Annotated in this window: 177 protein-coding genes, 4 pseudogenes and 1 riboswitch (2 of these 182 only partly in view); of the genes and pseudogenes, 73 read left to right on the top strand and 108 right to left on the bottom strand. The window is 47.4% G+C overall.

Going from position 1 to position 230,686, the window contains the following annotated elements; translation table 11 throughout:
- A protein-coding gene (locus tag H6629_02315; GenBank protein ID MCB9066632.1) for a bifunctional molybdenum cofactor biosynthesis protein MoaC/MoaB crosses the window boundary here: on the top strand, positions 1-240 show its 3' portion. Its footprint begins 669 nt before the window's first position; the window shows 240 of its 909 coding nt (coding positions 670-909); its start codon lies off the left edge, out of view; the stop codon is at positions 238-240.
- Positions 241-311: 71 nt separating this feature from the next.
- On the opposite strand, the gene H6629_02310 is transcribed toward H6629_02315, so the two are convergent.
- Positions 312-1,394 (bottom strand): glycosyltransferase, encoded by a 1,083-nt coding sequence (locus H6629_02310; GenBank protein ID MCB9066631.1) that lies wholly within the window; start codon positions 1,392-1,394, stop codon positions 312-314.
- The gene (locus H6629_02305; GenBank protein MCB9066630.1) at positions 1,391-2,281 is read right to left on the bottom strand and encodes an NAD(+)/NADH kinase; all 891 of its coding nucleotides are present in this window, start codon (positions 2,279-2,281) and stop codon (positions 1,391-1,393) included. Before H6629_02305 ends, H6629_02310 begins: the two co-directional genes overlap by 4 nt.
- 180 nt (positions 2,282-2,461) lie before the next feature.
- Here H6629_02305 and H6629_02300 point away from each other — a divergent pair, with 180 nt between their 5' ends.
- Positions 2,462-4,240: a VCBS repeat-containing protein gene (locus H6629_02300; GenBank protein MCB9066629.1), complete on the top strand. Its 1,779-nt coding sequence runs from the start codon at positions 2,462-2,464 to the stop codon at positions 4,238-4,240.
- Here the strand turns inward: H6629_02300 and H6629_02295 are convergent.
- Complete coding sequence (locus H6629_02295; protein ID MCB9066628.1) at positions 4,237-4,668, bottom strand: hotdog fold thioesterase; 432 nt, start codon at positions 4,666-4,668, stop codon at positions 4,237-4,239. The two genes, H6629_02300 and H6629_02295, sit on opposite strands and share 4 nt — an antisense overlap.
- A gap of 435 nt (positions 4,669-5,103) precedes the next feature.
- Here H6629_02295 and H6629_02290 point away from each other — a divergent pair, with 435 nt between their 5' ends.
- From H6629_02290 to H6629_02270, 5 genes are all read left to right on the top strand, one after another.
- Complete coding sequence (locus H6629_02290; GenBank protein ID MCB9066627.1) at positions 5,104-8,724, top strand: hypothetical protein; 3,621 nt, start codon at positions 5,104-5,106, stop codon at positions 8,722-8,724.
- A gap of 167 nt (positions 8,725-8,891) precedes the next feature.
- Entirely contained in the window at positions 8,892-9,572 is a 681-nt protein-coding gene (locus H6629_02285; protein MCB9066626.1) for a cadherin-like domain-containing protein, read from the top strand.
- Positions 9,485-14,671 (top strand): tandem-95 repeat protein, encoded by a 5,187-nt coding sequence (locus H6629_02280; protein MCB9066625.1) that lies wholly within the window; start codon positions 9,485-9,487, stop codon positions 14,669-14,671. The genes H6629_02285 and H6629_02280 overlap by 88 nt, the downstream gene beginning before the upstream one ends.
- A gap of 26 nt (positions 14,672-14,697) precedes the next feature.
- Positions 14,698-16,683: a lamin tail domain-containing protein gene (locus H6629_02275; GenBank protein MCB9066624.1), complete on the top strand. Its 1,986-nt coding sequence runs from the start codon at positions 14,698-14,700 to the stop codon at positions 16,681-16,683.
- Positions 16,684-16,796: 113 nt separating this feature from the next.
- On the top strand, positions 16,797-17,294 hold the full coding sequence (locus tag H6629_02270) for a transcriptional repressor (GenBank protein MCB9066623.1): 498 nt from the start codon (positions 16,797-16,799) through the stop codon (positions 17,292-17,294).
- 58 nt (positions 17,295-17,352) lie between these two features.
- Here H6629_02270 and H6629_02265 read toward each other — a convergent pair whose 3' ends face one another.
- Positions 17,353-17,877, bottom strand: a complete 525-nt coding sequence (locus H6629_02265) for a hypothetical protein (protein ID MCB9066622.1) — start codon at positions 17,875-17,877, stop codon at positions 17,353-17,355.
- A gap of 170 nt (positions 17,878-18,047) precedes the next feature.
- Positions 18,048-18,857 carry a GyrI-like domain-containing protein gene (locus H6629_02260; protein MCB9066621.1) on the bottom strand — a complete coding sequence of 270 codons (810 nt, stop codon included), beginning with the start codon at positions 18,855-18,857 and terminating at the stop codon, positions 18,048-18,050.
- Positions 18,858-19,038: 181 nt separating this feature from the next.
- Here H6629_02260 and H6629_02255 point away from each other — a divergent pair, with 181 nt between their 5' ends.
- The 7 genes and pseudogenes from H6629_02255 (at position 19,039) to H6629_02225 (ending at position 26,158) form a co-directional block, all read left to right on the top strand.
- Entirely contained in the window at positions 19,039-19,674 is a 636-nt protein-coding gene (locus H6629_02255) for an ABC transporter ATP-binding protein (protein MCB9066620.1), read from the top strand.
- Positions 19,671-20,915, top strand: a complete 1,245-nt coding sequence (locus tag H6629_02250) for an ABC transporter permease (protein ID MCB9066619.1) — start codon at positions 19,671-19,673, stop codon at positions 20,913-20,915. The genes H6629_02255 and H6629_02250 overlap by 4 nt, the downstream gene beginning before the upstream one ends.
- 370 nt (positions 20,916-21,285) lie before the next feature.
- Positions 21,286-22,191, top strand: coding sequence for a dihydrodipicolinate synthase family protein (locus H6629_02245; GenBank protein ID MCB9066618.1), 906 nt, complete (start codon positions 21,286-21,288; stop codon positions 22,189-22,191).
- 243 nt (positions 22,192-22,434) lie between these two features.
- Entirely contained in the window at positions 22,435-23,454 is a 1,020-nt protein-coding gene (gene fbp, locus H6629_02240) for a class 1 fructose-bisphosphatase (GenBank protein MCB9066617.1), read from the top strand.
- A 16-nt stretch (positions 23,455-23,470) separates the two neighbouring features.
- On the top strand, positions 23,471-23,857 hold the full coding sequence (locus H6629_02235) for a VOC family protein (GenBank protein MCB9066616.1): 387 nt from the start codon (positions 23,471-23,473) through the stop codon (positions 23,855-23,857).
- A gap of 131 nt (positions 23,858-23,988) precedes the next feature.
- Entirely contained in the window at positions 23,989-25,380 is a 1,392-nt protein-coding gene (asnS, locus tag H6629_02230) for an asparagine--tRNA ligase (protein MCB9066615.1), read from the top strand.
- A 27-nt stretch (positions 25,381-25,407) separates the two neighbouring features.
- Positions 25,408-26,158 (top strand): annotated as a pseudogene (locus H6629_02225) (SDR family NAD(P)-dependent oxidoreductase).
- A 134-nt stretch (positions 26,159-26,292) separates the two neighbouring features.
- Here H6629_02225 and recQ read toward each other — a convergent pair.
- The 3 genes from recQ to H6629_02210 all read right to left on the bottom strand — a co-directional run bounded on the left by recQ (position 26,293) and on the right by H6629_02210 (position 29,832).
- Positions 26,293-28,104 (bottom strand): DNA helicase RecQ, encoded by a 1,812-nt coding sequence (gene recQ / locus H6629_02220; protein MCB9066614.1) that lies wholly within the window; start codon positions 28,102-28,104, stop codon positions 26,293-26,295.
- A gap of 82 nt (positions 28,105-28,186) precedes the next feature.
- Positions 28,187-28,864 (bottom strand): peptidylprolyl isomerase, encoded by a 678-nt coding sequence (locus H6629_02215; GenBank protein ID MCB9066613.1) that lies wholly within the window; start codon positions 28,862-28,864, stop codon positions 28,187-28,189.
- A gap of 125 nt (positions 28,865-28,989) precedes the next feature.
- On the bottom strand, positions 28,990-29,832 hold the full coding sequence (locus tag H6629_02210) for a ParA family protein (protein MCB9066612.1): 843 nt from the start codon (positions 29,830-29,832) through the stop codon (positions 28,990-28,992).
- Between the two features lie 596 nt (positions 29,833-30,428).
- Between H6629_02210 and H6629_02205 the strand changes: the two genes are divergently transcribed.
- Both H6629_02205 and H6629_02200 read left to right on the top strand, forming a co-directional pair.
- On the top strand, positions 30,429-31,199 hold the full coding sequence (locus H6629_02205) for a 4'-phosphopantetheinyl transferase superfamily protein (protein MCB9066611.1): 771 nt from the start codon (positions 30,429-30,431) through the stop codon (positions 31,197-31,199).
- A 194-nt stretch (positions 31,200-31,393) separates the two neighbouring features.
- Positions 31,394-33,808, top strand: a complete 2,415-nt coding sequence (locus H6629_02200) for a type I polyketide synthase (GenBank protein ID MCB9066610.1) — start codon at positions 31,394-31,396, stop codon at positions 33,806-33,808.
- Positions 33,809-34,005: 197 nt separating this feature from the next.
- On the opposite strand, the gene H6629_02195 is transcribed toward H6629_02200, so the two are convergent.
- The 39 genes from H6629_02195 to H6629_02005 form a co-directional block, all read right to left on the bottom strand.
- Positions 34,006-34,509 carry an acyl-CoA thioesterase gene (locus tag H6629_02195; protein ID MCB9066609.1) on the bottom strand — a complete coding sequence of 168 codons (504 nt, stop codon included), beginning with the start codon at positions 34,507-34,509 and terminating at the stop codon, positions 34,006-34,008.
- A gap of 89 nt (positions 34,510-34,598) precedes the next feature.
- The gene (locus tag H6629_02190; GenBank protein ID MCB9066608.1) at positions 34,599-35,999 is read right to left on the bottom strand and encodes a sodium-dependent transporter; all 1,401 of its coding nucleotides are present in this window, start codon (positions 35,997-35,999) and stop codon (positions 34,599-34,601) included.
- 160 nt (positions 36,000-36,159) lie between these two features.
- Positions 36,160-37,842: a ribonuclease Y gene (gene rny, locus H6629_02185; protein MCB9066607.1), complete on the bottom strand. Its 1,683-nt coding sequence runs from the start codon at positions 37,840-37,842 to the stop codon at positions 36,160-36,162.
- 189 nt (positions 37,843-38,031) lie between these two features.
- A complete protein-coding gene (locus tag H6629_02180; GenBank protein ID MCB9066606.1) occupies positions 38,032-38,619 on the bottom strand; it encodes a DNA-3-methyladenine glycosylase in 588 nt (195 codons plus the stop codon).
- Positions 38,616-39,959 carry an FAD-dependent monooxygenase gene (locus H6629_02175; protein MCB9066605.1) on the bottom strand — a complete coding sequence of 448 codons (1,344 nt, stop codon included), beginning with the start codon at positions 39,957-39,959 and terminating at the stop codon, positions 38,616-38,618. The genes H6629_02180 and H6629_02175 overlap by 4 nt, the downstream gene beginning before the upstream one ends.
- A gap of 57 nt (positions 39,960-40,016) precedes the next feature.
- On the bottom strand, positions 40,017-41,282 hold the full coding sequence (gene kynU / locus H6629_02170) for a kynureninase (protein MCB9066604.1): 1,266 nt from the start codon (positions 41,280-41,282) through the stop codon (positions 40,017-40,019).
- 15 nt (positions 41,283-41,297) lie between these two features.
- Positions 41,298-42,260: a polysaccharide deacetylase family protein gene (locus tag H6629_02165; GenBank protein ID MCB9066603.1), complete on the bottom strand. Its 963-nt coding sequence runs from the start codon at positions 42,258-42,260 to the stop codon at positions 41,298-41,300.
- A 198-nt stretch (positions 42,261-42,458) separates the two neighbouring features.
- On the bottom strand, positions 42,459-42,845 hold the full coding sequence (locus H6629_02160) for a DUF3037 domain-containing protein (GenBank protein MCB9066602.1): 387 nt from the start codon (positions 42,843-42,845) through the stop codon (positions 42,459-42,461).
- Positions 42,823-43,602 (bottom strand): aminotransferase class I and II, encoded by a 780-nt coding sequence (locus tag H6629_02155; protein ID MCB9066601.1) that lies wholly within the window; start codon positions 43,600-43,602, stop codon positions 42,823-42,825. Before H6629_02155 ends, H6629_02160 begins: the two co-directional genes overlap by 23 nt.
- A gap of 137 nt (positions 43,603-43,739) precedes the next feature.
- Complete coding sequence (locus tag H6629_02150; protein MCB9066600.1) at positions 43,740-44,354, bottom strand: ATP-dependent Clp protease proteolytic subunit; 615 nt, start codon at positions 44,352-44,354, stop codon at positions 43,740-43,742.
- 334 nt (positions 44,355-44,688) lie between these two features.
- Positions 44,689-45,966, bottom strand: a complete 1,278-nt coding sequence (locus H6629_02145; protein ID MCB9066599.1) for a glycosyltransferase family 4 protein — start codon at positions 45,964-45,966, stop codon at positions 44,689-44,691.
- A 13-nt stretch (positions 45,967-45,979) separates the two neighbouring features.
- Complete coding sequence (locus H6629_02140; protein ID MCB9066598.1) at positions 45,980-46,972, bottom strand: polysaccharide deacetylase family protein; 993 nt, start codon at positions 46,970-46,972, stop codon at positions 45,980-45,982.
- A complete protein-coding gene (locus H6629_02135) occupies positions 46,972-47,700 on the bottom strand; it encodes a hypothetical protein (protein ID MCB9066597.1) in 729 nt (242 codons plus the stop codon). The genes H6629_02140 and H6629_02135 overlap by 1 nt, the downstream gene beginning before the upstream one ends.
- Before the next feature lie 39 nt (positions 47,701-47,739).
- Positions 47,740-48,111 (bottom strand): four helix bundle protein, encoded by a 372-nt coding sequence (locus H6629_02130; protein ID MCB9066596.1) that lies wholly within the window; start codon positions 48,109-48,111, stop codon positions 47,740-47,742.
- 135 nt (positions 48,112-48,246) lie between these two features.
- Positions 48,247-48,855: a phosphotransferase gene (locus H6629_02125; protein ID MCB9066595.1), complete on the bottom strand. Its 609-nt coding sequence runs from the start codon at positions 48,853-48,855 to the stop codon at positions 48,247-48,249.
- A complete protein-coding gene (locus H6629_02120) occupies positions 48,785-49,261 on the bottom strand; it encodes a hypothetical protein (GenBank protein MCB9066594.1) in 477 nt (158 codons plus the stop codon). The genes H6629_02125 and H6629_02120 overlap by 71 nt, the downstream gene beginning before the upstream one ends.
- A 97-nt stretch (positions 49,262-49,358) precedes the next feature.
- Positions 49,359-49,853: a hypothetical protein gene (locus H6629_02115; GenBank protein MCB9066593.1), complete on the bottom strand. Its 495-nt coding sequence runs from the start codon at positions 49,851-49,853 to the stop codon at positions 49,359-49,361.
- Complete coding sequence (locus H6629_02110) at positions 49,850-50,686, bottom strand: O-antigen ligase family protein (GenBank protein ID MCB9066592.1); 837 nt, start codon at positions 50,684-50,686, stop codon at positions 49,850-49,852. Before H6629_02110 ends, H6629_02115 begins: the two co-directional genes overlap by 4 nt.
- Positions 50,626-51,390 (bottom strand): hypothetical protein, encoded by a 765-nt coding sequence (locus H6629_02105; GenBank protein MCB9066591.1) that lies wholly within the window; start codon positions 51,388-51,390, stop codon positions 50,626-50,628. The genes H6629_02110 and H6629_02105 overlap by 61 nt, the downstream gene beginning before the upstream one ends.
- A 93-nt stretch (positions 51,391-51,483) precedes the next feature.
- Positions 51,484-52,887 carry a hypothetical protein gene (locus H6629_02100; GenBank protein ID MCB9066590.1) on the bottom strand — a complete coding sequence of 468 codons (1,404 nt, stop codon included), beginning with the start codon at positions 52,885-52,887 and terminating at the stop codon, positions 51,484-51,486.
- 26 nt (positions 52,888-52,913) lie between these two features.
- A complete protein-coding gene (locus H6629_02095; GenBank protein ID MCB9066589.1) occupies positions 52,914-53,735 on the bottom strand; it encodes a polysaccharide biosynthesis C-terminal domain-containing protein in 822 nt (273 codons plus the stop codon).
- A complete protein-coding gene (locus H6629_02090) occupies positions 53,735-54,523 on the bottom strand; it encodes an oligosaccharide flippase family protein (protein ID MCB9066588.1) in 789 nt (262 codons plus the stop codon). The genes H6629_02095 and H6629_02090 overlap by 1 nt, the downstream gene beginning before the upstream one ends.
- A gap of 2 nt (positions 54,524-54,525) precedes the next feature.
- Positions 54,526-55,374, bottom strand: coding sequence for a hypothetical protein (locus tag H6629_02085; GenBank protein MCB9066587.1), 849 nt, complete (start codon positions 55,372-55,374; stop codon positions 54,526-54,528).
- A gap of 26 nt (positions 55,375-55,400) precedes the next feature.
- Positions 55,401-55,919, bottom strand: coding sequence for a hypothetical protein (locus tag H6629_02080; protein MCB9066586.1), 519 nt, complete (start codon positions 55,917-55,919; stop codon positions 55,401-55,403).
- A 9-nt stretch (positions 55,920-55,928) separates the two neighbouring features.
- Positions 55,929-57,671, bottom strand: coding sequence for an aminoglycoside phosphotransferase family protein (locus H6629_02075; GenBank protein ID MCB9066585.1), 1,743 nt, complete (start codon positions 57,669-57,671; stop codon positions 55,929-55,931).
- A 71-nt stretch (positions 57,672-57,742) separates the two neighbouring features.
- Positions 57,743-58,951: a glycosyltransferase gene (locus H6629_02070; protein MCB9066584.1), complete on the bottom strand. Its 1,209-nt coding sequence runs from the start codon at positions 58,949-58,951 to the stop codon at positions 57,743-57,745.
- A gap of 82 nt (positions 58,952-59,033) precedes the next feature.
- Positions 59,034-59,600: a D-glycero-beta-D-manno-heptose 1,7-bisphosphate 7-phosphatase gene (gene gmhB / locus H6629_02065; GenBank protein ID MCB9066583.1), complete on the bottom strand. Its 567-nt coding sequence runs from the start codon at positions 59,598-59,600 to the stop codon at positions 59,034-59,036.
- The gene (gmhA, locus tag H6629_02060) at positions 59,597-60,172 is read right to left on the bottom strand and encodes a D-sedoheptulose 7-phosphate isomerase (GenBank protein ID MCB9066582.1); all 576 of its coding nucleotides are present in this window, start codon (positions 60,170-60,172) and stop codon (positions 59,597-59,599) included. Before gmhA ends, gmhB begins: the two co-directional genes overlap by 4 nt.
- A 66-nt stretch (positions 60,173-60,238) precedes the next feature.
- Positions 60,239-61,369, bottom strand: a complete 1,131-nt coding sequence (locus tag H6629_02055; protein ID MCB9066581.1) for a hypothetical protein — start codon at positions 61,367-61,369, stop codon at positions 60,239-60,241.
- Positions 61,370-61,460: 91 nt separating this feature from the next.
- Positions 61,461-62,711 carry a carboxylate--amine ligase gene (locus H6629_02050; protein ID MCB9066580.1) on the bottom strand — a complete coding sequence of 417 codons (1,251 nt, stop codon included), beginning with the start codon at positions 62,709-62,711 and terminating at the stop codon, positions 61,461-61,463.
- A 119-nt stretch (positions 62,712-62,830) separates the two neighbouring features.
- Positions 62,831-64,066, bottom strand: a complete 1,236-nt coding sequence (locus H6629_02045) for a carboxylate--amine ligase (GenBank protein ID MCB9066579.1) — start codon at positions 64,064-64,066, stop codon at positions 62,831-62,833.
- 74 nt (positions 64,067-64,140) lie between these two features.
- Positions 64,141-65,019 (bottom strand): phosphoenolpyruvate mutase, encoded by an 879-nt coding sequence (gene aepX / locus H6629_02040; GenBank protein ID MCB9066578.1) that lies wholly within the window; start codon positions 65,017-65,019, stop codon positions 64,141-64,143.
- A 26-nt stretch (positions 65,020-65,045) separates the two neighbouring features.
- The gene (locus H6629_02035) at positions 65,046-65,516 is read right to left on the bottom strand and encodes a GNAT family N-acetyltransferase (protein MCB9066577.1); all 471 of its coding nucleotides are present in this window, start codon (positions 65,514-65,516) and stop codon (positions 65,046-65,048) included.
- A gap of 21 nt (positions 65,517-65,537) precedes the next feature.
- Entirely contained in the window at positions 65,538-66,479 is a 942-nt protein-coding gene (locus tag H6629_02030) for a hydroxyacid dehydrogenase (protein ID MCB9066576.1), read from the bottom strand.
- Positions 66,480-66,531: 52 nt separating this feature from the next.
- Positions 66,532-67,617, bottom strand: a complete 1,086-nt coding sequence (locus tag H6629_02025) for a glycosyltransferase family 2 protein (GenBank protein MCB9066575.1) — start codon at positions 67,615-67,617, stop codon at positions 66,532-66,534.
- A gap of 103 nt (positions 67,618-67,720) precedes the next feature.
- Positions 67,721-68,434, bottom strand: coding sequence for a sugar transferase (locus H6629_02020; GenBank protein MCB9066574.1), 714 nt, complete (start codon positions 68,432-68,434; stop codon positions 67,721-67,723).
- Between the two features lie 50 nt (positions 68,435-68,484).
- Entirely contained in the window at positions 68,485-69,123 is a 639-nt protein-coding gene (locus tag H6629_02015; protein ID MCB9066573.1) for a hypothetical protein, read from the bottom strand.
- A 201-nt stretch (positions 69,124-69,324) separates the two neighbouring features.
- Positions 69,325-71,637 carry an AAA family ATPase gene (locus H6629_02010; GenBank protein MCB9066572.1) on the bottom strand — a complete coding sequence of 771 codons (2,313 nt, stop codon included), beginning with the start codon at positions 71,635-71,637 and terminating at the stop codon, positions 69,325-69,327.
- 122 nt (positions 71,638-71,759) lie between these two features.
- Entirely contained in the window at positions 71,760-72,251 is a 492-nt protein-coding gene (locus tag H6629_02005) for an SLBB domain-containing protein (protein MCB9066571.1), read from the bottom strand.
- Positions 72,252-72,844: 593 nt separating this feature from the next.
- On the opposite strand from H6629_02005, the gene H6629_02000 reads away from it, so the two are divergent.
- Both H6629_02000 and H6629_01995 read left to right on the top strand, forming a co-directional pair.
- The gene (locus tag H6629_02000) at positions 72,845-75,100 is read left to right on the top strand and encodes a pullulanase (protein ID MCB9066570.1); all 2,256 of its coding nucleotides are present in this window, start codon (positions 72,845-72,847) and stop codon (positions 75,098-75,100) included.
- Positions 75,101-75,117: 17 nt separating this feature from the next.
- Positions 75,118-75,726, top strand: a complete 609-nt coding sequence (locus tag H6629_01995) for a YhgN family NAAT transporter (protein MCB9066569.1) — start codon at positions 75,118-75,120, stop codon at positions 75,724-75,726.
- Between the two features lie 22 nt (positions 75,727-75,748).
- Here the strand turns inward: H6629_01995 and H6629_01990 are convergent, their stop codons facing one another.
- The 4 genes from H6629_01990 to H6629_01975 form a co-directional block, all read right to left on the bottom strand.
- Positions 75,749-76,555 (bottom strand): hypothetical protein, encoded by an 807-nt coding sequence (locus tag H6629_01990; protein ID MCB9066568.1) that lies wholly within the window; start codon positions 76,553-76,555, stop codon positions 75,749-75,751.
- 168 nt (positions 76,556-76,723) lie between these two features.
- The gene (locus H6629_01985) at positions 76,724-78,901 is read right to left on the bottom strand and encodes a T9SS type A sorting domain-containing protein (GenBank protein ID MCB9066567.1); all 2,178 of its coding nucleotides are present in this window, start codon (positions 78,899-78,901) and stop codon (positions 76,724-76,726) included.
- An 86-nt stretch (positions 78,902-78,987) separates the two neighbouring features.
- Entirely contained in the window at positions 78,988-80,358 is a 1,371-nt protein-coding gene (locus H6629_01980; protein MCB9066566.1) for a hypothetical protein, read from the bottom strand.
- A gap of 213 nt (positions 80,359-80,571) precedes the next feature.
- On the bottom strand, positions 80,572-82,005 hold the full coding sequence (locus H6629_01975; GenBank protein ID MCB9066565.1) for a YncE family protein: 1,434 nt from the start codon (positions 82,003-82,005) through the stop codon (positions 80,572-80,574).
- A gap of 140 nt (positions 82,006-82,145) precedes the next feature.
- On the opposite strand from H6629_01975, the gene H6629_01970 reads away from it, so the two are divergent.
- From H6629_01970 to H6629_01960, 3 genes are read left to right on the top strand one after another with little or no spacing between them, the layout of a single operon-like run.
- Entirely contained in the window at positions 82,146-83,477 is a 1,332-nt protein-coding gene (locus tag H6629_01970) for a choice-of-anchor B family protein (protein ID MCB9066564.1), read from the top strand.
- Positions 83,478-83,537: 60 nt separating this feature from the next.
- A complete protein-coding gene (locus H6629_01965) occupies positions 83,538-83,774 on the top strand; it encodes an AbrB/MazE/SpoVT family DNA-binding domain-containing protein (protein MCB9066563.1) in 237 nt (78 codons plus the stop codon).
- Complete coding sequence (locus H6629_01960) at positions 83,774-84,172, top strand: type II toxin-antitoxin system VapC family toxin (GenBank protein ID MCB9066562.1); 399 nt, start codon at positions 83,774-83,776, stop codon at positions 84,170-84,172. The genes H6629_01965 and H6629_01960 overlap by 1 nt, the downstream gene beginning before the upstream one ends.
- Here H6629_01960 and H6629_01955 read toward each other — a convergent pair.
- From H6629_01955 to lysS, 8 genes are all read right to left on the bottom strand, one after another.
- Complete coding sequence (locus tag H6629_01955; GenBank protein ID MCB9066561.1) at positions 84,169-85,947, bottom strand: ABC transporter ATP-binding protein; 1,779 nt, start codon at positions 85,945-85,947, stop codon at positions 84,169-84,171. The genes H6629_01960 and H6629_01955 overlap by 4 nt on opposite strands.
- Positions 85,944-86,408 carry a DUF2231 domain-containing protein gene (locus H6629_01950; protein MCB9066560.1) on the bottom strand — a complete coding sequence of 155 codons (465 nt, stop codon included), beginning with the start codon at positions 86,406-86,408 and terminating at the stop codon, positions 85,944-85,946. The genes H6629_01955 and H6629_01950 overlap by 4 nt, the downstream gene beginning before the upstream one ends.
- A gap of 81 nt (positions 86,409-86,489) precedes the next feature.
- Positions 86,490-87,593, bottom strand: a complete 1,104-nt coding sequence (locus H6629_01945; protein MCB9066559.1) for a hypothetical protein — start codon at positions 87,591-87,593, stop codon at positions 86,490-86,492.
- Positions 87,594-87,649: 56 nt separating this feature from the next.
- Complete coding sequence (gene recG / locus H6629_01940) at positions 87,650-89,749, bottom strand: ATP-dependent DNA helicase RecG (GenBank protein MCB9066558.1); 2,100 nt, start codon at positions 89,747-89,749, stop codon at positions 87,650-87,652.
- A gap of 153 nt (positions 89,750-89,902) precedes the next feature.
- Positions 89,903-90,595, bottom strand: coding sequence for an ABC transporter ATP-binding protein (locus H6629_01935; GenBank protein MCB9066557.1), 693 nt, complete (start codon positions 90,593-90,595; stop codon positions 89,903-89,905).
- A gap of 119 nt (positions 90,596-90,714) precedes the next feature.
- Positions 90,715-91,089 (bottom strand): four helix bundle protein, encoded by a 375-nt coding sequence (locus H6629_01930; protein ID MCB9066556.1) that lies wholly within the window; start codon positions 91,087-91,089, stop codon positions 90,715-90,717.
- An 81-nt stretch (positions 91,090-91,170) separates the two neighbouring features.
- Positions 91,171-92,409 carry an ABC transporter permease gene (locus H6629_01925; protein MCB9066555.1) on the bottom strand — a complete coding sequence of 413 codons (1,239 nt, stop codon included), beginning with the start codon at positions 92,407-92,409 and terminating at the stop codon, positions 91,171-91,173.
- Between the two features lie 102 nt (positions 92,410-92,511).
- Positions 92,512-94,008 carry a lysine--tRNA ligase gene (gene lysS, locus H6629_01920; protein ID MCB9066554.1) on the bottom strand — a complete coding sequence of 499 codons (1,497 nt, stop codon included), beginning with the start codon at positions 94,006-94,008 and terminating at the stop codon, positions 92,512-92,514.
- A gap of 604 nt (positions 94,009-94,612) precedes the next feature.
- Between lysS and H6629_01915 the strand changes: the two genes are divergently transcribed.
- The 12 genes and pseudogenes from H6629_01915 (at position 94,613) to H6629_01860 (ending at position 109,027) form a co-directional block, all read left to right on the top strand.
- On the top strand, positions 94,613-95,872 hold the full coding sequence (locus tag H6629_01915; protein MCB9066553.1) for a response regulator: 1,260 nt from the start codon (positions 94,613-94,615) through the stop codon (positions 95,870-95,872).
- Positions 95,873-95,953: 81 nt separating this feature from the next.
- Positions 95,954-96,430 carry a purine-binding chemotaxis protein CheW gene (locus H6629_01910; GenBank protein MCB9066552.1) on the top strand — a complete coding sequence of 159 codons (477 nt, stop codon included), beginning with the start codon at positions 95,954-95,956 and terminating at the stop codon, positions 96,428-96,430.
- An 11-nt stretch (positions 96,431-96,441) separates the two neighbouring features.
- Positions 96,442-96,912 (top strand): hypothetical protein, encoded by a 471-nt coding sequence (locus H6629_01905; protein ID MCB9066551.1) that lies wholly within the window; start codon positions 96,442-96,444, stop codon positions 96,910-96,912.
- Entirely contained in the window at positions 96,870-98,279 is a 1,410-nt protein-coding gene (locus H6629_01900; protein MCB9066550.1) for a HAMP domain-containing protein, read from the top strand. The genes H6629_01905 and H6629_01900 overlap by 43 nt, the downstream gene beginning before the upstream one ends.
- A gap of 123 nt (positions 98,280-98,402) precedes the next feature.
- Positions 98,403-98,954: a hypothetical protein gene (locus H6629_01895; protein ID MCB9066549.1), complete on the top strand. Its 552-nt coding sequence runs from the start codon at positions 98,403-98,405 to the stop codon at positions 98,952-98,954.
- The gene (locus H6629_01890) at positions 98,924-100,303 is read left to right on the top strand and encodes a hypothetical protein (GenBank protein MCB9066548.1); all 1,380 of its coding nucleotides are present in this window, start codon (positions 98,924-98,926) and stop codon (positions 100,301-100,303) included. Before H6629_01895 ends, H6629_01890 begins: the two co-directional genes overlap by 31 nt.
- 752 nt (positions 100,304-101,055) lie before the next feature.
- A pseudogene (locus H6629_01885) lies at positions 101,056-101,319 on the top strand (Hpt domain-containing protein).
- A gap of 306 nt (positions 101,320-101,625) precedes the next feature.
- A pseudogene (locus H6629_01880) lies at positions 101,626-102,297 on the top strand (Hpt domain-containing protein).
- A gap of 773 nt (positions 102,298-103,070) precedes the next feature.
- Positions 103,071-104,435 (top strand): response regulator, encoded by a 1,365-nt coding sequence (locus tag H6629_01875; GenBank protein MCB9066547.1) that lies wholly within the window; start codon positions 103,071-103,073, stop codon positions 104,433-104,435.
- Between the two features lie 417 nt (positions 104,436-104,852).
- Complete coding sequence (locus tag H6629_01870; protein ID MCB9066546.1) at positions 104,853-106,364, top strand: TonB family protein; 1,512 nt, start codon at positions 104,853-104,855, stop codon at positions 106,362-106,364.
- Between the two features lie 80 nt (positions 106,365-106,444).
- Positions 106,445-107,626, top strand: coding sequence for a M24 family metallopeptidase (locus H6629_01865; GenBank protein ID MCB9066545.1), 1,182 nt, complete (start codon positions 106,445-106,447; stop codon positions 107,624-107,626).
- A gap of 36 nt (positions 107,627-107,662) precedes the next feature.
- A complete protein-coding gene (locus tag H6629_01860) occupies positions 107,663-109,027 on the top strand; it encodes a saccharopine dehydrogenase NADP-binding domain-containing protein (GenBank protein MCB9066544.1) in 1,365 nt (454 codons plus the stop codon).
- 198 nt (positions 109,028-109,225) lie between these two features.
- On the opposite strand, the gene H6629_01855 is transcribed toward H6629_01860, so the two are convergent.
- The gene (locus H6629_01855) at positions 109,226-110,479 is read right to left on the bottom strand and encodes a S49 family peptidase (protein MCB9066543.1); all 1,254 of its coding nucleotides are present in this window, start codon (positions 110,477-110,479) and stop codon (positions 109,226-109,228) included.
- Positions 110,460-111,656, bottom strand: a complete 1,197-nt coding sequence (locus H6629_01850; GenBank protein MCB9066542.1) for a hypothetical protein — start codon at positions 111,654-111,656, stop codon at positions 110,460-110,462. Before H6629_01850 ends, H6629_01855 begins: the two co-directional genes overlap by 20 nt.
- Positions 111,657-111,836: 180 nt before the next feature.
- Between H6629_01850 and H6629_01845 the strand changes: the two genes are divergently transcribed.
- From H6629_01845 to H6629_01835, 3 genes are all read left to right on the top strand, one after another.
- Positions 111,837-114,002, top strand: coding sequence for an amino acid permease (locus tag H6629_01845; GenBank protein ID MCB9066541.1), 2,166 nt, complete (start codon positions 111,837-111,839; stop codon positions 114,000-114,002).
- Positions 114,003-114,508: 506 nt separating this feature from the next.
- On the top strand, positions 114,509-119,296 hold the full coding sequence (locus H6629_01840) for a choice-of-anchor J domain-containing protein (protein MCB9066540.1): 4,788 nt from the start codon (positions 114,509-114,511) through the stop codon (positions 119,294-119,296).
- Positions 119,256-119,681, top strand: coding sequence for a T9SS type A sorting domain-containing protein (locus H6629_01835; protein MCB9066539.1), 426 nt, complete (start codon positions 119,256-119,258; stop codon positions 119,679-119,681). Before H6629_01840 ends, H6629_01835 begins: the two co-directional genes overlap by 41 nt.
- Before the next feature lie 139 nt (positions 119,682-119,820).
- Here H6629_01835 and H6629_01830 read toward each other — a convergent pair whose 3' ends face one another.
- Positions 119,821-121,059 carry a M48 family metallopeptidase gene (locus H6629_01830; GenBank protein MCB9066538.1) on the bottom strand — a complete coding sequence of 413 codons (1,239 nt, stop codon included), beginning with the start codon at positions 121,057-121,059 and terminating at the stop codon, positions 119,821-119,823.
- 141 nt (positions 121,060-121,200) lie between these two features.
- On the opposite strand from H6629_01830, the gene H6629_01825 reads away from it, so the two are divergent.
- From H6629_01825 to H6629_01815, 3 genes are read left to right on the top strand one after another with little or no spacing between them, the layout of a single operon-like run.
- The gene (locus H6629_01825) at positions 121,201-122,661 is read left to right on the top strand and encodes a PQQ-dependent sugar dehydrogenase (GenBank protein ID MCB9066537.1); all 1,461 of its coding nucleotides are present in this window, start codon (positions 121,201-121,203) and stop codon (positions 122,659-122,661) included.
- Positions 122,662-122,695: 34 nt separating this feature from the next.
- The gene (locus H6629_01820; protein ID MCB9066536.1) at positions 122,696-123,538 is read left to right on the top strand and encodes a hypothetical protein; all 843 of its coding nucleotides are present in this window, start codon (positions 122,696-122,698) and stop codon (positions 123,536-123,538) included.
- Between the two features lie 26 nt (positions 123,539-123,564).
- Positions 123,565-124,587, top strand: coding sequence for a zinc-binding dehydrogenase (locus H6629_01815; GenBank protein ID MCB9066535.1), 1,023 nt, complete (start codon positions 123,565-123,567; stop codon positions 124,585-124,587).
- On the opposite strand, the gene H6629_01810 is transcribed toward H6629_01815, so the two are convergent.
- The gene (locus H6629_01810; GenBank protein ID MCB9066534.1) at positions 124,566-125,363 is read right to left on the bottom strand and encodes an acyltransferase; all 798 of its coding nucleotides are present in this window, start codon (positions 125,361-125,363) and stop codon (positions 124,566-124,568) included. The two genes, H6629_01815 and H6629_01810, sit on opposite strands and share 22 nt — an antisense overlap.
- A 145-nt stretch (positions 125,364-125,508) precedes the next feature.
- On the bottom strand, positions 125,509-126,381 hold the full coding sequence (locus tag H6629_01805) for a DUF4097 family beta strand repeat protein (GenBank protein ID MCB9066533.1): 873 nt from the start codon (positions 126,379-126,381) through the stop codon (positions 125,509-125,511).
- 255 nt (positions 126,382-126,636) lie between these two features.
- Here H6629_01805 and H6629_01800 point away from each other — a divergent pair, with 255 nt between their 5' ends.
- Entirely contained in the window at positions 126,637-128,214 is a 1,578-nt protein-coding gene (locus H6629_01800) for a sigma 54-interacting transcriptional regulator (GenBank protein ID MCB9066532.1), read from the top strand.
- A 134-nt stretch (positions 128,215-128,348) separates the two neighbouring features.
- Here H6629_01800 and H6629_01795 read toward each other — a convergent pair whose 3' ends face one another.
- The 4 genes from H6629_01795 to H6629_01780 all read right to left on the bottom strand — a co-directional run bounded on the left by H6629_01795 (position 128,349) and on the right by H6629_01780 (position 133,781).
- Positions 128,349-129,737 (bottom strand): sodium:solute symporter family protein, encoded by a 1,389-nt coding sequence (locus H6629_01795; protein ID MCB9066531.1) that lies wholly within the window; start codon positions 129,735-129,737, stop codon positions 128,349-128,351.
- Entirely contained in the window at positions 129,730-130,365 is a 636-nt protein-coding gene (locus tag H6629_01790; protein MCB9066530.1) for a thiamine diphosphokinase, read from the bottom strand. Before H6629_01790 ends, H6629_01795 begins: the two co-directional genes overlap by 8 nt.
- 75 nt (positions 130,366-130,440) lie before the next feature.
- Positions 130,441-131,307: a sterol desaturase family protein gene (locus tag H6629_01785; protein MCB9066529.1), complete on the bottom strand. Its 867-nt coding sequence runs from the start codon at positions 131,305-131,307 to the stop codon at positions 130,441-130,443.
- A 14-nt stretch (positions 131,308-131,321) separates the two neighbouring features.
- On the bottom strand, positions 131,322-133,781 hold the full coding sequence (locus H6629_01780; protein ID MCB9066528.1) for a TonB-dependent receptor: 2,460 nt from the start codon (positions 133,779-133,781) through the stop codon (positions 131,322-131,324).
- 108 nt (positions 133,782-133,889) lie between these two features.
- Positions 133,890-133,986: riboswitch (TPP riboswitch) on the bottom strand.
- A gap of 171 nt (positions 133,987-134,157) precedes the next feature.
- Between H6629_01780 and H6629_01775 the strand changes: the two genes are divergently transcribed.
- From H6629_01775 to H6629_01765, 3 genes are all read left to right on the top strand, one after another.
- Positions 134,158-135,654: a glycosyltransferase family 39 protein gene (locus H6629_01775; protein ID MCB9066527.1), complete on the top strand. Its 1,497-nt coding sequence runs from the start codon at positions 134,158-134,160 to the stop codon at positions 135,652-135,654.
- Between the two features lie 97 nt (positions 135,655-135,751).
- Positions 135,752-136,531: a DUF547 domain-containing protein gene (locus tag H6629_01770; protein ID MCB9066526.1), complete on the top strand. Its 780-nt coding sequence runs from the start codon at positions 135,752-135,754 to the stop codon at positions 136,529-136,531.
- The gene (locus H6629_01765; GenBank protein MCB9066525.1) at positions 136,518-136,844 is read left to right on the top strand and encodes a methylated-DNA--[protein]-cysteine S-methyltransferase; all 327 of its coding nucleotides are present in this window, start codon (positions 136,518-136,520) and stop codon (positions 136,842-136,844) included. Before H6629_01770 ends, H6629_01765 begins: the two co-directional genes overlap by 14 nt.
- A 3-nt stretch (positions 136,845-136,847) precedes the next feature.
- Here the strand turns inward: H6629_01765 and H6629_01760 are convergent, their stop codons facing one another.
- Positions 136,848-137,912 carry a hypothetical protein gene (locus H6629_01760; GenBank protein MCB9066524.1) on the bottom strand — a complete coding sequence of 355 codons (1,065 nt, stop codon included), beginning with the start codon at positions 137,910-137,912 and terminating at the stop codon, positions 136,848-136,850.
- 646 nt (positions 137,913-138,558) lie between these two features.
- On the opposite strand from H6629_01760, the gene H6629_01755 reads away from it, so the two are divergent.
- Both H6629_01755 and menC read left to right on the top strand, forming a co-directional pair.
- Complete coding sequence (locus H6629_01755; protein ID MCB9066523.1) at positions 138,559-139,005, top strand: MOSC domain-containing protein; 447 nt, start codon at positions 138,559-138,561, stop codon at positions 139,003-139,005.
- A complete protein-coding gene (gene menC / locus H6629_01750; GenBank protein MCB9066522.1) occupies positions 139,002-140,084 on the top strand; it encodes an o-succinylbenzoate synthase in 1,083 nt (360 codons plus the stop codon). The genes H6629_01755 and menC overlap by 4 nt, the downstream gene beginning before the upstream one ends.
- An 84-nt stretch (positions 140,085-140,168) precedes the next feature.
- Here the strand turns inward: menC and H6629_01745 are convergent, their stop codons facing one another.
- From H6629_01745 to H6629_01720, 6 genes are all read right to left on the bottom strand, one after another.
- On the bottom strand, positions 140,169-141,932 hold the full coding sequence (locus H6629_01745; protein ID MCB9066521.1) for a TRAP transporter fused permease subunit: 1,764 nt from the start codon (positions 141,930-141,932) through the stop codon (positions 140,169-140,171).
- Between the two features lie 78 nt (positions 141,933-142,010).
- Positions 142,011-142,964, bottom strand: coding sequence for a TAXI family TRAP transporter solute-binding subunit (locus tag H6629_01740; protein ID MCB9066520.1), 954 nt, complete (start codon positions 142,962-142,964; stop codon positions 142,011-142,013).
- Between the two features lie 47 nt (positions 142,965-143,011).
- Entirely contained in the window at positions 143,012-143,479 is a 468-nt protein-coding gene (locus H6629_01735; protein MCB9066519.1) for a universal stress protein, read from the bottom strand.
- Between the two features lie 39 nt (positions 143,480-143,518).
- Positions 143,519-144,529, bottom strand: a complete 1,011-nt coding sequence (locus H6629_01730; protein ID MCB9066518.1) for a hypothetical protein — start codon at positions 144,527-144,529, stop codon at positions 143,519-143,521.
- 354 nt (positions 144,530-144,883) lie between these two features.
- Positions 144,884-146,263, bottom strand: coding sequence for a sigma-54-dependent Fis family transcriptional regulator (locus H6629_01725; protein MCB9066517.1), 1,380 nt, complete (start codon positions 146,261-146,263; stop codon positions 144,884-144,886).
- A 14-nt stretch (positions 146,264-146,277) separates the two neighbouring features.
- Positions 146,278-149,424, bottom strand: a complete 3,147-nt coding sequence (locus H6629_01720; GenBank protein MCB9066516.1) for a HAMP domain-containing protein — start codon at positions 149,422-149,424, stop codon at positions 146,278-146,280.
- Between the two features lie 245 nt (positions 149,425-149,669).
- On the opposite strand from H6629_01720, the gene H6629_01715 reads away from it, so the two are divergent.
- Positions 149,670-151,538, top strand: coding sequence for a M1 family metallopeptidase (locus H6629_01715; GenBank protein ID MCB9066515.1), 1,869 nt, complete (start codon positions 149,670-149,672; stop codon positions 151,536-151,538).
- A 334-nt stretch (positions 151,539-151,872) separates the two neighbouring features.
- Positions 151,873-153,249: a tryptophanase gene (locus H6629_01710; GenBank protein MCB9066514.1), complete on the top strand. Its 1,377-nt coding sequence runs from the start codon at positions 151,873-151,875 to the stop codon at positions 153,247-153,249.
- Between the two features lie 46 nt (positions 153,250-153,295).
- Here H6629_01710 and H6629_01705 read toward each other — a convergent pair whose 3' ends face one another.
- From H6629_01705 to H6629_01685, 5 genes are all read right to left on the bottom strand, one after another.
- Positions 153,296-155,431, bottom strand: a complete 2,136-nt coding sequence (locus tag H6629_01705) for a S9 family peptidase (GenBank protein MCB9066513.1) — start codon at positions 155,429-155,431, stop codon at positions 153,296-153,298.
- A gap of 122 nt (positions 155,432-155,553) precedes the next feature.
- Positions 155,554-157,464, bottom strand: coding sequence for a cation:proton antiporter (locus tag H6629_01700; GenBank protein MCB9066512.1), 1,911 nt, complete (start codon positions 157,462-157,464; stop codon positions 155,554-155,556).
- Positions 157,465-157,520: 56 nt separating this feature from the next.
- The gene (locus H6629_01695) at positions 157,521-158,120 is read right to left on the bottom strand and encodes an NAD(P)H-dependent oxidoreductase (GenBank protein ID MCB9066511.1); all 600 of its coding nucleotides are present in this window, start codon (positions 158,118-158,120) and stop codon (positions 157,521-157,523) included.
- Between the two features lie 291 nt (positions 158,121-158,411).
- Complete coding sequence (locus H6629_01690) at positions 158,412-159,791, bottom strand: OmpA family protein (GenBank protein ID MCB9066510.1); 1,380 nt, start codon at positions 159,789-159,791, stop codon at positions 158,412-158,414.
- A gap of 298 nt (positions 159,792-160,089) precedes the next feature.
- Entirely contained in the window at positions 160,090-161,622 is a 1,533-nt protein-coding gene (locus H6629_01685) for a hypothetical protein (GenBank protein MCB9066509.1), read from the bottom strand.
- Positions 161,623-162,108: 486 nt separating this feature from the next.
- Between H6629_01685 and H6629_01680 the strand changes: the two genes are divergently transcribed.
- Positions 162,109-163,395 (top strand): imidazolonepropionase, encoded by a 1,287-nt coding sequence (locus H6629_01680; GenBank protein MCB9066508.1) that lies wholly within the window; start codon positions 162,109-162,111, stop codon positions 163,393-163,395.
- Entirely contained in the window at positions 163,385-164,371 is a 987-nt protein-coding gene (locus H6629_01675; protein ID MCB9066507.1) for an arginase family protein, read from the top strand. The genes H6629_01680 and H6629_01675 overlap by 11 nt, the downstream gene beginning before the upstream one ends.
- Positions 164,372-164,558: 187 nt before the next feature.
- On the opposite strand, the gene H6629_01670 is transcribed toward H6629_01675, so the two are convergent.
- The 8 genes from H6629_01670 to H6629_01635 all read right to left on the bottom strand — a co-directional run bounded on the left by H6629_01670 (position 164,559) and on the right by H6629_01635 (position 174,868).
- Positions 164,559-165,341 carry a hypothetical protein gene (locus tag H6629_01670; protein MCB9066506.1) on the bottom strand — a complete coding sequence of 261 codons (783 nt, stop codon included), beginning with the start codon at positions 165,339-165,341 and terminating at the stop codon, positions 164,559-164,561.
- A 12-nt stretch (positions 165,342-165,353) separates the two neighbouring features.
- Entirely contained in the window at positions 165,354-165,719 is a 366-nt protein-coding gene (locus tag H6629_01665) for a DsrE family protein (GenBank protein MCB9066505.1), read from the bottom strand.
- 178 nt (positions 165,720-165,897) lie between these two features.
- A complete protein-coding gene (locus H6629_01660; protein ID MCB9066504.1) occupies positions 165,898-167,388 on the bottom strand; it encodes an ATP-binding cassette domain-containing protein in 1,491 nt (496 codons plus the stop codon).
- Positions 167,385-168,248: a hypothetical protein gene (locus H6629_01655; GenBank protein MCB9066503.1), complete on the bottom strand. Its 864-nt coding sequence runs from the start codon at positions 168,246-168,248 to the stop codon at positions 167,385-167,387. The genes H6629_01660 and H6629_01655 overlap by 4 nt, the downstream gene beginning before the upstream one ends.
- 113 nt (positions 168,249-168,361) lie before the next feature.
- Positions 168,362-169,486, bottom strand: a complete 1,125-nt coding sequence (locus H6629_01650; protein ID MCB9066502.1) for a hypothetical protein — start codon at positions 169,484-169,486, stop codon at positions 168,362-168,364.
- A gap of 9 nt (positions 169,487-169,495) precedes the next feature.
- On the bottom strand, positions 169,496-170,425 hold the full coding sequence (locus tag H6629_01645; protein ID MCB9066501.1) for a hypothetical protein: 930 nt from the start codon (positions 170,423-170,425) through the stop codon (positions 169,496-169,498).
- A 290-nt stretch (positions 170,426-170,715) separates the two neighbouring features.
- A complete protein-coding gene (locus tag H6629_01640; GenBank protein MCB9066500.1) occupies positions 170,716-172,452 on the bottom strand; it encodes a hypothetical protein in 1,737 nt (578 codons plus the stop codon).
- 55 nt (positions 172,453-172,507) lie between these two features.
- Entirely contained in the window at positions 172,508-174,868 is a 2,361-nt protein-coding gene (locus H6629_01635) for a hypothetical protein (GenBank protein MCB9066499.1), read from the bottom strand.
- A gap of 478 nt (positions 174,869-175,346) precedes the next feature.
- On the opposite strand from H6629_01635, the gene H6629_01630 reads away from it, so the two are divergent.
- The 3 genes from H6629_01630 to H6629_01620 all read left to right on the top strand — a co-directional run bounded on the left by H6629_01630 (position 175,347) and on the right by H6629_01620 (position 176,817).
- Entirely contained in the window at positions 175,347-175,598 is a 252-nt protein-coding gene (locus H6629_01630; protein MCB9066498.1) for a type II toxin-antitoxin system HicB family antitoxin, read from the top strand.
- 4 nt (positions 175,599-175,602) lie between these two features.
- Positions 175,603-175,818, top strand: coding sequence for a hypothetical protein (locus H6629_01625; GenBank protein ID MCB9066497.1), 216 nt, complete (start codon positions 175,603-175,605; stop codon positions 175,816-175,818).
- A gap of 525 nt (positions 175,819-176,343) precedes the next feature.
- A complete protein-coding gene (locus H6629_01620; GenBank protein MCB9066496.1) occupies positions 176,344-176,817 on the top strand; it encodes a hypothetical protein in 474 nt (157 codons plus the stop codon).
- A gap of 276 nt (positions 176,818-177,093) precedes the next feature.
- On the opposite strand, the gene pgsA is transcribed toward H6629_01620, so the two are convergent.
- Complete coding sequence (pgsA, locus tag H6629_01615; GenBank protein ID MCB9066495.1) at positions 177,094-177,645, bottom strand: CDP-diacylglycerol--glycerol-3-phosphate 3-phosphatidyltransferase; 552 nt, start codon at positions 177,643-177,645, stop codon at positions 177,094-177,096.
- A gap of 511 nt (positions 177,646-178,156) precedes the next feature.
- On the opposite strand from pgsA, the gene H6629_01610 reads away from it, so the two are divergent.
- From H6629_01610 to H6629_01545, 14 genes and pseudogenes are all read left to right on the top strand, one after another.
- A complete protein-coding gene (locus tag H6629_01610) occupies positions 178,157-179,200 on the top strand; it encodes a sugar transferase (GenBank protein MCB9066494.1) in 1,044 nt (347 codons plus the stop codon).
- A 78-nt stretch (positions 179,201-179,278) separates the two neighbouring features.
- Positions 179,279-180,070, top strand: a pseudogene (locus H6629_01605) (DUF3473 domain-containing protein).
- A gap of 233 nt (positions 180,071-180,303) precedes the next feature.
- On the top strand, positions 180,304-181,140 hold the full coding sequence (locus H6629_01600; protein ID MCB9066493.1) for an STAS domain-containing protein: 837 nt from the start codon (positions 180,304-180,306) through the stop codon (positions 181,138-181,140).
- Between the two features lie 25 nt (positions 181,141-181,165).
- Positions 181,166-181,906 carry a hypothetical protein gene (locus H6629_01595; GenBank protein ID MCB9066492.1) on the top strand — a complete coding sequence of 247 codons (741 nt, stop codon included), beginning with the start codon at positions 181,166-181,168 and terminating at the stop codon, positions 181,904-181,906.
- A 15-nt stretch (positions 181,907-181,921) separates the two neighbouring features.
- Positions 181,922-184,294, top strand: a complete 2,373-nt coding sequence (locus tag H6629_01590) for a polysaccharide biosynthesis tyrosine autokinase (protein MCB9066491.1) — start codon at positions 181,922-181,924, stop codon at positions 184,292-184,294.
- Positions 184,295-184,404: 110 nt separating this feature from the next.
- Positions 184,405-185,376, top strand: coding sequence for an SDR family NAD(P)-dependent oxidoreductase (locus tag H6629_01585; protein ID MCB9066490.1), 972 nt, complete (start codon positions 184,405-184,407; stop codon positions 185,374-185,376).
- 17 nt (positions 185,377-185,393) lie between these two features.
- Positions 185,394-186,422 (top strand): FemAB family PEP-CTERM system-associated protein, encoded by a 1,029-nt coding sequence (locus tag H6629_01580; protein ID MCB9066489.1) that lies wholly within the window; start codon positions 185,394-185,396, stop codon positions 186,420-186,422.
- A 244-nt stretch (positions 186,423-186,666) separates the two neighbouring features.
- A complete protein-coding gene (locus H6629_01575) occupies positions 186,667-187,779 on the top strand; it encodes an O-antigen ligase family protein (GenBank protein MCB9066488.1) in 1,113 nt (370 codons plus the stop codon).
- On the top strand, positions 187,776-189,209 hold the full coding sequence (locus H6629_01570; GenBank protein MCB9066487.1) for a glycosyltransferase: 1,434 nt from the start codon (positions 187,776-187,778) through the stop codon (positions 189,207-189,209). The genes H6629_01575 and H6629_01570 overlap by 4 nt, the downstream gene beginning before the upstream one ends.
- Before the next feature lie 113 nt (positions 189,210-189,322).
- Entirely contained in the window at positions 189,323-191,071 is a 1,749-nt protein-coding gene (locus tag H6629_01565) for an ATP-grasp domain-containing protein (GenBank protein ID MCB9066486.1), read from the top strand.
- A 62-nt stretch (positions 191,072-191,133) separates the two neighbouring features.
- Positions 191,134-192,765 carry a lipopolysaccharide biosynthesis protein gene (locus tag H6629_01560; protein MCB9066485.1) on the top strand — a complete coding sequence of 544 codons (1,632 nt, stop codon included), beginning with the start codon at positions 191,134-191,136 and terminating at the stop codon, positions 192,763-192,765.
- On the top strand, positions 192,762-193,805 hold the full coding sequence (locus H6629_01555) for a phosphotransferase (protein ID MCB9066484.1): 1,044 nt from the start codon (positions 192,762-192,764) through the stop codon (positions 193,803-193,805). The genes H6629_01560 and H6629_01555 overlap by 4 nt, the downstream gene beginning before the upstream one ends.
- Positions 193,806-194,160: 355 nt before the next feature.
- On the top strand, positions 194,161-195,168 hold the full coding sequence (locus tag H6629_01550; GenBank protein ID MCB9066483.1) for a polysaccharide deacetylase family protein: 1,008 nt from the start codon (positions 194,161-194,163) through the stop codon (positions 195,166-195,168).
- A gap of 217 nt (positions 195,169-195,385) precedes the next feature.
- On the top strand, positions 195,386-197,020 hold the full coding sequence (locus H6629_01545; GenBank protein ID MCB9066482.1) for an aminoglycoside phosphotransferase family protein: 1,635 nt from the start codon (positions 195,386-195,388) through the stop codon (positions 197,018-197,020).
- On the opposite strand, the gene H6629_01540 is transcribed toward H6629_01545, so the two are convergent.
- Complete coding sequence (locus H6629_01540) at positions 197,008-197,463, bottom strand: hypothetical protein (GenBank protein ID MCB9066481.1); 456 nt, start codon at positions 197,461-197,463, stop codon at positions 197,008-197,010. The two genes, H6629_01545 and H6629_01540, sit on opposite strands and share 13 nt — an antisense overlap.
- Positions 197,464-197,620: 157 nt before the next feature.
- The gene (locus tag H6629_01535) at positions 197,621-198,433 is read right to left on the bottom strand and encodes an NYN domain-containing protein (GenBank protein ID MCB9066480.1); all 813 of its coding nucleotides are present in this window, start codon (positions 198,431-198,433) and stop codon (positions 197,621-197,623) included.
- A 433-nt stretch (positions 198,434-198,866) separates the two neighbouring features.
- Between H6629_01535 and H6629_01530 the strand changes: the two genes are divergently transcribed.
- Positions 198,867-199,691 carry a sulfotransferase domain-containing protein gene (locus H6629_01530; GenBank protein MCB9066479.1) on the top strand — a complete coding sequence of 275 codons (825 nt, stop codon included), beginning with the start codon at positions 198,867-198,869 and terminating at the stop codon, positions 199,689-199,691.
- 73 nt (positions 199,692-199,764) lie between these two features.
- On the opposite strand, the gene H6629_01525 is transcribed toward H6629_01530, so the two are convergent.
- The 12 genes from H6629_01525 to H6629_01470 all read right to left on the bottom strand — a co-directional run bounded on the left by H6629_01525 (position 199,765) and on the right by H6629_01470 (position 216,603).
- Complete coding sequence (locus H6629_01525; protein ID MCB9066478.1) at positions 199,765-202,446, bottom strand: T9SS type A sorting domain-containing protein; 2,682 nt, start codon at positions 202,444-202,446, stop codon at positions 199,765-199,767.
- 620 nt (positions 202,447-203,066) lie between these two features.
- Positions 203,067-205,229 (bottom strand): ribonuclease R, encoded by a 2,163-nt coding sequence (rnr, locus tag H6629_01520; GenBank protein MCB9066477.1) that lies wholly within the window; start codon positions 205,227-205,229, stop codon positions 203,067-203,069.
- Between the two features lie 172 nt (positions 205,230-205,401).
- Positions 205,402-205,884 (bottom strand): hypothetical protein, encoded by a 483-nt coding sequence (locus H6629_01515; protein ID MCB9066476.1) that lies wholly within the window; start codon positions 205,882-205,884, stop codon positions 205,402-205,404.
- Positions 205,885-206,050: 166 nt separating this feature from the next.
- A complete protein-coding gene (locus H6629_01510; GenBank protein MCB9066475.1) occupies positions 206,051-209,062 on the bottom strand; it encodes a CHAT domain-containing protein in 3,012 nt (1,003 codons plus the stop codon).
- Between the two features lie 282 nt (positions 209,063-209,344).
- The gene (gene prmC / locus H6629_01505) at positions 209,345-210,220 is read right to left on the bottom strand and encodes a peptide chain release factor N(5)-glutamine methyltransferase (protein MCB9066474.1); all 876 of its coding nucleotides are present in this window, start codon (positions 210,218-210,220) and stop codon (positions 209,345-209,347) included.
- Entirely contained in the window at positions 210,217-211,296 is a 1,080-nt protein-coding gene (prfA, locus tag H6629_01500) for a peptide chain release factor 1 (GenBank protein MCB9066473.1), read from the bottom strand. The genes prmC and prfA overlap by 4 nt, the downstream gene beginning before the upstream one ends.
- 132 nt (positions 211,297-211,428) lie before the next feature.
- A complete protein-coding gene (locus H6629_01495; GenBank protein ID MCB9066472.1) occupies positions 211,429-211,677 on the bottom strand; it encodes a type B 50S ribosomal protein L31 in 249 nt (82 codons plus the stop codon).
- Between the two features lie 126 nt (positions 211,678-211,803).
- Positions 211,804-213,054, bottom strand: a complete 1,251-nt coding sequence (gene rho, locus H6629_01490) for a transcription termination factor Rho (protein ID MCB9066471.1) — start codon at positions 213,052-213,054, stop codon at positions 211,804-211,806.
- A gap of 251 nt (positions 213,055-213,305) precedes the next feature.
- A complete protein-coding gene (locus tag H6629_01485) occupies positions 213,306-214,571 on the bottom strand; it encodes a bifunctional folylpolyglutamate synthase/dihydrofolate synthase (GenBank protein MCB9066470.1) in 1,266 nt (421 codons plus the stop codon).
- Positions 214,568-215,350, bottom strand: a complete 783-nt coding sequence (locus H6629_01480; GenBank protein MCB9066469.1) for an isoprenyl transferase — start codon at positions 215,348-215,350, stop codon at positions 214,568-214,570. Before H6629_01480 ends, H6629_01485 begins: the two co-directional genes overlap by 4 nt.
- Before the next feature lie 229 nt (positions 215,351-215,579).
- Complete coding sequence (locus tag H6629_01475; GenBank protein ID MCB9066468.1) at positions 215,580-215,954, bottom strand: transcriptional regulator; 375 nt, start codon at positions 215,952-215,954, stop codon at positions 215,580-215,582.
- The gene (locus H6629_01470) at positions 215,938-216,603 is read right to left on the bottom strand and encodes a hypothetical protein (GenBank protein MCB9066467.1); all 666 of its coding nucleotides are present in this window, start codon (positions 216,601-216,603) and stop codon (positions 215,938-215,940) included. The genes H6629_01475 and H6629_01470 overlap by 17 nt, the downstream gene beginning before the upstream one ends.
- Before the next feature lie 429 nt (positions 216,604-217,032).
- Here H6629_01470 and H6629_01465 point away from each other — a divergent pair, with 429 nt between their 5' ends.
- Entirely contained in the window at positions 217,033-217,743 is a 711-nt protein-coding gene (locus H6629_01465; GenBank protein ID MCB9066466.1) for a pentapeptide repeat-containing protein, read from the top strand.
- Positions 217,744-217,746: 3 nt separating this feature from the next.
- On the opposite strand, the gene H6629_01460 is transcribed toward H6629_01465, so the two are convergent.
- On the bottom strand, positions 217,747-218,064 hold the full coding sequence (locus tag H6629_01460; GenBank protein ID MCB9066465.1) for an STAS domain-containing protein: 318 nt from the start codon (positions 218,062-218,064) through the stop codon (positions 217,747-217,749).
- Positions 218,065-218,373: 309 nt separating this feature from the next.
- On the opposite strand from H6629_01460, the gene H6629_01455 reads away from it, so the two are divergent.
- Together H6629_01455 and H6629_01450 are read left to right on the top strand one after the other, a co-directional pair.
- On the top strand, positions 218,374-220,968 hold the full coding sequence (locus H6629_01455) for a hypothetical protein (GenBank protein ID MCB9066464.1): 2,595 nt from the start codon (positions 218,374-218,376) through the stop codon (positions 220,966-220,968).
- A gap of 15 nt (positions 220,969-220,983) precedes the next feature.
- On the top strand, positions 220,984-222,720 hold the full coding sequence (locus H6629_01450) for a HAMP domain-containing histidine kinase (protein MCB9066463.1): 1,737 nt from the start codon (positions 220,984-220,986) through the stop codon (positions 222,718-222,720).
- 6 nt (positions 222,721-222,726) lie between these two features.
- Here H6629_01450 and H6629_01445 read toward each other — a convergent pair whose 3' ends face one another.
- From H6629_01445 to H6629_01430, 4 genes are all read right to left on the bottom strand, one after another.
- Positions 222,727-224,349 carry a T9SS type A sorting domain-containing protein gene (locus H6629_01445; GenBank protein MCB9066462.1) on the bottom strand — a complete coding sequence of 541 codons (1,623 nt, stop codon included), beginning with the start codon at positions 224,347-224,349 and terminating at the stop codon, positions 222,727-222,729.
- Between the two features lie 17 nt (positions 224,350-224,366).
- On the bottom strand, positions 224,367-225,146 hold the full coding sequence (locus H6629_01440; GenBank protein MCB9066461.1) for a LemA family protein: 780 nt from the start codon (positions 225,144-225,146) through the stop codon (positions 224,367-224,369).
- 212 nt (positions 225,147-225,358) lie between these two features.
- Positions 225,359-225,748 (bottom strand): NADPH-dependent 7-cyano-7-deazaguanine reductase QueF, encoded by a 390-nt coding sequence (gene queF / locus H6629_01435; GenBank protein MCB9066460.1) that lies wholly within the window; start codon positions 225,746-225,748, stop codon positions 225,359-225,361.
- 36 nt (positions 225,749-225,784) lie between these two features.
- On the bottom strand, positions 225,785-228,013 hold the full coding sequence (locus H6629_01430) for a patatin-like phospholipase family protein (GenBank protein ID MCB9066459.1): 2,229 nt from the start codon (positions 228,011-228,013) through the stop codon (positions 225,785-225,787).
- A 311-nt stretch (positions 228,014-228,324) separates the two neighbouring features.
- Between H6629_01430 and H6629_01425 the strand changes: the two genes are divergently transcribed.
- The 3 genes in view from H6629_01425 to H6629_01415 are tightly spaced (at most 50 nt apart) and all read left to right on the top strand, a layout consistent with a single transcriptional unit that may run on beyond the window.
- Positions 228,325-228,732, top strand: coding sequence for a hypothetical protein (locus tag H6629_01425; GenBank protein MCB9066458.1), 408 nt, complete (start codon positions 228,325-228,327; stop codon positions 228,730-228,732).
- Positions 228,733-228,782: 50 nt separating this feature from the next.
- A complete protein-coding gene (locus tag H6629_01420; GenBank protein MCB9066457.1) occupies positions 228,783-229,322 on the top strand; it encodes a hypothetical protein in 540 nt (179 codons plus the stop codon).
- A gap of 45 nt (positions 229,323-229,367) precedes the next feature.
- Positions 229,368-230,686, top strand: partial view of a hypothetical protein gene (locus tag H6629_01415; protein ID MCB9066456.1) — the 5' portion only. 241 nt of this gene lie beyond the right edge of the window; the window shows 1,319 of its 1,560 coding nt (coding positions 1-1,319); it begins with the start codon at positions 229,368-229,370; the stop codon falls past the right edge of the window.

The raw sequence follows: 230,686 nt of genomic DNA, 5'->3' as shown, positions 1-230,686 counted from the left end.
ACGCCGCAAGCCACCGCTGCGGTGATCGAACGGGAGTTTCCCGGCATTGCCGAAGCCATGCGCAAACACGGCAAAGAGCGCACGCCATACGCGATGCTCTCGCGGGAAATTACCGGTGTTCGCGGGAAATGTGTGATCATCAATTTGCCGGGCAGCAGCAACGGTGCGCGGGAAAGTTTACAGGCGATTTTTCCGGGATTGCTGCATATTTTTCCGATGATGCAGGGCATGGGGCATTGAGTGGATGAGTGAATGTGCTATCAGTTTTCAGCTAAAAACGATGTGTCCTTTGGGGTAAATATTTTTAAATTTCACCAGCGGATTTTGCCGATGTGCCCCAACGGACCCACCAAAGTGTTGTAAACCAGATATCCGAAATTGAACAGCAGTTGTTTCGCAGCGGAAAATGAAACGCGGAAACGTTTGCCGCCGCGATGCAGCAAATATCCGTCGATGAGCAGTTTGGCGATGAGCAGTGCAATTGCCGGAAAATGAAACAGCGGACTCAGCCAAATGCCCAAATTGCTGGCGTGATAAAAAAAATATCCCGTTTGCAGTGATGTGCTGTACCGCTTTCCGGCGGAAAAATGGCGTCGACGCTGGCGCAAAAAATGGGCGAACGATTCCGGCGGTTCCATCGTCACCCAACCGTTTGGATCGCTGCAAAACGCGATGGGCAATCCGGCGCTGCCGAATTTCTGGAGCAGCAAATCGTCATCGCCGCTGAGCGAATCGATGATGCTGCCGAAGCCGCCAACCTGCTCGAACGCATCGCGGGTGTACGCCCAGTTGCCGCCATACGAAATCACCGGTTTGCCGAATCCGACACCCGCCGCCGCAATGCACCAGCTAATCAATTTTTCGAACACCAGAAAATTTTCCCACACATTTTTGGGTTGTCGCAGCCGCATCAAACTGACGATAGCAGCCGCGCCATCGTCAAAAAATTGTTGCATCGTTTGCAAATGATTCCGGGTGGGCAACACGTCCGCATCCAGAAAAACCAGCCGGGAAAATGTGGCGTCATTTATCGCCAGTTGCAGCGCGTTTTTTTTGGGGGAAATATTCTTTGGTGTGCTGGAAATGTCAATAATGCGTAAGTTGGGTAATTGTTGCTGAAATGATCGTGCAATTTGAACCGTCGCATCCGTGCAGCGATCAGCCGCCAAAATAATCTCGAATTGGTTGTTCGGCAACGTTTGTTCGGATAAAATCCGGAGCAATTCCGGTAACGATTGTTCTTCGTTGTGCGCTGCGATAATCACGGAAACGGGGGAGGAGGGACGCGTTTTTTTTGGTGATTGCTGCGACAATTTGCGCATGCCGCGCCACAGCCATATCTGGAAATACAGCTGTATCAGAAAGCAAGCGCCGCCGAGCATCCAGCCGATCACGAATTGTGGCTCCAGCGATTTTTATCGCGGAAATCTTTGCCCCAGTTGAGTTTGCTGTGCAGCAGCCGGTAATAATTGCTGTGCAACGGCTTCACTAAAATGGCCGAATGCGGCGCTCGTTCGACGCGAATTTTGGTGCGGCTCGGACGCGGATAAACTTCCTGCCCGTCCGGTGAAACGATGAACGCGGGTGCTTCCGTGCGGACAATGATTTCAATTTTCGAATCGGACGGCACGATAACGGGGCGGTTGGTCAGCGAATGCGGGCAAATCGGGTTGATAATCAGCGCGTTGGTCGACGGCACGATAATCGGACCGCCGGATGACAGCGAGTAGCCGGTGGAACCGGTTGGCGTGGAAATCAGCAATCCGTCCGCAACATACGCGTTGAGATATTCACCGCCGATGTGCACCTCAATTTCGATCACGCGAATGGCACCGCCTTTGTCGAGCACAATTTCGTTGAGCGCATACAGCGGCTTATCCAACCCTTCGACATCGGCTTTCAGAATTTGCCGTTTTTCCAGCCGATATTCTCCGGCCAGCACTTTGTTCATTTCATCGGCGAACGATTCCAGCAAAATTTCCGTCAAAAAACCGAGTCCGCCAACGTTGATGCCCAAAACAGGTGTTTCTTTTGCGCCGATCATCGCGATGGTTCGCAGCATGGTGCCGTCGCCGCCAACCGCCAAAATCATGTCGCAGCGATGCGGCAATAATTCATCCGGCGTTACCGGCGGCTGCGAAATACCGGGATTTTCCGGTGCATTGGCAATGCTTTCCGCAATTGTCAGCGTTACTTCCTGTTTGGCAAACCACGCCAGTATCGCCGGATATTGTTCCCAAAAAAACGGTTTACCGGTATTTGCCACAAGCCCGATTTTCAACAGCTCCTCCGGATGCTAATTATCTGCGTATTCACCCGCCAAAGTACGATACTGTGATGTTTTTGTCAAGGTTTATCCCAACCCGGCAGCGTCGCACATCGCCGGGATCAACCTTGATTTTTTAGTTCGTTTTTGGTAAAATGAACAACATTTGAATGATGTCGAAAAAAAGGTGATCGAATGAAATATCGGTTCTGGAATATTGTTTTTACAGCATTTACAGTGGCTGTGCTGAACGATGCGGCGGTTGCGCAAACAGTAACGTTCGAAAATGTTGCCACGGTGATGGGTGTTCAGCACATGTATGTGAACCACACATTTTACGGCGGCGGCGTCAGTTTTGCGGATTTTGACGGCGACGGACGCGATGATCTTACTTTTGCCACCGGCGAAGGCGAAGAGCTGATGATATATCGCAACGTGGACGGCAGCACGTTTACCGAAGTTGCCGCAGCGCTGAACGTGACGGATAACCTCGAATCCAAAACCGTGTTGTGGGTCGATTACGACAACGATGGCGACCGCGATTTGTTTATTGCCAATTATTACGGGAGCAGCAAATTATTTGCGAATCAAAACGGCGTTTTTGCGGATGTGACAACCGCCGCCGGATTGATCGCGGAAGACCTGACCACAATCGCAGCCTGTTGGGCGGATTTCAATAACGATGGGTGGCTGGATGTTTATTTGACCAACCACAGCCCCGCAATTGACAACGTGCTGTTCCAAAGCAATGGCGACGGCACTTTTGCAGATGTGACCGCCGCAGCCGGCGTTGCGGATGCCGGCAAAAATCCGCTGGCAGTCGTTGCGATCGATTACGATGCGGACGGCTGGCAGGATATTTACATCGGCAGCGACCGCTTTTTTGGCAATTCGCTGTTGCGAAACAATGGCAACGGTACGTTTTCGGATGTGAGCGTTGCTTCCGGCAGCAACCTTTCTTTCCATTCGATGGGCATTACCGTTGGCGATTACGATGCCGATGGCGATCTCGATATGTATGTTTCCAACGATCCGTTTGGCAACGGATTGTTGCGGAATAACGGCGATGGCACCTTCTCCGAAGTTGCGGACGCCGCCGGCGTTGCGGTGAACAAAGCCTGTTGGGGCGTTAATTTTTTTGATTTTGATAACGATGGCGATCTCGACTTGTTTGTGGCAGTCGCCACCGGTCTGCCGAACAATTGGAATGTGCTCTACGAAAATTTGGGCGATGGCACGTTTTCGCAAACCAGCGGGATCGGGATGGACGGCGACGCCTCGTTTGGCTACGGTTCCGCCATCGGCGATGTTGACGGCAATGGCTATCCCGATGTTGCAGTGTTGAACGAACTCGGGCCATCCGACCTCTGGAAAAACAGCGGCGGCAGCAATAATTGGGTAAAACTGGTGCTTGAGGGAACCGTTAGCAATCGCGATGCAGTGGGCAGTTTGCTGGAAATTTATCACGGCGGGAAGCGCCAACTGCGATCCATCCACTGTGGTACGAGCTATTTATCGCAACACAGTACTACCGAAACCATCGGTTTGGGCAGCGATTTGCAGATCGACTCGCTGCGGATTCACTGGCCGTCGGGAACGGAAGATGTGGTGCAAAACCTGGCTGCCGGGCAAATCTGGCAATTGCGGGAAGGGCAGGGAATCACCGGAATTCCGGTCGAAACCGGCGAAAACCCGGCACAATTCCGACTGGATGCCAACTACCCGAATCCGTTCAATCCGCAAACCACGATTCGCTATTCGCTCAGCGAGGCAGCGCAATTGTCGCTGAAAATTGTTGATGTGCAGGGCAAACAAATCGCAACCTTAGCCGAAGGATTTCAATCCGCAGGCGAATATCAGGTTGAATGGAACGGATCGGACGAATCAGGAAATCCGGTGGCATCCGGGATTTATTTTTACCAATTGCGAGCCGGCGATTTTCGGCAAGTCCGTAAAATGATGCTCGTTCGCTAAATCGCGGTTTTTTCAACCACTTGCAGGGTGATTCGGCTGGCGCAGACCAGCTTGCCCTCCGGCGTTTGAATGCGGATTTCCCACACATGGGTTCGCCTCCCGATATGCAGCGGTTTGGCGATGCCTTCCACATATCCCTCGCGTACGGCGCGGATGTGGTTGGCGTTAATTTCCAGTCCGACACACATGTATTTTTCCAAATCGACACACATCCACCCGCCAATGCTGCCGAGCCGTTCCGCCAGCGCAACAGATGAACCGCCGTCCAGTAATCCCGCCGGCTGCGTAGTGCGATGATCCACCGGCATTTTAGCTTTCAGATAATCATCGCCAAATGCCGTAAATTCGATCCCCAAATGCTCACCGAGGTTGTTTTTATTAAAGCTGTTCAATCGTTCAAGCGATATTTCGCCATGCCAAATTGCCATATTTTTTCCAGATGTTTTGGTTTCGATAAAAATATTTCCCCCCAAAAATTACTTTTAAAAAGTAAAAATTAAAAGATTGTTTCAGTTCACTTTTAATCAATCTAATGTGTATTATTGTTAGTGCCGTGTGGTATTACTGCTACACGGCTTTCTCGCCAGTGGTTCTTTGGGCTTCAACTTCAAAAATTAGTTTGGGTATTTAATTTTGAGTCAATTTAATTTCAGCGTTTCTTTTTTTGAAATTGATCGGCTGGCTATTCCGGTTTGCTCAAAAAACGCCCGCTCCAATTCGAGAAAATATGCATTTCTGTTCAATAAATTCAATGAAAGTTGCACAAATTCCGATAATCAACAAAATGTGCTATATCACATCCAGTTGGCGGATAATCGCAGGATACAAGGGTTAGTATGTTAACATGGAGTTACATCACACGGATGACAAAAAATAAATGGATTTGGATATTCTGGGCAACCCTGTTCGCAGGAAGTTCTGTGGTTGGGCAAACCGGAAATCGACAATCGGCATCGCAAGCCGGAACGTTGCTCGTTTGGGAAGGCAGCGCCGGTGGCAGCGATTATAGCGGTGTGTTTATTCGCGATTATCTGGAAACCGCCGGGTTTGTAGTGGATTACCGCACCAGTTTTCCCGTATCGTTAACCGGTTACGATGCGATATTTTTATCCTATGGCAATTCCGGCGCGAACGGTTCCGCCAAAACCGTATTTACAGATACACAGGCAAACCTGGTGCGCATTTATCTGGAATCCGGCGGAAAAGTGTATCTCGAAGGTGGCGACGCGTTCGGGAACGACCAGTCGGGAAACAACATCCTCTACGGCTTGTTTGGTTTGGGGAGTGTGACAGACGGGTTCACTCATCCGATCAGCAGCATGAGCGGGCAAAGCGGCACCGTTACCCAGGGCATGTCGTTCAGCAGTTCCGGGCAAACCAACAACGATTTTATCGATCGCTTCACCGTTTTTGGCGGTAGCAAAGCATTTGTGGAAAGCGGTTATGGCACGGTTGCTGTGCAATATTCCGGTGTTTACGCCCAAAAAACGTTTGCTTTTTCGTATGCTTTGGCTGAATTAAACGATAGCGGCAGTAGTAACCGTCAGGCTATTCTGGCAAATCTGGTTAATTTTTTTGAACTGAATTCCGCATTGCCGGACATTAGCGTTTCACCGGCATCGATTGATATTTCGATGTTTCCGGGAACAACCGATCAGCGAACGCTGAACATCAGCAACGTTGGCGGCGGCACGCTAAATTGGGATATTTCCAGTCAGGATACCCAAACCGTTCGGTTGCAATTGCCCGGGGGCGAAAGTATTCCGGTATCCGTTCAGCGATCGTTGCCGAAAGTTGCCGGCACGCCATCGCCGCTGTTGCGCAGCGAAAATCCATCGCTCAGCCAACCGCCCGCCAAAGGTGATCCCATTAACGATAATGTATTTTTCAACAGCACCAACAGTGTTTCGCTGATCATCGATGACGGTGGACGCGAAAACGCCATCGGTTTGAACAACGGTGGCCAGTTTATCTGGATGAACCAGTTTTCCCCACATCCCGGCGAATTTCCGTTTACGCTTGAAGAAGTGTGGGTGATGTTCGGCAGCGATTTGGGCGTGAACACCGGCGATCTGGTGGATATTTTTGTTTACGAAGATACCGACGGCAACATCGATAACGGCGCGACGCTGCTCGCCAGCCACACCAACGCCGCGGTGCAAGCCGTGGACGATCAGACCTTTTCCGTTTACGGTATCAGCCCGGTGGTGCTCAGCGGCCCCGGCGATGTGATTATCGCTGTAGTCAACCGAACGGCCGGCATTCTCGAAGGCGATTTACCCGCCGCATTGGACGAAGGCAACAACGCCGGACGGTCGTGGATCGGCACGTATAGCGGCAATCCATCCGGCTCGCCGGCAGTTCCGGCAACAGCGGCGTGGGGAACAACCTCAAGTTTTGGATTTCCGGGCAACTGGATGATCCGCGGTCGCGGCTTCCGGGAAAACAATTGTGACTGGATGAGTCAGACACCTTTCAGCGGACTGATCACTTCTGGCAGTAGCGAAAATGTGACGGTTACTTTTGATGCAACCGGATTATCAAACGGGATTTATCAGTGCCAACTGGTGGTCGCCAGCAACGATCCGGACGAGCCGTTGGTGGTGATTCCGGTAACGCTGACCGTCATCAATCGTGCGCCGGTCATCACGGCGATTGCCAATCAGCAAACAACCGAAAATACACCGTTGCAGGTGAATATTCAATCCAGCGATGTGGAAGGTCACAATATTGCATTGTCTGTGAACAACATGCCAAGTTTTGGCAGTCTGACGGATAACGGCGACGGCAGTGGTTTTATCACCTTTTCACCCGGATTTTTAGATGCGGGCAGCTACGCTGATATCCGCGTTATTGCCACAGACGACGGTGTGCCCGTCGCGATGGATTCCATCGCGTTTTCGCTGACAGTCGACGATCTGAACCGCGTACCGGTGTTACCGGCGATTGCCGGACAATCGGTGAACGAAGCAGATACGCTCACGCTGTTGCTCACCGCCAGCGATCCCGATACGGACAACACGCTGGCTTTTTCCGCCACCAACTTACCCGCTTTCGGCACGTTGACCGACAACGGCGACGGCAGCGCAAATCTGCAATTTTTGCCCGGATACGATGCATTTGGCACATATCCGAACATCCAGATTACCGTAACGGATGACGCCGCAAGCCCGCTTTCCGCTAGCCGGACCTTCTCTCTGAGCGTTGCCAATGTGAATCGCGCTCCGGCGGTTTCGGCGATTGCAGCGCAGTCTGTCAATGAGGGCGCGACGCTGTCCGTTCCGGTTTCCGGTAGCGATCCTGATGGCAACGGCATCAGTTTTTCGACCCTGAATTTACCCGCATTCGGTACATTGACCAACAACGGTAATGGCACGGGAGCTATTCAACTGTCGCCCGGATTTGAGGATGCCGGCAGCTACACCATCAGCGTTATTGCCACTGATAACGGCACACCCAATTTGAGTGACACCCTCAGTTTTTCGCTGACGGTGAACAACACGAACCGAGCACCGGTTTGGAGCAGCGTTTCCGCCCAAACGATGGATGAAAACGGCAGCCTTTCGGTGCCCGTTTCGGCCAGCGATCCGGACGGCAACGGCGTTTCGCTGACCGTTTTGAGTATTCCGGCGTTTGGCAGTTTCACCGACAACGGCGGCGGTAGCGGCAGCGTTGCGTTCACACCCGGACTGGATAATGCGGGCAGTTACACCATCCAACTGATCGCTACCGACCATGGCACACCCAATTTGAACGACACACTCAGCTTTTCGCTGACGGTGAATGATGTGAATCGCGCGCCGGTTTTTGCGGCAGTTTCCGCGCAATCGATGAACGAAAACAGCAGCCTTTCCGTGCCGATTTCCGCGACAGATGCGGATGGCAACGGACTGGTTTTTTCCGGATTGAATCTACCGGATTTTGCATCGGTATCGGACAACGGCAATGGCACTGGCAATATTCAACTGACGCCCGGATTTGAGGATAGCGGCAGCTACACGCTTTCGGCAATCGTCACCGATGACGGTACGCCGAATCTGAGCGATACGGTCAGTTTCTCGCTGACGATTAACGAAGTGAATCGTGCGCCAATTTGGAGCGTCGTTTCCGCGCAATCAGTGGATGAAAACAGCAGCCTTTCGGTGCCGGTTTCGGCGAGTGATCCGGATGGCAACGGCGTTTCGCTGACCGTTTTGAGCATTCCGGCGTTTGGCAGTTTCATTGATAACGGCGGCGGCAGCGGCAGCGTTGCGTTCACACCCGGACTGGACGATGCGGGCAGTTACACCATTCAACTGATCGCCACCGACGATGGCACACCCAATTTGACAGATACGCTCAGTTTTTCGCTGACGGTAAATAATGTGAATCGAGCGCCGGTTTTTGCGGTGGTTTCCGCGCAATCGATGAACGAAAACAGCAGCCTTTCCGTGCCGATTTCCGCGACAGATGCGGATGGCAACGGACTGGTTTTTCCGGGCTGAATCTGCCGGATTTTGCATCGGTATCGGACAACGGCAATGGCACCGGAAATATTCAACTGACGCCCGGATTTGAGGATGGCGGCAGCTACACCATTTCGGCAATCGTTACCGATGACGGCACGCCGAACCTGAGCGATACGGTCAGCTTTTCGCTGACGATCAGCGAAGTGAATCGTGCGCCAATTTGGAGCGCCGTTTCCGCGCAATCGGTGGATGAAAACAGCAGCCTTTCGGTGCCGGTATCGGCGAGTGATCCGGACGGCAACGGGATGAGCATTTCCGTGCTGTCCGCACCCACATTTGCATCGCTGACCGACAACGGCAACGGCAGCGGCTCGATCACCTTTTCTCCCGGCGCGGAAGATGCCGGAAATTACACCGTCGAGCTGATCGTCACTGACAACGGTTCACCGGCGTTGCGCGACACCGTCGCTTTTTCACTGACGGTGAACAACGTGAATCGTGCGCCAATCTGGAGCAGCGTTTCCGCGCAATCGATGGATGAAAACAGCAGCCTTTCGGTGCCGGTATCGGCGAGTGATCCCGATGGCAACAGGATTTCACTTTCTGCGCTGAGCATTCCGGCGTTTGCCAGTTTGACGGACAACGGTAACGGCAGCGGCGCAATTGCATTCACCACCGGTTTCGAAGATGCCGGAAATTACACCATCGAATTGATCGCCACCGACAACGGCACGCCGAATCTGCGCGATACGCTCAGTTTCTCGCTAACGATCAGCGAAGTGAATCGCGCGCCGATTTGGAGCGCCGTTTCCGCGCAATCGGTGGACGAAAGCAGCAGCCTTTCGGTGCCGGTATCGGCGAGCGATCCGGACGGCAACGGATGAGCATTTCCGTGTTGTCCGCACCCACATTTGCATCGCTGACCGACAACGGCAACGGCAGCGGCTCGATCACCTTTTCTCCCGGCGCGGAAGATGCCGGAAATTACACCGTCGAACTGATCGTCACTGACAACGGTTCACCGGCGTTGCGCGACACCGTCGCTTTTTCACTGACGGTGAACAACGTGAATCGCGCGCCAATCTGGAACGGCGTTTCCGCGCAATCGATGGATGAAAACAGCAGCCTTTCGGTGCCGGTATCGGCGAGCGATCCGGACGGTAACGGGATTTCACTTTCTGCGCTGAGCATTCCGGCATTCGCCAGTTTGACGGACAACGGGAACGGCGGCGGCGCAATTGCATTCACCACCGGATTCGAAGATGCCGGCAATTACACTATCGAATTGATCGCCACCGACAACGGCACGCCGAATTTGCGTGATACGCTCAGTTTCGCATTAACCGTGAACAACGTGAACCGTGCCCCGGTTTTTGCAGCAACAGCCGCGCAATCGGTGGATGAAAACAGCAGCCTTTCTGTGCCGGTATCGGCGAGTGATCCGGATGGCAACGGTATCGCATTTTCCGCGCTCAGTTTGCCCGCGTTCGCCAGCCTTTCGGACAACGGGAACGGCAGCGCGTCGGTGCAAATTTCACCCGGATTTGAAGATGCCGGAAATTACACCCTCAGCCTGATCGCCACTGATAACGGATCGCCAAATTTGAGCGACACGCTCAGCTTCGCGCTAACCGTTGGCAATGTGAACCGCGCCCCGGTTTTTGCGGCAACGGTTGCGCAATCGATGAACGAAAACAGCAACCTTTCGGTGTCCGTTTCCGCAAGTGATCCCGATGGCAACGGAATGAGCTTTGCCGGATTGAATTTACCCGCTTTTGCAGCGTTGACCGATAATGGCGACGGCACCGGAAGTATCGCATTTACAACTGGTTATGAAGATGCCGGCAGCTACACCATTCGGGCGATTGTCACCGATAATGGCACGCCGAATCTGAGCGATACGCTCAGTTTTTCGCTGACAGTGAACAACGTGAATCGTGCCCCGATTTTTGCCGCCATCGCCAATCAAACAATTTCAGAAAACAGCGGCTTAACATTGCCGGTTTCCGCAACGGATCCCGATGGCAACGGAATGACCATTTTTGGGCAAACAGTACCAGCATTCGGCACGTTTTCGGACAACGGAAACGGCACCGCAAGCCTGCAATTCGCACCCGGATTTGAGGATGCCGGCAGCTATCCTGTCGTGCTGCTCGTGCTGGATAACGGCACGCCCGCTCTCAGCGATACGCTGAATTTCACGCTGACTGTAACCAATTTGAACCGCACACCGGTGCTCACGGCCATTACCAATCAATCGATGGAAGAGGGCGCTGTGCTGAATGTGCCGGTATCGGCAACGGACCCGGATGGCAACGCGATATCATTATCCGCGCAGGGAATACCAACTTTTGGCAGCTTTTCGGATAACGGCGGCGGCACCGGCAGCCTGCAATTTTCGCCGGGATTCGGCAGCGCCGGAAATTTCAACATCAAAATTTTTGCGACAGATAACGGCAGCCCCGCACTCACCGATACGGTCAGTTTTACGCTGAGCGTGGGCAATGTGAACCGCGCGCCGGAGATTGCGGCGATTGCCAACAGTGCGGTAAATGAGGGCGGCAGCCTTGCTATTCCGGTTTCCGCAACCGATCCCGATGACGATGGACTGACGCTTTCCGCGATCGGTTTGCCAGCGTTCGCCAGTTTTACGGACAACGGCAGCGGCAGCGGCAGCTTCCAGTTCAACCCGGATTTCAGCCACGCCGGTGTTTACAACCTCAAACTTGCGGCGGTCGATAACGGCGTTCCCACGCTGAGCGATACCGCCAGTTTTACCATTACTGTTAACAATATTAATCGCGCGCCGGTGTTGGCGGCGGTTGCCAATCAGGGTGTGAACGAGGGTGGAAATCTGGCTGTTCCGGTTTCTGCGAGCGATCCCGATGGCGATGCGCTGGTGCTCACCGCGCCGAATTTACCCACATTCGGCACATTTACCGATAACGGCGATGGCACTGGAAATATTGAATTTACGCCCGGTTTTGGTGACGAAGGCAATTATACCATTCAACTGGTTTCGATTGATAACGGCACGCCGGTATTGAGCGATACCATCAGTTTTACGCTGGTTGTTGGCAATGTGAACCGTGCGCCGGTGCTGACCGCTATTGCCAATCGCTCGATGAATGAAAATGGTGCGTTGTCCGTCGCTGTTTCGGCGAGCGATCCCGATGGCAACGGCATTGCGCTGTCCGCCCAAAATGTGCCTGCATTCGGCAGTTTCACCGATAACGGCGACGGCACCGGAAATTTCCAGTTCACCACGGATTTCACGAATGCGGGCAGTTACAGCATCCAGATTTTTGCCGTTGATAACGGCGTTCCCGCGTTGTCCGACACCACCGGATTTGTGCTGACCGTAAACGATGTGAACCGCGCACCGCAGTTGGTTGCGATCGCTAATCAGGCGATGGATGAAGGCGCCAGCCTTTCCGTTCCGGTATCGGCGAGCGATCCCGATGACGACGGCCTCACGTTGTCCGCGTTGAATATTCCGGCGTTCTCCCAATTTACTGACAATGGCAACGGCACTGGAAATATTCAATTGACGCCCGGTTTCGAGACAGCCGGAAATTACACACTGTCGATTCGCGTGTTGGATAATGGCACGCCCGCGCTGTCCGATACCGTCACATTTTCGCTGAGCATCAGCAATGTGAATCGCGCCCCGGTAGTGACGGCCATTGCCAATCGGCAGGTGGATGAAGGCGCCAGCCTTTCGGTTCCCGTCTCCGCCAGCGATCCCGATGGCAACGCGATGACGCTTTCGGTGCTGAATTTGCCCGATTTCGGCAGCTTCACCGATAACGGCAACGGTACCGGCAGTTTTGAATTTTCACCGGAATTTGGCAGCTCGGGTAATTACAGCATCAAAGTGGTGGCGCTGGATAACGGCACACCTGCGCTGTCCGATACCGCCGGATTTGTGCTCACCGTCGGTAACGTAAACCGTGCGCCGGAGTTCACCGAAATTACCGACCAATCGATGCCGGAAGGCAATATTTTGAATTTGCCGGTAACGGCAACTGATCCCGATGGCGATGGCGTCATCCTTTCCGCAGCCAATTTACCGGCGTTCGCTACTTTTACCGATAACGGCGGCGGCACCGGAAATCTGCGGATAGCCCCGGATTTTAACGCGTCCGGCAGCTATCCCATTCGCTTGATTGCTCGCGATACCGGTATTCCGCAATTGTCCGATACCCTAAATTTTGTGCTCACGGTAACCAACACCAACCGCGCGCCGGAAATTTCGGCGATCGCCAATCAAACCATTCGTGAGGGATTAGTGCTGAACGTGCCCGTTTCGGCGGTTGATCCCGATGGCAATTTGGTGGTGCTTTCCGCGCAAAATGTGCCCGCGTTCGGCACGTTTACGGATAACGGCGGCGGCAGCGGAAACTTCCGGTTTACGCCCGGTTTTGGCGATGGCGGCAGCTTCACCATTTCCGCGATTGCCCGCGATACCGGAACGCCGCAACTGACGGATACGCTCAGTTTTGTGCTGACCGTGGTAGACACCAACCGCGCGCCGGTGATAGTTGCGATTGCCAATCGCACGATGAATGAAAGCGATTCGCTCATATTCGACATCTCCGCCAGCGATCCCGACGGCGACAGCCTGGCATTTTCCGTGGACGGTTTGCCAGCATTCGGCACGCTGAGCGACAGCGGCGATGGCACTGGAAGCCTGCATTTTCTGCCCGGTTTTAGCGACGCCGGCGTTTTTTCGATCGATGTAAAAGTGACCGACAACGGCTCCCCGGCAGTCACAACGGTGGAAAATTTTGTACTCACTGTGCAAAACGTCAACCGTTCGCCGGTGCTTTCCGCGATTCCGGATACATCGCTCAGCGAAGGCGACACATTGTTATTGGCAGTAACCGCCAGCGATCCCGATGGCGATCCGATCAGTTTTACGACCGCAAATCTGCCTGTTTTTACTGAATTTATGAATATCAGCAACGGCAGCGCAACGCTGAAAGTGGCACCCGGTTTTCGCGACAGCGGCAGCTATCCCGGCATTGAAATTACTGCCAGCGATACTGGCGTAGCGGCGATCAACGTATCCGTTTTTTTCCAGATTGATGTGGCAGACAGCAATTCCGTTCCCGTTGCGACCGACGATAATTTCATCACAAAAGAAGACAGCTCCGCCACATTTTTGCCGCTCGCAAACGATGCCGACGCGAACGGCGACACGCTGCGAATAGTGGCAATTTTATCCCCGACAACTGGTGGAACAATCACTGTTTTGTCAGGCGATACCGCCGTGTTTTTTGAACCCGCAGCCAATTTCGACGGCACATTTGGTTTCAATTATGTGATCGGCGACGGTCAGGGTGTGACGGATACCGCAGCCGTTTCGATTGCGGTAACGCCAGTGAACGATGCGCCGCTGCTCACCGGATTGCCCGACAGCATCGTTTTCAACGGCGATATGCTGGATACGCTGCGCATTTGGGACGCCATCAGCGATGTGGACGATTCGCTTTCCGCGATGAATATCACCTGGCAGGCGTTTCCGGATACGCTGGCGTTTAGCTGGCTTGCCGATTCCGGCTGGCTTCAAGTTGGTGCAAAACAGACGAATGCCTCAGTCACTGCGGAGTTGGTGGTTACTGTCAGCGATGCCGCCGGTGCCAGCGTTTCGGATACCATCGGTGTTCGGATCATCGGCGTAATGGGTATTGGCGATGACGACGGCAATATGCCGCAACAATTTGTGGTGTATCAAAATTACCCGAACCCTTTCAATCCGCAAACAACCATTCGTTTCGGCATTCCGGTTGCGGAAAAAGTGAAAATTTCTGTTTACAATATTTTGGGTCAGCAAGTTGCGGTATTGCTGAATGAGCAGATGCCGGCCGGCTATCATACTGTGCAATTCGATGCCCGGCAAATTGCCAGTGGCATGTATTTCTATCTGGTGCAAACGGAGAAAAACCGCTCCGTTCACAAAATGATGTTAATAAAATAATTACATAGATTTAGAGGTTTAAATCGGTGAAGAACAATCGCATAATACTGGTCATGTTTTGGATGCTCGCCGGGACCCAATTGGGTTGGGCACAATTCACGCAGGATATCATCGGGCACGAAATTGCGAATATCCGCATCAATACAGACAAAGCCAACCAGAGCAAGGTTTTCTGGCATCAGGGCAGTTGGTGGGGCGTTTTCCGAAATGTGAACAGCGCAGACTGGTTTCTCTACCAATATCGCGATGAAACCTGGCAGCAGGTGATGGCACTGGCGGTTTCCGGTGAAGATTCACCAGATGCGCATGTCGATGCGGATCGCAACAAGGTGTATATTTCTTTCTCGCTGCGGAAACGGGTTGCCCGGCTCACCTGGTCAAACGGCAGTTTTTCGATGGACAGTGGCTTTCCTGTGGCTGTGGATCTGGATGCAGACAGCAACGACCCTACGGTGATCACCCGCGCTGCAGATGGTGATTTGTTCCTCTTTTTTGCACGCGTCGGTACGCTGTACGGATTGCACAGCAGCAACGACGGTGTAACTTGGACAAACCGGTTCCAGATTCGCAGCAGCATCAATTCTGCGTTGACAGACGCAATTTCTTTCACCCAAAGCGGGCAAAATTATGTGGGACTATTTGTCGGGCAGGGCAGCGGCGATTTGACCTATCGTTTTTTTCGGCTGGCGGATAACCAAAACCCAACCTCCACAAGTAACTGGACTGAAGAATCGCTCCCGAGTATCGGCAGCGCCGATGATCACGTAAGCATGGTCAAAGATTTTGAAAATAATTTGTATGCTGTCGTAAAACTGGGCAATGGATCCAGTGGTCAAACCTTCAGTCTGTTTCATCGCAGCAACGGCGGCAACTGGAATTCCTATCCCATTCACACCGAGTTTCCCGGCAACTCCACCCGCCCCACAGTCACGGTGGATGAATCCGCAAATAAATTGTATATTTTTGCCACTGTTGGCAACTACATTCGTTACGCTTCGCTCGATCTGGATAATCTTCGGGGAATTGATCACACCGACTGGCAGGTGATTCTGAAAAATCACACAGATGTTTTTAACGATCCGTCGGTATCGTATCAGCCGCACACCGGTGGTGGGGAAATTATGGTTTTGGCGTCAAATTCCACCAGTTCCCGAGCGTGGTTTAATTTGCTATCGCTGGATTACGAGCCGGCGTCGAGCCTGCTCATCAGCGAAGTAAATAGCGCGGAGTCCGTTTCCGGCAGCGCATCGTACGTGGAAATTTTCAATTATTCCCGCAATACAATTAATTTAAGCGGTTACTCGCTGCAATATTTTGATGATGGCGATACATCACCGAGCAGCACCCGCAGCCTGAGTGGCAGCATTCCGCCATTGGGATATGTTGTCGTTGCGCGCAGCGGCAGCGCGTTTCAAAATGCATATGGTTTTTCAGCAGATTTCACCGCCAGCGGTTTCCCGTTTGATGGCGGCGAAGACGCCATCCGGCTGGTAAACGGCAGCACTATCATCGATGAATTTAACAATGGTGCCAACAAAAAATTGGACTGGAGCGAAGGGCAGAATTTTCAGCGTTCCAACTATCCGATCGATGGCAGCAACCTATTTTTCGCCTATCGCAACGGAGATGTCAGCGACGAATCGCCGGCAGAAAATAATCCGTTGCCGCTATTCAAAAACAACCGCCTCGTTACCGGAATTGACGAACGGTACAATAATACTGCTGTCAATCCGCAGTTAATTTCACTGCATCCGGCTTATCCGAACCCGTTCAATCCTCAAACAACCATTTCCTTCGAACTTACCGAATCAGCGCCCGTCCGGGTGGATGTTTACACCATCGATGGCCGTTTGGTCAAACGCCTCCACGGTGGGTTGCTCTCGTCCGGCGAACACCATTTCCAGTGGCACGGCGATGATAACGGGAACGTTCCGGTGGCCTCCGGCGTTTATGTGGTGCAAGTGCACACACCCATTCAGCGACAATCGCAAAAAGTAATGTTGGTGCGCTAGCTAAACCGGACTTTTTTGATCGCATTTTCCGCTTGTCTTTTTTTTAGCGATAATGTATCTTTTAGTCCATTTGGGCACCGATAGTCGTTGAGATCTTTGGAGGTTGATTAGGAATGAAATCTGTTGAAACATTTATTAAGTCTTGCCGGGAACGTGGGTTGAATGTTACTTACCAGCGAATTTTGATTTACAAAGCGCTGAAAGACACAAAATCGCACCCGACCGCTGAAGACATTTATAAAACCGTAAAAGTTGAGTATCCTTCTATTTCGCTGGCAACGGTTTACAAAACACTTGAAACTTTGTCCGATAACGGGCTTCTCTCAAAAGTAACAGAATTGAATGATTTGGCGAGATACGATGCTGATATCGACCCACACCACCACCTCTTGTGCAAAAAATGCAAAAAAGTAATGGACGTTCACGACGACACGCTGAATGCCATTCCCATTCCGGAAAATAACAATTTTGAAATTGAGGGATACAAAATATTGTTTGAAGGAACGTGTCCAGAATGCAAAAAATCGGACAAAAAAACAAATTCTGCCAATGACGCCGAGCCGGTCACATTTTGCGGGCGATCGAAAATCTCCCAACATACCTCGGATTAACCATTTGCAAAAAGAAATGCCGGCTGGCAAAATGCACAGCCGGCACCTTGCCGCAACATCACTCCTCTAACAACACTTTTCTGCGATAATCGCATGCCATTTCAAAAGCCTTTTTTTCCCCATGTTTGCTAACGGAGAAAAATTTTGTGCGGGCTTTTCCGCTCCGCTCCGTCCAGCACACCCGGAACGCCTGATACATTGTTCCGCCGGGATTTTTCCGTTCGATGCGCTGCACACCAATAACACCGGTGTTATTGTTTTTGTTTTTGGTAACAATCACGCGATCGGGAATTTGTTTCGGCGCTTCGCCCAGCGTATCGTCCAGCACTTTCATCATTTCTTTTTTGTAGAAACGTTTAGCTTTGCGCAGCGCCTGAACAATGCCGCCATATTTACGGTCACTGAAAAATTTGGAGCGCACTTTTCCATCCTGCCGGATGCGCACATACCACCCGTGGGTATGATTGTGATCAGAATCGATTCGGGAAATACCTTTATAGGAGGGTTTCGCTGCAGAGCGTTCCGCCGAACGCTTTTTCTCTAATTCTTCCTCGAAAGGATTGCTATTAAACGGTGTTCTCATGGTTTCCCTTCCCTGGTTTACCAGCTCATAAAATCCGTTTTATGATATTTTCATTATGTCAACGGGAAATTCGTCACTTTCCCTGCCACACCAATCAAGTTGTTGTATGCTATATTTACGGCAGCCAAACAAAATTCTGAAGTTAGGTAAAAGAAAAATTCCAAAAATTTTCATTCAGCAATCGGAATAAAAATTTCTGTTTTTTGGGAAGCCGGGTTTCCCTGCATTGCCATTCCGGAGCCTTTGAGGTAAGTTTCGCAAAACGGTAGTTTATATTCAGTTTGGTGTGATGAAAAGTGCGTAAACAGTCGCTCATACGCCCGCCCGGACAATTCGTAGCTACCCGAAAAATGAATTGCAAACCCTGTCATTTCCGGTATTTCCCGGACGATAACAGCGTCTGCCGCGATGTTTTTGTGAACGGGAATGCAGGCTTCGATATCCGATTTTCCCGGCAAAATGCCCGCATCATAAAAAAGGCAAAACGGTTTTCCGGCGATATTTCCTGCCATTTTGCGATTCAGGATTCCCAGGCACAACCCGGTATCGTGTGCATTTCCACTGAAGCGAATGCAGGCTGCCAGAATTGCCGGAGCTGTTTTTGTTTCAATTATCATTTTGTTGGCGAGCAATTCCGTACGAATGTCATCCTCCTTTTTGATGAGGGTTGCCAGCTTTTCGGACCCGCCCGGATCGTTTGAAAATAACCGTTGCATTTCAGGCAACCGTTGGGAAAGCGTTGCAAAACAATCCGTGCTGTCCGAAATAATCGATAAAATCCGGGTGATCATTTCATGGGAAAATCCCTGCTGCAGTAACCGGAAAACCAGTCGCCCGCATGAAATTTGATTGGCTCGAATCTTTTGTTCCACACCGATTTGGGGCAAAATGCCACCGGCAAAATAACGCTCAGCAGCAGCAACGCTGAGTCCGGTAACGCGGGAAAACTCATGTAAATTTAACGAATGGGTTGTTGGCAAAACATCGCTCCGGTTCAATATTTTTTCGATCGCTACAACTTAACATCCGGTAACGCAGTTTGCAAGATTCCCGAAAAAGCAAACGCAGCTGAACACACCTTTTTCGGTTGTGCTATTGAATAGCTCCCGCCGATTCGATATATTTCTCACAAAATAATCTAACTTTTTCGAGCGGAAAAATATGTTCTCAATTGAAAAATTGCAACACAACTATGCAGGGCAATCGACCTTGAAATTTCCTGATATTCACGCCAAACAGAGCGAGCGCTGGCTGTTGCTCGGAAATTCAGGTAGTGGAAAAACAACGCTATTACATGTTTTGGGTGGTTTGCTCAATCCGTCAGCCGGTTCTGCTTCCGTTGCCGGGCAAGATTTGGCGAAGTTATCCGGCGCAGCGCTGGACCGGTTTCGCGGGCAAAAAATCGGGATCGTGTTTCAGCAACTGCACCTGATTCCCAGCCTGACGGTGATGCAAAATTTGCTCGTTGCCAACTATTTGGCAGGTGTCAAACAGGATCAAAAATATGCCGGGGAAATTTTGTCGCAACTTGGTATCGCCGGGAAAGCCGGGGCTTTTCCGAGCGAATTGAGCGTCGGGCAGCAGCAACGGGTGGCAATTGCCCGGGCTGTCATCAATCGCCCGGAAGTATTGTTGGCGGACGAACCCACCGCTGCCCTCGATGATCGAAATTGCGATCGCGTGCTCAATTTATTGATGGAACAGGCGGGGCAGTGCAACGCCACGCTGTTTATCGCCACGCATGACAAACGCATCCGCGATCATTTTAAACATCAAATTTCACTGGAAAACGCATGAATCTGCTTACGATTACTTTTTCATATATTCGCAAACGAAAACTGGGCACGTTGCTGAATGTGCTGTTGCTGGCGTTGGGTGTCGGCACAATTGTGGTGCTGTTGCTGTTCAATCATCAAATGGAAGAAAATTTATCGCGGAACGCGAAGGGCATCGATGCGGTTGTCGGTGCAAAAGGCAGCCCGCTGCAATTGATTTTGTCCAGCGTATATCATTTGGATGTGCCGACCGGCAACATCGCGCTTTCGGATGTAGCGCCGTTGCTGCAAAATCCGGCGATAAAATCTGCCATTCCGCTGGCGTTGGGTGATAGTTACAATGGTTTTCGGATTGTCGGAACGTCGCAAGAATTGCTGGCGCTGTACGAAACGCAGCCGCAAACCGGACGCACCTGGGAATCGCCGCTGGAAGTAGTGGTCGGTGCGACAATCGCCCGGGAGGCAAAACTGGACATCGGCGCGGAAATTACCAGCGCTCACGGTCTCTCCGAAGATGGTGACGCACACGATGAACATCACTTGACCGTTGTCGGAATTTTGCCGAAAAGCGGCACCGCGCTCGACCGGCTGGTGCTCACAGATGTTCGAACGGTTTGGCTGCTCCATCACGATGAAGAAAATGCGGCACATGCCGATTCTGCGGCGCAGCTGCCGCTTTCAAATCGACTGGGTTTTGCCATCCACCCGGATGATTCGCTGCAGCAAATTACTGCGTTACTCGTCAAATACAGTTCACCGATGGCTGCCGCGCTTTTTCCGCGATTTGTGAACGCCCAAACCAACATGCAAGCTGCATCTCCGGCGTTCGAAACTGCGCGATTGTTTGACCTGTTTGGCGTTGGCGTTACCGCGTTGCAGGCATTTGGGTTTGTGCTGATAATTACCGCAGCGTTGAGCGTGTTCATCGCGTTATACAACGCGTTAAAAGAGCGACGGTACGATCTCGCAATTATGCGAACACTCGGCGCATCCCGCGAAAAAATTTTCTGGCAAATGATTCAGGAAAGCATTTTGCTCTCGCTGATGGGCGTGATCGCCGGGTTGTTGCTGGGGCATATTGCAACGGAAATGCTGGGCAAATGGCTCGCGGCTGCCCGCCAAATTGAACTTACCGGATGGCTATTCTTGAGCGAAGAGTGGGCAATTTTGATTCTGGCGATCGCAATCGGGATTCTGGCTGCGATTATTCCGGCGGTGCTGGCGTATCGCACGGATATCTCCAAAGTGCTCGCAAAAGGCTGATTTCAGATGAAAGCTGTGGTTCGGCAATTCTGATTTTTTCTGTTTTGATTTACGAAAATCAACTGATATATTAGTTGTGTATCAGATGGTTCGGCAATAGATTGTCCAGGTTTTTGAAAATTCAGTATGCGGTGAATTGAGATTCAAATCCCCAACATCAATAAATAACCGATGTTACGCGATCAGCCGTTTCGTCCCTCCGGGGCGATGTGAATTTATCTGTTGTTGTATTATTACCAATATTCCACACCTCCGGTGTGAAAGCAGATGTATGGCGCTGTATTACCTGTAGAGGCAATTCATGAATTGCCCTCTATCTTCAATAAATTTTAACAATTTTCATAACAACCTGAAACGAGAGGGAATACAAATGGCAACAAAATGGGAAGGCGTATATCCTGCTGTTACTACTAAGTTTACGGCTGATTTTAAATTGGATCATCCGGCGATGGAAAAGAATTTCCAGGCGCAACTGGATGCCGGCGTTCACGGATTGATTTGCTGCGGATCACTCGGCGAAAACGGTGTGTTGAGCGCCGAAGAAAAAATAGAAGTTTTGAAAACTGCTGTGAATGTGAGCGCCGGAAAAGTGCCGGTGATTTTGACCATCGCCGAAACCACAACCGCCGCAGCCTGCGAAATGGCAAAACAGGGTGTAAAAAACGGCGCTGACGGATTTATGCTGCTGCCGCCAATGCGCTACACATCAGACGAGCGGGAAACCGTCGTATTCTTGGAAGCTGTCGCAGCCGTTTCCGAACGCCCGATCATGATTTACAACAATCCAGTTGCCTATAATATTGATGTAACCCCGCAAATGTTTGCAGACCTGGCAAAAAATGACACATTTGTTGCGCTGAAAGAATCATCCGACAATGTGCGACGGATTACGGACATCAAAAATTATTGCGGCGATCGCTACCAGATTTTTACCGGCGTCGATAACCTCGCGTTGGAAAGTTTGCTGATGGGTGCCGATGGCTGGGTTGCCGGACTGGTTTGCGCATTCCCCCGGGAAACTGTTGTTATTTATGAACTTGCGAAACAAAATCGTATTGCTGAGGCGCTCGAAATTTACCGTTGGTTCAAACCGGTGCTCGATCTGGATGTTTCCACAAAACTCGTCCAAAACATCAAACTCGCAGAACAAATGACCGGATTGGGCAACGAAAACGTTCGTCCGCCGCGATTGCCGCTCATCGGGGAGGAACGGCAAAATGTTGTTCAAACATTGCAAAAAGCGCTGGAAACTCGCCCAATTATGCCGAAACTGTAAGCTTGTATTTTTTTTCTCTTTAATCGATTAAAAAGTGGCATTTTTATGGTTTGTGTTCTATATTTTTATCCCCTGATTAACAAATCATTACTTTTTTGATGGTCTCTGGATGATTATTTTCAACACTTGAGCTGGTTAAACAACTGTTTAAAAAAGCTATCACTACTGCATTTTTAAAATCAATTTGCGTTTGATATATAGGTCCAATTTGAAGATTCATTAATCGCATGAGGAGAAAAAAGCATGAGCAGCTTTGTCATGACGCTGAACCGACACATCATGAAACAGGAACGTATGTTCCCGCAGGCAACCGGTTCATTTACGCGACTGCTGTCAGATATTGCGCTGGCTGCAAAAGTCATTTCCTACCAGGTTAACAAGGCAGGGCTACTGGATATTTTGGGCAGTCTTGATAGCGAAAATGTATTTGGCGAACGTCAGCAAAAGTTGGATGTGTTTGCCAACGAAGCGATGATCCGCTCGCTCCGTTTTGGCGGTTCGCTTTGCGCAATGGCTTCGGAGGAGGAAGAAACCTACATCGAAATCAACGATGAAAGCCTGAAAGGCAAATATATTTGCTGTTTCGATCCACTGGATGGCTCCTCAAATATCGATGTCAACGTTAGCATTGGCACAATTTTTACTATTTTCCGGCGAATTACCCCCGATTCCAGTCCGGTGACAATGGAAGACATGCTTCAGCCCGGATATTCGCAGGTTTGCGCGGGTTATATTTTATACGGTTCCAGCACGATGCTGGTTTATACCACCGGAAATGGCGTTTACGGCTTTACGCTGGACCCCATTTACGGCAGTTTTATTTTATCGCACCCCAAAATGACCATTCCCACAAAAGGCAATATTTACAGCATCAACGAAAGCAATTTTGAGTTTTGGGATGAAGGGATTCGCAATTATGTGCGTTGGGCGAAACGGTTTGGCGATGAAGGCAAGCCGATGAACGGGCGCTACATCGGTTCGTTGGTCGCGGATTTTCACCGGACGTTGCTGAAAGGCGGGGTATTTCTTTATCCCAGCGACCACAAAAAACCCGGCAACGAAAAAGGCAAACTCCGTTTGATGTACGAAGCGAATCCGCTCGCACTAATCTGCTATCAGGCCGGCGGACGCGCCAGCGATGGTCATCGCAGAATTCTCGATATTCAACCGGAAGATTTGCACCAACGAACCCCGCTGATTATTGGTAGCCGGAAAGATGTTGAAACGGTTGAGGAATTTGTTCAAGGGCATCGGGTCGAATAAAATTAGAAGGTTTCAAATGTCTGCTAAACGACAACATGTTGTAAGTTGGTTTGAAATTCCTGCCTCCGATTTACATCGGGCAAAAGCTTTTTATCAGACGATTTTCGAGATCGAAATGGTCGATTTTGAGCTGCCGAACGGGTTGAAAATGGCACTGTTCCCTACCGGCGAAAATAGTGTGGGCGGCGCAATTTGCCAGCATAAAGATTTTTATTTTCCGGGAAATAAGGGTCCGGTGGTCTATTTGAACGCAAATCCCGATTTGCAAATGGTGCTGTCCAAAATAGAATCTGCCGGCGGAAAAGTGTTGGTTCCCAAAACCCAAATTTCTCCGGAAAACGGATTTATGGCAGTTTTTGAAGATTGCGAAGGCAACCGGATGGCGCTGCATTCTGTCTCATAACTCGATACCTGTCAACAACTTTGCGATGTAAAAAAGGGTTGCTTTCCGCAGCCCTTTTGCGTATCATCACCCCTTACAGCAATCATTTTTTTAGAGAACTTACGAACGAACGAAACAACGGAACGCGACAAATGGCATATTCAAAAATTAAAGAAATCTGGCGTAAACCGGAAGATTTTATCGGCAAATCTGTGAAAATCGCCGGTTGGGTGCGCACTTTACGGGCATCCAAAAACTTTGGTTTTATTGAAGTTAACGATGGCAGTTTTTTCAAAAACCTGCAGGTTGTGTTCGATGAAAAACTGGATAACTTTGAAGCGATCAGCAAATTTACGATTGCATCTTCCATCGAAGTTGAGGGCACGATTGTGGAATCTGCCGGTGCCAAACAACCGTTCGAATTGCACGCGGAGCGGATCAGCCTGATCGGACATTCCGAAAACGACTATCCCCTTCAGAAAAAGCGCCACTCGTTTGAATATTTGCGAACAATCGCTCATTTGCGCCCGCGAACGAATACATTTTTATCCGTGTTCCGGGTGCGCTCTTTGCTGGCACATGCGATCCACACATTTTTTCAGGATCGTAATTTTGTGTATGTGCACACGCCCATCATCACCGCCAGTGATGCGGAAGGCGCCGGACAAATGTTTCGCGTCAGCACACTGGATGCGGCAAATCCGCCCCGCAAACCGGACGGCAGCATCGATTTTGAGGAAGATTTTTTCTCCCGCCAGGCGCACCTCACCGTCAGCGGTCAGTTGAACGTGGAAACGTATTGCATGGCGTTTCGCGATGTCTATACTTTTGGACCCACATTTCGCGCGGAAAATTCCAACACTGCCCGCCACGCCTCGGAATTTTGGATGATCGAGCCGGAAATTGCCTTTGCGGATATCAACGACAATATGGATTTAGCCGAACAGATGATCAAATTTATATTTAATTACGTGATCGAAAAAGCGCCGGAGGAAATGGAATTTTTCAATCAATGGATAGATAAAGGATTGCTGGCGCGATTGGATAATGTGATCAACTCCGAATTCAAACGAATTACCTACACCGAAGCCGTTGAGCAACTCCAAAAATCCGGACAAAAATTTGAATTTCCGGTTGAATGGGGGAAAGATTTGCAGTCCGAGCACGAACGTTATCTCACGGAGCAAGTCTATAAAAAACCGGTATTTGTGGTGAATTATCCCAAAGGAATCAAAGCGTTTTACATGCGCCAGAACGATGACGGCAAAACTGTTGCCGCAATGGATTTGCTGGTTCCGGGCGTTGGCGAAATCATCGGTGGCAGCCAGCGCGAGGAGCGCTATGATAAGCTCGTCGCCCGCATTGATGAACTGGGATTGGAAAAAGATGATTATTGGTGGTACCTGGATTTGCGCAAATACGGCACTGCCCCGCACGCCGGATACGGTTTGGGTTTTGCCCGGGCAATCATGTATGCCACCGGGATGGAAAATATCCGAGATGTTGTGCCGTTTCCGCGCACGCCGCGAAATGCGGATTTTTAATCGAAAATTCAAAATTGGTGATTTTTTATGAGCAAAATAGCCCTCATTACCGGTGCAACAGCCGGTATCGGAAAAGCCACGGCGGAGCTGTTCGCCAAAAACGGGATTGACCTGATTTTGTGTGGACGCCGCAAAGAACGGCTCGACGAACTGCGGCAAACGCTCGGCGAATCCGTAAAAGTAACCACACTTTCGTTCGACGTGCGCAACCGCGAAGCGGTATTTGCCGCGATCGACAGTTTGCCGGACCATTGGAAATCCATCGATATTTTAGTGAACAACGCCGGAAACGCCCACGGTCTGGACACTGTTCAAAATGCAAACATCGACGATTGGGACGCGATGATCGACGGCAATGTGAAAGGCTTACTGTATGTGACGCGCGCGGTTCTGCCGGGAATGATCGCCAAAAATGACGGTCACATCGTGAATATTGGGTCGATTGCCGGAGAGCAGGTGTACAGCAAAGGGGCTGTATATTGCGCATCCAAATTTGCGGTGGACGCGCTTTCGCAAGGTATGCGGCTGGATTTGCTCGATCACAACATCCGGGTGACCAACATTGCCCCGGGACTGGTGGAAACAGAGTTTTCGCTGGTGCGATTTAAAGGGGATGCCAATAAAGCGGATCAGGTGTACAAGGGCTGGATGCGCTCACCGGAGCGGATATTGCCGAGGCAATTTTTGGTCAATCTCCCGTCCTGCGCATGTGCAAATCGCGGATATGCTTATTTTACCATCCGCACAAGCCGCCGCAACCACCGTCCGCCGGAAGTAATTTATGGATAGAGAAACGAGCCATTCCGGGACAAGCCCGGAATGGCTAAAAAACTGTCATTCCTGCACCAAAGGAGCGCCTTCGGCGCGAAGGCAGGAATCCTCTAAGCCTGCAATCAATCATTAAATTATTCATCATTTTTCCCGCCGCAATTCGCTCAGTCGTTTGAGAATCAATTCCAAAAAAACTTTGCCGTATCGCTGCATTTTCACTTCGCCGATGCCGTGAATGGACAGCATCTCGCTGCTGTTTTCCGGCATATTTGCCGCCAGTTCCACCAGCGTTTTATCGGAAAAAATTACGTATGGCGGCACGCCCTGTTTGTCCGCAAGTTGTTTGCGTTTGTCGCGCATCCGCTCGAACAACACACCGTCGTAATCGGCTGCCAGTCGCTCTTTTCCTTTGCTGTAAGTGATTGTTTCTGCTTCAATTTCCGCAAAAACTTTTTGCTCGCCTTTCATCGCATCCACTGCCCGTTGGGTCAGTTTCAGGCTGCCGTATGTGATATCTTTGGTCAAAAATCCCTGCTGCACAAATTGCCGGGAAAGGTGCAGCCACTGCTTTTTGGAATGCTCCATTCCGATGCCGTAAGTGCTTAAATTTTGGTGATTTCGCTGAATAATTTTTTCAGAATTGGAGCCGCGCAATACATCGATGATGTGTGCCGCACCAAACATTTGTCCGGTTCGATAGACACATGAGAAAAATTTCTGTGCTGCGGTGGTCACATCGGTTTGGGGAACGCTGCGTTCCATCGTGCAATTGTCGCACATGCTGCAGTTTTCGTCGGGAAAATGTTCGCCGAAATAGCGAATCAGCGGGTGCCGCCGGCAAAGCTGGTGCTCGGCAAACTGGATCATCGCTTCCAAATGTTGCAAAGCGTTGCGGTGCTGCTGCGGATCTTCTTTTTGATCAATAAAAAAGCGGATTTTGCGAATATCGCCGTAGCCGAACAGCAGCAAACAATCTGCGCGAAGCCCGTCGCGTCCGGCACGCCCGATCTCCTGATAGTAGCTTTCAATGCTTTTCGGCAGATCGTAATGCACCACGAACCGCACGTTCGATTTGTTGATGCCCATCCCGAATGCGATGGTTGCCACGATGATTTGCACATCATCGCGAATGAACGCTTCCTGCGCGCTGTGGCGCTCCAAATCACCTAATCCGGCGTGATAGGGCATTGCATTCAGCCCGTTTGCTTTCAACGTTTCTGCCAAATCCTCAACTGTGTTGCGGGTAGCGCAATAAATGATCCCGGATTGATTATCAAATTTTTTGAGAAATTCCAAAAGTTGCTGGCGCGGCTGCTCCTTTTTGACCACTTGCAAAAACAGATTTTCGCGGTTGAAGCTGGCGATAAACACATTTTCCTGCCGGAAATTTAGCGAATTGCAAATATCCTGCTGCACCTGCGGCGTGGCTGTCGCAGTGAGCGCCACACAAACCGCATCGGGAAATTGCCGGCGAACCGTTGCCAACTGGCGATATTCCGGGCGAAAATCGTGTCCCCACTCGGAAATGCAATGTGCTTCGTCGATGGTGAAACAATCCAGCGAAACCGATTGGAGCAGCTCCTGCACATCGCGTTTCACCAGTGATTCCGGCGCGATATACAGCAATTTTGCCGTTTTGGAGATAATCTTCTGCACATTTTCCGCATACGCCTGCGGCGAAAGCGAACTGTTCAACACCACGGCTGCCACGCCATTTTCCCGCAACTGGTCCACCTGATCTTTCATCAGCGAAATGAGCGGGGAAACGACGATCGTCAATCCGTCGAATAATAGCGCGGGAATTTGATAACACAGCGATTTTCCGCCGCCGGTGGGCATTACCACCAGCGTATCCTTCCGGGAAAGGATGCTTTCAATTACCTCCGCTTGCAACGGACGAAATTCATCGTAACCAAATTGCTTTTTGAGGATATGTTTCGCTTTTTTAATCATTTAAATGCAGGGATTTTTGTGGGTGTTGTGATAAAAAAGGGCGAACAGTCGTTCGCCCCAATATGTTTGTGTCAGCAAAGCATCATTTATAAACTTCGATTCTGCGAATGCGAATCGGTTTCACCGGATGGTTCGGCGGTCGTTGCATGGTTCGAACGGTGGCAATTTCGTTAACCACGTCCATCCCTTTGGTCACTTCTCCGAATGCGGTGTATTGCCCGTCCAAATTGAAATTTGTGCCATGCATGATAAAAAATTGCGAGCCTGCCCCGGCGGAAATATCGGGCACGCGTGCGGTGGATAAAATGCCCGGCACATGTTTGATATCGTTAAATTCGTGCGGTAACATGGCAATCGGACCACCAATACCGTCGTCATTGGGATTGTCATCTTTGGAATTGGGATCGCCGGCCTGAATCATAAAATTAGGCATTACCCGGTGAAATTGGGTGCCGTTGTAAAAACCCGCTTCCGCCCGGGAAACAAATGTGAACACATGCAACGGCGCTTTTTCCGGGAAAAATTTCACTTCGATATCACCCATATCAGTAACGATTCGGGCTTTGATGCCATCGAGTTTTTGGGTTAAAAAATTGAGTTTGGTGTAATCTTTCTGCAGTTTTTGCAGATCGGTTTTCAACCGTTCATTTTCCTGCGCCAATGTTTTTCGTTCGTTTTCGAGCCGCTCAACCTTTTCTTTGTCGCTGCAACTTCCCGCCAAAAGTGCAATTAAAATGGCAAATACCCACATTTTTTTCATGCCGGTTCTCCAATAGTTTGTATTTGTGAACATTGTTTTTAAAAGATACGGCAGAATATAAATAAACTCTGCCGTTCAGACAATAGTCACAAAAAATGCAGCAGTGGAAAATGTTGCTGTGTAGTTTATCCCGCGAAGTAGGAAATCTGCGGTGCTGTTGAATCGGTTGTTGCCCGGTAAACCGGAATTTGCCGGTTTTTGTGGATAATTTCTTCGGCAAGCGCAAGATAAGCCTGGGCGCCCGGCGCTGTAACATCAACCAAAGCGATCGGGCGGCGTGCGAAAGCGGCATAGCCAAGTGCAGAATTTTTAGGTATTTGCGTGTCGAACATCAGGTTGCCAAACCGTTCTTCGGCGGCGGAAAGCGCCTGGTTGGTTGCGCGTGTCCCTTTTTCGGAGAAGGTGAGCAAAATGCCTTCGATGTTTAAATTTGGGTTGGTGGTTTTGCGGATGCGCTCAATCATGCCCAGCAGCCGTTCGGCAGCGTTGATGGCGTAAAATCCGCTTTGCAACGGAATCAGCACGGAATCTGCCGCATACATTGCGCCCAACGCCAAATCGTCCATCGATGGCGGTGTGTCAATTAAAATATAGTCGTAATTTAACCGGCCGCTGGTCATCAATCCGTTTAACAACCTTTTCATTCGCACCCGGTTTTTGGCTAATTCCATCAGCCGGATTTCCTGTTCGTGTTCGCGAATGCCTGCGGGTAAAATGTCAAATTGCGGAAAAAATTCGACCTGCTGAATCGCTTCGATAAAACCAGCACTACCGGAGAAAACATCAAATATACCGTGTTTTATCGCATATTGCGGCACACCCAATCCCTGGCTGATCGAGCCGGAGGGGTCGCAATCGATGATCAAAACTGTTTTTTCTGCAATCGCCAAACTGGCTGCCAAATTGATGACAGTGGTGGTTTTACCCACGCCACCTTTCGGATTGGCTACAGCAATAATTTTACCCATTACAATTTCCTGTTATTGGTTCGCACCATTTAAGAATAAATCCCGGTATGAGAATCTGCAGTCGATTGGCTGGAAGTGTCGCGTTGTTCGAATAAAAGCTGCTCCGGGCGACCTTATATCAAAGAATATATAATAGCATCGAACAATTTCAAAATAACCTGATAAAATCAGTGAAAAAGCTAAACGGTTTTTCAAATTGGCTACAAAATGAGACCGGGTTTTAGCAAACTGCAACAACTGAACCAAAATTATCGATCTGTTAAGGAAAAATTTTTACCGGACGACCATTTATATTGCCCAAAGGGAATTGGATCTGAATCAGGGATGATGACACGCCAGCAACAATAACTGTCAACGGCATTTGCACGAAAATTTCATGTGAATGCCGTTGGTTCTGGTAGAAATATATCCCATCTTCCATTTCAAAAAATTCCCTGATATGTATTTTAGTTGTAAATAAAGCTGACATTATTATTTCTGAGAAAATCAACCGGAAATAGATTGTCGAAATGCACTGTCAAGTTGGAATCGAAGCATATTTTCACATATATTTGATAGGTAACTGTTCGAAAACCTGACAGAAAAATATTTTTGAAATGAAAATACCAACATTCGAATTACAAAATATTGAACTGCGGCTGAAATATCGCGAAGTGCAGATTTGGCAAAGCTCGCTGGAAGTATCGCCGTTGTGGTATAATAAATTGGCCGCATATTTGTCGGAGGACGAGCAATTGCGCGCCAAACGTTTCCATTTTGAGGAGCACCGGGTGCGTTTTACCGTTTCTCGTGGGTTGTTGCGTTTGTTGATCGGCAAATATCTGGATGTTTCTCCAGCTTCAATAGAATTTATTTATGGGCGCCACGGCAAGCCGTCGCTGGTTGTGAAACCGGAATTGCCGCCGCTAAATTTTAATATTTCGCATTCGCAAAATGTGGCGGTTTTTGCGTTTTCCCGCGATACCGATTTGGGTGTGGATGTCGAATTCATAAAACCCAACCGGGAATTGATGCGAATCGCCCGACGGTTTTTCAGCAAACACGAATTTACAGTGTTACAATCGTTGCCAAAAAGCGAGCAATTGAACGGATTTTACAATTGTTGGACGCGAAAAGAAGCATTTATTAAAGCTGTTGGCGATGGGCTGGCAATGCCGCTCGATAGTTTCAGCGTAACGTTAAAACCGTCGGAACCCGCGCAATTGCTTTGGATGCAGGGCGAAACTGATGAGGTCGGCAGCTGGACGTTGAAATCCTGGCAACCGTGGGAAAATTTTGCGGCAGCAATCGCCATTCGCCATCCGGAAACCCGGATTGAAATTATGAATATTCAACAAGATTCCTCCGGCGGAGGAAATTGGTCATGATGAACATCTGCCGTTTCTCTGAAATGTTCATTATTCGCAATATCGATTCGATAATTTTATAACCGACCGGCGCATATTGCCGGATTGGCAGTTGAAAAACAGCCGCAAAAGAAACGCGGCAGTAGTGAAAGGTTTAAATCCAATTGGTGATCCGAAATGCGGATTGCCGCAAAATCATACACAAGGAAGGTGAAATGGCCGCCAGGGAAGGATTAGCCATCGTTGCCATCGCCGGAAAAATTTTCGGCAATACGTCAATAGAAGCTTATTGGAATCGTTTGATTGGACGGTTTGCTCACAGCGAACCGAACAAGTCTTATTTTTGGCATACCAACACGCCGCATATCCCATCACAGCAATCGACATCCGTTCCGTTTCGCAATTTATTGAATCAACAGGATATTTTTGCTCCCGGAAATGGTGATTTGAAAACCCTTTGGGAAGCGCTGGAACGCGCCGGTTATACCGGAAAACGCCCGGCAGGTCGGATCGCTGTTTTTGGTAAACTGGAAACGGCTGTGCAGCCGTTGTTGCAGGAAAAATTATTTGCCATTCGTCCGGCGCAATTTGTGCCGTCCACTGCGCAAACGCCGCAAATATCTGAATTGCTGGAATCGTTCCCGGCGGAATTGCGTTCGATTGCGCTGGCGAGCTGGTATCTGGAAAATAATTTTTGCGATATCGCTATTGCTGGCGATGCACCGGCGCTGGTGCTCAAAAAATACGACGTCGCAAAAGCAAATGACGATACGATTTTGGCTGTAATTTCGGCGCTCGGCATTCGGACGGGTGAATCCGCAATTACCATTTCGGAATCGCAAAATGCCACCCACAGCTCAGAAAAACGGTTGGCAGAATTCAGTCATAATTTACCGGAACAATCGCTGGTATATGTGGAAATGCCGAAATCAGGTGATTTACTGCATCGCAGTTGGCAAAATCGGCGGGCAAATTCTGCCGAATTACCACTTTGGGAAGATTTGCCGGTGCATACACAAATCAAAAATAAAGATGCAGAATCCACAAATTATGTTGCGCAATTGACCAAATTGGTGCTCACAGTGCATCAGCGAATGGTCCCGCCGGGCATCTGGATTCGCGAAATGAATCCTCTGATTAATTCTGATATTGAAAAATTCCGGGACAATCCGGAACCGCGCGCATGGCTTGGTCTCGGTTGCGAGCGTCGGGGTGGCGCTGTTTTTGCCGTCGGCGATTGCACGTTGCAACTGGAAATTACCGAGCATTCGCCCGAGCCTGCCGGAACACCGCGTCCGTGGCAACTGATGACATTTAGTGGCGAAACGCCGGAAGAATTGCAGCGCCAAATGACCACGTTTCAGGCTTTTTTTCGTGATCATCAACATCTTGAATTGGCGGATATCGCGTTTTCGCTGCAAACCGGACGTCCGTTTTCGAGATATCGTGCCGCAATTTTGGCGCAAGATACCGGGGAATGCGCCGCTATCCTTTCGGAAAAACAATCCGGAAAACGGATGAGCGGAGCGGTTGCAAAAAATGCAACGGAAACCGCATTTTTATTTCCCGGACACGGCAGCGCATACCTTGCAATGGCGCAGGAATTATACGAAAGTGAGCCATTTTTCGCTGAACGAATGGATGAATACGCCAAAATAATTGCCGACCAAACCGGCACGGATATTTGCGATATGCTGTTTCCAAACCCGGCAGATTTTGAAAACGCGTTCGCTAAATTCAACTCGTTTGAAAATTATCAACCGGCGCTTTTGGCGGTTGAACTGGCGCTTGCGGAATTGTGGCGCTGTTGGGGTGTGAAGCCTAAGGTGTTGATTGGGCACGATTTGGGCGAACTTTCTGCCGCTGTAGTTGGTGGTGTATTCTCAGCCAAAAATGCGCTGACGCTGGCAATTATTCGCGGAAAAATTTTCGACCGGGCAAAAAAAGGTGTCATTATTTCCGCAGGTATCTCCGAATCTGCGGCGGCGGATTTTTTGGAAAAAGGCTGCGAAATCGCCGCAATTCATTCGGATCGACTGATCAGTTTTATCTGCACTAAAACAGTGGGCAAACAGCTTTGCCGCAAATTGAAGCATGCGAATATTTGGCACAAACAGCTGCCGGGCGAGTATCCGGTTGTTGGGTCAATTTCGCCAAAACAGTTGCAACAATTGCAGGCTGTTTTGGAAAAAATGCAATTGCGTGCGCCAAAAATCCCTATTATCTCAGCTGTTAGCGGTAACGAATTATCGCATGCGGAAGCAACAAATCCGGCATATTGGGTAACGCAAACGGTTGCGGTTGTGCAGTTTTCCCGCGCGATAAAACAATTGGCTGACCGGCAAATTTACAGCACGCTGGAAGTTGGTCCGGGGCACACATTGGGCGCATTTGCAAAACAAAGCGATTTGGATATCGCCACTTTTGCATCGCTGGAAAGCCTGCTGGAACGTTGCGGCGATACCCTTTGCGTTTTGCGAACGCTCGCAAAACTGTGGATAAACGGCGCGGCGATTGATTGGGATAATTATTACGAAGGTGAATCGCGCCGGCGGTTGCATTTGCCGGTTGTTCAACCGGATTGGCTGAATGCGCTGTCGCAACACTTACGTGATTCGTCAATTTTGTAGCTGTAAATCCAATATTTTTATAAAATTAAAAGCACCGGTAACCTTTAGATTCCGGTGCTTTTTTTATTAAAAAGTAGAGCGTTTTAATTTCGTAGGCAATCAACAGCAGCATCGACATTTGCAGTGATGACCGGATTTTCAGCCGCTATTTTTTGCCGGTTACCCAAATACAAAATGGCACTCTAATTGAGTGAATGTTATTTCCCCCGCTCATTTTCCTCGATTTTACGTTTGCGATCCAACGCCTGTTTGATGACAAATTCCGCCAATTCGTACTCTCTTTTTTCTTCGTCATTTTCCAGCAGTAGCGGCGGTGCTGCGGTCGGTTTTGAGTTTTCATCCAACGCAACAAAGTTGAAACGCGCGGTTGTGCAATGGGTGCGTTCATAAGTGAGTGGTGTTTCGGCGTAAACATCCACTTTTACAACCATCGAGGATGTGCCGACCCAAACCACCCGTGCCAAAATATTCAACCGGTCGCCGACCCTGATCGGGCGTTTGAAAATGATGCCTTCGGTTGATACCGTAACGACTGCGCGTTCGGCATATCTGCCGGCGGCGATGGCGGCAATTTTGTCCATAATTGCCATCACTTTACCGCCAAACATGGTGCCGTGCGGGTTGGTATCGTTGGGAAAAACGATTTCCCAACTGCTGACAATTTCCGAATGTTTAGGTGCAATTGAACTTTTTTTCGACATTCCGTTGATCCCTTTTGTTGTTAAAAGCAAACGCGATATCCCAGCATCGGAATATCGCGCAGAAAGTTAAATATAAATAAAACAGCTAATTAGCCAACCAAATGTATACCAACAAAACGATCCAGCAGTGTAAAAACAAAAACCAATCCAAGAATTACCGGGCACAAATAAGTGATCGCAAAGTTGACAAATGATTCGACAAACGATCCGCTGTAGCCGCTGTAACCGATTTTGATTTCCTCGTTGAGGTTTTCCTTTTTCCAGACGTAAGCTGCAAAACTGCTGATCAGCAATCCGCCGAGCGGCAACAATGTATCGTTGGCGATATAGCCAATGATCGTCATAAAATCGGTGTAGCCGTCATAACCTGCCACATTATCACCCGGGATAAACATAAAATTTGTGAAAAAATCGCTGGCGCCGTTGGCCAACAACGATGGAATGCCAATGATGAAAATGAATCCGGCTGTTCCCCAAACGGCGGTTTTCCGGGGCAATTTGTGTTCATCAACGAGATAGGAAACCGGCACTTCCAGCAGCGAAACTGTGGATGTGAGTGCTGCAAAAGAGAGCAGCATAAAAAATAACGATCCAATGAAAATGCCGAGCGACGGCCCGAGTGATTGAAAAATTCCCGGTAACGTGATGAAAATGAGTCCGGCGCCGCCGGTGGGTTCGATGCCTTGCGAAAACACAAACGGAAACATCATTAAACCGGCAATGAATGCGATGCCGACATCTGTCAGCGTAATCATTGCGGCGGAGCTGATCACATTTTCACGTTTGGAAACGTAACTGCCGTAGGTAATTAACGCGCCCATTCCCAGCGACAGCGAGAAAAACGCCTGTCCGAGTGCGCCGTAAATCACGTTGCCATCTAATTTTGAAAAATCGGGGAGCAAATAAAATTCAACACCTGCCATTGCATTTGGTAAAGTGAATGCATATCCTGCCAAAAACAGGATGATAATCAACAGCGTTGGCATCAGGATTTTGGATGCACGTTCGATGCCGCCTTTCACACCACCGGAAACGATTGTGGCCGTTGCAATCATAAACAGCAATCCATACAACCCGACAGTAGACCAATCGGAGACAAATTCGCCAAAATGATCGCCGATAGCAAAGTTGCCTTGAACCATTTCCAGAAAATAGCCGAACGCCCAGCCTGCCACAACGTTGTAAAAGGACAGAATCAGCACACCGCAGAACAAACCCAACTTGCCAACCAGACTCCATTTTTTGTGCCCGAGCTCGATAAATGCGCCAACTGGGTTACGGTTGGTTTTGCGTCCGATGGCAATTTCGGTAACCATCACTGGAAAACAGAGCACAAAACAGAACATCAGGTAAACCAGCACAAATGCAGCACCACCGCCACGACCCACTTCAAATGGAAATTTCCAAATATTTCCCAATCCAACCGCTGAGCCGGCAGCTGCCAAAACAAAACCTAATTTCGATCCGAATTCACCGCGTTGTCCTGCCATTTATTTTCCTTTAACATATTAAATTGAATTGTTTGTCTATTGTTTAGCGATGAGAAGATAGGCATTTCGGGGGATTTTTTCAATACCCAGGATGGGTAATTGCAGAAAATAAAAAAATCCCGGGCAGATGAACAATATTCTGCCCGGGAAAAACAGGGTATCAATTTGCCGAGACGTTATCCGAACGATTGGCGTTCGGGTTCCCGCGATTTCTGCGGGATTTCTGATGCCGGTTATTATTATTGTTGTTGTTGTTATTGTTCGAATTATTTCCGTTATCATCAGACATAAAATCATCGGTTGTGCTGTAAGCCGCGAGATGCCGGATGATTGTCACCTTAATTTGCCCGGGATATTCCATATTATCCTTAATTTTTTGGGCAATATCCGCAGAAAGCAGTTCGGATTCCTGATCGGTCAGCTTTTCCGGCAAAACAATCACGCGAATTTCGCGACCGGCGGAAAGTGCGTATGTTTTGGCAACGCCTTCGAACGAATTCGCCAGATCTTCCAATTGAGTAATTCGCTCGGTGTAGGCTTCCAGCGATTCCCGTCTTGCACCGGGACGTGCGCCGCTGATGCGGTCTGCCGCGGTAACCAGCACTGAAATCGGCGAAATCGGTTCCGCTTCTTCGTGGTGTGCCAGCACTGCGTTGATCACCACCGGATGCTCCCGGAATCGTTTGGTAATTTCCACACCGATAGTCACGTGGCTACCTTCGGAATCGTTGCTTTCCGCTTTGCCGATATCGTGCAGCAGTCCGGCGCGACGGGCAAGCTGAACGTTCAAGCCCAGTTCTGCAGCCATATTTCCGGCCAGCCATGCCACTTCTTTGGAGTGTTGGAGAATATTCTGTCCGTAGCTGGTGCGGTATCTCAACCGTCCGATGTAGGTTTTCAAATCCGGGTGAATGTTGCGCAAATTCAGCTCTTTAATCGTTTCTTCGGCAGCTTGTTTGATGCTTTCATCAACAATTTTCTGGGCTCTGGCAACTTCTTGTTCAATCGCTTTGGGGTGGATATTTTTCTTCTGGATCAACGATTCCATCGCCAACCGCGCCACTTCCCGTTTGATCGGGTCGAAACTGGACATCACCACCGTTTCCGGCGTGTCATCCACAATTACTTTTACACCGGTTTCTGATTCAAATGCTTTGATGTTGCGACCTTCGCGCCCGATAATCAACCCTTTCCAATTATCGCTGGGCAGCGACACAGAAACGAGGGTCGATTCCATCGTGTAATCCGTTGCCATCCGTTCGATGGCGTGCGCCATAATTTCTTTCGCTTCCCATTTCGAGCGGTCGGTAACTTCGTTGCGCATTTCTACCAGCGTTTGCGCCACTTCCGATTTCGCTTTATCGATCATCAAATGTTTGAGCTCGCGTTTGGCTTCTTCGCGATTGTAGCTGCTCACTTCTTCCAGCTTTTTGATTTGCAGCTCGATTTGCGATTCAATTTCTTTTTCACGATCGGTCAATTTGTTCTGATATTGATCGAGCTGGCTCTGGCGCTTTTTCAGCACATTTTCGCGTTCTGCAAAGCTGTTTTCCTGACGATTCAACTCTTTATCGCGTTTGCGGATGCGCTCTTCGTTGCGGGAAATATCGGATTCGCGCTGTTTTAATTGACGCTGCATTTGCTGGCGTTCGCGCTGAATGGTTTCCCTCGCTTGAATACTGGCTTCTTTTTCGATGCGCTGTGCTTCTTTTTTGGCGGATTCAATAATCTCTTCTGCTGAATTTTGGGCATTTTTTAATTTTTGTTGTTGAATGACCTTAAATATTATTGCTCCAAGAATTAGTCCAACCAAAAGTCCGATTGATATTGATATGATATCCATTTTAATTCCTTTTTGATGGTTTAAATACCGGAAACGACCTGTAATTTCAAAAACCCGTACCTTGTTTCCGGAGAGCTGTAACCCATTTTGAGTAAAGATTTGTTACGTCCCAAAATAAGTTAAATAAATATAGCCGACCGGCCGGGTTGAAAAAAGAATTTTTTTTGAAGAAACCTGAAAATACTGACTTTAACGATGATTCGGATGTGACGCAAAACGGTTGTTTTTGATCAAAAAACGCCACAAATGAGACTTGCCAGCGCTGATGCCAACCCGCGAAGTTGCCACAATTTCGTCTGACGGAACCGTCGGTGAATCGGCGATATAAAGCGGCGGTTGCGTTAGGGGAGCGCCGTTCAAATCCCGGTTCAGATCAAACGCCTGACACAATTTTCCCGGGCCATTTGCCAATTGCAGATCATTTTTTACCCTGCGAAGTCGCCGCATTTGTTCAAGCCCGCCAACCGGTTCCGCTGCACGAATGAGCACCGCTGCCGGAAAACCTTCCGCCTCAGTGACCGCATTCAGGCAAAAATACATGCCGTAGATAAAATAAATGTAGGCAAATCCCGGTGGGCCATACATTATTTCGGTGCGCGGCGTGCGCCCGCGGGCAGCGTGACAGGCGGGGTCATCTTCGCCGATATATGCCTCGGTTTCAACAATTTTTGCGGCGAGAACTTCGCCGTTCAAATGCCGCACCAGCAATTTTCCGAGCAATTGTTTCGCGACGGTTATCGTATCCTGCGCATAAAATTGTTGCGGGAGCGCTATCATTGCGAAATTTTTATCCGGTTAAAAATCGATTGTAAATCCAGCTTTTCCAGCGATTTGTGGCTTTGACAAATATTCATCAGCACTCGATCCTGAACTTGTCCGATTTCCAGCGCTTCGCGATACGGGCGGCGCTGAAATGTCACCCGCGCATAGGTGGACAAAAATTCGCCGGGAAACTCGCGCTCCAGCATTACTTCCAATTTCTTTTTCATCAGAAAAACCGGATCTGCTACTTTGTCGCGCATTTCGATAAAATTATCCAGCGCCAGTTGGGCAATCGCGTCTGCGTTGGTTTTGCGGCGCTGCTGAAATGTCTCGAACACCGCAGCCCAATCATCGCCATGCGATTCGATGCACTGATTTAATTCCGTGCAATCTTCAAACGCGCAATTCATGCCCTGTCCGTAAAACGGCACAATGGCGTGCGCTGCATCGCCGAGCAGCAAAAATTTGTCGTTCACAAACCACGGAAACGCGCGAATCGTCACCAGTCCGCCGGTTGGATTGCTGAAAAAATCATCGATCAGCGATGGCATCATCGGCAAGGTGTCGCGAAAATGGGTGTTGAAAAACGCCGCTACATTTACCTGCGAATCCAGTTTGGCGAAACTGTTGCTGCCATCAAACGGGAGAAACAGCGTGCAGGTAAAACTTCCATCGGGATTTGGCAGCGCAATGAGCATGTAGCTGCCGCGCGGCCAAATGTGCAGCGCATGTTTTTCCATCTGGAAATTGCCGTCCGGGAGCGGCGGAATGGTCAGCTCTTTGTAGCCGTGATCGAGATAATCCTGCGAAAAATTGAATCGCCCGGATTTCATCATTTCCCAACGAACGGCGGAATATGCACCGTCGCAACCGAAGGTTACCGCGGACTCGATCCGCTGCTGCGATCCGTCGGTTTCATCGACAAAAAGCAGGGTTCCGTCGGGTAAATTTACCTTTTTGCAGCGTTTGTTGAAGAAAAATTGCACCTTTCCGGTAGCTTCTGCGGCGTCCATCAACGTGCAATTCAGCCCGCCGCGAGAGATGGAGTTGATCACTTCCGTTTCATTTTTGCCATAGGGTTGAAAGGAGAGTTCGCCTTCCGGGGAATGGATCATCCGTCCGCGCATCGGAATGGCATCGCGAATAATGGTATCCAGCACACCAACTTCCCGCAACGCATGAATGCCGCGAGTGGAGAGCGCCAGGTTGATCGATCTTCCCGCGCTGATTTCCGCTTTGCGCATGTCCGGCCGGCGTTCGAACACGTTCACCCGAAAGTCACGTTTTGCCAGATAAATCGCCAGCAGCGATCCTGCCAGCCCCGCGCCAACAATCGTTATTTCTTTTGTTTTCATATCGTTATCTCCGTTTTTCGCAAAGCGAAAGCGAGCGTTTCATGTTTGCGAAATGGCTTATTTCAAATAATTCCGTAAAATTTCGTAAAAATGATACACCTCTTCAAATGAATTATACAGCGGCACCGGCGCGACGCGAATGACATCCGGCTCCCGCCAATCGCAAATGACACCTGCGTTGCTGAGCGCCTCGAACGCCTGTTTGCCGTTTTCCCGCAACACAATTGAGAGTTGGCAGCCGCGCTGTTCCGGATCGCGTGGCGTGATGATCTGCAGCCGCTCATCGCGGATGTCATCGAGCAAAAATTGCAGATACGCCGTCAGCAATTCGCTTTTTTGGCGAAGGCGATCCATTCCTGCATCGTCAAAAATTTCCAGCGATGCCCGCAGCGCCGCCAGTGGCAAAATCGGCGGATTGCTCAGTTGCCAACCTTCCGCGCCAACCGTCGGCTGAAATCGCGGTTTCATCAAAAAACGGGTTTCCTGATCGTTGCCCCACCAGCCGGCAAATCGTTGCAGCCGGAAATTTTCGGCATGCCTGTCGTGCACAAAAACGCCGGAAATCCCGCCGGGACCGGAATTGAGGTATTTATACGAGCACCATGCCGCAAAATCCACGCCCCAATCGTGTAAATTCAGCGGTAAATTGCCCGCTGCATGCGCCAAATCCCACCCGACAATGCAACCGTGTGATCGCGCTGCCGCCGTAATTTTGGCGATATCGAACGCCTGACCGGAATAATAATTGACGCCGCCGAGCAAAACGAGGGCGATTTCTTCACCGTATGATTCCAGAAATTGCAAAATATCGTCGGTTCGGTGGGTCGATTCGTCGTGACGAAGCGGCAGGGTCAGCAATCCGTCCGCCGGATCAATGTGATGAAATTTAAGCTGCGATTGCACCGCGTACTGATCGGACGGAAACGCGTTCGCTTCGATGAGAATTTTGAATCGATGCGGCAGCGGTTTAAAAAACGAGACCATCAGCAAATGCAAATTGACGGTGAGGCTGTTCATCGCAACCACTTCGTGCGGCAGCGCGCCGACCAGCCGGGTTGTTGCATCCGTCAGATAGCTGTGATAGGACAACCACGGATTTTTGGCGTGAAAATGACCTTCCACACCCAAATTTTCCCAATCCGCCAGCTCCTGCTCGACATATTTGCGCACGGATTTCGGCTGCAAACCGAGCGAATTGCCGCAAAAATAAATGTGTGGCTCACCGTTTTTTTGCAACGGGAGATGGAATTTGTTGCGGAAATCCCGCAGCGGATCGCTGGCGTCGAGCGATCGGGCAAATGCTTTTGTCGCGTGAAAGGTCATGTTGGTTGCTCACTTTTATCGGATGTGTTGGTCAAAATAGGCTTGCACAAAATCCGTCACTTCCGGCTCACCTTTGAAAAAATCGCCTTTTTTGCCTTCGCCCAATGCCCAGCGGTGCAGCCAGGTAATGCCGGAATTGCCGGTAAATGTATCCTTTTTTTGATAGGCAGGATCGCTCAATGCTTCGTTTAACGCGATGAATTTGTAACCACGTTCTTTCAATATTTTCAATAGTTTACCGAGATAATCCGCATTGAGCCGGTTGGCGTGAATCAACAAAATTTGCTTCAATTCGTAACCGAGCAGCGCAACGGATTGCTGCTCAAAATAGGCGAAAACCGCGGTCATGTATTCGAGATATGCATCGCCGATGCGTTGCATCATTTCCGTGTCATTTTGGCTTTCAGCCTGATCGTACGCAAACGCGTATGTCCATTCCGAATTGTCCATCGAAACCGGCGCGATGCGGTAGTTGTGCGCTGTCAAAAATGAATCGAGCTGCGCTTTGATTTCCAGCGTCCGTCCGGTTTGCAAATACGGATGGCGGAAAAATTCGAGCTTGCCGCCGTTTTTTTCGATCATCGGTTTGAGGTGCGTTTCGCCCTTCAGCACATCTGCGGAATATTCTTCGACCGAAATGTTGTGCAACGAGCGGTGCGAAAACGTGTGATTGCCCAATTCCAACCCGTTATCCAGCCATTGCTGGAGCAGGTTGAGGCGCTGCTCGTCCAATATGTCATCGCGATACAATTTGTTTTCGTTCACAAATCCGATGCCCGGCACTTGCTCCGCTTTCAAATGTTTGATGATTTTGGATGTTACTGTTTGCCACGATTCGATATCTTTAAAATGGCGGGAAACCACCGGCAAATCATCGATGGTTATTGCGACAACGCGACCGGATTGCCCGAAAACGGAAGTGAAAAATAGTCCGGCTAAGCCGAGAAAAAATAATATATTGCGGCTGATAATTTTCATGGGTGAGTTCCTGAATTATCGATTTGATTGGATGATGCTGTTAAACAAACAAGGCAAAGTTTCTGATGAAAATCCTGCTCCAAAGGAGCCACTTTGTGGCATCTGCGGAGCCTGTCCCGAGAATCGGGAAATGACCGCTATTTGTATTTTTCCGTCATTCCTGCGCAGGCAGGAATCTCCCCGTAAAATGGAAAAATTTCATTTCACAAAAAACGAAAACAGTTCATCCAGAATTTCCGGCAGCGGACGATTGCAGATGCCGCTGTGCACTTTGGATGTCTGGATAATCGTGCTGCTCGGCGCAGCCAGCCAGTTGAATCGTTCTGATTTACTCAAATTCGCAAAATAACCGGACTCGGGCGTGCCCTCGCAAATATTGGTGAAAGCGTTGAGCTGATTGCGGATCATCATTTCATCCGCGTCCGGCGCAAAAGCGTGTAGACGTTCCGGTTGCACATCGATTCTGGCGCGGAGAAAATCACCCCGTTTGCAAAAAACGATCACCCCGACGTTGAGAAATTCCTCCCGCTCAACCCGTGGAACGAGCCGCAAAACCGCGTATTCAAATGTGATTGGATCGGGCACTGTTGGCCGCCTCCACAAATATATGCGAATGCTCCAGCCGGTGCGTCAGAAATTCCACAAATGCCCGGCGATGCGCATCCGGCGAATCAAATTTATCGTCGGTTGCCAGCCATTCATCGGGAATCAGAGCGACAATTTTTTCGAAAACGCCGCTGTTCAACCGCTGTTTGATGGCGGCATCGCTGCTGTCCAGTTGCGATGCCAGCGGCAGCAATACATGATCCTTCACCATCGGGAACGCTGTTTCGCTCTGTTTGATGTGATCCTGCCAATTGTGCTGAAAATACAGCGCTGCACCGTGATCGATCAGCCAGATGTCGCCGTTGTGAATGAGCATGTTCACATTGCGCGGTGTGCGATCCACATTCGTGACGAATGCATCGAACCAGACCACGTCCGAGGCAAATTTGGTATCCGGTTTTGGCGGTACCATCAAATTGAAACTGGACGAGTGGCTGAGAAATTGGAACCCCAGATTCAGCCCGGCGCTGGCGTGCAGCAAATCCTGAATTTCCGCGTCCGGTTCGGTGTGCCCGATCGCCGGATCGAGCGAAATAAATACCGTTTCGGGCACCCTGAAACCCAACTCGCGGGCAATTTCTCCGGCGATAATTTCGGAGATGAGCGCCTTCACACCCTGACCGGCGCCGCTAAATTTCATGACATACGATTGTCCGTCATCCGCGCGGATAACGGCTGGCAGCGAACCGCCTTCGCGCAACGGCGTGATGTATTCAATGGCAGATTGTGTTCTGATAACTTATCCTTTTCATTTTCAAATATTACGAAAAAATAACCGTTTAGCTCAAATAAAGCAAAGTCAATTTGGATTGGGCTAAACGAAAAAAGCCGCACCAAACGGCGCGGCTTTTTGATATTCAGCTAAAGAAAAAATTATTTCACTTCATCCGCAGACTTGACAATTTTGGTAACCAAGCCATATTTAACAGCTTCGTCGGCGGTCATCCAAAAGTTGCGGTCGGTTTGTTTTTCGATTTGCTCGATGGGTTGACCGGTGGCATCTGCAAAAATTTCATTCAACCGGCGGCGCATTTTTACAATTTCCTTCGCTTCAATACCTATATCAGTCGCCTGACCCATCACGCCACCGCTCGGCTGGTGCAGCAAAAATCTGGTGTTTGGCATGCAAAAGCGATTCTTTTTATCCGCAGATGCGAAAATCAGCGCACCCGCACTGGCAACCCAACCCGTCCCGATAATTTTTACTTCCGGCTTGATAAAACGGATCATATCAAAAATCGAATCGCCAGATTCCACATGACCACCCTGCGAGTGCAGATACAATTTGATGGGCTCGTCCGATTCCGCAGCCAGCGCCAGCAACCGTTGGCAAACATCTTTTGCCAATTTCTGGTCGATGCCGCCATAAATCGTAATCGTACGGCTTTCCATCAATTTTTGATCGACACTGTAAGGTTTTTTCTCGTCTTTTTTATCTTCTTTTTCTTCCTTTTCTTTGGGGGACAATTCGAGCCAGTCTTCGTTCATCAGGTTCTCCTTTATTCAGTTTTGCTTATCCAATTGTTTTGCAACGTTTTCAACTATCGGCGATACTGCCGGTTGGTTTAACCCTCTTTAAAACAAGCGACAAAATAATCCATTTTTCGGCGTCACACAACCGTTTTAAAACGTAACAATTTGCGTAAAGTGATCCGTTTTTTTGGAGAATTTACATCGAAACAATGCTGAAAAAAAGTCAATGTCAATTTTGGAGCGGTTAGGTTTTGCAGGATTTTCCGGTTGCGGAATCTATCGATTGCCAACCTTTTTCCCTTCTCGTCCCAGGCTCCTGCCTGGAATGCAATTTCATTCCAAATTTAAATTATACGAGAATCTCTTTGCGGAACACGCCGAACAATTTCCGGGCATTTTTTTTGAGATCGAACTCGCGGCGCACAAACTCGCGTCCGGCGGTGCCCATTTGTTGGCGAAGCTCCGGGTTCTCGTGCAGCCGTTGCAACGCATCGGCGATGGCTGCGGCGTTTTTCGGTTCGACCAAAATACCGCTCACGCCATCCTGCACCAGCTCCGGGATGCCGGAAATTTTACTGGAAACCACCGGCAAACAGCTGGACATACCTTCCATCAACACCACCGGAATGCCTTCTTTTTTGCCGCTTTTTGTGGGCACGCTCGGCAAAATGAGCACGTCGGCTAACGCGTGCATTTCCAATACTTTGTGGCGCGGCAATCCGCCATGAATTTCAAAATATTCCGATAAACCGAGATCGCCAATTTGCTGCTCAACCTGTTCGCGCAGCGGACCGTATCCGACCAAATGGCAGCGAAACGGCACACCGCGATCGTTCAATATTTTGCAGGCATCGACCAAAAATTTGTGCCCTTTCACTTCCTCGTACGAAGCGACGCACAAAATCTGGAACGGTGCGCCGGGTTCGCGATTGCGATCGTGGCACTGGAATAAATCGGGATCGACACCGCAGTGGATCACGTCAATTTTATCGCGCAGCGATTCACCGGAAGCAGAAACCATCACTTCTTTGTTGAAATTCGAGATCGTCACTGCCCGTTTTGCCGCCGCAATTTTTTTGCCGAGCATGGTTTGATCCACATGCAAATCCGAACCGTGCGCCGTAAACGAAAAGGGGATGCCGGCAAGCCGGAATAAGATAAGCCCGGCGATTGCCGGATGCGTGCAAAAATGGCAGTGCAAATGCTTCACACCCAATTTTTCCATTTCCTGCGCAAACAACACCGATTTCGGCAGCACGCCCAGCGCACCGAAAAAAAAGTTCAAACTACTGATGGTTCCGAACAGTACTTCAAAAATAGTGCGAAGATAAGTAATTGGTTTTTTAATAAGATAGCGCAAATTTGCGGCGATAATTCTCCCGGAAATGAACGGATAAAAATGGGCGCGCTCCATCCATTTTGCCACTTCCTGATGGTGCACATCCTGATTTTCTTTGAGCAGCGGGAACAGCTCCACCCGAACGCCCGCTTCTTCCAGCGCGATCATTTCGTACAAAATAAAGGTTTCGGTGAGTTTTGGGAAACGGGACATCGTGTAGGCGACGGTGTCCACCATTTCCGAGGTTGCTGATGTTGGGCGCGTGCTATTCAATATTTTTGATTCCATTTCTCATCCATTGTCATTGATGCCGATACACATCCACCGCCGAAAACCAGCGTTGTAACCGCAGCCGGAACAGTTTCAGCGAGGTGCGCCGGGTGATGTTGATGCGCCGGAGCAGCAGCGGATTTGCCGTGTTCAAATTGTTGATGCCATCCTCGGTGGTGAAGGCCAGTTTGTAGCCTTCTTCGTGCATTATTTCCAAAATTTCCGGGGAACAGTTGCCGTTCGGATAGGCAAAAACTGGCAGCGATTCCGGAATTTCCCGCCGCAAATCATACAGCGATCCGCTGATTTCATCGTGTGCCTGCGAAAGCGTCGCCTGTGTGAGAATTGGATGTGTTCGGGTGTGCGCGCCAAAATTGAGAACACCTTCGCCGGCAAGTTCGCGCAGCTCGTCCCAATCGAGCACCGTTTTTACCGCTTTTGGTTTGTTGCCGAGATCGCCGGCAATTCGCAAAACGGTTTCCAGTAATTCATCGTGCGACAGCGTTTTGACATAATTTTGCAACGATTTGAGATGCTGTAATCGATTTTCCAGCGAATCGAGGGACAGCGAGCCGATCGGGGAATTTGGATACGAACGGCGGTCGGTCAGCACTACTGCCCGATACAAATCGTCCCACCAAAATGCCCGCTCCGGGTGACCCGGATAAGCCGTCGGCACAAAAACGGTCGCAGTTAAGTTTAGTTTTTTCAACACCGGATGGGCGTTTGATTTCACATCCAGACAGGCGTCGTCAAAAGTGATCAGCACCGATCGATCGGGCAACTGCCGACCGCTTTCGATATGTTCGAGCACCTCCGGCATCGAAAGCACCCGATAATTCTGGCGCAAAAACGCCATCTGCGCGGCAAAATTTTCTGTCGATGCGCTGATCTGGCGCGGTTCCAGATGCGGCGTTTCATCCGGATGACCGATGCGGTGATAGGTCAGCACCCGCAGCAAATTCGGCTTTTCCGATGAAAATCCGTAAATATCCGACAAATATTGGATTGGCAAACCGCCCATCACACCTGCCCTTTGGGTTGCGGCGCGTAACTGTCGCCGGTTTTCAGCGATTCGTGAAAGCGAATCAAATGATCGTTAACTTCAGCAAAAACAGCATCTTTGGATTGGCGAACATCCACTTTGATGAACTGCGGATGGGTTGCGCCTTTGGCATCAAATGTTTGCATCAGTTCCGTCAGATATTCCAGCGAGGCTTCGCCTTTCCGGGCGAACAGCACTTCGGCGGGTGCCCACAGAAAAATCACCACATCCGGTTCGGGATAGGTGTTGGCGAGCAGCCAGCGATGCAGACGGTCGTCCAGCGGTCGCCGGCGATACAGCGCGTCGCTTTCGTTGGGATTGCGGGCAAAATCGAACGTGAAATAGCGATCGTACAGCACCACTTTTCCGGCGCGCCGGAATTTCCGCGATAAATATTGGCGATACCATTCTTCCGCAATCCGGTTGACCAACCGCAGCGTAACCCACAGCGGATTTTTGCGCTTTCGTTTGGACGTGTGTGTCGTTTCGGTCGGTGGGCGGTAGCCTTCGTCGCCGCGCGATTTTTTGAATTTTTCGATAAATCGCGAGGTCGGCAGCGCCACATTGCTCGACTCGATATTGATGCCCATATACAAATATGCCAGCGGCAGCGGACATTTTTCCAGTAACATTTCGGAGATGGTGCCTTTTCCGGCGCCGTCCCCGCCAATCAGCGCGACAGTGAATGTGTGATTTTTATTGTTCATAATTTTAAGTTAAGATTAAGGCTAAGGCTAAGATTAAGGTTAAAACTTTCGGGTTTCGAGGGTTTTTATGATTGCGTTTAATTCTTCGATAATTTTTTTGCAATCCTCAGTAATTTGCCAAATAATTTCATCAGATTGAATGAATCCAAGTTCTTTGGAAACAAATATTTGGCTCATGATTTCAAAACAACTTCCCCGTGAAATTTTATAAAACCTGGTTTTGTCCTTTGGTTCGTATCTGCCGAAACCTTCGGCAATATTATGGGCAATTGAATTTGCTGCACGCCGCATATCCGAAATCAAACCAAATCGTTCGTCTGCAGGAAAAGAATTAGTAAGTGAATAAATCTGTTTCACCAATTTGACAGATAATTGCCAAACATTCATTTTACGAAAATCATCAAACGCCATTACCGATCCCGAATTTGCATTTCTAAATAAACAGAATTATTTTCCTTCGCCTTCGCCTTCGCCTTCGCCTTCGCCTTCGCCTTCGCCTTCGCCTTCGCCTTCGCCTTCGCCTTCGCCTTCGCCTTCGCCTTCAACTCAACCCCGCAGTTCATCCATTCGTTCGATAGCCATCAGCCAAAAATGATAATAGCGATTACCGCGCAACCACGCCGCAGTTTGGGCGCTGATGTTCGGGTTGTCGCCGCGAAGCCGGGAGAGCATGTTGGACAAATAGCGCATCCAGCACATCGCGAAAACCGCTGCAATTTGCGTCGGGTGAATACCGGCAAATTCGGCGAACTGGCGCAGATGCGTCATCGCCCAGCCGGGCGAAAAAAACGCCTGTTCGAATGCAGAAACACAATCTTTTAGCGATTGCGCACCATTTTTGGCGAACGCCAGGAATGTCAGAAAAAAGATAAAATCACCCATCGGCAAACCGTGCGGATCTGCCAACTCCCAATCGACAGCGCCGAGCTGCCCGTTGTGCAGCAACAGATTCGGTGCAGAAAAATCGCCGTGTTCGAAAACCAGTTCCGGCAATTTTATGGATTGCCCGATGGCTGCACCTTTTTCGATGGCAACCTGTTCCTGCGGCGTCAAAATAAAGGATGTTGCGAGCACGTTAAATCGATTATCGAACGCCGTATCGCGCCATTTTGGGAGCGTTTCGGTGGCAATTTTGGTGGTTGTGTGCAGTTCCATCAGCCAATCGCGACCGGTTTGCAGCACAAAATCGAAGTTGCGCGCGCGCCGCTGCCGGACGCAACACACTGCCCGGAACCATCGTTTCCACCAGCATTTTGTGCCCGTGCCAATTGTCGTATGCCAGCACTTCCGGCGTTCCCGGAAAAACCGATTTTCGGAGATTGAACAGATAGCGCAGGTTCGCAGCTTCGATGTCCAGCCGCGCGTGATCGCCCGGAATGCGCGGCAGTTTGACCACCATTTTCGCGGTTGGCTGCCCATCGGTCAGCACAAATGCGATGATGTGGCTGGACGCCTGAAATCCCGGCGTGAGCAGCACGGACGACAGCGCGGTGCCATCGCCAAATCGCGATAATTTGAATCGCTGCCAATTTTCCCGCAAAAATGTGTTGATGGCGTTCATCGTTGCGCCTCCGGCAATTTCCGGGCAACGATGCTGAACGGGCACGTCAACAGTGGCAGCAATTTGCTGACCGTTAATATTTTGCCGCCAAGTTGTTTCATCTGACCTTTGAATCCGGTGTGTGCCCTTTGTCCATCGCAAATTGCAGGGCAGCCGGATGATCCAGCGGAATAATTTCTTTGCAGGATTGAAACGACGGGCGATGCCAGTAGCAACGAATATCCGAAAAACCTGCTTTGCGCAGTTGCCGGGCGAAAACGTTCGGCGTCGAATATCCGATAATCGAAAATGATTGCCGTATTTCCCAGTATAAATAACCACCTGATTTCACTGAAGTTACAGCGTTGGAAAACAGTGGTTTTTCAGTGCCGGACAAAATAGCGACATCAAAATTTTCGGCGGATTCGGTCGAGCCAATTTGCGGGACAATTGTCAATTGTTCGCTGAAATGGCGTAATGCGGAAAGGTGCGTTTCATCCGGTTTGCCGAAATAGCCCACCGATTTGAGCACCGGCGATGGCAGCAAAAAGCGCCAGTCGATGCGCCGCACCAGCAAAATCAGGTTATCGCGTGTCAAAACGGGATCACTCAACGATACATTAGCTCCCGCGATTGTGCAGTTAACCGGACTTTTTCTGCATCGGCTTCGGCTTCGGCTTCGGCAAGCTCGGTTTCCTGTTTAATTTGCTGTTGGAAAATATGGATGGCTGCACCGCAAAGGGCAATGAGCACCCAAAAATAGCGCACATACGACAGATGCAAAAACACCGCCGTGAGCAGATAGCCGAACAACCCGAGCAAGTATCCGGCAGTGAGAAATGCCATATCCGGGTGGGTTTCCCGGTAGCGTTTCCGCAGCCGCATCATGCTGGTTAACGTGTATAAAATAATAGACATAAACATCAAAAATCCGACGATGCCGGTATCCGCCAATTCTTCGATATACATATTGTGGGCGCGGCGTTCGGTATCAATTTCGCGATAACCTTCTTTGCTGTATTCGATCATGTATGCCTGCGAAAGCCCGGGACCAACCCCAAAAATCGGGTTGTCCAAAAACATGTGTAACGCAGCCAGCCCGACCGTTGCACGCCCGCGAACCGCGCCATCCGCATCTGCCACATTGTTGCTGGCAACGCTGGTCAACCCCTCAATCGCTTTGTAGGTTCGATACACATAATCCGGAACGGCAACCAGAACCACGCCAACAGCCAGTATCGCCGCCAGCGCGAAATGCCAAACTTTTATGTATCGCATTAAAGTCATGATAATTAACAGCAGCACAATAGTAATGCCCGCACCACGGGAAAATGTGAGCAGCGTGCCCGCCAAAATGGGAATGCAGGATATTGCCGCGAACAATTTCAATTTTTTATTTTTTTCGCCGAGCATCCGGAAAAAAGCCAACGGCAGCAGCACAACCATGATTTGGGCATAGCGGTTTTTGAGCCGATCGGTCCGGCCAGCCGTTTTCGTTTGATTTGGTCGCCGCCAAAATCCGTTTCACCGGTGCCGATAAACGATTCCTTTACCTGCGCCAAACCACCAAATTGGTTGTTATACGATTTGGTGAACTCCTGATACATCGATAATCCGCCCATCAGGCAGCCCGATAAAATCAGCGCCCAGGTCGCTTTGCGCAGCACTTCTTTGGTGCGAACAGCATTGACAACCAAAAAGTAAAGAATCAGCCCTTCCACAAAAAAACCGATAATCCGGTCGAGTGACTCACCGAGCCTGCCGGACAGCACGCCGGAAATCATCAGGGTTATCGCATACATCACCATCATCAGCAAAATCTGGTTGAGAATCAGCCCTTTTCGCTGAACAAACAGATAATTTAAAATGGGAATAATGAGCAACAAAAAAGACGCGCCCGCCAAAACCGGCGGCACTTTGTAAAATTTTGTGGCGACAACCGCCAGATTCGCGTAAAGCACAAACAAAATAATAACGGAAGTTGTATCCGGGCGATAGAGCATGAACGCCAGCATAATAATGGCGATGACACCTGCTAGCACAAAAATCACCCCAAATTGTCCCGCCAGTACACCGAGCACCAACGAAGCAACAATTCCGGTGGTTTCCCATTTATATTTCGAAAGTGCCTGGCTCAAATTGAATGTCATAAGTACTCCAAAAAACGTGATTAAAACAGAATGTTTACTTCAATAGGTACGGATATTCCGGACCCTTAGCGTTGCCAAAGGGTCTTTCCCTCTCTACTTCGGCGCCGGAACCGTTGGCGGCAAAGCGATGGTTTCGCCTTCTGCAAAACCGTGGGTGAGCGTTTCGAACGCCATTGCCCGGTTGCTGCTGTTGGGACGCGAAGCCTCAATTGCACTCAAAATAAACGGTGCTTTGTAATAGCGATACGCCACTTCGCCGGCAGATTTCAGCGATCGCGGCACCGGATTTTTCGATTTCTGAAACACGAATTCGATTGCTTTTAACAACGAACCGCGTCCGGCAGGCAACTCAACCGCGAGCGGGTTGCCGTTGGGATCGTAATATTCGATGCGCAGCGCTTCCGGCTGGATGTTGTCGTAAATCCGGTGATCGCCGCGCCGGAGCAGCAACTCTGCATGGGCAATCAACTGCTGCAAATGGGTTTGCGAATACATGTTCGATTTGTCATTTTCTTCGATTGCCGCACCTTCGCAGCCGGTGGAACCGCGCCGCAGCTCGTCGGGAATCGCGCCGTCCGGACGGATCATCGATTTGGCGGACGGATCGAAATCGCAGGCGCTGGAACTGCCGCCTTTGCCTTCCCAACGGGTGCCGTTCATTCGACCCAAAGCCAGTGCGTTTGCGTGTTCGAACGCTTCGGCCGGCGCGCGCGCGGTGAACGGTTCCGGCGCACTCAAACGGTTGTAACTCACCAAATTGAGATCGTTACGGTCGTGCAGATAATCCGCAATCGCTGCGCAACAATGCGTTGCCGCCGCGCCCCAATTGCTCATCGATACTTCCGCAGTGAATGAAATAATCGGATAAACCACATTCGCCAGCCATTCCTGAAACGGTTTTTTGATACCGCTATTTTGCCATTCCGGCACGTCTTCCAGCAAATCCGCCGCATGAATAAACCCGGGAATCCACCACGATAAATTGAGTTGGCACTGCTTATCCGGTTTGCTGGTGTTGCCCGGTTCGCCAAATCCGGAGATGCCGAGAATGCCGCGAATGCCGGAAATCGCATGAGTTGCGAATGCCGCATCGCCGGTGAGGTGGTATGCCAACGCCTGCGCATACGCCAATTGACTGCCCATTTCCAGATACACCGGATCATCCGCGGACGGGCAGGTTTGCTCGCCCTTTGGCGGCTGCCATTCCCATTCTTTTTTCGCGAATGAAACCACATCTGCAACTGCGCTGCGATACGGTTCGATGCCCGCATCCGCTTTGCGTTTGATCTCGCGGAGCTCCTGCGGCGTCGTTAAATAGCCGCGCACATTGCCTTCCACCGCGTCTGTTACGGCAGAAATATCGTGCTGCGGCGGATAATCGACGAGCAGTTTGCTGTCCTTTTCCGGCGCGTTATTTTCGCAGGATACGGTTGAAAGACTCAACAGCAACGTGCAGCAAATAACAATCGAAACCCGGCTGGTGATGGCGTTTAACATGGTCTATCTATCTGTATATTCTCTATTTACGATTGAAAGGATTCCAATTCAAAATGTGTTTGATGCCGGGTATTTTCAGCAATTCTGGGAAATTTTCCTCGATCTGCAGTTGGTGTTGGCTCAATTTCAAAATAACGATTGTTACAATCGCAGTCAACCCCTAACAGCACGAAAAGGTTGTGTGTGACAAACAATTGAATCAAATACAGCAGCATGACACCGGCGATCAACTCACCGTAAAAGGAAAGATAGCGCAAATCGAACACGCTAATGCCAGATGCAAGTTTCAACCCGCCCTGTTTTAGAATATTATGCACAATCATGCTGAATGCGGTTGCCGCAGTTGCACCGAGTGCGCCGTACGCCGGAATTAGAATCAGATTGAGTATCAGGTTGATAACCACCGCAATTACATTAATAATAACCACATAGCGCACTTTTCCGAGCACTTTTAGCGTCAGTCCGTTAAAGCCCAACGCGATGTTGAAATAATAGGCAACAGCGATCAATTGCAAATAAAGCCCCGATTCCGCATAGCGTTCGCCGTACAGAAAAACGGTCAGGGGATCTGCCAGCGCAAACGTAATCGCAAACAGCGGGAACGACAAAACACCCAGCCAAACCGCCGTTTTCCAATACAATTCGTTGATGCCTTTGAAATCGTTTTGGGCAAACAGCCGCGCTGCCAGCGGCGTAAACAGCAGTGCAAAACTGGTCATCACCAATTTATTGAAACGCGCTGCGGGCAAAATAACTTTGTAATTTGCCACTGCCACCGTATCGTGAAAATAGCCGAGCAACATGGTATCGCTGGCATGCATTAGCACATTTACCAAATCCGAGGTCATCAGCGGAATCGAAAAAGCAAAATGGTTCGGACCGGATATTCCATTGCCGCCGCCCGAAAATGCTTCATCAAATTCTGGCTTTTCAGCAAAAAATATAGCATCGCGGTATAGAGCACAACCATCAGTGCGTTCACCGTCAGATAGCCATACGCCAGAAAAAACACGTCGCTTTCGAAGAAAATGAGCAGCAGCACAACCAGCAACTTCACGCCCGGACCCAACAAATGCTTTCGGGTGAAAATGATTTTTGAGCTGGCAAAACTGGCAAACAGGCTGAGCAGCATCAAATCCAGCGCGTCGACCGGCACCATAAAAATGAGGATCAGCAGTATAGCAACAGGCTGTCCCTCGCCTTTCACCAATTCGGAAATGACCTCCGGCGACACCCAAACAGCGCCGACAAAAATCGCTCCGGTGATAATCACCGAAACAAACGAGATAAAAATTGTCCCGAAAAGCTTGTTGTATTCCTCATTTTCATGAAAAATGGGCACGAACCGACTGACCGCGCGTTTTAGCCCGAGCGAAGAAAATCCCTCAAAAAATGCCACGACGGACAGCGCATACGTCCACGCGCCGTAATCCGCCTGCGACAAATACCGGACGATCAGCACCTGCGATAAAAAGTTCAGCCCGACGGAAATAAACTGCCCGAACATCAGCAGGCTGGAACCGCGAATCTGTTTTCGCGTGGCGTTTTTGCCCGGCTTTTTGGCTTTTTTTACCGATTCCGCCGGCGATGGAATTTCAGGTTCAAGTGGTTGTTTTTGCGAATCTTGTGCGTCCAAAGTTATCCGTTTCTTTGCTTTTGATACGTCTGCCAGATCAGTTCGAGAACCGCAAGTTGCACATCCTCCGGCGATTGTGTGGCATCGACAGCGTGAAAATTGGGAATCTGGTTAGCGATGCCCAAATATTTTTGGCGCTGGCGTTCCAGCGCCTCCGGCGAATGCTCGCCTTTCCGGCGAAAGAGCAGTTCGCCCGGTGCATCCAGAAAAATAGTGAGATCGGCATGCGGGCAAGTGCCCCAAAACAGCAGCCGGCGAAGCTTGCTTTTTAACCGTTTCGGCGCACCGGCCAGATAGCTGTCGTAAATAAACCGGTCAAAAATCACGGTTCGCCCGTTCAACGAATATGCGAAACCCGCACCCACGCGCAGCCAGTGTTCCAGCAATTTGTTCACCGATGCCAACGCCTTTACGGGCAAAATCAGCAGCTTCGGGCGTTTCGCCGATGTCATATTTTTGATGATATTTTTCAATAATTTGGTGGTTGGCAAGCCCACCGTGCTGGCATCCACGTTGATGCCCATATACACAATTTTGCTGCGCAAAAACGGCTGTTTCAACAGCGATTTCGAGAGGGTGCTTTTTCCGCCGCCATCCGGTGCGAGCAGCGCCACCCAAATCCCGCGATGCCGTGTGGCAAACGCCAGCGAACGCAGTTTTTTGAGCAACGGTGTGGTTATTTTCCGGAAAAAATTGCCAAGCGGTTTGTGACGATTCAGCGCAGCACCAATTCGTTTGGCTTCCGAACGGATATTTTTTTCGGCGATTTCGCCGATGAACAATCGCAGTTGTTCCCAATCCAATGCGTCGCCGAGTGCGCTTTGCAGCAGTTGCACCACCTGATGCTGCATGTCCGGCTGCGTTTCAATTTCTGTAATCAGCGATTGATTCGCGTCAGTCGCTCTGCTCTAAAGCTTTGTTTATCCAACAAGTTATGCAAAAATAAACTGACCAATTCATCCGCCGGTGACAGCGTAAACAGCGGTGCCCGCTGTTCGCGGCGAAACAAAAAATCTCCGCCAACCGGCCAGCGCAAATGGCGAACCGGTTTGCCGAAAAACAAATCCGTGACCACATCCAACTTCAGCCAAATGCCGGAAGCGCGATCGAAATTCACATAAAAATGATGCGGCGCGTAACCGAGTCGCGGTAATTTTACAAATGCAGATGTGCGAACAATTTTTTCGAACGCCGGCAAATCGAGCGGATGCACCAGCAAATCAATCTCTTTGATCGGCGGGTTTTCGCTCAATTCGTCAAATCCGCGCAGCAGGGCGTAACGCACCCGCTGTTCGTTCAGCAGCGCAAAAATATTAACCAGCGATGGCTGGATCGTTCCGGTGTGATTGTGCGCAGCTTTGCCGTTTTGGTGAATGTTGGTTGTTCCGGTTTTCATTTCAAAAGATTATGGGTAAATGATAAAGAAAAAATTACAATTATTGCCCGAAAATAGCCTGTAATCCCGGGCGCTTTTTTCGCGAATGCACAGTCGCAAAATATTGACAAACGTGCCGCCGGCCATCTGCTCCGGTGACAGCCGCATCGATTCTTTCAGCGCGCGATGCATCCAGCAGGTGTAAAACAGCGGGCGAATCAGTGCCGGATCGAGCTGAATTTCTGCCGCAAAATGGTGAAATTGCGCCGCCATCAGCCGATTTATCGGTGAATCGAGCAGAAAATGTGCGGCAAAATTTTTCTGCGGATCGTTTTCGCCGGACTGTCGCGCCACCCACGATGCAAACGTGCGATAAAAATAGAACAAATCCCACATCGGCATGCCTTGCGGTTCGCCCGATTCCCAATCGATCACGATTACGCGGTTGGCATCATTCACCAACATATTCCAGGTGCCCGGATCGCCGTGCTGAAAAACAGTGGGGAAGGGGGCAGTGCTGTCGGCAATTTGGGCAATCGCATTCGCCAAAAATCCGGCTTCGTCATCCGGCAGCGAATAGGTTTGCTGAAATTGCTCGAACAACTGTTGCAGTGCATTTGCGGCGTCTCCGGCGCTGGCCGCGTCCACATTTGCGGATCGTTTGCCGAGCGTTGCCAGCCAGTTGGCGGCGTCCGCTGCAACCGGGCAATCCGGTTTTGCGGTCGTTTTTACGCGGAACGGCGCACCGTAAACCGCACGAATAGCGATGACCGCCAAATTGTTGTGGTAATCAAAAAAGAACGGTTCGGGATATGTTCCTGCTTCGGCTAAGTTGTTATCTTTCAAATGTTTAAGCATGCGAAATTCGTTTTCCAAACGCGCGTTGTATTCCGGTGAACGGGTCATTTTAATGACTATTTCCACCTGATCCGTTTCGCGATTGAACAGAAAAAAGATCACTTTGTTGCTGTTATATTTACCGCGTGCGGACAGCGCAAAGCGATATTTTGACAAACTGAATCCTGCTTTTTGGGCGATTTCCTGCAAAAACAACGGCGGTGAAAACGGCAATTCCGTTTTGCTGTTTTTCGGCGAAAGCAGCACGGCGTGGCGCGGCATCACCGTGTCGATCCATCCGGTTTGGCTGAGTAATCCACCAATTTGGCTCAGCGAGCGTTTTTTGAACGATTGCCCAAACAGCACATTCTTGAAAAAATATGCCGATGCATCGCGATCGTTCACCGGGACGGCGGTGCGTAATTCGCCGGAAAACGGCGTCAGCCAAAACCGGGCGGTTTCCTGAAATCCCGTGTTTTTAGCGAATATTTGGCGAAAGCGGCGTTTTTGCGATTGCCCGGAAATTTCCAGATAGAGATGCGCATCGGGTTTGAGCGACCGCTGGCATTTGGCGATCAATTTGGGATCGGCGAGCAGCGCTGCGGTCATTCGGCGGGTGACGTAAATCAGGTCCAGCGATTGTTCGGGCAGATCGATCGTGCTAAAATGTTCAGCGGAAATGTTGCTCAAATTTTCGACACCGAGTTCCTGCGCCGCAGTTGCGATCATTTTGAGGCGTTGCGCATCCGGCTCCGCAACCAGCATTTCACGGGCGATGGTGCCAAGCACAGCCAGCGTTTCCGGTGCCGGAATGCCGATGCACAGCAACCGCGACAGCTCCAGCGATGGCAGCAAATAGCGCCAATCTGCCCGTGCGAGATTCCCGCTCAGGTTTGTGCCCGGTTCAAATCGGGTGGAGAGTGTCATTTCAAGCATCGATTAACCCGTTGTTTTTATTGAGTATAAATTTCTTGACAAAGATTCCTGCGATGATAGGAATCCCCTGATCATGGCTTCGAATTGGTCGCAGTTTCCGCTTTAAATTCGGCGATAGCGGTTTCCAGCATCGTTTCGAAAATTTTCACGTTTTCGCCCCAAACAAAGCGCCGCTCCACAAAATCGCGTCCGGCGGCAGCCAGTTTAGCTCGCGTGGCGTCGTCATTCAGCAAATCGATGAGCGAATTGGCAAACGTTTCGGGATCATCCGCAACACGCACCGGCGGTTTTTCGCCATCTTCAAAATGCAATCCGGCGGCTACGGCGCTGCTGCAGAGCACCGGCATTTTCATCGAAAACGCTTCGAGAACCTTGTTTTGCACACCGGAAGCATAGGGAATCGGCGCCACAAAAACGGCGGCTTGTTCGAGATAATCCCGAACATCTTCCACAAATCCGGTGACGGTTACCTGCGGGTATTTTTCCGCTTTTTCGCAGAGCGATTTGGACGGATCGCGCCCGACAATCAGAATTTCGATATCCGGAACGCGGTCGCGCAACAGCGGCAGCAGCTCATCGATGAGGTAGTGCGCCGCTTCGGCATTTGGGCGATAATCCATCACACCGGTGAAAACGATGCAATTGTTTCGCGGTGCGTTGCTGCGGCGTTCCCAAAATTGCAAATCCACCCCGTTTGGCACAATGCGAATACCGGGACGCTGCTGCATCACTGCATCGCGATCGCGGCAGGAAATAAACGCCACATGCGGCGTTTTGGCGATCAATTGTTGCTCAATTTCGTTGAATTTGTTGAGCCGTTTGTTGAGCATCAGCCGCATCACCGGCGATTCCTGGCGCATCCGGTCGCGAATGCGCATGGTTGTGGCGTCGCAAAAATCGATCACAATTGGCAAGTTGGTGAAACTGTTGATCACCGGAAACACTGATTTTCCGTGAAATAGCACGGCATCGAACGTCTCTTTGCGGGTCAGTTCCCGTAATTTGTCGCTCATTTCGCGGATGGCGTTTTTGTCCGAAAGCGTTGCCTGAATTTTACGCATAAATCCTTTAGCGGTGGTTTTCGGCTGTGCGTCAAACAGAAAAAGTCGCGTAAAAAAAGATTGCACGTCTGCCAACGCTTCGGGAGAAATATTATTGCGTTTTAGCGACAGCATTGTGACGTCGTGACGTTTTGCCAGCTCGCGCCCAAAAAAATAACAACGGGTTGAGCCACGCACTTTCGGGTGTTGAAAAACAGGTGTTATGTAGAGTATTTTCATAAGTTTAAAATAAGGATTTATTTTTCTTAAATTGAAGGGGCACTGCGCCGACGTGCCCGAATTTATTTGTAAAAAACATCAATCAACTGCCCAAAATCCAGCGCACGGCGTCGAGCAGGTTTTTGGCGATAAAATCAGGCTTTGCACCGGTTTCGTCGAGCTTTTGCAGCGATTGCTGACCGTATCCGGTGAGCACCAGCGCCGTTTTGCAGCCGGCATTTTGTCCGGCGAGCACATCGGCGGGCTTATCGCCGATCACGAAACTGGCGGACAAATCGATGCCCAAATCACTCGCAGCTTGTTGCAACATCCCGGTTTTCGGTTTCCGGCAATCGCAATGTTGCAGATACGGCGCGATACCTTTTTTCGGGTGATGCGGGCAAAAATAAATCGCATCCACCGAAACCGATTGCAAACGGAGCATTTCGTTCAATGCCGCATGGATTTCGTGCAGCTCCCGTTCCGTCAGATATCCCCGGGCGATGCCGGACTGATTGGTGATCACTACTCTTTTGAAATCGTTATTTTGCAACAGTTTCAGCGCTTCAACTGTGCCGTCGATCAACTTTAGCTGATCGATCTTGTTGAGATATTCCACCTCCACATTCAGCGTGCCGTCGCGATCGATGAAAACGGCGCGATTGCTCATTTTGCGAGCCTTTCTTCGGCGATTTGGCAAACGATGTGCGCCGCCGTGATGTGCACTTCCTGAATCCGTGCGGTCACTTTTGATGGCACACAGAGGCACAAATCGCAATTCTCGCGGAGTTTTCCGCCCGATTCGCCGGTGAAACCGATGCTGATCAGCCCTTTTTTGCGGGCGGTAACCGCCGCTTTCAGCACGTTGGGGGAATTGCCGCTGGTGCTGATGCCCCAAAAGAGATCGCCGGGATTGCCGAGTGCCTCAACCTGTCGGGAAAATACATCTTCGTAACTGAAATCGTTGGCAATTGCCGTGAGAATCGAGCTGTCGGTAGTGAGCGCGATTGCCGGAATTGCCTGGCGATTAATCACAAATCGCGCCACAAATTCAGCTGCGATGTGCTGTGCATCCGCCGCGCTGCCGCCGTTGCCGCAAAGCAGCAGCTTGCCGCCGTTGCCCAGCGATGCGATCACAGCTTCGGTAATCGCCGCGAGAACTTCGCTGTTTTCGCGCATCGCCCGCTGTTTTACGGCAATGCTTTCCTCAAATTCCCGTTGGATAATGTTCTCGAAACTCATCGGTGTTCAAATTCCTCTTGCTGAAAAAATGGAACGGTCGCGGCCGTTCCCATTAGAAATCATCATTTAACTGGTTGCGGAAGATAGTTTTTTCTCAGTTGGAACGCAAAACGGCTGCATTTTTTCAAACAATTCCTGAAAATCGACGGGGTAGGGGTGCAGCACTTTGTAACAATTTTTGCCCTCGAAAAGATTGTCCAGCAACGATTTCAGCGTTGATTCGAACGATTCCAGCAATGGGTTTTCCAGCGCCGGAAACGCAAAACGAAACGCGCGATAATGCTCAAACAGCGGCGCAAATTCCAGCAAATTGGATTGCAGCATGCGTTCGGCAATTTCCGCCGGATCGATTGGTGCAACGGTGGTTTCCGGCGAATCGTGGCTGCCGATCAGAAAAATATTTTCCGGCGTGGCGCGTTCGATCAGCCGGTTTTCGAAAATAATGTTCGGGTGAATGCGCAAATTGAGCTGGCGTTTCATCGCCGGCAGCGCTTCGCCGATGATTGGCACTGGAAATATTTTTTTCAAACCGATGCGGCACAATCCGTTGTACAGCGCATCGACGCCGTGAATCGCGCCAAAAATCAGCTTTTTTTTGCCTTTTACCTGCAACCGCAGCCGGGGAATTTGCGCGAGATGCCAGTCCCACAACCGGATCGGTTCGGGAATGCCGAACACCTCGCCGGTCGGCGAAAATACCGTCCACTCGTCCGCAACGTAGCTGCCGCCGTGTTTGGCGAAGGCGAGCATGGTTTCAGTTTTGCCGCCTTTTGCCCAACCCATTACGGCGCTGCAAACGCCATTAAATTCGAACGCGGAAGCATGCAAAGGCAAGTGATTTTTTGAGAGCAGCGCCAGATTGACCATCGCAATGAGCAACGGCACGCTGCGCAAACCGCTTTGGCAAATAATTTCGCTGGTTTCACCCAGTTTTTCGAAGGGAATCCGGGCTTTGCAGGGTGCTTTGCTGCTGCGTAAAATGTAAAATCCGCTGGCATCGTAACCGGCGTTAAGTGCGAGCAAATTGAGCGGTTGTGTCGGCAAATCGGGCACAAACCGGATGGTGATGTCCGGTTCACGCGTCAGTGTTGCGCCGGGTTCGCCGATCTGGTTGATCACCACCCGGACGTCTTTTTCCGTTGCATCAATCAGCCGGACACCAACAACGCCGCGTATGTCAAAATCTGTTGTTTTCATAATTTTTTAATATGTAAATCGATCATTTAAAATTGGTTCAATAATCTGTGATCATCTACGATTATCCGTGGCGAATAATTGTTTCGATAGCTTATTGTTTATTTGAAAAATAAGTGTCCACTTGTTTGCCTGGTTTATCCGCTGTTTGCGCCTGCTTTTTGAACAGGCTGGCAAATGCATTACGAAAATCCAGCAAAAACGGTAGCGGATCGCTGAAATCGAGTAGCGCGTATTTCTTTTTTCCGCGCAGGCTTTTTAGCCACTCACCGATGGTCAATTGCCCGTGTCGCCAGTAAGTGAATGCGGATTGGAGATCGCGCCGCAAATAAATCCATTTGGCGTTGCCGTATTTCTGGATGCGATTTTCCGGCAACGGCTGCCCGGTCAAATCGCAATACATCGTGAAAAGTATATCGACACCACCGGCTTCTGCAATGGTTGATCTGCCCGTAGGGCGACCCACATTTGGTTCTATAATATACAACTTTCCATCGCGCCGATCCTGTTTAAATTCGAGATATGCTAATCCATAAAAATCAACCAGTTGGAAGAGGTGATTAGCAATCTGCAAAACGTCATCGTTCCGCGCTTCCACACTGAAAGACGCCACGCCGGCATGTGTTGGCCACTGCCGGATTTTCTGCGAAATGAATGTGCAAAGCGGTTCAGATTGCCGGCTGAAATAGGCGTTGATCGTGAACAGCGACGTGTCATCGCCCTCAATCCATTCCTGCACAACCAGCGATTCCGCATCGTTGCGAACCTGATTGTAGATGTTCCGGAGTGCCTTTTCTGATGGAATTCGATAAATTTTTTGGCGTTTATTGTCTTCCCATCGCGGCAATTTGATGGCCGGTTTCAGGATTGCCGGAAAGCGGATTTCTGCAGCAGCGGCGATCACATCCGATTCGGTGTTCAACAAAAACGAACGCGGAATTGCCAGATGATTTTCCTGCGCAAATGCTGCGAATTGTGCTTTGTCCAGCAACGTTTCGATGGTTTGGGCAGCCGGCAGCGCAAAACGATAGCCAATTAGCCGGTCGCGGTTCCGGGATATTTGCAGAACGGCAATATCCGAGCATGGAAAAAGCACCGGGGGTTCCCGGAATGCCGTCGCCAATTCTTCGAGCAAATTGAGGCAATCGCCATTCCCGATTCCCGACTGGAATTTTTGTTCGCAAACATTGGTTTTGGCGCAGGCATCCTGCAAATCTTCCGCAATTCCGATGATGGGAATACCATGTTTTCGCAACTCCCGGGCTGTTTGCAACCCGTTAAAATTGTCCAAACCAATGATTATTGCATATGGTTTGGGCTGTGTAAATTTATATGTATATTGCATTTACGCACGCTTTCTTTGGGTTTCTACAAATAAACCCAAACACCCACCCAAACAGACTTGTGCTCATGCAAGATTGTCTGAATTCCGGCAAAAAATCGTTGGCACAATTGTCAAACGGATCAATGTGCAACGGTTTTTATTTTCGTATTCCCTTCTTTGTTAACAACTTTGTTGAAAAAAGTGTCGCGAATATCCAGAAAAAACGGTTTCGGATCGCGCAGCGAGAACAGCGCATAAAATTTTTTGCCGCGCATGGTTTTCAGCCAATCGAAAATGGTTAATCTGCCGCGTTTCCAATAGGCGTATGCGGATTGGAGATCGCGCCGCAGATAAATCCATTTGGCGTTGCCATATTTCTGGATGCGGTTTTCGGGCAATGGTAAATCCAGCAAGTCACAGTATTTGGTGAAAAGCAGCTCCACGCCGCCGGCTTCGGAAATGGCGGATCGTCCGGTCGGACGCCCGATATTCGGCTCGATGATGTAATGATTTCCGGTGATCGAATCCCGTTTCATCTCGATGTAACCCAATCCACGATAGTGGACAAATTTGAACAATTTGACGCTCTCCTCCAAAACCACATCGTTCCGCACTTCTTCGCCGAGCGAACTGACGCCGGTTTCGATCGGCCATTGGCGGATTTTCCGGGCGATGAAAGTTGCCAGCGGTTTACCGTTTTTCCCGAAATAGCAATTCATGGAATACAGCGATGTATCGTCTCCCTCCACCCATTGCTGAACCATAATCAGATCCGCAAATGGCTGCATTTTTCGATACACAGACCGCAACTCCGCAGGGTCGTGAATTTTAATCACTTTTTCCGCATGTTTCATCCATTCCGGCGCTTTTATCGGCGGTTTCATCATACAGGGATAGCTCATCCGCTCGGCGATAGCTTCCATTTCGCTCTCATTTTTAAGAAAATATGTTTGCGGAATCGGGAAGCCCTCTTTCATCGCGAAGGTGTAAAATTGTACTTTGTCCACCAACATTTCCACTGTTTCTGCATCGGGCAAAGCGATGTGATAATGCGGTGCCAATTGTTCGCGATTGCGGGAAATTGCCAGTACCGTCAAATCCGAACAGGGGAAAAGCACCGGTTTTTGATTGAATTTCGGTGCAAGTCCGGAAAGCAAATCCACAAATTCGCCATGGCTTAATCCGGCTGAAAGCTTCAATTTGCAAACATTCGTTTGGGCGCAGGCATGTTCCGGGTTTTGGGAAATCCCGATGACCGGAACGCCGCGTTTGTGTAAAATTCGCGCGGTTTGTAGCCCGGTAAAACTGTCCAGACCCACAACGATGGCGTATGGCTGCTGTGTCGATTGAATGTTAATGGGCATATTTTGATTCATTATTTTTTCATTCGGGATACAAGATTTGCTCATTTTCCCGAACCAATCCCTTTTAAAAAATCTATTATAATCCCTTATTTTACAGGAAGATAGCGTTTTTCTGCCTGCTTCAGTTCATCGGCGTTTTGGAGTCGGAAAATTTCTTTTACGGGCACCACATTCGGTTCCACATTTCCCAACGATTGTGATTTGTAAATTTCTGCCGCGGTATTTTGCATCGCGGAAATACTGCTGCGGAGCAAATGGTTCGCCCAAATAACCAGGCTGATGCCGGCTTTCTCAAAAACGTCGGTTGGTGTGTCATAATACATTGTTGGCACAATCACCACCGGACAAGTGTTTTGCCAATGTTTCATAAATTCCAGAATTTGATCGGGTGAATTTTTTTTGCTGTGAATGAGCACCGCATCCGCACCGGCGCGATAATACGATTCCGCCCGTCGCAGCGCTTCATCCACATCCCATCCGGCGATAAACGCTTCCACCCGTGCGACAACGCAAAAATCATCATCCGATTGAGCATCTTTCACCGCACGGATTTTCCCGCTGAACTCATCCATATCTGCCAGCGGTTGCTGCTCGCTATTGATAAATGAGTTGGTTTTCGGGAATAGTTTATCCTCGATGCACATGGCGGCAACGCCGCGCTGTTCCAGTTTGTGAACCAGTCGCCGGGCGTTGTTGAAATTGCCGTAGCCGGTGTCTGCATCCAGCATGATTGGAATGGATGTTGCATCGCTCATAAATTCAAGTACCTCAAGTACTTGCGTCCAACTCGCTTCGTTGTTATCGCGGACGCCCAGCGCCGCGGAAATGGAAAGACCACTGCCCCAAATTCCTTTGAAACCGGTCTCTTCCACAATTTTTGCGCTCAGTCCGTTGTGCGCTTCCATGATGAATTCCAACTGGTTGGAAAGCAGCATGTTTTTGAATTGCGTCGTTTTCTTTTTCATAATGTAAGCCTTGGTAAAAATTAAATTTATGCGTCCAAATTTTTCTCAAAATAAAACTCTTCGTAGGGCATGTTGCCATCGTTCATCCGGCGAACGCCGCCGCGTTTGAAACCGCGCTTTTCGTAAAAATAGTGGGCGCGCTCAAACCGGGTGTCCGACCAAAAACAGAGCGTGCCGAAATTGTTTTTGCGGCACCAATCCTGAGTTTTTTGCAATAATTCATCGGCGATGCCGCTGCCGCGATAATTTTTGTGCAAATAGACCCGTTTGAGCACGGCTTTTCCGGCATTATCCGGCACAACCGCAGCCGTCCCGACAATTTGGTGATCGATTTCGTACACCCAAAATTGACCGCCTTTCCCGTAAAATTCATCGGAAATGGCCATTAAATCGCTTTCTGCGCCTTCCAGAAAAACACGGTCGCCGTATTCCTGAAATATTTCATCGATCAATTGAATGATCGCTTCACGATCGTTGTCGGTTGCTTCTCTAATCATTCCTAAATTCAATATTTACAGCTATAAAACGCTGCTTTTTTCGGTGATGTGCTCGTGCAAAATCTGGGTAATCCGTTCGCCGATTTCCATCTGCGAATCGAACGTTTGTGCGCCAATATGCGGTGTAAGCACAACGTTTTCCAATGCCGTCAATCGCGAATGGAAATTTTTGCCTTCATTCATGTGAACATCGGTTCCGGCGCCGCGCAGATGTCCGGAAACGAGCGCATCGTACAGCGCATCTTCGTCCACCACGCCACCGCGGGCGAGATTGACGAGATAGCTCCCTTTTTTCATTTTGGCAATTTCCTTTGCACCGATCAATCCGCGAGTGCTATCCATCAGCGGGACGTGAATGCTGATAAAATCTGCGGTTTCGAGCACTTCATCGAAACTGGTCAGGCGAATGCCTTTGGCAGCGCAGTACGAAACATAATCAGCATTTTTATCGGATTCATCAACGCAGCCAATGGCTTTCATATCCCATGCTGCACCCATCCACCCCACACGTGAGCCGATGTTGCCGCAACCGATAACGCCGAGGGTTTTGCCGGTGAGCAAATATCCGGTGAGTTCTGTTTTGCCCCATTTGCCTTCGCGAAGCCAAGTGTCAGCTTTGCGTAAGTTGCGGGCGAGCATCAACATCATCGTGAATGACATTTCGGCAACTGCTTTTGCGCCCGGTTCGGGAACCCGAATGAGTTTCAACCCGCGTTGCTGAACGTAATCCATGTCGATATTATCCGTTCCGGAACCTGCCCGGATGAGCAATTCCAACTCAGGTCCAGCTTCCATTACGGCTGCGGAAATCTGCACACCGCTCCGGAAAATAAGTACTTGCCGGTTGGTGATGGCATTTTTCAATACATCTTCACTGCCGTTGTACGCACAGATAACATCATGTTTTTGTTTGAGTTCTTCCACCTTTGGCGGATAAATAGAACTGGCTATAAGTAATCGCATTCAAACTCCGTTTTCGAAATTTCAAATTTATATTGAGAATTATACTTCAGGTTTAACTTTCGGCCTTTAAGCCTGCGCTGGTTTTTCTTTGCGGATTCCACCGTTCAATTTTTTTACCGGAAAGCAGGTTGATAAACGCGACCAAAGCGGCCGCATTTGCCAAACAAAAGAAAAATGGAATATACAATATTTTGATTTTGGCGATCGCGGTTCGTCGCAGAAAAAATCCGAGCAACGCCCAACCGTAAAAAACAGTTTGCGCGATTGCCGCAACAGTAAACAACAGCGATGTGCCGGTCAACGCCAAGCTGGTGATATACAGCGCTATCAGAAAAAACGGCACCATTCGCCGCAGCAATTTGTGCGAAAATAAAACAACGGCGTAAAAGCCTGATTTAAATGGGTTTAGCAATGATTTTCGCATCAGAACGCCGCGCAAACCACGATTCATGATGCGCACTTTTCTGGAAAATTCGCGTCCGGCATCCGGCATCGGATCTTCGAATGCCAGTGCTTCCGCATCAAAAACCAGTCGGTAGCCTTTGTCAATTACCGCTGTGGAAATCGCAAAATCATCGGTTACGGCGGTGGATGCGGGCATTTCGAACAGTTCCCGGCGAATTGCGTAAATCGCGCCATCGGCGGAAACGATGCTGCCGGTTTGGGTTTCGCAGGCTTTCAGCCATTTATCGTAACCCCAGTACAGGCTTTCGCCCTGACTGGCGTTATCTGCAGTACGGTGTTTTTTGTGGAGTTGGTTGCCGCAAACGCCGCCCACTTGCGGATCAGCAAAATTTTCTGCCAATTTGCGGAGCGATTGAGGATGATATTCTGTATTGGCATCAGAAAAAACCAGCACACGCCCTGTTGACTGCGCAACTGCATCGCGAAGTGCAAATATTTTCCCGCGACGTGGTAGATTCAAGAATTTCACACCGCGATTTTTAAATGTTGCAACAATTTCGGCGGTGCGATCATCGGAGCCATCGGACACAACGATAATCTCCAGCAAATCGGACGGATAATCCAGCGAAAGCGAATTCTCCAGCTTCGCTGCAATACCGTCTTCTTCGTTATATGCGGCAATAATCAAGCTAATGGTGGGTGTTGCCGGCGCCTTGCGCACGGTCTTGTTCAACAATTTTCCAACAACAATTAACAACACGGAAAAACCAATGTAGCTGTAAACAATAATGCCGGCCGAAATCCAAAATAGAACAACCCAAAAACCGGTCATTCGGTTACACTCCCTCCCGTCTGAGAACGCTGGTAAAGGTTCGCAATAAAATTCTGATATCCAACCCCAACGAAACATTCTGCATATAAGCGTAATCCAATCGAATACGCTCGTCAAATTCGACATCACCCCTACCGGTAACCTGCCATAAACCGGTAACACCCGGTTTTATTTCCAGCCGGACAGTATGCCAAATTTTGTATGTTGATGGATGAAAAGAGGTCGGGCGGGGACCGATGAGGCTCATGTTGCCGATCAGCACATTAAAAATTTGCGGCAATTCATCCAAACTGGTTTTCCGTAAAAATTTGCCAACAGTTGTGATGCGCGGGTCATCCGGAATTTTGAAATCCGGATATTGTAAGGTGTTTAAATGCATCAACTTAGCTTTCAAAAGCTCGGCATCTTCCCGCATGGTGCGCAGCTTCAGCATTTTGAAACGTTGTCCGGCATAACCGGTTCTTTCCTGCAGGAAAAATATCGGCCCGCGGGAATCGATGCGAATGGCAATGGCGCACAGCAGCAATACGGGAAGCACTAAAATAATCAAAAACAAACTAGCGACAATGTCGATTGCCCGTTTGATGCGCAAATATTTTTCGCCGGAAATAATCTGGATCGAATTGCGCTCATACCACGGTTTGCTTTTGGTGATGATCTTAAATTGTTCGAGAACCTGCGGGTCTTTCAGTGTGACCAGGCTTTTATAAAATGTCATTTTTTTCCGCCTCCTTGATGAATGCATGCGATCCCATTTTAAATAAGTTTCTACCGTGACGACATATCCTGTTGAATACCGAAAGATGAATCGGAATGTGCCGACAAAATTGCATCGGTAGACGTTATCGCCTGATTGATCAGTTCTTCAACGATCAAGCCGTCTGAGGGGAAAGTGGCTGTGCCGATAGCCAATTGAGTGGATAGCGATGAACCCAAAATTTTCCGGATTCTCTGAATGGTATGGTTTGCATTTGATTTTTCCGTTTCCGGTAACATGATAATAAAACGATTGTTATTCGCATCGAATGACACGAGGTCGGTTGCCCGCATTTCATCGCGAATCGCCGGTCCGCAAAGCAAAAATTCCACAGCAGTTAACGGTTTTCGCGTGCTGAAATGGCTGCTCATACCGTTGGATGGATATCGTTGCAGTTGTTGGTGCGCCGGTTCTACCACAATTACCGAAAAATCACGTGCAAATCGCCGCGACCGCGCCACTTCTTTTGCCAGTTCCGGCAGGTTTTGTGAGAAAAACGGAATAGATGCAGCTTCTAAAATAGCATTTATAACTTCTTTCTCACTTTTTCTGCGCCTGCGCAACAGAAAAAAGAGAATTACACCCAAAATCAGTGCCCCAACCAGCAGGGGCATTAGCAATGCAGCAAACTCTCGTAGGACTGATTCCATACTTCGTACCTGAGTAATAAGTTATTATTTCCCACAAACTCACCAAAAAATCCCAATCTGTCCCCGATACATTCACACATAATCCGGTCGAATACCCCTATTCTGCCGGAATTAAACAACCCTATTTAGTTGTTTAGTAATAATCTTTACCAATTGTCGTCTTAATCATTACAAATCTTATTCCGAAACAGCGATCAGGTGTTAAACCCGTTCCGCGTATTCCGAATAATACTTTTTATATTGACCCTGAACTTCGAGGTTGTTGAAAACCAATCCGATCAGGTTTGCGTTCGCTTGTTCCAGCATTTTTTTTGCTTTAAGGAGCATTTCATGATCGTATTTGTTCGGATGCACAACCAAAATCACAGCGTCTACAATACTGGACATCATCAACGTATCATCAACCAATAACAGCGGTGCCGAATCCACAAGAATTACATTAAAACGGTGTTGGAATTTTTGCAAAATGATCGGCATTGGACCGGTTGAAACAAACTCTTTCGGGTAGTCCATTTTTTTGCCGCTGGGCATAAAATTGAGATTCTTGATGCCGGTTGTCCGGTTGGCGTCTTGAAAAAGCGCCTGCAAATCGAAAAGTTTTTCTTCCTGTGTCTGCTGATTTTTGCGCTTCAGAGCGTCAATTGAATTGCCCGTTGAGCCATTTGACGAACTTTCGTGCCGATGAACAGGATTCGCGACAAATTCATCCAATTCATTCAGTGACTGAAGTAAGTCCGTAACACCTCGTTCGCGCTCCATTCCAAAAAAGTTGTGAATTTGGGGGATGCGTAAATCCGCATCGATCAGCAACGTTTTATGTCCAAATGCGGCAAATGAAATTGCCAGGTTTGATAATGTCGTCGTTTTACCGTCTCCGGGGCCCAGGCTGGTCGCCAAAACAGTTTTATATTGTTTGCCAACACCCAAAAACTGGAGATTCGAACGCAACATCCGGTAGGATTCCGCGATCACGGTGTTGGGTTCCAGATTCGATATCAACGCGCGATAAATTCGCTCGTTTTTCTGATCCCTTTCGTTTTGGAAAAGGGTGTTTTGTTTGAACTTACCTTTGGAAAATGTGTTGATGTTCGGAATCGTTCCGATGACAGAAACCTTGGCAATTCTTTCCACATCTTCAGGTGTATCGACGGTTGTATTGCGCATTTCCAAAAAGAATGCCAGCGCACCGCCAACCATCAGCCCTAACAAAATACCGACAGCCAGGTTCAGCTTTTTCTGAGGGCTGATCGGTTCTTTGGGAATTTGGGCACGGTCGATAATCCGGATGTTCTGGTTTTGATCCGCTTCCGAGATTTTGGCTTCTTCCAGCCGTTCCAGCAACATCAGATAAATTTTCCGGCTCACATCACGATCCCGGTTGAGCTTGGCCAACGTAAATTCTTTCGTCGGTAAAGTTCCCAATTGCGTCTGATAGCCCTGAATAAACGAATTAAGCTCACGTTCTTGCGCTTTCAGCGATTCCAATTCAATTTGTAATGAAATGGTTTCTTCAATCAATTTTTCGATCTGGGTGATCGGGTTTGCGCCAACTTCACCCTGGGCAATTTTGAGTGCTTTTTCTTTTAGCTCGGTTTTAACTTTGTTGATGTTACTGCTCAAATCGCGCATTTTCGGATGGTCGTCCGGGTAACCCTGCGCTTTTAATTCCATATATTGGGTGTTCAGGTCAATCAGGCGTTCGCGAAGCCGTTGCGCCCAGGGGCTGCCGATATCGGTAATCGCCGGAACCAGATCTTTCTTTTGCGATGTCAACTGTTCATTCAATCCGGACAACCGTTTTTCCAATGCGCCACGCTGAGTTCTCACAGAATTGTACGATATCTCGGCTTCTGTCAGGCGACGTTGCAATTCTTCGCCTTCCTGGTCAACAGATGTAATATTGTTTGCTTCTTTAAACTCCCGCAAAGCCATTTCAGATTCATCGAGTTGAGATTTGTATTGCTGAACCTGTTCCTCAATATATCGGCGAACACCACCAACGCCTTCCCGTTTAAGTTCAGCATTACGGTTTTTTAAAGCATCTGCGGCTGCGTTAGCTATAAATTTGCACAACTCTTTATCTTTCGATTGATAACCAATGCGAACGATGTTTGAACCTTTTATCGGGGTTGCCGAAAGTGCTTTTTGAATTTTCAGCACGCGGTATTCTGTTGTGTCGAAAAGGGTGCTACCTTCTTCGGGCATCCCAAGCCGCTGTACGACATCTTTTGGCAACGATAACAAAATATCTTTATTGAATGAGTAGCTTTTTATTTCTTCAATTTGGTTGTTGAAAAACACCTCTTTCGATACTTCGTAATCGAAATTATCAACCGGATTGGAGAATTCCTCAAACACCAGCATTGTGCTGGCTTCATAGACAGGTGGCGTAATTTCATTGTATATAACGATAGGTGTCATCAATGCCAAAAGACTGGCTAAAATTAGCCACTTACGTCGCTTTACGATTCGTAAGAGTAATGAAAAAATTTCTTGAGAGTCGTTACCTTGCATAATAAGACTTTCTATATTTAGCTGTACAACCCCATACGCACCGTTTGTAAATTTGCCAACGGTGCTTTATTAGTGAGCACTAAAAACGATAAACGTGATAGACAGTAGCTGATTGTTATGTGTTAATCCCGAGATCTCAGGTATAAAAAGTACGCACTGGCCACTACAGATAAGTCGCGAACAACTGTAAAGGCACTGCGCCATTTGGACCAGGCATTGCGTTTTACAAAAATTACATCTCCCGGTTGAAGGATCGGAGGAGTTTGAGAGGCCGGATTGGACAGGAAGTCTTTAACACTAAAGTTTATAATCTCTTTTTGTGTTTTGCGAATGGGAGAATTGTCGTCATATGCAGATTTCGTACGCGTAATAGTAACTTTTCCAATGTTAGAAAATTCTGTCGTTCCACCGGCTTTGGCAATCAGTTTTACAACATCTGTGTTGTCCGATACCACATATTCGCCCGGTTTGGCTACTTCACCCAAAACATAAACCACAATTTGCAGTTTTTGTTCTTCACCCAACAGGTATTGCTGAGATTCCTGTGCGAGTAGATTGTTACCTAGCCATATCGTCATCACCGATAGCAGCGTCAGCAGAAAATTTCTATTCATATAAAATGACCAAAATTCACAAATTTTAGTTTTATTCCGGTTGTTCCAAAATAAGAAAACAGAACATCCGGTGAATTAAATTCCAGTTTGGATCTTTTACAGTATGTTAATTTAATTAATTTCTTAATTAAATAACATTACAAAATCATTATTATTTTGTTTCTCGTCAAAAAAACTATCTAAAACGGCTGTTCAAAACCTTACTGTTAATCACAATTTTGAACAGATGAATTTTAAAATTGATAGATAGATAACACATCATAACACAACTTGACAATGTAAGTATCCGAAGGCATATTAAAAAGTGATGTTGAACAAATATGCTGTAATATTGGTGTGAGCGGATACTTTAATATTGCCAAAATACTAAAATACGGGTCAAACTTAATGCTAAGTCACCTAATATTAAAGGAAAAATTATTTTTCTCTTTTTTGTAATCGCCTTGGTTTTTGGCAGGAAGTTATCGAAATTTTCTGCGAGATAAACGACAATCACCCAAAACAAACGGTGTTGAGGTCAGATGAATACATTTTTTTTAAATCGAATCAGTGCTGTTGTAATATTAGGATTGATATTTTCCGGAGTAATCAGCGTGGTTAAAGCACAGCAATTTATAGAAAATGTTGAATGGTCAAAGCTACAGGGTCCTCAGTTAGCCCAGATAAAATTTGAAAAAAAAGTAACCGGCGATACGCTAAAATCGGTTCGTCTTGATCCGCCGATAGCAATTGACAAGATTGAAATCGACGCGGATTTGGTGAATATTTATTCAAAAATGCCGTTTCGGCTGGATACGCACTATCATGTAATTTTCCCCGACGGAACCCGCCATTTTTTGGTGCCTGACGGTATTTTGGATGATCTGTATTCCGAAAAACCATTGGGCTGCCGGATGGAAAATAACCGGTTAATTTTCCGGTTGTTTGCGCCGCGCGCCAAATGGGTAAAACTGGTGCTGTTTGACCAGCACGATGCGCAATCGGGTGATGAATTTCTGATGAAACGCGATGCCGATGGTGTTTGGGAATTCGCAGATTCGCAGAATCGGCCACTGGCTGGCAAATATTACGGCTATCGTGTTCACGGTCCGCAGGGCAATGGCGAGATGTTCGATTCCACGCTGGTGTTGGCTGATCCGTACAGCCAAGCAGTTGTTTCGCAAAACCATTTCACACACCCGGCAAAAACGCTGATTCTTCCCAAAAATGAGCCGTTTGATTGGGAAAACACCCAACGAGTAGATATTTCACCACGCGATTTGATTGTTTACGAAATGCACGTACGCGATATGACTGCGCACCCAACCTCGGGTGTTGCGGCAGAATTGCGCGGCAGTTACACCGGATTGGTAAATGAAAATCAACGCGGTGGATTGCCGTATTTGAAAAATCTCGGCATCAACGCGGTGGAGTTGCTGCCGGTGCAGGATTTTGGCAATATCGAAATTCCCTATCGCGACAGCACCATTGCGGGCTACCCGACCAATACATGGAATCCCTATGCCCGCAACCACTGGGGCTATATGACCAGCTATTTTTTCGCGCCGGAATCGTATTACGCCAGCGGCGGAAATATGCGGCCCGGTGAATACAACGGCACAGACGGGCGGCAGGTTCGCGAATTTAAAGAGATGGTGAAAGCGTTTCATAGCAATCAAATTGCGGTAATTCTGGATGTGGTTTACAATCACGTTTCGCAATACGACCACAATCCATACAAATATATCGATAAATTTTATTATTTCCGGCTGAAGCCAAATTGTGATTTCGAAAGCGCCAGCGGTTGCGGAAACGATTTCAAAACCGAACGCCCGATGGCCCGGCGTATGATTGTCGAAAGTGTGCTGCATTGGATGAAAGAATATCGCATTGATGGATTCCGCTTCGATTTGGCTGCGATGATCGATTGGGGAACTATCGAAGCAATCCGCAATGCGGCGCGGAAAATCAACCCGAATGTGCATCTGATTGCCGAGCCGTGGGGCGGTGGCGGCTACGCACCGGCAACGTTTTCTGAATACGGCTGGGGATCGTGGAACGACCAGATTCGCAACGGATTCAAAGGCTGGAATCCACACGACGATGCAGGGTTTATTTTCGGGAAGTGGAAAAACGGCGTTACGCAGCAATCCCTGCAAAATTATGTGATGGGTACGCTGCGCGAATACGGCGGATTATTTCTGGAAGTGGGGCACGCCATCAACTATCTGGAATCGCACGATGACCACACGCTCGGCGATTTTATCCGGTTGGCGCTCGGCGAAGTTCGCGAAGATACCGTCATTACCGACGTGGACGCACATGCAAAATTGTCACCTGCGCAATTGAAAACCAACAAACTGGCTGCGATGGCATTGCTCACGAGTCAAGGTGGAATAATGCTGCATTCCGGACAGGAATTTGCCCGCAGCAAAGTGATCGCCAAAACCGATGTGCCCGATCTGAACATCGGGAAAATTGACCACAACAGCTATGATAAAGACAATGAAACCAACTGGTTAAATTACGATCACGCCGATGCGAATGCCGTGCTGATCGACTACTATCGCGGATTGATTGACATTCGCAAAAGCTATTCCGCATTCCGACATGCAAACCCGGAAAACATCCGCTTTTTGGGCACAAACGATCCGTTACTGCTGGCATACGAAATCACCGTGCCGGGGCAAAATTTTTTGGTAGTGCTCAACGGCAATTCCGAAAAAAACCATCGGTTTACCTTGCCGCCAGGTGATTGGGTGGTAATGGCAGATGCCGAAACCGTGCATGCGGAAATGCCGAAACCGCATACCGGATTAACAATTGCAATTTCCGCAACCAGCGGTGTCATTTTAAAACGGATTCGGTAAACAATTGGAATTTGGATATGATTGATTCAGGTATATTATCATCTGCTGTGGTGTTGTTTTTGGTAATGGATCCGTTGGGAAATGTGCCGCTTTTTCTCTCTTTATTAAAAGATTTTGAACCCAAAAGACGCCGGATAATCATTTTGAGAGAGCTGGTGATTGCATTGGCTATCTTGCTGATTTTTCTGTATTTCGGACAAAATTTGCTGAACTTTTTGCAATTGGAGCAGGAATCGGTGAGCATTGCCGGCGGGATCGTTTTGTTCATCATCGCCATCCGGATGATTTTCCCGTCGCGGCATGGTATAATGGGCGAATCGCTTGAAGGTGAGCCGTTTATCGTTCCGTTGGCCATTCCGCTGATTGCCGGACCTTCTGCCCTGGCAACCCTCATATTGATGGTGCGCAGCGATCCTACCCGGATGACCGATTGGCTGTTTGCGCTGATGATGGCATGGGGAATTACGGCCGTCATTTTGCTGGCAGCGCCGCTGTTTTACAAATTATTGCGACGGCGCGGATTGGCGGCGGTAGAGCGTTTAATGGGGATGTTGTTGATTATGATTTCGGTGCAGATGTTGCTGAACGGCATCAAAGTTTATCTTCAGTTTCTGAAAATTTCCTGATGCCCGGACGGGCGAAGCACTGTTAAACGGTGCGTTTGAAAAACGTGGTCATGTTTGTAAATCCGTATCCGGTCATCGATGTGAAAGTGATCGTGCAATCCTGCAAATATTCCCGGAAACACTCCTGCCAATGCGGCAAATGCTGCCAGGTTCCCTGCGCCAGCGATGAGTTCGCAAAATATCCCAAAGAAACATGCGGTGCAAAATGGCTTTTCATCTGAACACCGTATTGCTCATATTGAACGTTCAAATTACAGCGCTCCCGGACAAAATCAGCCAGATTTTCCCGGCACGAATCATCCGAGGGGAGCAACGTCGCTACCAGCGATTGGTTGCCCCATTGCTGCAAATCGCCAAATTTGAATGTCAGCGGAAAGCAGTCTCCAAAGCGTACTAATGACTCATACATCGGTTGGGTTAACGGATTATCCGCTGCAAAGGATGGCGCAAAATTTTGGAAAAAGATATTTGCGGCAGATTGCAATACACCATTAATATCGCCCCGATTGAAATCGTTTAACCCATCCCACGCGGTGACGTGATATGACGATTCCGGCAACATGCAAAACTGCCAATCATCGCGCATGCGAAACACATTCAGCGATTGAAGGGCATTGTGTAAACAGTTGTAGAATTTGAGTTCGCGGGCATTTTGCAACTGGCAATCGATAACCGATAAATTGCTCGAAATCGGGCGCAAATGATTGCCCGGATTATCAAACAATAATGAAAAACCGCGAAAATCCGCCCAATCCAGATCCGGCGTAATTTTGCGATTGTCAACTTTCCGTGTTATTAGCTCTTCCATGATGACTTTATTTTCGCGCATATTGCGCAACAACTTTATCATAAATTTGTAATTAACTCGTATTTTTTACTTATCGATCGGTGAATATCCGCTTCTGAAATGAAATATACAAGGGTAGAAATAATTTAAACCGCGACAGATCATACTTTCGAAAAATGGAAAATAAATGAAAAATTGCCCCCGTTTTTTTTAGCGCGTGAGCAAGATTTTTATGGTTTGCATCGCGTTGGCGGAACGAATTTGCAACAAATAAATGCCGCTGGAAACGGGATTGCCGGAAGCATCGGTCGCATCCCACCGGATTTCGCGGCGAATGCGCGGTGCATCGTTGGCGAACTGCCATTCCCGAATCGCCTCACCTAAAATATTGAAAATGGCGATCGAATGATGTCCGCTGCCGTTTGTCGAAATGTCGTAAACGATGGTTGTGGACGGATTAAACGGGTTGGGATAATTGTCCAGCAAATGAACTGTCGTCGGAAATTGCGTTCCGGTTTCGGGGGAAATACCCACCGAAAATTCCAGATTTTTGTAGAAAACAACCCCGCCGCCATCCACGCCAATCACTAAATCGAGATCGCCATCGCCATCGATATCCACCGGATCGGGTGAATTGTGCAAATGAATTGGCAGGCTGAAACTGTTGTCCTGCACAAAATCAGCGTTTTGTGGCGTGCCGTTATTGCGATACAAAAACGTGCCGAGCGACTCGCTGCCGAGCAGCAAATCGAGATCGCCATCGCGATCAACATCCGCAAACTTGGGAAAAGTATATTGCTGAAAACCGAGATTGATTCCGGCAAACTCGTTCGTAACCAGCTCGAAAACCGCGTTTTGCGGCGTTCCGGTGTTCCGGTAAAAATTGAGGTTCCCGCTCACTTCGCCGATGAACAGGTCCGCATCACCGTCCGCGTCGATATCCGCAAATGTGGGTGTGCTGTTGCTGCCGATATCGATGCTCCCAAAATTTGCATCGATCAGCGTAAGTTGCGCAATGTTGGCGGATCCGTCGTTTCGCCAGAAGTTGATTTTGCCGTCCCACTGCCCCAAAAATAAATCGAAATCGCTATCCGCATCGATATCCGTAAATGCCGGCGCGTAATTGCTACCGAAAAGCGGGTTGTCGAAATTGAGGTAATTTTCATCTTTTAATTCGAAAACGGGCGCGGTTGCGGTGCCGGTATTTTCGAAAAAATGCAGCCGGCTGTTCGATTGCCCCGGGGCGTCGATATCCACCTGATTGGACAAAAACATATCCAAATCGCCATCGTTATCGATGTCTGCAAATGCAGGAATGGTGTTTTGCCCGATGTCGATGCTGTTCACAAAATCTTTGGTTTGCAGTGCAAAATCGGGCGATGTTGCATCGCCGCCATTTTCGTAAAAATAGAAATTCGCCTCTTTGTCGGTCACAAACGAGCCGGAGCCGCCGAACACACTTACGAACATATCGGCGTCGCCGTCGCCGTCGATATCCGCGAATCGCGGAATGTTGAAACCGCCGGTATCGACCGGATCGACCGGCGGAAATTCCTCAACAATATTTGCTGTTTCAAAATTCGGGTTACCGCAATTTCCGGTGTTTTCTATGAAAATAATGCTGTTTGCGAAAAAATCGCCCCAAAACAAATCGAGGTCGCCATCGTCGTCGATGTCCAGAAATGTGAGTGAATTGGCGCCGTGACGGTCATCTGCAGGTGCGGTTGTGTTGCGTCCGCCGCCGGTTAAAATTTGCAGATTTTCAAATGTATCGGTGATGTGCCGGTAAATCGGCACATTGTTTGAATCAAAGCCCAAAAAACGGTATTCTGTGGTATAGCCGCTAATTCGTCCCAAAAACAGATCGAGCCGGTTGGCACAATACATATCCGCCCATTCGGGAACGCTCGGTCCGTCCACGATGATCGCTTCGCCGGTTTCATCGCGCAGCGTGTCCGCGGAAATCACGAAATTTGCGGCGGTTGCGGTGCCGGTATTTTGGAAATAGCGAATGATACCGAAAGGATTTTCGGCAAACAGATCGAAATCGCCATCGAGATCGACGTCGGCAAATTTGAACCACGAACCGACGAACAGATCTCCAAATTCATCGGTTTCCCACTGAAATTCCGGTGTGTTTGGCGTGCCGCCGTTGCGAAAAAAAATGAGGTGATTGGCGCGATCCTGCACAAACAAATCCGCGTCGTTATCGCCGTCGATGTCCAAAAACTGGTGCGATGGCGCATTCAGCCCGCCAAAAAATGGCTGTTGGTAGGGAACGCCGAGGTCGTTGAGCACCGGAAATGGCGTAACTTCGCGTTGAAAATCCCATGTTTGGGCAAAAATTTGGCAGGAAAATAACAGGAGAAAAATCGATTTTAGGTTCATTTTTAATTCTTAAAAAATAGGGATTTGTGTTTTTTTGAGGCGGAACGGTCGCGACCGTGCCTGCCTTTTTGTTGCGGAATTTTAGCTCAACTACCGACGCGAACCATTTGCGATGCCGATTCCATTTCAAAAATCCGCAGTTCATCCTGCAACTCCGGCAAATTTATTTTGCGCAAAAAATAGGGCGGAAAGGAGCGGAACCGCAATCGCGCCCGAACTTCCAGCATGGCTGAATTTTGCGGTGCTGCCCAGTTGTAAACAGCAGTGTGTGAGCGAAACGCCTCAATCGTATTTTTCTGTACAGCACTGGCTTCCCAGAAAAATTCGACTTCGTTTCCGTTTTCATCCTGTGGAATACCGCGAAATAGCGTTAGCCCCGTATCCATAAGTGTTGGGTTGCTTTGAACGAAATCGCTGTTTTCATCAAGAAGATCGTTGTTGGCATCGAGCAGCCCGCTGGCAAACAGCGTGTCGCCGCTATCGAGATTGACCAGCGCGAGTTCCACCCACATCTGTCTTTCAAAAATGCTGCCGGAGGGAATGTTGTGTCCGGTGCGGTCATTTTTGATGCGCACGGAAACCGGCAGCGCCTCGCCCGGCGAAACGTTCGACGGCGCTTCAACCGTCAGCGTAACGGAATTTTTTAGCAATTCGTCAACCAGTGCGATGGTCTGGTCTTTCCCCGGAAAATCGACCAGGGGATAATCCACGCCCACAAAATAATGGCGGTTCAGGTCGTCGCGGAGCGGTCCGCCAACCGCAGCGTTGCCGGAGTACACCGGCATGTGGCAATCCTGGCATTCCAAGCCCATCGCCAGATATGGGCTGATGTCCCATTCGCGATTGGTTTCTTCGAGAAAAAAGTTGCCGTTTGGCGCCTGGATATTGTGGCAAGGGCTGCAGATATCCGAAAAATTGTATGCGGGGTCGAATTCCGAATCGTGAAATGCGTTTTCCTGCGGATCGGAAATGGTGGATCGCCGGGTGCGATCGAGAAAATAATGGCGTTTTTGCAGCCCCAATCCGCTTTCGATGACCGGCGAATTGATGGTGTGACACACGTCGCAGGTGATGCCTTTGCGGGTGAGTGCGGAAAGATTATCGAAACTGAATCCGGCAGGCGTTTCGCCGAGCATCACCGCAACCGGGCTGTGACATTTGATGCAAAACTGGTCAACCGGTTCGTTGGAGCGCAGTTGGGAAATTTCCACCAATCGCTGAAACACCGGATCGGTGACGGCGTAGGCGTGCATCGAGGTTTCCCATTCATTATAATGATTGGGATGGCAGCCTGCGCAAACCTGCGGATCGGCGAAAGTGTCTTTGATCAATTGCAGTGAATCCGGCGCGGCTGGCGGCGGATCGACAATTTTATCCGTTTTATCGCAAGATGCAACGACGAGAAAAAGCGCAGCTAATATCAATAAAAACAATATTTTTTTTGAAAAAAAAGTCATCAGTTTACCGGTTTTTGATACTACCTGAATTGAAAAATTGTAATTGTGTCGGTAACAGGATATCGTTGCTGATAACCGGGAGATTCCTGCCTTCGCAGGAATGACACCTGCACGGTCGTTCCTGCCCCAAAGGGCATGAAGTGGCTTCATTGGAACGGGAATCTCCGGTTTTTTTTACAAAAATTGACAGATCGCTATCCAAATACGGAAAACTTAGCGCGACAGCATCCGCAAACCGGAGCCGAAATTCTCGATTTCGATTACTTTTTCGATGCTGTTATCCGCAGTGTTGATGGCAACCACGGTGCCGGATTTGCTGTTGTCGCCAAAATCGTATGCCGGAGTGTAATTGCCGGTTGTGTTGCGTCCGGAGAAAAATACGCGGCTGCCGTCCGGATGGATTTCTGCGCCGTGCAGCTCCACCAGTCCGTCTGAGCCGTTTCCGGCGCCGAAGGTTTGCACACTGTAATCGGCGGTGTTGATGACGTGAAATTTGTTCATCATCAAATTGCCGATATAAAACTTGCTGCCGTCCGCATTAAAAACGCCATGCCACGGTGCGCCGCCAACGGAAACGGCTGTTTCTACCGTGCTGTTTTCGGGATCGGAAACGTCCATCACCACAATTTCGCCGGTGCCGATGCAGGCGACAAACGCTTTACTGTCATCTGGTGTTACGGCAACTTGCAGCGGTGTGCGATCGTTGCCCAACGAAACCGCTCCGACAAATTCGCGGGTGCTGTTGCTGACAACCAGAAACATATCTTCCGCAAAACTGGCAGTGTAAACATATGTTCCTGCATGATTTATCTTCATCGCATGCGGAATGAACAAACTGGGCGGCAGCAAAATGGTGCCGGTGCTGCCATCCGCGCCCTGCATCGTTTGGGAGTTGGCTGCGGCAATCGCGTTTTGGGGATTTTGCAAATCCATGAATCGCGAAATATACAGCACATCTTCAGTCGGGTGATGATCGAGCAGTGCGGGAATCGGGGTTGAAAATTCGCCCATCAGTTGGTTGTCCGCGACGGAAAATTTGAGCACTTTGTTCACCTGATTATCGATGCAACTGACAAACCAGTACAATCCGTCCGGCGAAAACGCCAGATGATGCGGTTTCGCGGAGCGCGGATAACCGTAATCGGTGAGATCGATATTGCGGATTACCACCAGATGATCCGCATCGATAATGCTCACCAACGCCTCGCCCTGATCGCAGGCATACAGCAAATTTGTCGCGTCCGAATACGGCACATTTCCGGCGGCATTTTTTGCACCTTCGTTGATCCAGCGTTTCAAAAATGCAACTTTTACGCTATCCAAACCATTGAAATTACTGAGCTTGGTGCTGATTTCCACCAGCAGGCTGTTATCTGCGTCAAAAGGGATAATTACTTCGCCGTGTTCCCAGCCTTTGATCAAGTTTGACCACGAATCCATCTGCAATCCGGTGGGATAAACACCGGCATCCTGCATCATTTCGGCGTAATCGTTTAACAACGGTTGCACATGCTTTGTATAATCTATGGTTGTGATGTTGCCATAATCGATCGGCTGTGTGCCAACCGATGTGGTATCTTTTTCACATCCAATAAAAAAAAGTGCGATCAACAGAAAAAAAGTTGCGAATACGGACGAGCGATGCATAGTTTCCTCATGGCTAATGATAAAAATAGTATTTTCAATTTATTACGCTGATGGTTGCTAATATTTCCATCGAAACAAAATATGGGAAAAAAACATGTAAATCAATAAAATGATTTTCGTGAAAATTTGTGAGGTGAACGATGAAAATCGACAAATTGGTGACGTTAACATATATGCTGTTGTTTGGAATCGTGTTGCAGTCTGCGGCGTTTTCCCAATCGCTGACGCTGCGAAAACAAGTGGCAACTCCCGGCACATTTCGCACCGATATTTGGGGATATGTGGACGACGCGACCGGGAATGAATACGCGATTGCCGGCGATCAGTCCGGCAGCGGCATAACCATCATTGATGTGACCGATCCGGACAATGCCACGATTGTTGGCGCCGAAACAACGGTAAACGGTTTCGACGTAAAGGTTTGGAATCATTACGTTTACACCGTAACCGGCGGTTACAGCGGATTGGGCGATATCATCGATATCAGCGATCCGGCAAATCCAAATGTGGTGGGTAGTTTCCCGACATCGCACAATATTTTTATCTCCGATAACGGTTATCTCATCGACGACCGGTTAAATATTTACGATTTGAACAGCACCCCGGAAGCGCCGGTTTTGGTGAATACGGGCAGCAATCCCGGACACGATATCGCGGTAATCGACGGGCGATTATACGATTTTCACGGCGGAGACGGCACCCGGATTTTTGATTTTAGCGATCCGGCAAATTTGCAATTATTGGGCGCAATCAACGATCCGTCGATCAATTATCACCACAGCGGATGGGTGAGCGCCGATCACAACACTCTTTTTATTTGCGATGAATTAGCCAATCATCCCACCGCGGACATCAGCGTTTGGGATATTTCCGATCTCGGAAACCCCGAACGCATCGACGATTTCGCCGATCCATCGGCGATTGTCCACAACCTCTATGTAATTGGAAATTATGCAGTTGTCGCGTATTACACCGCCGGTTTGCGGGTGTATGATATCAGCAATCCAACCAATATTTCCATCGTTGCAGAATACGATACCAGCCCGCTGAACGGTGAGTTTTTTGGCGGTGCGTTTGGCGTTTACGCCTTTTTTCCATCGGGAACCATTGTGCTGAACGACTGGCAGCAGGGTGTTTTTGTTTTCACTTTCGATAGCACCACCACCGGAACTGGTCCGCAACCGGGAGTTCCTGCGACATTCCGGCTCGCCCAAAACTACCCGAATCCGTTTAATCCGGCAACAACTATTGTGTTCGATTTGCCGAAAGAAAGCACGGTTAACCTGATTATTTACAATGTGATGGGGCAAAAAATCCGATCGTTGTATTCCGAGGCAAAAATTGCAGGAACGCATGCAGTGGATTGGGACGGACGTGACGATTCCGGAAATCCGGTGACATCCGGCAGCTATTTTTACCGGCTGGAAACCGACGGTTTTTCGGAAACGAAGCGGATGTTGCTGGTTCGTTAAATGAGTTGTAATCGGCACGAAAATTCCTTACCTTTTTGTAAGGAATTGAAAGGAATACAAATGATTGCCAAAATAACCAGCAAAGGGCAAATAACCCTGCCTAAAAAAGTTCGCGAAAAACTGCATCTCAAAACGGGTGATAAAATTCAATTTGAAATCAATTCGGATGGAAAAATTGAAATTACGCCGGTGATTTTTCACCTGTCTGATTTACAGGGGATGCTTACACCGCCCGCTAACCCCGTCAGTTTATCGGAGATGAACGCCGCGATCGAAAATGAAGGAGCTGGACAGTGATTCGTTACGGCATCGATACCAATGTGCTGATTCGATTTATCGTACAGGACGATCCGGAGCAATCGAAAAGAGCAACCGATTTTCTCAAAAATCACTGCTCGGAGGAGGCGCCGGGATTTATTTCGATGGTTGTTATGTGTGAAATTGTGTGGGTGCTGCGGCGTGCATACGGATATTCCAAATCAAATATAATCAATGTGTTGGAAACAATTTTACGAACATCTGAACTGATGGTTGAAGAGCCTCAAATAGCCTGGGAAGCGCTTCACAGATTTAAAACCGGCTCTGCTGATTTTTCAGATTTTATAATTGGAACCATTAACAAATCGGCAGGCTGCGAACAAACCGCCACATTTGATCAGCAGGCGGGGCAAAGCGATTTATTCCGGTTGATTTAAATTCGTGCCTGCCGGGTGTACAGCTGAAAATAGCGGTTTTCATTTTGCATCAGTTCATCGTGTGCGCCGCGTTCGACAATTTCCCCGCCGTCGATCACCAAAATCTGGTCGGCGCTGCGAATGGTGCTGAGGCGATGGGCAATCACAAAAGTGGTGCGTCCGCGCATCAGATTGGCGAGGCTATCCTGAATCACCGCTTCGCTTTCCGCGTCGAGATTTGAGGTGGCTTCGTCCAAAATCAGAATTTTTGGGTCAGCCAGAATCGCCCGGGCAATCGCGACGCGCTGGCGCTGTCCGCCGGAAAGTTTCACCCCGCGTTCCCCAACGATGGTATCCAGCCCTTTTTCAAAACGCTCCACAAATTCCAGCACGTGCGCCGCTTTCACCGCGTCGTTCAGTTGCGCGTCGCTTGCGTCGGGATTGCCGAAGCGGATGTTCTCGCGAATGGTGCCTTCGAACAGAAAATCGTCCTGCAGCACAACGCCCAAATTGGATCGATAGCTGGGTAATTTCACCGTGCTCAAATCGATGCCGTCCACGGTCACCGTTCCGCTGTCCGGAGTGAGAAAAGCGGACACCAAACCTGCCATCGTGCTTTTGCCGGAACCGGATGGCCCAACCAGCGCAGTGACGGTTCCGGCCGGCGCGCTAAAGCTCATATTTTTAATGACTTCCACATCTTTTTCATACGAAAAACGGACGTTGTGAAAATCCACGTTTCCCTGAATATTGCCCAGTTCCACCGTGCGCTCCGGCTCCGATCCCTCAGGCTCGATGTTCAGAATTTCTTCCATCCGGTCGAGCCCCGCAAACGCGTCGGTGATCTCGTTGCTGATGCCCGCGAGCTGGGCAATCGGACCGATCAGATACACCAGAAACAGCGAAAATGCCACAAAATCACCGAGGGTCATTTCGCCGGCGAGAATGCTGCTGCCGCCCATTCCCATCACCACCAAACCGACAATGCTCATCAAAATTGACATCAGCAATTCGCCGTAGCCGAATCCCAAAATGGTTTTGCGGACGTTCTGGAAAATGCGTCCGGTGCCATCGCTAAATACATTAATTTCAGCAGGTTCCGCGTTGAACGCTTTTATGATGCGAATGCCGCCGAGCGATTCTGTCAGCCGTCCGGAAACCTCCGCGTTGATTTTGCGACGCTCCCGGAATGTGGGGCGAAGAAAGCGCACCATTCGCCAGACAACAATTCCGGCCAGCGCCATCGGGGCGAGGGTGTAAAATGTGAGCGCGGCGTTCAGCCGGATGAGCACCACAAACGCCAGCACCGCCGTGATGATGCTGCCGATAAAATTGACCAATCCGGTGCCGACTAAAAAACGCACGCCATCCACATCAGACATGATTCGCGACACCAGCGATCCGCTGCTGTGTTCGTCAAAAAAGCGGCTTTTGAGATAAATAATGTGTTGCTGCATCCGTTCCCGCAATTGTTTGATGAGGTGTTGCGCCTCAATCCGCAGCAAATAAATGAGCGAAATACTGGTTCCGGCTTTCAATAATTCAGCGCCGGCAACGGCGGCAACCAGCCAAAACAGCATGTCCGGGCGGTTATTCCCGATAATTTCGTCCAGCAAATATTTGGACGATCCGGGCAAAACCAGACCCGCCGCACGATTGATTGAAATAAAAATCAGTCCGCCAAACATGCGCCAGCGTCGTGGCCAAACGATGGTGCGAAAGGCGTATTTCACCATCGGCAGCGATAATTTCGGGCGCTTTTTGGGATCACTGCTGTTTTTGAGGGGGCGCGTCATTCATCAAATCCGGGTTTTTGGGCAGGTGTTTTCGCGGGTTCATCGTGGCGTAATTGGTATTTGTAAGCCATATCGCCGCCGATGCTGCCGGTGCGGAACAGCATCGCTGCAATCGCGATGAGCATTGCCGCATACAGCCAACGCAGCGGTTTTTCGAGCGTGCGTATTCGTCCGGCTGCAAATCGCAAAACCATCGCAACGGCGATCAGCGCCAGCGTGATCAGCCCGGAAACGCGGTGCGTTTCTACCGTCGGCAGCGCTTCGCGGGGAATTTCCACAATTGAAAATGCCCGCAATCCGCTAAAGACGGAAAACGCCGCAAACACAGCGCCGGCGATCATCAAAATGCCGCCATATTTTTTGAACTGCAGATTTTTGGTGAAAAAATACAGCAATTCCAGTAATATTCCGGCAGCCAGAACAAATATGGTGATGTTAACAATTGTTGGGTGTAAGTTCATGTTTATAATAAAGATATCAGTTGATAAATATTCGTAAAACACCTAATTTAATCAAAAAAATATGCGAATTGCGTTTTTTTATTATTTTGCCCGTCGCCCAAATCCGACCGGAATCGCAGCGAAATGAATCCCGAAAACCAGTTGGTTGTCTTTGCGCAAATTCAGGAAAAATCCCGGTGAAAATCGCCCGAAACTAAAATTTCCGGGATACACATTCAGCCGCGCTTTGTAGCCTTTTGTGCCGGATAAAATCAGTGATGTCATCAGCGAATTATTGAGATCGTAAAACAATCCGCCCGTCCAAACCAGGGTTGCGGTTAGTTCGCGGACGCCGGTTTCGCTGTTGGTATCCACCAAATCTTTCACCACGAGCCCGCCGGCAACGCTGAAATTTTGCCCGTTTTCCCGGTGATATGTCAGCCCGTACATGCCGTGAACGCCCCAATGATACATCAAACTCCAGCGTTTCAAAAACGGGAGCCGGTAGCGAACCATGTAATTTTGCCCGTTGTTTTCGAGGGTGTTGAGCTGAAAATCGTATGCCGGCATAAATGACCAATCGCGCATGCTGAGCGTATTTGCGAAAAATCGGGCGACGCCATCGAACGAAAAAAGCAGCAATCCCGCAGTATTAAAAATGTAAATATCCGCAATGGGATCGATATTCGGGCCGGAATATTGGTTGTTTTCCACCACTTCATTCAACAAATGATAGCCAAACCACGAGGTGACCGCCCACATTTTTGCGTACGGAAAATTGTGGAATTTATACCAATCGACAAACTCCCGGTAGGTGAAGCCGCCGCCAATCAGGTGATTGTAATAATTGGGAAAATATTGGGCATTTTTGAGCTGAAAACTGGTCGGGATGACTTCCCGTTTCAAAAAATTTGACCAGCCGTACTGATTGATAACAGCGAGCGGGTGGGAGAGATTGTAGGTAACATTTTTCAGTCCGTGACCAAAATCCACTGTCGATAAATCGTTGGAGCGATTGCTGATTTGCAGAATGCCGAATCCACCGTTTACAATGGTCGTAAGTGGATTAAAAACAGCCTCGGAGCCGTAATTTTTTCCGTGATAAAAATAAGTTTCCGGAGGAGTTTCCTGCGCAAAAATGTTGGCAAAGAAAAATATAGTTGTCCCGATAAGGATAAAAAACGGCCGCAAAACAATTATTGACATATTTACAGCGAACCACATATAAAATTGAAATTTGGAAACGGGATTAGTTGCCAGCCTCAGGCAATATTGGGCATCTGGAATTTATCAACAAACTTATCTTTGAAGCGTTCCCGGATAATTTCGTTTTCCGGCAGCCGCAAATGCGGATCGCGCTGGACAATTGCGAACGCATCTTTCCGGGCGATTTCGATAATTTTTTGATCGGTCAGCAAATTGGCGAATTTCAGATCGGGCATGCCGCTCTGTCGAGTGCCGAAAAATTCACCGCTGCCGCGCAGCCGCAAATCTTCCTCCGCGATCACAAATCCGTCATTGGTTTGGCTCATCACGCCCATTCGCTCGCCGGCGATATCGCTGATATCTTTGGCTGTCACCAAAATGCAAAACGATTCATTTTTACCGCGCCCGACGCGCCCGCGCAACTGGTGCAACTGGCTCAGCCCGAAACGGTCGGCGTGTTCGATGACCATAATGGTGGCGTTTGGCACGTCCACACCAACTTCGATAACCGTTGTTGAAACCAGAATTTGGGTTCGCCCGTTTTTGAAATCGTTCATGATTTTTTCTTTTTCCGGCGCTTTTTGGCGACCGTGAATCAATGCCATCTTAACTTCAGGAAAAACATCAGCTTGGAGGTGCTGATATGTTTCGGTTGCGGCTTTGAGATCCAGCTTTTCAGATTCCTCCACCAGCGGATAAACGATATATGCCTGCTCACCTTTTTCGATGTGCTGACGCAGAAAATCCCAGATCAGCGGCAGCCGGTCTTCCTCGCGGTGAAAGGTTTTCACCGGATGGCGTCCCGGCGGCAACTCATCGATCACCGACACATCGAGATCGCCGTAAATCGTGAGCGCGAGCGTGCGGGGAATGGGCGTTGCGGTCATCACCAGCACGTGCGGCGTTTTCCCTTTTTCGATGAGATCGCCGCGTTGCATCACGCCAAAACGGTGCTGCTCGTCGATTACCACCATGCCCAGATTTTCGAAAATTACCTTTTCCTGGATGAGTGCGTGCGTGCCCACAATCAGGTCAACCTTGCCTTCGGCGATGCGGCGATGCACCGCTTTTTTCTCTTTTTCAGACAAGCTGCCGATGAGCAAGTTGACTCGTATCCCACTGTTTTTTAATAAATTAGATATGTTCGCAAAATGCTGCTGCGCCAGAATTTCCGTCGGTGCCATAATTGCCGCCTGATATCCGGCGGAGATAACCATTTGCATCGCCAGCATCGCGACCGCGGTTTTGCCGGAGCCGACATCGCCCTGCACCAGTCGGTTCATCGGCAATCCGCTTTGCACATCGTTGCGAATCTCGCCGAGCACGCGTTCCTGTGCGCCTGTCAATTGGAACGGCAGCAGGTTTTTCAGGCTGGCAAACGCCGTATCGTTCACGGGAATTTTCAACCCGATTGCCGGTGATTGGTAGAAGTGTTTTCGCAACGCCATCAGCAGCTGTAAGTAGAATAATTCCTCATACTTAAATCGCCGTTCAACCTGATGAAGGGCTTCGTGCGAATCCGGAAAATGCATCTGCCGGAAAGCGTCCGACCGGGAAAATAACAAATACTGCCGGATGAGCGATTGCGGCAGCGTTTCGGGAATCTGGTGCCCATATTTTTTGAACGCCAAAAACAGAATTTTGCGGAACACGTAATTGCTGATCCACGCTTTTTTGAGATCTGCAGTGGACGGATAGAGCGGAATAAGTTGCCCGGTATTCAGCGGCTCTTTTTGATCGCTGATCACGTCAAAATCCGGGTGGATAATTTGCCAGTATTTGTATCGCCCAACCTTGCCGGAAAACGCGACGGTTTGCCCTTCGTGGAACATTTTGCTGAACAATCGCGGTTGATTGAACCACACGGCTTCCAGAATGCCCGTGCCGTCGTAAATACGCACGGTCAGCCGTTTTTTGCCGCGTTCGATGAGCTGTTTGAACGAGACATCGCCGATGACGGTAACCGTTTCATCCTCGTTAATTTCGCTGATTTTGCGCACATCGCTGCGATCGAGATAGCGGCGTGGCACAACTTCCAGCACATCCTCAAATGTGTGAATTCCGACCGTTCGCAGCGCTTCCGCCCGTACCGGTCCCACGCCTTTCAGAAATTCGGCAGACATTTTTAGCGGATTTTGGCGGTCGTAATTGCTCATTTTATCGATGGGTTGGTTTAGTCAAAAAAAATGCCTCAAAAGCGCAGAGGGCACGGAGGAAAAAATAGCTTTAATACAACAGAAACAATTGTTTAAGTTGGGTTTTCGTTCAATGTAATTTGTGTCTCTGCGGCAAAAAGATACTTCAAAAACTCAATTTTTGGCAACGATTTCTTCCCGCTCCACTTTGCCGTCCAGCAAATGGATGATGCGGTGCGTACGGTGCGCCAACTCGTCATCGTGGGTCACGATTACAAATGTTTGGTGATATTTGCTGTTCAATTCCAGTATCAGGTCGAACAAAATATGGCTGTTTTTACGATCGAGATCGCCGGTGGGTTCGTCCGCCAAAATCAGTTTCGGCTGATTCATGAACGCCCGGGCGATAGCCACACGCTGCTGTTCACCGCCGGAAAGCTGGTTCGGCTTGTGATAAAAACGTTGCTGTAACCCTACATCTGTCAACAGCTTACGGGCATGTTGTTCATCGGAGTGCCAGTCGTTGCCGCGAATCATCCGGGGCATCAGCACGTTTTCCAGCGCGGTAAATTCCGGCATCAAATAGTGAAACTGGAAAATAAATCCGATGTGCTCGTTCCGGAATTTTGCCAACCGTTGCTCGTTAAACTGGAACACGTCTTCGCCATTGATGAGCAGCGCTCCGCCGGACGGCTGATCGAGCGTGCCCAGCAAATTGAGCAGCGTGCTTTTCCCGACGCCGGACGGCCCCATAATTGCAACAATTTCGCCAGTTGCAATTTTCAGGTTTACGCCTTCCAACACGCGCACTTTTTCCGGTCCGCTGTCGTAGGTTTTACTGAGATTTTTGGATTCTAATATTGTCATTTTAAAAGGATAAAGGATAATTGATAAAGGATAAATAAATATTTTTTTAGGTTAAAGAATAATTTCTAACGGATAAATAATTGTTTTTTAAGGATAAAGGATAATTGATAAAAGATAAATCAGAATTCCCGTGGTCTGGTTTTAATAATGATTGACGCAAAGATTTTTTTTAATTCATCGGATTCTTCGATTAAAAAAGACAATTCTTTATTGTTTTCTGCTGATGTTGCCTGAAGCAGACGCAGCCAATAATTGGTTTCTCGTGCTTCTTTGAAAACGATCGCACATTTATTGCTGAAATCTTTTTTCGAATTGCTGCCCTGTGCTTCTTCGTAATTTGCGCCCATTGAAGTGGCAGATTTTATCAGTTGATTTTTGATAATCCGGTTCTCCGGTGAATCCGAAATTGATCGTAAAAATTTGACAATTCGAACGGCAAATTCGAATAACCGCTCATTGAGATTACGTCCGTAATTGCTGCTTTTTTCTGAAATAACCCACTTGTCGTTACTTTGCACAATATCATAGTTTATCAGGTTTTCCAATTTATCCTTCACCCTTTATCCTTCCAATAGCTATTCATAGCGAATGGATTCCACAGGATTTAAGCGCGAAGCTTTGTAAGCCGGATACGCCGCAGCGAGGATGCACAGCGCCATCGCGATGAATGAAACCACCGCAAAATCGAAGACTTCCATCTTCACCGGCAGTTTATCGATGATGTAAACATCCGCCGGAAGTGTAACAAAACCAAAGGTTTGCTGTGCCCAGCAAATGCCGTATGCCAGCGCGGTGCCCAGCACCGTTCCCAGCATTCCGATGATGATGCCTTCGTATAAAAAGATGCGCATAATTTTGGGTGCGGATGCGCCCATGCTTTTCAGAATGCCGATTTCGCGGGTTTTTTCCATCACAATCATCACCAGCGAACTGACGATGTTGAACGCCGCTACCATGATGATCAAGCTGAGAATGATGGTGAACAGCCACTTTTCGTATTCCATCCAGCTATACAAACTTTTGTTTTGATCGAACCATGTTCGGGCGAGATACGGGTAGCCGCCGAGAAGTTCTTCCAGCTTTGGGGCGATGGATTGGGCGGATTCGTAATTGTCCAGTTTTACATCAATGCGGGTTGCTTTGCCTTGCATTTTGAACAAATCCTGCGCGGCTTCCAGCGAGGTGTATGCCAGAATTTTGTCGTATTCGTAAAAACCAAGCTCGCTCAAACCGGTGACGACAAACTGTTTGGCGTGGGCGCGCGGCGTGAGGCTGAATTGTTCGGGAATGGAAAATAAGGTGACAATTTCACCGGGTTCGAAAATAAACAACTGCTCCGCCAGATATCGACCGAGGACGATACCGTTGTATTCGCGATCTTCCACGGTTTGTTTACCCAAATCAAATTTTCCGGAAACGATGCTGTTGGTAACAATGCTCACCTGTGCAACCGTTTCGGGATCGACACCGCGAACCGCCACCGGCGTGTTGTTGCCTTTGGAAACGAGCACGCTTTCCTTCACAATCACCGGCGATGCGCCGGAAACGCCGGGATAACCGCGAATCGAATCTGCGAGTGCGTCGTAATCCTCTATTTCATTGGCGTAAAATTTCCGCAGGTGGATGTGGGCATCTGCGCTGATCAGCCGATTGCGAACCTCGGATTCAAAGCCGTTATATGCAGATAAAACAATATCTAACGCAGCCACGCCAATCATCACGCCGATTACGGAAACATAGGTAATAATGGAAATAAAACCGGTGCGGCGTTTCGCCCGGAAGTAGCGTAGGGCGACAAAAGATTCAAAATTCATTGCGTATTTTCGTGCTTTCTGGTTGACGGGCTGAGCCGTTTCCGATTGGGAAAATCCGGCTCAACCGTTATCAAAATGATCGAATCAAAAACCGATTCGCAATTATTCGTGCGTTTCCGGGCGCATATGCGGGAACAGCAGCACATCGCGGATGGACGATTGATCGGTTAACAACATCGTCAACCGGTCGATACCGATACCGATGCCGGCGGTTGGCGGCATGCCGTATTCCATCGAGCGTAGGTAATCTTCGTCGAGCACTTGCGCTTCGTCATCACCGCGGGCTTTTAATCCCATTTGCGATTCGAACCGCTCGCGCTGGTCTTTCGGGTCGTTCAATTCGGTGAAAGCGTTGCTCATCTCTTTTCCGGCGATCACCAGTTCGAACCGCTCCACCAGTCCCGGTTTATAGCGATGTTTTTTCGCCAATGGCGAAATTTCCACCGGATGATCCATGATAAACGTGGGCTGCACCAGATTGGGTTCCACAAATTCCCCAAAAATTTCATCGATAATTTTACCGCTGCCCCAACTGTCATCCAGTTTCATGTTCAAATCTTTGGCGATGCTGCGCATTTCCGCTTCATCTTTGCCGTATAAATCCACCCCGGCGTATTCTTTGATGCCTTCGAGTAGCGGCATGCGCCGGAAGGGCGGCGTCAGATCAATTGCTTTGCCCTGATAGTTGATGTTGGTGGTGCCCAGCACCGTTTCCGCGAGATGCTGGAACAGCTGTTCGGTAAACGCCATCATCCAGTGGTAATCTTTATACGCGACGTAAAGTTCCATCTGCGTAAATTCCGGGTTGTGAAAGCGGCTCATGCCTTCGTTGCGGAAATCTTTGGCAAATTCGAAAACGCCCTCAAATCCGCCGACGATCAACCGTTTGAGATACAGTTCGTTAGCGATTCGCAAATAGAGCTTCATATCTAATGTATTGTGATGGGTTACGAACGGACGCGCCGAAGCGCCGCCGTAAATCGGTTGCAAAATCGGCGTTTCCACTTCCAGATAACCCTGGTTGTTCAGAAAATTGCGCATCGAATTAATGATTTTGGAGCGTTTGACAAACACATCCTTCACCTGCGGATTGACAATCAAATCCACATAGCGCTGGCGATAGCGTTGTTCCACATCGCTGAACGCATCATAAACAATTTTCTCGCCGTCTTCCTCTTTTTCTTTGGCGATGGGCAACGGGCGCATAGATTTGGAGAGCAACACCAGTTCATCCGCCGCAACGGAAATTTCCCCGGTTTTGGTGCGAAACACGGTTCCGGTCACACCGATAATATCGCCGATATCGAGCAGTTTGTATGCCTCAAAGCCTTCGTCCCCTAACGCGTTCTTGCGTATAAAAATCTGAATTCGTCCGTCCATGTCCTGCAAATCTGCAAAAGCGGCTTTGCCCATCAGGCGATTTGCCATCATCCGTCCGGCAACTTTAACCGTTTTATTTTCCAAATCCGCAAACTGCTGTTTGATATTTTCACTGGAATGTGTTTTGTCAAAATGGTATGGATAGGGGTTTATCCCTAACTCACGCAGTTTTTCTGTTTTCTGAATGCGCTGGGCAATCAGTTGGCTGACTTCTTCCATGGGGCTATCTCCAAAAATTACAATTTGTTACTCAAAATTGACGTAGTTCAATAAAATCATCCAAAAAAACGATTATTTTAGGCGTAATGAAACGTAAAAAAAAATTAGTATTGTGCAGGCATTTATTAAAAATAAAGAACGTCCCATCAACAAAAACAGGGACGCTTAGCCTTCTCAGAAATAGATGGTTTAAATTCAAAAGTTAAAGAAAATTCGATTTTATCACAACGTTTTCTTCAAAACGGCTAAATTTATTGAATGAAAATCGGAAAAATATCATTTTTAATCGCTCAATTGAGTGTGAATTTTATATATTGGTGTGGAAAAAAGCGAAAAAAATACTATCAATAAACCGGGATTTTTTTTAGATTTAGCGTTGCAATCAGCTCTCTGGAATATATTTTGGAAAAACTTGCAAATTACCGCTAAGTCCGCTAATCCCGTTCACGAAGATTCTTTCATCTAAGCTGATTAAAACAAAGCAGGGTTAAAAAAATATCTTTGTATAAAGATTTTTCAAAAACATACGATTATAATGTATAATTTTTTGCCTTTACGTATATTAAAGGAAGCCCAAGGCGCGAAATAACATAGGAGCACAACTGTGAGTCAGGTATTTTCAAGGTCCGACCATTTAAAAGAAAAAGTATTCGACATTAAATTACAGATTAACGAATGGAAAGTTCTGTTTGCAATCGATGGCAAAAAGAGTGCACAAGATATTGCAGAATTTCTTGATCTGGATACAGTGGTTGTTGAAAATGCGCTGCAGAAATTTTCTGGTTTGAGTTTTCTGAGCGGTAATGGCAACTACGAAGCTGCTGAAGTTGCTGATGAAGCCGAAATGGGTGTTATCGATACAGAACCGGAAGATTTTGAAGCACCTGATTTTGATTTGGATGATGCATCCAAAGACACAGTTGAAGCTGTAATTGACGATGAGCTTTCCGACCTCGACATTGACGACGAAGAAATGGCGCAGAGTTTTCCGAATCGATTGACAATTTTTTTTGACGAAGTTGAAGAAACCGACGAAGATGTGCTGGATGCTTCGGAGGCTGAACTGACCGAAGATGTTGCCGAACTGGACGAGCTTGATACGGGCGCAGCAGAAGCCGATTTTAGCGAAACAGATGACGACGAAGACCCGTTTTCCACGAAAGAAAGCGAAGACCTGGATTTCGACTCGTTGCTGTCCGAAGCCGGTGAACTTTCGGCTGATTTGGAAGATGAGCCAGATGCCGACACAGAAGAAAGCGCAACGGAAGATGACGACGATTTCGATTCGCTGATCGGCAATTTGCTCGATGACCAGGAAATGGATGATTTGTCAACTGACCTGGATGATAGCGATACCGATATCGGCGATATGGACGGCGAGTTCGATTTGAGCAGTATTTTCGATGAAGACTTGGTGGATGTGGACGATTCGGACAGCGAAACAGCTATTGAAGAAACAAAAACGCCCGTTGCTCCGCCGGAATTCACAACGCCCGGAACCGGCACTTCGCCAACCATTCTGGTTGTGGATGACAGTGTGGTGATCCGCAAAATGGTCGAAATTGCGTTGGAAAACGAAGATTACCAGATCGTTTCTGTTTCCTCCGGAAAAGAAGCATTGAATTATTTGGACGACAACACGCCAGACCTGATTATTTTGGATATCATGCTATCCGACGTAAACGGGTTGGATGTGCTCAAAGCCATCAAAGCCAGCAAAGATATTCCTGTTGTGATGCTCTCCGCTAAAGATACGCCGCGCGAAACGTCACGCGCAAAACAACTGGGCGCAGATGACTTTATTCCGAAACCATTCAAAGATGAAGAACTGGTTGGAAAAATTAAAGAATTGATTCGTAAATAACTGCACCGGTATTGTATTCTCAATTTCGCAAATGATGCATCTTGAAAATGCCATTTGATGTGCGAAAATCGAAATAAATTTATGGTAGATAAACAAAACGGGCGTGCACCGCAGGATATTGAGCGGCTTTCCATCTTTGAACTGGGCGGAAAGCTGTTTGGTTTGGATATCTTTAAAGCCCGGGAAGTTATTCCGGTGCCGCGATTTACCCCGCTCCCGAATAGTGAAGAAATTTTTTTAGGCGTATTTAATCTCCGTGGCGAGATTTATCCGCTGGTGGACGTTTCGCCGGTGTTGGGATTGGCGCGAAAAAATGTCGGATCAGATGATATGGTTATCATCGTCGAAGACGCCGCCGGATTTCCGTTTGGCATGTTGATCGACAAAATCCATAGCGTAATCGCCTGTTCTTCCGGTGATATGAAAAATGCCCGGGGAATGGTGCCCAAATCGATGGAAAAGTTTTTGAAAGGCGTGCTTCCGCACCGCGATATTTTTATTTACAAATTGGATCTCGAAAATATTTACCGGGCGAAACAAATTTTAGCCCACTTTTAACTGGTGATTGAATGAAACGCAATTTTATCGGGCTACAGTGGAAATTTTTCTTTATCCTCTTTGGCATTTGCTTTGTTGTAATGGGCATTTTGGCTTATTACTCATACAAAAGTGATCGCGAGGAGGTATCGCTACAATCCCGCTATTACCTCGAAAACCTCGGACGCATGCTTTCTGTCAGCTTGGATGGCGAAAACATTGCTGCTTCTTATGCTCAGAAAACCAATTTGATTCTGGAATACAATACAGCATCCAGTCAGGTTCAGCAATTTTATCAACAATTCGAATCGGGTGATCGTCAATTTCCGCTAAAAGCCATAATTATTCTAATACCGGAACGCGAAAACACTCGCGTTTTTATTCTACAAGAGTTCCATTTGAATTTCTGGAAACGCGCCCCAATTATCCCGAATTACAAATTGTCCGGCAGCAAAATGCGGTGGTTTTCGCATCGGAATCATCCATTGGTGAAGAGAACGTAAATACAGCTTTTGCGCCCATTTACGATAGCCGGAAAGAGTTGGTAGCATTTGCAAGAATCGATATTTCGCAAGACGCGCTTTCCGCGCAGATGCCCTCGTTCTGGCTCAATTTTTTGGTTTACCTGCTGTGGGCAGTGGTGATCAGTCTTGCCGGAAGTCTCATTTTATCCCGGATGGTTACCCGTCCAATAGAGCGATATGTAGATTTTGTCAATCGCGTTTCCGAAGGCAACTACCATTTGCGATCAGATATGCAAAGCCAGGATGAACTGGAAAAAATCGGACATGCAACCAACGTTATGCTGGAAAAAATTGAGGGATTGATCGAAACCGAAGCAGATCGTGACCGGCTGCAAAACAACATCACCAGCTTGCTGGGCATTGTTTCCCGCGCAGCGGACGGTGATTTTACTGCTACCGCCAACGTTACGGCAGATACGCTTGGCGCACTGGCAGATTCGTTCAATTTGATGGTTGCGGATTTGTCCAACCTGATTCGCGATGTGAAAAGCGCTGCCGAACACATCGAAAAATCGACCCGGGAAGTGCTCACCAATACCGAAAATATGGCTCGCGGTGCGGAAACGCAGGCAAAGGAAATCGAAGGCATTTATCGCGCGGCGCGCGAGATGGCAGAAATTTTGAAATATGCGAACGTCCGCACGTCGCAGGCGGCGGAATCTGCCCGGAGGGCTGCGCAGGTTGCCCTTGCCGGAACAGAAGTTGTGAAAAAATCCACCGAAGGAATGGACGCCATCCGGGAACGGGTTCAGGAAACCGCCCGCCGGGTTCGCTCGCTCGGACAAAGTTCGATGGAAGTCGGTGAAATTATTGAAGTTATCAGTGATATTGCCAATCGCACAAATTTGCTGGCACTCAACGCAACTATCGAAGCTGCCCGCGCCGGAGACGCCGGCCGCGGTTTTGCCGTTGTTGCAGACGAAGTGCGAATTCTGGCGGAACGCGCAAGCCAGGCTGCCAAAGATATCGCCAATCTGATTGAAACAATTCAGGATGGCACAAAAGAGGCGGTTATTTCTATGGAACACGGCATTGAAGAAGTGGAAAAAGGCACTCATTATGTGGACGAAGCCGGATCTGCATTGAAGGAAATTATCGGGATGGTGCAGGATTCTTCCCAATCGATTACCGAAATTTCCGGAGCGTTCCAGCAGCAAACCAAAGCCAGTTCCGATATCGCCGAAGCGGTGAAACGCACCGCAACAATTGCCAAAGATACCGCCGAAAATTCCCGGCATTCCCGCAAATTGGCGGAACAAATGGAAAGCCTTTCGCGAATGCTGAACACTGCGGTCTCCAAATTCCGGATGAGCGACAGCCGCAGCAATCACAAAATGAAAGTTTGACAAATAAATTCGTAACCTATTGTTTTTATTGATCACAATTTACTTTCGACAGGAAAACTTTGGGATCAAGACATGGATGGCTATCCAAAACATGCATTGTAAACCATAAACAGGTCTTTTGCCATGAATGTGAATACATCTGTTAATTTTGAATCGTTTTACTATTTTGAGTTGCTGGAAAAAATTCGCAAGGGCGGAGAAGCGCAATATGGCGCTGAAGCCCAAAAATATCTGGGAAAGTTGCTGGAATTTCTCGAAAGCGAAGATGATGCGTTAGTCAGTATTGAAAATCTGGCAGGCGCTCAAAGCACCAGCGATCTGGCAATCTTTTTTTCGGATATTATCGATCACGTCAGCACGGTTTCGCCGGAAGAATCGATGGGGAAAATTGATGATCGCGTGCGCGATTTTCTGGAAATTTTTGAGGTTTTTCTCCAAAATGATGAATGGAAAGAAGCCGTTGAACGGGAAATTTTCAGCCAGTTGGGTCAGGAAAGCGATGCGAAAACCGGACAAAAAGAATCAGCTGAATCGGATGCCGGTGGTGCTGAAAGTTGCGAAAAAATTCTGAACGATGCAATTGCGAGCCATGCGGAAGATTTGCCGGATGATTTGCAACATAAATATATCAATTACGCAATGCATTGCTGCAACAACCCGATATCGCCAATCTGATTGAGATGGGCGTTGATCACCCGGAAACCTCCGGATTTTATCAGACAACGCACGTTATTTCCCAAATGTCTGCCGCCGATACGGACAACATGGATATGAGCGGTTTCCAAAAACAGGCTGATGCCTGGGCAAAAACGTTCAAAAATATTTTTATTGATCAACCGTTTGAAGTTTCGGATCTGTTCGAATTGGAAGTGGTGGATGAGGCAGTGGAAGATGTTGCAGAAACCGAACCTGCGGAAACTGAATTTGAGGAAACCGAATCGTTCGAAACCGAAACAGTTGAAGCTCTCGTTTCGGAAACCGAATCTGTTGAAGCGCCTTCCTTTGAATCGATGTTTGAAGAAGCAGATAACGAATTTGCGGAAGATGCGGAAGAAGAAGCGCATTTTGAAGAAAAAGCCAGTGAACTAGATTCTCTGGTAGAGAGCATCAACAATCGCGAATCGCGCTCTACTCATGCCATAAATGATAGCGAAGAAGCCCGCGAACGACGCAATATGTTGCGTGATTACGTGATTAGCGAACTGGAATCCTATTCCGAAGAAATTTCGGAAGCTGTTGAAATACTGGTGCATCACCCCACCGACGCGGATATGGCGTTGCAATTAAAAGATGCACTCAAAGCGTTGAAAGACCTCGGGCAAATCCACAATTATCCGGCTATCGAATCTGCTGCGGATACGATTTTGCGAATGTATGCCCAATTGCAGCAGGAAAAACAATCTTTCCCCGAATCTGAAAAAACTGCGTTCGATAAATTATTGAGCCTGATGCGTGATTATGTGGACGGTGTTATCGCCGGAAAATATGAGGCGGTGGAGCAACATATTGTCCGGTCGCTGGCGGAAATGCACGGGCGATTGTTCGACGCCGAGCCGGTTTCGAATGTGTATTCCGGTGATACGCTGGAAGCCGCATTTCAAGATGTGGTCAGCCGTTTTGCCCGGCAATTGCAGGCGCATCTCGAACAGCCGCAATCGGACGATGCCGTTGCATCGGTTTTCGAAAACCTGAATTACTGGAATGCGTTGCTGTTGCCGGATATCGCCGGACGCGCTGTTCAGCAAATGCAGCAATTTTTCGCACCGGGACAACTCGAAAAATTAACGCCGGAACAGCATCAATTTTTGGCGGATATTCTGAAAAGCTGGGAAACATCCTACGTTACCGAATCGCAGGAAGTGTGGCAAAATTACAACGATCAGTTGACCGGAATGTATTCCGAACTGACCGGAACGTTGGAATTGATGAGGCAGAAGATGCTTTTGCCGATGTCGCTCAACGCCAGTTGGAGGCGCTGGAAGCAACATTGGCAGCGGATGACGCAAATATTGCAGATGTGCTGAATGGCGAATTTGCTGAATTTCTGGAAATTTTCCGGGAAAACAGCACGTTGGTCAATCGCACCAGTTTGGCAAATATTGCCACCGGACTCCAAAATGCGCTGGATTCGGCGGATGTCGCAGCGCTTTCTGAAAACGATGCGATCGCAGATGATTTGCGCAGTGTGATTCAGCAAATACGGCAGTCTGTCAATCAGCCGGACGAAATTGTTGATGTTGACGAAATTATCGCAGAATTTGATTTGCTGGTGACCATTGTGCCGGAGGAAAACGAAGACACAGAAACATCATCTATTGATGATTTGCCGGATGATGAGTCGATTGAAGATATTTTTGAAACGGAAATTGATGAAATTGAAGAATCCGCTGAAGCGGTTGAAGACGCGCTTGAAGATGAATTGGTTGATGATTTGGAAGAAGAATTGGAAGATGAATCGGATGAAGATATCATCAAAACCATCGAAGCGGAATATGCCGAATTCGAGACAGATGAAGAGCTTGAACTTGAAGATGTTAACAAACTTGTCGGTGAAATAGAAGATGCCGAAGACCTGAAATGGCTCGAAGATGTGGATGCGAATGACGAGACTGACGAGATCGAAACCGAGGCTGAACAGCCGGACGAGGCTGTAACGGAAGAATTAACCGGCGACGAAGCGACGGAAGAATTTGATTTTGCAGATGGTTTGGATTCATCCAATTTAGCAGAAGAGGTCGAAAATGAACCATCAGAAGAAGATCTTGAAGAAGAGGAAATGATTGCTGTTTTCCGGATGGAGGCTTTCAGCTATCTGAACGAAATGGAATCATATTTGCGATCGCTGGAATCGGATATTTCCGATCGCGAGGTTTGGCGAGGTCTGGGTGTTTCGGCGCATACGCTGCGCGGCTCTGCTCAAATGATCGGGCGATCCGATATCGTGGAGTTGACCGATCCCATTGATCGAACCATCGATCTTGCCCAAAGCGGCAGCATTCCGGCAAACAACGAATTGTTGAGCATTCTCCGAAAAATGGTATTGCTGATAAAGGATCGGGTTAATAATCACGAAGTAGACAGCACATCGGTACTCAACGAACTGGAACAATTTATCGCGGCAAATACGGGTATCACCGAAGCGCAAATCAGCGAATATGCCGATACCGAAGAATTTGTGTATTTGCGCGAGCAAGATCCCGAATTGCTCAGTATATTCCAAAATGAAGTGAGCAGCAATTTTGATGTTGTCGAGAAAAATCTGACCAATCTCGAAAAATTTACCTACGACAAAGAAGCGGTTCAACAGATCGAACGTGCGGTTCATGAAATTCGTGCAGCAGCTAAAATGCTCGGGATCAGTGAAATCGGTTCCATCGCAGATTCGATGGAAACGGTGTTCGAGAAGCTCGCCCAGCGACAGTTAACGGATCTGAAACAAATTATCCCGGTTTCGCGAAGAGGCATGATCGTTATTCGACATTTAACGGATAACTTCAAGGTTTCCAAGGCTTTATATGATGAAACCCAGGAGCAATTGGAGCATCTTGCGCGACAAACGAAATCGGATGTCGTACCCTCGGTTGTTCCGGACGAAAGCGAAGAATCGGTTGCCAACGCGAGTTCGAGTATTGCGCAGGCGCTGTCCGAAACACCGGATGCCGCTACTCCTGAAGCGGAGCCGTTTGTTGATGATCACGAAGAAAGTGATAGCGAAGAAGAAAGCCCGCAGGTTTCGCCGCAAGTGCTGGAGCTGTATTTACAGGAAGCCCGCGAACAATTGGACGATATCAATTATTTGATGATAAAGTTGGAAAAAGAGCCGCAAAATGAGGAATTGCAACACCATTTGATGCGCTGCATGCATACGCTGAAAGGCTCATCCGGCATGGTTTACGCTCACGGCATTGAGGGGCTTTCCCATCGCAGCGAGGATATTTTGGAGAAGCATCTGCAGGAAAAAAGCGAGCTTTCGCCGGAACTGTTCGATCTGCTGTTTGAAGTGATGGACGATATTCAATACAGCATCAAAACACTGGAAGAATCGGGTCGGGAAAAGACCAAAAATTTCCAGAAATTGATGGAACGATTGGATGCCTATTATCAGGAAATGATCGGCGATGCCGAAGAAGCTGAATTCGCTGCACAGCATGTTGCCGCAATTCCGGTAGTGAAACCAGTGGAAGAAGTTGTCGAAGTTGCAGCCGACGATGACGAATCGGTGAGAATGGTTGGTGCTGATGAACTTGCCGAAACACCGGCAAAGGACACATATCTGCGACTTAACATCAATAAAATGAATCAGTTACTAAATCTTGCCGCAGAATCGGTGATCGGCAATAACCAGTTCAAAAATCAACTGGACGGACTGAAGCATTTTATCAATGTGCTGAACACGAATATGAAATCATTCCGCGAAACGGAAGATTATTTATCTGCAATTATCCGCGAGGAACGGAAAATTCATGATAATTTGCGGAGCGGCACTTCCTCTGTTGCTGCAGCGGATGCGCTGAAAAAGCAAATCGACAGTTTGCTGCGGGCGCTGAAAAATGTGAAATCGTTACAGGATGAACTGACTTCCGTAACCCACAGTCTGCGCGAAAACAGCAAAACGTATGACGAAAATCTCCAGAAACTGAACAAATTGAGCAACGAACTGCTCGATGAAATTTTACAGGCACGATTGGTGCCGATTAACCTGCTGTTCCAGCGTTTCCACCGACCGATCCGCGATTTGGCGCGTCAGTTGAAAAAACAGATCCGGCTGAGTTTGCGCGGCGAGAAACGGAAATGGATCGCACGCTCATCGATGAATTGTATGAGCCATTGTTGCACATCATCCGCAATGCTCTCGATCACGGACTGGAAACGGTTGATGAACGCAAAGCGGCCGGCAAACATTCGGAAGGATTGCTGGAAATCAAGGCTTATCGCGATCGCAATCAGGTGATTATCGAGGTTCGTGACGACGGTCGCGGCATCGATCTGGAGCAAATCAAAGCCAAAGCCATCCAAAAAGGATTGCTCAGCGAAAAAGACGCCGACAGCATGACCGATCAGGAATTGTTCGATTACCTCTTCTATCCCGGTTTCACAACAGCAACAGAAACCACGCTGGTTTCCGGTCGCGGTGTCGGGCTGGATGCAGTGAAATCGCAAATCGAAAAAGCCAAAGGCGACATCCGGATGTATACGGAAATGGGCAGAGGCACCACTTTCAGCATTCGTGTGCCGATTTCGCTGTCTGTCATTCAGTCGATGTTGGTGGATGTGAGCGGACACGTTTACTCTGTTCCGTTGCTGCAAGTTGAAGAAACACTGCATGTTAGCGGTCAAGATTTGTTGAAGGAAGACGGGCGTTATTTTATCCGCTACCGCGAACGCAAAATTCCCGTTATGCAGCTGGCCAAACTGCTCAAACTGCGCGAAACGGATGACAAATTGCTCTCGGCAGCAGTCAGTTATCCGGTAATTATGGTGCAGGACGAGGGCAATCGTGTGGCGTTGCTGGTGGATAAAATTATCCGCCGGGAAGAAATTTTGATCAAATCGCTCGGTCCGGGATTGCGTCGTTTGAAATACATTTCCGGTGGCTCGATAATGGCCGACGGGCAAGTGGTCCTGGTGTTGGATATTCCGCAAATTATTCAGGATATCCAGAAGGGCGGGCGCGCCGGTGACGAGCCGGTTGCTGTTCCGCAACCGCCGCCGGGTGGCAGGATTATTGAAAAATCTGCCGCCGCAGACGGACCGCCGCGCCGCAAAAAACGCATCGAAGGTCGCAAACCGGTGGCGTTGATTGTGGATGATTCGTTGAGTATTCGCAAATACATCAGCAGCTTGCTGATGCAAAAAGGATACATCACCGATACCGCCCGGAATGGATACGAGGCGCTGGAACTTCTTAATAAACAAGAATTTGACATTATGGTGACAGACCTTGAAATGCCGAAATTATCGGGTTACGAATTGATCGAAACCGTGCGATATGACCAGCGGTTTAACCAGTTCCCGATCATCGTGCTTACCGGTCGCGCCGGCGAAAATTTCCGGCAATTAACACAGGAGTTGGGCGCCGATGCATACATCGTCAAGCCCTTCAAAGACCGGGAATTGTTCGAGCAGCTCGAAAAATTTATTGATTTCCATATCTAAATGACAAATTTAGGTTTCTGTTAAAAATTTGTATCTAACGAAGGTCTGTAGGTTTACAGACCTTTTTTTTTTATCATAAAGATAGCCGGATAAATATTGTTTTCAGTCACAGAAACAATGCTGATTCAGTGCAATTTTATTCATGAAAACGGGAAGAGGGCATCGTTCCAAACATCCGGTTGTATAATTCATTAGAATGGACATTTTTGTAAAAATGCATGAACGATCCATTTACCAGGTATGGCAGCTTTCCAAATGAAAGTGGAGATGGCGTAATGAAATCCGCAGTTACAATCGTTTTTTAATGTTTGCTACCGGGCTTTTTGCCCAAAATATCGAAGTGTCTGGCAAAATTACTGCAAACACAAATTGGTCCGGAAGTGTGACGATTTCCGGCGATGTTACCGTTGAAAAGGAGTGACGCTGACCATTTTGCCCGGCACCAAAATTTCTTTTCTCCCGCGCAAAGATAACACAAACAGCGGCAAACAGTCGGATCGGTCTGAATTGACAATTTTTGGAACGCTGATCGCCGAAGGCAGGGCAGGGGAGAGCGGACAAATTGTATTTACCAGCGCCGCCGCTTCCCCGCAAATGCACGATTGGTATGGCATTATTATTCAATCCCGTGATGATGGATCTATTCTAAGGCACGTAGTTGTGGAATATGCGTATGACGGGTTGCTGTGTTACGGTAGTTCGCCGGTTGTGGAAAATTGCACGTTTCAATATAATTATTATGCCGGGATAAACGCAACATTGCGGGCGAAACCATTGATCCGAAACGTGTTGATGATCGGCAACGGTTTTGCCGGAATCAATTGCGAACTGGCGGCATCGGCGATTGTGGAAAATAGTGTTATCAGCCAAAACACCAACGGGATTGTGATTTACGATCGCTCCAATCCCGATCTCGGGCGAAGCACTGTCGCAGCCGGACAATCAGCCGGTGGCAACCATATTTTTAACAATTTTGAATACAACATTTATAATCGCTCTCAATACGATATTTACACCCAAAATAATTATTGGAATACCGGCATCGAAAGCGAAATCAGCAGCACCATTTACGACCGGAATCAGAATGGACAATATGGCAGCGTAATTTTTACACCGGTTGTTTCACTGGGGCAGGTTGCAGCAAATACGCCGGTAAATGCGAACAGAACCGCTGCCGCCCGGCAACGGGAAACGATCAACCAGCCCGTTGTTTCCGCGCCGGAAAATAATACGGTGCTCGCCAGTAACGATCGTCCACAAAACCAGACGCGGCAAACCCGACCGGAAACCACAAACAACCGGACAGAAAACGCAAATCCGCCGGTGGAAAACCGGAGCACACCACCTGCTGCCAATAACACGCCGCCGGTTACCCAAAATCCGGTAACGGAAAACCGGACAGCTACCGATAACACCACGGCTCAACCGGCAAATGATACTGGAGCTGCGACAAATGCAAACACCACGCCGGCAAATTCCGGAAATAGTACACCGCAAAATACCCAATTGCCACCGGTGGAAAACAATTCGCCTGCGCAAAACAATACAACGAACACTGCAACGCAACCTGTTGAAAATAAAGCAAATAGCCAGCCACCGATCACCAACACACCAGCAGCCCAACCCCGATTGAATGAACCTGTGATTGAAACATTTTTAGACGGCGGAAAGCGCCAGTACGTGAGCCGGGTTGTTCCGAAATATCCCCGAATTTACCAGCGCACCGGCGTTGAAGGCATGGTTTTGGTAGAAGTTCTGGTCGGCAGAGACGGTTCCGTGCAAAATTTCCGGGTGTTGCGCAGCGATGCAGAAGCATTTTCGGAATCCGCAGAAACGGCGATTCGCCAGTATCGCTACAAACCGGGAACCATCAACGGAAATCCTGTCAGTTACAAAGTGATCGAACGCTTCGAATTCCGGTTGCGCTGATATTCTATATATCTTGTTGATTTTGTTGGCATCTCCACTGTATTTTTGGGCTCATGTGAATGCAAGAAGGAGAAATGCCGATGAACATTCCCAAAATTCAGGAAGCGCTGAAATCCCAATCATTTGACGGTTGGCTGCTCTACGATTTCCGAAATCGCGACCCGCTGGCAATGAAAATTGCCGGGTTGAATCCCCATAAATTTGCCTCCCGCCGCTGGTTTTATTTTATTCCCGCCGAAGGCGAACCCATCAAACTGGTGAGTATGGTTGAACAAACCATGCTTGATTCTTTACCCGGCAAAAAATTAACCTATCGCGCCTGGAAAGAATTGCACCCGCAAATTCAGGCGATGTTGGGCAGCCACAAAAAAATTGCCATGAATTACTCGCCGATGAACAATATTCCGTATGTTTCGATGGTTGATGCTGGTACGGTGGAACTGATTCGCAGCTTTGGCTACGATGTGCTCAGCGCAGCGAATCTCATTCAGGAATTTGAGGCGCTCATCGACGAAAAAGGCTTCCAAAGCCACGGCGACGCCGGTAAAATTGTGCTGAAAATAAAAGATGAAGCATACGCCCGCATCACCGAATCCATCCACACCGCTACGCCACTCAGCGAATTTGAACTTCAGCAATATATTATGCACCGATTTGAAGAGGAAGGGCTTACTTGCGAAGGTCACGGACCGATTGTGGGTATCAACGAGCACCCAGCAGATCCGCATTTTGAGCCGAAACGCGAAGGCAGCCACATTTTCAAACCGGGCGATACGGTGCTAATTGACCTGTGGGCAAAGAAAACCACACCCGGTGCCATTTATTATGATGTAACGTGGTGCGGTTACGTCGGCGAAAATCCGCCGGCAAAATATCAGGAAATTTTCAAAACAGTGTGCGATGCCCGCGATGCCGCGCTGAATTTGGTGAAATCCCGTTTCGCCGCCGGTGAAGTTTGTTACGGCTGGGAAGTGGACGATGCTTGCCGCGAAGTGGTGATCAACGCCGGTTACGGTGATTATTTTGTGCACCGCACAGGGCATTCCATCGGCGTAAATGTGCACGGCAACGGCGCAAATATCGACAATTTTGAAACGAAGGACGAACGGCTGCTCGTTCCCGGTGTCTGTTTTTCGGTGGAGCCTGGCATTTATCTGGAAGGCGATATGGCAGTTCGCACGGAAATTAATATCTGCATTTTACCAAATGGCGAAGTAAAAGTATTCGGTGATATACAGGATTCGCTGATTCTCGCTGTATAGCATTTATCGCGACGCAACAGGAGGTCCCATTCAAATATGAAACAAATTCTTGTGTTGGGAGCCGGACAAAGTGCTCCCTTTTTGATCAATTATTTATTGGAAAATGCAGCAGCACACGATTGGTTTGTAACCGTCGGTGACCTGAATTTGGGTAATGCACAACGCGTTGTTGGCAACCATCCCAACGGCAGCGCGGTGGTGTTCGACGTCAACGACGCCAAAATGCGCGAAAGCCAAATCCGCAAAGCTGATATTGTGGTCAGCATGCTCGCCCCGATGTTTCATCCGCAGGTGGCAACCGATTGTTTGCGCCACGGCGCGAACTTCGTATCCGCATCGTATATGGATGATCGCATCAAAGATCTGGATATGGAAGCGCATCGCCACAATTTGCTGGTGCTCAGCGAAATGGGGCTGGATCCGGGCATCGATCATATGTCCGCGATGAAACTCATCCAACAGGTGCGCGATCGCGGCGGTATTGTCACCGCATTTTTGTCGTATGGCAGCGGCATTCCCGCACCGGAAGTGCAGAGCAATCCGTTTCGCTATTGCATCACCTGGAATCCCCGAAATGTTGTTCGCGCGGGGGAAGCGGGTGCGCTGTATATCGAAGACGGGCACATTAAATTATTGCCCTACCAGCATGTGTTCCAGCGAACCTGGCCGGTGGAGGTGGAAGGCATTGGGACGTTGGAAGCTTATCCGAACCGTAACTCATTGTTATACAAAGAGTTATTTGGGTTAAAAGATGTAAAAACGATGATTCGCGGAACATTGCGTTATCCGGGATGGAGCGAAACCTGGCACCAGATTGTGCGTCTCGGGCTTGCCAACGAAACGATGCCAGTTTCGGGATTGGGCGAAATGACCTATCGCGATTTTCTGCAGATGTTCCTTTCGATGCACGTTCCCGGTGCGCGGTTGGAAAATAGGGTGGCAAACTATCTGCACATCAGCCCGACCGGAAAAATTATGGAAAATCTGAAATGGCTGGGATTATTTTCTGAAGAAATTATTGGTGGAAATGTGCAAACGGCAGCCGATGTGATGAGCCAACTGCTCGTCAAAAAATTGCCGTTACCGGCGGACGGGCGCGATATGGTTATTTTGCAGCACGAAATTGAAGCTGTTTTCCCGGATCAGGGTAACCGGCGCGAGCGCATTAAATCCACTTTGGTGGAATTCGGGAATCCCGGAAGTTTTACGGCGATGTCCAAAACGGTGGGAATGCCCGCTGCCATCGCCACAAAATTGATTTTAACCAATCAACTGCCGATTTCCGGGTGTCACATTCCCACCCACCCGATGATTTACGAACCGGTGCTCAACGAGTTGGAGCAATCTGGTTTAAAATTTCATGAGCAGCATCAGGAAATTGCAGAAGGTGAGTTGATTTGACGGATTGAAAATAGCATGAGAAACATTCCAGGCATGAGCCTGGAACGAGAATATGAAAAACGCCAGTCTTTTTTGGGCTGGCGTTTTTGTGTTCATTGGCCTGGGTGCCAGGCAAATGTAAGGTACGGTAGGGGCAATTCATGAATCGCCAGTAGAGGCAATTCATGAATTGCCTCTACAGAGGATCACAAAAATAAATTATTCCAAAACTGGATAATCGCCCGGCAGCAGAACCGGCTGCGGGAACCCAGGGCGTTCGGACATCATTTTGATGAACCGGATTGTGACATCCTGTTCCAACTCCGATTTCACGGAAACCGGCGACAGAAAATCGAGATTGATAAAGCCTTTCGATTTGGGAATTTCCACAAGATTATAGCTTCGATCATCCGGTATTTTTGCCATTTTTCGCGCAATATCGATCGATAGCGATAGCCCGCCGATCTCGTCCACCAAGCCGTTTGCTTTGCCCGCTGTGCCGTTCCACACGCGACCCTGCCCGATTTTGTCGATCGCTTCGGCGGTCATTCCACGTCCGTCCGCTACTTTTTCCACGAATTCCGCATACATTTGTTTAAACACTTTTTCCACTCTCTCGCGCTCCTGTTCGTTCAGATTTCGCGCCGGAACCCGGATGCCCAACAGCGGCAGCGTAACGCCAAATCCCATGTCCGCGTGATCGCCGCGCTGAACGTGGTCGGATGTCATGCCCAGTTTTCCGCTCAATCCTTTGTCATAAATCCACCCGCCGATGACGCCGATGGAGCCGGTGATAGTGGTTGGTGCTGCAACAATGGTATCCGCATACATGGAAATCCAGTAACCGCCGGACGCCGCAACCTGCCCCTGACTGATCACCACCGGTTTTTTCTCCGCGCAAAAGCGCAGAGCTTCCGCAACGTAATCCGATGCCATGCCGTCGCCGCCGGGCGAATCGACCCGCATCACCAGCGCTTTTATGCCGGGATCTTTGGCAATTCTGCGAATCACTTTATCCAGCCAACGCGCCCGGATGCCGCTATCCATCGCACATTCGCCGAGGGCATAAACCACAGCAATACGTGGTTTTTCGCTCCATTCGCCGTAATTCGGGTTGGCTTCCTTTACCATTGCCATCGGCAATTTCAATTTGTTTTTGCCCGTTAGCGACTGGATAACCTTGCCGACATCGTCCCACCGGCAAAGCGTGTCCACCAATTCCTGGGTGAGCGCATCTTCGGGCATAAAATAAACGTGGGTATCGATCAGATGATCGAATTGTTGGGTCGAAAGTCCCCGGCTTTCGCAAATTTCCGCCCGGGCGGTCTCGTAAAATGCGTCCGCCAGCGCCTGCCGCTGTTCGCGATCCGCATCGGAAAATTCCTCCCGCGATAGCGCTTCGGCTGCAGATTTGTATTTGAAAAATCGCCATTCGTCAAAACCGAGTCCCATTTTATCCAGCGTACCTTTCAAAAATGTGCGCCCGAAAAAGATAGCCGGGGAGCATCAGGCTGCCGACAGGGTCCATCATCACTTTATCCGCAACGCTAGCGAGGTGGTAATTGGTCATTTCTGCATTATCAAAAAATACGACAATTTTTTTACCGGCGGTTTTGGCAGCGAGCAACGCCTGGCGGATTTCCCATGCGTGTTCCGGCAACACGCGCATTCCGGACAAATTCAGCGCGATCACCGACACGCGGGAATCGTTTTGGGCATCACGGATATCCTGTAAAATTTCCATGAATCGCTGCGTGCCGGGATCGAACAAATCGTATTTCAAATAGTCAACGCGCCCTTTCATTTCCATCGAAACGTAGTGTTTGTTGCGGAAAAAGGGTTGCAACAGGTTCCCGCTGAAATCGCCGATGGAGATGCTGTTGGTGTTGTAAATTCGGGTATCGCTGTTGGCGTAATGCGTTTGGGCGGATACGCCCGCGTTCCCGAAATTGAGATTTAGCCCGACGGTGAACGCTTCCGAATCGAAATAGCGACCGGAAATCTGCAATCCTTCAACGAGTTCGACAGCAGCGCCGGCGCTCCAGTTGGCATCGCCGATGGATTGACCGCGCTGCACTGCGGCATCGCCAAACAGGGTTAGCCGGTTGTTCAGAAATGGTCGGATGCCGATTTCTGCAACACCTTCACGACCGTTTCCTTTAGTGGCAAAGTTGCCCGTAAATCCCAACGAAAGCGATCGCGCAGGACGCATCACCAAACCGAAAGCATACAGGTTGCGTTGGTTGAACAGTGTTTTATCGCCGGTCACTTTTTCGTAGGCAAATCCGAGTGAAAAAGAGCGGTTACCATCCGCCATGCTGAATCTGTAGGTCGTTGTTTTATATGGATCTGCACCATTGCGAATTGCGCCAAAGCCGAGTCCGGGAACCGCAGTAAATACACCCCATCCGGACTGGTTGGTGACATTTTCTTCCTGACGGTTGAGCCAGTAATACCGAAAGTTAAAGCCTTCCAACATCGTCAGGTTTGCCGGGTTGGCGTAACCGAGTAGCCCGTTGCGATATGCAGCTGCACTGCCATCGAGATATAAATTTCGCTCGTAATATGTGGGAAATGATTGAGCAAATCCGGCAATTTGCAGGGAAAATCCAAACATTAACATCCAAATGAAACCGCGTCGCAAGTTCATGCTCACTCCATTGTTTTGTAATGTGATAATGTTAACAAAAGGATTTAGGCAACTCAAATAATAATTGAAAATGATATATGGTGATACGTTTGGAATCGGGAAAAATATGATTATATTTTTGAGCACTCAACAGCAGTTTCGACAGAATGTATCATCCTTTTACCGGTAACGGAGAATGTATTGAGCAGAATTACCGATGCATTGGATTTTTTGAAAACACCCGTGGCTACCGACCCGAAGGTCAAAAAATTCGGGACATTTGGTGGTGTTTTTACCCCGGATGTGCTGACGATTCTCGGCGTAATTATGTATTTACGGCTGGGTTGGGTGGTTGGCAACGCCGGTTTTCTGGGTGCGATTGCCATTATTTTGCTGGCAAAAGTGGTAACACTGTGCACTGGCTTGGCCATGTCGTCAATCACCACCAATATTCGGATTGGGGCGGGCGGTGCGTATTCGATAATTTCGAAATCGTTGGGATTGGAGGCTGGCGGCAGCGTCGGCATTCCGTTTTACATTTCCCAAACGCTTTCTGCTGCGCTCTATATTATTGGTTTTACAGAAGGTTGGCTGCAAATTTTCCCAGAACATTCGGCTGCCGTTGTTGCTGTGGTAACGTGGCTGGTGCTGTTGGGCATTACTTCCATCAGTGCGCATTTTGCGATTCGAATTCAATATTTCATCATGGGGGTTATCGCGCTTTCGGTGCTCTCATTTGTGATGACGCCAACACCGCCGGTTGAGAAATTCATTTATGTCGGAGATTTTGAGGATGCGGATTTCTGGCACGTTTTCGCGATATTTTTTCCGGCGGTAACCGGCATAATGGCGGGCGCCAACATGTCCGGAGATTTGAAAGATCCCCGGCGGGCTATTCCTGTGGGCACCATTAGTGCGATATTGCTAACGTTGTTTATTTACACAGGATTGGCTTATCTGCTTTCGGTGATCGGAACGCCGGAAGAGCTGCGCGCCAATCAAATGATAATGGTGGATAACGCACGAATCGGTTTTCTGGTTGTGTTGGGAATTCTTGCTGCAACGTTTTCTTCTGCGTTGGGCAGTATGGTTGGCGCACCGCGTATTTTGCAGGCGCTTGCAGAACAGCGAACCGTGCCGCTGCATGGTTTTTTCTCCCAAAAATCCGCAAACAACGAGCCACGAAATGCCAACGCGTTAACCGGCGGGGTTATTTTTGTGGCTATTTTGGCCGGAAATCTGGATGCGCTGGCATCGCTGATTACCATGTTTTTTCTGATCACCTACGGTACGCTGAACATCGTTGTTTACATCCAGCAAAGCATGAAAATCATCAGCTTTCGCCCGACGTTCAAAGTGCCGCGATTTGTATCGCTGGTTGGTGCGCTCAGTTGCGTGTTCATTATGTTTCTGATCAATCCGCTGTTTAGCGTTGTGGCAATTTTTACCATTATTTTGCTGTATGTTTGGCTGGCGCGAAAAGGGTTGCAATCTGAATGGGGCGATATTCGCGGCGGCATGTTTTTGATGCTGGCGGAACGTGCATCGCGAATTGCGGCGCGCTATCCGCGTCACCAGATTTCCTGGAAACCGGATTTGCTGATCCCCATCGACGATCCGAAAATCTGGTCGGGTTCGCTGCTGTTTATCCGCAGTATTTTTACGCCATCCGGCAGTATCTTCGCATTTTCCGTAAAAAATGAACAATTGGATCAAACCGATAAACATTTGCAAATTTTGCTATCGCCGCTAAAAAGTGATAAAAACGCGCTGGTCAATTCCACCGTAATCGAAGACAGCGATTTTGTTCACGGTGCCAAACTGGTTATCCAAACGCTGAAAGGCGGCACGTTACGCCCCAATTCGCTGTTCCTCACCTTCAGCGATGTGCCTCGGAACGATGCCGCGCTCACCGAATTGATCCGTCATGCCCTCACCAATGAAATGGGTGTAATGCTGTTGTATCAACATCCGCGCGTGGCGTTCGGTGTGCAAAAAGATGTGAACCTCTGGCTTCGCGATGGCAGCCCAAACTGGCATTTGGCAATGCTGGTGGCGCTTCAACTGCACACCAACTGGAACGGAAAGCTGAACCTGATTACCGTTGCTGCATCTGATGGGGAAACAGAGCGGTTGGATCGTTTTCTGGAATATCTGAGCGATCAGGCGCGGTTGCCATCCGTGACGGAATTTTATGTGTTGAAGGGTGAGTTTTTTGATACGCTGGAAACCGCGCCGCGCGGGGATATCAATATTTTTGGAATTGCCGACCAGCTATCGTTCGAATTCATGCGAAAAGTGCCGGAAAAAGTTGGTGCGTCATGCCTCTACGTGGGTGATTCGGGTCAGGAAAGCGCATTGGTTTAGCTTTAAAAAAATCATTAGAGTTTTGGAAAACATCTTGATTTTTAATCATTTTTTCATATATTCACTTTGTTGTAGAATTCTGATTTCCTCGTTTAAACATTGATAAATAAAATACTTATATCCACAACTGAATTGACTGTTTTGACAAAAATATCAAATACTGCATTACAGTTACAGGGTAGAGTCGAGCCCTCAACTTTTCTTCGAAACGACCGTATTATGTCGTTTGAAAATTGCATACCCAAATCTCTTTCTTGTTCTTTCAAAGCTAAACAGTTCTGACAATTACGAAAGCTGTAACCGGGCGTATCGCTGATCGGCGTTCGTATGTTATAGATTGATTACATCACATTTTTTATCTGGTCTTTCAAAAATATCGAATACCAAATATCAACTAACGGATTTATGCAATCGAAGTTTGAAAAAGGAGGTGATTTTAAAAGAACAGTATCATGCCGTACTATTTTTTTTGCACTCATACTAATTTTATGAATGGAGGAAGTTGTATGTTCAGAAAAGTTTCAACCGCTTTACTGATTTTGTTTCTGGTAGGCAACATAGGGTTTGCCCGTCAGGCCAAATCGGTAAAAGAGCAAAGCCCAAAGGGTTCTGACGTTGTTCAGAACAACACCTGGGCAGAACGTGTAGCGGCAACGCAATTGTCCAAACAGACAAGTGCACCGCTTGACGAAGGATTTGAAGGTGGCGCAATTCCGATCACCTGGACTATTTATAATTTCGATGGTGATGCAAAAGAGTGGACAGTGTTGCAAAGTGCAACGAATGCTCACTCCGGTGATTATCACGCATCAATTTCATTTAATGCCGCCGGAAATAATGACTGGTTAATAACACCTGCCCTTATTCCTGTTTCCGGAGATTCAGTGGCATTCTGGGCAAGATCGCGCTCTGCAACTTTTCCTGAAGATTTTAATATTCGCCTATCTTCAACAGGATTAGATTCAGCCGATTTTTCCGTAACTTTGGAAGCAGTGCAAGATTTGGGTGTTATCTATCAACGCTTTGTTTATCCTCTGGAAGCTTATGTCGGCGATACGGTTTATGTTGCAATCCAAAACATTTCCGTTGATGAATGGGAACTGTGGGTTGACGACGTAACCGGACCGGAAGTTTACCTTCCGCCATTCCCGAATTTCACGACGCCCGCAACCGATGTTAATCTGAACCAGGACAATGGTTTGATTGCAGTTGGTAATTCTGCGATGCACGCCGTGCCAATTACCAACACCGGTGGTGGTGACCTGACAATTTCAGATATCACTACCAGCAGCAGCGACATTACCACTGATGTTACTTCTCTGGTAATCCCTGGTGGTGTAACAAGTGAAGTAATGGTAACCTGGGCACCCAGCTCAGTGGCAATGGAAACTGGATGGGTTGCATTTACCCATGATGGCGCATCCTCACCGGATACGGTTACATTTTCATTGCACTCCGTTGCCGAAGGCTCATTTGTCATCGATTTCGAAGCTCCGACCAACACCTGGTTTACAGATGACGGGTATGGCTTTTCGTTAGCCGGCGGAACCAATTTCGGATCGACGGGCCTCAATAATCATTGGGGTGTTACCGGTATGTGGTTCCCAGCAGCAAGCTCGGATACCGTTACTACATGGTCCGCAAAACTGGACTTGACAACCGGTCCCACCGAAATGGGTTTCTACCACAGAGGCGTAACTTCCGGTACCGGTGATGATTCCATTGATGTTATTGTTTCGACAGATATGGGCGCAACCTGGGATGTACTAGGAACCTTGAGCAACTCAGTGTCCGCTTTTGAATATGTTACATTTGATCTTTCCGCATATGCCGGAATCAATGGCGTATGGGTAGGCTGGGATTTTCGTTTCCCGACCGGTCAAACCACTGGAAGCAGTTGGTATATGGACGATTTGGCATTGCCGAATCGCGCTGCCATCCCAATACCTGTGGAAAAATTGCTCATCACCGAAATTGTTGTAACACCCACCGAAGGTGAATTTATCGAAATTTACAATCCGGGTGCAGGTGATGTTGAACTGACCAATTACTATCTCACCGATGCAACTTTCCAGGGTGGTAATACCTATTATTACCAAATCGTAGAAGGTGGCGGTGGTGGTGGCGATTTTGGCGATTTCCATTCCCGTTTCCCTGATGGTGCCATGATCGCTGCAGGTGAATATCAAACCATTGCTCTTTCCGGTGATTCATCATTCTTTGCAACGTATGGTGTTCTACCGACCTATGAATTGTGGGAAGACAGCACCGATTTTGCCAATGATGTTCCGAACATGCTCGAAGCCTTTTCGGGAAGTATTGGCGGTCAGGGTGGACTAACCAATGGCGACGAAGTTGTCATTCTCTACAACTGGGATGGCGAATCGGATTTGGTAACAGATATCGATTATCTGCTGTATAACAGCGGTTCTCCGGTTGCCAATAACGAATTCGTAGATAAAACCGGCGTGATGATTGACGGCCCGGATATCGATTCGGATTCCTCGATGTATGCACCGGACACACCGGGTGCCAGCCAAATGTCTGCATTAAACAATTCGGTTGGTTTCTCCGTGCAGCGTATCGATATGACGGAAGGCGCTCAGAGTAGTGCCGGCGGTAACGGTCTGGACGGCAGCGATGAAACCAGCGAAGATTTGAACAACACCTTCGTAAACAATACCGCACCGACGCCAAACGGACCTTATGTTACTCCGAAACCTCCGGTAACCGGATTGACCGCAAATGCAGGTAATGCGGTTGTGGACCTGAGCTGGATAGCACCGGGAATGCTCGAAAAATTGATCAAAAAATCGGGCAAAGCAGTTGCTCGTGCAGATCAAAACAAAGCTATCGGTAACGATGACGACAATAATGTAACCACAGGCGTAACCAGCGCATTGATTGGCTACAAAGTTTATCGTTCCGAAGATAATACAACCTTTGCACAGCAAGATTCCATTGGTGAAACCACACCCATGTATTCCGACGTAACGGTTACCAACGGCACAACCTACTATTACTATGTGACCGCCGTTTACGATGAAGGCGAAAGCGCAACATCGGATACCGTTATGGCAACGCCTACCGCAGCAGTTGTGTTATTCGAAGAAGTATTTGGCGACACTTTACCGCCGACAGGCTGGCAGGTGATCGACAACGACGGCAGCGGCTCGGCATGGGAATTCCGTCAGATCGTCGCGTTTTCGAGCGGTGACACGGTATTTCCGCAAGCAGGACAGAGCTTCTGGTTCAGCAATTTCAACAATGCCAACGGCTTTTTGATTGACGAATGGCTGATCAGCCCGCAGATTCCTGCCGGCAATTACGAAACGCTGAGCTTTTACGCTGGCTCCATCGGCGGCTCGTTCCCGGATTCGCTGAAAGTGCTGGTTTCGACGACCACCAGCAACCCGGCAGACTTTACCGAGATTGCCTATGTTCTGGTTCCGGGTCCGACCGGTAGCTGGAACGAATTCAGCTTCGATATTTCGGCTTTCTCCGGCTCGTCGATTTATGTGGCGATCAACTACTACATCACCGATGGTGGACCTTCGGGCAGCAACTCGGACAACGTTTGGGTGGATCACCTGACCGTTACCGGCGAAGCCTTGCCGCCGGTGGGCTTGAATCCGCCGCGTCACCTGGATGGTTTTGGCGGTGATCAGGAAGTTCAGTTGAGCTGGCTGGCACCGTTGCCGGATGGCGAACTGGGTTATGACGACGGCAGCGCGGAAACCGGCTTTGGCTTTACCACCACCGGCGCGTTTGCCACCCGTTTCACACCGAATGTATATCCGGCAACCCTGTTGGGTATCAAAACCTACTGGTCGAACATTACCGCCCCGCTGGATAGCGTTCAATATTCTGTTTGGGTGAACCCGACTGGTGGTGATAACCCGCCAACAACGCAAGTTCTGGGACCGGTTGACTACGAAGTGCCGGCTCGTAGCGCATTTGATATCGTAGATATTTCCGGTTCTGCGCTTCAGATTACCGAAGGTGATTTCTATCTTTCCTGGAACCAGCCGGTAGCGACCAACTACGGCATCGGTCTGGATACTGATGGTGCAGACTATGAACGCGCCTGGATTAGTTTTGACGGTGTCAGCTGGTCGAAGCTCAACAGCTTTGGCTTTGACGACAACCTCCTGATCCGTGCACTGGTCATGGAAGGTACCGGCGCCAATGCCCGCATCGTTGAATTACCGCCGGTAAAAGCCTCGGATCTGCTCAGCCGTCAGGAAAAAGCAGCATTGCAGGCACAAAATGATCATCTGTTTGCATCTCAGCAACTGGTTGCAGACAAAGCGCAGCAGCAGATCGAAAAACGCAACAGTGCGACCATCACAGACCTGAACGGTTACAACATCTATCGTTCACTGGACGCAAGCGCCTACACGCTGGTCGGCAGTGCGGATACCGTTGAATACACCGATAGCGGTTTGGTTAACAACGTTGATTATTACTACTACGTCACCGCAGTTTACTCGGAAGGTGAAAGTAACCCGTCGAACGTGGCGATGGCTACGCCCAACGGCAACCCAACAGAAGAGCATACAGCCCTTACTCATACACCGGGCGATCTGCATGCCGCCATGACCAACTGGGGTTATGTGGGCGATGACGGCACCGGCTTTGCTGATGGCGTTAGCTGGAAAGGTCAGAACGGTCTGTATAGCGGCGGGTTGATATTTGGCACCGCCACCGTCGGCAGTGTAAACGGTCTGATCCCCAGTTTCTCTACCGATGGGGATCTCCTTAACACCGGCGGTTATTTTCTTGATGGCTTTACCTCAGACGCTAACTTTGACCAAATCGCTACAGCGGTGATGAACGACAGCGGCGCACCGGTGCCTTACGGCATGGGAATCGTTCAGGAGAGCTACACCAACACCGGTGAAGAATTCATGATTGTCCGTTACGGATTCGTGAACAATACCGGTGCAGCGGTCAGCGACCTGTATGCCGGTATCTTTGTAGACTGGGATATCGCTGATTACACAACCAACCTGGGCGGTTATTCGCTGCCGGAAAACATGGTTTATCAATACGACAACGCCGGTTATTATTACGGTATGAGCGTATTGGATAAAAATGAGTTCTCCGGCGCTCGCGTTACCCTGGATACCCCGCCGACCGATGCCCGCACCGGCTCGTTCCAATACATCACCACGCTGGATGTCAACAGCGTCACCGATCCAGGCGACTATCGCACCTGGATTGGCGCCGGTCCGTTCAGCGCCAACGCGGGTGACACCGTTTGGGCAACTTTTCGGTATCGTCGCTGGTGATGACCTTCAGGGTCTGAAAGACAACGCCTATGCTGCCAGCCAGAAAGCGCTTTCGGTAGGCTTTATTGATGTTCCGGTTGGTATCGGTGATGACGATCAGTTGCCGACAGTATTCTCACTGGAACAAAACTACCCGAACCCCTTCAACCCGAGCACCACGTTGAAGTATGCATTACCGACCAACGCTGATGTTCGGTTGGAAATCTACAACGTTCTGGGTCAGTTGGTAAAAGTACTGGTAGATGCAGACCAGACCGCCGGATTCAAAACGGCTATCTGGGATGGCACCAACCAATACGGCGAAAAAGTTGCTAGCGGTATCTACATCTATCGCATCAAAGCAGCTGATTTCGTTCAGTCCAAGAAAATGATCCTGATGAAGTAAGCTTCTTCAAGATTCAGTTTCTGAAGTAACATTTAACCGCCGGGTGGAATTTCTGCCCGGCGGTTTTTTTTATCAAATTGAAGGGAGTGGGTTCGGAATGTTAAAATATGTGTGATCGAAACTCAATAAAATCAATCAATTAAAGCTGCAGGCTCCGCAATGCCCGAATGCGTTCCAAAACCGGCGGATGTGAATAGTTGAGGAAAACATAAAATGGGTGAGGCGTAAGGTTGGATAGGTTGTTCGCCGAAAGTTTCTTCAATGCGCTGATCATATTCGATGAATTTTGAGTGGTTTCCGCAGCAAATTGGTCGGCTTCAAATTCATTTTTGCGAGAAAACATCTGCATAAAAATTCCCAAAATTTCGCTGATCGGCGAAAACAGCATCCCGAAAAAAATGAATCCGGCATAAATGGACATATTTTCCATATAAAATGCATCAAATAATCCGCTGTGGTTCAAAAAAATCGACAGCAGAAAGAACATCACACCGGTGTGTAAAATGCTGATAATCATGCCCTGTAAAATATGCTTCTTTTTATAATGCCCGATCTCATGCGCCAAAATTGCCACAAGTTCCGCAACGCTGTGTTTTTCAATCAGCGTATCAAACAGTGCAATGCGTTTGTGTTTGCCAAATCCTGTAAAAAATGCATTGGATTTCGCCGATCGTTTGGAGCCATCCATCACAAATAAATTATCCAGCGGGAAATGCACTTTTTGGGCATAATTCATGATTTCGCGGCGCAACTCGCCATCTTCCAGCGGTGTAAATTTGTTGAACAGCGGCATAATCCAGGTTGGCGCAATAAATTGCATGAAAATGGTAAACAGCGTCACCGCGATCCAGCAATACAGCCAGGCGTTTGCACCGGCAAATTGGAAAAACGCCAGAATGCCGCCGAGCAGCGCACCGCCGATCACAACACCCAGCAACAGCCCTTTCAGCATATCCAGCACAAAAGTTTTGGGCGTGGTTTTGTTGAAACCGAAACGGGCTTCAATAACAAATGTGGAATAGATGGAAAAAGGCAGATTTAAAACGGTGTTGGCAATCAGCAAAATGCCAATGTAAAACAACCCGGTGAAAATCTCGCTAAAACCCCACTGGCGAACCAGCAAATCCAGCCAATTGAATCCGCCGGAAAACCAGAAAACCAGCGTAACGATCAGGCTAAATGTGGCGTAAATCAGCCCGAAACGCGTTTTGACGCGGGTGTATTCCTGCGATTTCCGATATTTTTCCTGATCAAAAACATCGCTAAATTCCGTTGGTAACTCGTCTCGCAATGCCTTTAAATTCAGCAATTCGGTGATTAAATCCAAAATGTAGCTCAACAGCAGAGTGGCTAAAATGATAATGGCGTATGTGTTCATTATTTTCCTTTTTATTTGATAATTTTGAGCTTTATCCGGCTGAAAATAGATTCAAAATCCGGTTGAAAAAATAATTTCTTGAAAAACGTTACAATTTAGCGCATTTTAATAAACCGCCAGAATTTATCAAATCTCATTCAAATGAGGAAACATATGAATACAATTTCCAAATTATTGATACTATTAATGGTTGCATCGATAAATATGTACAGCCAGGTTACGCTGGATGTGGCTTTCCCGAATCTCACTTTCAGTCGCCCGGTCGATTTGCAGAATGCCAGTGATGGCACCAATCGCATTTTTGTGGTCGAACAATCGGGAATCATCCGCGTTTTCCCCAACGATCCGTCAGTTGCGACTGCGGCAATTTTTTTGGATATCCGCAATAAAGTGGATGATTCCAGCAACGAAGAAGGGTTACTGGGACTGGCGTTTCACCCGGATTTTCCGGACAGCGCCTATTTTTACATCAACTACACGGCAACCAACCCCAATCGCAGCGTCATTGCGCGATACGCCATTTCGCAAAACGACCCAAATGCAGCCGACCCCAACAGTGAGTTGGTGCTGCTGGAAATCGACAAGCCATATAGCAATCACAACGCGGGTGCGCTGGCTTTTGGCCCGAATGACGGTTTTCTCTACATCACCACTGGCGATGGCGGCGATGGCGGCGATCCGTTAAACAACGGCCAAAACCGTTCAACGCTGTTGGGATCTATTTTGCGAATCGATGTGGATAGCATCGAGAATGGCAAAAACTATGCAATTCCGGAAGATAACCCATTCAAAGGAAACAGCAGCGGCTGGCGCGAAGAAATTTTTGCCTACGGATTGCGCAATCCCTGGCGGATCAGCTTTGATCCGGAAACCGGCTGGTTGTGGGCCGGCGAAGTGGGTCAAAACCAAATTGAGGAAGTTAATATTATCGAAAATGGCAAAAATTATGGCTGGCGACTGATGGAGGGAAATCAGTGTTACAATCCGCCAAATTGTGATACAGCCGGGCTAACGCTCCCTATTTGGCAATATACGCACAGTTTGGGACAGTCAATTACCGGCGGATATGTCTATCGCGGCAGCGAAATTGAGGAATGGGTTGGCAGTTACGTTTATGCAGATTATGTCAGCGGGCGAATTTGGCTGCTCAACTATGATGGCAGCTCACCCGCCACAAATGCTTTGTATGATGATACGAATTTGTTCATTTCCAGTTTTGGCGTGGACGAATCGCGCGAATTGTATCTTTGCGCATTTAACGGGAGAATTTACCGCTTTAATGCGAACCCGAACGGTGTAACGCCGGAACCGTCGTTGCCGCAGGGGTTCAGGCTTCGGCAAAATTTTCCCAATCCGTTCAATCCTGCAACAAATATTCCGTTCGAATTAACGCAGAATGCGTCCGTAAAACTGGCAATTCTGGATGCCAACGGACGGGAAGTGATCAACTGGAATTGGTCGCAGCTTACGCCGGGAAACCACTCGGTTAATTGGAGCGGCGTTAATTTTCGAAATGAACCGGTTGCCGGTGGCAGCTATTTTTATCGGTTGACAGTGGATGGGCGGCACAGCCAAACGCGCAAATTAACGCTGGTTAAATAGTTGTTATTAAATGATTAACGATAAAAAACATGAAATGACAAATAACATTGTGCTCGATTCCAAACAATTACCGATTCAAATTTACGGGATCGATTTTAGCGGCGCTGCGCTCGCCGGAAATGCCATCTGGATTACGGAAGCAACGGCTGATGGTGAAACGCTCACCATCAAAAAGTGCAAAAACGCGGCTGAATTTTTGGATTGTTCGTCAAAAAGAGAACTTGTTTTACCGGCGCTTTGCCGGTTTATCGCGGATCAAAAAAATGCCGTTTTGGGACTGGATGTTGCATTCAGCATTCCGCTCGGCATGTTTCCCGAATCGACATGGCAACAATTTGCGGCCAATTTTCCGGAGAAATTTGCATCGGCGGATCAATTCCGGAACCACTGCCGCGATGTTTTTCCCGGTTCGGAAGTGAAACGGTTGACCGATCTGGAAACACAAACGCCGTTTTCGCCTTACAATTTGCGGATGTATCGCCAAACCTATTACGGTATTCGCGACGTGCTTTCGCCATTGGTGAAAAATAACGCCGCGCGAGTGGTTCCCATGCAGCAACCCGAAGGAAATTTGCCGGTTTTGCTGGAATGTTGCCCGGCTTCGCTGCTCAAAAAAATGAAATTATACGCGCCGTACAAAACCAAAGCGGATCAGGAAAATGCGCATCGCAGGCTGATTTTTGAAACGATTGTTGGGCAAAACGGCATTAAAATGGGTGATCCGAATATTCGTGAACGGGTGCTGGCAGATGCCAAAGGCGATGCACTGGACAGCCTGCTTTGCGCAATTATCGTAGTGAAACAACTTTGCAATCCCAAAGGTTTGTTACCCGAAGATATTGAAAAATATAAACTTGAAGGAATGGTTTATTCATAAAAAATGTGAGGTGATTTATGGAAAAAATGAACGCGCTTGTTTTCGAAAAGCCCGATGGCATCGATGCACTGGCATTTCGGGAAGTTGATTATCCAAAACCGGCAGCCGGTGAAGTTGTCGTTAAAGTTGAAGCATCTGCACTTAATCACCGAGATGTCTGGATTACTCAGGGATTGTATGCCGGCATCAAAACGCCAATTATTTTAGGCTCGGATGGCGCTGGAACGGTATACGAATTGGGCGAAAATGTGCCGGAAAACTGGCTCCACAAACCGGTTCTTATAAATCCGTCGCTCAATTGGGGCGACAATCTGCGGGCGCAACAGAAAAAATTTCGCATTTTAGGTTTGCCGGATAACGGCGTTCAGGCGGAATTTGTGTGTGTGCCGGTAGAAAATATTGTGCAAAAACCGGATTATCTGAGCTTCGCTGAAGCCGCAGCCATCCCGTTGGCGGGGCTGACCGGATACCGGGCGCTATTCACTCAGGGCAATTTGCAAGCCGGACAAACCGTGCTCATCACCGGTATTGGCGGTGGCGTTGCTTCGCTGATGCTGCTGATGGCGGTTGCAGCCGGCGCAAATGTGCTGGTTACATCCGGCAACGAAGAAAAGATCGAACGGGCGAAATCTGCCGGAGCGATCGGCGGGGCCAATTATCGCAGTGACGATTGGGCAGAAAAAATTAGTGCTGCAGCCGGTGAAAATGGGGTAGATTTGATTATCGATAGTGCCGGTGGCGAAGGATTTGATAACCTGTTAAATATCGTCAATCCGGGCGGGAAAATTGTGTTCTTCGGAGCGACTGCCGGAAATCCGCCGGGTATCAATTTGCGCAAAATTTTCTGGAAACAGGTGACCGTACAGGGCACAACCATGGGCACTCAAACAGATTTTTCAGAAATGGTACATTTTTTTGAAAAACACCACATTCATCCGCTGGTTGACGGTCCGTTCGATTGGCAGGATTACCCCGATGCATTCCGGCGCATGGCATCCGGTGAGCAATTCGGGAAAATCGTGGTGCGTCACGATGTCAGCGGTTCATAAAATTCCGGGCGACGGTCGCCAAGAATATCGTTGGTTGCGGTGATGGATTTTTGCCGTGCCAATTCCGGATTTATTTCTGTGATGAACAACGTCGTTTTTTGAGATGGCGCGCGGTTCAGCAATACGCCTTTTGGTGCGACAACCTGGCTTTTTCCGGTGAAACGCAATTCGCCGTGCGGGCGAACGTCTTTCCCGAAACGGTTGCAGGTGATTGCAAAAATATTGTTCTCCAAACAACGCGATAACATGGTTTGCTGGCAATATGCCAGCACCAGATTCGATGGATGGCAAATAATATCCGCACCCAAAACTGCCAGCGTACGGGTAACTTCCGGAAAAATCCAGTCGAAACAAACCATAATGCCGATGGTTGCGCCGCGCACGTTTTGCACCGATAACGGTGTGTCGCCGGGATCGAAACAGTGTTTTTCTCCACTGAACAAATGAATTTTCCGATAGGTGTGCAGCAAACCTTCCGGACCGATCAGCAGGGCGCTGTTAAAGCATTTATCCGCCTGCTTTTCTGCAAATCCGGTAACGATGTGCAAATTACGGCTGCGGCAAAGGTCGATCAGCGTGGCAACCGTTGGCGATTGTTGCGGGTTTTCCGATAACGTCAGGGTTTCCGCCCGATCCCGGAAATGGTAGCCGGAAAACGGCAATTCCGGCAACACAATCAAATCTGCTTCCACAGATTTAAGCGCATTTACAACGGTTTTCAGGTTGTGCTGAATGTTGCCGAAACGGGGGCGAAACTGGAAATATCCCACTTTCATGATTGTTTGCTCCAACGTTGATGGTTGTTTTTCCGCAATTTATGCGCGAAAAAAAAACGCGCTTTTTTTGCTCATTGGCAAATATAAGCGCGTTCCGGGAATTGTAAAAGTGCGGAATGGATTTCTTTTTCAATTTTATGTGGGATCAAAATCCAGTTATAACAATCGATCCGTTGACGGTTTGCAAGTGAATTTTTCCCGCGCCGCCATTCAACATTCCGGTGACCGAATGCTCCCCAAAATTCGCATTTTCCAATAGCAAATTAACCAGCCGGATGGTGCCGTTGGTTGTGCCGGCACTAAGTTCCGCCGATGTTACAACAGGGATTCGCAACGAAATAGAGCCGTTTACCACGTGCAATTTGCAAAATTCTTCGTCGGATAAAATAACTTCTGCGGAAATATTGCCGTTTACCAACGCAGTTTCCACATTGCCGTTAATATTTTCCAGTGTAATGTTGCCGTTGGTCAAATCTGCTACAACATCATGTTCAATGTTAGAAATAGTAATATTGCCGTTGCTGTGAGTCGCCCGGACGGCATTCGTCATATCTGAAATGGAAATATTCCCGTTCAGCAATTCAACTTCTGTCGTCCAATTGACGGGAATTCGCACCACATAATTTACGGTGTATTCGCGCCCGCGAGAGCTTTCCGGCTGATCGGTTTGAATAACCAATTGGCTCGCTTCCCGCACAATCTTCACCTGTAAATAGTCCAATTCACGAAGCGCATCGCCGCGACTGTCGGATTCAACCTGTTTTTCGCCCGAGAGCAGGCATTGCCCGGTTAACTGTGGATCGCCGATAATTTCGATGTCGCCATTTAATCCAATCACTTTGAGGGATAAATATTCTGTAACGGAAAGGTCAAAGGAAAAATCTTCACTCGCGGTGTAACGTCTGCCATAGTTGTCACCGTAAATCGGATCATGATCGCAGCCGGAAGCGGCAAAAAATAAAATTGCAACGGTGAAAACCAGCAGCTTCGAGACAGAAATGCGTTGATTTTGGTGCATCACATTTGCCTCCTTTAAATCTTAAGTTGAAAACGCCATTAATTTTTTAACGCGCTGAATTAAAAATAGATACGAATTATCTTTATTGCCGATAAAAACCAACTTACATGCCATGCAGAAAATGTTTCGTGATTTACGACGCATATCACCTTAAAATGTTGTTTAGGGCGAAAATCCCGCGATTCGGGATTTTTGGGGTTTGCTAATGCTTTTGTCGATATTTTTTTGTAGATTCGACAAAAATGACGAATTCAAATGAAATTGGAAACAAAAATGCCATCGAGCGAACAAAAAATTGATCAATTGACCCATGAAAATCAACTGCTCCGCGAGCAGGTTCAGGATTACGAAAAAGTTTATCGCGTGTTGGAAGCGGTCAGCTCATCGCTGAATGTGAATGAGCTGATTGAACACATCACCAACGAGGCATTGCAACTGTGTGTGGCGGATCAGGGGGCGATTCTGCTGTTCGATCCCGCAGGAGAAAGTGAAGCCAAAACGCTCATTCGCCGCGCGGAAAATGCGGATGTGAAGCTGGATCATTTTTTGAATATGCTGCTCGGCGGTTGGGTGACGAAACACAATCAATCGTATTTATCTGACAATATTACAGAGCTTATTGGCGATAAATTTATTAAAGATAAATACCGGAGTATCAGCTCCGTGCTCAGCGTTCCGCTGAAAACCGGAGGGGAAATTATTGGCGTGCTCAACCTCATTCGCCAAAACGGACAACCGTTTGCCGAGCGCGAATTGCGGTTGCTAACGGTTTTGGCAACCATCTTCGGGCAGTTCATCCACAACGCCCGTTTTCACGATGAGATTTTTAATGAAACGTTGCGGCTGCGGCAGGAAGTGCAGGAGCGATACGATTATCACGGGATTATCGGTAGCAGCCCGCAAATGCGCTCTGTTTTTGCGCTGCTGGAACGGGTCGTTCCGACCGATGCCCGCGTGATCATCGAGGGAGAAAGCGGTACTGGAAAAGAGCTGATTGCCAAAGTGATTCATTATAACGGCCCGCGTGCCACAAAGCCGTTTGTGGCGATCGACTGCGGTGCGTTGCCGGCAAATTTGCTGGAAGGCGAGTTGTTTGGTTATCTGAAAGGCGCGTTCACCGGTGCCATCCGAGATAAAAAAGGGCTGTTCGAAGTCGCCAACGGCGGCACGCTGTTTCTGGATGAAATCGCCAACATGCCGTTGGAAGTGCAGAGCAAATTTCTCCGCGCCATTCAGGAAAGCGAAATTCGTCCGCTCGGCAGCACCCAAACCAAAAAAGTGGATGTGCGGATCATTTCCGCCGGCAGCAGCGAGTTGAATGAAAAAATTAAATCCGGCGAATTCCGGCAGGATCTTTTTTACCGGCTGAACGTGGTTGCCATTAAATTGCCACCGCTGAAAGATCGCAAAGGCGATGTGGCTATTCTCGCCGATCATTTTTTGGAAAAATTAGCCAAACGGCACAATAAATCCATCAAAGGGTTTAAGCCGGATACGCTGGCGCATCTGGAGGCGTATCAATGGCCGGGAAATGTGCGGGAGCTGGAAAATATTCTGGAGCGAATGGTGATTTTGGCGGATGAGCCACACGATCTTCTGCCGGTGGAATTGTTGCCCAACGAGATTCGTCCGGTAGATGTGCCGACCCGTTTCGGCGATCCGGATGCCAATGCACCGGACATCAAAGTGCGCAAAGAGGCATACGAAAAAACAATGTTGCTGGAGGCGCTCACCCGCAACGACTGGAACCAGTCTGCCGCCGCGCGGGAACTGGGCATTTCCGAACGCAGCGTGCGATACAAAATGCAAAAACTTGGGCTGGAAAAACCGTAGTTCTTTGCCGCAATTGGCACTTTGTAAATATTCTTTCTGAAGTTAAATATTTTAGCCACAGAGTCACAGAGGGGCACAGAGATTTTTTAAATAATTTATTCTCTGTTGTCTCTGCGTTCTTCGCGCCTTTGCGGCTAATTATCTTTTCTGAAAATTCCCAAACCAAAAACAATCACCGAAAACAGCATCCCCGGATACATCGGCGGGATATCGTATGCAAATGCGAGATTTGCGAGCGAATCGCTACCCATCGCTGAAAAAAGCAGCCAGCTGAAACTCACCGCAAACGCGCCAATCAGATTGATATTCACCCAAAATTTACCCGGATTTGCCGCCGGAAAATAACAGGCAACCAACGGCAGGAGCATCGGCGGGATAAAAATATTGCCGATGAGCAGCCAGATGTTAATCACTGACGGCACGGCAATCGCCAAACCGATGGAAATAATTGCGCTGATCGCCAGTCCGGTGCGTAGCAGCGATACGCCGTTGGGTTTGCGCCATTTGCCGATCAAATCGTGCCCGATGGTGATGGCAGACAATAGCGAAAAGCTGTCCACCGTGGACATGATTGTCGCCAGCAATCCGGTGAGAAACAGCCCGGAAAGCAGCGGCGGCAGCACTTCGTGACCCAACACCGGGAACGACAGCGCCGGGGAAACGCCGCTCCCGTCGAGCAACGCCCGCGCATAAAGTCCGCAGGAAGTGGTCAGAAAATCGAACATTAGCCAGAATCCGACGGACGCAAGAATGCCGTTTCTGGCAATTTTCGGGGATTTTGCGGCGGCGCAGCGTTGGTGAAATCCGGGATCGACGAATGTCCACGCGGCGATGAAAAACCACACGAGCATCGTTTGCACGGAATTGCCGCCGTGCCAGGTGAGGTGCAGTTCTGGTAAATTTGATTGCAGAAACCCGATGCCGCCGTTTTCGCCAACCAAAAAACCGAACAATAAAATAAAACCACCGAACATCAATAAAAACTGTAGTTTATCGGTGCGAACGACGGCGTGAAATCCGCCGTTCAAAACGTAAATCATCGAAAATAGCGTGCCCAAAATGATGCAAATCCACAGGCTCCAGCCGGTAATCCACATCAGCAGAAAACCGACCATCAGCACGTATGGCGCTGGCAACACCATAAAAAATGTGAAGATTGCACTGAGCACGCCGCCGGTTTTTCCGAAGTGATGGAAAAATTGGTCCGGGATGGAGAGCATCGGCGCGGACTGGATTTTTGGCGCAAAAACGAACGCAAAAATCAGCGCAAAAATGTAGTAGGGGAGACCGAAAACAATCCAGTTGGACACGCCATACAGCCAGGTGAATTCGCCGACGCCCAGAATGCCGCCATACCAGGTGGTCACCAACGTGGCGATGAACGCGGGAAAAGTGAGCTGTCGTCCGCCGAGCATGAAGTTTTCGGCGTTGTTGTCGCCATCGCGTTTGCGAATGCCGATCGCCAGTATAGCCGCGAGATACAATAAAATCGGGAGAATTTCGAGGATGTGTAAGTTATTCATTTACAAATACTAACAGTATGCCGGATTCAATGGAAACACGAACATGGGCTTCCCGAAAAACATTGCTGCAACCCTCTCGGACGCCCATTGCCAGCGTTTCGTTGCGCAGTTCCCATTGTAATCCGGCGGTGGTTACACCCGCCACTGCGCCGAGCGGAATCAGCGAAACGGTTTGCCCGGGTTTTCCGGTGAACGTCCATTTATCGCGAACGATGAAAATTTGCGAATTTGCGTCAAAAATCTGCAAATTGAGCTGCTGATCAAAATGGCAGAGCACGGAAAAATTGTTCAGCGAGTGATCAAACCGTTTTCCGGTGATGCCCAAAACCGTGACGGATACTGCGCCGGAGTCAACGCAAAAATCGAGCGCTTTGTGCAGATCGTTGATTTCCTGCGACGGGCGATGCAACAATTGCGCATCCGGCAACTTTTCGCGGATTTCCGGTGTGATCGAATCGAGATCGCCGATGACGACATCCGGCAAAATCCCGAATTTGAGCGCGTTTGTTGCGCCGCCGTCCGCCGCAACAATCTGATCAAAATTGAGTTTGCGAATCCGCTCAATTTCAGCAGATGTTACTTCGCCGTTGGCGAAAAGCAACAGGCTTTTTGATTTATCGGTGCTCAAAATGTGCTTTTTCTAATTTAAAATTTTGCATTTAACGCCAGTTTTAAACCCTGCGTTAACAATGGTTTACGCGACTCATTGAGTGAGTTCCGCACGTAATTGTGCAGTGGTTTTCCGGCTGCCGTCGTGGCTCCATCCTGGCGGACCGAAAATGTAGCCGAGCCGCTGCCGCAGCGAAAGCCCTTTCCGCGAGGCATCGCGGATCATGTCCTGCCATTCGTGAAAAGCGATTTTCACCGGATTGAAGCTGTTGAGATTTTTCGTTAATCCATAAATCGGGCGCTCGTCCTCTTCGATAAATGTGCCAAACATGCGATCCCAAATGATCAAAATCCCGGCGTGATTGCGGTCGAGATATTTCACATCCGACGCGTGATGCACCCGGTGGTGCGATGGCGTGTTCCAGAACCATTCCAGAAATCCCAGTTTGCCAACGGCTTCGGTGTGGATCCAGAATTGGTAAATCAGGCTAACTGATTGCATCGTCATCACCATCAGCGGGTGAAATCCGAGCAACGGCAGCCACAGCCAGAAAACGAAACTGAGGTTCAACGCGCCGGTCCAGGTTTGGCGCAGCGCAGTGGATAAATTGTATTTCTGCGAAGAATGGTGCGTCACGTGCGCCGCCCAAAAAAATCGCACGTTGTGCGATGAAAAATGGAACAGCCAATAAGTAAAATCTTCCAGAAAAAAGAGCAGCACCCAAGCCCACAACGCATCCGCCGGAACAGTAAAAAAGCGGAATTCATACGCCAAAAAGTATGCGCCCAAAATGGGAATTTTGGTGAATAATTTGATGATCACATTACCGATGCCCATCGTCAGGCTGGCGACGGTATCTTTGAAATCATACAATTCCGCATCCTGCCAGGCGCTAAACAGCACCTCGATCACCATCAGCAAAATGAATCCGGGAATGGCGTAGTGGATAAGGTTAGGCATTGTTTTTACTCCGGTTACAATTCTATTTTCGCATTCACGAAAAAGTGGCGCTCCGCTGCAGGGAAGAAATCCGAACCTTCGCCGTGTGCGATATATAGTTTATCAAAAATATTGCGAACATGCAATTGGAGCAAAAAGCCTTTGCGGCTTTGCAAAAACCGTCCGAGGTCGTAACCCAAAACGCCGTGAAAAACCGTGTGCGCATCCACCGTATGTTGCTCATTTTCGAAATTGTCGGTGTAAAATTTGCCGACATGCTGCATCGCCAGCGATGCCTCAAATCCCCGATACTGCACATTTGCCCGAGCGTTCGCCAGAAAATCCGGGAATCCGGCGATGGCGTTGCCGTCCAGTTTTTGTTCGAGCACGATGCCATCGTCGTCGTAATCGAAAACGGAATATTTTTTCAATTCATTTTGGCTGAAAGTCATATTTCCGGAGAGCGACAGCCAGTTGGTCGTCTGCACATTTGCGGCGAATTCGATGCCCGCGTGCAGACTTTGCGGCGCGTTTCCGGTGATGGGCTGACCGAACCGGTCGAGTTGCCCACTTTTGACAATTTCATCACGGAAGTCCATATAAAACAAATTGATATGACCTTCGGTGCGAGTGCCCAAATAGCTCAATCCCAGCTCAACATCGTTCAATTTTTCCGGTTCGATGAACGGATTATCGAAATCGAAACTGCCGTCCGCATTTTGCTCAAATTGGGGAACTACCGCGCCCCATGCGATGGGCGTGCTGGCTTCTGCGGCGTCGTAATAATTTTTCAATCGCGGTTCGCGACTGGTGCGGGAAAAGCTGCCGAAAACACTCAATTCCGGTGTGAAATTGTATTGCACGCCGATACGCGGATTCAAAAATGTGAAATTCACATCGAACTCAGTGCCGGTAAATTTTTCGTCAAACAGTTTGTATCGCTGCATCACCAATTGCAAAGCGGCGTTCAGATTAATGCGTTTGTTCAGGCGATAAGTGCTGAAAATATAAGGTGATAGCACATCTTTCCCACCTTTGTATTCGTAATAGCGGCGTTCGCCGATGTAGTCGCGACCGTTCCATTCGCCGGAGGTTGCCACCGGCAAATCGTCGCTGCCATCCTGAATGCGTCCCCAATGCAGCGAGCGATGGGTGCGCAATTCTGTTCCGGCAATCAACTGCCCGCGATCGTGCTGCCATGTCACATTCGGGAACCAGCCAAACTGGTTGTTTTCCACATTCGCGCGAATAATGACGTCGCTGGCGTATTGCTCCGTCGGGTCACCTTCCACATCGAACCCGAATTCCGGTGTGAGCCGATAATAGCTGAACGGTGCCCAATTGCCCTGATAATCAAAAAATCCATCGCCCCTGATGTAAAACAGCGTGTTGTTCAGCGTGGTTTTTTCGCCTAACTGCCAGGTATTGATCAGTTCGAGATGCGGCTGGTTGAAATTTTCGATTTCGCGCGGATCGTTGATGTAATTGGTTTTTCGCAATTCCGGGTCTTCCGCTTCCGCTTTGGAGATGCCGTAATACGCCAGTTCATCCTCGATCGGTCCGCCGTAAAACTGCAATTTGGTGGTCGATGTTTCGCCAAAATACGCCGCGCCGAAAAAATAGCTTTTGAAGTCGAGCGCAGATGATTCGCGATAACCATCTGTTTTTATTTGTGATAGCCGCGCATTTACCACCCAGCGATCGTTGATCAGCCCGGAATTTGCGCCAACCGAAAATTTGGTTGTGCCGTAGCTGCCGCCGCCGCTGTAAATTGACAATCGTTTGTCCGGCGAAAACGCGTTGGTGATAATATTTACCGATCCGCCGATTGCCGGCGGTCCGTAAAATGCACTGCCTGCGCCGCGCTGCACCTGAATATCTTCCACATTTCCCATAAAATCCGGGAAATCCACCCAGTACACGTTGTGATCTTCCGGGTCATTTTGCGGCACACCGTTGATCATGACGGAAATGCGCCGCTGGTCGAAACCGCGAATGCTCATGTAAGTGTAGCCGAGTCCGCTGCCGTTTTCCGAATAATAGGTGGTTGAGGGCAGCTCGCTGAGCAGCACCGGAATATCCTGGGCGTAATATCGTGTTTCAATTTCTTCGTTGGTGAGGGTGGAAAATGCTGCCGGCGTTTCACCTTCAATCGCGCGGGTGGCGACGATGTTCACCGCTTTTCCCGCCAACGGCGTTGGTGCAAGCGATATTTTCACCGGCTCTGTGTTTCGGGAAACGCTGACGATTCGCTGAAAATTTTTATATCCCAAAAAGTTTACGGAAATCTGGTGATCGCCGAAGGATACATTTCTCAGGGTGAAAAATCCGTCCGAATCTGTGGTTGTACCGATGCCCAATGCCGGAATTGTGACGTTCGCGCCAACCAGTGGTTCGCCGGTTTTGGCGTCTGTCACCACGCCGGAAAATTGTCCGCTCTGTGCGAACAGATGTATCGTTAAAAAAAGTAATGCCGTTAAAATGAATCGAAACATACAGTTAACCCCGCTAATTTGTAAATGTTGAATCGATCCGGAATAAAAAAAAACGCCGTTCTCTACGAAGGAAAACGGCGTTCACATGAAATTGAAAATACGTTTTGTCAATGTTCATGTCCGTCTTCCTCCGCCGGTATTATCCGGATCAGGTTCCAGGGTATTCTCTCAGTCCCGGTTTGGCGGGACACCCCTGACGAACATTTCAATCTAATACATCAGAAAATCATCTGCAACAATTCAGAAAATTTGCAGCGGATTGGTCTTTTATTTGTTGAACTATGAGCAGATGATTTTGTGTATTATGTTATTCCCGCAAAATTTTTTGGGACAAATATCAAAACTGCCGTTCATTTTTTCTGAAGGAAAATCCGCGATGCAGCGGGAAAATCGAAACCCACAAACACCACTAAAACAACAGTTTTGGCAGATACTGCCGGCTGTCATTTTGCTGCGATTACCGCTGCTGTTATTGCCCGGCGCCGGCCGGGATGAAGCACTGTATTGGTATTGGGCACATCATTTTGAACTGGCATATTCGCCGTTGTTGCAAATTGCAATCCGGTTGTTTGAATGGCTGCCGTTGCCGGATATTTGGGCGATCCGGCTGGTTTCGCTGGTCGCAAGCGCCTGCTCGCTGTGGCTGTTGGAGCAATTGCTGATCCGCCGAAAAATTAAAGATGTGCAACGTCGTTGGTTGCTGCTCGCATTGGCTGTTGCACCGTGGCAAACGTATGCCGGTGCAATTTTACACCCGGATATGTTGTTGCTCGCCACTCTTTTGGCATTCGTTTATTTCTCAGAAAAACAGGGATTTACGCTGGCAGCAATTTCCGCAGGATTGGCAATTTGGGCAAAACCGTCCGGAATTTTGGTGATTGCAATTGCGATCCTTTATTGGCTGGTGATTGATTCGAATACGTCGAAATTGCGAATAAAACGCATACTTTTGACGTTGGGTACGGCGCTTCCGGTTGCGATATCTGCGAATTGGCAGATGGTTCAGGGTGTTCTGGAATTTGGAAAAATCGGTGATCAGGTTTCATTATTGCATGTTTTGCCGATCCAATTGTTGGGGATCGTTGTTCTGGGAGGTCCGGCGATGGTTTATGTTGCATGGAGAACCATAACGCCGTTTGTTTCATTTTTTCATCGCATTTTTTCTGAGATAACCCAAATCCAGTCGCTGCGCTGGACATTGCCGATGGTGATTTCAACCGCATTTTTCGCCGCATTTGGCGGCGCAATTCTCATTACCGGACAAATAAAAGCCAACTGGATGTTGCCGGCATTTGTAACGTTGCTGCTGCTTTGGCAAAACGAATTTCCAATCCCATGGCTGAAACGATTGACGCTGGCTTCACTGGTGTTGAGTATCGGATTTGGGCTCGGATTTCAGCTTCCCGGGTTTGCCGCAGCGATCGAAAATCGTTTTCCGATATTGGGAACCAGTTATTCAGTGCAGGCCGGTGACCGCGAAGCCCGGGTTTCTGCAACCCGTAATTGGGCAAACCGGGTGCAGGAATATCAAGCGCTGCAACCGTTTGCCGCAGATGTGGTGCAACAGTGGCGGGCAAACCAGCCAACCCAATTCCCGGAATGGATTTTGAGCGATGATTACGGGTTGGCTACCCAGCTTGTTTTCGCGTGGCAACAGCCGCAAATTCCAATTTTCATTACAGGCGATTTGCTGTTTAAACACCGGTTACCGGAAAATAACAGCGCAATTTTCAAAAAACCGGGTTTGGAACTGACTGTTTTGAACGAAAGCCGGATAAATTTTCCGCAGTTGCAGGAAATACTGGCTCCAGTTCCATTGCCCCATCCGTACGCGAGCGGATTTGTGCAGTTGCATTTTCTTTCGCTCAATTGATTTCTTTGATGAAAACGTCAGATTTTCGTGATATTTTAGGATTTGCCAAACCGTATATTGGTGGAAAACCAATTTGCCATCAACCATGGAGATGTTCATGAAATCGTATCTGTTTAAAATTGTGATGTTAATCGCTGTTGCTTTTGGGATATTCGCACCGAAAATGTTCGCGCAAAATAGCGAATCGGCGGATAACCTTCACCAAACGTTTGATGGATTGCTACAAAAATATGTGCACGGCAATCGATTTGATTATGACGGTATCTTCAATAATAAAAAGGATTTACAACAGCTGTTTGATTATGTGAATTTGCTGGAAAAACAAAATCCCGCCAGTTGGGAAAAGAACGATGCGCTGGCATTCTGGATAAATTTGTATAATGCAGCAACGCTGGAACTGGTGCTGCAAAATTATCCATTGAAGAGCATCAAAGATATCGGCGGATTGTTCAGCTCGCCGTGGAAACGGGAAGTGGTAACTGTTGCAGGGCGAAAACTCACTCTCGATGCGATTGAAAATGATGTGATTCGCAAAGAATTTGGCGACGCGCGAATCCATTTTGCGGTCAACTGTGCGTCAATCGGCTGTCCGCCGTTGGCAAATTTTGCGTATTCTGGTAAGCTATTGGATGCCCAATTGAACGAAAATACCCAACGCGCACTAAACGATCCGAATTGGGTGGAAATTACAGAAGATAAAATATTGGTCACAAAAATTTTTGATTGGTACAAAGGGGATTTTGAAACCGATGCCGGCAGTGTCCGCAAATTTATTGCAAAATTTCGCCCGGCGGATCAACAGAAAATTTTCGATGACAGCCGAAAAATTGAAACAATGGATTACAACTGGAATCTGAACCAATTTGAAAAGAACTGACAGCTATCAAAAAATATGGGCGGTTGTCAGGCAAATTCCGTACGGAAAAATTGCCACATATGGACAGATTGCCCGGCTGGCCGGATTTGGCGGTCAACCGCGTTTGGCCGGTTACGCATTGCACAACACGCCAAACGATGTTGAGATCCCCTGGCATCGGGTGATAAACGCTCAGGGGAGAATTTCTTTGCCGAAAGAAGATGGGCGGTATGATTTGCAGAAAACGTTGCTGGAAGCAGAAGATGTGGTTTTTATCGGTGAACGTGTTGATCTGGAGCGTTTTCGATGGCATCCAGATCAACACGTTCGGTGATGGCTAACGCCAAAATTTGTTCAGTTTTTGAGTTTCATTTTCTGCCGGGAAATACCGGTGGTAAACAAGGTCAGAAAGTTCGATCGCATATTTATCGTAGCGATAAATATTATTAACGTGGAAATATTCTTCCAGTTTTTCGCTCGCTACTTTCCAGTCCGGAATATCATTCAAAAAATCGATCAGATAATCAAACTTGGATTCATCCTTCCGGAACAGTTTTTTGACGAACTGTTTGCGATGTTTAACTGTGATTAAGTCATTTAAATCCAAGAGTTTACCATTGTTTAATTTTGTTGAAACCAACTCCGCTAACTGGTCAACGGCTGTGGCAGGTTCCCGATTTTCACTGCCGTTTTTCGGAGCAGATTTTAATGAGTTATCTTCAAACATGCTGCGTGAAGATAAAAACCGTTTTTCTGATCGTACTGAACTGACAGTGGTGTATTCTGGCATCTCTTGTTTTCCTGTTTTAATGGATTGTTTCTTCTTTTCTTCCTGATTTTGCTGTGCAAGTGTTACAGAAACCTGAACGCTTTCAATTGTTTTAAGTGTCTGATTTTCTTTGATTTCTGACGTGTTTTCAGCCGGTTTTAACTGGCTGTTTGTGTCCTCAATTGTGCTGATAAATTTAAATTCTTTGCTGAAATCGATGGTTGTCGGCATAGCCCATTCGTAATTTTTGGGCAATTCAAAACAACCAAACCGGTGCCGCCACTCGCGAATCAACTCTACCAGTTCAAATATGGAAATGTGTTGCTCATCTCTGTGCATTTTCAATTGGAGATGTGTGGCAAATTTTTGCAGGCAATCTTCCGGGAAGACCATCGATAATGCGTTTTCAAAATAGATTTCCGGCATTTGCGGCGAAAACGGGGCTTTCCACGAGATGAGCGCCTGAAAATAACGCTGATTGGGATGGCGTTTTGCAACAACCGTGTTGCGGGCTTCTTCCGTTACATCGATAGCAATCAGTTTTGCGTTTCCGGTCACCGGATGCTGGCTGTCAGAAACAAAACATTTGCCATTTAAAAAATGGAGCTGGGTATTGAAACTTGATTTACCCACGCCAAAAACGTTTTCAAAGATTGATAAAGCTTTAGAAAACAGTGGGGTGGCGTTTTTGGTCCGTCCCATTGTTTGATAGAGGGAAGCAATGCGTACCAGAGACAGTGCAACGTCCGGGTTGGACCCGCCTGCATCTGATCCGGCAAGAATCGATCTGAAATCCGCAACCGCCAATTTTATCGCACGCGTAAAATGAGCTACCTCAATTGTGGTTAGCGGCACTTCCATTTGCATAACAAGCTCCTATCCCTGGTTAAATCCCTGTTAACGACTACTCAATTGCCGTTCCATTGGCATTTACATATTCAAAAACCTGGAAAAAATGTGGGTGATGGCGAAATTTTTAGGAGGTGTGTCTATTTTTAATACGCCAACCAATATCCGATAGCGGATATTGCCCCCCAACATTTTAACCCGATTGAACGAATACGCATGACCAATAAAAGAAAAATCAGGCATAGGGAATGTAATCTTAATCATAAATTTGGCAGGTTTGTTTTTAAAATGAAGCAATTTCCAAAAAGCGTAAAAATTGAATATTGTTTATTACAAAATGGATGAAATAATTTAATAACCTGTTTTTCCGGTGATTTATTTGATTTATCATGCAAATGAATTATTGAAATACTGAAAAGGAGCGGTGTAAATGGCGTCTGGAAAACTGGAAGCAATTTGGCTGAAACGGATGAAATCAGGTCCGATGGATGCTTATAGCTTTACGGATTTAGTTGCAAATCGCGGGATTGCCGGAAACACCAATCAGGGTGGCAAACGGCAGGTCACGATTATCGAAAAAGAACTGTGGGATGAGTTGAAAACAACACTCTCCGAAAAAATAGAGCCCAAAATGCGGCGCGCAAATCTGATGGTTAGTGGAATACAATTGACAAATTCCCGTGGGAAAATATTGCGGATCGGCGATTGCCGGATACAGATTCGCGGCGAAACCCGTCCGTGTGAACAAATGGATGCAGCCTATCCGGGGTTGCGCGAAGTGTTAAAAAGCGATTGGCGCGGCGGTGTGTTTGGAGAAGTGCTCGATAACGGTGTGATCGCCGTTGGCGATCCTGTCAGTTGGGATACCACCGAATGAAAATTCTGGAAGCCCGGGTGTTTGAATATTGTCTGCCGCTCACGCAACCGCTCAATTTGATGGGCACTGAAATGCGCGACCGACGGGGATTTTTGCTCGAATTCCGGGATGCAACCGTTAATTGCGGATTCGGTGAAATTGCCCCGTTTCCGGGATTGCATTCGGAAAAATTATCCTCTGCGGCGGAACAATTGCGGCAGGTTTGCAGTCTTTGGCCGGGTGGGAAATCGTTCAACAATTTAGATGAATTTTCAAAATTTGTTTCCAGTAATTTCAGTGAAAACAAGCATTTAGCGCCGTCTGTCCTGTTCGGTTTGGAAATGGCGTATCTTAACCTGCGAGCTGCGACAGCGAAAAAAACGGTTGCAAAAATTCTTAATTCGGATGCGCGACAAACCATATCTGTCAACGGATTGCTGACCGGCGTTTCCGCCGGAATAGATGCGGAAATCGAACGAATAATAGCTGAAAAATACACTGCGGTAAAAATGAAAGTCGGTCGTGCGGATACTGACACAGAATTGGAATGGATAGCGAACGTAAGCAAAAAATTGCCAACAACAGTAAGCCTTCGGCTAGATGCAAATCGCCGCTGGACGTTGCCGGAAGCGGTTGCGTATGGCAAATTATCGGGGATCGAGCGGATTGAATACATCGAGGAGCCGTTGCAAAATCCGGCAGATCTGGCAGAATTTCACCGCCAAACCGGATTGCCGCTGGCGCTGGATGAATCACTGAACGGTGCAGATCTGGAAAATTTCCAGATTCCGGAAGGCACTGTCGCGTTCATCTTGAAACCGTCTGTTCTTGGGATTTCCGGCACGCTGAGGTGGGCGGAATTTGCGAATAAAAACGATGTATCTGTGGTCATCAGCAGTGCGTTTGAATCCGGATTAGGGTTGGCGATGCTCGCGAATATTGCCGCCGCAGTAAACGTTGCAGATGTTCCGTCCGGGCTCGATACCTGGCGATGGCTGGCGAGCGACATCATTTCATCGCGATTTTCAGTGAATATGGGAAAATATCACATTTCAAAACCCGTGCTGCCGGAAATGGCTATTTTAACTCGCAAATTTTAATTCATTTTACCAAAAAAAAAGCCGGGCAAGTGTTGCGTCTGTCCGAACGCTTGCCCGACTGCTTAGCTTGGTTTTTTTCAGATATCAGATTACTTCTTCAGAATCTGCAATTTTACTTTGTTTTGTTTCAAAGCCAAACCAGCCTTTGACAGTATCAAACCATGCAAAGCTGAAGAAATAGGCGTAAACATAAGTGCCGATTGCAATCATCACGAATGCTTTGGCAATATCCCACATATCACCTTGCAGTGTAAAGCCGGGAACGTAGCCAAATAAAAACGGTGCTAAATATAGATATTTCCCGAACTTGAATGCAGCAAAAGCTGTTCGCCACATGTTGGCATTGGCAATGGTTGCTCCGGCAAAAGCGGCGATACAAACCGGTGGCGAAATGTTGGAATCCTGCGATAGCCAATAGACAATCATGTGTGCAGCAAGCTCGTTAACCCCAAGGTGGGTGAGTGCCGGAACAGCAACCACAGCCGTTAACAAATAAGCCGCTGTAACTGGAACGCCCATCCCCAAAATAAGCGATGCCAACGCAATGAACATAATTGTTAACACCAGATTGCCGTTAGCCAGCTCGATAACGATATCCGCGAACGTAAGAATCAATCCGCTGAATGTCAGCATCGAAATAATAATCCCGATGACACCAACCGTAGCACCGATTTTCAGACTGCTTTCTGTGCCCATTCGTGCAGCTTCCACAAATTTTGTGGGGGTCATTCGGGTATCTTTATTAAAATAACTGACAACGATACTGCTGACAATGCCCATTACCGCTGCAAATCCTGCAGAATAACCGACGAGCATCAAAATGGTGATCAACACCAGCGGTGCAATGTAATACCATTCTTTTTTGAAAATAGACATTGCGGTTTGTTCGGATTTTTCACCCCGGATATTATACATTTTTGCTTCGTAATGAACCATCACATAAACGCTGAAGAAATACATAATTGCAGGAAAAATAGCTACCAACATGATGTATGAATATGGCAATCCGGTAAGTTCCGCCATAATAAAACCGCCAGCGCCCATGACCGGCGGCATAAACATTCCCCCGATCGATGCAGCCGGTTCGATGGCGCCGGCAATATGTGGTCGAAAACCTACTTTTTTCATTAATGGAATGGTGAAAGCTCCGGTTGAAACTGTATTGGCGATGGCGCTACCGGATATCGAGCCGAATAATCCGGATGCAATAACCGCAACTTTGGCAGGTCCCCCAACCCTGTGCCCCACAGCTGCGATGGGAAAATCGATGAAAAAACGTTGTGCGCCGGATCGTTCCAGAAATGCGCCGAACAGAACAAATAGCAACACATACGTTGCCAAAACATTCGCCATAATCCCGAAAACGCCATCTTCTTTAAAAAATATAGTGGTGCAAATACCCAAAAAGCTGTCGCCAAAGTGGGCGATGATGTCCGGGAAATATTGCCCGTAAACCCCGTAAATTAACATCACAGCGCCGATGATGACGAACACGGTGCCCACTGCCCGCCTGGCGATTTCGATGCCGATGAGTACCCCGATTGCCGAAACGATCTGATCCAGTTGCGTTTCTGCGCCAGCGCGATAATTGATGGCTTCGAAATTAAAAATCCAGTATAAAACGGTAGCGCCGGATAACAACATCAGCACATAATCCAGCACCCGCAAATATTTGTTTTCGGATTTGTAGAGCATTAAAACGAGAATGTAGGTGACAAAAACATAAATCCCGCGGTGGTATTGGGTTGCAGCAGGAATCCATACGGCGGAAAGCGAATAAAACAAGACTAAAAATACTGACAATCCGCTAAATATATATTGCTCGATTTTGTTAAGTTTTTCAAACAAGATTTGCCTCCAACGTAACAAATTTATTATCGGCGGAGTGTATCTTTGCTCCGCCGATAATGGCGTTCATTCAGAACATCACTTCTTAATTACACCTTTTTCTGTCCAGAATTTTTCTGCGCCGGGGTGGAACGGTGTGACCACGCCGGTAGGCGCGCTTGCTGCAGTCATGCCTTTGGCAGATTTGTGAACTTCGACCATATACTTGAGTCCTTCTTCGCTGTATACGGTTTGCAGCAATTTGTAAACGTCATCTGCGCTTACATCGCCGCTAACGACCCAAAGTGCAGCATCCTGAAATGTGTTGACCGCTTCGGTTTGTCCGGAATATGTATTTGCGGGAATCGTAAGTTTTCCGAAATACGGATATTTTTCGAACATTCCAATTTTTTCGCCAACTTTATACAGATCAAGAATATCTACATCGCTTTGCAGTGCGGCTTCCAGAATGGATGCATTCGGATAACCAGCGAATACCCAAAAGGCATCTAACTGATTGTTTTTAAACGCATCAGCTGCCTGGCGATACCCCAGATTTTCGCGACTCATCGTCTCCCAAATGCCCAGTTCGGTAAAAAACAGTTCGGCATTTGCGGCAGCGCCGGAGCCAGCATTACCAACACCAACCCGCTTATCTGCGAGTTGTTTTGGATCGGTTATACCAAGCTCTTTGTGAACAACCAGTTGAGCCGGTGCGCCATACAAAAATGAAATCACATAAACATTTTCATATTTCGTTTCGTCGTTGGTGAGTTTGCCATTGCGGGCAGCCCAAACGTGACCGGAATATGCAATTGCAAATGATGATTTGTTGCTGTTTATCAACCGGATGTTTTCGATTGAACCACCGGAGGAGCTTGCCAAAACGCGCATTTTGGCATCTTTGGAAAGCGTTGCAATTGCGCTGGCATAATATTGAAAGGTGCCACCCGACGGACCGCCGGAAAACTTAAACACCTGTGCAAACGTTGCACCGCCGGTGATTACAGATATCAACAAAATGCTGAGTACTATTTTCATATTTTTCGACATAATACTTACTCCATTGTTTTGTGAACAGCTTTTTCAGCGATTGAGCATCATTCGCTGAATTTACGAACAACCAGTACGTTACAAGTTGCGCGTCGCACTACTTTTTCGGTTGTGCTGCCATAGAAAAAGTCGTGCAGTGCACTCATCCCGCGCGATGCGATGGAAATGAGATCGATGCCGGATTCTTTCTCCTCTTTCAGAATTTCATCGTATGCTGCGCCAGCACGGACTTTCAGCGAATACCGGATCGAGCGACCATCGATGTATTTCTCCGCAAAGCGTTTTAGTTCTTTTTTTGCGTTTGTATGCATGTCTTTTTTAAGCTCGTCAAATTTGTCGTCGTCGAGAAAAAACAATGGTTTACGGGTGATATCGTCTGTAATGACGTGCAAAAATATCAACTCCGAGCCACTGCCTTCTGCGATTTTGATCGCCTGTTTGACGGCAATTTTAGAGCTCTCGATGCCATCTTCGGAGAAATCTGTCGGGACAAGAATCTTCTCTGGTTTAAACATATTTCCACCAAGCTAATTAGTCATGAATAAATTGATGAATTAAAATACAATCTGCCAGACGGTATAAAACGCTGTGTTTTTCACGCTTTCGCCTTGTTCCGAAGGGATAACAATTGCGGCCGTCAGTTTGTGATTTACTTTTCCGGAGAATTGTTTGTAAACAAAACCGGCAGTAATATCGTTAACGCCGTCTTCATCCACGTCCGTATTCGGATCGAAAGTTTCAAAACGACCAACAATTTCGATATTCGGGGTTACTTCAAACCCACCAAATACATAGTAGCCCATTGTGGTTACATCTTCAGCACCGCTTTTATCAACCAATCCAACTAATTCAGCTTTCAAACGGAACGGACCGGGTTCGTAATAGGCATAACCGGAGTAGCTTGTCCATTCTTTTACGTCTTTGTTACCAACGCCAAAATGACCACCAACTTCCAGACCTTCAACACTTTTCGGTGCAGCAATAACCATCACATCAGCTGCAATATCTCTTAATTGAGCTTCTCTGGGAGATGTTCTTTCGTGGCTAATCACATTTGCAGCACCGCTGCCATTGTGGAAGAACACGCGACCGGCATATTCGCCAGTAGCTGATTTGGCTTCAGCCTGCACACCGTAATCACGGAAATCGGATCCAATTGTTCTTGCTGCCCAATAATTTGCGACTCTGGGGCGCTCAACAATATCAATTTGTGAGTGAGACGTCAAACCACCGCCGCGTACACCGGCACCTACAAAACGTCCCATACGAACATTAAACTGTTTGCTGAAATGGTATTCAAGTCTTGCATCCAATAGTTTCGGGTCGGTTAATTCAGCCTGAACCATTGTTTTGAATTTAGAGTTGATAGTAGCATACCAGCGAGCACGAACACGACGGAGCCCAAACCCTAAAAATGCTGAATCTGCAGCCTGGTAACTCACCCACGACTGAACCGTACCACCAACTTTGTGTTCAACTTTCATGTCTTCGTCACCGGCAAACATCGAACCTGAGAGTAAACATGCAAACAGTAAAATAACAGACAGACGCGTAAACAATTTCATACAGCCTCCTAAACGTTTAATTGAGATATGAAAATGAAAAAGTAAGAGTAACTACAAACCAAACATCAACATCATCGATGGTCGTTTTTGCAATGGGTGTGCCAAGTGTAACAAATATCACATGCAAAATTAGTAATTTTGTATCGATTGAAACATCGGTTGGAAGGGCTACTGTTGGATTTCGATTTTATAAGCTGTTTAAATGCTGTAAAAACAGAGTTTTATGACTAGATAGTGGCAACGGTGTTCTGAAACCGGGGCGGTTTTTGGCAGGTGAATAAAATATTAATCGAAAATAATAAATCGGCAACTGATGCAAAAAGGGTGGTGAATTTTGACCGGTTCCGGTCAATTTTAGCCACCCGAAAGCCCATATTTTGCAATTTTATAGCGCAGTGTTTCCCGGGGGATTTTCAAAATCCGGGCTGCTTGACTGGCATTATCTTCGGCAATCTTTAGTGCATGTTTGATTAACTCCGCTTCCATATTGAACAAAATTTCGTCCAGCGGAATTTTACCGAGCATCTGGTTTGCGGGTGGCTCCGCCGTTTTTTCCGCAGGATTATTGCTTTTGACAGATAAATTAAATGAATCAATCAATTCCGATTGATGGAGAATGCAAATTCGCTCGACCAGATTTTTAAGCTCGCGAATATTGCCCGGCCAGTTGTAATTCAATAATTCCTGAGATGCAGCCGGCGATAGCTGTTTCGGTTTTTTATTGTATCGTTTGCTAAACTGGGCTAAAAAATAATGCGCCAAAATCAGAATATCATTACCGCGATTCCGCAATGGCGGCACTTCGATGCGCAATACATTCAGCCGGTAATACAAGTCTTCGCGAAATTCTTTATCGGTTATCGCCTGATGCAAATCTTTGTTGGTTGCGGCGATGATCCGCAAATCTACCGTAATATCTTTCGTGCCGCCAAGTCGCCGAAAGGTTTTGTGTTCCAAAACCCGCAACAATTTTGCCTGCAGCGACGGGCTCATTTCTCCGATTTCATCGAGAAACAGCGTGCCGTTATCCGCTTTTTCGAGCAACCCTTTTTTGGTGCTTTGCGCATCGGTGAACGCGCCTTTTTCGTAACCAAACAGCTCGCTCTCCAACAAATTTTCCGGGATGGATGCGCAGTTAACTTCAACAAAATCAAATTGATGGCGTGGGCTAAGGTTGTGCAACGCCTGCGAAATCAGCTCTTTTCCCGTGCCGCTTTCGCCGGTGATCAGCACCGTTTCCGAATCGTATTTGGCAAATTCCAAAATCTGATGTTTCACTTTTAAAATTTCGGCGCTGTCGCCCAAAATGGTGTTCAATCCGGTGGGTTTGTGGGTTTGCAGCAACTGCTTTACCCGCTCTTTGAGCGCCTGCGTTTCCAGCGCCAGTTTCACAATTAATTTAATGGCATCGGCTTTAAACGGTTTTTTGATGTAATCATACGCGCCCAGTTTTATGGCTTCCACCGCAGATTCTACCGACGCAAATCCGGTGATAATGATCACCAGCAAATTCGGCTGAATTTGCTTTAGCTGCCGTAAAATATCGATACCGTTCATATCCGGCAGATTCAAGTCCAATAAAACCAATGAGAAATCGCTGTTTTGAACCGTGGCAATCGCTTCTTTTCCGGAGCTGCACAAAAATATCCGGTGATGTTCTTCCTGCAAAATATTTTGCAAATTCAGCCGGATAAACTCCTCGTCATCGATCACTAAAATATTGTGTCCACTCATAAAATCTCCAAAAATTATCCGGTTATCACTCCGGTGGTTTCCGCGGTCAGCGGCAAATAAATCGTGAAAATTGCGCCGGAACCCACTTTGCCGCCAACGCGAATCACCCCATTCTGGGCGGAAATAATGCTGTAAGTGGTCGCCAAACCCAACCCGGTGCCCTTTTGTTTTTTCGAATAAAACGGTTCAAATATTTTTTTGCGTTCTGTGGGCGGAATACCGGGACCGTTATCCTGCACCCGAATTTTGAGCCAACCGTTTGCCGCTATCGATTCCGCGTTTTGCACCAACACGGGAATTTTATTGATCAGCGATGTGGATACCCACAACCTGCCGCCATCCGGCATCGCCTGAATCGCGTTGATGAACAAATTGAGCAACGCCTGGCGCATCCGGTCTGCATTTATCAACGCATCGGGCAACTGTTCGTCCAATTTTTTGGTAACGATAATGCCGTTGTTGATAAATTGTGTGTCGATAAATCCCAACACATTTGAGATGATATCGTTGATATTCGACAACTTCAGTTCACCGGCAGATGGATGCGTATAAACTAATATTTCGTGAGTTAGTTTTTCCAGTCGCTCAATTTCTTCCAGCGCTTTCGCAACCAGATTCGCAACATCCGGCTGACCGGCAAGCCTGTCGTGCAAATTATCCAGAAAAAGGCTGACGCCCGTCAGCGGATTGCGGATTTCGTGCGCAATGCTGGCGCCGAACCTGCCCAGCGATGCCAACCGTTCCAGTTGCTGAACGTGATCATCGAGCTGTTTCCGTTCGGTCACATCTTCAATAATAATGATGCCGTCGTTGGTCGGTTCGTTCCGTTTAATCAGCGATGCCAGAATATTGAGGAATTTCAACCCGTTTTCGGTTTCCACTTTTACGTTGTAATTGCTGTACGAACCGTTCTCGAACAGCCTGTCCTTCACTTCCTGAATAACGGACAGTGTTTCGATAGACATTTGCGAATTGGGGTTGAACATCGCGGGATTGCCGCTTTGCAGAATTTTACTGGCCGCGCGATTGAAGCTGGTAATCCTGCCGTTGCTATTTATCGTAATTACGCCGTTTTGCATATTGCTGATGATATCTTCCACAAAATTGCGCTGGTTAATCACCTCCTGATACAGCCGGGTGTTTTCGATCACCCGCGAAGCCTGGTTCGCCAAAATCTGCAGCGAGTTGATGTCCGTTTGGGTTATCGGATTTTTCGATCGCACTTTATCCGCGCCCAAAATCCCGATAATTTTTTCCTTCACCTTTAGCGGCACATACACAAACGAGTTACTTTTTGTGAAATTATAGATTTTTTTATCCAGCTCCGTTGCCTCCGGATAATGCGCAAAATCTTCCACATAAATAATGCGCCCTTCGCGCACCACCCGCGTTTCGATGCAATCGTATCGTTCCAGATGATAGCGGGAACGGCGGGCGTATTTCTCATTTTCTGCGTTAAAACCGTGGGTTTCCGTGCATTCCAGATATTGCTGCTGCTCATCTATCAAATACAAAATGGTCCGGTCGAAGCCAATACTGTTGATGCAATGCTCCAAAATTAACCGGATAACCGTGTTCATATTAAATGTTGTGCCCAAAATATTGCTGATGCGCTGGATGCCCTGCAAAATTTTGATCTGGTATTCCAGCTCATTGGCGTATTTTTCGGTTTCGGTTTTGGATGACCGCAATTCGGAAATGGTCGAGAGCAGTTGAAAGCGGTTTTGGTCGAGTTTATCTGCCATATCGTTAAAGCTCACCGCCAGCGTCCCGATCTCATCTTCCCGGTTGATGTTGATGCGTTTTTTGAAACTGCCGTTGGCAATCTGGTTCGCCACTTTGGTGAGATGGATGATCGGTTTGGCAAAGCCATGCGATAAAATAATCGATACCACTAGCGTGATGATAATCGCGATTCCCACAATCCACCACAGCCGGTTTCGCACCAAAGCTAACGTTGTAAGTATTTCATTTTCAACAAATTGCGCCGGTTCGTTAAAGCCGTAAATTTCTGCGCCAACCGTAATTCCCCCAAAAATGCCGTGCCGGGAAAACGCGCCTTTTTCATACAAAATTGGCGCGTACGACATAATTTTGGAAACGCCACCCACATTTTTGGTGATGACGGTGCCGCGCTCTTTTTGGCGAACGGCGTTGGAAACAATCGGATAATTTTCATGAATAAATCCGGCGGTATCCAGATTAAACGGGATAAATCCGCCATCGATCAAATCTTCGGGTGTATCCGCTGAATATGCTTTTATCCAGCGTCCGTTTTTATCCACCCCGCGAATATCCCACAATTTGGGATGGGTGATAATCCAGCCCTCGTCATCAAACATGAACGCGTAATTTCCGGAATTGTAAATGGGAAACGAGACTTTTTCTGTGCTCAACGGCAGCACATGTTGGGTAAATTCCATCAAATGGCGTTGATCCAACCCCAGCGTAACCATGCCCGAAAATTTGCCATCGGTGTACAGCGGCGTTGCAAAACGAATAACGCCGTCGTAATGAATTTTGGTGTTGCGGATCGCTTCTTCGGGATTGGCAAAACCTTGCAGATGCTCCGGTTCGCTGATGTAAAATCCGGTCAACCGCGACACATAAATTTCGCCGGGCGGCAAATCGCGGGTTTTCACAAAATAATCTTCTACCAGATAAGTTGTGTTTTCGGGGCTGCGAACATTTCGTAACTGGTTTTCCGGGGTAATTTTGCCATTCCGGATGTTGATCTGCTCATTACCGTTGGCATCGATAACGGTAATTTCTTTATACAACGGCAATTTGCCGCTGTGCACATCCGAATATGCTTCCCAAACCTGAGACGTTTTTTGTTTCGCGAACAGCGCCAGCCGTTCCTGAGATAGATTGGTTTTGGCAAGATATTGCAAATCTGTTTCAACTTTCAGCAAAAAATTCCGCACGGATTCGGCGATGTAATACGCCTGCATCTCCAGCGCATCGATGGTTCGTTGGTTTAGCGCGTTAGTTGTTCGTTTGCTGATGTCCTGCCCGGCTTCATCCACTGTGTGCAGGGTGTAAAATCCGATCGTCACCAGCGGAATAACCGTCAACAGCATCGCCAGAATGACAATTTTTCTGAAAATGCCAAATCTGCCGTTCAATTTGAAATTCTGGTTAAGTAGCTGATTATTCATAGTTTATGCGTCAGTTAAACAACCGGTTCGCCAAATGGCTGTTTCTATCAAAATGGTACCATTCATTGTATTTAAGATACACCAAATCGCGATAAAATCAACCACTTAAATGATCGGAAACGTAACCCGCCGGGCTGCATTTGGATTTCGCGATACGGCGATTTAAACCATTTACAAAATTTACTTTCAAATTTGCTGAATTTGGCTACATTTGAGTTTGGCAAAAGTTAATGGAGGAATTGAATATGCCAGTGGTACAGATCCAAAAATGGATGAAAATAATGGTGATTTTTTCACTAATTGCGATGAGCGGCTGCACTGACAACGCCGCACCGGAAACCCTGCGTGATCCGCATTCCTTTGCGCATGCCGATGAAGTTGTGATGACCCATCTGGATTGGGACGCCGCTATCGATTTTGCGGAACACCGGATTGTGGCGAAAGCCAGCATTCATGTCAAAAACAAAACCGGCGCGAAACGGCTGTTTTTCGACTCCCGCGATTTGACGATCGATAAAATAACCCTCGGTGAAGATGAAATTGAAACCACATTTTCGATCGGCGAAACCATCGAATACATGGGTCAGGAGCTGGCAATCGACATTCTGCCGGAAACAAAAATAGTGCATGTGTACTATTCATCTGCGCCGGAAGCTGCAGCATTGCAATGGTTAACTGCTGAACAAACTGCCGGGAAAAAGCACCCGTTTTTGTTCAGCCAGTCGCAGGCTATTTTGGCGCGAACCTGGATTCCCTGCCAGGATAGCCCGGGGATCCGTTTTACATACAATGCCCGCGTAAAAACCGATCCGGAATTGTTGGCGTTGATGAGCGCCTCAAATCCCACCGAAAAAAGCGCAGACGGCGTTTACGAATTCACAATGGCACAGCCGATTCCCGCATATTTGCTGGCTATTGCCGTTGGCGATGTGGAATTTCGGTCGCTTGGCGCACGGAGCGGCGTTTATGCGGAGCCATCCGTGATCGCCAAAGCCGCTTACGAATTTGCCGATACCGAAAAAATGATCGAAGCTGCCGAAAAATTATACGGCCCGTATCGCTGGGATCGTTACGATATGATTGTGCTGCCGCCCAGTTTTCCGTTTGGCGGGATGGAAAATCCCCGGCTCACCTTTGCAACGCCCACCATTTTGGCCGGCGATCGCTCGCTGGTTGCGCTCGTTGCCCATGAACTGGCGCACAGCTGGTCAGGAAATTTGGTTACCAGCGCAACGTGGAACGATTTTTGGCTCAACGAAGGCTTTACTTCGTATTTCGAAAATCGAATAATGGAAGAAGTTTACGGAGAATCGTATGCTCGAATGCTTGCCCAATTGAGTTATCAGGATGCGATGCGAGATGTCAAGCAGCTTGGCGCGAACAGTCCGGACACCCACCTCAAACTAAATTTAGCCGGACGCGACCCGGATGATACCGCAAGTGGTATTGTTTACGACAAAGGTGCGCTTTTTTTGGTGCTGCTCGAAAAAACATTCGGGCGGGAAAAATGGGATCCGTTTTTGCGCGGCTATTTCGACAAATTTGCGTTCCAAACCATGACATCCGAAGGATTTGTGAAATATCTGCGGGAAAACCTCATCAAGGGTGATAAAGAATTAGAGGAAAAACTAAAGATCGATCAATGGGTGTACGGACCCGGATTGCCGGACAACGCACCGGTGCCGCAATCGGATGAATTCGCCAAAGTTGAAGCTCAAATTGCAAACTGGACCGGCGGCACACCCGCCGCAAAATTGGACACCAACGGCTGGACTACCCACCACTGGCTGCATTTTCTGCGAAATTTGCCCAAAGAATTGAGCACTGCACAACTGCAGGATTTGGACAATGCGTTCAAATTTACCCAATCCGGTAATTCCGAAATTGCATGTTTGTGGCTGGAACATGCTGTAAATAATAACTATACGCCCGCATACGATCGGCTGGACGATTACCTCTCGCAAATTGGTCGCCGCAAATTGGTGCTGCCGTTATACACTGCGCTCGCCAAAACCCCGGAAGGGCTGGAACGTGCCCGCAAAATTTATGCGACCGCCCGCGCCGGTTATCACCCGGTAACGTATGCGACAATTGATCAAATTTTGAAAAAGTAGTTGTTCGTAGTATCCCAAAGATTTTTATTTCATAGGCTGTTTTGAGAAAACAAACCGGAGATTCCTGCATTTGCTCCGAATGTCGGCAAATGATACCTTATCGATCATTCCGGCGAATGCAGGAATCTCCATTATTTTAGCCTTAATTTGCTGTTCGCAGCATAACACATTTCTGACTTAATCGTTGGAATTTACTCGGGCACCCGCATCAAGAAATGTCGGCTTTCCGTTTGAAATGTGAGCTTTTTCCTGACGCATATATTTGCAATCGACCTTAATTCTTGCTTTACATATAAATTGTAAATTTCATAAAGCACAACTATGAGGTCTGATGATGCAATTTCCTTCCGAACCCTTCCGCATTAAAGTTGTTGAACCCATCCGGCGCACCACCCGCGAAGAACGCGAAAAGCTGATTCGCACAGCGGGATTCAACGTATTCGCTATTCCCGCAGATGCCATTTACGTTGATTTGCTGACCGATAGCGGCACTTCGGCGATGAGCGATAACCAGTGGGCCGGCATGATGCTCGGCGATGAATCCTACGCCGGGAGCAAAAATTATTATCATTTTGAAGAGACCGTCCACGATATTTTTGGCTTCAAACATATTATCCCAACCCATCAGGGGCGTGTTGCGGAAAACCTGCTGTTTTCCACCATTCTGGAAAAAGGGATGATCATTCCCAACAACATCCATTTCGATACTACCCGCGCAAATGTGGAATACAACGGTGGTGTGGCGATGGATCTGGTGATCGACGTGGCATACGACACGGAGCAATTCCACCCGTTCAAAGGCAATATGGATCTGGAAAAGCTGGAAAAAGTGATCAAAATGAACGGCGTTAATAAAATTCCACTGGTGATGATGACCATCACCAACAATTCCGGCGGTGGGCAGCCGGTATCGCTGGCCAACATCCGGGCAGTGCGTAAGCTGCTCAACGAATACAACATCCCGCTGTTTTTTGATGCCTGCCGCTTTGCGGAAAACTGTTTTCTGATAAAGGAACGCGAGGCGGAATACCGCAATCATTCCATAAAAGAAATTGCGCAGGAAATTTTTTCGCTCGGCGACGGTTGCACGATGAGCGCGAAAAAGGATGGATTGGTGAATATCGGCGGATTTATCGGCATGAACGACGATGCGCTGGCGGAAAAAATCACCAATCGCCTGATTTTGATCGAGGGATTTTCCACCTACGGCGGATTGGCCGGACGCGATCTGGAAGCCATCGCCCGTGGGCTGAAAGAAGTGCTGGATGAAGATTATCTGCACTATCGCATCAGTCAGGTGCGCAATTTAGGGCAAATGCTCCACGATGAAGGCGTGCCGATTCTCAAACCGATTGGCGGACATGCCGTTTACCTGAACGCCCGAAAATTTTTGCCGCACATTCCGCAAAGCGAATTCCCGGCGCAGGCGCTCACTGTCGCGCTCTATCGCGAAGCGGGCATCCGCGCGGTGGAAATCGGCAGCCTGATGTTCGGACACACCGATCCCGAAACCGGCAAAACCGTTCACCCGGAACTGGAACTGGTGCGATTGGCTATTCCGCGACGCGTGTACACCACGATGCACATGAATTACGTGGCGGAATCAATCGCAAAAATTTTCAACGAAAGGGAAAAAATTAAGGGATTGCGGATTGTGAGTGAGTCGCCGGTGTTGCGCCATTTTACGGCGCGGCTGGCGGAAATTGGTTGATAATAAATGTCGGGGCGAACGGCTGTTCGCCCCGACGTAATTTGTGTTAATTCAACAGTTTAGGCTTCGGTTTTACATCGAGCACTTTCATCAAAAATGCCCATTTGTCTGCCGCTTCCTCGATAATTTTGCTGGTCGGTTTGCCCGCGCCGTGTCCCGCTTTCGTTTCGATGCGGATGAGCGTCGGTTTGTCGCCGCCCTGCGCAGCCTGCAACGCAGCGGCAAATTTATAGGAATGTCCCGGCACAACGCGGTCGTCGTGATCGGCAGTGGTAATCAGCGTTGCCGGATAGTGCGTGCCCGGTTTCAAATTGTGCAAAGGCGAATATTTGTAGAGAAAATCAAATTGTTCGGGATTATCGGACGAGCCGTATTCGCTGGCCCACGCCCAACCGATGGTGAATTTGTGATAGCGCAACATGTCCAGAACACCCACTGCGACAATCGCTGCGCCGAACAAATCCGGGCGTTGAGAGAGGCACGCGCCGGTGAGCAACCCGCCGTTCGAACCGCCGGCAATCGCCAGTTTTTCGCTGGATGTGTAGCCTTTTTCGATCAAATATTCGCCTGCGGCGATAAAATCATCGAACACATTTTGCTTTTTTTCCAGCATGCCGGCCTGATGCCAATCCTCGCCGTATTCGCCGCCGCCCCGCAAATTCGGCATCGCGTAAACGCCGCCCATTTCCAACCACACCAAATTGCTGATCGAAAACGCCGGTGTCATGCTGATTTTGAATCCGCCGTAGGCATAAAGGTATGCCGGATTGCTGCCGTCCATCGCCAAATCTTTTCGGTGAACGATGAACATCGGCACTTTTGTGCCATCTTTGCTGGGATAAAATTCCTGCTTCACCACATATTCCGATGCGTCAAAATCGATTTCCGGCGAGCGGAAAACTTCTGATGTGCCGGTTTTGAAATCGTATCGGAAAATTGATGTCGGATAAGTGAACGAAGTGAACGAATAAAACATCTCGCTGTCCTCGCGTTCGCCGGAAATGCTGCCAACGCTGCCGATGGTCGGCAAATTGATTTCGTTCACCAATGAGCCGTCCAGTTCGTGAACGGTCAGCCGATCCCGCGCATCCACCATCGCGCTGACCACAAATTGGTTGTTGACAATTTGAGCGGATGAAAGCACTGCTTTGCTTTCGGGAATCAACGTTTTCCAATTTTCTTTGGCGGGATTGGCGACGTCGATGCTGATCAACCGGGCATTCGGCGCGTCCAGATCGGTTTGAATATAAAATTCCGTGCCGGTGTTCCCGACAAAATTATACGATGCATCGTTGGCATCCAGCAACTTCACGATATCGCTATTCTCGGATTGTAAATCTTTATAATACAGCCGGTTAACGCGGGCAGAGCCTGTCCAGACATTCAGCACCAAAAAGCGCCCGTCATCCGTTACGCCCGGCCAAAAGCCCATGTCCGGGTTGTCCGGACGTTCGTAAATTAGCGCATCATCCGATTGCAGTGTGCCGATTTTGTGGAAATACAATTTCATATTTTTGTTGGATTGCTCGAACTCGTCGCCCTCTTTTGGCGCGGCGTAGCGGCTGTAAAAAAAACCGCTGTGATCGGGCAGCCACGCCGCCGTGCTGAATTTGATCCACTCCAGTTTGTCCGCCAAATCTTCGCCGGTTGCCACATTTTTGACGCGGAAAGTTTGCCAATCGGAGCCGCTGGCGCTGGTCGCGTACATCGCCAGTTTGCCGTCTTTACTGAACTGCAAATCTTTCAGCGCAACCGTGCCGTCCTCCGAAAACGTGTTCGGATCGATAAAAACAGTGGGATTTTCATCATCCAGCGATTTCACCGAATAATAGACATACTGGTTCTGCAACCCGTCGTTTTTGCTGAAAAAATAGCGATCGCCGCGTTTGAACGGCAGCCCGTATTTGGGATAATTCCACAGCTCGGTGAGCCGCTTTTTGAGCTGTTCGCGGGCTTCGATTTTCTCCAGATAACCGAAAGTGACCGCATTTTGCGCCGCTACCCATGCCCGGGTTTCGTCGCTGTCCAAATCTTCCAGCCAGCGATACGGATCGGCAACCTGCGTTCCGTGATAATCTTCTACCACGTCGCCTTTTTGCGTTTCCGGATATTTAATTTGCTGCGCTGAAATGGAAAAACCGAGAAATAACAACATCGTTAACATCAATAAAAACAGCTTCATAAGTGTTCTCCTGCAACAATTGTTGATTTCATTGTTATCTGAAACCAACTTACGGAAATTGTCGGGAATTCGCAATGCAGCGGATAACTTCCTTCGCATATCTGCTGCCCGGATTGAAAAACTCAATCTTTTTCCGGTTCCGGCGGTCGATTGCCAAATTCCTCGATCAGCGTTGTCGGATCCCAGCCTAAATCCTTGTTTTTACCGACGTTATCCAGCTCATCCAAAATCAGGCGTTCCAAATCCTGAATCCGCTGTCGTGCGCCGCGAATTAATGCTTTCCGGTCGTGATGCATAGTCGCCAGTTCGTGCAGATATTTTTCGTCGTGTTTGCGAAATGTTTTGACGCTGCGTTGGGTTTGGTATTTGCGAAAATCGAGTTTTGCCAACGCATCCGCGCCCATTCGCAGCGCGGAATCGAGCGTTTCGCGATAAACATCGCTGATGCCCGCATCGATGAGTTGATACGCATCGTTCCAGCCACGGCTGCGCGCCATAATGGTGAGGTGCGGGAAATGTTTTTTGGCGGTGTGCACAATGTCGAGCGATTTTTCGGGATTATCCACCGCGATGATCAGCAGTTCGGCATCGTGTGCGCCGGCGGCGTGCAACAAATCCTGCCGCGAGGCATCGCCGTAAAATACTTTCAGCCCCATTTTGCGGAGCAAATCCACATTATCCGGATCGATATCGAGAAAAGTTGCCTGCACGCCGTTGGCCTGCAGCAGTCGCCCGATGGTGCTGCCAACCCTGCCAAATCCGGCGATGATCACTTTGTTTTTTTCATCGATGGCATCGGCGCTTTTTTCGGCAGATTCTTTAGTGCCGAATCTCGGCAGGAGCAATTTTTCGTTGAGCGCCATCAGCAACGGCGTCAGCGCCATTGTGAGTGCGACGACTGCGATCATCGGATTGGCAACTTCCGGCGTCATCACATTGTGCTGCAGCGCGAATGAAAATAGCACGAACGCGAATTCGCCGCCCTGCGCCAGTGCAAATGCGAACAGCAGGTTGTTGTCCAATCCCATTTTGAAAAATTTGCCGATGACAAATAACACCGCAAATTTCAGCGCGATCAATCCGGCGACTAAGCCCAATATCATCAACGGGTTATCTGCGATCAAATTAAAATCGATGGATGCGCCGACGGCGATAAAAAACAACCCCAGCAGCAGCCCTTTGAATGGCTCGATATCGGTTTCCAATTCGTGGCGATACTCGCTTTGGGCCAGCACAACGCCGGCCAAAAACGTGCCGAGCGCTGCGCTCAATCCCACTTTTGTCATCAGCATGGCAATGCCGATAACCAGCAACAACGCCGCAGCGGTGAACAATTCCCGCAACCGGGTGTTGGCAATTTGCCGGAACGCTGGTGAAATCAAAAATTTTCCAGCGAGAATAATCAGCGCAACAACGCCCAAAACAGCCAGCGTTTGCCCCCAGATTGGCAGTCCGTCCACCCAAGTGCCGGCGTGATGCGCATCATCTGCGGCAGCGCCGGCAGCTACGGATTTCATCGCCAGTAGCGGCAAGATCGCCAAAATGGGAATCACCGCAATATCCTGAAACAGCAGTACAGAAAATGCATTCTGCCCGCCGCTGGTTTTCATCAATCCTTTTTCGTTGAGGGTTTGCAGCACAATTGCAGTTGAAGACATTGCCAGCGTTAATCCCATTGCCAGCGCCATCTGCCAGCTCAGCCCGAATGCGATGGAAATGCCCATCGCTGCCAGCGTTGTGAGCAAAACCTGAAATCCGCCCAATCCGAGAATCGGGACGCGCAAACTCCATAATAATGCGGGTTGCAATTCCAGCCCGATGAGGAACAGCATCATCACCACGCCAAATTCAGCGAAGTGCATCACATCCTGACCTTCTTCGCCAATCAATCCCATTACAAAAGGACCGATGATAACCCCGGCAATCAGGTAGCCCAAAACCGAGCCCAAACCCAGCCGTTTGGCAATCGGCACCGAAATGACCGCTGCCGTGAGATACACAAATGCCTGATAAAAAAATCCACCTTCTGCCATAGTTTTGCTCATGTATTAAGGTTTTTTGATATCAACAGTGAGATAAAAAATGCTGATTACACAGATGCTTTTTCGAAATAACTGTTTAGGTATTTAAGCTTTTCCGCTGTCGCCAAATCAAATTTTTCGTCCCGAATAGTGTGTAACAGTTGAAGATAATTTTGTTGGTGAGTTTCGACTTGCGCCGGAGTTATCGCATGTGTTCCGTGAACAACAAACGGTGGTAAATAGTTCATTTTACATAACTTAACGGTTCGTTCAATTGGTGCCAGCAATTCATTTATAGTATAATGATTCAAGCCCTCCCGGCAGTATGCCTGCTGACCACCGCCGGTTGTAATGGCGCTGAAAAACCATTTACCTTTGAGCGCATTGCCTTTGCTGCCGTATGCCCAACCGTGCTCTAAAACAAGGTCTTGCCATTCTTTGAGAATTGCAGGTGTGCTGTACCAAAACATGGGATGTTGAAAAATCAGCACATCATGCGACTCCAGCAATGTTTGTTCGGCGGGCACATTGATGTCAAAATCCGGATAAACCTGATAAAGATCGCGAAATGTGACACCTTCGATTTCAGAAATACCGTCCGTAAGCCGGGAGTTAATTCTGGATTTCTGAAAAGCGGGATGGGCGAATAAGATCAATATTTTTTTCACAGAACACCTTTTAGTTTCACCAAATTTGCTGTTGGCATTTAGTTCTCACGAAGAATTTAGAAATACTATTGGATTTCTGCAAGTCTGGCCATTTTACCATTTCTTGGTTTACGATTAATATTTTCAATCACGATGCAAGGCAATATGTTGGAAAATATAAATCAATAAGATGGGTAAATCATAAAATTGCCAAAATGGACTGTTTTAATACAATATCTAAATTCAAAAAAAACGCCCGGAGACTGCGGTGTTGTCTCCGGGCGTTTCTGTAACTATCTGAAAAAATTAATGTTATTGAATGCGTTCAATTTCAATTCGGCGATTTCGCGAGCGCCCGGTTTCTGTAGCGTTGGATGCAACCGGTTCCGACTCACCTTTCCCGGTAGCAATAATTCTGAATTCCGAAATACCCTGACTGATCAAATAACGCCGCACGCTTTCGGCACGCCGTTGGGAAAGGTTGAGGTTGTAGCTGTCCGATCCAATATTATCTGTATGTCCGCTAATCTCAACGCGAACGGAATCTTCCGCAATCAATGCTTCTGCGATATAATTAAGGATCAATTCAGAGTTGGGGTCCAACTCAGCGCTGTTGAATTTAAAATAAATATTATTCAACACGATTCGCCGTTGGAAATTGGAATCCGGGCAGCCATCGTTATCTTCAACTCCGTTGAAATTTTCCGGGACATTGGGGCAGGCGTCAGCTACATCGGGAATGCCATCGCCATCGTTATCCAAATCGGGGCAGCCGTCGGTGTCTTCAAAACCGTCGTAATCTTCTTTTGTATCAATGTTATCGCGAACCGTTTTGTCGGTTCCCGGGCATCTATCGCGGCGATCCCAAATACCATCACCATCGTTATCCGGGTCCGGGCATCCGTCTTCATCCTGAAAATTATCAAAATCTTCCGGCTCATTTGGGCAGGCGTCCAGCACATCACGGATGCCGTCTTCGTCGTTATCGTAATCGGGGCAACCATCGTCGTCATCAAAACCGTCGCGATCTTCGGGATCATCCGGACAAATATCAATCACATCCGGGATGCCATCACCATCGCGGTCGCCCTGCTCGTCACCAAAATAAAATGTTAATCCCAAATTTGAGGTGAGATAATCGTCATCCCCGTCACCGGGCTGGCCAACGCTTTCGGCATAATTGATCGCTGAAAAACGGTAAATTGTCTGAAAATCAGCTGATAAATCCCTTTTCAAGAAATATGATGAGCCGATGCCCAAAGGAATCCCAACTTTATACTGGTCATAATTGATGGCACGATTGATAACGATGTCTCGCCCATCCGAGTCTTTTGGCGACAGCCGTTCTTGCTCCAATCCGGTAATTAAATACGGTTGAATAATGCCATCGCGAATAAGTTTTAATTTGATATTTGCCATTAGATACCAAATGTTGGAACTGATACCGATTCTCGAACCTTTACCATTGATGGTTGCTGTTCCCAATTCCAACCCGATGGAATAGAGATCGACCATCCAGTAATCCGCGGAAAAAGCCCAGTTTGTGCCCAAATTACGATCTTCAATGTCCACATAGTTTGAGGCAAAACCGCCTTTCCAACTGAATCCGACTTTGTTGCCGGTGGAAAATTGTGCGGAGAGAATTGCCGGAAATAATACCAGCATCGCGATAAAATATAATCGGGATTTCATAAACATCCTTGTATATCGGTTGACAAATCCATTTGCCGCACTTTGTTGCGCAGTCGATAAGCTATTTATTAACAAAGTGTTATGTCGCCGGGAAGCTTTGGGTTGCTCCGAAGGACTTTCCCGGCACGAACCAAATATAGCTTTGCAAACAGTAACACTCCGGGGGAAAGTCACAAATTTCACAGCCTGTTTCCTAACGGTATCGAAAACAGATGTGAAAGATGTGGAAATCGATTCCGGTCTATGTTTTGTAAAATGCGGTGAAAAGCGTTTGGCTCGCATATCATATTCCTTTTTGCTACTCTGTATTGCGTGAAATCCGGACTGTGTAAATAGTTGCATTATTAATTTTTATTTCGCTGATGAGCTCGACGGAGATGCCGCTGGACGTGCGGTCGTCCCATAAATTGCTGTTGGGATTGGTGTTTGGCGCAAAAATGCGGTTGCCGTCCATCCGGAAGGCGTCCGCCGGATTGCCGTACACCCGCCGGGTGGTGATCGCCGTTCCGGCAGAATCTTCCGCAAAATGTTTGAAATAAATCGGGTGACGGGTGCGTTCATCCATTTTTGTGGTTTGCAGGGCATCCAGCGCATCCTGTCCGGCGGGATTTGGCGCCAGCCGCGAAAACACCGGAATGGAATCAGTTGCCCGCAATCCCCACGGGTTTTGGATCCAGTACGGATTATCCCAATCGAACCGCCCATCGGCAGATTCGATATCGTATGCAGGTTGTGGACCATTGCCCTTAACGTGATAAATATACAGGCCTTTAGCGTCGCCAAATTTATTCGGTTCATCGAATCGCGACAGGCATTGGTGATTTTCCAAAATGAATGATTCATCGCGTGTGCCGGGGATGGGAATGCGCACGGCATCGCCGGTGGTGAGGTAATCCGCCAGCGTTACGATGGCCTCGTATGTGGTGATTTCCGGCAGATCGCTCCAGCCAAGCCAGGCTCGATTGTATGCGTTCACCATTCCTGAACGACTGTGCAGAATGCCCCAAAATGCGTAATTTTTGACACCCGGCGGATCTTTGTGATAACGCGGATGCCCCGATCCGATAAATTTGTGCCCCAATTCATGCCCGGCGCGATCCGCCCGAAAACCGTTGATCCCGCCATCCAGCGTAAAGCCGGAGCCGGGAAATCCGCGACGAATGTGCCGTTTGCCATTGTCCACTGCCAGATCGTCGCGACCGTAAAACAGCACGGAAATGCCGTTGTGCAGATTGAATGTGCCGTAAAATGACTCGCGATAAACGATCATTATCAAATCAACCACACCGTCCGGTTCATTTGTGTGACGATTATTTGAAAATGTCCAGTTGTCGTATTTGGCAAAATCGATGCGCGAATCGAGAGTTTTCAGCACTTCCTGATTGATTTCGCTAAACGTCTGTTTTTTATCGATATAGTATTGTTTCGAATGTCTGGTTGTCACCCAAAAACCATCGCCAAAAACCTGCAATTGATTAAACGACATCGTCCGGAAATAGTGGGTGAGGTTACCGTTTTCGGATTGCTGGGTGAGTGTGCTGTCCAGTGCATCGTGTAAAAAAACCGGCCCGGTTGTCACCGGCCAATTGGCTGCCGTTGGCGAAAGCGAATCATCTGCAAACTGAACAAAAACGGCAATCGCCCGAACGGCGCCGCTGGTCGTAAACATCTGCCCGCCTTTTTGCGGCACGGGCGGCGGCATCAGTTGGGATGGCTGATGCTGGTTTGGGAATTTCGGGGATGGGTTGTATTGCGTAAACACCGGAAAAACAATCGCAATCACCATCAGAAACACCCGCAGCGCCATGTTGCGAAGTGATTGTTTCTTCACGGCAATTGCTCCTCAGGTTGGGCTGAGTTATTTTTCCCGGTTGCTATCGCAGGTGGAAAAGTTGTCATCCTGAACATTTGCATCGTTGTAGTTCTTCCTGTTAAAACCATTTCCTGATCCGTGCCTGCTGGCGCTGGCTTATCCATAAAATGCAGATTATGTTGAATGCGAAGCCGTAACGCAATTCTCAAAGAGATACGAAATTTACGATCAGATAATCATTTCTCAAAAGGGCGTAACCCGACAAATAGAGCATTTTGAAAATTGCGTAAAAAAACGAATGGTAGGCTGTGTGTTTTGTTTGAAAAACTGCAAAAAATACTACAAATCCAACAATTGCAATTTCCCCGAACAGCTGAAATCACTGGTGAAATTTGTGCCGGTAACAAAATATTACGCCTGGAGCGGATTCATTTTCCGCTCGACATCAAACGATTTCAGCCATAACTTATTTGATTCAAAAACAATAAAACTTGTGACGGTTCGATGAAAACAGCAGATCTCATTCTCACAAATATTGGTCAATTGGCAACTTGCGCAGCGACTGCGCCCAAACGCGGCGAGCAGTTGAACGACGCCGGGTTGCGTAACAATGCGGCGGTGGCAGTCCAAAACGGAAAGATTATCGCCGTTGGTGATGTCGCGGAAATCCGGCGCGAATATGACGCCAAAACCGTGATCGACGCGGGCGGCAACGCGGTCGTTCCCGGCTTTGTGGATGCCCACACCCACGTTGTTTTTGCGGGTGAGCGCATCAACGAATTTGAACTGCGGATAAAAGGCGCGGATTATTTGGAAATTCTGGCGGCTGGCGGAGGTATTTTGTCAACGATGACAGCGACCCGCGCGGCAACGCCGGCGGAAATGGCTGCGCAAAGCCGCCCGCGATTAAACGAGATGCTGCAACTCGGCACCACAACAGCAGAAGTGAAAAGCGGTTACGGCTTGTCCACAGAGAGCGAATTGCACATGCTGCAAGCGGTTGAAATTCTTGAAGATAGCCACCCAATGACGCTCGTGCCAACCTTTCTCGGTGCGCACGCGATCCCGCCGGAATTCTCCGGTCGCAGCGATGATTTCACTGATCTGATTATTGCGGAAATGCTGCCGCAGGTGGAAAAATGGTATCGAAATTCGATCTTTGCCAAACAGCAAATCCCGCTGTTCGTGGATGTGTTTTGCGAAAAAAATGCATTTAATCTGGCGCAGTCGCGGCGGGTGTTGGCTGCCGGAAAAGCGGCCGGATTTTCGCTGAAAATTCACACGGACGAATTTACTGCGCTCGGTGGCACATCGCTGGCTGCGGAATTGGGCGCAACTTCGGCGGATCATCTCGATGTGACAACGCCGGAGGAACGGGCGATTTTGGCGGCATCCAACACAATTGCGGTGTTTATCCCGGCGGTCAATCTCAATTTTGGCAGCAGCCACTTTGCCGATGCCCGCGCATTCGCAGACGACGGCGCGGCAATTGCGCTGGCAACGGATATCAATCCCGGTTCCGCGCCCTGCCCCTCCATGCCGTTGGTGATGGCGCTGGCTTGCCGATACCAAAAATTACTGCCGTCGGAAGCGCTCAACGCTGCGACCATCAACGCGGCGTTCGCGGTTGGAATGGGCGATCGCGTCGGGTCAATCGAGGTGGGAAAAGCGGCGGATTTGCTCATTTTGAAATACGCGGATTTCCGGCATGTTGCTTACCAAATCGGCGGTAATCCGGTGAAAACGGTCATCAAAAACGGCAAAATTATGGATTTTTGCGATGAAATTTGAGCAGAAAAATGCCACGCCAATCGTGTTTGGCATTCCATTTGAAAACGGCATCCGCATGATGCAGCGACTGAAACGCGGCGTTACCGGAACGGCTGAAGCACCTGCCGCAATTATCAAACGATTGAAAAAATCACCGATTGATTGGGAGTGCCAATTGCTGGATTTACAGGAATTTGCGATCGAAATTTCTCCCGAAAACCGTGATAATGCAAATGCAATTTTGCAGCACAATCTGCAAACGATTGCCGGACACGAAAGCATCAGCGAAGCGATTACGGCGGCGGTTGCTACTGCCGGAAAAATCCCCGTTTCGCTGGGCGGCGATCATTCGCTGACGTATCCGCTGTTTCGCGGTGTGCGTCACGCGTTGCCGGATGCCAACATCGCACTGCTGTATGTGGACGCTCATTGGGACATGCGCCCGCCGGAAATCTGTTGCGGTGTGGAAAATATCATCAGCAGCGGGAATTCGTTTTATCGCCTGCTCGAAGATGCGGACATGCGATTGCCGGGCAAAAATATGGCGGTTTTGGGCATCCATCGCCAGCCGTCGGAATTGTTCAAATCGATGGAAAATTATGCGTGCTCGAACGGCGTTTTTGTGGGATACGACGCCGATTGCAGCGAAAGCAACGCCGCCGCAATCACCGAAAGCGCGTTGCAGCAAATTATGGCGGGAATGGATGGCGTTTATCTCAGTCTGGATATCGATGCGGTTTCCGCAAGCGATGCGCCCGGCGTGAGCGCACCGGCGGATCAGGGCATCAGCCGTAATTCTTGGTTGCAAATTGTGGAAACGGTGCTGAAATCTGCCCCGGTTTTCGGGATCGATATAGTGGAAGCATCGTCGCGAAAGCAGCATTGGAGCGCGCTGTTTCCCGAAGAAAAACAGGTGGTTCCGTCAAAGCACGATGTGCTCACGCCCACCGTCGATCTCGTTCTGGAAACGATGAGTGTGATTGCTAAGTATCTGTAAATATTTAATTTGTGGTTGTTGGTTTTCCGCAAAGACGTGGCGTGTGCGAAGTTTTTCTGTTTTTTGCCTACGAAAAACGCGAAATAAACAAAATTTGTCATTCCTGAAAATGCAAAAATCTCCAGATTAACCAGCTAAATCTGGAGATTTTCGATCAGTTTTTTCTCCCTGCCTCCGTGGCAAAAAATCACCCCGCCAGATTCAGCAGCAGCTTGCTAAGCACCTGCTCCCGTTCGCAAACGCCCGCGACCATCCCTTTTGGGTCGATCACCACCAACGCTTCGATGTTTTTTTCGGTCATCGCTTTCAGTGCGTCGATGTTCGAGGTTGCAGTGGTAATCGTTTCATTCACCATATTTGGGTAACGGAGCAGCTCACCGGTCGCGCCGCTATTGAGCAATTCGACAAATTCATCGCCGAGTGCCGCTTTGTCGATGATACCGCGAAACGCCCAGCTCATCATGTAGCAGACGAATTTTTCTTTGGCATCGCGGAACACCACAAATTTGAAATTGCGGTGTTGCTCATACACATCCATCGCGTTCAACAGGTTTTCGCGGGAATACGGTGCGTCCGATTTGCCGATAGTGAGCAACAAAACCAGCGGTTTGGTCGGGTCCGGCGTGCGCACTTTCACGATGCTTTTAAAGAGCATTTCGCCTTCGGCGAGCGCCTGAACATCTTCCACAGCCACCGTTTCCGAAGCCGCGCTGACGTTCGATTGCGCCGCTTCCTTAAATTTCGCTTCCAGTCCGCCGGGAGTTTTTAACTCGCTAACTCTACCGGAAACAACGAGATAGATAATCAGCGGAAGCAAAATCATCGCAATTAAAATGCCGTCTGTGGCGATGCCCAAAAATTCCTTCAAAAACCAGAGCGTGAGAAAACCGCCGCCCAAAAACGAGAGCGTGAGTACGATTGCCCGTTGCTCGCGTTGGTCTTTCAAAAATTCGTCGAACGCTTCTTTCATCATTTTCTCCAATTACAAAGTGATCACATGATCCGGCGGATTTCCAGCCAATGCGCCATACAAATCCGGGAAACAACCAACCTGCACGCCTTCAACCGTGCCGGTCGGGCTGCAATCGCCGGCAACGCCGGTGGCGAGTCCGCGCTCCAATGCACACTGGTCGCACATCATCAACAACATGCCTTTTTCTTTGGCGATTTTTGCAAGCCGTTCGCCCATCGGATCGCCTTTTCGCAAAATATAGGTGTTGTCGTCGAAGAAAAACATGCCGATCACGGTCACGCCATGGGTGCCGTTTTCCAGTTGGGGCAGAATCATTTTGCCGAGTTTATAGCTTGCGGTATGTCCGGATGTGGCAAAAACGTATGCGACTTTCATCAATTTATCTCCTGTTTATGTTGTTGAATTTCCTGAAATAACGCGCAAAAGAAAGTGACGGGCAAGGGAAAGTTGTTTTTTAACCGCAGCGTTCGCTGAGGAAGCAGAAAAAAGAATTAAATTGGAGTAGTATCCTCTGATAACTCAGCGTTCTTTGCGGTTAAATTAGTCTGTTCCGTCAACTTTCCGCAGTCAAAAAATAAATGCGCTCCGGCGGCACGATGCTTTCGACAATTTCTTCATTGTGGGAAATCATCAAAATGGCAGCGCCGTCCGCGAGCTTGTATTTGATGAGCGCGACAATTTTTTGGATGCTTTCCAAATCCAGTCCGTTAAACGGCTCATCGAGAATCAGCAGGTCCGTATTGAGTAGCAGTGTGCGCAGCAAGTTGAGACGCTGTTTTTGTCCGCCGCTGAGCAATCCGGTGCGTTTGCCCAAAAACGCATCGTCGATGGTGATGTCAAAAATGCTGCGGAGATGTTCGCTCAGCGAATGATCGTCGAGCGGCTTTTCGAGCGGCAATCCAGCAAAAATTTCCCGCACGCTGGCTTGCAAATTCAGCGATTCATCCGCATGCTGAAACACCATTCCGGCGCTTTTTCCCCACACTTTTTTGCGCCATTTTCCCGGCTGTGTTTGCTCGCTGAAATCTTCGCCGGAGAGCGAAAACGCTAAATTTTCGGCCGTTTGCAATCCCATAATTATTTTCGCGAGCGTGGTTTTTCCGATGCCGCTGGCGGCTTTTACATAAGCCATTTCGCCGCTGCGGATGACCAATTCATCCGCTTTTTGCTGCGATCTGGCTTTCCGGAACTGCATCGTTTTCCCGAAAACGCGATAGCCGCTATCTATCGAAAACACTGTTTTTGCTGAACTTGAACCCGCAAAATCAGCGTGCTTTTCTTCGTCGATCCAGTTGAGATATTCTTTCGCCGCAAAATCGCGAAGCTGCAAACCGTTTTTCGATTCGGTCAATTCTTTGTAAACAACTTTCGATTGCAGTTGTTGCGGATAACCGGCAATTTCGCTGATAATCGAATAATCATGGGTAATAAAAATGCCGGTGAAAGGCGTTTCGGTGAACTTGTCGAGCAGCAATTTGAGAAAAATATTCCGGTAACGATTATCCAGGCTGCCGGTTGGTTCGTCGAACACAAACAGGTGATTGTCCGGTGCACCGTCCTGCTGGAATCGGGCGATTTTTTTGAACGCCATCGCCAGCAAAATGCGCTGTTTTTCGCCGCCGCTGGGGCGATATGGTTTCGGGAACACCCGCAAAATTTGCTGAACTGCCGCATCCGCTTTGCCTTCCCACAATTTGCCGAGCGCCTCCGCTTCGCCGGATTTGCCGCTCAAACTGCCCTCGTTAATCTGCGTTTCCAGCGTCCGCAGCGGATTAAGATGGCTGGACGGTTCCTGAAACACAAAAAATCCGTTGCGTTTTGCGGCAATTACGTTTTCATCGGCAAGGTAATCGCGGTAGGGCATGCTGTCGATCGTCACATCCAGCAAATGCGGATCGATCAGCCCGTAAATCGCTTTGGACAGCAGCGATTTCCCGATGCCCGATTCGCCAAATAAAAAGGTTATTTTTCCGGGCTGCAAATCAAAATTGTCGATCGCAACCAGCGTTTTGCCGTTTTTGGAGATGTGAATTTTATGGCTCATAATTCATATCTCCGGGCGAAACCGTTGGCAATTTTGTAAATGCACACCAATGAAAACACGATCAGAAATGCCACGGAAATTCCCTGTAAGTGCTTAAAAAACAGGTTCGGAAGATAGCCCGGATTGAGCAGCGTGTGCCCGATGGCCAGCACATCCTGTTTACTATCGATTTTGGCGAGCAGGCTGCCCAGCGTCACCGGCAGGTTGATTGAGCTGACATCGTTGGACAGCCCCACGGAAATGATAAAATCGATGCTGCAGAGCAGAAAAATGGTCACGCCAAAAATGGCGATGAGCTTGTTGAAAATGTGGTTGCGGCTGTTCTTCCACAAAATATCCACGTTCACGATCCGCCATTCGGAGATGCCGCAAACCAGCATTGCGTTGTAAAAATCGCTGCGCCGGAAATGGGCGATGCGTTCGCGAATGAGGTCTACAATTTCCAGAAAAACGAACAGGCTGATCGTTCCGGCAATCGCCAGAATAATCGTAGCGCCGCTGCCGAGCGCGTTCGATTGAATGCCGACGGTGATCAGCACAAATCCGAGCAAAATACCCACGATTTGCGGCACCGAGCGAACAATATTCAGCAAAAATGTGGCGGTGAGATACGCTGCGCTGTTGCGCATTCGCTCCAGAAAATACACCGCGACGCCAATCAACCACCCGGCAACCAGCGTAATTCCGATGACCAGCAGCGCAATCAGCATCGTGTTGACAAATCCCGTGCGTACCCGTTCAAACGCCGGTGCGTTCAAAAACAGCGCGTTCCAGATGGTTAGCAGCGCAATGCCGCAAAGCCAGATCGCCAGCCACAGCTTGTCTTTATCGGTGAAAAATTGTTGAATTTTCTGATTCATAAACTATTGATAATTATAGATATAATCTGATTATATCGACGCCCGCCTACGCAGGAGTGACAATTTTTGGTCATTCCTGAGTAGGCAGGAATCTTCGGTTAAATTTCCGAAAATCACTCATTTGCAAATCGTTGCCGTGTACGGAAAATCCGGTAATCCGCAAAAATTTCCGTGGCTTTCACCACCGCGAAAATCCCCAAAATGATCGCCAGCGCTACATCGTATCGATTGAACAGCAAATTTTGCAGCAGCTCGTAACACAAATGTCCCTGAATGTTCAGCGCCATTTCAATAATCACCAATCCGGTGATCAAAAACGATGCCTGTTCTTTGATGGTCGCCATGTATTGGAAATTGGCGTTTTCGTAAATATGCCCGAACACATGTCCGGGAAACGATTTATTGAACCGGAAAATTGCCGGCCAACCGATGCCGTCCGGCGTGTGTTGAAAATAATTGTTGTGCAAACTTTTGACGATCGCCGTTTGCACATACCCTTTGCGGCTTTCGCTGAGCAAAAATGTGTAAAATTTTTGAGCGTATGTGATCAGCAATCCGTTGGAAATCACGCCGAGCAACACCAGAAAAAATAGTGAATCCGTATCAAATCGCGTTTTGAAAGCATAGGCAATCACATACGCCGGTGAAAACATGATGAAATACAATCCCGCTTTCAACACTGCTTTGATGAGCGGAACCACCGAAAAATTGAGGTAGGGGAGTAGTGCACCGGCAGATTTCGGTAATGGCTCGGAGTTGACGAAACGCCAAAATTGCATGAGATAGCCCGGATCGTTTTGCTGGTATTTCACAAAACGGATGGTCGCCAGTGTTTGCACGCCGTAATAAGTGAGCAGCATGACGATCACGTAAGCGAGAATAAATTGCAGATACATGCCGAACAATTCGCCCATTTTTCCCGGCGAAGTGATGCCTTTGGCGCGGCGCTGGCGCTGCATGCTGGTGATTTGCTCGGCGCGATACGAATCGATTGCCCGAACCAGCGAATCGTTTTTGGCGGTTTGGTTGGGAAAATAGGTGTTCAGCGTTTCGCGCAGCAGCGATTTGTGCAGCGGATTACTCAACTCCAGAAAATCGAGCTGCAGATATTCCTCCAAAACGGCGTCGGATTTTGCCTGCTGCTGTTGTGCGGTTGTGTTGAAATGAACGATCAACGCGATGAAAATCGCGCTCACAATCACCAGACTCAATATATGTTCAATCAGATTTTTTTTCATTTTCTGAGATTACGTTTTCCGTCGAATCACAATTTCCGACCCGGAAATTGCCACCGAAAAACCGCTGTTCAGCAAATAATTTTCCAGCCGGATAAACAGGTAGCGGCTGCTTTCGTTAAACCGATCGATGTCACTGGAATTACTGAATTTACATCGAATGATTTGCTCGTTTTCGGTGTTGATTTCCCATTGCGGCGGTGTCCGGTTTTCACCCTTTTTTTCATTGAAATAGCCAAACAGCCGAGTCAGCACACGGTTGATTTCGCCGGTTTGCATTTCGACAAATTGCTGAACTTCAAAAAAAGATTTTTCGGCCGCCGGTGATTTTTCGGGCAATTTTTCCGCTGCCCGGATTTCCCAACTGCTGCCTTCGCCGCGTTTTGGGAGATTTGTCCAGCCGAACAGCACCGGATTTTCCGGCTGTTTTGCAAAAATTTGCCGCTGCCATTCGAACAGCCGGACAAACTGCTCACCGGTTGCCAGAAAAATTTTCCGGTCGTCGCCGATGTTGGGATAAGCCAAATCCTGCGCGATGAAAATTTCGCCGTTTTGCAACACCGAAACAGTGTCGCCGAGCAGGTTGCAGTTTTCCAAAAAAGCAAATTCCGCCGGTTGATTGCTGAATTTTGGCGCGCCGTCCTCGTCCGTTGCGATGAAAAATGTGTTCCGACCCAATCGCACTTTCATGCAATCGGTAAAGCCGTCGCTCAGTTTTGTCTGGCGTTCTTCGATTTGTAGCGGTTGTAATTTGGCAAAATTTTGCCGGATTTCATCACCGGTAATGCGCTGTTGATAGCGATTGTAAATCGTTAAATTTTCGTAACTTGCGGAGATAAAAAAATCAGCGGAATTTTGCGCAAAAATGCCCGAAATGCATCCGGTGCAAATCAATAGCCCAATCAGAAAATGTTTGGTGAAACGTTCAAAAAGGCGAGCCACAAAATTCCTGTGTGTTTGGGGATTTTAACTGAATTATTATTGCCGCAAAGGCGCGAAGCGCGCGAAGGTTTTTTAACCGCAGAGAACGCGGAGATCGCAGAGAAAAGATTTATTTTTATTGAAAAAACGAGCAAAAATAGCGTTTTAAATGTATGATTCTAAATCAGTTGCTCGCTTTAATTTTTTCTTTGAAATCTCAGCGCACTTTGCGATCTCTGCGGTTTAAAAAGTAAACCTTCGCGATCTTTGCGCCTTCGCGGCAAAACGGCAAAACAAGTAAAAACAAAGCGTTAGTCGCGGCGCTCCTGCCATTTTTCGATGGTCGAAAGCTGCGACGCCACGCCATACAATTGGATGCTCTGCGCATCAAACTGGGTGCTGAAATATGCCAGCGACGGCAGCGAGAACAGATACGCGCCCAGCGCAAGCTGTTGTTCGGTTTCTTCCAAAAATCCGGCGTAAGCCTGTTTGTCGCCGATGTAGTTGGAATACATAAAACCGTGCATGTGTTCGAGGAATTTCAGAAAATTTTCCCGGTCATCGCCAACCAGCGAGGCATCGATGCGGCAAAAATTGCGTCCGTTGAACGACGCAGGTGCTGCTACGCGTTCGCCTTTGGCGTTGGTTTCGGTGACGAGGTTGATTTTGTAAGTTTCGAAATCCGGCTCGCGGAGAAAAATATCGTATAAGTTGAATAAAAACGTGCTCTTATAGCCGTCGATCGCAACCAGAATTGCATCATAATTACCGCGTTTGATTTCGTCATTACTGACCGCTGCGGCGCGAACTTTACCGTTGAACAGGCTGCGATCGTTCAAAATTTCCAGCATTTCGCCGTATTCTTCGCGGTGCTGAAAATTCATCGTCGCAACAATGCGAATGCTGTCCGGCAGCACAGACAAATCCGGTGTGCCTTTTTCGCGCATCGGCAGCACAATTTCTTCCTCAACATAATAGCTGGAGGACGGGAAAACGCTGTAATTCAGGTAATCGCTGTAATTGTTTTTGTTGCCTTTGTAGTCTTCAATATTGCGTTGCTGCGGTGTTCCGGCTTTGTAAAATCGATCCATAATTACCTTATTATCCAACAACTTACGCAACTCGGTGCGCTGCTCGCGATTGAGCCGTTGGGTGTTGAACAGCACCGCAAAAAAGGTAGTGGCGATATTCGATTTCGTGAAATAATCCTCCGCATCGCCAAGAATGGGCGACACTGCGCCAAACGGCGTTTCCAGCAGCACGTTGATGTTGGTATTTTTCAACTCAGTCGTGAAGGTGCTGTTGTCCACAAACGGTTTCAGATCGACGAATTTCAGTTCCGCAGCTTCCGCGGGATTGTGGTAAAAACGCGGCACATCGTTCGGCGGGGAAGCGGGCGGCACGGTGAGATATGGTCCGGTGCCGGTTTCGTAGCTGGCGGCGGCCAGTTCCGCATCGTGCGGCAAAATTTTGAACGACAGCACATCTTTTATTTCGTCCACTTTCCATTCGCGATCGGGCTTGAACCGGAACTTGATTTCGTTGTTGTTGTCCGGTCCCTCAAAATCCCAGGTTTCCAGCGCCTGCGACACCAGAATATAGTCCGGCGACAGGCTGCCGAGCTGCTGAATTCTGCGCAGCGTGAAGCGCAAATCCTGGTCGGAAAATGTGCGCGGCTGGCTTTCGGTGACGGTCACTTCGTCATCATCTGCGGTTACGGAATAGCTGCTGTGCCATTTTTTCGATGCGTTCAGCCGGATAATCACGGTTGAGTTACCGACGATATCGATAAATTCGCCCAATCCGTCCTCATAAACGACGCCGCTGGGCGTTGCGGAAATGTTGAACAAGCCCTCGAACAACACTTCGTCCAGCTTGTCGGACAGCGCCACGTTGTGCGGCAAATGCGGATCGATCACCGGTTTCTGGTGCGAGATATATGGAATCACAATGTGATTGGAGAGGTCTTTTCGCAGAAAAAAATACAGCAGCGCGATGATTCCTACAAGTGCTAAAGCGCCAATTATCCACCACTTACGATTGTTCATAATTGTTGTTACCTTTGTCTGTTTTTATCTCTGATTTTCGCTTTTCGTTGCCGGATCAGTCGCGGCGAATAATCGGGCGTTGCGCCATCACGCTGATTTCCAGCACTTTGAACGCCGCGTGATTGAACTTCACTTCCAGAATGTTATCGCCATCTTTGCGAACTTGCAACGGGGTGATCTGGCATTCAAAATCGTTGCGTTCGGTCGGTGCGGTAATGGTAAATCGCCCTTCATTTTTGAGCTGTTTTCCGTTCAGCGTCATCGATTGATACCACTGTTCCGTGCCGGCGCTTTTGGCAATTTCGCGCGGTAATTTGATATTTACGTCAAATACCGGAAATTTCGCGTCGGATGGAATCTGCAAATTCACCCGGAAAGTGTAGCTGTTGTTCGCCTGTTGTGCTGCGTTCACCGGCACCACAAAAATCCGGCGATATTCCGTCGGTTTGGTGATCCATTTGGCGATTGCCGGATCCAGCTCCGCAATCATATTTTTGACTTTGCGATCGTTCCCTTTGTAATATTTGCCGTGGGTGATGACTGCACGGGCTTTTGCGATGCCGTTGTCATGCGGGCTACGGGTGAAATCGCCGTAAATCGCCTCAATAGATGATTTGGGGAATTGATCAAATTTCAACCCGTCCATATATTGCTGCAACCGCTGATTGTATTTGTCGATCACATTTTGCCCGCCGGCAGAAAATGTGATTTTGTGCACCGGCTGGAATGCTTCGGAATTATACAATTCGTCCACGTTGTTGATGCCGCCCTGATTCGCTGCGATAAACGCCGTTACGCGCTCTTTCGATGCCTGTTCGATGGCGGCGAGCATCTGCTCCTCAAATTCTTTGCAAAGCGACAATTTACGTGCGGCAAAAGCGTCGTAATCAATAAAATCGCGATCATTGTATAAGGCTTCGATGCGGCGCTCGGCATCGGCAAAATTCTGGTTTTGCAGTGCACGCCGGATGTCCTGTTCCTGCTGATCGATGGATCGCTGATCGAGATCACCGTACTGGTCGCGCAAAAACGCGATATCGCTGTGCTGTTTCAGTAACCGGATGATGCCGCGATAGTTGCCGCTATCTTTCAACATATTTATTTCGCCGGCCAAACTTTCGGCAACGCCCAATCCACGAGCCATGTCATTCACCTGTGCGCTCAGTCCGCGCACTTCATTTTCCAATCGGGAAACGATCGAATAATTGGTGTATTTGCCGTAATCGCTGCGGGAAAATGTCGGCAGGCTGGATTGCAACCGGTTGACATCGCCGCGCATACGCGAATAAAAACTGGCGGATGGCCAGCTTTCGCGCTTCAGTTGTGCGCGAAGGTCATCCACTTTTTTGCGGCTGGATTGCAGGTTGTCGAGATCGCGGTTGAACGCATCCACAAACCGGGTGAAATCACTGAATCGCTGATCGGGACGTTGGTTGGTGCGGTCATATAAATTTTTGGCAGCATTCGCCGGGAAGTCAATTTTGGAGAGATCGCGTTTGCGCTGCACCTGGCTTTCGTAATACGGAACAATTTCCGATAAGCGGTTGGCAACGGCATCTGCCACTTCGCGGCGCACATTTTCCGGATACCGATTTTCGTTTTCGAAAAATCGCATAATTTCCGGTAAGTTGCGAATAAACAACTCGTTATCCAATCTGCCATCGCGGGTAATTTGCAGTGCTTTCAGCGCGATGCGATAGTCATCCTGAAAACGCAGTTCGTCATCTACTTCGCGTTTTATGCCCAAATAATCGAGATATGCCCGGTCATCCGAGCCTTTTATTGCGCCGGGGAAAATAGATTCCGTCTCCAGCACGATGGCTTGCAATTTTTTGAGCGTCTCTGTTTTGCGATCCAGTTCGGACAATTCGCCGGCAAAATCGATAGTGCTGATACTAACCGTTGTGCCAAGTCCCTGCAATCGTTGACGATCGGCTTTGTTTTTTGCCAAAATCGTTTGAAATGATGCATATTTGGTTTCAAATTGGTAGCGCCAGCGTGGCACATAGCGATATTCCATATTCAAAAATGTTTTCGCATCAACGCGGTCAATCACCCATGTGTATGGCGTTGCACTGGCTTCAACCGGATAAGCTGCAACATTTGGTGATTTGCTATCGTTTTTTATCACTGGATCTTGCGTGTCCGGCTTTTTGTCGAACTGCTGTGTGAGGTAGCTGGAAAGTTGCGTTCCGTTTGAGAGCTGCACCACCAAATAATAATCGCTGGATGCAGGTGCCGGGAATGTCATAAAATACCGTTTGTTTTGCTTTAGCTCAAACGGCTTGTCTTTGTCGATGATTTCCGTATAACCGGATTCCCTGGGAACGATTTCCGGATTAGGTTTCAGGTGTTTGTATTTGCCGCAACCCCATAACAATAATGCAATTAGGGTAATTCCAATCGTTTTACGCATGATCATCCTTTCTAAAAGTATGTTGGTCATCAGGCATTTATTATGTATCTCGCGAATGCAAACATCAGAAATTTATGCCCAACGAGCCCCCGCAAAAAAACTGTTCAACTCAGATTGATCGATATTTGTTCGTTAAAAAAATCATTCGGGCAGAATCGTAGCTAATAAATATTCAGAAATCAAGATGTAAAAATGGGGAAAAATGAAAATCAATTTGGTTGCAAAAACAAATCGGTCATACATTTGATACAGATTAAGTTTCAATCAATAACTTGCTTTAGTTAACCAAAAATCTACAATGTTTTTCATCGCTTTTGCAACCGGATTGTTAAAAACCTGTTTTATTTTTAGACATTACGACAAGAAAATCGACGATTGCAATTAACATACGATCTAATTATTAAAAAAGTTAATCGTTTTGCATTCAGTACCGATTATGATTAGAATACGTTTCACGCTTAGATTACGGAGATAGAAAATGGAGAACACCTATTTCATTCTGAGTCATTATATCCAGCATGCTATGGAAATTGCAGAGTTTGAATTGTTGGAAGATGATACCTATGCAGGAAAAGTTGCAAATTGCGAAGGCGTGGTTGCTTTTGGCAAATCGAAACTGGTTTGCGAACAGAATTTGCAAGCGACGCTCGAAAGTTGGCTGTTGTTGCGTTTGAAATTGGGACACGCATTACCGATTGTTCATGGAATAAACCTCAATCAGGAGATCTAAGTTTATGAAAAACAACATTGCATGCGACCAAAACGCATTCATCAGCAAGCTGCGCGAAATGAATTTTTCGGGTCCGATCGAAATCGCTGGACGAAAATTTATGCTCTATCACGGCAGAGTTATAGCTGTACCGAACGAACAAGAATTTACAATTGCCCAGTTTCGCTTCCTAATTCACGAAGTCCAAAAAATTGCTTCAACAGAAGAATGGCAGCATTAATGCCGTATTTGCCCTAACCGTAATCAAATGTTTTAATGAATAAGTTTATCAAACATGAAAACTACTTTTAGGCATGCATAGCTTGCAAACTGATTATTCATAAAAACTGCATAAAAGTGGAAAAATGCAATAAAAATTGCATAATATTACAATATCTGATTAATTAACTGTAACTTCCCGCACAAATCTTTAGCAAAGTCACACTAATTTCACATATTAAAAATGGCTCTTTTGCGAATTCGATTTCCTGTCGAAATTTCGACATTTGGAAAGTTAATGAATTACGGGTTAGATGATTGATTCTGTAACATATTAATTTATCTATACTTGTGTGGTGTTGAAAAACCTATCAGCTTGTTGAAAATTACTGACTAATATTTACTGAACTGTTGTCGTTTATTAAAATTATACAAAATTGTTCAAAAACAATATTTTTGAGATGCTTTATTGCATGTACAACGCCAATCAATCGAATCGATAAATTTTTTTATCTGGGTTTTCAAGGGTTAAAATTGTGAGGTTACCATGGAACAGAATCATTTGACCGTAGGTAGTATTTCACGAGAAATGCTCAAGAATTTTACACGAAAACACCGCAGCAACGGGCGGCAATATTGGGATTTGCGTGATGATATTGATTGGCAGCATCGAATAGTGTTGACAGCAAACAATAACCGCATACTTTCGGCAGAAGTTTACTCAAACATATTTCGGTTATTGATGGAAATTTATATCGCGGAAAACATTGACCAAGCCCTCGAATTTTTGCAAAATATTGAACCATACGATACAGTATCTCATTTGACTGGTTGGCTCGATGCCTCTCCGGAAAACCTGAAATATTTGAATCTGTCTTTGGATGATGATTTTTCTAATAATGGGATGACATTATTAGCAAAAGCACATCAGATGTATCTGTTGGATTTGGGGCAAAATCTCGTCCATGCAATTGATAATTATATCCAAGGTAAATTGGAATATGCAGCTGTTGAAAATTGAAAGGAATGTGCTGCTAAAATAAATTTGGTTTCAAAAAAAGGTATCGCAATACAGATTTGCGATGCCTTTTTTATTTCTCTGAGTAGTCTTTTCAGTTTATAGTGGCAATTTATGTTGCCTGTAGGCGGTTTTGCGGGTGTGTGTTATTTTCGATTTCTGGTGCGAGATAGTTTGGATATGCTCAGAAAAATTGGAAATAGGCGTGTTTCAATAATTGATTATTTTGTGAGGATTGTGTAAATTAACAACTTAAAGTAAATATGCTAAGCGTGTGTTTTACCATCGAACAAGTTTTCTGAAGCTGCTGAGTAGCAAGTCGCGGTTTTCTACGACATAAAACACACCCGAAATTATCGTCAGTGTTGTAACGATTAGCATTGATATCCCAATAAAATCAAAATACTGAGCGGAATAAACTGATTCTGGTGGTGCATAATAATTGCGCCAGTTTATATATGCCAATATCATAAAAATTGTTACCATTTGTGCTGCTGTTTTCCATTTTGCCAAAACATGGGTGATAATAGGTTTGCCGGCATATAAGGCAAAAATTCGGTTAAATGTCATCACAGCATCGCGGATGACAATCACCCAAACCATCCAGAGAAAAATATAATCCAGCGCTGCAAATACAAAAAGTGCTGACGAAACCAGAATTTTATCTGCGAGCGGGTCCATAAATTGACCAAGTCGGGTGATTACGCCAAATTTTCTGGCATACCATCCGTCATACCAGTCGGTTAATGCGGCAAGAGTAAAAATCATGGAGGCAATTAGCTGCTCAGAGGATGATTTTTTTAATATCAAAACGATAAATACCGGTGTCAAAATTATTCGAAGGATGGTTAGCTGGTTTGGGATTGTCGGACGCATCGGCAACTTATTGCTTTTTTTGAGAAATTGATCGAGAAAACAGCATCTTAAAAAAGACCATTTTTACAAACATATTATTTTGGCATTCGAATATACTGCTTTATAACTGAAAAAATCAATGATATAGATGCTTTGAGGGAATGTACCTGTATTTTGATTAAACCCATTTTTGTTGTTTTTTGAAACAAGATTTTCATAATAGTGAAAATATTTCTAAAACTTTCTTTAATTACTTCGAAAATATCTTATGAAGTAATTAGTGATTATTGATCATTGAAAAATGGTCGTCAATGTTCTGTGAGTTTAATCATAAGAAGGGTAACCCGGTTAACTATATTATTGTCTAATGAGTTGTAGTTGACCCGGCGGAGCTTTAGCACCCTGTTCACTGAAATAAAAGAGGGAAATCCCCAAAGCTACCGCGTTTCCCAATGATTGAATACTATACTTAGGTAACTATTACGCTATGCTGCAAGCGAATACATCAAATATGTACAGAAAAGCAAATCTGAATGGTCAAACTTCAGGGCAAACGAACATTGCAATTTTGGGCGTGCCCAGAATCGCAGAACGAATGTATCGTAACTCCGAGTTTCCTCATAACATTGTAGGGTTCATAAAAATTCGCCCCAGCGATGGTATACCATTCAATACGGAATTTCCGGCAATCCTCGGTGATGTGAACAATTTGGGCGAAATCGTTCAAAAATTTAGCATCGAGCGTGTTTGGCTGGCATTAGACCCCATGGATCGACCCGTTTTTTCCGAAGCTGTTCGGCAATGCAAGCTCCAGAAAGTTGAGTTTGATCTACCAACAAAAAGCGGACACATTTCAAACGGAACACACAACGACGATGCTATTTACAATGATAGCAAATTATATCAGAACTTTTTAAATGATGTGATCGGTGAAGACACACTGAAGCAACCGATTTGGCTGCGTTTGTTCGATTTTTTTGTCTCCACAATGCTCTTTTTATTGTTTCTTCCATCATGGATTGTTGTTGCGTTGGCAATAAAGTTAGAGTCCAAAGGTGGTGTTCTTTATTCACAGGAACGTGTTGGGCAAGGTGGGCGAGTTTTTAGAATTTACAAATTCCGTAGCATGTATTCAGATGCCGAGAAGCGTAGCGGCCCCCAATTAGCAACCCAAAATGACCCGCGTATCACAAAAATAGGGCGAATTCTTCGGAAAACCCGGATTGATGAATTACCACAATTGTTTAATGTTATAAAAGGTGATATGAGCCTGATCGGTCCACGACCGGAACGCCCATATTTTGTTGAAAAATATCGTCAGCAAATCCCCAGATACGTTGAACGTTTGAGAGTCAAGCCCGGGTTAACGGGATGGGCACAAGTGGAAACCGGTTACGATGAAAGCCTGGAAGATGTGAAGGAAAAACTCAAACACGATCTTTATTTTATTGATCATTATCGCCAATTCAAATTGTATGTGTCCATTGTTGTGAAGACAATTTGGGTTGTATTAAGCGCTCAGGGACAGTAAATGAGTAAGCAAAATCACAATATACTGTCGTTTGATATTGAAGACTGGTTCCATCCCGAAATTTTTAACTGACGATTTCCGTCTGAAGAATGGGAAAAACAGGAAAGTCGTGTTGTCGAAAGCACCGAATTGATATTGAACTTTTTGGCTCGCAAAAACTTGAAATCAACATTCTTTTTTTTGGGGTGGGTTGCAGAAAAGTATCCCGAACTTGTTACTCGTGCCGCACACGAAGGTCACGAAATCGCATCTCATGGCTATTCCCACAAAATGATAACTCAAATGACGCCAGAATCATTTAGGCAAGATTTACGAAAATCGCTGGATGTTCTCCAACGTCTTGTTGACCAGCCGGTTGTGGGTTATCGTGCACCTACTTTTTCAGTTACAAAAGATACATTGTGGGCGTTGCCGATTATGTTGGAAGAAGGGCTACGTTATGATTCATCCGTCTTCCCGATTCATCATGATAGATATGGTATTCCGGATGCACCTCGCGAGCCATTTGTCATATACGAAAAAAATGGAAAAAAACTCATCGAATATCCAATGACGACCGTTAAACTGGGATCACAAAATCTGCCTTGTAGTGGGGGCGGCTATTTTCGTTTATTTCCGTTTCCGCTAACCCGGCATTTGATGAAACGTTGCCAAAATGAACAGCGACCCATCATTTTTTATGCGCATCCCTGGGAATTCGATACCGGTTTACCCAAAGTTGATTTGGGCTTTACTGGAAAAATTCGCCATTATAAAGGAATTCATCAGTTTTTGAAACGATTGGATGTGATTACAGATATGTTTCCGTTCACATCTTTTCAAGCTTCTAACCTGGCTATACAATCGCAATCTTCCTTTTCATTCAGTTAACATCGAGAAATGCCAGTGCATAAAATATCAATAAAAAATATTTTATGCGCAGAGTCACACCTTTTGGCGATTTTAACAATAATTTGGCGGTCGTTTAACACAAATGGCTCAATCATTCATAACTTGGTGGTTTTGAAAGTGTATTATAAAAAATGTAAATTCTTAAAGGAATTTGTAAAATTATCGAACTATTTTACCGATAGTATTCGAATAACAACGGAAAAATGGTGCGTATGAGCGAAAAAGACAGTGTAAAAATCGAAACCCGCGTATTGGATGAACAATCACGAGTTATGATGGTAACCATCAACGGTTATGTGGATCAGGCCAATAGTCATTTGCTTCAAAAAGTGATCGATCATTGCATAGCGGACAAGTATTACAGTTTAGTATTTAATTTGCAAAATCTTGTTTATATGAGTAGTGCCGGTTGGGGTGTATTAATTGGTGAGATCAAACGGTTCCGGGAAAATGGCGGCGATATTAAACTTGCCAACATGGGGCCGGAAATTTACGAGATTTACCAAATGCTTGAATTTTATCACATTATCAGTGAATATGGCTCTGTTGACGAAGCCGTGAAAAGCTTCAGCGGAAAAAAGATGGAAGTTCAGGATACCAAACCACCAACCACAACCGTTCAACGGACTTATCAGGAGCCTAAAGAAACTGATATACCTGAATCCAACGGTGATGTTAAACCAGAATATTCACCGAGTGAATCCGAAGAAATGGTTATCTCTGAGGAAGAAATCGATATCAATATTGATGGAATTTTGGCCAGCGAAGGTATCGTGAAATCTGGCGGTGAAGATAACCGTGCCGGATATGTTGAGTTTGATTTGGGGAAATTTGAAAAAGAACCTGACATGAAAATCCGTCCTGTTCAGGATAAAATCCGTGATATTATATCCAAACATCCTGAATATGGTTTTTTCAAAATAAAAAAAGCGTTAGATGCAGAAGAATATTCACATGTCAAAATTGGCATATTCAAATTGCGCTCCATTTTAAAAGCGCTGGAGTTGGATACAAAAGAGAAACGGTATCGTTTCTTTCGATCGGCTTGACAATAAAAACGAATTGGAGGTAACGGTGATTTTGACTTTCAAAAAATCGCTTCCACTGTTGATGTTCTTGAGTTTCGTGTTGCAAATGATTATTTTCAGTCCTGTGATGGCAAATAACCCCGAACAACCGGGAAACCCAGAATTGTTTGAAGCACCGGTTTCTCCGGGACAGGGTGTCACCGGCATCCGACGTGGTTTTTCCCCTGGCGATGGCGTTTCCATTTCAACTTATCCGGATACTACTTTTTTTCTGAATGGTGTTTTCCCGATTGATGATGGCGGATACGTAGAACTGCCTATTTATGGCAAGGTGCGAATCACCCAAATGACGGAAGCAGATTTCACCAATTATTTACTCGACAAATATAAAGATTATCTCCGTTTTCCGAATATACAGGTTAAACCGATGATTCGGTTGAGTGTTTTGGGCGGTGTTCGAAAGCCAGGTTTTTACTACTTTGATAATGATTACTCATTATGGGAAGTTATGAAGCTGGTTGGTGGGACATTGGACGAAGATGGATTGAAACAAATGCGCTGGAAAAGAGATGGCGACAATGTTCAGGAAGACCTTATTCCGTATATTCAATCCGGTGTTGCATTGAAAAATATATCCTTCCGTTCCGGCGATCAAATTTGGGTACGTTCACCCAACAAACCGGGCTTTTTTGCCAAAACACGAAATGTATTAAATTTTGTGGGAGCGCTAGCCGGATTCTTTACATTATATATAACATATCAACGATACGTGATTCAAGGGCGGTAACAATTATCCGAGGTAATGATGAATATTAATGCCAATGGGCACCGGCGGGGCACAGGTAACAGCTTTGTCGAGCCGGAAAATGAGATTAAAAAATATTTACGCATCCTCCGAAAGCGGCTGTGGCTCATACTGAGCGTTTTTGTGCTGGTTTTTGCAGGATGGGTTGGCTATGTGGCAATGTATGACAGCCAGCCATTATATACCGCAGAAACGTTGCTCCATTTTCAGGATGCCCGTAAAGTTGGCGCATTGGATGGTGATAACGGACGCCGGGTTAACGAAAGCCGGGTAACCACACTGACAACCAATAAGTTAATGGAACAAGTTGTTGAGGAGTTACAACTTAACCTTTCCGTTACTACAGAAGGTGTGGACCGTAATGACCTGTTCCGTTATGTGAACGTATCTTTTAATAGCGTTGACGGTCAATTTAAGGTGCTAAAAAGCACAGACCAAATTGGCAAATACAGTTTGCTGTATACCAACCCGGCAAATGGAATTGAAGACAAATTGCTCACAACTTTTGCCGTTGAGGATACGGTTCGGCTGGCGAATTACAGTATTGCATTTGCTTTGAACAGCGATTTTGTCAAAGGCTTAGGGCAAAAATTTGTTGAATTTAAAATTCGCGATACCGACCGGGCAATTTCCACATTGCGAAATATGATCGGGCAAAGGTGGCTGGACCGCAGAAATATGACCTATCTGGAAATTTCTGCCACTCATTCATCGCCCGTAATGGCTGCAAAAGTTGCTAATACATTAGCAACCCGGTTTGTTGAGTTCGATTCCAGAATCAAAAACCGCAAAAGCAACGAAGCAGAAAAAAACCTCAAAAGCCAATTGGATATTTCAAAAGAAGAGCTGGAAATAGCCAATCAAAGGTTACAGGTATTTCGCGAAAAAAATCCTGATGTAATCGAAGGACGTGTCGCGACATCTTTAGCCACATTGGAGCAAGGTCGTGCAACTGCGCAGTTTAAACAGAATGAAATCCGTCAGTTGATTCAGCAAATCAGAGAAACCGAAGATTTCGATGAAAAATCGGTGCGCGTTCGCGAGTTAGTGCAATATCTGCTGGCTGATGGTCTGCCATCCGGCACCGCTTTCGATTCCGAAATGCGTGAATTGACAACTGCACGCAATGAAATGTATACCAAACAATTTGTATCGCCGGCGGAGCTTCGCGAAAATGAAGCCCGATTCAATGCACTGTTTAATAAAATTATCGATTTGGCAACTTCGCATATCGATAAACTGAGCACAGATGTTACGGTTGCCGAACAAAATATTTTGAATGAACGCGGAAAACTCAGCGCTCTACCCAGAAAAGAACGCGAATTAACTGCATTCGTACGTGATCAGGAAGTCAAACAACGGCTATATGAAGATATTCTGTTGCGCTACAATCAGGCAAAACTCAGCAACGAAGTGGAAGTCGGTGATGTTTTCATTATGGATGAAGCCCGCATTCCGCCACTCCAAAGCAGCTGGAAAATTGTCCTCCAGAAATCGCTGTTGGGGCTTATGCTTGGTATAGGTTTGGGCATTGCCTTAGCTATTGTTCTGGAATTTTTTGATAAAACAGTGCAAACCGCCGAAGACCTCGAAGGGAAATTGAAATTTCCCGTTATCGGGAGTATTCCTGTGATTTACGATGAAAACGATATTCCGGACAACGTAAAAGATATCAAAGGAAAGCGAGATGCGAAGCTGATTACTCTGGATTATTCACCCACTTTGGAATCAGAATCGTATCGCGATTTGCGGACGAAACTCCTCTTTTTGAGCCAAAAACAAAAACTGGGCTCATTTGTAATGACCAGCTTGCGCCCGAACGAAGGTAAATCGTTAACTTGTGCAAATTTGGCTATAACTTTTGCTCAACAAAAAATCTCCACATTGTTGATAGATGCGGATTTACGTCGCGGTGTTTTACACAATGTTTTTGGTAATCGCAAAAAACCTGGTCTTGGTGATTTCCTCGTATCCAAAGCAACTGTGGATTATGAGAATATCAAAAAGTTGATCCAGAAAACGATTATCCCAAATTTACACATCATCACAACCGGTTCGCCGATCCCGAACCCCACCGAAATGTTGGGCTCCGAGCGAATGAATGCATTGTTGAATATGTTAAAGCAGCATTACGGAATGGTTATTTTAGATACTGCGCCATTTCAGGCGAGTTCGGATGCGCCAATTCTTACCCGGAATGTGGATGGATTGGTGGTGGTTGTTCGCGCAGATTACACGAATGTTGAACAACTTGAACAAAAATTGCGTGAATATGCGCAAATTCAGGATAGCTTGCTCGGTTTGGTTTTAAATATGGTGAAAACCGATGTCAAAAAAGAGCGTTATCAATACTCATATTACAACTACTAAGTTGATAATAAACAAAATGTTGACGCGGGACAGGTGTGTTCCGCGTTCTTTTTATCCAGATGTTAGTTGAAAAACTGAAATCGGTTAGCAAGGTAATCTGACGAGGAAAAATGACTTATTTTGTAACAGGTGCAGCAGGGTTTATCGGTTCCAAAGTCGCAGAAAAACTGCTCGATCGCGGCGAAAAAGTTGTTGGCATTGATAATATGAACGATTATTACGATGTTCGTGTTAAACAATGGCGGCTGCAACATTTACAAAAAAACAGTCGCTTCCAATTTGTTCAGGGTGATATTGGCGATCTTGAACTGCTCAAAAATATCTTTAATGAACATCAATTTGATGCAGTTTTTAATCTCGCAGCCCGCGCAGGCGTCCGTGCCAGCGTTGCAGATCCGTGGGTGTATTACCAAACAAATGTAACCGGAACGCTCAATTTGCTCGAATGTTGCCGTCAGAAAGGCATCCGTAAATTTATTCTGGCATCAACATCGAGTGTTTATGGCGAAACAGAAACACCGTTTAACGTGGGAAATAAGACCGATACGCCGCTTTCGCCATACGCTGCGTCCAAAAAAGGTGCGGAAGCACTTTGCTATTCGTATCATTATCTCTATAAAATTGATGTGAGCATACCGCGATATTTTACCGTTTACGGGCCGGCGGGACGACCTGACATGTCTTATTTCAAGTTTCTATTGAAAATTGACCGGGGTTTGCCAATAGATATTTATGGTGATGGCAAACAAAAACGCGATTTTACTTTTGTAGATGATGTCGCGGAAGCAACTGTCCGCTGCCTCGATTTAAGCGGTTACAATATCTTCAATGTTGGCAACGATCGCCCGGTTGAACTGCACCAAATGATTACACTGCTCGAAAAATTGATGGGAAAATCCGCAAATAAAAACTACATGGACCGGCATCCGGCAGATAATCCGGTAACCTGGGCAAATTTGGACCAGACTCTCCAATTGCTCAACTGGCGTCCACAGGTGCCGTTGGAAGATGGGTTAAAAAAAGTTTGCGATTGGTTTGCAGAAAATAAAGTGTGGTTGAGGGAAATTGATTTAACAGATTGAAAAACAGCAGGGATGGGATGGAAATTAAAGCATTTTTAGAAGCACCCGATGGTTGGGATCGCTTTGTAAACGAACACAAAAACGGAAAAATATACCACTCCACGGTTTGGAACGACATGGTCAAAACTACTTTTGGCCACCAGATTTACTATATAACCCTTACTGAAAATCAAAAAATTACCGGCGTTTTGCCGTTGACCGATTTTAAATCGTTGCTTTTCGGGCGCTTGGCGGTATCGCAACCATTTGTCAATTATGGCGGTCCACTGTTGAGCAACGATGACCAGATCGAACCGTTAATGCAATTTCTGGAATCATTCCGGGTTGAAAAAGGATTTAAATCTATCGAAATCCGGCAGGGTGAAGCTTTAAATACCGGCAAGCCTTGCAAACAACATAAAGTGACGTTTTTTCTGGATTTACCGGCTGATCCGGATGAGCTGTTCAACGGATTTAAAGCCAAATTACGCAGTCAGATCCGTCGTCCGATGAAAGATGAGATGACCGGAAAAACCGGTGGACTGGAACTTCTGGACGAATTTTACAAGGTATTCACCATAAATATGCGGGATTTGGGCACACCGCCGCTACCGCGTCGGTTTTTTGAAAATATTCTCAAAACTTTTCCGGAGGAGGCGTTTATTGGTGTGGTTTATGCCGCCAATGGCGATGCCGCGGCAGCCTCTTTTTTGATAAAATATGGCGATATCATGGAAATTCCCTGGGCGTCATCGTTGCGGGAATATAATCGCTCCAGCCCGAACATGCTGCTGTATTGGGAATCCCTGAAACTAAGTATCGAAAAAGGCTGCAAACGGTTTGACTATGGGCGTTGCACACCAGATTCCGGAACCTATCGCTTCAAAAAACAATGGGGTGCCGAGGAATCACCGTTGTACTGGTATTATATTTTGCCGGAAAAAGAGGAACTGCCGGAAATGAATCCGGACAACAGCAAGTTTGATATGTTCATAAAAATTTGGCAAAAAATGCCGCTTTCTTTCACCAACTCGGTTGGACCGTTGGTGATCAAACATATTCCATAATCCAAAGTAGCTGTAAATTATGAGCTTAACCGCAATCATTTTTGCATTGGTTTATTTTACGGGGTTAATCCTTACGTTTTACAATCCCGTTTATGGCGTTATTACCTATATTTTTGAATGGCACAATCACCCGCCGTATTTCTGGTGGGGCGATGCGTTGCCCGATTTACGGTGGTCGTACACAATCGCACTTGCAACGTTGATTAGCTTTTTTATCAACCGTAATCGCCTGAAACCGATGTTGGTGAAACCCGATCTGAAAATACTGATTTGGGTTTGTTTTATCATTCTGAACATGTTTGTTGTATCGTACATGTTCGCATTGTTTCCAGATGCCAGTTTCGAAAAGACCATGGATGTGGTTAACAAGCTTATGCTGTTTTATCTGCTGGTCAGCCTTATGCGCACCCAACAGGACTACCGCATTTTAATGTGGGTGATCATTGTTTGTGTGTCACATATGGGATTTATAGCATGGGATGTCGGGTCCAACCGTGATATCGGTGTCATCGCGCCAAATGCTACGGAAGAAAACGCGCTGTCTGCACATGTGATGGCAATGCTGCCCTTTTTTGGCATTTATTTTTTGTTAAGTAACCGCTGGCAAAAAATTTTCATTTTATTGGCGGTGCCATTTTGTTTGAACCTGATTATTCTGGCAAATAGCCGCGCAACGGTTGTGGGTTTAATGGCTATCGGAATGTTTTCTGTTTTGCTGATGCGCGGTAAATATAGAATGCTTGTTGTTGTCGGAATAATTGGTGCAACGGCGCTATTTTTAAATTTGACGAACGAATCATTTTCGGAAAGACAACATACGGATGTCAGCGATAATTCTGCCCAAAGTCGTCTGTGGATTTGGGGTGGCGCATTCGAAATGTGGAAAGAGCACCCGATGGGCGTTGGCGACGGCGGATTTGAAGAGCTTTCCATGTCATATATTCCGGAAATCAACTCTCCAAAATCGCAGCACAATACGTTTGTCGCAATTTTTACAGATTGGGGTTTACTTGGGCTATTACTTTATTTAGGCCTGTTAACCCATGCGTTTATGATCACGGTGCAAGTGAAGCGCTTATCAAAATGGCGACCTGAATTGCGATGGTATTATTTGAACACAACCGCAATTCAATTGTCATTAATCGGGATATCTGCCGCGGGAGTATTCCACAGCAGGCAGTATGCCGAAGTCGTATATTGGTTGATTGCGTTTGCTATTGCGCAAAAGCGGTTAGTACAAAATGAAATTGCAGAAATTGACCTCGAAGAATCCGGAGAAACTTCCGAAGCGGAATTAATACCGATTTCTGAGAATGGTAATGGATTACCAATTGGGCAACGTCAGGGGATGGGATGAACCGATTACTCATATTAACCACAAATTTTCCACCATCGAAATCCATCGGGACACAGCGGATTTTGCGGATTTGCAAATTTCTGGATCGCAATCGCTGGAAAATTTCGGTGCTCACGTTAAAAGAAAAGTATTATCCGGAATACAATGGCGACGATTCTCTGCCGGAATTTATGCAGGATGTTTCCGTCACACGAACCGGGAAACTCGATGTTGTCCACCATTTATTGAATGTTCGTGAGAATATCAAAAAAACAGATAGCGGTGAAGATTCCGCCGCTGAAAAACCGCAAAAAACAGCAAATCCCGTTGCAAATGGGAAAGCAAACGGTGCTGTTGCCAATGGCGTTTCGTTGCAGGATATTGGGTACAAACCTGCAGAAAAATTGGCAAAGCGCAGCAAATGGCAAGTCCTGAAAGATTTTTTTACCGATATATTGCAATTTCCGGACAAAAATATGACCTGGCTGCCGTTGGCGATTTGGCGTGGATTTTGGTTGATTAAAAAGCAAAAAATCGATGTCATATTTTCCAGTTCACCGCCGCACAGTCTGCATTTGATGTCCGCAATTCTCAAAAAACTGACCGGTGCGCGATTGGTGATCGATTTTCGCGATCCGTGGGCACGCTCACCGTGGCACGATGAAGAGCGCGATGCCAACAGTTTTGAAAAATGGAAACATGATAAAATTGTTGCTTTCGAGCGGTGGGTAGTTCGGCAAGCCGATCAGGTTGTGCTGATTACACAGGAAATGTATAACGACTATGTCGCGCATTACAGCGATTTGCCAAAAAGCAAGTTCCGCCTGTTCAACAATGGATTTGATCCGGAGAACCTCATTCAGTTTGATGGCAGCGAAGCTGAAACGCCACGTACCCGCGATAAAATTCGGTTTATTCACGCCGGATCGTTATACAAACATCGCGATCCCAGTCCGATTTTATTGGCTGTAAAAAATCTGGTCGATAACGAAATCATCGATCGCAGCAAGGTGGAATTCATTTTTCTTGGTGCGGTAACCGACCACCAAAAGCACACAAAAGCGCTTTCCGAAGATTTGGGATTGGCGGATGTTGTCAGTTTTATCTCAAAAGTAAGTTATCAAAAAAGCCTTGAATATATGGCAAACAGCGACGTGCTGATTCTGTTACAACCAGTCACCAAATTGCAATTGCCCGGCAAATTCTACGATTACATTTGTTGGGATAAGCCCATTCTTGCAATTGCAGAAGAGGGGAGCGCCACCAAAAATGTGGTTGTTGACCGGTTTGGGGTGTTTGCAAATTTCAACGAAATCGAAGATATCGAAAAAGGCATCGTGTTTTTGTTTGACAACCCGGATTATCTGGTTGAAAGCATCCGCGAAAACCGCCAGTTTTTTAACATGGCAAACGCCATCAAAACGTTCGATAATATTTTGGAGTCACGATAAAAAATTGCAGCCTGCAAAATATCCGAGTATCACAAATCCGGTGACAATGCCGACAATGATTGGCATAACTCGAATGTTTTACGGGCTTATTTATGTGGTTCAGGGATAGCAAAATGATGCAAAAATCTTACAAAGTGCTGGTTCTGGGTGTTGACGATCGCAGTGCTCTAACGGTAATTCGCTCGCTCGGACGAAAAGGCATCGTTGTTCATCAGGGAACAGACGCAAACGACTCGGTTGCAAGCTATTCCAAATATGTGAAACGTGTGATTGAATTTCCGAAAGTAGGGCAGGAACCGGATTTGTGGTTGCAAAAGTTGGAGAAATTGTTGCGCTCCGAGTCCTACGATTTAGTTATTCCAACTGCCGATAACTATCTGGTTCAAATAGTTCACAACCGGGAAAAACTGGAAAAATGGGCAAAATTAGCCATTCCCGATGACCGTGGTTTTGAATACACCTACAAAAAAAGTAAGACGCTGGAGTTGGCGGAAAGCTTGGGCGTGCCGATTCCAAAAAGTTTTGAAGTTGTTGATATTAAACAACTTGATGCAATTTGCGAAGCCTTCCATTTTCCGGTGATTGTTAAACCGGTTTCCTCAAAAGTGTGGCAACAAAACATCCGGCATGCGCTGGATGTGGAGTTGGCAAAAGATCGCAGCGATCTCGAAAAAAAGCTGGTGCGATTGCTACCGATTTGTCCGGTGCTCATCCAATCATTCCACAAAGGGGTTGGCATCGGGCAGGAATTTTTGATGGATAGCGGCGAAATGGTTGCAGCTTTTCAACATGAGCGTGTTCACGAACCGCTGGGCGGTGGCGGCAGCAGCTATCGCAAAAGCGCACCGCTGGATCAGGAATTGCTGAAACACTCGCTCAATTTGTTGCAAAACTTGCGCTGGACCGGCGTTGCAATGGTGGAATACAAACAGGATCAGGAAACCGGCGAAAGTGTTTTAATGGAAATTAACGGGCGATTTTGGGGATCGTTGCCGCTGGCGATTGCCGCTGGTGTCGATTTTCCGGGATTGCTGTTTGATATGCTGGTTAAGGGCAAAAAGCCGGTGGAAAACAAATATCGTTATCATTTGTATGCCCGAAATCCAGTGAAAGACCTGGACTGGTTGAAAGAAAATATTCGAGCAGATAAAAAAGATCCGTTTAAAATTACCGTGCCAATGCCCAAAGTTGTTGCAGAAATCCGGCATATCGCGTTGTTACGTGAGCGTTGGGATACGATTGTGTTGGATGATCCAAAACCCGGCGTTCGCCAATTGAGCAAATATTTTGGCGAAAATTTACGCGGCGCACGTGAAAAAATTCAGCATAAATTGTTGGAATTGAATTACCGCTTTAATCCGTTTCACCGGAAAAATGCTGAAAATCGTTTTGCTAAATTGGTTAAAAAACAACCCTTTATCGCATTCGTTTGCAAAGGCAATATTTGCCGGAGCCCGTTTGCAGATTATTATTTGCGTGCTAAATTAAATGGGAAAGCCGACACTATTCGCATCGATTCTTACGGATTGATCGAACGGGTCGATCGCCCCAGCCCGGATAATGCGGTCGAAGCCGCACAGGATTACGGCATCGATATGCGCCCGCATCGTTCAAAATTACTCACGCCTGAAGTGGTTCAGCAAGCCGGTGCTGTTTTTATCATGGATATCGAGCTGTATCGGCGGGTGTTGCTAACGTTTCCTGAATCCAGAAATAAGCTGTTCTTTTTGGGATCGTTTCGCAAAAATGCACCATCTCTGGAAATTATTGATCCGTATGGCGGCGATATCAACCGGTTCCAGAAAATCTACCGGCAGATTTCAGAAGCAGTCGAAAATTTGTTGCCAATAACTCAGAAGTGAATCATTTTAATATTTTATTACATGCTGTAAGTTGCTGTTTACGCTGTTTTTAAGGAGCAAAATTGTCAAAAGAAGATTATGGCAGAAAAGGCAAGGAAGCTTTCTATTGGGTCGTGTTTGCCGAAGCCGCAGAATTTTTTCTGCGTTTTGGCAGCAGTATTATTTTAGCCCGGATTCTCTTCCCTGATGATTTTGGGTTGATGGGGCTGGCTTCCATTGCCATTCAGTTTTCCCGACGGTTGACCCAATTTGGTTTAACCTCTGTTTTGGTTCAGATAAAAGATATCAAGGATGACCACTACCACACGGTTTTTTGGACGAACATGCTTACCATGTCTTTTGTGTCGGCAGTGGTGTTTTTTGGTGCGCCACACTACGCGGAATTCTTTGGAAAGCCCGTACTAATACCCATATTATGGGTAATAGCGATCGATTTTGTTTTACAGGCTTTTTCGGCGGTTCCGACGGCAATTTTGCGGCGCAATTTGCGATTTAAGGAGTTGGCATTTTCGCATACGATCAGCAAAATTGCAACTATTGTGGTTGCAATTGGCTTGGCAGTAATGGGTTACGGTGTTTGGGCGTTGGTATGGGGCGAAGTTGCGGGAAGTCTTGCCAGTCGCTCTTCTGCAATTCGTTATGCGCTGCGTTTTTCGGATTGGAAACCTAAATTCCGATACAAAAAATGGGCACTCAAAGATACGTTTTCATTCGGATTATGGATGTATGTAAATGCATATGTTACTTACGGCATCAATAAAGTAGACTACTTTTTCATCGGGAAATTTTTGGGTGCAACTGCACTCGGTTTTTATGAACGCGCTTTTGACCTGATGAGTATGCCGCGCAAACGGCTCGTTCGCAAAATGAATACCGTTGCATATTCCACTTATTCACGATTGCAGGATGATAGCGATCGCCTGATTCGCGGATTATTGCAGGTTACCCGGCATCTATCGGTCGTAACCTATCCGCTGATGATCTGGTTGTTTTTTGCATCCCCATCGTTGATCGTAAATCTTTACGGTGAAAAATGGATGGAAACCATAATACCGCTGCAAATTATGTGTATTTCCGGACTAATTGATTCTTTTACCCTCATTTTTCAACCATTGTTAAAAGCCACCGGCTATATTGGGAATAATACCCGCAGAGATATTTTATATTTAGCGATATTAACACTCGGTGTTTTGGGTGGCATTTTTTATTTTGGAACGATTGCAGGTGTTGCAATCGGTATCGTCTTTGCCTCCGTTATCCGCTTGTTGCTCACGATGAGCCTCACCGCTAAAAAATTACCGCTGAATGTCTGGCATTTTTTTGGTGCGCAGCGCTCCGCCATTGTTTACGGAGGAATTCAGATTGCATTGTTGTGGGCATTGAAAATATTTGTTGAACCGCTTTTAGGTGAAACCAGTCTCATAATGTTTGCCCTGATCAGCGTGTTGTCAATGATTGCGCTGTTCGGATCGCATTATGTGATCCGTTTTCAGGATATTGACGAAATCATTACAGACCTGACCAAAGATTTGCGAAAAACCGCCCGCAAAATCCCGGTAATTAAAAACTTGCCATTTGTAAAAAATAAATCGAAAAAACCGGTGAAACCGACACCGGATATCGAAGCGCCGGCAAAAACAGTTGAACCACCGCTTTCTGCAGAAAGCGCAAACCTGACGGATAACCGCAATTGATCGCATTACCGATGGAACAACCGGATTTCGATCAGGTTGTTGCTGAAATTACGCAAGAAGAATGGGAGCAAAACCTCGAGATCGGGCGATTTCGAAAATTGCAAATACTAAAAGTAATGCACCGCCCGTTTTCAGTTGTTGGGAGATGCCGGGTAATTGGCGATAAAAATGAATCGATCGTTTTTATCAAAAAATACCGGCTGCAGGATGGTCGGACGGTCCAACGGCATCACGAAAAAATTTGTCAGGACATGGAAGCTGCACATTATTGGTACACCCATTTTTCAGATTCGCATCGATTCCGGGTCGTTCGCCCCGTGTTGGATATGCCTGAACGATCTATCACCGTTACCGAAGAATCTACCGGCGAAAACCTGTTCCAAATTTTACTCCAAAGCGCACACCTTCTTGCAGGTACCACCAAATCCCAACAACTGGATAAACAGGTTTTTATGGTTGGAGAATGGCTGAATTTTAAACAGCAAAAAATGCTAATTCCCAATAAAAACTACAATTTGAATGAGCTTGTTGATTACGTAAATGTGCGATTGGAGAAACTGCTGGAAGATCCGCGACGGCAATTTCCCGCTGGATTGTCTCCCAAAGTTCGCAACTATTTTCAGGAGCAAATTTCTCAAGTGCCGGAAAATGAATTGCTGGTTACGGTGAACCACAGCGATTTCAACCCCGGTAACATTCTGATAAAAAATGATATTGTCACCGTTTTGGATTTTGGGCGACTGGTTGATGGCTCATATTTGCTGGATGTCAGCAAGTTATATTTTCAACTGGAATTGCTTACGTTTAAACCGCAATTCAGTAAATCGACTATCCGGCGGATTCAGCAGATGTTGTTGAGCGGCTTTGGTGATGCAAACGCCACCGAAAAAATGATGTTCAAACTACTGCTTATTCGACATATTTTAACACATTTGGCAAATATCACCCGATTTTGGAAATTCAACCTCCCTGAACGCCTTTATAACACATGGGTACTGCGCCGCGAATTAAGCATCCTGAATCGATTAATTGACAGCTAATTCCGTTAAAATGGGGGTATTAAAAGCAGCAAAAATGTAGCTGGATATTACCAAATCTGTAACTTTTAATTTGATTAATTTGTATAGATTTACGAAAATGCAGTGTATGTTTTGTGCGATAGCATTGGTTTATTATTAATGTGATTCATAATAATACAATCATAAATTTCTCAAAAGTGAATTAAATCATACAAATTTGCCCGATTTTATATAGTTTTACTCCGAAAATACGATCATCAACATAGACAGAATTTATAAAATAGTTGTTTTATAAAGCATGAATAAAGTAACCGAATCAGGAAGTCGTGCCGGGTTCCGAAAACTGCGGAATTCCATTTCAAGGAGTGAGAAGTAGATGAAATACGGATATAAGAGTGGCTTATTTAGCGCATTGGGCTTAACAGGTGTTTACTCATCTTATCGCCGAATCAATCAGAAAAAAGCGTTGGTGTTAACTTATCACGGTATTTTACCGGAAATTCCCAGTGGTGGTTCGGAATATGAATATCGTAATTTTGTAACGACCCGCCAGTTTGATCAACAAATTCAATTTTTGCTAAAAAATTATCGTCCGCTAAAGGCGGCGGATTTCTGCCATCCGGATGTGGATACCAGCAGTGGCTTTTTGATCACATTTGATGACGGTTTCAGAAATAATTATCGATATGCCGTGCCGATATTGCAGAAATATGGTATCGAAGGTTGCTTTTTTATTTCCACAGGCTTAATTGGCACCCGAGATTTTTTATGGACGGAAGAAGTAACCCGCCTGTTAAACAACACAAAACAAAAAGAACTGATGCTCGGCTGGGCAGATAAGCTCGTTTTGCCATTGGTTACCACAACTGACCGGGCAAATGCATCGCAAATCATCCGGAAAAAGCTCAAACTCGCGCCCAAAGCCGAACGCGACGAGGCGATGGCTTGCCTTCGCAGCCAGCTATCGGATGTCCCGGCAGATATGCTACCGGATGAAGAAGAGCGCTATTTATTTATGACATGGGACGAAGTTAAAGGGATGGTTAAAGCGGGGCAACATATTGGCGCACACACCCACACACATTCCATGCTTTCCACACTTTCGGAATCTGAAAGTTGGGAAGAACTGAAGCTCTCCAAAGAGTTGCTGGAAAAAGCCACCGCACAGGAATGCTTCACAATGAGCTATCCCAATGGTGAATCGGACAATTTTTCCGAATTGCACAAAACTCAGCTAAAAAAATTGGGTTACAAATGTGCGTTCTCACAAATTCCGTTATTCAACAACGGACAAACAGACCGTTTTGCGCTGCACCGATTTAATGTGTCGTTGGGATTACCGCTTTCGTTAATGGAAGCAAAACTTTGCGGTTTATTGAAATAATTCTGAGCGATTCTATAAAAAACATGATTATTATCCGGCGACCCCTGTCATATTTGGCAGGGGTTTTTTGTTTATCATTATTACATTTGTTGCAATTTTGGTAATAGATTTGAACAATATTGACGATGACTTACATCAGTAATTCTGCGGCAAATTGATCAAACTGGTGGTTCAAAGTTGGGAATTTATATTGTTTCAGCCACAAACAATCGCTAAAATGAGCAGTAAAATAGAGAAAACGATGAAATATTTGGATAACGCACATACTTTTTTGCCATTTTTTTATTTTGGCCAGCTCCAAAATGGTGGCAAAAGCCTCGTCATCACCAATCATGCAGCGCGTAAATCTATTGATTACAGCACCTTGCATCAGGAAGTTACGATTGTCGATATCAAATATTCAAGCGTGGAAAACGAAACCAATCGAACCGGAAAACTGGCAGAATTACAACATTTCGATGCCCGGTTTGATAACGTTATCATCGATCTTTCCGGAAAATCGCCGGACGAATTTGTAAAAATAGCCACAGACCTCCTCGCGCCGGGTGGTTCGCTGCTCATTCTGGATTGGTCACATTCCACTGGCGAAGCCATCAAAAATATGCCGATGCACCTCAAATCAGCCAGTGATTTGAGACATCTTTCCGGCAAAGTACTGGATACACTCAAAAAAAACCAATTTCAATCGCAATGGTATTATTTGGTCGATCCGGATTTGAAGAAACCCAAATATTTGGTTGCACCGGGATTCCAAACGACTGTTCCGGCTTCCAGCGATTCCGGGGTAAAACGCTGGCTGGTGCAGCGTGGTGCGTTTTATTGCCAGCCGCATCAGCGGGTAATTGTTGCCGCAAAACCGGATGAGAACGGTGCCGTACAGCCCACACTGCTGGATCGCATTATTGCCAAAACTTTGCGTCAGCCTTTTTCGCCAGAACTTCGGAAACACGTTCGCCAGATTTACATTTCAACGACCAATATTTTGATTATCCGGTTGCAGGTGGGGAACAGCGATTTTTTCATCCGTTTTCCATTTACAAACGAAGCAATTGAGCGACTTAATGCGCAAAATGATACCTTGAACCAGCTATCATTGAACGGTATTCACGCCGTTCCGAAACCGGTTGAAGGGATCGACGCGGACGTTCCGGTGTTTGTGGAAACAGGCGTTCCCGGTGGTTCTGCGGAAAAACAATTTCGCGAAAAAAACATAAATATTGCCCGCGAAATTTATCGCGAAGCACAAAATAGCATTCAACAAGTTCACCAAAAAACAGGACAAATAACTGTTTTTGACGAATATACGCATGCAAATCAACTAAAGCCGAAATTAGATGCGATTATCCACCACATTCCCGAATATGCGGAACATTTTCTAAAAATCGAATCGCTTTTACTGGATGCGTTTACGAGAAAAAAAGTGCTGATTGCGCTGTGCCATGGTGATTTTAAAATTGGCAACTGTCTGTTCGACAAAAACAGGAAACTCACCGGTTTTATCGATTGGGATATGAGCGAAGCTGCCGGTATGACATTGGTGGACATCGCCAGTTTGGCCGGCAAATGCCTCCGATTGCGGAACGGATTTTCGCTGCCGGATTTGGTGCTAAAATCTGATCAGTTGCCCAAAGATTTTTTTGCCATTTATTCAAATTATTTTGCAGAAACCGGCACAGATGAAATTCCCGTTTACCCCGCGATGCTGTATTACTGGGTTGACCGGGTGTACAAACAATTTGTCTTCGATACCCATCTCAAAGCGCTTTGGGTAAACCAGAACGTGTTGCCCGTTCTCCATAAGTTCGGTGCTGAACCGGTTTCTGCGTTGAAAATTGATCATCACAATTCATAAAGCCGCAACGAATCCCGCACCAGATTCCGTAGCTCGTGTTCCTCCAGCGAGAGCATATTTTCCAGAATTTCCTTTACAGACGAATTATCGGTCTGTTTCGCCAATTGCCGGTACAGATCCAGCAAACAGTCGTCCATTACAATTGCCTGACGGACAATTTCCTCTTCATTTGTCGCCGGATTGTTGAGCATCTTGCGCAATTCTTCCAGTTTCTGTTCGCAAGGGCTGTATTTTGACCAGCTCTTGAGCACTTTCTGCGCTGCATCGGTTTCGTAATCGGACAGGATTTTTTCGATCGAACGCTCGTGATGTTCCAGATATTCCAGCAACATTTTGACACGGGGGATGTCTGCGAGATCGCTTTGGGTGTGATAATATTCGGCAATCATACGGTGGAATTCGCGCGCATGATCAATAATGGATTTGATCTTTTCGTAGCGCATGGCTCCTCCTTTCCCTGTTTTGCGTTGTTTTATCGCAATTCCCGGATCACCGGAATGCGGTATCCGGGAAGGTTGGTGTCGTCAGAGCCATCAGTAATTTAGCGAGATTCGCGAGGCGCAGCAATAATTATTCGCGAATTGTGCAAGTTTTCGCAAATCAAACAATGATTTCTACATTTTTGGCTTGCAGGCCATCTTTGGTTTTTACGATGTCAAATTCAAAAACAGTGTCGTGATTGGGGAGCAGGTCGGTATTTATTTGCCGCCCTATATCTGATTCGTGAATGAACGCGGAATCATATGGCGAATCGCTGCGCCGGGTATCGGTGATCCATAAATTTTCTTTCATAAATTTCATGAATCGTAAAAAACCGTAGTGTTCTTCCTGATTAAAATGGTAGCAAGTGCCACGAACCCGTGAGTTCACATCTCCCCATTGGATAGTATTTTTGGATTTTACCGGCAATAAATTGGGAACGAGATAGCCGGAAAAATATTCATCTGCCTCTGCACGTAAATCCGCGGAAACATTGCTGAAAGCCAATACCTCCAGCCGGCAGCCTTTGTTTTGCAATGCCCTGATTACCTGAACAAAATCGCCATCGCCGGTGCACATCAAAATCCGTTCCAGATTTTCGGATTGCAGCAAAGCATCCACCGCCATATCCAGGTCTGCATTTGCTTTGGCATATCGTTGCCCTTCCTCATCCCGGTACCATTTAAATTTTTTGATGATCACTTTGTACCCAAAATCGCGCAGTGTTCGAAAGTAATTTTGGGTCTTTACCCGATACGAATTATCTTTTCTTGCACGTTCTTCGTCATACGTAACGTAAATATTCAATCGCACTGCTTTGCCGTTATCGTGACAGGCGAATTCGCGTAAAATGTCGAATTTCATGCCATAACCACCGTTGATTTGCAAATTTGCTGCGTCGATATATATGCCAACTGCACTGGTGCTTTCCATAATATTTTCCTTTCAGTTAAAAAAATTAACACTAAACCAACAAAAGAATCCACCATTTGGTAAACTTGTAACGGTTCGAAAACATCGGTCCGGCAAGTGTGAATGGCGAATTAGGCACATACAATATAACACATTCTACTTCTAAATAATTGATAAAATATGACTTAGGTTTTGTGAAGAATTGAAGCTGGTTTGATGAACGGGTAAGAACTGCAATTTTTTTTGAATTTGAAACTGCCCACTCTTTTATTTTATTTTACAATATTGTAACTTATCAAAAGCGTAATTGTAAAATACAGACTGTTAATTTCGGATGTTGAAATTAGTAAATGAACTTTTCATAACGGAATGAGATGGGTTCACTTTCAACACTGAAACTTGAGAGATGTGCGAAAAAATCAACTTTTTCGTGCGATTGAAAGGAATATTCCGAATGCGAATTTCAGAGATGAAATTTTCTATCAAAGAACGGATGAAACGGTATCTGTTGGAGAATTCTTACGTTGACCGGGTTCACATCGTCGGTTGTGCGCGATCCGGAACCACGATGCTCCATTACGCATTCAGCGCGTTTGAAAATACACTGCTGTTTGATAAAGAATGCCAACCCTGGGATTCCCCCGGGCTGAAAGAATGTTTTCAAAAATATTGGGAATTAAAAGACACCGCAAGTCGCCATTTTATGGTAACAAAGCGCTCCAAATGGTGGTTTAATGAAAAAGTAGTCCACAAAACCGTCGATTATGTTCGGGAAAATAATGTTTTTCTCATCCACATCGTTCGCGATCCGCGGGATGTGCTGACCAGCAGCCACAAACTTTCGGATAGCCCGTATTACGTAACGCCGGAAATTTGGGATGCATCCATAAACGCAGCAAACATGATGTTCGATTTGCTGGGCGATTATCCCCGGAAAATGACGATCCGATTTGAAGATGTGGTTAACCATCCGGAAAAAGTTGAAAAACTGATGATCGAAACTATTGGATTGCGGAAAAAAATCGGGGTGCAATCTATTGCCAGGCTCAAAGACAATGTGGAGTTGTTGGGTAAAGATGCCGGCACAATGATTGAATACATGCACAAGCTTCGCAATTTTGATCCGTCATCGATTGGCAAATGGCGTCGGGACTCTGTCAAATCGGAATATTTGGAACAATTATTAAACGCATCGCCATATCAGGATGAAATAAACGGCTTTTTGCGGACAAACGGGTATTTGGCATCAAAAAAAAGTCCCGTTTTTATGAATAACTGAAATTTTGGGAAATAAAAAAGCCGGACATACGCTGTCCGGCTTTCTCTTTTCCTGGCATGACGGAATGTTCCCGTTAACGAACGAGAGACATTTTCCGGATTTCCCGGAATGTCTGGCCATTCTGAATATTTTTTGCTGAAAATTGATAGAGATACAAACCGGAAGCAACTTGCTCGCCATCATCATTCCGCGCATTCCACACAACCGAATAATCACCGGAATTTTGAACGGTATTCACCAGTTCGCGAACGCGATGACCCAGTGCATCAAAAATAGTGATGCGAATTTCGCTGGGTGCGCCGGAAGTGCCGCTAACGGTGTAGCGCAGCGTGGTTTCCGGGTTGAACGGGTTCGGGTAGTTATCGTGCAACTGATAGGTTGTTGCATTCACTGGCTCCTGCGGATCGTCGTCCGTAGCGGTGGGGAAGGTGCCAAACCCGATGGTAATTTTGTGCGGCGTCAGCTCGATGTTGCCGTGCTCATCTTTCGCTTCGGTAATGATATCGTAATCACTCGATGAAAAGTTGGACAACGTAACTTGCCAGCGCGAAAAATTATCCGCCAGCGGTGTTACCGGCACACCGTTTACTTTTAGCGAAGTGATGTTGCTGCCATCGATACAGGTTCCGCGCACAACAATCTGGCTGGTTTGCGTATCAAAAACCTGACCGTTCCGGGGATACAAAATTACTGTTGCCGGCGGCAAATTGTCGATCACTTCGATGGGATTTGCCGGAAATCCAACATTTGTGCGCGCTACTTTCACGCCATCAAATCGTGGCGATAGATTCAGATAATCCAACCCGTCGCTGCGGCTTTGGTTATCGGGAATCACTTTAGCATCGATGTTCGTGCCGAAAAAGTCATGCAAATATAGCGTTAGCGCCGGCGATTCTTTGGGATTCTGTGCCCGCGCACCGTCCCAGCCATCGGAAACATTGGATAGCGAGAGGTTGCGGAAGTGCACATCGCAGCTTTCGTTGCGTTCTTCTTGCCCGTAAATGCGGATGGGATATTCACCAACGGAGTCCGCAGTTACATTTTCAAACGTGATCAAACCTTGTGGCGAATCCTGAAAACCGGCAACATAATTCCCGATGTGGGTTGCAGTGTAACCTTCCACCCTGCCTGCACCGGGTTCCCGCCCATAAAATCCGTAAGCGGTGTTCCAGATATTCAGGTTTTTGATGTAATAATTATACATATCCGGTCGAAAAGCATACCACACTTGCCAGATGTTCATGTCCTCGATGACCAGCGGATCTTTCTGGTCCGGGTGTCCGTCAAAACGGATGCCGTATTTCATTGTCCCGTGCACTTCGTTCCCTTTGAAACGAATGAACGATAGTGAATTCACTTCAACACCGGTTTGGATGGTTCCGTCCGGCTGCAAAATAGATTCGTAAAAACCTTCCGGAATTTCGAAACGGAAACCGTAATCATCCGTTTCGGAAGCGATATTATTGATAAATGCGTTGCGTCCGTTCGCCCACCAATATCCTGCGCCGTCGTTCGGATCGAAATCCAGTGCCTGATCGGGCAATGGGTCAGAATCGTATGTGAGTATCGCGAGATTGTTTTCGAGGAAATTATACACCTCGGTGGCATCTTCCATAAAATAACCGTGACCGATCGATTTAAAGCCCACGCAATCGCGAACCACAATGTAATCCGTGCCGTGAATCGTCACAAAACGGTTGTGCGAATCCCAGATCGACGCGCCGATAACGCTGCTACCGCGCATGGAGTTGCGCATTTTGTGGAAGTGAATCGGGTATCGCGCCAGCACGCCGTCTTTCCCGAGATGCCGGAATTCCGCATAGCTGATGCTGCCCTGGCTGCCGTGGTGATACATGGTGTGACCCCGTTCGCCGTTGGGATCTTTCGATTCTACCACCACATTCCGGCTGAGGTTGGCAACTTCGGCGGCGTATCGATTAACAAAACGCGGGTGATCATTGTTCAACGGAGCATCCAAAGTAATTACCGTTCCGTTGATGGCGCTGATAAAGCGCTCTTCACTCTGCTGCCGCCCGTTCGTTCGGAAAGAGCCAAGGCTTACGCTGTTACCGGGAACACGCTGGCTGCGAGTAATAACGATGTGATCACCGACCTTCCAGTCAACCGCATCACTTAATTTGATAGTAGTGGCACCTTCCGGAGCAGATTGGGCAAGTTTTGTCCAGGTTTTATTTATTGGGGCTCCGTGAAAATCCATACTACCGCCGTAACAAATGATTCCCGGCGAACAATTTGGATCTATTCCAGAAAAATAGACCAGCCGTATGCGGGCTGTTACGCCGTTGGGAATCGGTTTGTCCACCGAACCAACCTCCAAAGCCGGTTTGGGAGCATCCATCCACATCGGACCGTGCATATGCATCGAACAGTCCTCGTTGGGATCCACAGACTCCCGTGTGGTGATAAAAATCATTCCAACATCTAATTGGGTATTTTCTGTTCGGGAGAAAGTCAATTTTCCGCGAATGAGCAGCAGACGAATTGCTTCGCTGGATTGCACGTTATATGTAACCACATGACCGCTATCCACCACAACGTTGTCGCCATTGCCGGGAACCTGACCGCTATCCCAGGTTGATGTTTCTGACCAAAAACCGCTTTTTACGCTGCGGATATCAGCTGCGTAACTGCTGCTGATACAAATACTTATGAACAACAATATATAAATATTGCGATTGCTTTTGAGGAATTCTGTTACTTGACAGAATGGACCGCATTTCGATTGATCCCTCATTGCACGCTCCTTCGTTTTAGTTTCTTTCTCACCAAACGCCTTAATTCCGTTTTTGAACTTACCTGTAATTACAAATGCCGGCATTCCAGTATTTTACAACTACTGTGCCACATACGGGCGAAAAACATCAAATTCGATTGTATCAGTAAATAAATCTGGTATATTTTGTCTCTCTAAAGTGATTAAAAACAATGGTTAATGAAGTTTTTATCTGATATCGAAAAGCGCTCGGATTATCTCAGCTTCATATCAGAAACAATCGTTTTGCCGAAATAAAACTGCTAAAATATTCAATTTTGCGAATGAAACACCCGGAGAGTTGTAAAATTGTTTTACAAACACACACTTTTGTCAGGCTGGCGTTGTCGGAAACAGTTTCTGCGAAAACAATTTTCACGTATGCTCATAAAAAATAACGATTTAGAAAGTTTGCAAAGATCAAAAGATTGAAAGATTTAAACGCAGATGTTGTGTCTTTTGTTCTAAAAAAATCCCAAAATACTGTTTACAAATGAACACACAACAGCGGTATACCACGGCAAACTGTTGCACAATTGATCATAAAAAAAGCCCGGTAACTCACCAACGGTTACCGGGCTTTGTCGATAAAAATCAGTTTTTTAGGATTTGGGCGTATCTTCCACAAATGCAAAATCTACCTCGTTGCGTTCCCGGTTGATATTGGCAACCCGTACCCGGACAGCATCGCCGAGCCGCAGCTCCCTGCCGGTATCTTTGCCGGTCATCGAATAGGTTTTTTCATCAAAAATATAGTAGTCATCCGCCAGATTTTCGATGCGAATCAACCCTTCGATCAAATACGGGATGGTTTCCACAAAAATTCCGAACGAGGTTACGCCGGAAATCAAGCCGTCGTATTCCTGATCCGCATGTTTGGACAGCCATTCCACCTGCTTCAACCGGATGCTTTCGCGTTCAGCTTCCAACGCTTTTCGCTCCTGTGTGGAGGAAATCTGGCAAATCTCTTTCAGTTGTTTGTTGAACTCGCGAACTTGTTTGAACGTTGGTGCGCTTTCGTTGTAAAGTTTCAACAATCGATGGGCAATCAGATCGGGATAGCGGCGAATGGGCGATGTAAAATGTGAATAATATTGGAACGCCAGTCCAAAGTGTCCCGCGTTATTCGGCGAATATTGGGCTTTCATCATCGTTCGCAGCGCCACTTCTTTGATGATCACTTCATCTTTGCCTTCGGATACGCTTTTTAGCGTTTGCTGAAATTCTTTGGGGGAGATGTTAAAATTCAGCCGCACTTTGTAGCCCAGCGCATTTAAAAAACTCTGGAATTTGTGCAGTTTTTCGGAATCCGGTTTTTCGTGAACCCGATAAATAAACGGGTAATTTTTTTTGCCGGAGGCAATATTGTGGATGTGTTTGGCAACGGTCTGGTTGGCGATGAGCATAAATTCTTCAACCAATTCGTTGCTGTGCATTTGCCGGACGGGAACGATGTCGATCGGGAAACCTTTGTCGTCCAGAATAAATTTGACTTCCGGCGTCGTAAAATCGATGCTGCCGTGATCGAATCGTTTGTCGCGGAGTTGGCGGCTGAGTTTGTGCATTTTGCGAATTACCGGTGCGTAATTATCGGTAGCATCCGGATTATCGATAATATCCTGCACTTCCTGATAAGTGAATCGCCGTTTGCTGTGGATAATGGTTTCGACAATTTTATAATCCACCACTTCGCCGGCTGAGGAAATTTCCATGATACAGCTGTAGGTGAGGCGATCGGATTCCGGCTGCAGGCTGCACAACTCGTTGGAGAGGTGTTCCGGCAACATCGGGATCACCCGGTCCACCAGATACACGCTGGTGCCCCGCAACATGGCTTCTTTGTCCAACTCGTCATCTGCTGTAACAAAGTGGCTCACATCTGCGATGTGCACGCCAAGCTGCACATTGCCATTCTCAAGTTCTTCCAGCGAAATGGCGTCGTCAAAATCTTTTGCATCGGGTGGATCGATCGTAAATATTTGTTTATCCCGCAGATCCAGCCGGCGGGAAAGTTCTTCCTCCGTAATTTCCAGCTGCATCTGGTTAACGTTGTGTTCCAGCGATTTCTCAAATTCGGTGTCCAGCCCGTGACTGATAACGATGGATGTAACATCCACACCCGGATCATCCGGGAAGCCCAAAATCTGCACCACCCGGCCTTCCGGATTCAGCATGTTGGTTTCCCATTTTTCCAGTTCTACCACAATTTTTTGCCCGTTTTTGGCATCCAATGCCTTCTTTTCCGGGATGAAAAAATCGCGGTACACTTTGGGGTTATCCGGCACCATAAATCCGTAATATTCGCTTTTGTGATACGTTCCCACGAAGCGAATATGTTTTCGGCTGACAATGTTCAGCACCTGACCCTCTTTGCTTTTGCCGCGCGAAACGCCAAAAAGCTGAACTTCCACAACGTCGCCGTTGAGCGCCGTGTTGAGGTTTTGGGCGCCGATAAACACATCATCACCGGTGCGCTCGTCGGTTACAAAACCGAAACCTTTGCGGGTGAGCTGCATTTCGCCCTGAATTTTTTGGAGGGATGAGAGGCTGGCAAATGCGCCGCCTTTTAGTCGGGCAATTTTTTTGCGTTTGGAGAGGGTGTTCAGTGCATCCTGAAACAGATGATATTCACCTTTGTGAACGCCGAGAGCTTTTGAAAGCTCTTTCCGTAAAAAATTTTTTCCGCGTTTTTTCTTTAAAAATTCAACAATTCGTTTTTCAAATGGGTTTTTTGCATCTTTGTTTTGCGATGGTTTTTTCGTCATATATTCTTCTTTTCTGTTTTTGCCGGCGCTGTATTTCTGAGACAACGTGCTGTGTTAGTTCGATTTGTGACCACAAATTTAGCATGATCTGAAGGGTTAACATAGCTTTTTTCAGAATAACGCAAAAGATTTGGTGTGATGATATATAAATGCGGCGAAAACAGCGGGAAATTTAATCGAAGCTGATCCATTCGTTTTGCTGAACGTATTCCTTCAACATTTGGAAAAAATCGCGGTCAAATTCAAAATAGCGGCGAATCAGTTCGCGAAAAGTGACATGCCCTTCGCCTTCCAGCAAGCCGTAACGCAGCCAGTTGGAGATCGGTATCGATTGCAGCAGCCGGGCAACTTCGGAGCGTTGGGATTTAAAAATATTGCTCAGTTGCTGGAACGAAGGTTGGCATTGGGTGGTTCGTTGGCGAACTTTTTCAATATCGATACGCGATAGATATGGATTTTCCAGCGCAATAATTTTTTTCAACCGGAATTCGATAACATCTTCCTGAAGCTCGACAACGAGGTGCAATAGCGATCGCAATTCCAGATGGTTATTTTCTTCAAAATTACTTTCTTCGCCAAATGTTAGCTGGGAAAAAAGCTGCTCATATTCGTTTGTCAATTCAATAAAGGTTTGAATTTGTTGTTGCAATTCCATGAATCCAATCACCCTGATTTTTTTGTGTAACAATAGTTGTCAAGTCACAAAACCACGCTGCCCAATATGCGCGGACGACACACAAAATTATTATCAAATTATTATCCCTGAAAACCTTGATTTGATCCCTGAAAAAATATTAGCAGCCCTGCTAAAAAAGTTTGTTTTATTCTCCAATGAGTACAAAACTGGCCCAGGAGGCCGGAAATGCGGTGCGTTCTTCGCTGATTAATTTTAGCTTTGCGTTTCGTAATGCACTGCTGTAGGATTTGCCATCTAAAATTTGCCTATAAAGTTCAATCATCAATTCGCTGGTGTGTTTATCGTTCACTTTCCAGAGAGAATGGATGATGTTTCGTGCGCCGGCATATAAAAACCCGCGGGTTAACGCCAAAACACCTTCGCCGTTTACCAATTTTCCCAGACCGCTTTCACAACTGCTAAGCACAATCAAATTTGCATTTAAATTGAGGTTGTAAGTTTCTGATGCGTATAAAATACCGTCCTCGGTAGTGGATGGCGCATTTGGCTGAGCGAAAATTAATCCCGATAAAGCCGGATTCTCCGCATTTACAATGCCGTGTGTAGCAACATGAATTACGGTTGCATTTCCGCTCTGGTTTTTGAAACGCGCTTCATCGGCATTCTTGTGAAAATAACCGACGGAAGGCAGATTGTTCTCGGAATAGAATTTTACAATTGTCTTCAATTCGTTTTCTGAATATTTCAACGCCGAGAAATTTTTTCCATTGATACTTACTGAACTGAAATTCAAAAGGGATTTCATAAAATCCCAAATAGATGCTTTCTTTACATTTTCGGCAGTTGTGTCTGAATCTGCGAAAACCGGTGCGAAACCTGCGAACGACAAGGGTTGTATATCTGAATATTCGGTTTTATTGGTGTTTAAAAATAAGGTTGCCGAGTAATGATAGGAAATAGTGTAGTCCCGGAGGAGGTAAGGCAAAGTTGTAAAATCTGCATCCGGATTGTTCCGCTTGATCAGCGTTTCGAAGGGCAGATAGTTTAAATTTCCACCCGGAATAATTACCAGTTGCTTTTTGCCTTTGATAACCGATTCAACCGGCGATATCAAAGTCTGATAAAGTGCTGTGGCGGATTGGAGATAATTGTCAAAATCAATTGTACGCAAAGCGCTAATATAGTTTTGAATTTGCAAGTGAAACGTTGAATCAACCGCCTGATAAATAATATTAAATTGTTGGTTATCGATTGCGGCAACAATTAACGCGTTTTCACAAACATAGTATTCCAGAAGTGCTGTTTCCGCATCCAGCGCGTGTTGAAGTTCAGGAACCGTGGCGGTTTTGGTTTGGTATTTCAAATTAAAATATTTTGGAAAGTCCGATTCAAATTTATTGATCAAATCATCATGACTTTTCCGGACTGCTAACAACTTTTTTTGATTTGACTCAATATTTTCCCGGTTTTGTTTTTCCGTGCTTTTTTCATATTCCTTTTGAATTTCAGTATCAAGACTTGCCATTTTGATTTTGAGCGATTTTTCTTTTTTCAAAAGGCTGTCGGGTAATTCGCTGAAATTCCGTGCTTTCGAATTTGCTAATGCCTCCAGCAAAACGGAAGACTTGCTTTTTTCCATATATTCAAAAATTTCATGAAAACTGGACAAATCTTCATTGGACTGATACAACGCCCAGGCAACATGAACCCCGGAGCTGTAAACATCTGTAGATTTTGAAGTTAAATATATCTTGGATTTCTCTGAACTAAATCCTCTGCGCGTTTTGTCAAATATCAGCATGGACAACCGGGAGGTAGAAAGCGCAACATTTAATAGCGCGGTTCTATTTTTCGGATCGCCATGAGTTGCCAGTTGTAACAATGAATTTGCTTTTGATATAAGGGTTTTGATTGATTCCGGATAAAGCTGTATGTCACCCGGTGATGGATTTCTGTATACATCCGGTGTATTAAAGGAGTTCGAAACTGTGCAAACGGCTTTTTGATAGTATTTTACGGCCTCCTGAAATTGCTGTTGTTTCTCAAAAACATCACCCATCAACCGGTATATTTCAGCAACCTGAAAATGTTTTTCGCCATAAAATTTCTTTCGATTTAATAAAGCCAGGTTCAAGTATGTTAATGCTTTATTTTGTTGTCCTTTTAGTGTGTATGCTATCCCAAGCCCGCGATACGGTTCTGCTACCATTGGGTTTTGTTCACCAACAGTTTCCAAAAACATGGACAAAGATGACTGGTAATTTGCTATTGCTTCATCATATTTTCCCATTAAAAGATATGCGCCGCCAATATTGTTATAAACTTTAGCAATTTCCGGATGGCTTTTACCCAAAATATCTAGCAATATCTCCATTGCTTTTTTGAATGCTTCCAATGCCTTTTCATTGCTGGATGTTTTGGATAGTGAATTGCCCAAATTTAAATATAGTATAGCCATAAAAGGCGTTTGGCGTTTCATTGATGTTTCAAGAATATGTATGGCGCGCTGAATATATGCTTGTGCTTCGTGATAATCGCCTTTGGCGTTTAAACAAACCGCGATATTGTTCATGGAGCTTGCGACTGCCGGATGTTCATCCCCGAGAATACGTTGTCTTAATTCCAGCGCTTTATATTGATAATTTAGCGATTCATCCATCTCCCCGATGTTGCCCAAACACATTGCGAGTTGCGAATAACTGGACGAGGTTTGCAAATTGTCACTACCTACAATTGAAACCCTGATTTCCAGCGCCTGTTTGGCAAAGTCCATCATTTTATCATTTTGTCCTTTTTCACCGTAAACAAAGCCAAGTTCATACGCGCTTTCAGCAACAACCAGATGGTTGTTGCCTAAATTTTCAATTCCCTGTTTCAGGGTTTTCAGGAGAATTTGTTCGGCTTTGTCATATTCGCCCTTTCGGTGCCAATTACTGCCGATTTTATTCTGGCAATGCAAATATCTTTCCCGCAAATGATCCGTATTTTGTTCAATGGCTGCAGATTCAAAAAGGCTACTCGCTTTGCTTAGAAAAAATATGGAACTGTCATATTTAGCAATTTCGAAACATTCAAGTCCCCTTATATAAAGACTGTTTGCCAGAGTTGTGTCGGGTGATTGGGCATATAGTGTCTGACAAAAGCCAATTATTGATACAAAAATGAGAAGATGTCTAACAAAACGATTTGATTTCATGGTTTTTGTAAATCCGTACACATTCTGTGAATAATCTATTACCATATTAGTGCACTGTCACGTCTGATTTATGAAGCTTGATCCAAAAGAGTATGTATCATATACCAAATTCAGAAGACAAATATTTCCAAATTTAAGTGACAGCTGTCACATATACAATGTCGTAACATGGTCAAATATCGTACCAAATAATAAATCCAGTAATTCAGATACTCTTTGATAAAAAATTTTGGGTATAAGACACAGGTTAAACTGTTATGGTGAGAGATTTAACACAGTCGTTTAGCGGTGGATCGGCGGCAATTTCGTACCGGTAACGATTCTGTCGATGTTGTGGTAATCTTTTTTGATTTCGGTGGAAAAGTTTGCCTCGTCTAAAAATCCCTTTACTTCCAAAGCCTGGTTATAGCCGACTTCCAGAAACACTGCGCCGTTCGGCGATAGCCAGTTTTTTAGTTGCGGAATAAGCTGACGGTAAAAATCCAGTCCGTCTTTTCCCGCTAGCAGCGCGGTTTTTGGCTCGAAATTACGCACCTCAGGCTGAACGCCGGGCCAATCAGTTTCTGCGACGTATGGCGGATTGCTGACAATAACACTGAATTTTTTGTCTGACAAATTATCCATTTTCAGAAAATCAGCGTGGTGAAAATGGATATCTGCATCATTCAAAACCGCGTTCGTTTTCGCAACGGCAAGTGCAGCCTCGCTGATATCAACGGCGCTAACGGATGCATCCACCAAACGTTTTGCCAAAGCTATGGCAATGCAACCGCTGCCGGTGCCAATATCCATGATAACTTGAGGAATATCTTGATTTGTCCGAAAATAGTCAACAGTAAAATCGACCAATAATTCTGTTTCGGGGCGGGGGATGAGCACGTCCGGCGTGACTTTTATGGGAAATCCGTAAAATTCTGTTTCGCCGAGAATATATTGAACGGGTTCGCGTGCGGCGCGGCGCTTAACAAATTCGCGAAAAGCGGCGCGTTCATCAGGTGTCAAAATGCGGTCAAATTGGAGATAAAGTTCGATGCGCCGGCAGGAAAGCACATCGGCAAGCAGCCACTCGGCGCTGAGGCGGGCTTCCGGCACCTGCTTTTCCGTAAAAAATTGGTTTGTCCAATCAAGTATTTTTTTGACAGTCCAGATTTTTGTCATGCGCCATCATTCATTTCAATTTTTAGCCGCTCGGATTGATCGGCAAGCTGCAGCTCATCGATCAACATATCCACTTCGCCGTTGATAATTTCATTCAATCGATACAATGTAAGCCCGATCCGGTGATCCGTTACGCGCCCCTGCGGATAATTATAGGTACGAATTTTTTCGCTGCGGTCGCCGCTGCGAATCATGCTCCGGCGCTGGCTGGAAATTTCGTCGTGCTGTTTGTTTAACTCGATGTCGTACAACCGTGCTTTCAACACTTTCAGGGCTTTGTCTTTATTTTTAAGCTGCGATTTTTCATCCTGACAGGTAACCACCAAACCGGTTGGTTTGTGGGTGATCCGCACTGCGGAGTCGGTGGTATTTACCGATTGCCCGCCGGGTCCGGATGAACGGTATACATCGATAATCAGATCATTTGGGTTAACTTGCACGTCAACATCGTCCACTTCCGGCATTACCACAACGCTGGCCGCGGATGTGTGAATGCGTCCCTGCGATTCTGTTTCGGGCACGCGTTGCACCCGGTGAACACCGCTTTCATATTTCAGTTTTCCGTATGCGCCTTTACCCCGGATGGACACAATAATTTCTTTAAATCCGCCGTGTTCACCTTCGCTTAAACTTACGGGGTCCATTTTCCAGCGATTCAATTCGCAAAAACGGGCGTACATGCGATATAAATCACCTGCAAAAATCGCTGCTTCGTCACCACCGGTGCCGGCACGAATTTCCAGAATTGTGTTTTTCAAATCGTTCGGGTCCGGTGGTACCAATAATCGTTGAATTTCTTTGGTCAGAATCTCTTTTTTATCTTCCGATTCTTCCAATTCCATTTTGGCAAGCTCGCGCAGTTCGTCGTCAGATGATTCCATCAAAAGATTTTTGGATTCTGAAATGCTGTTCAAAACAGCGCGATATTCGCGATATTTCAGCACCAGCGGCTCGAGATCGGAGTATTCTTGCGCCAGTTTTGAGTATTTGCTGTGATCGCTGGCGATGCCCGGATCGGCCATTTCATCAGCGATTTTCTGGAATTTTTGCTCGATGTTCTTCAGTTTGTCTAACATAGTTTTTTATCTATCGGGGTTGGTTTTACGGCATTGCGGAAACGATTTTCGGCAACTTTTATTCGGTAAACAAAAAACGGAATACCCCAACTTCGGGTATTCCGTTTCGCAAAATTTTCGAATGTATCGTTGCTATCGGCGGTCGCCGTATTTTTTCAGGAATTTTTCAACACGTCCGGCGGTATCCACCAAATGCTGTTTGCCTGTAAAGAACGGATGAGATGCACTGGACAATTCCAGCTTGACCAACGGATATTCTTTACCATCTTCCCACTCAATCGTTTCTTTGGATGTTACCGTGGAGCGGGTCAGAATGGAAAAATCGGTGGAGATATCCTTAAAAACCACCATTTGATATTTCGGATGACCTTCTGCTTTCATCTTCTTAAAACCTCTGTTTGTAATTTCTGAGCATTGTTTAAACCGGGCAAAGGTAAAGCAAATTAGCTGAAAATGCAAGCGAGAATGTAAATTCTCGCCTGTTTGCTTTCTATGTTTCCCAAAATATTATGAGCTCATGCTGTTCAGGAAATCGTCATTGCTGCGTGTGCTGCGCATTTTGTTAACCAGGAATTCCATCGCTTCGATGGGGTTCATTTCATTCAACAATTTACGCAATACCCAAACACGACCGAGTTCTTTTTTGTTGAGCAACAATTCTTCTTTACGGGTACCGGAGCTGTTGATATCGACAGCCGGGAAGATGCGGCGATCAGCCAAACGACGATCGAGCACAATTTCCATGTTACCGGTTCCTTTAAATTCTTCGAAGATCACTTCGTCCATCCGCGATCCGGTTTGTACCAGCGCGGTTGCGAGGATGCTGAGGCTGCCGCCTTCTTCGATATTTCGGGCAGCGCCGAAAAACCGCTTCGGGTGACGAAGGGCGTTGGAGTCCACACCACCGGAAAGGATTTTGCCGGAGTGCGGGACAACCGTGTTGTGTGCCCGTGCCAAACGGGTGATGGAGTCGAGCAGAATAACCACGTCGCGTCCGTATTCAACGAGGCGTTTGGCTTTTTCCAAAACCATATCCGCAACGGCAACGTGGCGTTCCGGCGGCTCGTCAAATGTAGAAGCTATGACCTCTGCTTTTACGCTGCGCTCCATGTCCGTTACTTCTTCCGGGCGTTCGTCAATGAGCAAAACAATCATGGTTACTTCCGGATTATTTTGCATAATTGCGTTGGCCAACTTCTGCATAATCACGGTTTTACCGGCGCGCGGGGGCGATACAATCAATCCCCGCTGGCCTTTACCGATGGGCGTCAGCAAGTTCATGATTCGCATGGTGTAATCTTTCGACGCACCTTCAAGATTCAATCGTTCAATCGGATAAATCGGTGTAAGGTTGTCAAAAAGTGTGATGTCACGTTTTTTGTCCGGGCTTTCATAGTTGACAGCTTCAACGCGAAGCAATGCGAAAAACCGTTCGTTATCTTTCGGGGGACGAATTTGGCCCTGAACAATATCGCCGGTTCGCAAATCAAATCGTTTGATTTGTGAGGGCGAAACGTAGATGTCATCCTGTCCGGGGAGATAATTGAATTTTGGGGAGCGCAAAAAACCGTAGCCATCGGGGAGTACTTCCAAAACACCTTCGGAGAAAATCAAACCTTCCTGTGCGGTTTGTTCTTCGAGAATTTTGAAGATTAGCTCCTGTTTTTTCATCCCGGAGGTGCCCTGAATTTCCAATTCCTGGGCAATCTGGTTAAGCTCCGAGATTTTCAACGTCTTTAAGGATTCTAAATCCAGCATGTTAGTGTTACCTCGTTTCTGTTAGCTAAAAAAATAATATTCGATTTTCTTGATTTTCTTTTATGGAAATGCCCTGATACTGAATTACGTTCGGGGGTCAATTCGGAAGTTTTACAAGCGTGGGCAGAAATATAAATACTGATTTTAAGGAATGCAAGCAAATTGCATAAAAATTTTTCTCTAAATATTAGACTGTAAGTTATTAATTATATTGATTATATGAAAATAGGATTTTTTTATATCCTAACCGGTTAAAAAATTTTATAAGCTTCACCTGCGAGATAATGAGACCCGATAATCAACCAGAGTTCCTTCCGATTGTGTTGGTTATTTTGTTTCGGTAAAGCAGCTTTCAAATCCGGATAAATACATGCAGCAGCGGTAGTTTGTTCGAATGCCGCTGCAAACATATGGGGATTCAGCGGTTTTCCGGCATTGAGGTCGATTATTCGCACATCTTTGGTGTGCAGGGCAATACAATCGGCAATTTTTTGCAAATCTTTATCATTTTGTAAAAACGTGAGCACATGAATTTGTTCCGGTCGATAAAATTTTTTGATAAATGAAAACGTTTTGGCAAATCCCGCCGGATTGTGGGACACATCGATCACGATATCCGGGTTGTGGGAAACCTGGTGAATTCTGCCAGGCCACTGCACAGATGCCAACCCGTTCCGGATTGCGTTTTCCGAAATTTGCCAGTCATTTGGCAACTTGCGAACAGCGGCAATTGCCAGCAGTGCGTTTTCCACCTGATGTTCGCCGGGGAGTGCGATTCTCAATCCAGGCAACATAAAATTGTCAATTTCCACATCGCAAACAGTCGATTGAAATTCATATTTTTCAATATGATACTTGCTGTTTAACAGCACGTTAGTGAAAGATGCGCCGCGCTCACTGCAGGTCGTTTCCAAAACGTCCAGCACTTCCGGAACGCGATTATTGGTTAGGCACGACACGCCGGATTTGATGATGCCGGCTTTTTCTGCGGCAATTTGCCGGATGGTATTTCCCAAAAATATTTGATGATCAAAATCGATTGGCGTAATGAGGGTCAGCAACGGTTGAAGGGTGTTTGTTGCATCCAGCCGCCCGCCAAGCCCGGTTTCGATGATGGCAATATCCGGCTGCTGTTTCGCAAAATACCAGAATGCCAATGCGGTTGTCACTTCAAAAAACGATGACTGGATTTTTTCAACCAACGGGCGGATTTGCCTGGTAAACTGCACAACTTCCGATTCGGGAATCGGTTGCCCGTTAACCTGAATTCGTTCGCTGAAATCGATCAAATGCGGCGATGTGTATTGCGCGACACGATAGCCGCTTTCTCGCAAAATAGCCGTCAGCATTGCTGCGGTAGAACCTTTGCCATTGGTTCCGGCAAGGTGAATTGTGGGATAATTGAGTTGCGGGTTATCGATTGCGTTTAGCAGCGTGCGGATATTTTCCAATCCAAGTTTTATACCCACACGCTGTAAGCCGAATAAAAAGTTGAGGGTTTCCTGATATGCGGTCATTTTTGAATTTGTTCGCTGGTCATGCCGAAACGTCGTTCGCGATGGAGGTAATTAATAAGCGCTTCACAAAGTGCCTCTGCGCGGAAATCCGGCCACAATGTTCGTGTAATGTAAAGCTCCGAATATGCAAGTTGCCATAGCAAGAAATTGCTGATGCGTTGCTCACCGCTGGTGCGGATCAGCAAATCGGGATCCGGAATATCGTTGGTGTACAATGCGCCGGAAACGGTGTGCTCGTCAATATCTTCGATGCGCAATTGCCCGTCGCGAACTCGGGTTGCGATTGCCTGCATTGCCTGAACCATTTCTGTGCGGCTACTGTAACTTAATGCTAAATTTAAATTTAGCCCTGTGTTAAAACGGGTGCGTTCTTCGGCGGCGTACATCTCATCGCGGGCTTCTGCAGGCAAATCATTCATGTCGCCGATGGTGCGTAGCCGAACATTTTTCTCCATCAGATCATCAATTTCTTTGCGGAGCGAGCTGACTAACAGCTTCATCAACATGGAAACTTCGGTTTCCGGGCGACGCCAGTTTTCTTTTGAAAAAGTGTAAAGTGTCAAATAACCGATGCCAAGCTTGCCGGCTTTTTCCACAATTGTCCGCACGGATTTTACACCTTCGCGATGCCCGGCGGCGCGTGGCAACGTTCTGCGTTTCGCCCAGCGACCGTTTCCATCCATAATAATGGCAATATGGCGGGGCATTTCGTGGCCTTGTTCGATCAATTGTTGAAGTGCTTCCTCATGGGTTGTTGCTCGCTTCAGAACACCAATCATACTGTTCACCTGTTGTTTTCGTTTTCCAAGGGTTAACTGATTTTTCATTTTTTCTTCGAATTCCGGGATTATTTAATTAATTTCACGCCGATGTTTTGGTTCAGGCTCACAATTTAACATCGCAAAATTTAAATCCGCAAAATATTTTATTGAACAAAGCACTTTCAAGTGCAAAGCGTTTCCCCACAAAAAAATCGCAAAAATTGCGATGAAGTGGGGGAGTCAAAAATCAAGCCGTTTTGATACGGGCAAACGGTAATTGAACATCCGGGTCGCCGGTGACAACGGCTTCGGCAGCCATCTTTAGCACTTCTTCCAGAACTTTCAGATATTCCACAAAGCTTTCGCGACCCTCGTCGGTCAGCATTGCTTTGGTTTGCGGCTTTGCGCCGATAAACCGCTTGTCGATAAGCACCACATTTGCGTCTTCCAACGCTTTCAAGTGCCGGCTAAGATTACCGTCGGTTAAATCGCACTGATCCTTGAGCGATTTGAATGTCAGCCCATCCGGTGCGCTGCTCAATGCAGAAATAATTGCCAACCGGTTGGGTTCATGAAAAATGCCCTTTAAAGCGCTGTATGGATTTTCAGATTTGTTGGGCATGCTTCCCCTCCTTTGCTGAAGTGAAAATGCTCAAAATGTCGCCAATTGTTAAATCGCGGTGATCGCCAAAGTGCAGCACCAGTCCACCGGCCCATTCGCCGATAAAGAACACAATGCCCATTGGCCACGGATTCAGAAATAAAATATTTGATGCAAACCAAAGACAAACACTTCCGCAGGCGATGTAATAAACACCAACCATCCAGATGCGCCGGGGCAGCACATGTCGCGACGCCAGGTTTGCCAATCCGAAAAGACACATCCACGTGCCAAACAGATATTGGTGCAAGTTGTGCATTATGAAAACATATGTCATTACACCGCCAACAGCAATGGCAGGCAGCGCATCCAATGTTGGTTTGAGTCGCCGGAAATCCCTTTTCACACTGGGATCAAACAAAAACCAGTGCACCAGAGAGCCAAAGTTCAGCAATACGCCGAACAAAGCCACCATTCCCCAGCCTAAAGCATGTGCTGCCGTTTCCGCAGGAAAGCTTTTGTAGCTCATCGCTGCGGCTGCAAATAACGCAACTGCGCCACAAATGGCTCTTGCACGACCGGAATAACCTTTGAAACGCTGGCTTTCCAATATTTTCTGTTGCAGATCGCGTACTTGTTCAATTGCCTGATAAATTTGGCTCGAAATCATGTTGCACTCCTTGCACTGGCATAATATATGTTTACACAAAGCACTTTGCAATACAAAGTTTGATTTTCTCAACTTTTATAAAAAACGGAATCTTTTGATAAAATGTGAGAAAATAGAAGTGAAAAGTTGCGGGAATATTTTTCTTCCTTTTAAAGACGAATGAATGTTAACAATATATATGGACCCAAGAAGTTAGTTTGACCCTCTAAAAAAAGCAAACTAAAAAAGGTAATCGCTGTCAGCGGAAAAGCGCCGAGAGGCGGTGGCCGATCGCAAGTTGGATAAAAGGGTGCATTTTTGTGTTGTGAAACGCCGGATCGGGTTCACCGTTCACAAATAAAAATTCAAAAATAAGGATATAAATCAACAAAATTTTGCAAAGCATGTGATATTTTTGAATAAACTGACGGATTAAATACAGGTGGCATGATGGCATTATTTGATAAATTGCGAAAATTGGTATCAAGTGACGATTTCATCGATAATTTTACAAAAGATGAACCAGACGAAATTGCAATGCCGAATGTGCCGAAAATCAAGCCGGAAAAAGCGCCGGACAACCCCAAGCCCGATTCCCAAATTCCCAAAGTAGTTACCGAAGATGATAGCTTTGTATCTGTTTTGGATGACGTTTTTGAATCAAATCCCAAAGTTGCGGAAACGCTTGAAATTGCCACATCGCGAACCAAAACCGTATCTGAGGGCAATGCTCAAGTTGTAAAGCCGGTGGCTACCAAACAGCCACAATCAATAGTGTCGGATGTTCCCAATCGCGAACATCTTGAAAAATTGAACGGCGGTGTTGCCGCATGGAATCTGTGGCGATTGGCCAATCCGCAAATTCAACCGGATTTGCGAAATGCCGATTTGCGCGGCATGAATTTGAGCTGCTATATTTTGGATAATTCAAAACTTTCGGGAGCAAATTTAGCGGGCAGTAATTGTTGGCAGGCACGATTTATTCGAGCTGATTTAAGACATGCAAACTTGAGTAAGGCAGATTTCCGTGATGCCAATCTGGAAAACGCCAATTTTGAAAATGCAAAAACTGACGGCATGTTGACGGGAGAAATATTGTTTCAGTCGGTAATGCCGGAAAAGGGAACTGTTCCGGCAATGTTGCCACAAAGCAGCACGTAACAATTATGAGGGGCTTTGAATCGCCTGCACAATCAAAAAATCCAGATCAACAATATAGAATAGCTGCTGAAGCTGGGCGCTTAATCCTGTAAAACGCAATTGGCGCTGTTCCCGTGCCGTGCTGTTGTAAAATAATGATAATTTTGCAAGACAAAGGGTTGAAAAAACACTGACATGCGAAAAATCGATTAAAATGTCGCTGGTGTTTGTGGTAATCAGGCTGTTCAGTCGATGCAAAAATTCGTCTGCATCTCCCGGACCAAATTCACCCGAAAGGTTAATCACAATTCTGTGTTCATCGTAAGTGTGTCTAATGTTCATCCGTAAATACCTCTTTCTGGCTTTGCCCGAAAACCGTTTTCAAAAAATGAGATTATCAATAGCGTAACTATTTAGGTATTCGAACGATTGTGTTGATGATTTACATCAAGTTGGCAAAGCTGATTTTATTTAAGCCTTAAAATTTAATAATTTTAGATATTTAATCAAATTTTTTTCTCTCGCCGAGCTTAAAAAATCGACAGGTATTGCTAATTTGTGAGTGAACCCCAAAAAAATTTTGCCCTCTTGCAACTGCTTTCGTAAGTTTATCGCTTAAATCATCCATTGTTTTCAGATATGCGGGTTTCCATGCGAAATTGCTTTTACCAGTTTATCACCAAAATGGCTTCGCGTTGGCGAACGGGACACGGAATTATTACGGTTTTGCTGATCAGCAGTTTGCTGGCGGGCTGCCGGTCATCCGGAAAGGAATTGTTGAATTATCCACCGCCGACAGCGGAAACGGAAGAACGATTGCTTTCCATTACCCGACAATTATTGTCATTGCCGGAAAATGCGGACCTGAAAACCCGTTCGGAACTGCGCCGGACATTTGAAGCTGCACTGGCGGAATATCTGTTGGCAACGCGCGGCAATTTGCCCAAAAATCTGGAATTCACCCGAAACGGCAAGGTTTTCCAATTGCCGGTGGAGATTATTCGATCCGGAATTGTGCCGGTCAATGGCGATCATCCTGCAACAAATGTGATGTCTGGCGATACGCTCATCGCAAAATTGGCCGGCGAAGTACTCGATATGCAACTGTTGGCTGCGGACAATCGCCAGTATCTGGCGTTGCTGTTTGCGGATTCTCTGGTGGCGATTCCGTGGCAGCCGTTCAACCCGGCGCGGCGATTGGTGTATCCGTTTCCGGAACAGCCGGAACGCCCGATCCGTTCTGCATATCCTTTTGGTTGGCTGCATTTGAGTGACACCGATGGCGATGGCGTTGCGGAATTGGTGATGCTCACATCCAATTTGCAACGGGCGCTCACGTTGTCGCCAACCTCTGATCATCTCCGAAAAATAGATGGCGATTCCCTGCAATCGAATCCTGCACATCCGGGCAATTGGCATATTCCCTCCGGGAAAAATGAACTGCGCCCCAAAACGGGATTGCTGCCGGAGGCCTCGCCGTATCTGGCTTTTCGGGAAATACCCGGCACCGGCGAAATTGTTGCGCTGGACGATGCGGGAATGTTGCAACTGATCGACCGGAGCAATTACGAAATTATCTGGACTTCTGCGCGGGCATGGGGAAAACGCCTTTTCGTGATGGATTCCACCGAAATTGCGGTTGTGGACGACGAAAAAAACACGCTGGTGCTTTTCCGCCGTACGAACGGCGAACTGGTGCCGGATGGCAAAACGCCATCACTGGACGGGCAAATTAGCGCTGCGCTGCGAACGGTTTATCAAAATAAACCGGGATTTTTGATCGCCGCCAGTTCAGAAAATCAGCCCAAAATATTGTCCCGGCTGGAGTTTGTGCCGTTGCTCGAAATGGTTTGGGAAACTGCCGGAAGCGCATCGCCGCCAAAATTTCCCGATGAATATGCATCGCTGACGTTTGTGCAACCGGACAAAGGCGACGGTCTATTGCCACAGATTGCCCGCTATAATTTGTACGAGTCGCTGGCGGGCAAAAATACTGCCGGCAACGGGCAGTTTGCATTGGCAACGGAAATATCCCGGAACGACAGCGCAACTGTCTGGACAATTCAATTACGCTCGGGATTGCGGTTTTCCGACCGCGATTTGGTGAGCGCCGAAAAAGTGATCGCCGGTTGGTTGTGGCTCTGGCGAAACGATCCGGTGGCAAAAAATTCCCGGCAATGGATGTGGGAAACCATCACCGGTGCAACGGATTTTGCTACACGTAAAGCCAATGAAATTAATGGTTTAAAAGCTGTAGGAAGCCAAGCGATCGAAATAACGCTCAGCGAGCCGCGACCGCATTTTGACGATTTTCTTTCCAGCGAAGCTTTTGCGGTTGTAAAATCGCCGGCAACCGGAAAATTGCCGGTGGGAACTGGACCGTTTCGCGTAAAATCTGCCCGTGGCGATCGGGTGGTTGCCGAGCGCAACGATGTGTATCACGGCGGTCGCCCATTGCTTCAGGAAATCCACTTTATCCGGCAGGACGGGCAATTGGCGGATGCGCTGCTCAACTACCGCGAACCGGCTGCATTGGTGCAAACACGCCGCGATATTGAATATTTCAGCAAGGTTTATCCACAAAATATCCGACAATTGCCCGGCGCCAGCGTGTATTATTTGTTTGCAAATCCCACTGCACCGGGGATGAACAAACCGCAGTTGCGGCGGCTATTGATGCAAATTCTCGACCGCAAAGTGCTCGCAGATGTAATCACCGAAGCGCGCTGTGAACAGGTTAGCAGCTTTTTTTATCCGGCAACGGATTCGGTTGAAACATCCGGAACGTTTGCCATCAACCGCCCGGTGCGGATTATTTATCGCGCCATCGACGGTGTTGCCCGGCAAATTGCCGAACGGCTGGCTGTGTGGCTGGCGCAAAACAACATCGCGGTTTATCCGCCCACCGGATTGGACGACGGCAGCTTTGCCATACGGCGAACCCGACCGGATTTTGATGTGCTGGTGGATGCCCTGCCGCTGTTGCACGAAAACCCGCTGGACGACATTGCCCAACTCACTTTCGACAACCCGGTTTTGCCGGATTCGCTGCGAATAAAACTGCGTTCGGCGCTGAGCGACAGCAGCGATACCGGGGAATTCATCGAACATTTACTGATTGGCGAAGGCTTTGTGTTTCCGGTTGTCAAAATGCATTTGTTTGTGGCTATTCCGAAAGATCTCCGGCAAGTGTGGTCATCCGGCACCAGCCGGATCGATTTTTCAAAAGCCTGGAAACCGCGCTAAACCGATGGCAAAACAATGAGTCTTTTTCAAAAATATTTATTTGCAATTACCCTGCTTTTGGTTTGCATGTTGGGATTGATGGCGTATGTTATCATCCAAAGCGTGCAGCGGCAGCTTGGCGGGCAATACGAACAACGGCTGGCTTCTGCGGTGCAATCGGTGCAGCAGGAATTATCCTCCCGGCAACACAAAATTGCAGCACAACTGAACGAACTTTCCGGCACTATTACTGATGATAACGACTTTCGTTTTTATGCCGCACAAACGCAGGATTTTACCAACCCGGAGGTTGTTCGATTCGCTTCCAAATACATAAAAATAATGGGTTTACAGCTTCTTGATATCATGAGTGCCGATGCCCGGCTGGTCAGCAATGGCGCAGAATATATCGCCTTTGGCGGGCGTTTTCGCGAACGCTTGAGCTTCCTCCGGAACCGGGTAGATACCATCAAATTTACCCGTTTCCGGGGCATCAACAAACAGACCCTTTGCCTCACGCAAATTGATTCGCTGCAAATGGGACCACAGCGATTTTATCTGTTTGGTGGCATTGAAGTGACTTCGCAATTGCTGAATGAATTGCGAGGCGATACCACCGAAATAATTGCCGTCCAACTGCCGGATTCGCAGATTGTTGCATCGGCGGGAATGAGCGAAAAGCTGCGCGCGGAAATCGCAGCCGGTGATAGTTCGCTTGCCGCAATCTCAAATGACGGGCGATATTCCATCCGGATGGTGACCTTTCCGCTGCTCGAAAACCGCACCGAAAAACAGCTCCGACTGCTGCTGTTTCACCCGCGAAACACATATTTGCAACTGATGGACACGTTGGAAAACAACATCATTTTTGTAATGGTTGGTGGATTTGTTCTGGCGATTATCATCTCCGTTTTAATGGCACTCACCGTTACCCGTCCATTAAAACGCCTCACCGAAAAAGCCGGTGCGCTTACGCTGGAAACGCTGGATGTGGATTTTGATGTGCGTCGCCGCGATGAAATTGGCATTCTAAACAACGCGCTGGACCGGATGATGCAACGGCTCCGCCAAAACCGGGTTGAAATTTCCGCAGCTGAACAAAGCGGCGCGTTTGCGGATATCGCCCGGCAGGTCAATCACGATATCAAAAATGGATTTGTGCCCATCCGAAACGTGATGGCGCATTGGGAAGAAGTGTGTCGCGATGAGCCGGAAAATTTGCCAAAAATATTCAGCGAACGGAAAGCAAATGTGCTGGAAAGTCTGGAATATCTGGAAAATCTGGCACGGCGATATTCACGATTGAAGCCGGATATCAAACCGGCGTCCATCAATTTGAACCGGATGATCGCCAATTTGCTGAAAAATTACGAAACCGCCAAAAAAAGCAATGTGGAATTCGCAACGACATTTGATGACCGCCAACCGTTGATCAACGCGGATGCGGTGCAGCTTCGCCGCGCGTTTGAAAACGTGCTGCGGAACGCCATCGAAGCGCTGCCGGATGGCGGGCAAATATCTGTAAAAACGGAAGTTACCGGAAGTGTAGTAACAATTACCTGGGCGGATAGCGGCACCGGAATTCCATCGGAAATCCGCGAAATTTTATTCACCGAGCCGGTAACCACAAAGCCGGAGGGCACGGGCATCGGGCTGGCAAATGTCAAACGTATCATCGATAGTTTTGATGGCAGCGTATTTATCAGCGAAATTCAGCCGCACGGCACCGCAATTATCATTGAGCTGCCGCTGCACGGCATTGGCGCGGAATAGTTGCGATCAGCGGATCAGCAGCATGCGCCGCGTTTCGGAAAATTTTTGGGAAACCAGCCGGTAAAAATAAAACCCCGAACCTACTGTTTCGCCGTTGGTATTTTGTCCGTTCCAGACAACCGTGTGTTCACCCTGCGCCGCAAATCCCGATTTCAGCGTGACAACTTCTCTCCCCAATAAATCGAATATTTTCAACGAGATATCTGCCGGAAATGGTAGCTGAAAACGTATGGTAGTTTCCGGATTGAACGGATTCGGATAATTCTGGAACAGCCCGAAACCTTCCGCAATTTCCGCCGGTTGTCCGGTGCCGAGCGCGCTGCCGGGGAAGAAAAATTCCAGCGCGTTATCTACATGCGCCCGCCAACTGCCCCAACTGTGACCTTCGTGCCATTCCTGCCAGGTCATTTCGTATCCGGCGGTGTCGAGGTAATCGCGCATCAGGCGACCATCCACCATAATGCTGGGTTCGTATGTGCCCCAATCGAGATAAAATTTGAGCGGCTGTACCGGACCGTTCACCACTTCGTTGAAAACCACCCGGTCGTTTGCCCAATACGAGGGAGAAAACGGCGCAGCCAGCCCGAACACATCCGGGTGATTGTAACAGATTTGGGTGGTGATCAACCCGCCGAGCGACGGCCCGGTCATTGCCCGCGCTGCCGGATCGGATTTGATGCGATATCGCGATGTTACCAACGGCATCAGCTCATCAATAATGAACGCTTCGTATTGCAACCGTTTGGTGAATCCGAGCTCATTATTGCGATCGATCGGATGCACAAAAACGCCGATCAGCGGTTGGATGCGCTGCTGGTCGATCAGATTATCAAATATATTTTTGACATTCGCCAATGCCAGATATTCCAGTCCGTCGTGAAATAATATCATCGGAAAGCTGTCGGTTGTGGCGGCGGCGTAACCCGGTGGCGTGTAAATGCGGATCGGGCGGGAATTTCCCAGAATTGCGCTGGTGATGGTTGTGTCGAAAACGCTGCCGTGTGCGATGGCGGGATTCGCGGCAATTTCGGTTGGCTGAACGTAATCCGGCATCGCCAGTTCGGAATTGGGGCCAAATCCGCCGGAAACCGTGTTGGGATTTCGCGGATCGAGAATCCACTGGCTGCCGTTGAGCACCAGTTTGTAATCCAGCCGGGCATCGGCTTCGAAAACGTATTCGCGATACCAGAAGTTGGTATCTGCCAGCCGCGACAAATTGGCGTTGGTGGGATTCCAGCCGTTGAAATCGCCGGCAACGGCGACGCTGTTTGTGCTGCCGCGATAGATAAAGTAACAAAAAACATCAGCTTCCGCGAACGGAAATCCCGGAACGGCGCTCATAAAACTGTCCACAACTGCGCCGCGTTCGGCGGTTGGCAACGCCGTAATCCGGTTCACAAAATTGCGAAAATCATTGCCGAGCAGCGATTGACCGATCAGCACAACATCATTTCCGTTAAAATAAACATTGCGCGAAACGCTGCCGCCGCTGATGAGCACCGTATCGCCGTTTGCGGCGGCTTCCAGCGCCAGCCGTGCGGTCGGATAATCTTCCGGCACGCGAATCGTTTCGGCGACTGCCAAACCGGTCACCAAAGAAACAGCCAAAAACCAGCGAAAATAGCTCATCACAACTCCTTTAAAAATCAGAATTTATCGGGATTTTGTGCATCGGGCGAAGCCGCAAAAAACGGCACTTCGCCGGGATAACCGGTAAACGGGCGAATCAGCGAAACGGGGAATCCCCGCGCTGTCCGGTTATACGCAGCAACGGCTTCGTTGTATTGTTTCCGGGCGTAAGCGATGCGATTTTCCGATCCGGCCATTTCGTCGCTGAGCCGGGTAAACATCACGCCGGAGCCGCCGCTGCTGCCGACCGAGCGCATGAGCGTGGTCATCGCGTCGCCCAATTTTTGCTCCCAGGCTTGCTTCAGTTGAAAATCGCTGGTGTTTTCACTTTCGGATTGATAGCGGCTGACCGATTCGATCAACTCTTTTTCGTGCGATGCGCTGGCCCGGGCAACGCTGATCAGGTTCGGGATGAGATCGTGCCGCCGTTGCAGCACGTTTTCCAACTGCGCGCGCTCCGCTTCCACGGCAGACATTCGCGAATTCAACCGGCTTTGGGTTGTAAAAAACAGCACCACAACCAACGCAGTCGCGCCAATCGCCACATACCGCTGCGTTTTTTTGCGTTTTTCCGTGGCGGCTTTTTCCCGCTGCATTTCCGCGCGAACCTGCCGGATGGCTTCTTCCACAAATTTGCTGTCGATGCCGGCGGACTCTGCGCCTTCTTTGATGCTGTCGCTATCGAGATATTTTTTTTCTTCGGTGTTGCGCTGCAATTCTACCGCGCGTTCGAGAATCCAATCCACTTCTTCGCGGGAAAAACCCTCGTTTTGCAGCTTTTCGCGGGGATCGTTCATTGGCAAACCTGTTGTTTTTTTCGGAAATTATAGACTGTTTTTAATATTGTCGCAAAGGCGCAAAGGGCGCAAAAATTTGTTTTTGTTTATCCGTTCTTCGCGACTTTGGGGCAAATCGGGTACCGCAATTCGTTCAATTTGGTGAAACCGTTTTCACCCGAAATCCCTTCCGGAGTAAATTAGCCAGCACAAGCCAAAAAAACAAGCTATGGCTAATCCAGCGAGCCTTCGATGCAGGTGGTATCGAAACCGCCCCGTGTGTTGTAAATTGTGGTGATGCGGATGCGCGGCGTTTGCAGCACGTTTTTCAAATCTTCGTAAATGCGGCGGGTTGCGGCTTCCTGGTAAATGCCCACATTCCGATAGCTAATGATGTAATATTTCAACGACTTAAGCTCGATACATCTACCGCCTTCCGGATAATATTCGATCTTCAAATATGCGTAATCCGGTAATCCGCTAAACGGGCAAACCGCGCTGAATTCATCGGTTTCCGTTAAAATATATTGCCCGGGACTGTCGAATTCGAACGTTTCCAAAAAGTCGATGTTGATATGCGATTCGTCCTGAAATTCAAAATACTTGCCTTCTGCAACCGGCATGATGTTCTCCTTTTTTTGATTATTATTTCAGATGTTCTAAAAATAAAATCCCACGTTCAAATGGGTGATCAGGCTGTGGCGCTCGCTGGCGGATGCCGTAAATTCGATGGGACCAAACCGGGAATCCCAACCGAGCGTTGCGCCGCCACCATAAAAAAAGCTGTTCGGGCTGAGTTTGATGGAAAATTTATCGAAGGTGTTGCCAACATTTCCCCGGACAATCAAATATTGTTTGGGAAAAATCTCGAACTGAAATCCCATTTGCAAAAATTCCACATTATTATTTTGAAATTCCTGTGGACGAAATCCCAAAAATGAGTTGCGTTCACCCAAAAAAGTGAACGGCATATTTTGTCCGCCGAGCATGAACTGGTAATGAAACGGCACGTCGTCAATCGCGTTGCCGATGAAAATACTACTGAGCAAGGTTAGCTTTGGCGCCAGCGAATTTGCAAATCGCGCATCGAGAAAAACCCGGGCAAAATCGCGCTCACTGACAATTTTCCGGCTGGCTTTTTCAGCAGATAATTTGAGATATGTGCCGCTGGTCGGGTAGTTGGTTTTGTCATACGTATCAACGGTTAGCGTGCTGAAAAAAATGATAAGCCCATCATTTTCCGGCTCATATTCTACCGGCGCGATGGTGGGAACGGTTCGGGTATATTCCAGCCGTAATCCGCCGCCAATGGTCAGTTTGTTCGAGAAAATGGTTCCCAAAAATGTTTCGCCAAAGGTGCTGTAAATCCGTTGCCGGGCAATCCGCGATTCGCCGGTAAACTGGTCGATACTTTGCTGCGCATGCACCAAATGCCAGCGAAACCCTATCCGGCGGCGAAATCCTGTTCGGGTGAAATATTGTCCTTCAAACAGCAGATCGGTGCTCAACTTGGCGTCGATCGACAAAAATGAACCGGGGCGACCCTGGTTGCGAAAGGTGGTATTCAGCAGCAAAGCGGCTTCGGTTTTGCTGTCGTAACGGAACCCCACCCGGAACAAATTGCCGGCGCGTTCCTTCACGTGCAAAATGAGCCGTTTCCCGTTGGCGTTGGGTGCCAGTTCGTAACTGACCCGTTCAAAAAATTGGGAGCCGAATACGCGATCAACACCGTTTTCAACCTCGGCCAGCGAGATATGCGCCGGTGCAGCGATCTGCAATCGCTCCATCACAAAGTTGCGCGGCAATCGTTGCAGCCCTTCGATTTCCACTTCGGCAATGAGGATCAGATCCTCCGGTGATGCTGCGTGATAAATAATTTTTTCGCCGTTTTCCGGCTCATCCGGCAAATGTTTGATGGATTGCAACAGTGCCTGCAACTGCGGCAGCATTTCGCGCGCGGCGGCTTCACCCTGTGCGATAAAATATTCCGCATTGCCGAAACTGCCGGCGCCGTGCTCGCTAACTTCCGGTGTTATCAAATAGTTACAGAGTTTGCGCTGCTCCAAAGTGGATTTCACCATTTGGAAACTGACTGCCTGATTCATGATGCTGAGAAAGGAATCCAGCCCATCTTCGTCTGCCAGTTCTTCACCGACATCCACACCGATGACCACTTCTGCGCCGAGCACCTCGCGGGCTTCCTGCACCGGGAAATTCCGGGCGATCATGCCATCGACGAGCAATTTACCGTCAATTTCGATGGGCGTAAATGCGGAGGGAATCGCCATGCTGGCGCGAATCGATTCCGCCAGCGAACCTGATTTCAGCACCACTGCTTCTCCGGTGACAATATTGGTGGCAACGCAAACAAAAGGAATGGGGAATTGCGTGAAATCGCGAATGTGTTGCACCGGCTGGGTCAGCCGGTTGAGCAGCCGCACCACATTTTGCCCGGAAATCAGCCCGGACGGCAGTTTAACCCGCAGCCCGTCCAAATCCAGCGAAACGTTATAGCGGGCATCGTAAAATTTTTGCTCCATACTCAGCGCGCTGCGTTCGACGCGATCTTTCAGCACCACATCCCAATCGGTCTGGGTGGCAATTTTTTCGAGATCCGCCGCGCGATAGCCGATCGCATACAGCCCGCCGACGATGCTGCCCATGCTGTTTCCGGAGATGCAATCGATGGGCATGCCGATTTCTTCCAGCACTTTCAGCACACCGATGTGGGCAAATCCTTTGGCGCCGCCACCGCTGAAAACCAGCCCGATTTTCGGGCGAAACGGCGTTTCCGGTTGTGCAAAAAGGTGTTGGCTGCCACTGGCTATCCACAGAACAATCAATAATAACCGGACGGTTTGCCGGGACAGTTTCGTCATTGTTTTCATTCGCTAATTTTCATAATTTCATAAATTTATCAAAACATCGTTGAATTAAAAGTCAAAATCCAATAATTTATAAAAATAACCAAATTGGAACGGGTTGTCTGATAAAAAATAGTGAGATGATAACAGGCTGGAGATTCCTGCCTTCGCAGGAATGACCTGGCAGGAAAGCGGAAATGAACGTTTCATTTTCATACAGTAATCGATTGCTGCCCGAATTCAAAATTATCTGCCGTATGAAAATATTGAATGCAAATGTGCTCAAAAAACAAATGATTTAATCGTGAAAAATATATTTTCGAAAGGAGAAGTTGATGATCAAATGGCTGTTATTTGCCGGACTGACGGTGTTCATATTAAGCTGTGGTGCTAATCAGGAATCCGCTGAAAAACCGTCGCCTAAACCGGAAGATAACCGGATGACCAAAGTTGCGGAGCCGGCTTACGCAGGTTTTCTAGTGTTGAAAGATACCCTGAATATTTTCAACGAATGCGGCGGCGGAACCTGGATGGTCAACTGCGACCCGGAAATGCAATTGTATCTCACCACCCGCTACCAGGAAATCAGCAAAGCGCCGGAAGAGGAGATTTACGTTGAATTTCGCGGGGATAAAACCGCTGGCACACTGGCGGTCGGCGAGATGAATTTTGGTGGTTCACTGATGGTAAAATCAGTCATTGCCTTCCGCGAAAAGCGCGATTCGGATTGTGCCGGAAACTGAACATCGAAAAATGAAAGTTGAAAATGAAAATAATTATCAGATCTAAGCTGTTGAAATTATTAATTTTGTTGCTGTTTGTTGCCGCATGTGCAAAAACGGAAAAACCGACAGATGAAAATATCAAGCCGTTGCGAAATCCCAATCCGCAGCCAGCGGTTTCTGCGCTGCAGAAAACAGTTGCGGCGATCGATGCGCAACTCGGCGAATACGAATCGGTGGACGGGCAATTTGCTAACGGACCGCAAATCATCCGTTTCAGCGCTTTTTTTTCCGGCGATTCGCTGAAAACCATCGTTGAAAATCGCAAACTGGCGGCGGGCGGAACAGCCGAAGGTCAATTCTATTTTGCGAATGGCGAACCGGTTTTTTTCCGGGAAGTGCAGCATCTCACCGATGGAAATAGTGGCAAGAAGCAGCTTTCGCAGCAAATTTTTTGGGGAACCGGTGGTAACATTATTTCTGCGGAACGCACTGTTGCGGATGAACCGGAAGCCATCAGCGCGGATGAATCGACGGCAATTAAAGATCGCGCAACGCTGCTCTATCAAACCGCATTTCAACAGCGAATGAGCAACAACCGACCGCGCTAAACATCATAATATCAATTGTTTACAAATATCAACTGAGGCGATAATTTGGCAATGCATTTGCCCCGGAAAATCCGGGAATTTTACGATTCGGATGGCGAAGTGCCGATCTGGAGTGGCGAACCCAACGCGATGCCGGTTTCGCGAATTACCCATCCGATCATCATGTTTGTCACGTTTGTGGGCATTGTGCTGCTGCTGTGGGCCTGCTGGGTGGTCGTTTTCGAAATCATCGCGCGATCCGGCGAAACCGTCGGCAGCGATGTGATCGAAAATTCCGGTGCGCAACTGTTCAAATCGTTCGCTATTTTGCTCACCGGCTCGCTGTTGCTCGGATTCAGTTGGTATCTGCGAAATTATTTCAAACCGGCGGAGCAAAGCCAAATCTATTATTTGCTCTCCGATCAACGGGCGCAAATCATCAAATTTAACCCGCTCGATCCGGACAAAAGCGAACGCCAGTTTGCCGGTCGCGGCGATATGAGCAAACCCAGTTTGCAAAAAGTGGGTGATGATCGGTTCAACGTGATTTTTTTTGAAGCGCCGGGCGATTTCGGCAAAGTGGAAGACGAAGCAAACAAGGTCAGCAAACCGCGTAAAACCATTGTCTGGCAAGGCTTTAACGACCTCACCGAAACGGATGCAAATGACGTTTACGAGAAAATAAAAGAGCTGCTGAAAAACCCGGTTGAGATCGAAAACGATGCTTATTCATTTTCATTCAAAGTGCCGGAACGCTGGACACTCAACACCTTCAACATTGCGCCGGAGCGCCGCGATGACACCGTTTTCAACCTGCTGATGGGCGATGTGGTGGACGCCCACGGATTGCTCAAAATGCCCAAAATTCTGGACGAATGGAATACGGCGGTGCTCACCAAACGGCTGGATTCCAAACTGGAATCGGAACGAGGTGCGTTTCCGGCGATCACAATAGTCATCGAAGTCAATAAGCGGGACGGATTGCCCGAAAGCACGCCCGAACCGTTCAAAATGCCCGATTTGATCGGCTTAAACCGGGAAATTAACAACCGGATGTATTTGCAATTGGGGCTGATATATCAGATGTTTATTTGCCAATTCCGGCGCGGATATCGCATCAGCCAGGCATTGCTGGACAATTTGACTGCGTGGGAAAATAACCGCAAAGAAAAAGTGGTGCCGGAATTCGTGCTCACCAATCTCAATTATTTTAAGGATTGGGAAACCGCCGACAAACGAGTGTTCGACAAAATTGTTGAAATGGCAATCCCGCGACAGGTTTCCATCGGGTTGCGGCGCGAATTGATCAAACGAATTGAGCAGTTTGCGGCATCCAATTTCCCGTATATCAACCAGCCGGATGGTAAAATTTTGCTGCAAATTAA

The organism is Calditrichia bacterium, from assembly GCA_020634975.1.
Taxonomy (GTDB): Bacteria; Calditrichota; Calditrichia; order RBG-13-44-9; family J075; genus JACKAQ01.
The sequence above is the reverse complement of the archived record's forward strand: the minus strand, read 5'-3'. Positions and strand labels throughout refer to the sequence as shown.

Coding starts and splice junctions, on each gene's coding strand:
- H6629_01800 (MCB9066532.1), top strand. CDS start 126,637: ATGAAATTGGAAACAAAAATGCCATCGAGCGAACAAAAAATTGATCAA.
- H6629_01995 (MCB9066569.1), top strand. CDS start 75,118: ATGATTGATTCAGGTATATTATCATCTGCTGTGGTGTTGTTTTTGGTA.
- H6629_02255 (MCB9066620.1), top strand. CDS start 19,039: ATGTTCTCAATTGAAAAATTGCAACACAACTATGCAGGGCAATCGACC.
- H6629_01865 (MCB9066545.1), top strand. CDS start 106,445: ATGAACATTCCCAAAATTCAGGAAGCGCTGAAATCCCAATCATTTGAC.
- H6629_02215 (MCB9066613.1), bottom strand. CDS start 28,864: ATGAAAAAAATGTGGGTATTTGCCATTTTAATTGCACTTTTGGCGGGA.
- H6629_01550 (MCB9066483.1), top strand. CDS start 194,161: ATGAAATACGGATATAAGAGTGGCTTATTTAGCGCATTGGGCTTAACA.
- H6629_01725 (MCB9066517.1), bottom strand. CDS start 146,263: ATGAGTGGACACAATATTTTAGTGATCGATGACGAGGAGTTTATCCGG.
- H6629_02125 (MCB9066595.1), bottom strand. CDS start 48,855: ATGGAACTGCACACAACCACCAAAATTGCCACCGAAACGCTCCCAAAA.
- H6629_02050 (MCB9066580.1), bottom strand. CDS start 62,711: ATGCAATATACATATAAATTTACACAGCCCAAACCATATGCAATAATC.
- H6629_01905 (MCB9066551.1), top strand. CDS start 96,442: ATGAAACGCAATTTTATCGGGCTACAGTGGAAATTTTTCTTTATCCTC.
- kynU (MCB9066604.1), bottom strand. CDS start 41,282: ATGACCTTTCACGCGACAAAAGCATTTGCCCGATCGCTCGACGCCAGC.
- H6629_01580 (MCB9066489.1), top strand. CDS start 185,394: ATGGAAATTAAAGCATTTTTAGAAGCACCCGATGGTTGGGATCGCTTT.
- prfA (MCB9066473.1), bottom strand. CDS start 211,296: ATGTTAGACAAACTGAAGAACATCGAGCAAAAATTCCAGAAAATCGCT.
- H6629_01515 (MCB9066476.1), bottom strand. CDS start 205,884: ATGGAATTGCAACAACAAATTCAAACCTTTATTGAATTGACAAACGAA.
- H6629_01950 (MCB9066560.1), bottom strand. CDS start 86,408: ATGAACTTACACCCAACAATTGTTAACATCACCATATTTGTTCTGGCT.
- H6629_02080 (MCB9066586.1), bottom strand. CDS start 55,919: ATGAAAACCGGAACAACCAACATTCACCAAAACGGCAAAGCTGCGCAC.
- H6629_02180 (MCB9066606.1), bottom strand. CDS start 38,619: ATGATAGCGCTCCCGCAACAATTTTATGCGCAGGATACGATAACCGTC.
- H6629_01820 (MCB9066536.1), top strand. CDS start 122,696: ATGACAAATAACATTGTGCTCGATTCCAAACAATTACCGATTCAAATT.
- H6629_02055 (MCB9066581.1), bottom strand. CDS start 61,369: ATGAAAACAACAGATTTTGACATACGCGGCGTTGTTGGTGTCCGGCTG.
- H6629_02070 (MCB9066584.1), bottom strand. CDS start 58,951: ATGAAAATACTCTACATAACACCTGTTTTTCAACACCCGAAAGTGCGT.
- H6629_01525 (MCB9066478.1), bottom strand. CDS start 202,446: ATGAGGGATCAATCGAAATGCGGTCCATTCTGTCAAGTAACAGAATTC.
- rho (MCB9066471.1), bottom strand. CDS start 213,054: ATGCTGGATTTAGAATCCTTAAAGACGTTGAAAATCTCGGAGCTTAAC.
- H6629_01460 (MCB9066465.1), bottom strand. CDS start 218,064: ATGAACATTAGACACACTTACGATGAACACAGAATTGTGATTAACCTT.
- H6629_01980 (MCB9066566.1), bottom strand. CDS start 80,358: ATGACTTTTTTTTCAAAAAAAATATTGTTTTTATTGATATTAGCTGCG.
- H6629_02030 (MCB9066576.1), bottom strand. CDS start 66,479: ATGCGATTACTTATAGCCAGTTCTATTTATCCGCCAAAGGTGGAAGAA.
- H6629_01470 (MCB9066467.1), bottom strand. CDS start 216,603: ATGATTTCGAGCCAAATTTATCAGGCAATTGAACAAGTACGCGATCTG.
- H6629_01620 (MCB9066496.1), top strand. CDS start 176,344: ATGGAACAGAATCATTTGACCGTAGGTAGTATTTCACGAGAAATGCTC.
- H6629_01775 (MCB9066527.1), top strand. CDS start 134,158: ATGCAGCGGGAAAATCGAAACCCACAAACACCACTAAAACAACAGTTT.
- H6629_01910 (MCB9066552.1), top strand. CDS start 95,954: ATGGTAGATAAACAAAACGGGCGTGCACCGCAGGATATTGAGCGGCTT.
- H6629_01730 (MCB9066518.1), bottom strand. CDS start 144,529: ATGAAATTGTTTACGCGTCTGTCTGTTATTTTACTGTTTGCATGTTTA.
- H6629_01815 (MCB9066535.1), top strand. CDS start 123,565: ATGAACGCGCTTGTTTTCGAAAAGCCCGATGGCATCGATGCACTGGCA.
- H6629_01715 (MCB9066515.1), top strand. CDS start 149,670: ATGCCAGTGGTACAGATCCAAAAATGGATGAAAATAATGGTGATTTTT.
- H6629_02045 (MCB9066579.1), bottom strand. CDS start 64,066: ATGAATCAAAATATGCCCATTAACATTCAATCGACACAGCAGCCATAC.
- H6629_02100 (MCB9066590.1), bottom strand. CDS start 52,887: ATGTTAAACGCCATCACCAGCCGGGTTTCGATTGTTATTTGCTGCACG.
- H6629_01455 (MCB9066464.1), top strand. CDS start 218,374: ATGCGAAATTGCTTTTACCAGTTTATCACCAAAATGGCTTCGCGTTGG.
- H6629_01585 (MCB9066490.1), top strand. CDS start 184,405: ATGACTTATTTTGTAACAGGTGCAGCAGGGTTTATCGGTTCCAAAGTC.
- H6629_01640 (MCB9066500.1), bottom strand. CDS start 172,452: ATGAACAATCGTAAGTGGTGGATAATTGGCGCTTTAGCACTTGTAGGA.
- H6629_02005 (MCB9066571.1), bottom strand. CDS start 72,251: ATGAATAGAAATTTTCTGCTGACGCTGCTATCGGTGATGACGATATGG.
- H6629_01680 (MCB9066508.1), top strand. CDS start 162,109: ATGAAAACAGCAGATCTCATTCTCACAAATATTGGTCAATTGGCAACT.
- H6629_01650 (MCB9066502.1), bottom strand. CDS start 169,486: ATGAAAAAAAATCTGATTGAACATATATTGAGTCTGGTGATTGTGAGC.
- H6629_01690 (MCB9066510.1), bottom strand. CDS start 159,791: ATGAAATCCCGATTATATTTTATCGCGATGCTGGTATTATTTCCGGCA.
- H6629_01810 (MCB9066534.1), bottom strand. CDS start 125,363: ATGAAAGTGGGATATTTCCAGTTTCGCCCCCGTTTCGGCAACATTCAG.
- aepX (MCB9066578.1), bottom strand. CDS start 65,019: ATGAAAAAGAAAACGACGCAATTCAAAAACATGCTGCTTTCCAACCAG.
- H6629_01545 (MCB9066482.1), top strand. CDS start 195,386: ATGAGCAGTAAAATAGAGAAAACGATGAAATATTTGGATAACGCACAT.
- H6629_01710 (MCB9066514.1), top strand. CDS start 151,873: ATGCAATTTCCTTCCGAACCCTTCCGCATTAAAGTTGTTGAACCCATC.
- H6629_02190 (MCB9066608.1), bottom strand. CDS start 35,999: ATGGCAGGACAACGCGGTGAATTCGGATCGAAATTAGGTTTTGTTTTG.
- H6629_01705 (MCB9066513.1), bottom strand. CDS start 155,431: ATGAAGCTGTTTTTATTGATGTTAACGATGTTGTTATTTCTCGGTTTT.
- H6629_01830 (MCB9066538.1), bottom strand. CDS start 121,059: ATGAACACATACGCCATTATCATTTTAGCCACTCTGCTGTTGAGCTAC.
- H6629_01925 (MCB9066555.1), bottom strand. CDS start 92,409: ATGAATTTTGAATCTTTTGTCGCCCTACGCTACTTCCGGGCGAAACGC.
- asnS (MCB9066615.1), top strand. CDS start 23,989: ATGGCATATTCAAAAATTAAAGAAATCTGGCGTAAACCGGAAGATTTT.
- H6629_02210 (MCB9066612.1), bottom strand. CDS start 29,832: ATGGGTAAAATTATTGCTGTAGCCAATCCGAAAGGTGGCGTGGGTAAA.
- H6629_02145 (MCB9066599.1), bottom strand. CDS start 45,966: ATGGAATCAAAAATATTGAATAGCACGCGCCCAACATCAGCAACCTCG.
- H6629_02290 (MCB9066627.1), top strand. CDS start 5,104: ATGACAAAAAATAAATGGATTTGGATATTCTGGGCAACCCTGTTCGCA.
- H6629_01480 (MCB9066469.1), bottom strand. CDS start 215,350: ATGATTGGTGTTCTGAAGCGAGCAACAACCCATGAGGAAGCACTTCAA.
- H6629_02200 (MCB9066610.1), top strand. CDS start 31,394: ATGGCCGCCAGGGAAGGATTAGCCATCGTTGCCATCGCCGGAAAAATT.
- H6629_02195 (MCB9066609.1), bottom strand. CDS start 34,509: ATGTCGAAAAAAAGTTCAATTGCACCTAAACATTCGGAAATTGTCAGC.
- H6629_01990 (MCB9066568.1), bottom strand. CDS start 76,555: ATGCGCGAAAATAAAGTCATCATGGAAGAGCTAATAACACGGAAAGTT.
- H6629_02135 (MCB9066597.1), bottom strand. CDS start 47,700: ATGAACAATAAAAATCACACATTCACTGTCGCGCTGATTGGCGGGGAC.
- H6629_01655 (MCB9066503.1), bottom strand. CDS start 168,248: ATGAATCAGAAAATTCAACAATTTTTCACCGATAAAGACAAGCTGTGG.
- H6629_01755 (MCB9066523.1), top strand. CDS start 138,559: ATGGCGTCTGGAAAACTGGAAGCAATTTGGCTGAAACGGATGAAATCA.
- H6629_01440 (MCB9066461.1), bottom strand. CDS start 225,146: ATGAACGATCCCCGCGAAAAGCTGCAAAACGAGGGTTTTTCCCGCGAA.
- H6629_02095 (MCB9066589.1), bottom strand. CDS start 53,735: ATGACCTCGGATTTGGTAAATGTGCTAATGCATGCCAGCGATACCATG.
- H6629_01720 (MCB9066516.1), bottom strand. CDS start 149,424: ATGAATAATCAGCTACTTAACCAGAATTTCAAATTGAACGGCAGATTT.
- H6629_01850 (MCB9066542.1), bottom strand. CDS start 111,656: ATGAACTTGCGACGCGGTTTCATTTGGATGTTAATGTTTGGATTTTCC.
- H6629_01610 (MCB9066494.1), top strand. CDS start 178,157: ATGCTGCAAGCGAATACATCAAATATGTACAGAAAAGCAAATCTGAAT.
- H6629_01485 (MCB9066470.1), bottom strand. CDS start 214,571: ATGACCGCATATCAGGAAACCCTCAACTTTTTATTCGGCTTACAGCGT.
- H6629_01530 (MCB9066479.1), top strand. CDS start 198,867: ATGCGAATTTCAGAGATGAAATTTTCTATCAAAGAACGGATGAAACGG.
- H6629_02245 (MCB9066618.1), top strand. CDS start 21,286: ATGGCAACAAAATGGGAAGGCGTATATCCTGCTGTTACTACTAAGTTT.
- gmhB (MCB9066583.1), bottom strand. CDS start 59,600: ATGAGCAATCGCGCCGTTTTCATCGATCGCGACGGCACGCTGAATGTG.
- H6629_01540 (MCB9066481.1), bottom strand. CDS start 197,463: ATGCGCTACGAAAAGATCAAATCCATTATTGATCATGCGCGCGAATTC.
- gmhA (MCB9066582.1), bottom strand. CDS start 60,172: ATGAGTTTCGAGAACATTATCCAACGGGAATTTGAGGAAAGCATTGCC.
- H6629_02205 (MCB9066611.1), top strand. CDS start 30,429: ATGAAAATACCAACATTCGAATTACAAAATATTGAACTGCGGCTGAAA.
- H6629_01450 (MCB9066463.1), top strand. CDS start 220,984: ATGAGTCTTTTTCAAAAATATTTATTTGCAATTACCCTGCTTTTGGTT.
- H6629_01660 (MCB9066504.1), bottom strand. CDS start 167,388: ATGAGCCATAAAATTCACATCTCCAAAAACGGCAAAACGCTGGTTGCG.
- H6629_02110 (MCB9066592.1), bottom strand. CDS start 50,686: ATGGTTGTGCTGCTGCCGTTGGCTTTTTTCCGGATGCTCGGCGAAAAA.
- H6629_01570 (MCB9066487.1), top strand. CDS start 187,776: ATGAACCGATTACTCATATTAACCACAAATTTTCCACCATCGAAATCC.
- H6629_02235 (MCB9066616.1), top strand. CDS start 23,471: ATGTCTGCTAAACGACAACATGTTGTAAGTTGGTTTGAAATTCCTGCC.
- H6629_02075 (MCB9066585.1), bottom strand. CDS start 57,671: ATGCTTGAAATGACACTCTCCACCCGATTTGAACCGGGCACAAACCTG.
- H6629_01735 (MCB9066519.1), bottom strand. CDS start 143,479: ATGTTTAAACCAGAGAAGATTCTTGTCCCGACAGATTTCTCCGAAGAT.
- H6629_02295 (MCB9066628.1), bottom strand. CDS start 4,668: ATGGCAATTTGGCATGGCGAAATATCGCTTGAACGATTGAACAGCTTT.
- lysS (MCB9066554.1), bottom strand. CDS start 94,008: ATGGAAGAAGTCAGCCAACTGATTGCCCAGCGCATTCAGAAAACAGAA.
- H6629_01625 (MCB9066497.1), top strand. CDS start 175,603: ATGAAAAACAACATTGCATGCGACCAAAACGCATTCATCAGCAAGCTG.
- H6629_01970 (MCB9066564.1), top strand. CDS start 82,146: ATGAAAATCGACAAATTGGTGACGTTAACATATATGCTGTTGTTTGGA.
- H6629_01780 (MCB9066528.1), bottom strand. CDS start 133,781: ATGTTTCGATTCATTTTAACGGCATTACTTTTTTTAACGATACATCTG.
- H6629_01805 (MCB9066533.1), bottom strand. CDS start 126,381: ATGCACCAAAATCAACGCATTTCTGTCTCGAAGCTGCTGGTTTTCACC.
- fbp (MCB9066617.1), top strand. CDS start 22,435: ATGAGCAGCTTTGTCATGACGCTGAACCGACACATCATGAAACAGGAA.
- H6629_01535 (MCB9066480.1), bottom strand. CDS start 198,433: ATGGAAAGCACCAGTGCAGTTGGCATATATATCGACGCAGCAAATTTG.
- rnr (MCB9066477.1), bottom strand. CDS start 205,229: ATGACGAAAAAACCATCGCAAAACAAAGATGCAAAAAACCCATTTGAA.
- prmC (MCB9066474.1), bottom strand. CDS start 210,220: ATGACAAAAATCTGGACTGTCAAAAAAATACTTGATTGGACAAACCAA.
- H6629_02085 (MCB9066587.1), bottom strand. CDS start 55,374: ATGCAGCATCAGGTGGTGCAACTGCTGCAAAGCGCACTCGGCGACGCA.
- H6629_01700 (MCB9066512.1), bottom strand. CDS start 157,464: ATGGCAGAAGGTGGATTTTTTTATCAGGCATTTGTGTATCTCACGGCA.
- H6629_02020 (MCB9066574.1), bottom strand. CDS start 68,434: ATGACATTTTATAAAAGCCTGGTCACACTGAAAGACCCGCAGGTTCTC.
- H6629_01975 (MCB9066565.1), bottom strand. CDS start 82,005: ATGCATCGCTCGTCCGTATTCGCAACTTTTTTTCTGTTGATCGCACTT.
- H6629_01425 (MCB9066458.1), top strand. CDS start 228,325: ATGATCAAATGGCTGTTATTTGCCGGACTGACGGTGTTCATATTAAGC.
- H6629_02140 (MCB9066598.1), bottom strand. CDS start 46,972: ATGGGCGGTTTGCCAATCCAATATTTGTCGGATATTTACGGATTTTCA.
- recG (MCB9066558.1), bottom strand. CDS start 89,749: ATGAGCAATTACGACCGCCAAAATCCGCTAAAAATGTCTGCCGAATTT.
- H6629_02130 (MCB9066596.1), bottom strand. CDS start 48,111: ATGGCGTTTGATGATTTTCGTAAAATGAATGTTTGGCAATTATCTGTC.
- H6629_01875 (MCB9066547.1), top strand. CDS start 103,071: ATGGATCGCACGCTCATCGATGAATTGTATGAGCCATTGTTGCACATC.
- H6629_01955 (MCB9066561.1), bottom strand. CDS start 85,947: ATGACGCGCCCCCTCAAAAACAGCAGTGATCCCAAAAAGCGCCCGAAA.
- H6629_01600 (MCB9066493.1), top strand. CDS start 180,304: ATGAGCGAAAAAGACAGTGTAAAAATCGAAACCCGCGTATTGGATGAA.
- H6629_02165 (MCB9066603.1), bottom strand. CDS start 42,260: ATGAAAATTATCAGCCGCAATATATTATTTTTTCTCGGCTTAGCCGGA.
- H6629_01965 (MCB9066563.1), top strand. CDS start 83,538: ATGATTGCCAAAATAACCAGCAAAGGGCAAATAACCCTGCCTAAAAAA.
- H6629_01630 (MCB9066498.1), top strand. CDS start 175,347: ATGGAGAACACCTATTTCATTCTGAGTCATTATATCCAGCATGCTATG.
- H6629_01665 (MCB9066505.1), bottom strand. CDS start 165,719: ATGAAAGTCGCATACGTTTTTGCCACATCCGGACATACCGCAAGCTAT.
- H6629_02120 (MCB9066594.1), bottom strand. CDS start 49,261: ATGAACGCCATCAACACATTTTTGCGGGAAAATTGGCAGCGATTCAAA.
- H6629_01860 (MCB9066544.1), top strand. CDS start 107,663: ATGAAACAAATTCTTGTGTTGGGAGCCGGACAAAGTGCTCCCTTTTTG.
- H6629_01495 (MCB9066472.1), bottom strand. CDS start 211,677: ATGAAAGCAGAAGGTCATCCGAAATATCAAATGGTGGTTTTTAAGGAT.
- H6629_01430 (MCB9066459.1), bottom strand. CDS start 228,013: ATGAAAACAATGACGAAACTGTCCCGGCAAACCGTCCGGTTATTATTG.
- H6629_01445 (MCB9066462.1), bottom strand. CDS start 224,349: ATGAGCTATTTTCGCTGGTTTTTGGCTGTTTCTTTGGTGACCGGTTTG.
- recQ (MCB9066614.1), bottom strand. CDS start 28,104: ATGATTAAAAAAGCGAAACATATCCTCAAAAAGCAATTTGGTTACGAT.
- rny (MCB9066607.1), bottom strand. CDS start 37,842: ATGGATATCATATCAATATCAATCGGACTTTTGGTTGGACTAATTCTT.
- H6629_02105 (MCB9066591.1), bottom strand. CDS start 51,390: ATGACATTCAATTTGAGCCAGGCACTTTCGAAATATAAATGGGAAACC.
- H6629_01565 (MCB9066486.1), top strand. CDS start 189,323: ATGATGCAAAAATCTTACAAAGTGCTGGTTCTGGGTGTTGACGATCGC.
- H6629_01825 (MCB9066537.1), top strand. CDS start 121,201: ATGAGGAAACATATGAATACAATTTCCAAATTATTGATACTATTAATG.
- H6629_01635 (MCB9066499.1), bottom strand. CDS start 174,868: ATGCGTAAAACGATTGGAATTACCCTAATTGCATTATTGTTATGGGGT.
- H6629_01895 (MCB9066549.1), top strand. CDS start 98,403: ATGAATGTGAATACATCTGTTAATTTTGAATCGTTTTACTATTTTGAG.
- H6629_02015 (MCB9066573.1), bottom strand. CDS start 69,123: ATGGAATCAGTCCTACGAGAGTTTGCTGCATTGCTAATGCCCCTGCTG.
- H6629_01840 (MCB9066540.1), top strand. CDS start 114,509: ATGTTCAGAAAAGTTTCAACCGCTTTACTGATTTTGTTTCTGGTAGGC.
- H6629_01465 (MCB9066466.1), top strand. CDS start 217,033: ATGGCATTATTTGATAAATTGCGAAAATTGGTATCAAGTGACGATTTC.
- H6629_02150 (MCB9066600.1), bottom strand. CDS start 44,354: ATGAACGAAGACTGGCTCGAATTGTCCCCCAAAGAAAAGGAAGAAAAA.
- H6629_01945 (MCB9066559.1), bottom strand. CDS start 87,593: ATGTCAATAATTGTTTTGCGGCCGTTTTTTATCCTTATCGGGACAACT.
- H6629_02265 (MCB9066622.1), bottom strand. CDS start 17,877: ATGAGAACACCGTTTAATAGCAATCCTTTCGAGGAAGAATTAGAGAAA.
- H6629_01985 (MCB9066567.1), bottom strand. CDS start 78,901: ATGAACCTAAAATCGATTTTTCTCCTGTTATTTTCCTGCCAAATTTTT.
- H6629_02250 (MCB9066619.1), top strand. CDS start 19,671: ATGAATCTGCTTACGATTACTTTTTCATATATTCGCAAACGAAAACTG.
- H6629_02035 (MCB9066577.1), bottom strand. CDS start 65,516: ATGATTAGAGAAGCAACCGACAACGATCGTGAAGCGATCATTCAATTG.
- H6629_02300 (MCB9066629.1), top strand. CDS start 2,462: ATGAAATATCGGTTCTGGAATATTGTTTTTACAGCATTTACAGTGGCT.
- H6629_01770 (MCB9066526.1), top strand. CDS start 135,752: ATGAAATCGTATCTGTTTAAAATTGTGATGTTAATCGCTGTTGCTTTT.
- H6629_02175 (MCB9066605.1), bottom strand. CDS start 39,959: ATGAAAACAAAAGAAATAACGATTGTTGGCGCGGGGCTGGCAGGATCG.
- H6629_01785 (MCB9066529.1), bottom strand. CDS start 131,307: ATGCCTAACCTTATCCACTACGCCATTCCCGGATTCATTTTGCTGATG.
- H6629_01590 (MCB9066491.1), top strand. CDS start 181,922: ATGATGAATATTAATGCCAATGGGCACCGGCGGGGCACAGGTAACAGC.
- menC (MCB9066522.1), top strand. CDS start 139,002: ATGAAAATTCTGGAAGCCCGGGTGTTTGAATATTGTCTGCCGCTCACG.
- H6629_01675 (MCB9066507.1), top strand. CDS start 163,385: ATGAAATTTGAGCAGAAAAATGCCACGCCAATCGTGTTTGGCATTCCA.
- H6629_01510 (MCB9066475.1), bottom strand. CDS start 209,062: ATGAAATCAAATCGTTTTGTTAGACATCTTCTCATTTTTGTATCAATA.
- H6629_01935 (MCB9066557.1), bottom strand. CDS start 90,595: ATGACAATATTAGAATCCAAAAATCTCAGTAAAACCTACGACAGCGGA.
- H6629_01475 (MCB9066468.1), bottom strand. CDS start 215,954: ATGCCCAACAAATCTGAAAATCCATACAGCGCTTTAAAGGGCATTTTT.
- H6629_01670 (MCB9066506.1), bottom strand. CDS start 165,341: ATGAAAGAAGCGTTCGACGAATTTTTGAAAGACCAACGCGAGCAACGG.
- queF (MCB9066460.1), bottom strand. CDS start 225,748: ATGCCGGTTGCAGAAGGCAAGTATTTTGAATTTCAGGACGAATCGCAT.
- H6629_02010 (MCB9066572.1), bottom strand. CDS start 71,637: ATGCAAGGTAACGACTCTCAAGAAATTTTTTCATTACTCTTACGAATC.
- H6629_02270 (MCB9066623.1), top strand. CDS start 16,797: ATGAAATCTGTTGAAACATTTATTAAGTCTTGCCGGGAACGTGGGTTG.
- H6629_01795 (MCB9066531.1), bottom strand. CDS start 129,737: ATGAATAACTTACACATCCTCGAAATTCTCCCGATTTTATTGTATCTC.
- H6629_01740 (MCB9066520.1), bottom strand. CDS start 142,964: ATGTCGAAAAATATGAAAATAGTACTCAGCATTTTGTTGATATCTGTA.